Annotated in this window: 202 protein-coding genes, 3 tRNA genes, 1 other RNA gene and 2 pseudogenes (2 of these 208 cut by a window edge); 50 read left to right on the top strand and 158 right to left on the bottom strand. The window is 53.6% G+C overall.

Annotation, left to right across the window (positions count from 1 at the left end; genetic code table 11):
* A protein-coding gene (locus KO499_RS17955; RefSeq protein WP_215985117.1) for a DUF1631 family protein crosses the window boundary here: on the bottom strand, positions 1–949 show its 5' portion. It extends 875 nt beyond the left edge of the window; only the first 949 of its 1,824 coding nucleotides appear in the window; the start codon lies at positions 947–949; the stop codon falls past the left edge of the window.
* Positions 950–1,124: 175 nt separating this feature from the next.
* Between KO499_RS17955 and KO499_RS17950 the strand changes: the two genes are divergently transcribed.
* Positions 1,125–2,201, top strand: a complete 1,077-nt coding sequence (locus KO499_RS17950; protein ID WP_215985116.1) for a 3-deoxy-7-phosphoheptulonate synthase — start codon at positions 1,125–1,127, stop codon at positions 2,199–2,201.
* Between the two features lie 41 nt (positions 2,202–2,242).
* Here the strand turns inward: KO499_RS17950 and cobA are convergent.
* From cobA to leuC, 20 genes and pseudogenes are all read right to left on the bottom strand, one after another.
* Positions 2,243–3,055: pseudogene (gene cobA / locus KO499_RS17945) on the bottom strand (uroporphyrinogen-III C-methyltransferase); the annotation flags it as partial.
* A 26-nt stretch (positions 3,056–3,081) separates the two neighbouring features.
* On the bottom strand, positions 3,082–4,356 hold the full coding sequence (gene serS / locus KO499_RS17940) for a serine--tRNA ligase (protein WP_215985114.1): 1,275 nt from the start codon (positions 4,354–4,356) through the stop codon (positions 3,082–3,084).
* 87 nt (positions 4,357–4,443) lie between these two features.
* The gene (locus tag KO499_RS17935) at positions 4,444–5,781 is read right to left on the bottom strand and encodes a replication-associated recombination protein A (RefSeq protein WP_215985113.1); all 1,338 of its coding nucleotides are present in this window, start codon (positions 5,779–5,781) and stop codon (positions 4,444–4,446) included.
* On the bottom strand, positions 5,781–6,428 hold the full coding sequence (lolA, locus tag KO499_RS17930; RefSeq protein ID WP_215985112.1) for an outer membrane lipoprotein chaperone LolA: 648 nt from the start codon (positions 6,426–6,428) through the stop codon (positions 5,781–5,783). Before lolA ends, KO499_RS17935 begins: the two co-directional genes overlap by 1 nt.
* 12 nt (positions 6,429–6,440) lie before the next feature.
* Positions 6,441–9,011, bottom strand: coding sequence for a DNA translocase FtsK (locus KO499_RS17925; RefSeq protein ID WP_215985111.1), 2,571 nt, complete (start codon positions 9,009–9,011; stop codon positions 6,441–6,443).
* Between the two features lie 6 nt (positions 9,012–9,017).
* Positions 9,018–10,259, bottom strand: a complete 1,242-nt coding sequence (locus tag KO499_RS17920; RefSeq protein WP_215985110.1) for an O-succinylhomoserine sulfhydrylase — start codon at positions 10,257–10,259, stop codon at positions 9,018–9,020.
* 27 nt (positions 10,260–10,286) lie between these two features.
* Positions 10,287–11,813: an amidophosphoribosyltransferase gene (gene purF, locus KO499_RS17915; RefSeq protein ID WP_215985109.1), complete on the bottom strand. Its 1,527-nt coding sequence runs from the start codon at positions 11,811–11,813 to the stop codon at positions 10,287–10,289.
* A 34-nt stretch (positions 11,814–11,847) separates the two neighbouring features.
* Positions 11,848–12,417: a CvpA family protein gene (locus tag KO499_RS17910; protein WP_215985108.1), complete on the bottom strand. Its 570-nt coding sequence runs from the start codon at positions 12,415–12,417 to the stop codon at positions 11,848–11,850.
* Between the two features lie 91 nt (positions 12,418–12,508).
* Positions 12,509–13,189: an SPOR domain-containing protein gene (locus tag KO499_RS17905; protein ID WP_215985107.1), complete on the bottom strand. Its 681-nt coding sequence runs from the start codon at positions 13,187–13,189 to the stop codon at positions 12,509–12,511.
* A gap of 122 nt (positions 13,190–13,311) precedes the next feature.
* Positions 13,312–14,631 carry a bifunctional tetrahydrofolate synthase/dihydrofolate synthase gene (folC, locus tag KO499_RS17900; protein WP_215985106.1) on the bottom strand — a complete coding sequence of 440 codons (1,320 nt, stop codon included), beginning with the start codon at positions 14,629–14,631 and terminating at the stop codon, positions 13,312–13,314.
* A complete protein-coding gene (gene accD, locus KO499_RS17895; protein WP_215985105.1) occupies positions 14,615–15,541 on the bottom strand; it encodes an acetyl-CoA carboxylase, carboxyltransferase subunit beta in 927 nt (308 codons plus the stop codon). The genes folC and accD overlap by 17 nt, the downstream gene beginning before the upstream one ends.
* Positions 15,542–15,587: 46 nt before the next feature.
* Complete coding sequence (trpA, locus tag KO499_RS17890) at positions 15,588–16,400, bottom strand: tryptophan synthase subunit alpha (RefSeq protein ID WP_215985104.1); 813 nt, start codon at positions 16,398–16,400, stop codon at positions 15,588–15,590.
* Between the two features lie 19 nt (positions 16,401–16,419).
* Positions 16,420–17,628, bottom strand: coding sequence for a tryptophan synthase subunit beta (gene trpB, locus KO499_RS17885; RefSeq protein WP_416240403.1), 1,209 nt, complete (start codon positions 17,626–17,628; stop codon positions 16,420–16,422).
* On the bottom strand, positions 17,621–18,250 hold the full coding sequence (locus tag KO499_RS17880) for a phosphoribosylanthranilate isomerase (protein ID WP_215985102.1): 630 nt from the start codon (positions 18,248–18,250) through the stop codon (positions 17,621–17,623). The genes trpB and KO499_RS17880 overlap by 8 nt, the downstream gene beginning before the upstream one ends.
* Positions 18,247–19,155: a tRNA pseudouridine(38-40) synthase TruA gene (gene truA, locus KO499_RS17875; protein ID WP_215985101.1), complete on the bottom strand. Its 909-nt coding sequence runs from the start codon at positions 19,153–19,155 to the stop codon at positions 18,247–18,249. Before truA ends, KO499_RS17880 begins: the two co-directional genes overlap by 4 nt.
* Positions 19,156–19,261: 106 nt before the next feature.
* The gene (locus tag KO499_RS17870) at positions 19,262–22,369 is read right to left on the bottom strand and encodes a FimV/HubP family polar landmark protein (protein ID WP_215985100.1); all 3,108 of its coding nucleotides are present in this window, start codon (positions 22,367–22,369) and stop codon (positions 19,262–19,264) included.
* A 314-nt stretch (positions 22,370–22,683) separates the two neighbouring features.
* Positions 22,684–23,799 (bottom strand): aspartate-semialdehyde dehydrogenase, encoded by a 1,116-nt coding sequence (gene asd, locus KO499_RS17865; protein ID WP_215985099.1) that lies wholly within the window; start codon positions 23,797–23,799, stop codon positions 22,684–22,686.
* 129 nt (positions 23,800–23,928) lie between these two features.
* Positions 23,929–25,002: a 3-isopropylmalate dehydrogenase gene (leuB, locus tag KO499_RS17860; RefSeq protein WP_215985098.1), complete on the bottom strand. Its 1,074-nt coding sequence runs from the start codon at positions 25,000–25,002 to the stop codon at positions 23,929–23,931.
* Positions 25,003–25,061: 59 nt separating this feature from the next.
* Positions 25,062–25,712: a 3-isopropylmalate dehydratase small subunit gene (gene leuD / locus KO499_RS17855; RefSeq protein WP_215985097.1), complete on the bottom strand. Its 651-nt coding sequence runs from the start codon at positions 25,710–25,712 to the stop codon at positions 25,062–25,064.
* Between the two features lie 16 nt (positions 25,713–25,728).
* Positions 25,729–27,147, bottom strand: coding sequence for a 3-isopropylmalate dehydratase large subunit (leuC, locus tag KO499_RS17850; protein WP_215985096.1), 1,419 nt, complete (start codon positions 27,145–27,147; stop codon positions 25,729–25,731).
* A 224-nt stretch (positions 27,148–27,371) separates the two neighbouring features.
* Between leuC and KO499_RS17845 the strand changes: the two genes are divergently transcribed.
* A complete protein-coding gene (locus tag KO499_RS17845) occupies positions 27,372–28,244 on the top strand; it encodes a LysR family transcriptional regulator (RefSeq protein WP_215985095.1) in 873 nt (290 codons plus the stop codon).
* A 3-nt stretch (positions 28,245–28,247) separates the two neighbouring features.
* Here KO499_RS17845 and KO499_RS17840 read toward each other — a convergent pair whose 3' ends face one another.
* The 10 genes from KO499_RS17840 to KO499_RS17795 all read right to left on the bottom strand — a co-directional run bounded on the left by KO499_RS17840 (position 28,248) and on the right by KO499_RS17795 (position 39,379).
* Positions 28,248–29,396, bottom strand: coding sequence for an MFS transporter (locus KO499_RS17840; protein ID WP_215985454.1), 1,149 nt, complete (start codon positions 29,394–29,396; stop codon positions 28,248–28,250).
* 167 nt (positions 29,397–29,563) lie between these two features.
* On the bottom strand, positions 29,564–30,658 hold the full coding sequence (gene aroC / locus KO499_RS17835) for a chorismate synthase (RefSeq protein WP_215985094.1): 1,095 nt from the start codon (positions 30,656–30,658) through the stop codon (positions 29,564–29,566).
* Between the two features lie 37 nt (positions 30,659–30,695).
* Entirely contained in the window at positions 30,696–31,598 is a 903-nt protein-coding gene (prmB, locus tag KO499_RS17830; protein WP_215985093.1) for a 50S ribosomal protein L3 N(5)-glutamine methyltransferase, read from the bottom strand.
* A 95-nt stretch (positions 31,599–31,693) separates the two neighbouring features.
* A complete protein-coding gene (locus KO499_RS17825) occupies positions 31,694–32,908 on the bottom strand; it encodes a patatin-like phospholipase family protein (RefSeq protein WP_416240397.1) in 1,215 nt (404 codons plus the stop codon).
* Positions 32,909–32,913: 5 nt separating this feature from the next.
* Complete coding sequence (locus KO499_RS17820) at positions 32,914–33,825, bottom strand: DUF4892 domain-containing protein (protein ID WP_215985091.1); 912 nt, start codon at positions 33,823–33,825, stop codon at positions 32,914–32,916.
* Positions 33,818–34,768: an alpha/beta fold hydrolase gene (locus KO499_RS17815; protein WP_215985090.1), complete on the bottom strand. Its 951-nt coding sequence runs from the start codon at positions 34,766–34,768 to the stop codon at positions 33,818–33,820. Before KO499_RS17815 ends, KO499_RS17820 begins: the two co-directional genes overlap by 8 nt.
* Positions 34,769–34,781: 13 nt before the next feature.
* Positions 34,782–35,132 carry a PilZ domain-containing protein gene (locus KO499_RS17810; protein ID WP_215985089.1) on the bottom strand — a complete coding sequence of 117 codons (351 nt, stop codon included), beginning with the start codon at positions 35,130–35,132 and terminating at the stop codon, positions 34,782–34,784.
* 116 nt (positions 35,133–35,248) lie between these two features.
* Positions 35,249–36,280, bottom strand: coding sequence for a DNA polymerase III subunit delta' (gene holB / locus KO499_RS17805; protein ID WP_215985088.1), 1,032 nt, complete (start codon positions 36,278–36,280; stop codon positions 35,249–35,251).
* Positions 36,273–38,348 carry a transglutaminase TgpA family protein gene (locus KO499_RS17800; protein WP_416240396.1) on the bottom strand — a complete coding sequence of 692 codons (2,076 nt, stop codon included), beginning with the start codon at positions 38,346–38,348 and terminating at the stop codon, positions 36,273–36,275. The genes holB and KO499_RS17800 overlap by 8 nt, the downstream gene beginning before the upstream one ends.
* A complete protein-coding gene (locus KO499_RS17795; RefSeq protein WP_215985087.1) occupies positions 38,345–39,379 on the bottom strand; it encodes a DUF58 domain-containing protein in 1,035 nt (344 codons plus the stop codon). Before KO499_RS17795 ends, KO499_RS17800 begins: the two co-directional genes overlap by 4 nt.
* Positions 39,380–39,566: 187 nt before the next feature.
* Between KO499_RS17795 and KO499_RS17790 the strand changes: the two genes are divergently transcribed.
* Positions 39,567–40,184: a hypothetical protein gene (locus KO499_RS17790; protein ID WP_215985086.1), complete on the top strand. Its 618-nt coding sequence runs from the start codon at positions 39,567–39,569 to the stop codon at positions 40,182–40,184.
* A 134-nt stretch (positions 40,185–40,318) separates the two neighbouring features.
* Here KO499_RS17790 and KO499_RS17785 read toward each other — a convergent pair whose 3' ends face one another.
* Complete coding sequence (locus KO499_RS17785; protein WP_215985085.1) at positions 40,319–41,149, bottom strand: DUF6160 family protein; 831 nt, start codon at positions 41,147–41,149, stop codon at positions 40,319–40,321.
* Positions 41,150–41,310: 161 nt separating this feature from the next.
* The gene (locus KO499_RS17780) at positions 41,311–41,865 is read right to left on the bottom strand and encodes a hypothetical protein (protein WP_228340038.1); all 555 of its coding nucleotides are present in this window, start codon (positions 41,863–41,865) and stop codon (positions 41,311–41,313) included.
* A gap of 238 nt (positions 41,866–42,103) precedes the next feature.
* On the opposite strand from KO499_RS17780, the gene pabB reads away from it, so the two are divergent.
* The gene (gene pabB / locus KO499_RS17775; RefSeq protein WP_215985451.1) at positions 42,104–43,444 is read left to right on the top strand and encodes an aminodeoxychorismate synthase component I; all 1,341 of its coding nucleotides are present in this window, start codon (positions 42,104–42,106) and stop codon (positions 43,442–43,444) included.
* Between the two features lie 45 nt (positions 43,445–43,489).
* Here pabB and thrH read toward each other — a convergent pair whose 3' ends face one another.
* On the bottom strand, positions 43,490–44,104 hold the full coding sequence (gene thrH, locus KO499_RS17770; RefSeq protein WP_215985084.1) for a bifunctional phosphoserine phosphatase/homoserine phosphotransferase ThrH: 615 nt from the start codon (positions 44,102–44,104) through the stop codon (positions 43,490–43,492).
* A gap of 202 nt (positions 44,105–44,306) precedes the next feature.
* Between thrH and KO499_RS17765 the strand changes: the two genes are divergently transcribed.
* Positions 44,307–45,059, top strand: a complete 753-nt coding sequence (locus KO499_RS17765; protein WP_215985083.1) for a phosphoadenylyl-sulfate reductase — start codon at positions 44,307–44,309, stop codon at positions 45,057–45,059.
* 32 nt (positions 45,060–45,091) lie between these two features.
* On the opposite strand, the gene cysB is transcribed toward KO499_RS17765, so the two are convergent.
* A complete protein-coding gene (gene cysB, locus KO499_RS17760) occupies positions 45,092–46,069 on the bottom strand; it encodes an HTH-type transcriptional regulator CysB (protein ID WP_215985082.1) in 978 nt (325 codons plus the stop codon).
* A 233-nt stretch (positions 46,070–46,302) separates the two neighbouring features.
* Here cysB and KO499_RS17755 point away from each other — a divergent pair, with 233 nt between their 5' ends.
* Positions 46,303–49,023 (top strand): LuxR C-terminal-related transcriptional regulator, encoded by a 2,721-nt coding sequence (locus KO499_RS17755; protein ID WP_215985081.1) that lies wholly within the window; start codon positions 46,303–46,305, stop codon positions 49,021–49,023.
* A gap of 268 nt (positions 49,024–49,291) precedes the next feature.
* Here the strand turns inward: KO499_RS17755 and dinG are convergent, their stop codons facing one another.
* The 5 genes from dinG to KO499_RS17730 are packed head-to-tail and all read right to left on the bottom strand — an operon-like array spanning position 49,292 to position 56,205.
* Positions 49,292–51,496, bottom strand: a complete 2,205-nt coding sequence (dinG, locus tag KO499_RS17750; RefSeq protein ID WP_215985080.1) for an ATP-dependent DNA helicase DinG — start codon at positions 51,494–51,496, stop codon at positions 49,292–49,294.
* Complete coding sequence (locus KO499_RS17745; protein ID WP_215985079.1) at positions 51,496–52,224, bottom strand: general secretion pathway protein GspB; 729 nt, start codon at positions 52,222–52,224, stop codon at positions 51,496–51,498. Before KO499_RS17745 ends, dinG begins: the two co-directional genes overlap by 1 nt.
* A gap of 2 nt (positions 52,225–52,226) precedes the next feature.
* Positions 52,227–53,897 (bottom strand): AAA family ATPase, encoded by a 1,671-nt coding sequence (locus KO499_RS17740; RefSeq protein ID WP_215985078.1) that lies wholly within the window; start codon positions 53,895–53,897, stop codon positions 52,227–52,229.
* A gap of 1 nt (position 53,898) precedes the next feature.
* Positions 53,899–55,386, bottom strand: coding sequence for a DUF3336 domain-containing protein (locus KO499_RS17735; RefSeq protein ID WP_215985077.1), 1,488 nt, complete (start codon positions 55,384–55,386; stop codon positions 53,899–53,901).
* Positions 55,387–55,416: 30 nt separating this feature from the next.
* Positions 55,417–56,205, bottom strand: a complete 789-nt coding sequence (locus tag KO499_RS17730; protein WP_215985076.1) for a VacJ family lipoprotein — start codon at positions 56,203–56,205, stop codon at positions 55,417–55,419.
* A gap of 90 nt (positions 56,206–56,295) precedes the next feature.
* On the opposite strand from KO499_RS17730, the gene KO499_RS17725 reads away from it, so the two are divergent.
* Complete coding sequence (locus KO499_RS17725) at positions 56,296–56,703, top strand: acyl-CoA thioesterase (RefSeq protein ID WP_215985075.1); 408 nt, start codon at positions 56,296–56,298, stop codon at positions 56,701–56,703.
* A 12-nt stretch (positions 56,704–56,715) separates the two neighbouring features.
* Here KO499_RS17725 and KO499_RS17720 read toward each other — a convergent pair whose 3' ends face one another.
* The 3 genes from KO499_RS17720 to KO499_RS17710 all read right to left on the bottom strand — a co-directional run bounded on the left by KO499_RS17720 (position 56,716) and on the right by KO499_RS17710 (position 63,720).
* On the bottom strand, positions 56,716–57,837 hold the full coding sequence (locus KO499_RS17720) for a beta-ketoacyl-ACP synthase III (RefSeq protein WP_215985074.1): 1,122 nt from the start codon (positions 57,835–57,837) through the stop codon (positions 56,716–56,718).
* A gap of 150 nt (positions 57,838–57,987) precedes the next feature.
* Positions 57,988–61,923, bottom strand: a complete 3,936-nt coding sequence (hrpA, locus tag KO499_RS17715; RefSeq protein WP_215985073.1) for an ATP-dependent RNA helicase HrpA — start codon at positions 61,921–61,923, stop codon at positions 57,988–57,990.
* Between the two features lie 120 nt (positions 61,924–62,043).
* Positions 62,044–63,720, bottom strand: coding sequence for a long-chain fatty acid--CoA ligase (locus KO499_RS17710; protein WP_215985072.1), 1,677 nt, complete (start codon positions 63,718–63,720; stop codon positions 62,044–62,046).
* A gap of 188 nt (positions 63,721–63,908) precedes the next feature.
* Between KO499_RS17710 and KO499_RS17705 the strand changes: the two genes are divergently transcribed.
* The gene (locus tag KO499_RS17705) at positions 63,909–64,394 is read left to right on the top strand and encodes a MaoC/PaaZ C-terminal domain-containing protein (protein ID WP_215985071.1); all 486 of its coding nucleotides are present in this window, start codon (positions 63,909–63,911) and stop codon (positions 64,392–64,394) included.
* 42 nt (positions 64,395–64,436) lie between these two features.
* Here the strand turns inward: KO499_RS17705 and KO499_RS17700 are convergent, their stop codons facing one another.
* From KO499_RS17700 to KO499_RS17600, 21 genes are all read right to left on the bottom strand, one after another.
* Positions 64,437–65,402, bottom strand: a complete 966-nt coding sequence (locus KO499_RS17700; protein WP_228340036.1) for an AgmX/PglI C-terminal domain-containing protein — start codon at positions 65,400–65,402, stop codon at positions 64,437–64,439.
* Positions 65,395–65,883 carry an ExbD/TolR family protein gene (locus tag KO499_RS17695; RefSeq protein WP_215985070.1) on the bottom strand — a complete coding sequence of 163 codons (489 nt, stop codon included), beginning with the start codon at positions 65,881–65,883 and terminating at the stop codon, positions 65,395–65,397. The genes KO499_RS17700 and KO499_RS17695 overlap by 8 nt, the downstream gene beginning before the upstream one ends.
* Entirely contained in the window at positions 65,880–66,410 is a 531-nt protein-coding gene (locus KO499_RS17690) for an ExbD/TolR family protein (protein WP_215985069.1), read from the bottom strand. Before KO499_RS17690 ends, KO499_RS17695 begins: the two co-directional genes overlap by 4 nt.
* Before the next feature lie 9 nt (positions 66,411–66,419).
* Positions 66,420–67,088, bottom strand: coding sequence for a MotA/TolQ/ExbB proton channel family protein (locus tag KO499_RS17685; RefSeq protein ID WP_215985068.1), 669 nt, complete (start codon positions 67,086–67,088; stop codon positions 66,420–66,422).
* 16 nt (positions 67,089–67,104) lie between these two features.
* Positions 67,105–67,452: a hypothetical protein gene (locus KO499_RS17680; RefSeq protein ID WP_215985067.1), complete on the bottom strand. Its 348-nt coding sequence runs from the start codon at positions 67,450–67,452 to the stop codon at positions 67,105–67,107.
* Entirely contained in the window at positions 67,453–67,935 is a 483-nt protein-coding gene (locus KO499_RS17675; RefSeq protein WP_215985066.1) for a hypothetical protein, read from the bottom strand.
* A complete protein-coding gene (locus tag KO499_RS17670; RefSeq protein WP_215985065.1) occupies positions 67,925–70,732 on the bottom strand; it encodes a tetratricopeptide repeat protein in 2,808 nt (935 codons plus the stop codon). The genes KO499_RS17675 and KO499_RS17670 overlap by 11 nt, the downstream gene beginning before the upstream one ends.
* A complete protein-coding gene (locus KO499_RS17665) occupies positions 70,729–72,135 on the bottom strand; it encodes a hypothetical protein (protein WP_215985064.1) in 1,407 nt (468 codons plus the stop codon). The genes KO499_RS17670 and KO499_RS17665 overlap by 4 nt, the downstream gene beginning before the upstream one ends.
* Before the next feature lie 6 nt (positions 72,136–72,141).
* A complete protein-coding gene (locus KO499_RS17660) occupies positions 72,142–72,723 on the bottom strand; it encodes an AraC family transcriptional regulator (protein ID WP_228340035.1) in 582 nt (193 codons plus the stop codon).
* A gap of 314 nt (positions 72,724–73,037) precedes the next feature.
* Positions 73,038–74,216, bottom strand: coding sequence for a vWA domain-containing protein (locus KO499_RS17655; protein WP_215985063.1), 1,179 nt, complete (start codon positions 74,214–74,216; stop codon positions 73,038–73,040).
* 22 nt (positions 74,217–74,238) lie between these two features.
* Complete coding sequence (locus KO499_RS17650) at positions 74,239–75,081, bottom strand: AAA family ATPase (RefSeq protein WP_215985062.1); 843 nt, start codon at positions 75,079–75,081, stop codon at positions 74,239–74,241.
* 17 nt (positions 75,082–75,098) lie between these two features.
* Complete coding sequence (locus KO499_RS17645; RefSeq protein ID WP_228340034.1) at positions 75,099–77,192, bottom strand: VWA domain-containing protein; 2,094 nt, start codon at positions 77,190–77,192, stop codon at positions 75,099–75,101.
* Between the two features lie 28 nt (positions 77,193–77,220).
* Positions 77,221–77,565, bottom strand: coding sequence for a hypothetical protein (locus KO499_RS17640; RefSeq protein WP_215985061.1), 345 nt, complete (start codon positions 77,563–77,565; stop codon positions 77,221–77,223).
* Positions 77,565–78,011, bottom strand: a complete 447-nt coding sequence (locus KO499_RS17635; protein ID WP_215985060.1) for a YcgN family cysteine cluster protein — start codon at positions 78,009–78,011, stop codon at positions 77,565–77,567. The genes KO499_RS17640 and KO499_RS17635 overlap by 1 nt, the downstream gene beginning before the upstream one ends.
* Positions 78,008–78,301: a YcgL domain-containing protein gene (locus tag KO499_RS17630; RefSeq protein WP_215985059.1), complete on the bottom strand. Its 294-nt coding sequence runs from the start codon at positions 78,299–78,301 to the stop codon at positions 78,008–78,010. The genes KO499_RS17635 and KO499_RS17630 overlap by 4 nt, the downstream gene beginning before the upstream one ends.
* A complete protein-coding gene (locus tag KO499_RS17625) occupies positions 78,298–79,455 on the bottom strand; it encodes a ribonuclease D (protein WP_215985058.1) in 1,158 nt (385 codons plus the stop codon). The genes KO499_RS17630 and KO499_RS17625 overlap by 4 nt, the downstream gene beginning before the upstream one ends.
* 31 nt (positions 79,456–79,486) lie before the next feature.
* A complete protein-coding gene (gene recR, locus KO499_RS17620; RefSeq protein ID WP_215985057.1) occupies positions 79,487–80,089 on the bottom strand; it encodes a recombination mediator RecR in 603 nt (200 codons plus the stop codon).
* A 31-nt stretch (positions 80,090–80,120) separates the two neighbouring features.
* Positions 80,121–80,444 (bottom strand): YbaB/EbfC family nucleoid-associated protein, encoded by a 324-nt coding sequence (locus KO499_RS17615; RefSeq protein WP_215985056.1) that lies wholly within the window; start codon positions 80,442–80,444, stop codon positions 80,121–80,123.
* A gap of 3 nt (positions 80,445–80,447) precedes the next feature.
* Positions 80,448–82,385 carry a DNA polymerase III subunit gamma/tau gene (gene dnaX, locus KO499_RS17610; protein ID WP_215985055.1) on the bottom strand — a complete coding sequence of 646 codons (1,938 nt, stop codon included), beginning with the start codon at positions 82,383–82,385 and terminating at the stop codon, positions 80,448–80,450.
* A 161-nt stretch (positions 82,386–82,546) separates the two neighbouring features.
* An RNA gene (gene ffs, locus KO499_RS17605) (signal recognition particle sRNA small type) lies at positions 82,547–82,643 on the bottom strand.
* A 110-nt stretch (positions 82,644–82,753) separates the two neighbouring features.
* Positions 82,754–83,455 carry a 2OG-Fe(II) oxygenase gene (locus KO499_RS17600; RefSeq protein WP_416240395.1) on the bottom strand — a complete coding sequence of 234 codons (702 nt, stop codon included), beginning with the start codon at positions 83,453–83,455 and terminating at the stop codon, positions 82,754–82,756.
* Between the two features lie 190 nt (positions 83,456–83,645).
* Between KO499_RS17600 and KO499_RS17595 the strand changes: the two genes are divergently transcribed.
* The 7 genes from KO499_RS17595 (at position 83,646) to KO499_RS17565 (ending at position 93,624) form a co-directional block, all read left to right on the top strand.
* Positions 83,646–84,569 (top strand): D-hexose-6-phosphate mutarotase, encoded by a 924-nt coding sequence (locus KO499_RS17595; protein ID WP_215985053.1) that lies wholly within the window; start codon positions 83,646–83,648, stop codon positions 84,567–84,569.
* On the top strand, positions 84,566–85,381 hold the full coding sequence (locus KO499_RS17590) for a lysophospholipid acyltransferase family protein (RefSeq protein ID WP_215985052.1): 816 nt from the start codon (positions 84,566–84,568) through the stop codon (positions 85,379–85,381). Before KO499_RS17595 ends, KO499_RS17590 begins: the two co-directional genes overlap by 4 nt.
* Positions 85,381–86,328, top strand: coding sequence for an SDR family oxidoreductase (locus KO499_RS17585; RefSeq protein ID WP_215985051.1), 948 nt, complete (start codon positions 85,381–85,383; stop codon positions 86,326–86,328). Before KO499_RS17590 ends, KO499_RS17585 begins: the two co-directional genes overlap by 1 nt.
* Positions 86,329–86,505: 177 nt before the next feature.
* The gene (locus tag KO499_RS17580; protein WP_228340033.1) at positions 86,506–87,138 is read left to right on the top strand and encodes a DUF642 domain-containing protein; all 633 of its coding nucleotides are present in this window, start codon (positions 86,506–86,508) and stop codon (positions 87,136–87,138) included.
* 124 nt (positions 87,139–87,262) lie between these two features.
* Positions 87,263–89,401 carry an XrtA/PEP-CTERM system histidine kinase PrsK gene (gene prsK / locus KO499_RS17575; protein ID WP_215985049.1) on the top strand — a complete coding sequence of 713 codons (2,139 nt, stop codon included), beginning with the start codon at positions 87,263–87,265 and terminating at the stop codon, positions 89,399–89,401.
* Between the two features lie 102 nt (positions 89,402–89,503).
* Positions 89,504–90,877, top strand: coding sequence for a PEP-CTERM-box response regulator transcription factor (prsR, locus tag KO499_RS17570; protein WP_215985048.1), 1,374 nt, complete (start codon positions 89,504–89,506; stop codon positions 90,875–90,877).
* 44 nt (positions 90,878–90,921) lie between these two features.
* Positions 90,922–93,624, top strand: coding sequence for a tetratricopeptide repeat protein (locus tag KO499_RS17565; protein WP_215985047.1), 2,703 nt, complete (start codon positions 90,922–90,924; stop codon positions 93,622–93,624).
* Positions 93,625–93,693: 69 nt separating this feature from the next.
* Here KO499_RS17565 and xrt read toward each other — a convergent pair whose 3' ends face one another.
* The 16 genes from xrt to KO499_RS17485 form a co-directional block, all read right to left on the bottom strand.
* On the bottom strand, positions 93,694–95,241 hold the full coding sequence (gene xrt / locus KO499_RS17560) for an exosortase (RefSeq protein ID WP_215985046.1): 1,548 nt from the start codon (positions 95,239–95,241) through the stop codon (positions 93,694–93,696).
* Between the two features lie 228 nt (positions 95,242–95,469).
* Positions 95,470–96,351 carry a glycosyltransferase gene (locus KO499_RS17555; protein WP_215985045.1) on the bottom strand — a complete coding sequence of 294 codons (882 nt, stop codon included), beginning with the start codon at positions 96,349–96,351 and terminating at the stop codon, positions 95,470–95,472.
* 56 nt (positions 96,352–96,407) lie between these two features.
* Complete coding sequence (locus KO499_RS17550) at positions 96,408–97,520, bottom strand: sugar-transfer associated ATP-grasp domain-containing protein (protein ID WP_215985044.1); 1,113 nt, start codon at positions 97,518–97,520, stop codon at positions 96,408–96,410.
* A 9-nt stretch (positions 97,521–97,529) separates the two neighbouring features.
* Positions 97,530–98,648, bottom strand: coding sequence for a hypothetical protein (locus tag KO499_RS17545; RefSeq protein WP_215985043.1), 1,119 nt, complete (start codon positions 98,646–98,648; stop codon positions 97,530–97,532).
* A gap of 48 nt (positions 98,649–98,696) precedes the next feature.
* Positions 98,697–99,860 (bottom strand): GNAT family N-acetyltransferase, encoded by a 1,164-nt coding sequence (locus KO499_RS17540; protein ID WP_215985042.1) that lies wholly within the window; start codon positions 99,858–99,860, stop codon positions 98,697–98,699.
* Position 99,861: 1 nt separating this feature from the next.
* The gene (locus KO499_RS17535) at positions 99,862–100,833 is read right to left on the bottom strand and encodes a glycosyltransferase (RefSeq protein ID WP_228340032.1); all 972 of its coding nucleotides are present in this window, start codon (positions 100,831–100,833) and stop codon (positions 99,862–99,864) included.
* On the bottom strand, positions 100,791–101,462 hold the full coding sequence (locus KO499_RS17530) for a hypothetical protein (protein ID WP_215985041.1): 672 nt from the start codon (positions 101,460–101,462) through the stop codon (positions 100,791–100,793). The genes KO499_RS17535 and KO499_RS17530 overlap by 43 nt, the downstream gene beginning before the upstream one ends.
* Entirely contained in the window at positions 101,459–102,649 is a 1,191-nt protein-coding gene (locus KO499_RS17525; protein WP_215985040.1) for a hypothetical protein, read from the bottom strand. Before KO499_RS17525 ends, KO499_RS17530 begins: the two co-directional genes overlap by 4 nt.
* Positions 102,650–104,617: an asparagine synthase (glutamine-hydrolyzing) gene (gene asnB / locus KO499_RS17520; protein WP_215985039.1), complete on the bottom strand. Its 1,968-nt coding sequence runs from the start codon at positions 104,615–104,617 to the stop codon at positions 102,650–102,652.
* Between the two features lie 17 nt (positions 104,618–104,634).
* A complete protein-coding gene (locus tag KO499_RS17515; RefSeq protein ID WP_215985038.1) occupies positions 104,635–106,158 on the bottom strand; it encodes a lipopolysaccharide biosynthesis protein in 1,524 nt (507 codons plus the stop codon).
* 3 nt (positions 106,159–106,161) lie between these two features.
* The gene (locus tag KO499_RS17510; protein WP_228340084.1) at positions 106,162–107,292 is read right to left on the bottom strand and encodes a glycosyltransferase family 4 protein; all 1,131 of its coding nucleotides are present in this window, start codon (positions 107,290–107,292) and stop codon (positions 106,162–106,164) included.
* A gap of 71 nt (positions 107,293–107,363) precedes the next feature.
* Positions 107,364–108,257 carry a glycosyltransferase gene (locus tag KO499_RS17505; RefSeq protein WP_228340031.1) on the bottom strand — a complete coding sequence of 298 codons (894 nt, stop codon included), beginning with the start codon at positions 108,255–108,257 and terminating at the stop codon, positions 107,364–107,366.
* A 150-nt stretch (positions 108,258–108,407) separates the two neighbouring features.
* Positions 108,408–109,787 (bottom strand): O-antigen ligase family protein, encoded by a 1,380-nt coding sequence (locus KO499_RS17500; protein ID WP_228340030.1) that lies wholly within the window; start codon positions 109,785–109,787, stop codon positions 108,408–108,410.
* Positions 109,784–110,812, bottom strand: a complete 1,029-nt coding sequence (locus KO499_RS17495; RefSeq protein ID WP_215985036.1) for a polysaccharide deacetylase family protein — start codon at positions 110,810–110,812, stop codon at positions 109,784–109,786. The genes KO499_RS17500 and KO499_RS17495 overlap by 4 nt, the downstream gene beginning before the upstream one ends.
* Positions 110,812–111,948 (bottom strand): glycosyltransferase, encoded by a 1,137-nt coding sequence (locus KO499_RS17490; protein ID WP_215985035.1) that lies wholly within the window; start codon positions 111,946–111,948, stop codon positions 110,812–110,814. Before KO499_RS17490 ends, KO499_RS17495 begins: the two co-directional genes overlap by 1 nt.
* A gap of 266 nt (positions 111,949–112,214) precedes the next feature.
* Positions 112,215–113,561 (bottom strand): hypothetical protein, encoded by a 1,347-nt coding sequence (locus KO499_RS17485; RefSeq protein ID WP_215985034.1) that lies wholly within the window; start codon positions 113,559–113,561, stop codon positions 112,215–112,217.
* Between the two features lie 218 nt (positions 113,562–113,779).
* Between KO499_RS17485 and KO499_RS17480 the strand changes: the two genes are divergently transcribed.
* Positions 113,780–114,964, top strand: coding sequence for a glycosyltransferase family 4 protein (locus KO499_RS17480; RefSeq protein ID WP_215985033.1), 1,185 nt, complete (start codon positions 113,780–113,782; stop codon positions 114,962–114,964).
* Between the two features lie 11 nt (positions 114,965–114,975).
* On the opposite strand, the gene KO499_RS17475 is transcribed toward KO499_RS17480, so the two are convergent.
* From KO499_RS17475 to KO499_RS17420, 12 genes are all read right to left on the bottom strand, one after another.
* Complete coding sequence (locus tag KO499_RS17475) at positions 114,976–116,088, bottom strand: CapA family protein (RefSeq protein ID WP_215985032.1); 1,113 nt, start codon at positions 116,086–116,088, stop codon at positions 114,976–114,978.
* Positions 116,085–117,338 carry a CoF synthetase gene (locus tag KO499_RS17470; RefSeq protein ID WP_215985031.1) on the bottom strand — a complete coding sequence of 418 codons (1,254 nt, stop codon included), beginning with the start codon at positions 117,336–117,338 and terminating at the stop codon, positions 116,085–116,087. Before KO499_RS17470 ends, KO499_RS17475 begins: the two co-directional genes overlap by 4 nt.
* Positions 117,335–118,480, bottom strand: coding sequence for a glycosyltransferase (locus KO499_RS17465; RefSeq protein ID WP_323133366.1), 1,146 nt, complete (start codon positions 118,478–118,480; stop codon positions 117,335–117,337). The genes KO499_RS17470 and KO499_RS17465 overlap by 4 nt, the downstream gene beginning before the upstream one ends.
* Before the next feature lie 17 nt (positions 118,481–118,497).
* Positions 118,498–119,604, bottom strand: coding sequence for an acyltransferase family protein (locus KO499_RS17460; protein ID WP_215985030.1), 1,107 nt, complete (start codon positions 119,602–119,604; stop codon positions 118,498–118,500).
* A gap of 3 nt (positions 119,605–119,607) precedes the next feature.
* On the bottom strand, positions 119,608–120,765 hold the full coding sequence (locus KO499_RS17455; protein ID WP_215985029.1) for a glycosyltransferase family 2 protein: 1,158 nt from the start codon (positions 120,763–120,765) through the stop codon (positions 119,608–119,610).
* Positions 120,759–121,685, bottom strand: a complete 927-nt coding sequence (locus tag KO499_RS17450; protein ID WP_215985028.1) for an XrtA system polysaccharide deacetylase — start codon at positions 121,683–121,685, stop codon at positions 120,759–120,761. Before KO499_RS17450 ends, KO499_RS17455 begins: the two co-directional genes overlap by 7 nt.
* A gap of 13 nt (positions 121,686–121,698) precedes the next feature.
* Positions 121,699–122,982, bottom strand: coding sequence for a hypothetical protein (locus KO499_RS17445; RefSeq protein WP_215985027.1), 1,284 nt, complete (start codon positions 122,980–122,982; stop codon positions 121,699–121,701).
* Positions 122,975–123,898, bottom strand: a complete 924-nt coding sequence (locus KO499_RS17440) for a polysaccharide biosynthesis protein (protein WP_228340029.1) — start codon at positions 123,896–123,898, stop codon at positions 122,975–122,977. The genes KO499_RS17445 and KO499_RS17440 overlap by 8 nt, the downstream gene beginning before the upstream one ends.
* Positions 123,898–125,424, bottom strand: coding sequence for an XrtA system polysaccharide chain length determinant (locus KO499_RS17435; protein ID WP_215985026.1), 1,527 nt, complete (start codon positions 125,422–125,424; stop codon positions 123,898–123,900). Before KO499_RS17435 ends, KO499_RS17440 begins: the two co-directional genes overlap by 1 nt.
* 57 nt (positions 125,425–125,481) lie before the next feature.
* Complete coding sequence (locus tag KO499_RS17430) at positions 125,482–126,126, bottom strand: XrtA/PEP-CTERM system exopolysaccharide export protein (protein ID WP_215985025.1); 645 nt, start codon at positions 126,124–126,126, stop codon at positions 125,482–125,484.
* A 59-nt stretch (positions 126,127–126,185) separates the two neighbouring features.
* Positions 126,186–127,598 (bottom strand): TIGR03013 family XrtA/PEP-CTERM system glycosyltransferase, encoded by a 1,413-nt coding sequence (locus KO499_RS17425; RefSeq protein WP_215985024.1) that lies wholly within the window; start codon positions 127,596–127,598, stop codon positions 126,186–126,188.
* A 216-nt stretch (positions 127,599–127,814) separates the two neighbouring features.
* The gene (locus KO499_RS17420) at positions 127,815–129,299 is read right to left on the bottom strand and encodes a bifunctional 2-methylcitrate dehydratase/aconitate hydratase (protein ID WP_215985023.1); all 1,485 of its coding nucleotides are present in this window, start codon (positions 129,297–129,299) and stop codon (positions 127,815–127,817) included.
* 397 nt (positions 129,300–129,696) lie between these two features.
* Between KO499_RS17420 and KO499_RS17415 the strand changes: the two genes are divergently transcribed.
* The gene (locus KO499_RS17415; RefSeq protein ID WP_215985022.1) at positions 129,697–131,307 is read left to right on the top strand and encodes an FAD-binding oxidoreductase; all 1,611 of its coding nucleotides are present in this window, start codon (positions 129,697–129,699) and stop codon (positions 131,305–131,307) included.
* Between the two features lie 127 nt (positions 131,308–131,434).
* Complete coding sequence (locus tag KO499_RS17410) at positions 131,435–132,247, top strand: PEP-CTERM/exosortase system-associated acyltransferase (protein ID WP_215985021.1); 813 nt, start codon at positions 131,435–131,437, stop codon at positions 132,245–132,247.
* A gap of 68 nt (positions 132,248–132,315) precedes the next feature.
* On the opposite strand, the gene KO499_RS17405 is transcribed toward KO499_RS17410, so the two are convergent.
* The 11 genes from KO499_RS17405 to KO499_RS17355 all read right to left on the bottom strand — a co-directional run bounded on the left by KO499_RS17405 (position 132,316) and on the right by KO499_RS17355 (position 147,256).
* A complete protein-coding gene (locus KO499_RS17405) occupies positions 132,316–133,152 on the bottom strand; it encodes a THxN family PEP-CTERM protein (protein ID WP_215985442.1) in 837 nt (278 codons plus the stop codon).
* Positions 133,153–133,654: 502 nt separating this feature from the next.
* Positions 133,655–134,830 carry a 2-methylaconitate cis-trans isomerase PrpF gene (prpF, locus tag KO499_RS17400; protein WP_215985020.1) on the bottom strand — a complete coding sequence of 392 codons (1,176 nt, stop codon included), beginning with the start codon at positions 134,828–134,830 and terminating at the stop codon, positions 133,655–133,657.
* A 65-nt stretch (positions 134,831–134,895) separates the two neighbouring features.
* Complete coding sequence (gene acnD, locus KO499_RS17395) at positions 134,896–137,493, bottom strand: Fe/S-dependent 2-methylisocitrate dehydratase AcnD (RefSeq protein WP_215985019.1); 2,598 nt, start codon at positions 137,491–137,493, stop codon at positions 134,896–134,898.
* Positions 137,490–138,620 carry a 2-methylcitrate synthase gene (gene prpC / locus KO499_RS17390; RefSeq protein WP_215985018.1) on the bottom strand — a complete coding sequence of 377 codons (1,131 nt, stop codon included), beginning with the start codon at positions 138,618–138,620 and terminating at the stop codon, positions 137,490–137,492. The genes acnD and prpC overlap by 4 nt, the downstream gene beginning before the upstream one ends.
* A gap of 72 nt (positions 138,621–138,692) precedes the next feature.
* Entirely contained in the window at positions 138,693–139,583 is an 891-nt protein-coding gene (gene prpB / locus KO499_RS17385; RefSeq protein ID WP_416240402.1) for a methylisocitrate lyase, read from the bottom strand.
* A 64-nt stretch (positions 139,584–139,647) separates the two neighbouring features.
* On the bottom strand, positions 139,648–140,328 hold the full coding sequence (locus tag KO499_RS17380; protein WP_215985016.1) for a GntR family transcriptional regulator: 681 nt from the start codon (positions 140,326–140,328) through the stop codon (positions 139,648–139,650).
* Positions 140,329–140,440: 112 nt separating this feature from the next.
* Complete coding sequence (locus KO499_RS17375) at positions 140,441–142,027, bottom strand: glucan biosynthesis protein (protein WP_215985441.1); 1,587 nt, start codon at positions 142,025–142,027, stop codon at positions 140,441–140,443.
* A 34-nt stretch (positions 142,028–142,061) separates the two neighbouring features.
* The gene (gene mdoH, locus KO499_RS17370; protein WP_215985015.1) at positions 142,062–144,176 is read right to left on the bottom strand and encodes a glucans biosynthesis glucosyltransferase MdoH; all 2,115 of its coding nucleotides are present in this window, start codon (positions 144,174–144,176) and stop codon (positions 142,062–142,064) included.
* Entirely contained in the window at positions 144,166–144,453 is a 288-nt protein-coding gene (locus KO499_RS17365; protein ID WP_215985014.1) for a hypothetical protein, read from the bottom strand. Before KO499_RS17365 ends, mdoH begins: the two co-directional genes overlap by 11 nt.
* A 24-nt stretch (positions 144,454–144,477) precedes the next feature.
* Positions 144,478–146,025: a glucan biosynthesis protein G gene (locus KO499_RS17360; RefSeq protein WP_228340028.1), complete on the bottom strand. Its 1,548-nt coding sequence runs from the start codon at positions 146,023–146,025 to the stop codon at positions 144,478–144,480.
* A 139-nt stretch (positions 146,026–146,164) separates the two neighbouring features.
* Positions 146,165–147,256 (bottom strand): ShlB/FhaC/HecB family hemolysin secretion/activation protein, encoded by a 1,092-nt coding sequence (locus tag KO499_RS17355; protein ID WP_215985013.1) that lies wholly within the window; start codon positions 147,254–147,256, stop codon positions 146,165–146,167.
* Between the two features lie 390 nt (positions 147,257–147,646).
* Between KO499_RS17355 and galU the strand changes: the two genes are divergently transcribed.
* Positions 147,647–148,483: a UTP--glucose-1-phosphate uridylyltransferase GalU gene (gene galU, locus KO499_RS17350; protein WP_215985012.1), complete on the top strand. Its 837-nt coding sequence runs from the start codon at positions 147,647–147,649 to the stop codon at positions 148,481–148,483.
* A 16-nt stretch (positions 148,484–148,499) separates the two neighbouring features.
* On the opposite strand, the gene KO499_RS17345 is transcribed toward galU, so the two are convergent.
* Positions 148,500–148,736 (bottom strand): hypothetical protein, encoded by a 237-nt coding sequence (locus tag KO499_RS17345; RefSeq protein WP_228340027.1) that lies wholly within the window; start codon positions 148,734–148,736, stop codon positions 148,500–148,502.
* 155 nt (positions 148,737–148,891) lie between these two features.
* Between KO499_RS17345 and KO499_RS17340 the strand changes: the two genes are divergently transcribed.
* Positions 148,892–149,764, top strand: coding sequence for a RibD family protein (locus KO499_RS17340; RefSeq protein ID WP_215985010.1), 873 nt, complete (start codon positions 148,892–148,894; stop codon positions 149,762–149,764).
* Positions 149,765–149,823: 59 nt separating this feature from the next.
* Here KO499_RS17340 and KO499_RS17335 read toward each other — a convergent pair whose 3' ends face one another.
* The 4 genes from KO499_RS17335 to KO499_RS17320 are packed head-to-tail and all read right to left on the bottom strand — an operon-like array spanning position 149,824 to position 154,113.
* Positions 149,824–150,753, bottom strand: coding sequence for a lysylphosphatidylglycerol synthase transmembrane domain-containing protein (locus KO499_RS17335; RefSeq protein WP_215985009.1), 930 nt, complete (start codon positions 150,751–150,753; stop codon positions 149,824–149,826).
* Positions 150,750–152,690, bottom strand: coding sequence for a glycosyltransferase family 4 protein (locus tag KO499_RS17330; protein WP_215985008.1), 1,941 nt, complete (start codon positions 152,688–152,690; stop codon positions 150,750–150,752). Before KO499_RS17330 ends, KO499_RS17335 begins: the two co-directional genes overlap by 4 nt.
* Positions 152,677–153,075 carry a 6-pyruvoyl trahydropterin synthase family protein gene (locus tag KO499_RS17325; RefSeq protein WP_215985007.1) on the bottom strand — a complete coding sequence of 133 codons (399 nt, stop codon included), beginning with the start codon at positions 153,073–153,075 and terminating at the stop codon, positions 152,677–152,679. Before KO499_RS17325 ends, KO499_RS17330 begins: the two co-directional genes overlap by 14 nt.
* A 30-nt stretch (positions 153,076–153,105) precedes the next feature.
* On the bottom strand, positions 153,106–154,113 hold the full coding sequence (locus tag KO499_RS17320) for a zinc-dependent alcohol dehydrogenase (RefSeq protein ID WP_215985006.1): 1,008 nt from the start codon (positions 154,111–154,113) through the stop codon (positions 153,106–153,108).
* A 178-nt stretch (positions 154,114–154,291) separates the two neighbouring features.
* On the opposite strand from KO499_RS17320, the gene KO499_RS17315 reads away from it, so the two are divergent.
* The 6 genes from KO499_RS17315 to KO499_RS17290 all read left to right on the top strand — a co-directional run bounded on the left by KO499_RS17315 (position 154,292) and on the right by KO499_RS17290 (position 159,253).
* On the top strand, positions 154,292–155,026 hold the full coding sequence (locus KO499_RS17315) for a CDP-alcohol phosphatidyltransferase family protein (protein WP_215985005.1): 735 nt from the start codon (positions 154,292–154,294) through the stop codon (positions 155,024–155,026).
* Positions 155,013–155,630, top strand: a complete 618-nt coding sequence (locus tag KO499_RS17310) for a YceI family protein (RefSeq protein ID WP_215985004.1) — start codon at positions 155,013–155,015, stop codon at positions 155,628–155,630. The genes KO499_RS17315 and KO499_RS17310 overlap by 14 nt, the downstream gene beginning before the upstream one ends.
* 132 nt (positions 155,631–155,762) lie before the next feature.
* The gene (locus KO499_RS17305) at positions 155,763–156,833 is read left to right on the top strand and encodes a hypothetical protein (protein ID WP_215985003.1); all 1,071 of its coding nucleotides are present in this window, start codon (positions 155,763–155,765) and stop codon (positions 156,831–156,833) included.
* Positions 156,834–156,935: 102 nt separating this feature from the next.
* Positions 156,936–158,024: a hypothetical protein gene (locus tag KO499_RS17300; RefSeq protein ID WP_215985002.1), complete on the top strand. Its 1,089-nt coding sequence runs from the start codon at positions 156,936–156,938 to the stop codon at positions 158,022–158,024.
* 146 nt (positions 158,025–158,170) lie between these two features.
* Positions 158,171–159,121 (top strand): DMT family transporter, encoded by a 951-nt coding sequence (locus tag KO499_RS17295; RefSeq protein WP_215985001.1) that lies wholly within the window; start codon positions 158,171–158,173, stop codon positions 159,119–159,121.
* A gap of 55 nt (positions 159,122–159,176) precedes the next feature.
* Positions 159,177–159,253: transfer RNA gene (locus KO499_RS17290), tRNA-Val, on the top strand.
* A 269-nt stretch (positions 159,254–159,522) separates the two neighbouring features.
* On the opposite strand, the gene KO499_RS17285 is transcribed toward KO499_RS17290, so the two are convergent.
* From KO499_RS17285 to phnD, 5 genes are read right to left on the bottom strand one after another with little or no spacing between them, the layout of a single operon-like run.
* Positions 159,523–160,437: a TIGR01459 family HAD-type hydrolase gene (locus tag KO499_RS17285; RefSeq protein ID WP_215985000.1), complete on the bottom strand. Its 915-nt coding sequence runs from the start codon at positions 160,435–160,437 to the stop codon at positions 159,523–159,525.
* Positions 160,438–160,466: 29 nt separating this feature from the next.
* Positions 160,467–161,276, bottom strand: coding sequence for a phosphonate ABC transporter, permease protein PhnE (gene phnE / locus KO499_RS17280; protein WP_215984999.1), 810 nt, complete (start codon positions 161,274–161,276; stop codon positions 160,467–160,469).
* Positions 161,273–162,082, bottom strand: coding sequence for a phosphonate ABC transporter, permease protein PhnE (phnE, locus tag KO499_RS17275; protein ID WP_215984998.1), 810 nt, complete (start codon positions 162,080–162,082; stop codon positions 161,273–161,275). Before phnE (KO499_RS17275) ends, phnE (KO499_RS17280) begins: the two co-directional genes overlap by 4 nt.
* Entirely contained in the window at positions 162,079–162,954 is an 876-nt protein-coding gene (gene phnC, locus KO499_RS17270; protein ID WP_215984997.1) for a phosphonate ABC transporter ATP-binding protein, read from the bottom strand. Before phnC ends, phnE (KO499_RS17275) begins: the two co-directional genes overlap by 4 nt.
* A 36-nt stretch (positions 162,955–162,990) precedes the next feature.
* A complete protein-coding gene (gene phnD / locus KO499_RS17265; protein WP_215984996.1) occupies positions 162,991–163,935 on the bottom strand; it encodes a phosphate/phosphite/phosphonate ABC transporter substrate-binding protein in 945 nt (314 codons plus the stop codon).
* A gap of 317 nt (positions 163,936–164,252) precedes the next feature.
* Here phnD and KO499_RS17260 point away from each other — a divergent pair, with 317 nt between their 5' ends.
* On the top strand, positions 164,253–166,631 hold the full coding sequence (locus KO499_RS17260; protein ID WP_215984995.1) for a glycerophosphodiester phosphodiesterase family protein: 2,379 nt from the start codon (positions 164,253–164,255) through the stop codon (positions 166,629–166,631).
* A 223-nt stretch (positions 166,632–166,854) separates the two neighbouring features.
* Here KO499_RS17260 and KO499_RS17255 read toward each other — a convergent pair whose 3' ends face one another.
* Positions 166,855–168,234 carry a PLP-dependent aminotransferase family protein gene (locus tag KO499_RS17255; RefSeq protein ID WP_215984994.1) on the bottom strand — a complete coding sequence of 460 codons (1,380 nt, stop codon included), beginning with the start codon at positions 168,232–168,234 and terminating at the stop codon, positions 166,855–166,857.
* 270 nt (positions 168,235–168,504) lie between these two features.
* Between KO499_RS17255 and dctP the strand changes: the two genes are divergently transcribed.
* The 4 genes from dctP (at position 168,505) to KO499_RS17235 (ending at position 172,755) form a co-directional block, all read left to right on the top strand.
* A complete protein-coding gene (dctP, locus tag KO499_RS17250; protein ID WP_215984993.1) occupies positions 168,505–169,563 on the top strand; it encodes a TRAP transporter substrate-binding protein DctP in 1,059 nt (352 codons plus the stop codon).
* Between the two features lie 72 nt (positions 169,564–169,635).
* A complete protein-coding gene (locus tag KO499_RS17245) occupies positions 169,636–170,148 on the top strand; it encodes a TRAP transporter small permease subunit (protein ID WP_215984992.1) in 513 nt (170 codons plus the stop codon).
* On the top strand, positions 170,145–171,467 hold the full coding sequence (locus KO499_RS17240) for a TRAP transporter large permease (RefSeq protein ID WP_215984991.1): 1,323 nt from the start codon (positions 170,145–170,147) through the stop codon (positions 171,465–171,467). The genes KO499_RS17245 and KO499_RS17240 overlap by 4 nt, the downstream gene beginning before the upstream one ends.
* The gene (locus tag KO499_RS17235; RefSeq protein WP_323133377.1) at positions 171,460–172,755 is read left to right on the top strand and encodes a hydroxymethylglutaryl-CoA reductase, degradative; all 1,296 of its coding nucleotides are present in this window, start codon (positions 171,460–171,462) and stop codon (positions 172,753–172,755) included. The genes KO499_RS17240 and KO499_RS17235 overlap by 8 nt, the downstream gene beginning before the upstream one ends.
* Positions 172,756–172,855: 100 nt before the next feature.
* Here KO499_RS17235 and KO499_RS17230 read toward each other — a convergent pair whose 3' ends face one another.
* On the bottom strand, positions 172,856–173,548 hold the full coding sequence (locus KO499_RS17230; protein WP_215984989.1) for a LysE family translocator: 693 nt from the start codon (positions 173,546–173,548) through the stop codon (positions 172,856–172,858).
* Between the two features lie 86 nt (positions 173,549–173,634).
* Here KO499_RS17230 and KO499_RS17225 point away from each other — a divergent pair, with 86 nt between their 5' ends.
* The 3 genes from KO499_RS17225 to KO499_RS17215 all read left to right on the top strand — a co-directional run bounded on the left by KO499_RS17225 (position 173,635) and on the right by KO499_RS17215 (position 175,400).
* Complete coding sequence (locus tag KO499_RS17225) at positions 173,635–174,126, top strand: Lrp/AsnC family transcriptional regulator (protein ID WP_215984988.1); 492 nt, start codon at positions 173,635–173,637, stop codon at positions 174,124–174,126.
* A 158-nt stretch (positions 174,127–174,284) separates the two neighbouring features.
* Complete coding sequence (locus KO499_RS17220; protein ID WP_215984987.1) at positions 174,285–174,731, top strand: hypothetical protein; 447 nt, start codon at positions 174,285–174,287, stop codon at positions 174,729–174,731.
* Positions 174,732–174,758: 27 nt separating this feature from the next.
* Positions 174,759–175,400 carry an RES family NAD+ phosphorylase gene (locus KO499_RS17215; protein ID WP_215984986.1) on the top strand — a complete coding sequence of 214 codons (642 nt, stop codon included), beginning with the start codon at positions 174,759–174,761 and terminating at the stop codon, positions 175,398–175,400.
* A gap of 40 nt (positions 175,401–175,440) precedes the next feature.
* On the opposite strand, the gene KO499_RS17210 is transcribed toward KO499_RS17215, so the two are convergent.
* The 5 genes from KO499_RS17210 to dapA are packed head-to-tail and all read right to left on the bottom strand — an operon-like array spanning position 175,441 to position 180,011.
* Positions 175,441–176,448, bottom strand: coding sequence for an NAD-dependent epimerase (locus KO499_RS17210; RefSeq protein WP_215984985.1), 1,008 nt, complete (start codon positions 176,446–176,448; stop codon positions 175,441–175,443).
* A 28-nt stretch (positions 176,449–176,476) separates the two neighbouring features.
* Positions 176,477–177,208 carry a TIGR04219 family outer membrane beta-barrel protein gene (locus KO499_RS17205; protein WP_215984984.1) on the bottom strand — a complete coding sequence of 244 codons (732 nt, stop codon included), beginning with the start codon at positions 177,206–177,208 and terminating at the stop codon, positions 176,477–176,479.
* Positions 177,209–177,240: 32 nt separating this feature from the next.
* Positions 177,241–177,954 carry a phosphoribosylaminoimidazolesuccinocarboxamide synthase gene (purC, locus tag KO499_RS17200; protein ID WP_215984983.1) on the bottom strand — a complete coding sequence of 238 codons (714 nt, stop codon included), beginning with the start codon at positions 177,952–177,954 and terminating at the stop codon, positions 177,241–177,243.
* 45 nt (positions 177,955–177,999) lie between these two features.
* Positions 178,000–179,097, bottom strand: a complete 1,098-nt coding sequence (gene bamC / locus KO499_RS17195) for an outer membrane protein assembly factor BamC (protein WP_215984982.1) — start codon at positions 179,095–179,097, stop codon at positions 178,000–178,002.
* A gap of 35 nt (positions 179,098–179,132) precedes the next feature.
* Entirely contained in the window at positions 179,133–180,011 is an 879-nt protein-coding gene (gene dapA, locus KO499_RS17190) for a 4-hydroxy-tetrahydrodipicolinate synthase (protein WP_215984981.1), read from the bottom strand.
* Positions 180,012–180,085: 74 nt separating this feature from the next.
* Between dapA and KO499_RS17185 the strand changes: the two genes are divergently transcribed.
* Positions 180,086–180,553, top strand: a complete 468-nt coding sequence (locus tag KO499_RS17185; RefSeq protein WP_215984980.1) for a peroxiredoxin — start codon at positions 180,086–180,088, stop codon at positions 180,551–180,553.
* Between the two features lie 7 nt (positions 180,554–180,560).
* Here KO499_RS17185 and KO499_RS17180 read toward each other — a convergent pair whose 3' ends face one another.
* Together KO499_RS17180 and KO499_RS17175 are read right to left on the bottom strand one after the other, a co-directional pair.
* Entirely contained in the window at positions 180,561–181,640 is a 1,080-nt protein-coding gene (locus KO499_RS17180) for an AI-2E family transporter (protein WP_215984979.1), read from the bottom strand.
* Between the two features lie 16 nt (positions 181,641–181,656).
* A complete protein-coding gene (locus KO499_RS17175; protein WP_215984978.1) occupies positions 181,657–181,884 on the bottom strand; it encodes a sulfurtransferase TusA family protein in 228 nt (75 codons plus the stop codon).
* Positions 181,885–182,047: 163 nt separating this feature from the next.
* Between KO499_RS17175 and KO499_RS17170 the strand changes: the two genes are divergently transcribed.
* On the top strand, positions 182,048–183,520 hold the full coding sequence (locus KO499_RS17170) for a M48 family metalloprotease (RefSeq protein ID WP_228340026.1): 1,473 nt from the start codon (positions 182,048–182,050) through the stop codon (positions 183,518–183,520).
* On the opposite strand, the gene nadA is transcribed toward KO499_RS17170, so the two are convergent.
* From nadA to aspS, 14 genes are all read right to left on the bottom strand, one after another.
* On the bottom strand, positions 183,521–184,582 hold the full coding sequence (nadA, locus tag KO499_RS17165; RefSeq protein WP_215984977.1) for a quinolinate synthase NadA: 1,062 nt from the start codon (positions 184,580–184,582) through the stop codon (positions 183,521–183,523).
* Positions 184,583–184,772: 190 nt separating this feature from the next.
* A tRNA-Lys gene (locus KO499_RS17160) sits at positions 184,773–184,848 on the bottom strand.
* Between the two features lie 68 nt (positions 184,849–184,916).
* Positions 184,917–184,992 (bottom strand) — tRNA-Lys (locus tag KO499_RS17155).
* A 94-nt stretch (positions 184,993–185,086) separates the two neighbouring features.
* A complete protein-coding gene (gene ybgF, locus KO499_RS17150; protein ID WP_215984976.1) occupies positions 185,087–185,824 on the bottom strand; it encodes a tol-pal system protein YbgF in 738 nt (245 codons plus the stop codon).
* Positions 185,825–185,840: 16 nt separating this feature from the next.
* Positions 185,841–186,413, bottom strand: a complete 573-nt coding sequence (pal, locus tag KO499_RS17145) for a peptidoglycan-associated lipoprotein Pal (RefSeq protein WP_215984975.1) — start codon at positions 186,411–186,413, stop codon at positions 185,841–185,843.
* 68 nt (positions 186,414–186,481) lie between these two features.
* Positions 186,482–187,795 carry a Tol-Pal system beta propeller repeat protein TolB gene (gene tolB, locus KO499_RS17140; protein ID WP_228340025.1) on the bottom strand — a complete coding sequence of 438 codons (1,314 nt, stop codon included), beginning with the start codon at positions 187,793–187,795 and terminating at the stop codon, positions 186,482–186,484.
* A gap of 16 nt (positions 187,796–187,811) precedes the next feature.
* Positions 187,812–188,786: a cell envelope integrity protein TolA gene (gene tolA, locus KO499_RS17135; protein WP_215985438.1), complete on the bottom strand. Its 975-nt coding sequence runs from the start codon at positions 188,784–188,786 to the stop codon at positions 187,812–187,814.
* Positions 188,787–188,865: 79 nt separating this feature from the next.
* Positions 188,866–189,312, bottom strand: coding sequence for a protein TolR (tolR, locus tag KO499_RS17130; RefSeq protein ID WP_215984973.1), 447 nt, complete (start codon positions 189,310–189,312; stop codon positions 188,866–188,868).
* A gap of 46 nt (positions 189,313–189,358) precedes the next feature.
* Positions 189,359–190,048: a protein TolQ gene (gene tolQ / locus KO499_RS17125; protein WP_215984972.1), complete on the bottom strand. Its 690-nt coding sequence runs from the start codon at positions 190,046–190,048 to the stop codon at positions 189,359–189,361.
* Between the two features lie 3 nt (positions 190,049–190,051).
* The gene (ybgC, locus tag KO499_RS17120) at positions 190,052–190,513 is read right to left on the bottom strand and encodes a tol-pal system-associated acyl-CoA thioesterase (protein ID WP_215984971.1); all 462 of its coding nucleotides are present in this window, start codon (positions 190,511–190,513) and stop codon (positions 190,052–190,054) included.
* Entirely contained in the window at positions 190,506–191,537 is a 1,032-nt protein-coding gene (ruvB, locus tag KO499_RS17115; protein WP_215985437.1) for a Holliday junction branch migration DNA helicase RuvB, read from the bottom strand. The genes ybgC and ruvB overlap by 8 nt, the downstream gene beginning before the upstream one ends.
* Before the next feature lie 132 nt (positions 191,538–191,669).
* Positions 191,670–192,299 (bottom strand): Holliday junction branch migration protein RuvA, encoded by a 630-nt coding sequence (gene ruvA, locus KO499_RS17110; RefSeq protein WP_215984970.1) that lies wholly within the window; start codon positions 192,297–192,299, stop codon positions 191,670–191,672.
* 30 nt (positions 192,300–192,329) lie between these two features.
* Positions 192,330–192,857: a crossover junction endodeoxyribonuclease RuvC gene (gene ruvC, locus KO499_RS17105; RefSeq protein WP_215984969.1), complete on the bottom strand. Its 528-nt coding sequence runs from the start codon at positions 192,855–192,857 to the stop codon at positions 192,330–192,332.
* A gap of 122 nt (positions 192,858–192,979) precedes the next feature.
* Entirely contained in the window at positions 192,980–194,788 is a 1,809-nt protein-coding gene (gene aspS, locus KO499_RS17100) for an aspartate--tRNA ligase (protein ID WP_215984968.1), read from the bottom strand.
* Between the two features lie 332 nt (positions 194,789–195,120).
* Here aspS and fabR point away from each other — a divergent pair, with 332 nt between their 5' ends.
* Positions 195,121–195,738, top strand: a complete 618-nt coding sequence (fabR, locus tag KO499_RS17095; RefSeq protein ID WP_215984967.1) for an HTH-type transcriptional repressor FabR — start codon at positions 195,121–195,123, stop codon at positions 195,736–195,738.
* Between the two features lie 13 nt (positions 195,739–195,751).
* Here fabR and KO499_RS17090 read toward each other — a convergent pair whose 3' ends face one another.
* From KO499_RS17090 to tadA, 4 genes are read right to left on the bottom strand one after another with little or no spacing between them, the layout of a single operon-like run.
* Positions 195,752–196,186 (bottom strand): HIT domain-containing protein, encoded by a 435-nt coding sequence (locus KO499_RS17090; RefSeq protein WP_215984966.1) that lies wholly within the window; start codon positions 196,184–196,186, stop codon positions 195,752–195,754.
* 23 nt (positions 196,187–196,209) lie between these two features.
* Positions 196,210–197,553 carry a UDP-glucose dehydrogenase family protein gene (locus KO499_RS17085; RefSeq protein ID WP_215984965.1) on the bottom strand — a complete coding sequence of 448 codons (1,344 nt, stop codon included), beginning with the start codon at positions 197,551–197,553 and terminating at the stop codon, positions 196,210–196,212.
* Positions 197,554–197,583: 30 nt separating this feature from the next.
* Positions 197,584–198,579 (bottom strand): UDP-glucose 4-epimerase GalE, encoded by a 996-nt coding sequence (galE, locus tag KO499_RS17080; protein WP_215984964.1) that lies wholly within the window; start codon positions 198,577–198,579, stop codon positions 197,584–197,586.
* A gap of 8 nt (positions 198,580–198,587) precedes the next feature.
* Positions 198,588–199,091, bottom strand: a complete 504-nt coding sequence (gene tadA, locus KO499_RS17075; protein WP_215985436.1) for a tRNA adenosine(34) deaminase TadA — start codon at positions 199,089–199,091, stop codon at positions 198,588–198,590.
* A 560-nt stretch (positions 199,092–199,651) separates the two neighbouring features.
* On the opposite strand from tadA, the gene KO499_RS17070 reads away from it, so the two are divergent.
* The gene (locus KO499_RS17070; RefSeq protein WP_215984963.1) at positions 199,652–200,641 is read left to right on the top strand and encodes a DctP family TRAP transporter solute-binding subunit; all 990 of its coding nucleotides are present in this window, start codon (positions 199,652–199,654) and stop codon (positions 200,639–200,641) included.
* 193 nt (positions 200,642–200,834) lie between these two features.
* On the opposite strand, the gene KO499_RS17065 is transcribed toward KO499_RS17070, so the two are convergent.
* Entirely contained in the window at positions 200,835–201,866 is a 1,032-nt protein-coding gene (locus KO499_RS17065) for a hypothetical protein (protein ID WP_228340024.1), read from the bottom strand.
* Positions 201,867–201,916: 50 nt separating this feature from the next.
* On the opposite strand from KO499_RS17065, the gene KO499_RS17060 reads away from it, so the two are divergent.
* From KO499_RS17060 to KO499_RS17030, 7 genes are all read left to right on the top strand, one after another.
* Positions 201,917–203,170 carry an RNA polymerase sigma factor gene (locus KO499_RS17060; RefSeq protein WP_215984962.1) on the top strand — a complete coding sequence of 418 codons (1,254 nt, stop codon included), beginning with the start codon at positions 201,917–201,919 and terminating at the stop codon, positions 203,168–203,170.
* Positions 203,171–203,261: 91 nt separating this feature from the next.
* Positions 203,262–203,426 (top strand): hypothetical protein, encoded by a 165-nt coding sequence (locus KO499_RS17055; RefSeq protein WP_215984961.1) that lies wholly within the window; start codon positions 203,262–203,264, stop codon positions 203,424–203,426.
* A 72-nt stretch (positions 203,427–203,498) separates the two neighbouring features.
* A complete protein-coding gene (locus KO499_RS17050) occupies positions 203,499–203,870 on the top strand; it encodes a DUF1428 domain-containing protein (protein ID WP_215984960.1) in 372 nt (123 codons plus the stop codon).
* Positions 203,871–203,908: 38 nt separating this feature from the next.
* Positions 203,909–204,703: a VOC family protein gene (locus tag KO499_RS17045; RefSeq protein ID WP_215984959.1), complete on the top strand. Its 795-nt coding sequence runs from the start codon at positions 203,909–203,911 to the stop codon at positions 204,701–204,703.
* A gap of 37 nt (positions 204,704–204,740) precedes the next feature.
* Positions 204,741–205,109 carry a YciI family protein gene (locus KO499_RS17040; protein WP_215984958.1) on the top strand — a complete coding sequence of 123 codons (369 nt, stop codon included), beginning with the start codon at positions 204,741–204,743 and terminating at the stop codon, positions 205,107–205,109.
* A gap of 36 nt (positions 205,110–205,145) precedes the next feature.
* Positions 205,146–205,559 (top strand): SRPBCC domain-containing protein, encoded by a 414-nt coding sequence (locus KO499_RS17035; RefSeq protein WP_215984957.1) that lies wholly within the window; start codon positions 205,146–205,148, stop codon positions 205,557–205,559.
* 439 nt (positions 205,560–205,998) lie between these two features.
* The gene (locus tag KO499_RS17030; protein WP_215984956.1) at positions 205,999–208,170 is read left to right on the top strand and encodes a hypothetical protein; all 2,172 of its coding nucleotides are present in this window, start codon (positions 205,999–206,001) and stop codon (positions 208,168–208,170) included.
* 94 nt (positions 208,171–208,264) lie between these two features.
* On the opposite strand, the gene KO499_RS17025 is transcribed toward KO499_RS17030, so the two are convergent.
* The 14 genes and pseudogenes from KO499_RS17025 to guaB form a co-directional block, all read right to left on the bottom strand.
* Positions 208,265–208,492 carry a type I toxin-antitoxin system ptaRNA1 family toxin gene (locus tag KO499_RS17025; protein ID WP_215984955.1) on the bottom strand — a complete coding sequence of 76 codons (228 nt, stop codon included), beginning with the start codon at positions 208,490–208,492 and terminating at the stop codon, positions 208,265–208,267.
* Between the two features lie 68 nt (positions 208,493–208,560).
* Positions 208,561–208,827, bottom strand: a complete 267-nt coding sequence (locus KO499_RS17020) for a hypothetical protein (RefSeq protein ID WP_215984954.1) — start codon at positions 208,825–208,827, stop codon at positions 208,561–208,563.
* A 12-nt stretch (positions 208,828–208,839) separates the two neighbouring features.
* On the bottom strand, positions 208,840–209,067 hold the full coding sequence (locus tag KO499_RS19925; protein ID WP_323133376.1) for a conjugal transfer protein TrbL: 228 nt from the start codon (positions 209,065–209,067) through the stop codon (positions 208,840–208,842).
* Between the two features lie 408 nt (positions 209,068–209,475).
* Positions 209,476–210,462, bottom strand: a pseudogene (gene trbL, locus KO499_RS19920) (P-type conjugative transfer protein TrbL); the annotation flags it as partial.
* A 1-nt stretch (position 210,463) separates the two neighbouring features.
* Positions 210,464–210,646, bottom strand: a complete 183-nt coding sequence (locus KO499_RS17010) for a hypothetical protein (RefSeq protein ID WP_215984952.1) — start codon at positions 210,644–210,646, stop codon at positions 210,464–210,466.
* Between the two features lie 2 nt (positions 210,647–210,648).
* The gene (trbJ, locus tag KO499_RS17005) at positions 210,649–211,425 is read right to left on the bottom strand and encodes a P-type conjugative transfer protein TrbJ (RefSeq protein ID WP_215984951.1); all 777 of its coding nucleotides are present in this window, start codon (positions 211,423–211,425) and stop codon (positions 210,649–210,651) included.
* A 214-nt stretch (positions 211,426–211,639) separates the two neighbouring features.
* Positions 211,640–212,056, bottom strand: coding sequence for a type II toxin-antitoxin system VapC family toxin (locus KO499_RS17000; RefSeq protein WP_215984950.1), 417 nt, complete (start codon positions 212,054–212,056; stop codon positions 211,640–211,642).
* Positions 212,053–212,307 carry a FitA-like ribbon-helix-helix domain-containing protein gene (locus tag KO499_RS16995; protein WP_215984949.1) on the bottom strand — a complete coding sequence of 85 codons (255 nt, stop codon included), beginning with the start codon at positions 212,305–212,307 and terminating at the stop codon, positions 212,053–212,055. Before KO499_RS16995 ends, KO499_RS17000 begins: the two co-directional genes overlap by 4 nt.
* A gap of 1,129 nt (positions 212,308–213,436) precedes the next feature.
* A complete protein-coding gene (gene repC, locus KO499_RS16990) occupies positions 213,437–214,345 on the bottom strand; it encodes a replication protein C, IncQ-type (protein WP_215984948.1) in 909 nt (302 codons plus the stop codon).
* A complete protein-coding gene (locus KO499_RS16985; protein ID WP_215984947.1) occupies positions 214,335–215,189 on the bottom strand; it encodes a helicase RepA family protein in 855 nt (284 codons plus the stop codon). Before KO499_RS16985 ends, repC begins: the two co-directional genes overlap by 11 nt.
* Positions 215,190–215,193: 4 nt before the next feature.
* Positions 215,194–215,424, bottom strand: coding sequence for a helix-turn-helix transcriptional regulator (locus tag KO499_RS16980; RefSeq protein ID WP_215984946.1), 231 nt, complete (start codon positions 215,422–215,424; stop codon positions 215,194–215,196).
* Between the two features lie 1,012 nt (positions 215,425–216,436).
* Positions 216,437–217,630 carry a tyrosine-type recombinase/integrase gene (locus KO499_RS16975; protein WP_215984945.1) on the bottom strand — a complete coding sequence of 398 codons (1,194 nt, stop codon included), beginning with the start codon at positions 217,628–217,630 and terminating at the stop codon, positions 216,437–216,439.
* Positions 217,631–217,937: 307 nt separating this feature from the next.
* Positions 217,938–219,515 (bottom strand): glutamine-hydrolyzing GMP synthase, encoded by a 1,578-nt coding sequence (gene guaA / locus KO499_RS16970; RefSeq protein ID WP_215984944.1) that lies wholly within the window; start codon positions 219,513–219,515, stop codon positions 217,938–217,940.
* A 62-nt stretch (positions 219,516–219,577) separates the two neighbouring features.
* A complete protein-coding gene (gene guaB / locus KO499_RS16965) occupies positions 219,578–221,041 on the bottom strand; it encodes an IMP dehydrogenase (RefSeq protein ID WP_215984943.1) in 1,464 nt (487 codons plus the stop codon).
* A 192-nt stretch (positions 221,042–221,233) separates the two neighbouring features.
* Here guaB and xseA point away from each other — a divergent pair, with 192 nt between their 5' ends.
* The 3 genes from xseA to KO499_RS16950 all read left to right on the top strand — a co-directional run bounded on the left by xseA (position 221,234) and on the right by KO499_RS16950 (position 225,115).
* A complete protein-coding gene (gene xseA, locus KO499_RS16960; protein WP_215984942.1) occupies positions 221,234–222,625 on the top strand; it encodes an exodeoxyribonuclease VII large subunit in 1,392 nt (463 codons plus the stop codon).
* Positions 222,626–222,705: 80 nt separating this feature from the next.
* Positions 222,706–224,589 carry a propionyl-CoA synthetase gene (locus KO499_RS16955; RefSeq protein WP_323133363.1) on the top strand — a complete coding sequence of 628 codons (1,884 nt, stop codon included), beginning with the start codon at positions 222,706–222,708 and terminating at the stop codon, positions 224,587–224,589.
* Between the two features lie 316 nt (positions 224,590–224,905).
* Complete coding sequence (locus tag KO499_RS16950; protein ID WP_148862510.1) at positions 224,906–225,115, top strand: cold-shock protein; 210 nt, start codon at positions 224,906–224,908, stop codon at positions 225,113–225,115.
* A 95-nt stretch (positions 225,116–225,210) separates the two neighbouring features.
* Here KO499_RS16950 and leuA read toward each other — a convergent pair whose 3' ends face one another.
* A complete protein-coding gene (gene leuA, locus KO499_RS16945) occupies positions 225,211–226,905 on the bottom strand; it encodes a 2-isopropylmalate synthase (RefSeq protein ID WP_215984940.1) in 1,695 nt (564 codons plus the stop codon).
* A gap of 145 nt (positions 226,906–227,050) precedes the next feature.
* Here leuA and KO499_RS16940 point away from each other — a divergent pair, with 145 nt between their 5' ends.
* Together KO499_RS16940 and KO499_RS16935 are read left to right on the top strand one after the other, a co-directional pair.
* A complete protein-coding gene (locus KO499_RS16940) occupies positions 227,051–227,548 on the top strand; it encodes an Lrp/AsnC family transcriptional regulator (RefSeq protein ID WP_215984939.1) in 498 nt (165 codons plus the stop codon).
* A 209-nt stretch (positions 227,549–227,757) separates the two neighbouring features.
* Positions 227,758–229,491 (top strand): proline--tRNA ligase, encoded by a 1,734-nt coding sequence (locus KO499_RS16935; RefSeq protein WP_215984938.1) that lies wholly within the window; start codon positions 227,758–227,760, stop codon positions 229,489–229,491.
* A gap of 57 nt (positions 229,492–229,548) precedes the next feature.
* On the opposite strand, the gene murB is transcribed toward KO499_RS16935, so the two are convergent.
* Both murB and KO499_RS16925 read right to left on the bottom strand, forming a co-directional pair.
* Entirely contained in the window at positions 229,549–230,595 is a 1,047-nt protein-coding gene (gene murB / locus KO499_RS16930) for a UDP-N-acetylmuramate dehydrogenase (RefSeq protein WP_215984937.1), read from the bottom strand.
* Positions 230,592–230,686 carry the end of a low molecular weight protein-tyrosine-phosphatase gene (locus KO499_RS16925; RefSeq protein ID WP_215984936.1) on the bottom strand. 385 nt of this gene lie beyond the right edge of the window, so the window shows 95 of its 480 coding nt (coding positions 386–480); the start codon falls outside the window, past its right edge — the gene reads right to left on this strand; the stop codon is at positions 230,592–230,594. The genes murB and KO499_RS16925 overlap by 4 nt, the downstream gene beginning before the upstream one ends.

Here is a 230,686-nt window from a genome sequence, read left to right as displayed (position 1 = left end):
CCAGAGTCTCCGCCGGCAAGGTTTCGCTGTATACCCGCTTCCAGACGTCCAGGATGCGGTCGCCGATCTGCTCGCCAACATGATACAGACGGTTTCTGTCTTTATCAGACAGCTGGGGATCGCCTATCCAGACCAGCCATTCCAGTAGTTTACCGCCGTGCCGGAACGCCTCGCCTTCAAGGCCGGCATTCCAGACCGATTGCTTGAGCAGGCCCAACCAATAATCAAGAATAAACCGGACAATCGGTAACGGAAGGCTACGGCCCTGAAGAGCCCGACCCACCAACGCTCGTGCACACTGGTCTGCCTTGCGCTGCTTTGCCGCACCCTGCTCCGTCTCCAGAAGCCGTTGACGGAGTTTCCCCGCCTGGGCCATCCTCCTTGTGGAATCTTTCTGCCACTGGTGACAGAACGCCTCAACAGCATCCGTTTTATCGGATGCAAAACTGGCAGACACAGCAATTACCAGTGCATCAAGCTGATCCAGCAACGCCTTCGCCGAACGACCTCCGGAGTCGCTCCAGCCCCGCCACTCCTGGAGGCTGTCGAGCCAGGTCAGAAGGGTCTTGCTGAAGGCCTTTTTACCCTCAAGGTTCATTCGCCACGCAAAGTAAAAACGCAGACGAGCCACACGACGGGTCAGACTCGGATGCAGGCCACTTGTTTTCAGGAAGACATCCATGATGCGGTCGGCCACATACGCCGCGTTGACCTGCCGAGCAGACCACTCCAGATGCACAGAACGAATAAGATGGGTCACGCGTTCATCGCGCTGCTCAGCCCAACAGGAGTTCAATAGCGGAAGCCAGTCGTTTGCTACATCTGGATTCAGCTTTCCCGCCGGGTATGGGAGATCAGGCACTCGGATACCTGCCAGGACCTCATCAATCTTTCCAGAGACTGCTGCGACAGAAGGCACGTCCTTGGTTCTAACCTTGTTCTGCGACATGCGTTCCCCGTGCTCAAGAAGCGTTGAAAAGGCCCTGTAAATGACGCAGTATAACCAACTCGTCGGGGTTGACCGCAACCATGCGCCGACGTTATTCGCGTTAAACTGCAAATCTGTTGGCAAAATCACTGGCCCATCAGGGTTGCAAGGATCGGAATCGGGGAATCAGAACAACATGTCGGGCAACAAACTAGAGAATCTGAATGTGGCGAGCCAGGAAGCACTGATCACTCCTGAAGCGCTGAAAAAAGAGATGCCACTCTCTGATAAGGCCGCAGAAACCGTCTCAAAAGGCCGCCAGGCTATCTATGACATTATGGACGGAAAAGACCATCGATTATTTGTCGTGGTGGGCCCCTGCTCCATTCACGATGTCGAGGCCGCAAGGGACTATGCAGAGCGTCTGAAGAAGCTTGCCGATGAAGTCAGCGACACCCTGTTGATCGTCATGCGCGTCTATTTCGAGAAACCCCGTACAACGGTCGGCTGGAAAGGCCTTATCAACGACCCACACCTGAACGATACGTTCGATATTGAGCAAGGCCTTCACATCGGCCGCCGGCTGTTGCTGGATATTAACGAGCTGGGCCTGCCCGCCGCCACCGAAGCACTTGACCCGATTTCTCCGCAGTACCTGCAGGATACCATCGCCTGGTCTGCCATCGGGGCTCGTACCACGGAGTCACAGACTCACCGGGAAATGAGCAGTGGCCTGTCTATGGCGATCGGGTTCAAGAACGGGACCGATGGTTCCCTTGATGTCGCAGTCAACGCCATGAAATCCGTATCTCACCCTCACAGCTTCCTGGGAATTGATCAGCAGGGTCAGGTGGCGATCATTCGAACCAATGGTAACAATTATGGCCATGTGGTTCTGCGAGGCGGCGGTGGTAAACCGAACTACGATTCAGTCAGCGTTGCCCTATGCGAACAGGCAATGGACAAGGCTGGCCTCCGCAAGTCCGTGATGATTGACTGCAGCCATGCAAACTCGAGCAAAGATCCGGCTATTCAGCCGTTGGTTTTGCAGGACGTTACCCACCAGATTCTGGAAGGTAATGTTTCGATCCAGAGTGTGATGGTGGAAAGCAACATTAACTGGGGCAATCAGTCCATCCCTGAGAATCTGTCAGATCTCGAGTACGGAGTCTCGGTAACAGACGCCTGTATCGATTGGCCAGCTACAGAAAAGGCGATCAGGGATATGCGGGATAAACTCAAGGACGTACTGCCGAAGCGTAAGATCGGCTAACCAGGCAGGCCTATACAACGGGGAGCCTCAGCTTCCCGTTGTCATACTCCTCCGACCCAGTCCAGCCTCTCTCGCAGAGCAACCACGTGGCCGATAATGACCAACGTTGGCGGCTGAATATCTTCAGCGTTCACCCGGTCAACAATGTTGCACAGATTTCCTGTGACCACTTGCTGTTCCTTTGTTGTGCCCTTCGACACCAACGCAACAGGCATTTCCCTGGACATGCCGTGGGCTACAAGTTGCCGACAGATAACCGGAAGGCCAATCAGCCCCATATAGAACACCAGGGTCTGGTTGTTCTGAACAAAATCCTTCCACGGCAAATCGCATGTGTCATTCTTGAGATGGCCGGTCACGAACCGAACGGACTGGGCATGCTCCCGGTGCGTCAGTGGAATGCCGGAATAGGCAGCACACCCGGAGGCTGCAGTGATACCGGGTACTACCTGAAATCGGACCCCGGCCTCAGCCAGGGTTTCAATCTCTTCTCCACCGCGACCAAATATAAACGGATCGCCACCTTTTAAACGAACAACCTTCCGACCCTGCCTGGCCAGATCCACCAGTTGTTGATTGATCTGGTCCTGAGGCAAGGTGTGATTGGCTCGCTGCTTGCCAACATGAACCATCTCGGCGGTTTCCGGAATCATCGCCAGGATTTCCTGCGAAACCAGGCGATCGTAGAGAACCACTTCCGCTGAAGTGATCAGCCTCCAGGCTTTGAGCGTCAGCAGTTCGGGATCTCCCGGCCCAGCTCCCACCAGGGCTACCTCGCCCGCAGAGGTATTCGGATTCGAGGTAACCGGATTAACCCGATACCTGACCGGTGCGGGCGTTGCACCTACCTGCTGCCCTGGTACGCGCTCTGGCTGATCACTCATTGGATTTTTTCTACACCGCCCATATAGGGTCTAAGCACGTCGGGCACTACGATACTGCCGTCCGCCTGCTGGTAGTTCTCCATAACCGCAATCAATGCACGGCCAACAGCAAGGCCAGATCCATTCAGAGTGTGGACGGGCTCTGGTTTCCCGGTTTCCGGGTTACGCCAACGAGCATGCATTCGGCGCGCCTGGAAATCACGGGTATTGGAGCAGGAAGAAATTTCCCGGAACTTGTCCTGCCCCGGCAACCACACTTCCAGGTCGTAGGTTTTGGCTGCAGAAAAGCCCATGTCGCCGCCACAGAGAGCAACCACTCTATAGGGCAACTCCAGCAGTTGAAGTACCTTCTCTGCGTGACCTGTCAGGGCCTCCAGAGCAGCATCTGAGTCCTCTGGGCGAACTACCTGCACCATTTCAACCTTATCGAACTGGTGTTGGCGAATCATCCCGCGGGTATCCCGACCGTAGGACCCTGCCTCGCTGCGGAAACATGGAGTATGGCAGACCATTTTGAGGGGCAGCTCATTAGCATCAACAATGGTGTCCGAGACCAGATTGGTCGCTGGCACTTCCGCCGTGGGTATCAAGTACAACGGATGCTCACCCTCGGTTTTGAAAAGGTCTTCTTCGAATTTGGGTAACTGCCCTGTTCCATACAGGCTATCGGCATTGACCAGATAGGGTACGTACGTCTCCAGGTAACCATGTTCACGGGTGTGGAGATCCAGCATGAACTGGGACAGCGCCCGGTGTAACCGCGCCACCGGACCGCGCATAACGGCGAACCGTGAATGGGCCAGACGCGTCGCTGCCTCGAAATCAAGGCCTTTCAGGCCTTCGCCCAGAGCAACGTGATCTTTGGGTTCAAAATCAAAGCTTCCCGGAGTTCCCCAGGTACGAATCTCAACGTTATCGTCTTCACTCTCACCTGCAGGAACATCTTCGTCCGGAACATTGGGGATTCCGGCCAGGAAAGCGTTAAGCTCTTCCTGCAGAGAGCGAAGTTCATCTTCCGCTTCAGATTTCTGCTTCTTCAGATTTTCCACTTCCTCCAACAACGGCTGGATATCCTCACCGGCAGCTTTAGCCTTACCAATCGATTTGGACCGTTTGTTCTGCTCGCTTTGCAAGTTTTCCGTGCTTACCTGAATGGCACGACGGCGTTCCTCGAGCTGTTCAAAGGTGGCGACATCGAGTGCAAAGTTTTTGATGGCCAGCCGACGAGCTATCTCTTCTGTCTGGGTGCGGACACGTTTTGGATCGAGCATGATTATCCTGAATCTTCCGATTAACGATGTTTTGAATAACTGGCCATTATACTTGCACAGGCGCGCATGGCTACCGCAGCAAAGGGCTCAGGTATAGCGTTTGCGGGGGCTATCGGCATTGCGCGAATCCAGACGCTGACGTTTTTCGGCCAGCTTGATCTCCAGCCCGCGGTTCACCGGCTCGTAATATCGGCGCTGATGAACAGCCTCCGGCAAATAGGACTCCCCGGCAGCAAAGGCTTCCGGTTCATCATGGGCGTACCTGTAGGTATCTCCGTGACCCATGCTTTTCATTAGTTTGGTTGGTGCATTGCGCAGGTGGACCGGGACTTCATAGTCCGGGTCCTGGCGGATGTCCGCCATGCATCGATTGAAGGCGCTATAAACCGCATTGCTCTTGGGAGCCAATGCCAGGTAGGTCACTGCCTGGGCCAGAGCTAGCTCGCCCTCCGGAGAACCCAGGCGTTCCTGCGCATCCCACGCATCCATGCTGAGTTGAAGGGCCCGGGGATCGGCGTTCCCGATGTCTTCACTGGCAATCCTGACCAGACGACGGGCAACATAAAGAGGATCGCAGCCGCCATCCAGCATTCTGCAAAGCCAATAGAGTGAGCCATCCGGATCAGAACCACGCACGGATTTATGCAGCGCCGAGATCTGGTCGTAAAATACATCTCCGCCCTTGTCGAATCGGCGCAGACTGGTCTGCATAACCTGTTCGAGCTGCTCAGCTCTGATACGATCAGTTCCGGTCTCGTCCGATTCGGCCAGATCTGCGGCCACCTCCAGAATGTTGAGGGCGCGACGGGCATCGCCGCCTGATGCCGCGGCCATCAGGCCCAGCACGTCCTCATCGACCTGCAGACGCCCGCCAAATCCTGCCTCAACGGTCAGCGCACGATGCAACAGCCGAATAATATCCTCTTCACCAAGGTTTTTGAGCACGTAAACCCTGGTCCGCGACAGTAACGCACTGTTCAATTCAAAAGAGGGGTTTTCGGTGGTGGCGCCCACGAAGATAAAAGTGCCGTCTTCGATGTGGGGGAGAAACGCGTCCTGCTGACTCTTGTTGAAGCGATGCACCTCATCCACAAACAGCAACGTATCCCGACCTTGCGACTGCTTTCGATTGCGAGCCCGGTCCACAACCGCCCTAATCTCTTTCACACCGCTCAGTACGGCCGAGACGGTCTCGAAACTAAGATCACTGACGTTGGCTAACAGCTGGGCAAAAGTGGTTTTGCCCACTCCGGGTGGCCCCCAGAGTATCATGGAGTGGAGCTGGCCCTGCTCGACCGCCCGCCGAAGCGGTTTTCCCGGCCCTACCAAATGAGTCTGACCGACATAGTCATTCAGCGTTGCCGGGCGCATTCTCGCAGCCAGCGGGCGAAAACCGGCCGTTTCCTGGAACAGGCTGTCCTGCATCAGACCCCGTCCCGGATAATATCCACACCCTCCGGGTAATCCAGGGTGAACGCTCCGGCTTCAACAGACTCGTTGAGTCTTATCTGATCAAAGCTCAGAACACTCAGCTGTGCGAGGGAGTCCTGCATGCGCATCTCCTGCAACTCACCCTTGTAAAAGGTCAGTCTGAGAGACGTGAACAGGGAATCCGGGCTTAGAGGTTCTAGTGTGAATTCGCGGGTGTTGTCACCGATCTTGCGATCAGAAACCAGATAGGTCTCCTCAAGATTATCCACCTCACCACTCAGCAAGAGCGCGGGGGTGGATTGGACGCGGTCATCAAGGCTGTGAATAGTGACCTGTTCCAGATCGGGATCATACACCTCGACCGTTTCACCGTTGCTAACAATAAACTGAGACAGGGGCGCACTGGTTTCCCAGTAAAACAGGCCCGGACGCTTGGCTTTCAGAGAACCCCGGGTTTCCTGAACCTTATTGCCGTTCTCATTGACGACAATCTGAATAAAGTCCGCCTGATAAGATTCGTAGCCCCTGAGCAAAGAAGCCAGTTCGTCTGCACCTGTGCCTTCTTCGCTGGCAGCCAAGGGGCTGCCCAACAGCCCGGTTAGAACCAGCGTCGCCAAGATTTTCAGAAAGGACTGTCGCATTGATCGTTACTCCTAATCTCTGGGAGGCGGTGGTGCCAGGACCTCTCTGGCACCGTTGTGGCCTGCGGCGCTCACCACGCCTGATGCTTCCATGGCGTCAACCAGGTTTGCCGCCCGGTTGTACCCAATCTTGAATTTTCTCTGCACCGACGAAATTGACACCCGACGGCCCTCAGTAACGAATGCAACAGCCTCGTCGTACAAGGCATCACCTTCGCTATCTCCGCCCCCTTCTGACAGATTCGGGACTCCCGGCAGGCTCTCTCCTTCTGCACCATTGAGAACGTCGTCCACGTACACGGGCTCACCACGGGCTTTCCATGCACTAACCACACGATGAACTTCGTCGTCGTCCACAAACGCCCCATGCACCCGAACCGGTAGTCCCGACCCGGGTGGCAGGTAGAGCATGTCACCGTGACCCAAGAGTTGCTCGGCCCCGCCCTGGTCAAGAACCGTCCGCGAATCTATTTTTGAGGAGACCTGGAAGGACATCCTTGTAGGAATATTGGCCTTGATCAACCCGGTTATAACATCAACCGACGGCCTCTGGGTGGCGAGGATAAGGTGAATACCCGCTGCCCGGGCTTTCTGGGCAATACGGGCAATCAACTCTTCCACCTTTTTACCGACAATCATCATCATGTCGGCGAACTCGTCTATCACCACGACAATGAACGGCAGAGTATCGAGTTCTGGCCGATCCTGCTCATCGTTCGCGAGATATTCATCAGGCTTCCAGAACGGATCCAGAAGCGGTTCTCCAGCGGCCACTGCGTCATTAATCTTGCGATTGTAGCCCGCCAGGTTTCGAACTCCGAGACTGGCCATCAGTTTGTATCGGCGTTCCATTTCGGCCACACACCAACGCAAGGCATTGGCGGCCTCTTTCATGTCGGTAACCACAGGCGCCAATAGATGGGGTATGCCATCGTAGATGCTCAGTTCGAGCATCTTGGGATCAACCATGATGAAACGGACTTCATCAGGGCCTGCCTTCAGCAGCATACTCAGCAGCATTGCGTTAACGCCGACAGATTTACCGGATCCGGTGGTACCCGCCACGAGCAGATGCGGCATTTTCGCCAGATTGGCGACCATCGGGTTACCGCCAATATCATTGCCAAGCGCCAGTGTCAGCGGTGAGCTTGAATCCTGGAATACGGGTGCGCCGAGCACTTCACTCAGACGGACCATTTCGCGCTCTTCGTTGGGGATTTCGATACCGACGACTGACTTGCCCGGAATCACCTCAACAACCCTGACCGCCAGCACCGCCAGGGAACGCGCCAGGTCCTTGGCAAGATTTGATATCTTGCTTACTTTCACCCCGGGGGCAGGCTTGATCTCAAACCGTGTGATGACCGGCCCTGGATTGACTTCAACAACTTCTACGGAAACGCCGAAATCACCCAGCTTTTCCTCAAGAAGCCGTGACATGTGCTCCAGAGATTCTTCAGAGTAGCCTTTTTCCTTATGCTCCTCCGGCGGGTCCAGCAGCGAAATCGGCGGAATCGGACTCTCAATGTCCTCCAACAACGAAGGCTGCTTGGTTCCTTTGTCTTTTGACTGCGGACGCTGCTTCTCTTTTTTGAAGGGAGAAATCTTGAGCGATCGGCCAGCAGCTTCCGGAGTAGGCGCAGGTTTTGCCGTCCTATCGTCAACAACAGGAGGCTCGCTCCGGGAACTGAAACTTTCAAGCCGCGCCGGTTCCGGATCAACTTCCGCAGCGAAACCATCCAGAGCAGGCTCCCTGCGCTCACCCTCAGGCCTAGACGTTGTCTTAAGGTCTTTCTTTTTCTTCGAACCTAAGCCGGGGAACCCCTGCCACCAACGTCGTTTGCTGGGCCCGGTCTTTGTAACGCCGCTATCAGAAGGCGGCAGTTGATCCTTGACCACCGGGGGCTCGGCCTGAGCTTCAGGTTCTTTTTGCTGAGGCGTTCGCTTGAACAGACCCTTCAAGGCCAGACCGATTCTAAGCGTGGTTCCGCCCAACTGATCCATCAACCAGAACCAGGACAGACCTGTTGTTACCGTGAGCGCAAACAGAAAAATTGCTATCAACAGGAGTGTCGTAGCAGGCAGGTTGAAAAACCGGACCATCGCATCTGCTACAGCGGTTCCCAGGACGCCACCAGAGGAGGCACCTAACCCGAATACGGAATAGAGCGACAGCAGACTGGTAGCGGACAGAAGTATTAGCAGAAAGCCACCGAACCGCATCATAAACAGTGGCCAGTGCAGATCCAGGGAATCGTTACGGAGACGGATAAGCATCAACGCGTAACCAGCAATCATGACCGGAAACAGATAGGCTACGTGACCAAAGAAATCCATGAGAAGACTGGCCAGCCAGGCACCCGTCCGACCCGCATAATTCTGAACGTTGGTTTCATGGCCAATACTGGCCCAGCCCGGATCTGCGGGACTGAACGTAACCAGAGCCATGGAAAGATAAATACACAGAGCTACCAAGGCAATCACAGCACCTTCACGGGCGCCTTGGGCTGCCAGGCGGCGAAAGCGCTGCTGCTTTTCTGTCAGTTCCTGTGGTGCTTTCTTCGCTTTTGCAGATTCTGCCATGAATGCTCAGACGTTGCCGGTGCTTACGTTCCGAAGTGCCTGAAAGCCTCTTCCCAGATCGGTTTTCAGGTCTTCAACCGCTTCGATTCCTACGGAAATACGAATCAGGTTTTCCGTTATTCCGGCCCTCGCCTTGTCCTCCGGAGACAAACGTCCGTGGGTGGTGGTAGCCGGATGTGTGATCGTCGTTTTGACGTCACCCAGATTTGCGGTAATGGAGATCATCCGGGTGCTATCAATGAAGCGCCATGCCTCTTCTCGAGCCCCATTAAGCTGAAACGACAGAACTCCCCCAAACCCGGATTGCTGTTTCTTTGCCAGTTCATGCTGCGGATGACTCTGTAGCCCAGCATAGAACACACGATCCACTTCCGGCTGCTGCTCCAGCCATAGAGCCAACTCTAACGCATTGTCACAGTGCGCGCGCATACGAATCGGTAAGGTTTCCAATCCCTTCTGAAACACCCAGGCATTAAAGGGGCTCATGGTTGGCCCAGCCGAACGAAGGAAACCGTTTACTTCCTCCATCAGCTTCTCAGACCCGACCACAACACCACCTACGCACCTACCCTGCCCATCGAGGTATTTGGTAGCAGAGTGAATCACGATGTCAGCTCCCTGCTCCAACGGTCGCTGGAGCACAGGGGTACAGAAACAGTTATCCACAACAAACAGCGCATCGTTGTCAGCAGCCAACTGCCCCAATGCCGCCAGATCGGCTACTTCACACAGAGGATTGGACGGCGTTTCGACAAACAGCATCCGGGTTTCCGGACGTATAGCGCCCCGCCACTCGTTCATATCCGTTAGACTGACAAACGTAGTTTCCACTCCAAAACGAGCCATGTACTTCTGAAATAACACGTTCGTCGTACCGAATACGCCACGAGAGCAGATCACATGATCGCCACTTTTAAGCAGCGCCATGCAGGTGCTGAGGATTGCGGCCATACCAGAGGCTGTCGCAATCGCTCTCTCACCGCCCTCCATGGCTGCAATCCTGCCTTCAAAGGCCTGCACTGTGGGATTGGTAAATCGAGAATAGATGTTACCAGGCTCATCTCCGCCAAAACGGGCTGCTGCCTGGGCCGCACTGCCATACACGAAACTGGATGTCGGAAATATCGCATCGCTGTGCTCAAGCTGCCCGGTCCGGATCTGCCCGGCCCTCACCGCAAGGGTGTCTACTGACATATCGTCTAGATCCGATTCCGGAATCCAGACAGTCTCTTCGCGGCGAAAGGTCATCAAATACTCCTGCCTGATAGGGCTATTTCAGTCTTCGTCATTGTAAAGATCAATAATACCGTTATCGCCTGATGCGGCACCGGTGCTCTTGAATCGCTTGTCATCATTGCGCATTTCTTCCAGGCGATTCAGGTAAGCCGCATCGACATCGCCGGTAACGTAGTTGCCGGTGAATACAGAACACTCCCAGCCTTCAATGTCGTCGTTGACATCACTGACGCACGTCACCAGATCCTCCAGATCCTGATACAGCAGCCAGTCAGCCCCAATCAGCTCCCGGATCTCCTCCACGGTGCGGTCATGGGCAATCAATTCACTGGCCGAAGGCATATCGATTCCATACACATTCGGGTAGCGCACGGGGGGGGCTGCAGACGCAAAATAAACCTTGCGGGCACCGGCGTCCCGGGCCATCTGGACGATCTCCTTGCAGGTAGTGCCACGCACGATCGAGTCATCTACCAGCATGACGTTTTTGCCACGGAACTCCAGATCAATAGGATTCAGCTTCTGGCGAACGGATTTCTTGCGCATTTTCTGGCCGGGCATGATGAATGTCCGACCGATATACCGGTTCTTGATAAACCCTTCCCGGAATTTCACGCCCAGACGATGCGCCATCTGCATGGCAGAGGTACGGCTAGTGTCCGGAATAGGCATAACCACGTCGATATCGTGATCTGGCGCCTCCCGGAACACCTTCTCGGCCAGAGTCTCACCCATCCGCAGACGAGCTTTGTAGACCGATACCTTGTCAATAATCGAGTCTGGCCGGGCAAAATAAACGTGCTCGAAAATACATGGATACAGATGAGGCTGTTCCGCGCACTGGCGGGTGTACAGGGTTCCGTCGGTTTCAATATAGACCGCCTCACCCGGCGCGATATCGCGAACGAGAGTGTAACCCGCAGCACTCAGTGCAACGCTTTCAGAGGCTATCATGTACTCCTTCCGACCATCTTCAGCGGTCCGCTCTCCGTAACAGGCCGGACGGATGCCGTTCGGATCCCGGAAGCCCACGATGCCGTAACCCGTAATCATGGCAATCGCTGCATAAGCACCACGACAGCGCTTATGAACCGCTCTGACCGCCGAGAAAATCTCGTCCTTGGTAGGGTCGAGCTTGCCCAGCTTCTGCAGTTCATGGGCAAACACGTTCAGCAAGACTTCTGAGTCAGAATTGGTGTTAATGTGGCGCAGATCGGTCCGGAACAGGTCCTTGCTCAATTCATCCGCGTTGGTGAGATTCCCGTTGTGGGCCAGTGTAATCCCATAGGGACTGTTCACGTAAAACGGCTGGGCTTCAGCAGAACTGGAACTACCCGCAGTGGGATACCGAACGTGGCCCAGACCGACGTTGCCCACCAACCGGCGCATATGGCGGGTGTGGAACACATCCCGTACCAGACCGTTATCTTTGCGGAGAAAAAACCGATCATCCTGAAACGTAACAATGCCCGCCGCGTCCTGGCCCCGGTGCTGAAGTACAGTCAGCGCATCATAGAGCGACTGATTGACGTTGGAAGTACTGACGATGCCGACAATGCCACACATGGATAAGTGTATCTCCGAGTGTTAAAACTGAATGTTAGCGGGACGCAGACGCGGGTTGCACGTCTTCCTGCTCTGTAAGAGGTTCCGGTTCCGGTGCGTTTTCAGGCGCAGGCCCCAGGAAACGTGCGAATTCATCGCCCAGAGTACGCCTGGACCAGTCTTCTACCACGGCCAGGCGATCAATAATAATCGAGGTTCGCCACCACGTATCCTGCGCCAGTGGCGTGTAACGGGTAAATGCGATGGCAACAATCACCACCACCACACCGCGCAGTAGCCCAAACCCCATGCCCAGTACCCGGTCGGTAGCCGACAGACCGGTAGCCCGGATCAGATGGCCAATCATATTATTGATGATAGCGCCGACGATGAGCGTTCCGAAAAAGAGTATGGCAAAGGCTGCGATTAGCCGTACCAGAGGTGTCTCAACTGAATTTTCAAGCAGGGACTGCATCTGGGGATGGAAAGTTCTGGCCAAGATAAACGCGCCAACCCAAGTCACCAGTGACAGGGCTTCACGTACAAAGCCCCGCTTCAGACTGATGAGAGTGGACACTGTAATCAGGGCGATAATGACCCAGTCAATCCAGATCAGCGCTTCCATTGAAAACCCGGTGGAGAAAAGGAAGCGCGAATTCTATCAGGAAACCCCGGCTCGCCAAACCGCCAGACACACATAAACAGGATCGTGGCCTCTATTTTTCCCCGGAGGTGACCAGGCTATTCAGACTAAAGGCGTCATCCAGAGCCCTTTTCGCGGATTCAGCTTCAGATTCGGAGGCAAAAGGCCCGCTGAAGACACGGGTCAAAGTAGCATCGCCACGCACAACTTCCTGCAAATGGGAACCATATCCTTTCTCGCGAACCTGGTCTCTCAGGCGACGGGCATTGTCTGCATTACCGAAGCTCCCTAACTGCACCACCCAGGCGCCTTCCAGGGATCGCTCGAATTCAGCCGCTTCCACAGTGCTGTTTTCTTCCGCCTGTGCGTCAGTTTCTACCGGTACCGCAACTGAATCCTCTACTGGCTCCTGGCTTGCCTCCTCCACGGACTCAGCGGTATCCGAGGGCTCAGGTACCGGGTTCGCTGCCACGTCGGCCGGAGACTCTTCAAGCATGCGATATGCCGGAGAATCATCATTTTCGCCAACGGCTGGCTCCGCCACAGTGGTATCGCTGGATTCCAGTCCATAGGACGGCGCAGGTGTCATTTCTGATTCTGGCGCTTCAACTTCCGGGAACGGCGGTTCTTCCGGAATCTTTATGTTGGTAGAGGTTCGCTCGGAATGAGGCTCATCAAAAAGCATGGGAACAAAGATAACCGCCAGAGAGACAAGCACCAGCGCCCCGATTATTCTCTGTTTCAGTCCATCCACGTTGTTACGCCCCTAACTGTTGTGACCGAGCCCCTTCGGGCACCATTTCGCAGATACTAACTGCCTGGAAGCATGAACTCAAAGCGCGTCCCTCGCCATGGACAAAGTTTAAGACACTTCATCTAGCTTTGATTTCTCTTATCAGCGAGCAGAACTTCCCGCCCTTCGGCGACCGTGTAAAATGACCCGAATACAATCACGAGATCCGCAGGTGCTGCCTCAGATAGCGCTGCATGAAGCGCCTCGTGTACCGAACGCCAAGCTGAGGCACTAACTGCGTTGTCGAGCCTTGCCTGCAAATCATGGCTCGAAAGACCTCGAGGCACAGCGAGATCCGCCAGATACCAGGCGTCGACCACGTCAGTCATGGCCCTCACAACCCCTGCCACATCTTTATCTGAGAGTGCGCCATAGACGGCATGGACACGTCGACCGCCGGCTTTAAGAATGCTGAGTTGCCCCGACAGCCACCTTGCGGCATGGGGGTTATGCCCTACATCCAGAAAAACATCAGGAGAGCTTCCAAGCTGCTCAAAACGCCCCGGCATACTCAGGCCGTCGAGACTTTGCTCAATCGCAGAAACTGGCAAATCCGGTTCAAGGGTACTCATGGCAACAACGGCGGCCGCCAGGCTTTTAACCGACAAGGGGCCGGCAGGTATACGAATCGCCCGATCACGGTAACGGAGCATCATGGATGGAAACGCGGAGGCAGCGAACTGCTCTGCCTTCAACTCGTACTCCTGACCAAACCTGGCCAGCGAAACACCCTGGGCTGCCGCCTGCTGAAGCACAGAACGCGGCGGATCGGACTCAGCATACACTGCCGGTATACCGGTTCGAAGAACACCAGCTTTCTCAAAACCGATCACCTCCCGGTTATCACCGAGAAATGCCACATGGTCGATGTCTACCGATGTCAGGATGACAATATCTGCATCCATGACATTCACCGCATCCAGCCGACCACCAAGACCGACCTCAAGGATCCAGTCCTCGACCCCGGCCTGGGAAAAAGCCACAAAGGCTGCCAGAGTTCCAAACTCGAAATAGGTAAGCGATACATTACCCCGAGCAGCCTCAACCGCCTCAAACGCACTAACAAGCGCGTCGTCAGGAATATCCTCACCATTCACACGTACCCGCTCGTTATAGCGCTGGAGATGAGGAGACGTATAGGCTCCAGTATGTCGGCCAGCCCGCTGCAATAACGTCTCTAATGCGGCCACAGCGCTACCCTTGCCATTGGTACCCGCCACCGTAATGATACGGGCGTCCGGCTTACGCCGGAAAAGACGGCGAAAAACCACTAACACCCGATCCAGGCCTAAATCAATTTCTGTGGGATGTATCGCTTCAAGGTAAGCAAGCCACTGATCGACAGTAGCACCAGTCTCCGGCGGAACCGGAGACTGGTCAGCATGATTATTCGGCGGGAGCATCGGTTTCAGGCTTTTCCGAAACTTCAAATTCGATAGGTTCTTCTGTTCCAGGACGCTCCTGGTCGGTGAACTTGGCGAGCACATGAGCAATTCGCTCACGCATCTGGTGACGATGGAGGATCATGTCTATGGCGCCGTGCTCAAGCAGAAACTCGCTACGCTGGAAGCCTTCTGGCAGCTTTTCGCGGACCGTCTGTTCAATAACACGGGGGCCGGCAAAACCAATCAAGGCGTTCGGTTCAGCGATGTTAAGATCGCCCAACATCGCCAGACTGGCGGAAACACCACCAAACACAGGATCCGTCATGACCGAGATGTAAGGAATGCCCTCAACCTTCATCCGCTCAAGAACTGCGGCCGTTTTAGACATCTGCATCAACGAAAGAATCGCCTCCTGCATACGGGCACCACCACTGGCGGAAAAACAGACCAGCGGAATCCTTTCCTGGAGAGCCACATTCGCCGCCTGCACGAATTTCTCACCGACAACCTGCCCCATGGAGCCACCGAGAAAGCCGAACTCAAAAGAGCAGGCTACCAAAGGTACTCCAAGCGTTGTGCCTTTCATGGCAATCAGGGCATCTTTTTCACCCGTTGCTTTCTGAGCCTGGGACAGGCGATCCTTGTAGCGCTTGCTGTCCTTGAACTTCAGCCTATCCCACGGCTCGAGTTCGGCCGCAATCTCTTCGCGTCCGTCAGGATCCAGAAAAATATCCAGACGCCGACGAGCCGCTACTCTCAGGTGATGATTGCATTTGGGGCAAACATCCAGGTTTTTCTCAAGCTCCGGCTTATACAGAAATCCGCCGCACTTGGGACATTTCTTCCAAAGCCCCTCCGGCACCCCGGTCCTCTGCTTGGATTCCGAGCGAATTTTGCTCGGCATGATCTTGTCCAGCCAGTTACTCATGATCTCATCCTGTCCTTTGACACCTGTTTGCCCTCCTCCTGTTCACTCAGGAGGCGAGACTGTCCAGTGCTTCGCGCATCGGGTGGAGCAGATCCGTCAATGCCCGCTTGAGCTGGTCGGTATCCGCCTGATTTCTGGCTATTGTATCGACCAGGACGCTGCCAACAATTACACCATCGGATACCCGCCCCACCGCTTCGGCTGTCTCCGCATCCCGAATACCAAATCCGACACCAACGGGAAGCGCTGTCAGCTCGTGAATATGGTTCACTTTGGAGGCGACCTCGTCCACGTCAATGGTGGCGGACCCTGTCACACCCTTAATAGAAACATAGTACACATAGCCGGATGAGTGCTCACTGATCGCCCGAATCCGTTCATCCGTCGTGGTTGGCGACAGCAGGAAGATCGCATCAAGACTTCTCTGAGTGAACAACGGAATAACTTCATCCGCTTCTTCCGGCGGCAGATCCACCGTCAGAATGCCATCCACACCGGCATCCTTGGCGGCGTCTGCAAATTCTTCATAACCCATTGCTTCCATCGGGTTCAGATAACCCATCAGCACCACCGGGGTGCTGGCGTCTGACTCCCGGAACTCCTTGACCATGGCGATCACCTGACGTAACGACGTACCATGGACCAGAGCACGTTCGCAGGCCAGCTGGATAACCGGCCCGTCCGCCATCGGATCAGAAAACGGAACTCCAAGCTCAATAATATCAGCACCCGCCTTTACGAGCGTATGCATCAGATCCACCGTGACATCCGGATGGGGGTCGCCGGCGGTGATATAGGGAATAAGTGCCTTTCGGCCTTGTCCTTTCAGGGCCGTGAGGACCCCTTCAATTCGGCTCATGCCTGCTCCTGTTGATTCTTCAGATCTCGATGCCTTCAAGATTGGCAACTGTGTTGATGTCCTTGTCACCACGCCCGGAGACATTGATAACGACGGTCTGATCTTTATCCATGGTCGCCGCCAGCTTGATGGCGTAGGCTACCGCATGAGCGCTTTCCAAAGCGGGCATGATACCTTCTACCCGAGTCAGTTTCCGGAATCCTTCCATAGCCTCATCATCTGTCACTGACACGTAATTTGCCCGACCGATGTCTTTCAACCAGCTGTGCTCAGGCCCAACACCCGGGTAATCAAGGCCGGCACTCACTGAATGCGTGCCTGCAATCTGACCGTTCTCATCTTCCATAAGATAGGTACGGTTGCCGTGCAGAACCCCTGGGCGGCCAGCACATAGCGGTGCAGCGTGCTTGCCGGTATCAATACCCAGACCACCCGCTTCCACTCCGTAAAGCTCTACAGACTCATCAGACAGGAACGGGTAAAAAAGGCCAATGGCGTTTGAGCCACCGCCCACACAGGCCACCAGGGCATCCGGCAATTTGCCCGTCTTTTCCAGAGCCTGACGACGGGTTTCCCGCCCGATAACCGACTGAAAATCCCTGACCAGCAAGGGGTATGGATGAGGGCCTGCGACAGTACCGATGATGTAGAAGGTATCATCTACGTTCGCCACCCAATCCCGCATGGCATCATTCATGGCATCTTTGAGGGTCTTGGTTCCACTCTCAACCGCATGCACGGTCGCTCCCAACAACTTCATACGGAACACGTTGAGAGACTGGCGCTGAACATCCTCGGCGCCCATGAATACATGACATTCAAGCCCCAGGCGTGCACAAACCGTAGCCGTGGCAACACCATGCTGACCGGCGCCCGTTTCAGCAATAATGCGTTTCTTGCCGAGGAAGCTGGCAAGCAAAGCCTGCCCGATCGTATTGTTTACCTTGTGAGCACCGGTATGACAGAGGTCTTCACGCTTGAGCCAGATCTGAGCGCCGCCGGTTTCGCGGCTCAGGCGTTCTGCGAAATACAATGGCGTTGGGCGGCCAACATAATCCGCCAGCTCTTTATCAAACCGCGCCTGGAATTCCGGATCTTGCTTCAGGCGAGAGTACTCCTGCTCAAGAATCATCAGAGAGTCCATCAACGTCTCGGAAACAAATCGCCCACCAAAGGCCCCAAAGTGACCCCGCGCATCCGGCAGTGCGCTCAGCATTTCTTCAGTCAGTTTTACAGACACGGTGAACCTCTTTAATAAAATGAGAAATTTTTTGAATGTCTTTGATGCCTTTGCTCTGTTCGACACCACCGCTGACATCCACCGCCCAGGGTTCCACCTGCTTAACCGCGGTAAATACGTTAGCAGATGACAACCCGCCGGCCAATATAACCGGGAGCGGCCGGTCATCAGGGATCAGGTCCCAGTTGAACGACTTCCCGGTGCCACCAAAATGATTCGGATCCCAGGCGTCAACCAGCAGACCGGAGGCACTCTGAAACTGCTCAAAAGCGGCCACAATCTGCTCCCCATCCCGAACCCGAATGGCCTTGATCCAACGACGGCCGAAACTGTCACAAAATTCGGCGGTTTCGTCGCCATGAAACTGCAGCAAATCCAGAGGGACCTTATCCAGAACCGCCTTAACCTCTTGCTCGGTAGGGTTAACAAACAACCCGACAACCGACACAAATGCAGGAACGCGACTCGCCAGTTCAACGGCCTCTTCAACAGAAACAGACCGCGGACTGGGTTCATAGAACACGAGGCCCAAGGCATCGGCGCCGCATTGAACAGCGCTGTCGATATCCTCGGGACGGGTAAGACCACAAATCTTGACCCTGACACTCATTGGCTCGAAACCCGCTGTTTAACATGAACGTGTGTTGGTGGGAACGGGGTGTTTTCCGCCCGGCTGAACCATGGTCTCAAGAACCCAGGACCACACTCGGCTGCAGGTATCCCGAATTCGTCCGGGTAACCCACGTCCACCAGGTAAAGCCCATGGGGAGATGCAGTCACCCCGGCAACCGTCCGGTCTCTGGCCTCCAGTATCTCATGAATCCAGTCTGCTCGCTGCTTTCCCGTCCCAACCGCCATCAAGGCACCAGCAATATTCCGAACCATGTGATGAACAAAAGCATTGGCCTGAACGTCTATTACGACGAAATCACGCTTGCGGGTTACTGAAATACGCTCAAGAAACCGAACGGGGGTTCTCGATTGGCAGCCAGCGGCCCGGAACGACGAGAAGTCGTGCTCTCCTACCAGTACCTGAGCGGCCTGATGCATACGTTCGGCGTCTAACGGGCGAAAGGTCCAGCTCACCTGACCGCGCTGAATGCCGGGGCGCACAGGGTTGTTGCAGATAACGTATCTGTAACGCCTGTAGGTCGCGGAAAATCGTGCATGAAAATCGTGGATGCCATTTCCTGCCCAATGCACAGAAATGTCCTCGGGCAATGCCGTGTTGATACCCATGACCCACGAACGCAGATTCCGGACAGACGAAGTATCAAAATGGACAAGCTGATAACTGGCGTGCACTCCCGCGTCGGTTCGCCCGGCACACACCAGATCAACCGGGTGATCCGCAACCCTTGCAACCGCTTCAGTCAGCTCCGCTTCAACCGAGCGCACGCCCGATTTCTGGAACTGCCAGCCATGGAAATGTCGACCATCGTATTCAAAAGCCAGAGCGACGCGCCCTGCCCCTATGGCGTTGTCCGTAGTGAGGTGCTGGGTTTGGAGAAACAATTGTAAATCCGGAAAGAGTGTTGCTGTAAAAGCAAAGCGCCGGCTTGATACCAGGAATATACCCGGCGGCCGGCGCTTGCTGCCTGTCTGATTCGATTATAACGGATCAGGACAGATTTTTAAGAAGATCCTGCGCTTCGGCTTTCTGATCTTCACTTCCCTCGAGTGCGACTTCTTCAAGAATATCCCGGGCCCCATCAGAGTCGCCCATCTCGATGTAAGCTCTTGCGAGATCAAGCTTTGTCGCGGCTTCGTCAGTTCCTGTCAAAAACCCGAAGTCGTCGTCATCGCCCAGCTCACTCTCGTCGATATCAGCGATTTGGGATTTACCGTTGCCATCAGAGACCACTGGCAGATCCAGGTCACTTTCCGGCTCTCCGGACTCCTCAAGAGCGTCAGCAACACCCTGCTGTTCAAGTTCCTCAGCGTCTGCGACAGTTTGCTCGGGATCTGCTTCCTCAACGTCACCTTCGCCAAGCGCGTCTTCCAGATCGAGCTCATCATCAAGTGATGCTTCTTCGAGCTCCTCGACATTCGCTGAATCCGCCGAATCAGAAAACTCCTCCATCAGGGCCAGATCGTCATCGGACACATCAAGTTCAAGGTCATCCAGTGAAGAGTCTTCAATTTCACTCCCCCCGAGCTCGTCCTCTTCTCCGGCAACTTTGTCCAGTTCAGCGTCAAGCTCATCGAGGAATGACTCGTCCAGTGCATCGATGTCGGAACCCGACTCTGCCATCTCTTCCGACGGAACTTCAGGCTCAGCCACTGACTGCTCCTCCAGATCACCTTCATCAAGCTCATCTGTTTCCAGCTCGATGCCGGACAGATCATACTCAATCATGTCGTCCGGACTTTCACTACCGCCATCCTCAAGCTCTTTCTCTTCGGAGGACTCGGAAGAGTTCGAACCTTCAAACTGATCGAGCTCCAAATCGGAGAACTCAGGACTGGAAAGATCTGAGTCAAAGTCCCCAAATTCGTTCTCGGACGGCTCTGCCTGCTGCGAGTCGAACTGATCAGCCAGGAGTTCGTCAGATTCGGGCTTACCCTGGGTTTCAGCCAGAACGTCATCGCTCTGTTCCGAGTCGAAGGAGGTAGAAAAAGAGTCTGAGCGCAGCTGTGATTCCAGATCATCAATGCTGGGCATCGACTCAGCCTCTTCCAGCTTGACGCGAAGTTCATTGGCAACGGTCAGCGCCTCTTCGTCTTCCAGCGACTCAATCTCGCCAAACTGTTTCTCGAACGAGTCTCGATCCTGGGTATCCGCGTAGACACCCAGCAACTTCAGGCGCAGATCGGTGCGGCTAGGCTCTCTGGAAATAGCGGCCTCAAGAGTCTGTGCTGCCTGTTCATGCTGGCCGTAGGCAATATAGGAATCTGCCTCCGCCATAGCATCACTCGTAGGCGACACATCATCTTCTTCGTCCAGGCTAAGATCAAATGAGTCGGTGCTATCATCGGCATCACTGTTTAGCTGCTCATAGAACACTTTTTCCCGATTTGCATTGCGGCGGGCAAGAAGCAAAAGCAGCAGCAGAAGTACAACCAGACCACCACCGAGAGCGATCTGGTACATCGGGTTGTTGGTGACAGCATCTATAATGTTGCCAGGAAACCCTTTATCGGATTCTGGTGCCTGAGGCGCTGGCTTGGGAACAGGCTCCTGTGCCGGCTCTGGCTCAGACACGCCCGACTCTGCAACGAGGGCCTCTTCACCCGACTCGGGGGCATCCGTAGCCGCAGAGCCGGTGCCCTCTGCTGACTCATCGACGCCCGCTTCCTCAGACACCTGACCGTCATCAGCAACAGCCTGATCATCCATAGTCTGGTCGGCATCCACCATCTCGCCAAAATCATCCGACATGGCCTCTGACTCGGCCGAGCCAGTTGAGTCGTCTGCACCTGCGGCATCGTCTCCCTCAGAGGCTGACATTTCAGAATCCACTAATTCATCCGTGTCCGCACCTGCTTCAGACTCCGCCATTTCGTCGTCAGCAACGTCATCCAGGACAACGATCTCTTCCCCTGATGGCGTGGCCTCGTCATCCCCGACAAGTGAGGACTCTGCGACTGCTTCATCACCGGTTGCCTGCTGCATTTCAGCAAGCTGCGTATTCTTTAGCTCCAGCAGCCGCTGCAATGTCTGCACCTGATCCTGCAGATCCTCCATGCGACTGTTGAGTTCTTCGTTCTCACGACGAGCACTCTCGAGCTCTTCCATTGCGACCGCAGTGCCAGCATCAACGCCGCCCGGCAACTCGCTGTCGCCACCCGCAGAGCCCGTTTCACTGGACTCACTGTCCGCATTATCAGAGACGAGCAGTTTCAGTTCGTCGCCACTTGAAACTGCGCCTGCCTCAGATCCGGACTGCGATTGCCGCTCCTCGGTTGCGTCCACAACACGCTGAGGGGTCTGGAATTCCTGATTCTGCTGGGCGACCAAACGGGTAGCCTCAGCACGAGTGCGACTCTGTATCTGATCCAGAGACGGAACTCGCAGAACTTCGCCACGTTTAAGGCGATTAATGTTGTTGCCAATGAAGGCATCCGGATTGAGATCCTGAATGGCCAGCATGACCTGCTGCATGGAGGCACTGCTATCAGGACGCACCTGGGACGCTATGGTCCACAGGGTATCAGACGCTTTCGTGGGCCCGAATGTATTGGCCTGAGCACTGACACCACGAGATTGTGCGCCCTGAACTTGCCGGCTTGTGGATTCGGCACTGCGAGTGGCTGTCGGCTGACTGGTCGTTTGCGTGGCTGAAACTGTCGGTGCACTGACCGGTTCCTGCACACCAGACTCTTCCGCATACACTGGCGGATCCACAAGAACGGCGTACTCACGCATTAGCCGACCACTTGGCCAGGTTAATTCGAGCAGAAAATTAAGATAGGGCTCTCTGAGCGGTTCGCGCGACGACACGTTGACGATCAGACTGCCATCACTACCGGTGACCACCTGAAACCTGAGCTTGCTGAGAAACCGGTTCCGGTTCAGTCCAACCCGTTCATATGCCTGCTCCGAGGCAATATTGACGAACACGTCCGCTGGATTGACGCCACTACTCTGAGGCAGAACAATTTCCGCATCCAGTGGCTCATTCAGATAGGACTGAAGTTCAATTTCACCCAGCCCCAGGGCCTGTGCGACACCGGATCCGAGCCCTCCCGCCAGAGCCAGGGCAACCGCAAGCTTGCGTACCTTCATGCTTTTTCCTTTCCAGTCTCCGTTATTCGTTACTGCTCTCTTTCAAACAGAATCGGACGAGGTTGGATGACTTCCGTCTGGATAATTCTCGTTATTGTATATTCTTTTTAATTTTCAGTCCGGCAAGTATTGTTGATAAAACCTCTTTTATCAATCAATCAGCCGCAATCCTTGCACCATTTTTTTATCAATCGCGCGGAACTACCTAGTGTTCTTGAAAATAACAGGGGCGGAGCCTGAAATCAGCCTCCGCCCCTTCACCGGTTTCCCGAAACCGGACACAGTTGGCATTAATTGCCTCTGCGTAACAATTTTTAACGCTCCTGAAGAATCCGAAGCATGCGGCGTAGCGGTTCGGCAGCACCCCACAGCAGCTGATCACCTACTGTAAACGCAGAGATGTATTCCGGCCCCATGGCCAACTTGCGAATCCGCCCAATCGGAACACTTAACGTGCCGGTTACCTTGGCGGGAGTCAGTTCCTCAATGGTCGCATCGCGATCATTCGGAATCACTTTCACCCAGTCGTTCGCCCTGGCAAGAATCGACTCGATCTCAGCAACCGGCAGATCTTTCTTCAGCTTGATGGTCAGAGCCTGGCTGTGGGAGCGCATGGCACCAATCCGCACGCAAATGCCATCAATGGGAATCGGATTGCCGGAGCGACCGAGAATCTTGTTGGTCTCAACGCCCGCCTTCCACTCTTCCTTGCTCATACCGTTGTCAAGTTGCTTGTCGATAAACGGAATAAGGCTGCCTGCCAAGGGCACCTGGAAGTGCTCGGTCGGAAACCCGTCCGAACGCATGGATTCAGTTACCTTGCGATCAATGTCCAGAATGGCGGAGGACGGATCGTCCAGCTCAGTCTTGACGCTCTGGTTCAGCTCGCCCATCTGATTAAGCAGCTCGCGCATATTCTGGGCACCAGAGCCGGAAGCCGCCTGGTAGGTCATAGGCGACACCCACTCAATCAGGTCCTGTTCCAGCAACCCTCCCAGAGCCAGCATCATCAGACTGACGGTGCAGTTGCCGCCAATGTAATCCTTAACGCCCTTATCAAGCGCTGCATCAATCACATTGCGATTAACCGGATCAAGAACAATCACTGAATGGTCAACCATTCGTAGCGTGGATGCCGCATCAATCCAGTAGCCTTCCCAACCCGCGTCGCGGAGCTTCTGGTAAACCGCACTGGTATAGTCGCCGCCCTGACAGGTAACAATCACATCCAGGGTTTTCAGAATATCGACGTCAAACGCATCCTGCAGGGGCGGGACATCAGCCTTCCCTACATCAGGGGCCGGCTTACCCGCCTGGGACGTGGTAAAAAAGACCGGTTCGATATCGGCGAAATCGTTTTCTTCTCGCATGCGCTGCATGAGGACAGAACCCACCATGCCACGCCAACCTACAAGTCCAACTCGCTTCATGTGCGATCTTTAGACCTCGTTTTATGCCCGCCCGCTGCCTTTATCGCTGGCAGGGACAGGATGGATGATCCCGCGGCGACTGCATCCCGTCGCCGTCGGGTCTCGGATTTAGTGGCCAGGGCCTGACCTTCAGAGCGCAGCCAGAACGGCCTCACCCATTTCCCGAGTGGAGACTTTCTTTGCGCCCTCAGACATGATGTCTGCGGTTCGCAGCCCCTGATCCAAAACATTACTGACCGCCGCTTCAATGGCTTCAGCTGCTTTTTCCTCATTCAGACTGTACCGCAACATCATGGCGGCACTGAGGATTGTGGCCAGCGGATTAGCAATACCCTGCCCGGCAATATCCGGCGCAGAACCGTGGCAGGGTTCATACATCCCCTGCTTTTCAGAGTTCAGTGACGCCGAAGGCAACATGCCGATAGAACCGGTGAGCATAGCCGCTTCGTCCGACAGAATATCACCAAACATGTTACCAGTCACAATCACGTCGAACTGTTTGGGGGCCCGAACCAGCTGCATAGCAGCGTTATCCACGTACATATGGGACAACTCCACATCCGGATACTCCCGGCACAGATCGTTCATGATTTCCCGCCACAAGACAGTGACTTCCAGCACGTTCGCCTTATCCACAGAGCACAGCTTCTTGCCTCTCTGCTGCGCGGCCTCAAAGGCAACCCGGCCAATACGACGAATTTCCGATTCGGTGTAGGCATAAGTGTTGTAGCCCTGGCGCTCACCGCTTTCAAGCTCCCGGACGCCCCGAGGCTGCCCGAAGTAAATACCGCCGGTCAGCTCCCGCACAATCATGATATCCAGCCCGGACACCACTTCCGGCTTCAGCGAAGACGCCGAAGCCAGTTGCGGATACAGAATCGCCGGTCGGAGGTTGGCAAACAACTCCAGATTGGAACGCAAGCCCAGCAGCCCTTTCTCGGGACGCTTGGCCATCGGGAGGCTGTCCCATTTCGGGCCACCAACAGCACCAAGCAGGATGGCATCCGCCCTGGTAGCCTTTTCCAGCGTCTCATCCGGAAGCGGACTATCGGTCTCATCAATAGCCGCTCCGCCAACAAGTCCGGACTCGAAGCGCAGGCCAAGACTGAACTGATCATTGACTTTGTGAAGCACCTTTTCGGCTTCAGAGACAATCTCCGGCCCTATACCATCGCCGGGGAGCATTAAAACTGTTCTGGACATGTCTGTTCCTTGTTCAATTCGGTTGCGGTTGGATCATGCCTCGGCATAACCCAACAAGATCATTGGCCACCAGCACCAAACAACCAGGGCGCGGTTTTTCGACGGCTTTGTTCATACGACTGAATCCACTCCGCATCTTCCAGAGTGACACCGATATCATCCAGACCATTGAGCAAACAGTGTCTTCGGAAGTCGTCCACCTCGAAGGTGAAGGTTTCTCCTGATGGCGTAGTAACAGTTCTGGCTTCCAGATCAACCGACAACTCATAGCCTTCGTTCTGCTCCACTTCCTGGAACAATCTGTCGATAACTTCCTCTTTAATAACAATTGGTAACAAACCATTCTTAAAGCAATTGTTATAGAAAATATCGGCAAAGCTCGGAGCAATAATCACCCGAAAGCCGTAATCCTCCAGCGCCCAGGGAGCGTGTTCACGACTTGAACCACAACCAAAATTGCGACGCGCCAACAATACACTGGCGCTCTTGTAGCGGTCCTGATTCAGGACAAAATCCGGGTTGATTGGACGAGTGGAACAGTCCTGATCCGGCCTGCCCTCATCCAGATAACGCAGCTCATCAAACAGGTTTGGCCCGAAGCCTGTGCGCTTGATGGACTTCAGAAACTGTTTTGGAATAATCATGTCCGTATCCACATTGGACCGGTCCATGGGGGCGACGACGCCCTGGTGTTGCGTAAATGCGCGCATGGTTCTCTCCTGTGGATCAGTTCATCAACTCACGGACATCAACAAAGTGGCCCGTCACCGCTGCAGCCGCAGCCATAGCCGGGCTAACCAGATGGGTTCGCCCACCAAAGCCCTGACGGCCTTCGAAGTTCCGGTTTGAGGTGGAAGCACAATGCTCACCCTGCCCCAGTTTGTCAGCATTCATGGCCAGGCACATGGAACAACCCGGATCACGCCATTCCAGACCGGCCTCAAGAAAGATCTTATCCAGACCCTCCTGTTCCGCCTGGGCCTTAACCAGTCCGGAACCAGGCACAACCATGGCCTGTTTCAGAATTGGAGACACCTTGCGCCCCTTAACTACGGCAGCAGCCTCACGCAGATCCTCGATCCGGCTATTTGTGCAAGAGCCGATAAACACCCGATCCAGCTTGATATCGGTAATCGGCATGTTTGCTTGCAGGCCCATGTACTTAAGAGCCCGCACAATACCTTCGCGTTTGATCGGATCCTGCTCTTTGTCAGGATCAGGAACATTTCCGTCAACGCCGACCACCATTTCAGGGGATGTACCCCAACTTACCTGCGGCTTGATCTCAGAGCCTTCCAGCTCAACCACTTTGTCGAATTCCGCATCATCATCGCTGTGCAGGGACCGCCAGTAATTCACAGCGGAATCCCATTGCTCACCTTCTGGTGAAAACGGCCGACCACGAACATACTCGATGGTGGTATCGTCAACGGCAACCATACCAACCCGTGCACCTGCCTCGATGGACATGTTGCAGATGGTCATTCGACCTTCCATGCTAAGGCCCCGGATGGCCTCACCGCCAAACTCGATGGCATAGCCGGTTCCGCCAGCCGTGCCAATCTTGCCAATGATGGCCAGCACCACATCCTTGCCCGTGACGCCCGAACCCAACGTGCCGTTGACCTTCACCAGCATGTTTTTCATTTTCTTCTGAACCAGACACTGAGTCGCCAATACATGCTCAACTTCACTGGTGCCAATGCCATGAGCCAGACAGCCAAACGCCCCATGGGTAGAGGTATGGGAGTCCCCACAGACGATGCTCATGCCTGGTAAGGTTGCGCCCTGCTCTGGCCCGATGACGTGTACGATACCCTGGCGCTGATCCTTGATCTTGAATTCAAGAATGCCAAATTCATCGCAGTTCTTATCCAGGGTTTCCACCTGAATCCGCGAGACCGGATCTACGATACCGTCAACGCCGCGATCGCGGTCGGTCGTGGGGACGTTATGGTCTGGCGTTGCTATATTTGCATCAATCCGCCACGGCTTGCGTCCAGCCAGACGCAGCCCTTCAAATGCCTGGGGTGATGTCACTTCGTGCAGCAACTGACGATCAATGTAGATCAGGGCGGAACCGTCATCCCGCTGCTTTACAAGATGGTCGTCCCACAATTTGTCGTATAAAGTCTTGCCCGCCATGTTCTCTCTCACTCTCTGGGGGTTTCTGGTTATCACTCATGTTGAGGACATTTTACCGCCCGCGCATAAATAACTTCAATTCATGTTTTTCATCTATCGCATGCCAATTGGTTATACTTTAAGATTCCCTGACGAACGCATTGAAAAATGTGCTTGCTGGCGTGTTCTGAACACTCAATCCCCGGCAGGTTTTTTACCAAATGTTGTAACCTGGAATCACAGGCATGGACTCAAACGCATTAAAGGCTTTCTTGACCATCGTTGATCAGGGCTCGTTTTCGGAAGCGGCAGAATCCCTGCACCTGACACAACCGGCAATCTCGAAACGCCTTGCCACCCTGGAAAACCAGTTGGGCACCAGCCTCATTGACCGGAGCCACCGTCAGATCCGACTGACCGACGCCGGCAGCCGCTTGCTTCCCCATGCCCGGAAGATACTGGACGAAATCCATAATGCCCGGGTGTCACTGTCACCCGATTCCAGGCAGGTGGAAGGGGAACTTCAGATCATCGCCAGCCACCACATCGGCCTGCACCATCTGCCAAACTGGTTGCGCCGGTTCAAGCGGGAATACCCGCAGGTCTCCATCAATCTTCAGTTCATGGAATCCGATGCAGCCTATGAGCAGATGCGGAAGCGGAACGCCGAGCTCGCATTTGTGACACTGAGCGACAGCATGGAACCGAGTTTTCAGGTTTTTGCTCAATGGCCAGACCGCATGGTGTTTGTAGCAAGCGCAGAGCACCCTCTGTCGTCACTGAAGGATCCTGCGCTGCCGGATCTAGCCGATCATCCGGCCCTGTTGCCTGACACCAGCACCGCGACATATCGGGTTGTAAGCCGGCTGTTTCTGGAGGCGAATCTGCATCTGAGGCCACAAATGCCCACCAACTATCTGGAAACCATCAAAATGATGACCAGTGTGGGCTTGGGCTGGAGCGTTCTCCCCCTGCGCATGGTTGACGACAGCCTGAGAGTTCTTGAAGTGGACAATCCGGTATGGCGGGTGCTCGGGGGAATCGGCCTCTCCGGACGACAACTCAGCAACGCGGCCAAAGCGTTGCTGGATATTGTGCATGAAGAGGAATGTGCCTGACGTTCAGCCTCCCTCATGCACGGGCGGCGGCCGAAGCCCCCGCCAGGTAATTACGATCGCAATGGCTGTCGCGGCGGCACCGCCCAAGAAGGCTGCAGAGGTGTTGAATCCATCGACCAGAAAGCCCGATAACCAGGCACCCAGCGCGCCGCCTGCCCCAAACGTAAGCCCGCTGTACAAGGCCTGCCCCTGGCCATGATGGTGCTTTCCAAAATAACCCTGAATGTACTGGACCGAAATCGCATGCAGCGCCCCGTAAGAAGCTGCGTGCAACAGCTGCGCAAACAGTAGCACCGCAACAACATCGGTGACTTCCGCAATCAGGATCCATCGAATCAGGGTAAGTGTCAGTGCACCCATCGCAATCTGTCGTACCGAGAAATAACGTGTCAACCTGTGCATGATCAGAAACACGCCGATCTCTGCAAAAACGCCCAGAGACCACAACAAACCAATCGACAACTTACTGTAACCGTGCTGCTCCAGATGGATACTGAAGAAGGTGTAGTAGGCGCCATGGGATACCTGAAGCAGGAAGTTCATCAGGAAGAAGGTCACCACCGCCGGGTGCGTGACGATTACCTTCAGACTGCCTTTCGGTGCCGGCGGCTTTCGCTCCCCCGGCTCTGCGGGCACCAGAAAAGATGATAGAGCTATCCCCGCAAATACTGGCAGCAATAGCCACGGAAGACTCTGAATCGGCACCAACTCCAGCAAACCACCAACCAGTGCCACGGCACCAATAAACCCAACGGAGCCCCAGAGTCGGATGCGGCCGTACTTTTCCTTCTGATCTCCCAGGGCGCGAAGTGTGATCACCTCATAAAGCGGCAGAATCGCATTCCAGAAAAACGTGAATACCAGCATCACCAACAACAGTCCATAGAACCCTGGCTCAAGGAAGACCCCGCCGAAAAACAGAGAACCGGTAATGGCCCCGAAGCGAACCAACCGAACCCTCTGGCCGGTTTTATCCCCTAACCAGCCCCAAACACTGGGGGCAACGATTTTAGTGAGTTGAATGGTCGCCATGAGCGTGGCGATCTGGAGGTAGGAAAATCCCTGCCCTTCAAGATAGAGAGACCAATACGGCAGGAGCCCACCGAGAAGTGCGAAGAACCAGAAATAGAGGTTGGAGAGTCGAAAGTAAATAGCTGAACCTCTGCCCGTCTATAGAAAAGGCTTGGCGACTTTGGTCAAGATGGCCCCACTTCACAGTGCCATGAATATCGCAACCAAGCCGCACAGGAACGGCTTCAAGAACGCTTTCTGGAAGGCCACCCTCGCCAAAGGTGTTCCACCTGAGATTCAAGCACGCGTTACAGCTGCCCAATCACCGGCGTAGATACGGAAACATCCGCATTCTGCCCACGATGCCGCAGATAGTGATCCATCAACACAATGGCCATCATTGCCTCTGCAATCGGCGTCGCGCGAATCCCGACACAGGGGTCGTGCCGTCCGGTGGTAATCACCTCACAGGGTTCCCCGCTCACATCAATACTCCGGCCCGGAAGGCGAAGACTCGACGTGGGCTTAAGAGCAATACTGGCAACAATGGGCTGACCGGACGAAATGCCCCCCAGTACACCACCTGCACTATTTGACAGAAACCCCTCGGGTGTCAGTTCATCCCGGTGTTCAGTGCCTTTCTGTTCAATGCAATCAAAACCGGCCCCAATCTCCACACCCTTTACCGCATTAATGCTCATCAGAGCATGGGCGAGATCCGCATCCAGGCGATCAAAAATCGGTTCACCCAGACCTGGTGGCACGCCCTCTGCCACGACATTAATCCGTGCACCAATGGAGTCACCCTCCTTTCGGAGCGCATCCATATACGCTTCCATTTCGGCAACCTTCGCTTCATCCGGGCAGAAGAACGGATTCTTGTGGACCTGATCCCAGTCCAGTTTCTCCGCCTTGATAGGTCCAAGCTGGGACAGATAACCGCGAATACGGATACCCAGCCGCTGCTCAAGGAACTTCCGTGCTACTGCTCCGGCAGCTACCCGCATAGCAGTTTCCCGAGCCGAGGAGCGACCACCGCCGCGATAGTCACGAACACCGTACTTATGCATGTAGGTATAGTCGGCATGAGCCGGGCGGAACTGTTCGGATATTTTGGAATAATCCTTGGAACGCTGATCGGTGTTTTCAATCAACAGACCGATGGGCGTACCCGTGGTCTTGCCCTCGAATACACCGGACAGAATTCTCACCTCATCGGCCTCACGGCGCTGGGTCGTGTGTCGGGACGTACCCGGTTTCCGGCGATCCAGATCCCGCTGCATATCCGCTTCCGAGAGCTCCAGTCCTGGCGGGCAGCCATCAATAATGCACCCGAGTGCAGGCCCATGGCTCTCACCAAATGAAGTGACAGTAAACAGTTTTCCGAAGGAATTTCCCGACATAATTCAGTATCTTATTTAGCTTTATTAAAAAATTAGATTAATTGGAAGCTTGCCACTGACGCAAATCCGGCTCAGCAATGAGAAACACGCCATCGCCGCCGTTATCAAACTCCAGCCAGGTCAGCGGCAGATCCGGATAGGCATCATCCAGCGCTACCCAGCTGTTACCAACTTCTACAATCAGGAGGCCTCCGGGATTCAGGTGGTCGGCGGCACCGGCAATAATCCTGTGAGCAATATCCAAGCCGTCTTTTCCGGCAGCCAGACCCAGCTCGGGCTCGTGGCGGTATTCGTCTGGCATGCTCGATAGATCTTCAGCATCCACATACGGAGGGTTACTAACGATGACATCGTACCGGCCCTCAATACTTTCGAAAACATCGGACTGCACCGCATGAACCCGGCCCCGGACGTCGTGCAGGTCAATATTCGATTCAGCCACTTCAAGGGCCTCAGCGGAAATATCCGAGAGATAAACTTCCGCTTCGGGGAACACAGAAGCGGCCCCGATGCCGATACATCCACTTCCGGTGCAGAGATCCAGTATCCGGTCAACCGACTTGTCTGCCAACCAGGGCTGAAAGCCGTTTTCGATCAGTTCGCCAATCGGAGAGCGCGGCACAAGTACCCGTTCATCCACGTGGAATGGCATCCCCATGAACCAGGCTTCACCCAACAGATAAGCCAGAGGTACCCGCTCGTCAACTCTTCGACGGACCCGGTCCAGAATAAGCTCACGTTCCTGCCGGGTAAGACGGGCATCCAGGAATACCGTGTTATTTTCCAGAGGGAGATGAAGGCTCCGCATAACCAGTTGAACCGCCTCATCCCAGACGTTATCCGTGCCGTGACCGAAGAACAAAGGAGAAGCGGCAAACTGTGAAGAAGCGAAGCGGAGATAATCCCGAACGCTGAGTAGGTCATCAATGGGGCTGGTCACAAACGTCGATCCTGTGCGAGAGCGTTTCAGGGCCGAATTATACGCTTTTTATCCGTTCGACTGCAGCCCACGTACGTTAGCTGCTGAAAAATCCTTCAGATTGCCAGCGGGCCAGAACTATTATGGCTTTCCTCAAATCGATCCAGCGCTGCTGCCATCCGCTGCCGGCCCAATTGAATCAGTTCCGGTGCCTTGTGGTAATCGTAGCTCCTGCAGACATTCTTGGGGATATTAACCAACAAATCAGGCGGGTAGCCGGCAATCTTGTACTGAACAAGCGCACTCTGCATGGTTTCAATGGTCAGGTTCATCACGTCGAATTTACCAATGCCGAGTTTGTCCCAGTCGATGGTTTCGAGCTCTTCCTGCGCTTTTTTGTCATTCGGTTTTTTTTCGTGCTGTTTCTGATTCTCTTTCTTGTGCACCGCCCGACTGATTTTTTCTTCGGGGCTATCTCCGCTTTCCGGCTTTCGTGCGGTCATGGATTTCAGGGCATCCCAATCAAACCAGCGCGACGCCTTTTCACGAATCGTATCCACCCATTCGTCCATATCAGCGTTGCCCTCCTCACCACCAGAGAAGGCCGCATCCGGAATACGTCGTCTCCGCTCGTCTTCACCGCTGAGATTAACAGCGACAATCATATCGGCGTGCGACGATATGGTCGGTATGATCGGTAACGGGTTGAGCAAGGCACCATCCACGAGAACCCGGCCATTAAGGACTAACGGTGTCACAACGCCCGGAATCGCCACTGAGGCTCGAATGGCCTGATCCAGAGGTCCTTGTTGAAACCAGATTTCTTTGTGACCGAGCAAATCGGTTGCAACAGCAGTATAGGCAATCGGGAGATCCTCGATACGGATATCGCCCAGCATTTCCCTGACCACTGAAAAGATCTTCTCCCCGCGAATGGCCCCGACCGAATTGAAGGTGACATCGAGGAGTTTCAGGATATCAAACTGACCGAGCCCCGTGACCCAATCCTTGTAGTCCTGCATTTTGCCAGCGCCGAATATGCCGCCTATCAGCGCTCCCATGGAACAACCGGAAATGGCAACAATGTCATAGCCTCGTTCCACCAGAATTTCTATGGCACCTATGTGAGCGTATCCTCGAGCACCGCCGCTCCCAAGCGCCAGCGCCACGGTCTTCCGTGGTTGCTTGCGGTGTTCTGCTTCCTCAGGATCTGTCGACGCATCGGTGGCGGAAACATCAGAGCTTTTCAGCACAGTGGAGACGTTGTCCCGGGGCTCGTTCTCTGAGGTCTGATGCTTTGGATCCAGATCGCTATCCTTTGATGGGTCCATAGTCATTACCTCGAAATTACGACAACTTCTACCCGATCACCCTGCCGGTCTGGATCACTAAAGACACCTGCCGGTCCGACCACGATAATTTCCTGCTGACTGCGCGAGACGCCGGTTTTGGACAACACTTCGGAGAGAGACTCCGTGGCGCGACGGGCACGTTCCATTGCCTCTCCAAAAGATTCGTCGGCACCCAGCGCAGAATACCCTACCAGCGCAACCAGCGTACCGTCCTCTCGAGCCAGATCATTAACGCGCCGGCGGTCCGCCGACTGCCAGTCAAAACGATATGTCACCCCACCTTGCCAGGGAACGATAATGGGCCCCTCAATCCGATTGTCAGCGCCAAAGCCCGGAATCGCTGCTCCGGATTCGATCCGCAAGTGCTCGACCCAGACATACTCGCGAAGATTTCCCCTGGTAACCGTGTAAACAAGTGTCAGCCAGCGGGAATCATCATCCGCGACAGTGGCAGCAACCAGGTAATCCTGGGTCGCATCCCGACCATAAAGAACCGCCTGATTGAAGATCTGATTTGCCCAAACGTTGCTTCTACCGCATCGGATACTGGAGCAATCGAACAGAATCTGAGCATTTCTCTGGCGTAACAATTCACGATAATGGTCCCGCGCCTCCTCGCGACTCGAGTCCCGGGAAATTCGATACAACCGGCCATTACCGGTTACCGGTAATCGAGCCATGGATTCGGAACGAATTTCATTATTGACCTCGCGCACGGCACTGAACAGCACGAGGTGACCAGAAGACTGGATTGAAACCGTGTCTTCAAGCGTTGATTGTTCAAATGCCTCGGGCATCTGCTCTGAAGCAGCCTGCACCGCAGAAGAAAACACCAACAAACCGATTACCGGTATCAAAAAACGTGTAAACCGTAATTTCACCAAGCGATTACTCATTTTCCAGAAATTGTGTGATGGCGGATTCAACCGGCCTGGTTTCGCCGTCGAGATGGCAATGATGCCCCCCCGGTACCCTGACAATCTGGAGGTTGGCGATGGCTTCGGCTCTTTTATCCAAGTCTTTTCCATACGACAGAAGACCTTGATCGGCTCTGACAAAAAGCACGCGAGTTTCTATCGCCGACAGTGATGCCAGCACCTGCTCTTCGGTCATCATCAGTGGAGACGGGTGCCGCAGCCGGGAATCGGTCTGCCAGACGTAACCATTTCCTTCTGGCTTCATATTACGTGGAATGAGAGTCAGAGCTGCAGCATGGCTGAGCGGGCTCAGTCCGCCCTCACGGGCCCTCGCAGCAGTGGCTATATCCGGGTACAAAACTTGACGCCCGGAGCCAGCGATCCTTTTCTTTATGGCTTTTCTGAGCTGGGGAATGGTCTCATCAACCGGGCGACTGAGCGCTCCGAGACTGTCTATCATTACCAGATTTCGAATCCGTTCAGGAAACGCCGCCGCATAGAGGGCGCCGACGATACCTCCGAGCGAGTGACCAACCAGGTTGATCCTGCCATCTGGGGTTTCCTGAAAATAGCGCTCAACCAGCTCGGCCAGGTCCGCAACATAGTCCATCAACAGATAGCTCTGTCCCTCTGGTCGATGGCCGGAGCGCCCATGGCCTGCAAAATCCAGCGCATGAACGGGCCCAAGCCTTGTCAATGCCGGCGCCAGCTTCACAAACGTCAAACTGTTATCAAGCCAGCCGTGCAACATTATGACTGGAGTGCTGCCTTTCGTTTCGGTAGCCGCTGGCCAGCTGAGGCCCGCCAGAGTGATGTGCCGTAGCTTCCAATAGGACTCGCGAAAAGCTGGCTCTGCTTCACGGACATCACCGTCTTGCATCTGCCTTCCGGGACCTTCCGGGGGAATGGACATATCGTTCATTCAGGCCCCGCCGTCACATGGTGTGAGTTGGGCGATCGGAACTCAGCGAACCTGCCAGGTAGGATTCGATCTTGGTACGGGCAGTCTCGTCCTCACCATTGAACTGGACACCGATCCCCGCTGCCCGGTTCCCCTGGGCCCCCTTGGGGGTTATCCATATCACCTTGCCGGCTACCGGTATTTTTTCCGGCTCATCCATCAGGTTGAGCAACAGAAACACCTCATCACCTAACTGATATTGTTTCTGGGTCGGGATGAACAGACCACCCTGACGGATATAAGGCATATAGGCGGCGTAGAGCACAGCCTTATCCTTGATTGTCAGGGTAAGTATGCCACTGCGCGCACCAAATCCTGGGCCCATAACTGACACCTTCTCTTGGATCGATTTAGACGTTTGCGGGGATGTAAAAATCCCTTTCATTCCGGAATCATAGCAGCTGTTGCGCCCGAAGGCGCAATTCAGTGATAGACAGGTACTCAGGCTGACGGGCGTTTGACCGGCATAAGCTTTTGCCAGGCAATCAAAAGCCGGCTTGCTTCCAGTTCCGGACTGGCATTGTATACGCCGGCCGCCCTTGACTCCTTTACCATATCCAGTAATTCATGGGCACGCCAGGCCGGAGTACCTCTGGACAAAAATCCAAGCATATCCTCGGCATCCGCGTCCTGGGCAGTTCCTCCGGCTATCAGGCGGGCCAGATCTCCTGCCCAGGTTTCAAACAACCACAACGTGTCTTCAAGGCCCATCGACTTGAACGCCTTTGCCGCTTCTCCAACCGGAATTCTGGACTTCATAAATTCCTTGAAACGCTCCAGAGCGGTATCTCGCAGACCTATAAACTCTCCGGTTGCGTAGTCCAGAGCCAGCATTGGCGCGTTCCCTGCCAGCATCAGGGCCTTGGCCAGCACCTCCGGCGACGGCCTGGCATCTTCGGGAAGTTTCCGAACACGGCCCGCAAGCCATGCGTTAGCGTCGCTGTTGGTGGGCACCGGAACCGTTAACGTCTGACACCTGGACCGGATGGTGGGTAAAACCGGTCGCCCGCTCTCCTGCAGCAGGATCAGCGTTACATCAGGCAGCGGTTCTTCGAGAGTCTTGAGTAACGCATTCGCCGCATTGATGTTCATTTGATCGGCGCGATCAATGATGGCCACCTTATGGTGCCCCACCTGGGGAGAGGCCACCGCAAAAGACGATAACGCTCTTACCTGATCAACCTTCACCATACGGGATTTTTCCGGCGCATAAACGCGGATGTCAGGATGGCTTGACGCAGCCAGGAGCTCACACTGCTTACATTGGCCACAGGCAGTCGGCAGACCAGATTCCCCGTTCACAGGCCGATCACACAACAACAACGCGCCCACTGCCTCTGCCCAGACCCGCTTTCCGACACCACGCTCCCCTGCGAGGATCAGGGCATGCGGAAGCCTGTCCTCTTTTACCCGACTCTGGATCGTTTGCCAGGCACGACTGAGCCAGGGCATCTCTAGGGCAATGTCAGTCACTGGCGTTTCCTGTCCGGGTTCTGGATCGTTGCACTTGGCGCTTCATGGTGGCGAGCAAACGACGCATTCGTTTCAGCTGTTCACTCCCTCCCACCTCTTTTCCCGCGCTATAGTAATGGCTGTTGACCATCCGGGCAAAAAGCCGGGCAGAATCGGCGGCCGCCGGTTCCGCCTGGGCCAACCTTGAAGCCAGTACCGAGGGCGTTTCACCGTGACGGACAGGCACCCCGGCACTGGCGCATAACCGGTGCCAGGTTTCCACCACTCGTCGAAAACCATCATACCGCTCGCCACGGCGCATCTGGAATGCGGAAACCAACCCCGCAATCAACAAGCCGATACCTACGATGCCAGCCGTAAGATAGCCCAGCTCGCGCATACCAAACCCGCCGGGAAGCCTCGACATAAGATCCATCTGACTCTGGCCCTGATACCCCACAACCCAGCGTTGCCACTGGTAATTGATACGATCAAATTGAAGGCTTGCCCACTGCACCAGTGCCACGTCAGCATAACGCTGAGGCGAGGCCCAGTCGTTCTCCAGGAACGATCCCTCTTCCGCAACCGCGTCTCTGAGGCCAGACTCAATTCTTTCCGGCGCTATGGCCGCTGTGGGATCAATTCTTATCCACCCCAGTCCATCAATATAAGCTTCGACCCAGGCATGCGCGTCATACTGACGCACAATCAGGTAATCACCCCCAGCTCCCTTTTCGCCGCCTTGATAACCAACCACTACCCGGGCGGGTATGCCGGCTGCGCGTAAAACGAAAGTGGTTGCACCCGCGTAATGCGCGCAAAAACCCCGCTTCTCGTCAAAAAGCAGCGAATCGATGCCGTTATCCGGCATGGCGGGCGGCCTGAGGGTGTAAAAATATTCCTGCTCACGAAAACGCTCGAGCAAAGTCCGGACAATGCTCTCGTCACCCATAGTACGGCGAAGCTCCAGGGCAAGTTGCCTGGCCCTGGGGTTACCGTCTCGGGGCAACTGAAGATAACGCTGCAAATCTGCGGGATGTTGCGGGTCGCTGGCTAAAGCACCGCCCTCCCGTGCCATCCGATAACGCACAGGGCTGTCAGCCGGGCGACGAAACCGAAAAAGATCGGGACTGTCTTCAAACACGTTGTCAGAGACCGCCCGGGAGCCTTCCAGAGCAAAGGCCCAGCGCTGATCGGTGGGCTCCAGGAGGACGTCGTACTGGTCCGGTTCGAGTTGTCCTATGCCGCCATCAACTGCAACCCGCCCCAGAGGGCGAGCCCCCTCCTGTTGGCCCTGACGCCAGGTCTCACCATCCAGATAATCAAGAAACAGCCCTTTCCAGTACCGGTCACGATAGGCCGGCATTTCCCCCCCAAACGTCGCCCGAAATGCCCGTTCACTGCTCTGTGCAAGGTTAGAGATATCGCCCGGCTTCATGGTGTCACTAATACCAGTGCGAGCTTCACCTGTAACCAGGGGCACGCTCCACAAAGGGGACATCCGCGGAAAAAAGACAAACAAAAGAACCACGATTGGAATGGTCTTGAGGAACATCGCCCCTAATCTGCGCCAGATGGGAGTCATTCCGCCCGGTAAATCCGGCGCATTCAGAACCTGCAATCCCACCAGCAGAAACGCGACTCCGGTGAAATTCACTAATGCCCAGAGAATCTCCTGGTGAAACAGGAAGTTCACAGTGGCCAGATACACAAGAATGAAAAACAGAACATAAAAATCGCGCACTGATCGCGTTTCCAGCCATTTCAGACCTACTGCGACTACAAAAAAGGAGGCAGCGGTATCGACGCTAAAGCCTCCTTGGAAAGTCGCCAGGTACACGCCAATCAGTGACACCATCACCCCGGTTTTCAGGATGCGCCCCGGGAGCCTCACCTTCCCGTATTGAGCAAGCCAGCGCCAGGACGCCAGCAAAGCACAGACAGCAATCAACCAAAGGGGAAGGCGATCCCACTGGGGGGTCAGCAACAGGGCGAAACTGCAAATCAGCCATAGCAATGCTCTCGAGGGCAGATTAATTGCTTTGTCGCCTGACTTGTCAGTATTTCTCTGGCGATCCAGTAAACTCAAGTTTGTTCCTCCACGGGACGCTGGAATTTCCTGCCTTTCTGTTTCTTACGGGTTCCATGGGGCTCAGCCGACGTATCCCGTGGCCGCTCTTGCCCCCAGGTCGCCAACACCCTGAGACATCTGGCCATATGGGCGGGACCGGAGTCAGGCTCAATGACCTGTCCTGGCAGGTATAGCCCAAACTGCGCGCCGCTTTCGCCCCGTTCCTTAACCAGAAACGCCAGGTAACTCAGCCGCAATTCATGGTCGGCACCCGGATAAGCATTAAAATCTAGCCAGTATGGGCTGCCCTGCTCGCCCTCCCAGTCAGCCACAACCATTTGTCCCGTTCGCGCGAAGCGCTTCCAAAGCACGCGCTGACTTAGATCGCCCTCTCTCCAGGGGCGAATATCCGCGTGATCATTTCCCTCAACCGAGCTTGCTTCAGCCGCCTCGTCACCATCATCTACCGTGCTGAGTGCCTCCGGTGCCGGTACTGGCCTCGGAAAAGCAACACCGACAGACACTGGCCGGATCCAGGACCAGGCCTTCAGAAGCCCAAAGGGAAACCGGGTTTCAATCCGGACCCGATCCGGACGCAAATAACCACGATATGCAGAATGAACTGGCAGCGTTACATCCAGAGCCTGTCCCGAAACCACATGCACTGGAGCAAGTTCTGAATCTTCACTGGAGAGTAGAATGGCAACGCCCCCTTCCCGGCCCGCCTTAAGACGAAACCGAAAGGGAATATCGTCGCCGGCAAAGCCTTCACCAGACTGAACCAATGCAAGCTCAAGACCAGACAAATTTCGATGGGTCTGGTGCATAGCGCCAACAAACAGCGCCCCCAACAGGAAGGTGCTCAGATAGATAAGACTGTTCTGATAATTGATGCCGGTGAGCAACATGACCACGAGTAAAAGGCCGAAAACGAGCCCTGCGCCGGTAGGCAGAATAAAGATATTTCTCTGACTGAACGCCTGGAGGTCTGAGCGCGGAACCCGTTTGTTGATCCAGCGACGCCATCGGTTAGTGAACGGATTTTTCATAGTGTCACTGAGGTCCTGAAATGCCGAAAAAGTTCATGGTATTCGACCATGATTTTACTGTGATTAGTAACAGTACCGAAAAATCGAAGATTGTGATCACAATCCTGAATTTTCCAGCTTGTATTCCTGTCCTACAAACCGAATACTCATTTTAGGAGCGTACGTTTTTAACAAATGAGGCCGGATTATGAAACGCCAAAACCTGCTTGCCACCGCCATCGGCGGTCTGCTTGTAACTTCACCCGCGTTTGGTGGCGTTCAGACCATGACCTCCGACGAAATGGTAGAAACCTATGTAAAGGATTCCGCTGTCATTGTTGTACCCAAAGAACGCAAGAAATCCGATGCCGACCGGCAACGGATTCTGCGCTCCCTGACCATCTCCCCGGGCGAACCGGTTCTGTCTGAAGCTGAAGAAGAGGCCTACCGAGAAGCATTGCAACGGTACCTTGATGAAGGCAGAAGCGAGGCACTGGAAAATGCGGAAGACGAGTTTCTTCGACGCGCCCTGCTACTTCCCCAGGAAGAGTTGGCCCGCGCACGCCCTCCTGCGGATTTCACTGCAACGATGCCTCCGCTCATCTTCGGACAACAGGCCCAAATTCCCGAAGAGCCTTTCACACAGACCTTTCTGAACGATCAACTCGGGATTGGTTTTGATGGGCAAAACCTCAATTTCAGCATCGGCAACCCACCAGGGATTGATCAGATACAGATCCCACAAGCTATTAACGAAGGACCTATCAATTTGACACCCAGACCCGGCGGAGGGTTTGATCTTTCTATTGCCGTGCCAGATCAGTAATACCCAATCCCATGCCAGTATATGAAAGCGGTGGCCAGGACTGGCTGCCGTTTTTTTTGCGTTGATATTCCGGTCTGAAAACAAAAAACGCCCCGCATAGCGGGGCGTTTCACCAACTGTGGTATCAGGCCAGTTTACTGGTGACCATATACCCGCATAGTGGTGTTAGTAACGGCGAGGTTATCCATACGGAAGGAGCCGATAGACTCTCCACCGATTTCAACTGCACCTACACCGATATCCGCAACGAACTGAGGAATGGTGATTTCCAGAGCATCGCCACCTGTGGCAACAGAGGTTCCCTTACCAACGGTGATCTGTGCCGAGGCGAACAGGCCAGCAGCATCAGTAGGCTGACCGGAAGCCTCAACCTGCTCAAAGAACTGTGCACCGTAAACAGTCAGATCACGTACATTTACGCCGAGGAAATCCACGTCCATATCCATATCAGTCACGTTGAACCCAACATTCATGATCAGGTTATCGGTGGCAGTATCAACGCGGATGTTCAGCAGTCCCAGGTTACCTTCGATACCGATGTTGCTGGCCAGCAGAGTGCTGTCACCGCTACCGTCAGTTGCGTTCAGCGACGCTGAACCAACACCGATAGCGTAGTCAATCGGAGCGCCAGAAATACTGTGAACGTCGATGTAAGCATCGCCATCCGCTTCTACGTCAATGTCTACAACCAGGTCATCCAGGCGACCATCAACACCGGTAACATTGCCGTTTACGTCACGCTCAACTGCGCCACCACCAATGTAGATGTCGGAGACTGAGAGGTAACCTTCGTCGGTGTAGCGGAACTCACCGATGCTAACTTCAGTTTCCAGTTCGATGGTAACACCAGCCTGACCGGTCACGTTGCCCATTGCACTGTCATCCAGTGCCTTCAGGTCAGCATGAGCTGCAAACGGAGTTGCAGCGACGGCAGTTGCAAGTGCGAGTTTCTTCAGGCCTTTCATAACGTTCTCCTTTACGGAACAAATTTGTTGTTATTTCCTTCCATGCAGACTGTTTGGTGTACTTTTGTATCTGCACAGCTACAGAGTACGTCAGAGGTAACAAAATGTTCCGTGACCACCTTCACAGTAACCAATAATGGGATTGTCCGACACAAAATTGATTATTCAGCAGCCTCTTCATCAACTTTGATGTTGAAAATCTGCTTCTTCATATCCACCACAACCTGCTCCCCGAAACGGGTTTCTCCGCTACTGATCGTATATGGCACCAACTGGGCCAGCGTGGGTCCAAAGATGTGCTCCATTTCGACAACAAGAACTTTTTCTGCATTCGCATCCGGGTTCGGGTTGTCCGCCGTGTAAAAAATGGCCGTCGCGCCAATCTTGCCCTTCTTCACAAGGGCGATCAGCGAACGCCGGAGCACCTCCAGAGCGATGTCAGCAGGCATGTCCTCGGCCTGTTTGATCCGAATAACCTTCACTTTGTCTCCGGTATCCGTCACAACCGCAAAGGGCTTTACCGCACCGGACACCACGATTCGATCCGAAAGATTCTGAACACCTTTCTGGTACATTCGTTCAAACTGCTGTTGCACCAGGTCCTTGATTTCTCTCTCACGCGCTCCACCGCTTTGCGCACTGGCAAGCCCCGGGAGCAGCATCAGCAATGAAAACAGCAGCATTATCCGAACAGGCACCGACGTCGTTTTTCTCATGAATTGTCTCCATCTTTCCTCATTCATTCCGCTGCAACGGTCGGGCAGCAGGAAAGGGTTTGTTTTTGTATTAAGGATGAACCATAAACTCGGTTAGAATACCGACCAGCTTTCCCTGAGAGCGCTTAGCTGGAACGGCTTTTCATTAGATCAGTGCCCCCAAGAGGCCGACAACGCCGATTGTGTGTGCTGCTTATCATTTCTCGAATATTCCGGAGGGACCTTGAACCCGGCGACCATGCGTGAACTCGACCATGAGAGCTACCATCTCCTGCTCAGCCATGCCTGCCTGGAGGGAGACTTTGCCTATATCGGCAGTTTCGGGAAGGGCCCTTCCAGAGGAGTCTTTAGCGGTTTCTCTGCCATGGCACTCTCAACTCAAGTGCTTCCTTATTCCGCACGCACAGATTTCTGCTCGGATAACCTGGCTCAGACTATGGAAAGACTCATCGGTCAATATCAGGTTGAACAGGAACCTGACCCGCTATGCTTATCCGGTGGTTGGATCGGTTTCATCAGTTATGAACTCGGGTATGTCAGGGAAAACCGGCTCAGTGAGTTATGCCCTTCGCTCGATTTACCGCTGGTTTCTGCCGGATTCTATCTCTGGACCGCAAGTCATAATCGCAAAACCGGTCAATATTGGCTCTGGATTCATCCAGACTGCCCAGCTGAGACGCAAGCCAGGCTGAACGAGTGGCTGAGTACCGGACAACCTGCTGCGTCCAGCAGATGGTCGACGACCTCTCCATTTCAGCCCACACAAACACCCGAAGCCTTTAAGGCCAGTGTCCAGAGGGTTCGGCAGTACATTGAGGCCGGCGATTGCTATCAGGCGAACCTCTCTCAGGAATTCTCCGCCCGTTTCTGCGGTGACCCATGGCAGGCATTCCAGGCCCTGTCGGATGCAAACCCAACGCCCTACAGCGGTTTTATCCGGACCGGAGATGCATCGATCCTGTCGGTATCCCCCGAGCGTTTTCTTGAGATCCACGACCGCACCATCACAACGAGTCCGATCAAAGGCACACGCCCCAGAGGGGCGACTCCGGAAATCGATGCAGCTTACGCGGCTGAACTGGAAGGCTCAGAAAAAGATCTGGCTGAGAACCTGATGATCGTCGATCTCCTCCGAAACGATCTAAGCCTTAATGCGAAAACAGGCAGCGTGAAAGTCGACAAACTTTTTGCGTTGGAATCCTACAGGAATGTCCATCACCTGGTGAGCCACGTCCGCGCCGAACTGGCCGATGGCATAACCCCCATGAAGGCCCTGTTTGACGCCTTTCCGGGTGGTTCCATCACCGGAGCCCCAAAGATAAGAGCTATGGAAATTATCCGGGAACTGGAACCCCACTGGCGTGGCCCTTATTGCGGCTCGATCTTCTATCGGGGTCTGGATGGCACTCTTGACAGCAACATTGCTATTCGCACCATGCTTTGTGACGGAGAGGGAGTCATTCGATGCTGGGGTGGCGGTGGTATTGTCGCGGACTCGGAGCCGGAAGCGGAGTATCAGGAGACTCTGGCAAAGGTCGGGCCTTTGATGAGCTTTCTGGAAGAACTGACAATTGAATGAGCCCGGGACCAGAAGTAAACACGCTTCTGGCCCCGAACTTCACCATCAGGCGTTATGAACGCTGCTCGCCTTCAAAAACTCCTGTCGGAGATCTTCAAAGTTATGCACCGCCGGGAACTGCGGGAACTCGTCGATCACGTTCTGCGGAGCATGGAACAGAATGCCGGCTTCTGCCTGGCCAAGCATGGTGGTGTCGTTATAGGAATCTCCAGCCGCTATCACACGGTAGTTCAGCAACTGAAACGCCCTAACCGACTGCCGCTTCGGGTCACGCTGGCGCAGCAGGTAATTGGTAATCTGACCGTTGTCGGCCACTTCCAGCTTGTGACAGAGCAAGGCCGGATAACCCAGCTTTGTCATCAAGGGCATGGCGAACTCGTAGAAGGTGTCAGACAGAATCACCACTTGAAAACGTTCACGCAGCCAGTCCAGAAACTCGCGGGCGCCGGGAAGTGGGTCCAGTTCACTGATAACTTCCTGAATTTGAGGAAGACCGTATCCGTGCTGGTCCAACAGCTTCAGACGCTGCTGCATCAATACATCGTAATCCGGAATATCTCGAGTGGTGGCCTTGAGTTCTTCAATGCCGGTCTTTTCGGCGAACGCGATCCAGATTTCCGGGATCAATACTCCTTCAAGGTCAAGGCATGCCAGTTCCACAACGATCTCCTGCTTTAATTGATATAGGGCACCAACGGTTTGTCAGTCTGCCTCTGTTGGCAGCGTATGATAAGAAAAACCGGGCGCGATTGCATCGTAGAAGTGCAAACCCATGCTCTATAACGCGGAATAACCATATAGATGGTCATTCCTTTTGGGTATGAGGTCTTTAATGATAGCCTTTTCTCCCAGTTAGAACCGTATGCACATTCAGAAAAGGCAATCCTGGGCCATGACCAATATTCAAACCCTGCAGGCAGAGCTCGAAGGCCAGAGCCCACGCTCGATTCTCAAAGCTGCCCTGAAGAAATACAACAACATCGCCATTTCCTTCAGTGGTGCCGAAGATGTGGTGCTAATTGAAATGGCGCACAAACTGACGGATAACCTGAAGGTTTTCACACTCGATACAGGCCGCCTGCATCCGGAAACCTACGAGTTTGTAGAAAGGGTGCGCAAGCACTACGGCATTGAGATCGAGGTTCTGTTTCCCGACGCCGGAGAAGTTCAGAGTCTGGTGAACCGAAAAGGTCTGTTCAGCTTCTACGAGGACGGACACAGTGAATGTTGCGGCATTCGTAAGGTCAAGCCTCTGCGACGCAAGCTGGAGACAGTTGACGCCTGGATTACCGGACAACGGAAGGATCAGAGCCCCGGCACCCGAAATGACGTGCCTGTTGCGCAGGAAGACAGTGCCTTCTCAACCGATGAAAAAACACTGGTCAAGTTCAATCCACTGGCCAACTGGACGTCAAAGGAAGTGTGGGATTATATCCGCATGTCTGAGGCACCGTATAACGAGCTTCATGAAAAAGGCTTCGTAAGCATCGGTTGCCAACCCTGCACCCGCCCTGTTCTGCCCGGGCAGCACGAGCGAGAGGGCCGATGGTGGTGGGAAGAGGCTACCCAGAAAGAATGCGGCCTTCACGCAGGCAACCTGATCGCCCGGGAATAACCGGGCGCATGGTTTGGCTATCCGCTCGCGCTCTAATACGTGGGTAGTTCGATATCTTTGAACAACGCTTCTATTTCGGACCGACTGCCCTGGTGCGAGACAGCCTCGTCCACCTTTTCTTTGCTGAGATGAGGGGCGAAGCGATGAATAAAGTCATACATATAGCCCCGCAGGAAAGTCCCCTTACGGAAACCAAGTCGAGTGACACTGGGGCGGAACAGTTTGCGAGCATCGAGTGCCACCAGATCCGTATCGGTTTTCGGATCAAACGCCATGCTGGCGACAATTCCGACGCCAAGACCCAGCCTTACGTATGTTTTGATGACGTCCGCATCGGCTGCAGTGAATACCACTTTGGGTGTGAGCCCTTGCGACTGGAACGCCTCATCAAGTTTCGAGCGACCGGTAAAACCAAAGACGTAAGTGACCAGTGGATGTTCTGCCAGCTCCGGTAACGTCAGCTCAGGCAGCTTTGCCAGAGGGTGATCCTTCGGCACGATTACGGTGCGGTTCCACTTATAGCAGGGCATCATGATCAGATCACTGAACAGCTCCATCCCCTCAGTTGCAATGGCAAAATCTACCGCGCCATTGGCCGCCATCTCGGAGATTTGCATAGGGGTGCCCTGATGCATGTGCAGGGATACATCAGGATATTCCTCGATAAACCCGCTGATAATCGGTGGAAGCGCATAGCGGGCCTGGGTGTGGGTGGTGGCTATACTCAGATCACCCTTGCGCTGATTGCTGAATTCCTGGGCAATCTTTTTAATGCCCTCCACCCGGCGCAGAATCTCTCCCGCCTCTCGAATAATAATTTCACCACCCGGCGTAATGCGGGTGAGATGCTTGCCACTACGGGCAAAGACTTCCAGCCCCAGCTCGTCTTCCAGCAGACGGATCTGTTTGGAGATCCCTGGCTGCGAGGTAAACAGGCTTTGAGCCGTTGCGGACACATTCAGATCGTGATGCGCAACTTCCCAGATATAGCGCAACTGTTGTAGTTTCATGGAATCTGCTGCTCCCTGGAGATCGAAACACCCTGTAGAAGAATACGCATAAAAATACAGGTTTTCATTCTTTTTTAATATAGCGATCTTCTCTCACACAGTTTAGACCAAAATTGCATTTACGCAGCCTCCGATAAAACCCATTGTTGGTTTAAAGTGGCAAGCCAGCTCTTGACTTGGCAGTTACAGAGGACACAATCCCTATTCGATAATATCCAGCGTTCAGGGGCTCCATGCTGCTCACCACCAAGTTTCTCAGACCAACTTCAGATTCACGCACCGTCAAGCGTGAGCGGTTGAGCAGCTTACTTGAACCTTCGGGACAAAGACGGCTGAATCTGGTGATTGCACCGGCCGGGTTTGGCAAAACCACGCTGGTGGCCCAGTGGTGCTCTCAGGTTTCAACACCTTCAGCCTGGCTTTCTCTGGACGAGCACGATGATGAGCCCAGGCGATTCTGGCAATACGTTATAGGCGCCTTCGAACAGGCAGGCCTGGCCGGAGCGGCCGACTTGCGCAAACAACTTGCGCATCAATCCGATGACACTTTCATTGAAACCATCACCGGCCTGATCAATACCCTGGCAAACGACGGGAGTCCCTGGTCACTGGTGCTTGATGATTTTCACTTTATCGGAAACCCGGACATTCACCGGCAGTTCGCTTATTTTATTGACTATTTGTCGCCGGAAATCCTGATCACCATGGTATCCCGGACCGAACCGCCCTTACCCCTGGCCCGCTGGCGCGTCCGCCGCTGGATTCAGGATATCCACCCTGGTCTCCTGGCATTTTCAGAAAACGAATGCCGTCAGTTCTTTCGCAACACCATGGGCCTCGAAATTACCGATGAGGATATCCTCGCCATTTGCCGAAGAACCGAGGGTTGGGTCGCTGCCATGCAACTCTCGGCTCTGTCTGGGAAGAACGCGGCCAACAGTGGGACAGAGTTAAACCTGGGTGAGCGTCATATCAGTGATTACGTCCTTAGCGAAGTGCTCGATCAACAACCACCCGATATTGGCAACTTCCTGCTGGAAACCGCTTGTTGTCCGCGCCTCTGCGCTTCCCTATGCGATTCCATCCGTGGGTCTGGCAACAGTCAGGAAATGCTCGAGACCCTCCTCAGTCAAAATCTGTTCCTGATTCCCCTGGATAACCGGAACGAATGGTTTCGCTACCACGATCTGTTTCGGGATGCCCTGCTGCTTCGGATCAACCACTCTGAATCTGAGAAGGCAACACGGCTCTGGCAGCTTACAGTCGATTGGTTACTGGCCCACGGGCATGTCCAGGAGGCCATTGCCCAGATTGTGCGACACGAAGACTGGCCATGGCTCGCACGCGTCTTGGCGGAATACGGCAACAACCTGATTCATAGTGGCTACCACCTGCCAGTACTCAACTGGCTTGATGCCCTTCCTAAGGCTCTGCTGGCCGATAAGCCACAACTCCAGATGCTCCGGATCTGGGGCCTGTTCTTCGCAAACCGGGTAGATACACTGGAACCGCTGCTGTCGGCGCTTGAGGACCTTCTGGATCGACAGGTCGCCGATTCCCATCCGGACGCCGAAGGTGCACTCGGTCTGCAAAGTGAGATTTCTCTGATGCGCTCCTACCTGGCCCGGACGAAGCGGGATGACAAGAGCGCCTCCGATCTGACTCGACAGGTGCTCAGAGAAATAGACCACACCCGGATTCCGCTGAAATCGGTGACGTATTACGGATTGGGTCTGGACTATTATGGCAAGGGCGAGCTTACCGAAGCCGAAGACGCTCTCCAGTCGGCAGTTCGATACGGACAGCTTGAACATAAACCCAGCACCGTCCTTTCCAGTGGCGGTCTGCTGGCGTGGATTCAATACAATCGAGGCGATATAGATCTGGCACTGGAAACCTGCGCCGACATCCGGCAGTGGGTAGACCGGCACTATTCGGATCCCGGTCAGCCACGGCTGATATCCTGCTGGCAGAACAGCACACTCAGTGAAATCCATCGGGAGCGGAACCATCCCCAACTGGCGGCAACGTACCTGCAACCGCTGCTGGAACATGTGCAGCGGGGCACAGAACCCGGTCAACACGTGATCATTCAATACGTGCGCGGTCACCTTGCCTTCAGCGAGGGTAAGTTCCAGGACGCCATCGAAGCCCTGGAGGATGCCGCTCTGACAGCCCGCAAACGGCGAGAACAGATTGTTTTCGAGCCACCCGCCAGCACCGCTCTGCTGGCTCGCTGCTACCTTGCCGCGGGCCAGCCACAAAAAGCCCGTGCCAGCCTGGATTTTCACATTGATGCCGAGTTTACCAACCCTCTTCACCGTGAACAGAATCAGATCAGCAAGGCCCGTGTTCTGGTGGCACTGGAGCAACCGGAGCGGGCCCAGGAGATACTCGCTGCACTATTGAATCCAGCTGAACGAAATGCCCACAACCGCCATCTGGTGGAAATATTGTTGGTATATGGTGAGTCCCTTGCTCAACAGGCTCGAAAAGACGAATCGGCACAGATACTGACACGCGCCTTAACTCTGGCCTCCGAGGCCGGATTCATGCGCCTGCTGGCAGAAGAAAGCCCGTATCTGCGCGCGCTGCTTCTGGATCTGCCTGCGCTGAACTCGCCCGGCAGCTGGAATGTCAGTGTCAGACAAATGCTGCTTGACCAAGACAAATCCGGCCAGCCGAGACCTGTATCCGGCAAGAGCCCTGGTTCCAGGGCGGCTGATCGCTCCGAACACAGGGCAGGCGCACTGCCAGAACCGCTAAGTCAGCGTGAGCTGGAAGTGCTTGAATTAATTCATGAGGGGCACGCGAACAAGGAAATAGCCTCCAGAATGCAGGTCGCACCGGCGACTGTGAAGGCCCATATCCGCAACCTGTACAGCAAGCTGGGGGTCGGACGAAGAACCGAAGCGCTGGCCCGAGCCCGGGAACTGGAATTGCTGAACACCTGACACAGACACCCCTTAAATGTGATGCCGATCACACTTCCTGCCAACAATCTAAGCCCGCTACGCCCTTTGGACGATCCGGCTACGCCCTGTAATCCCCTATTATTGTTTCATCGATGGGGGAAACCTCATCAGGAATTCTGAAACTTCAGGCCTTCAGATTTCTTGTTCCGCGTTGTTTCGACGCCCGGGTTCGAACGAACCCCTTTGATCAGAGCCACCCCTTTTGGGCTGGCTCTTTTTTTATGGAGGTACGAAGCCTTAAAAGAACTCAGCGTTCGATAATTCTGCGAAACGGCGGCAAGGCATCCAGCAAGAGCTGACCGTATCGTCGAGCAATGATCCGGCGATCCAGAATGGTTACCCTACCCGTATCCTGTTCGGTCCTGAGAAGCCGACCTACCGCCTGAACCAGCTTGATTGAAGCATCAGGGACAGTGATTTCCATAAAAGGATTGCCGCCTCTCTGGGTAACCCACTCGGCCAGACTCGCCTCAATGGGATCGTCGGGGACGGAAAACGGAAGCCGCGTAATCACCACATGGTGCAGGTATTTCCCGGGAAGATCGATACCCTCAGCGAAACTGGCAACCCCGAACAACACACTCGGACGACCCTCGTCGACCCGGCTACAATGCTGTCTGAGAACCTCGCCTTTAGCCATATCATCCTGGGTAATTATCAGATCAGGATAATCCGGGGCTAGTCCGTCGCGCACCTGCTGCATCTGCCGCCTGGATGTAAACAATACCAGGGTTGCTTTCTCACCCGCCCACAGGCCCGGCAGTCGTGCAACAAGCTCATCAGCAAAGCCATCATCAGTAGGCATGGACGACATTGCAGGCACCTCTACGGTCGCCATCTCGCCATAACGGAATGAGCTGGGGACAACGAGGAATCTGCTTCCCTGCGGTAATCCCGCCCGGGCATTCAGTCGATCGAACCGGCCAAGCGCAGTCAGCGTGGCACTGGTTAGCACGGCCCCATAGGCTCTGGACCAGAGTCTCGAATACAGCAGGTTGTCTGCCAGAACCGGGGAACTGTATAGCGTAATGTCCTCCGCGTGATCCCAGCGCTGGCGCACCGCCCAGCGAGCCGGTGGCGGACTTTTCAGGGCCGGTCGACTGGCTCCGGTCTCCTTTCCTGTTTCCGGGTCGGAATTTGCTTCACTGTCAGGTTTTGCGGTTCCTTGCTCGCACCACGCCGTCCAGAGCCGTAGCTGATCCTCCGCCCGAGAGTGGAAAGCCCCAATCACCGGATACCAGGCTTCCGCGGTTTCCCTGTCAATCTCATGTTCCTTACGCTCATCAAAGGCACCCTGGAGTTCGTCGGCCAGGACACCCAGTTGGCGCACCATATTGGCCGTCGCAATGCGGCTCTCCGCTGCCAGTTCCGCCACGGCTTCCGGCAGCTCTCCTTCCGGATAACGCCATTGGGCCGACCGACGCTCTTCATTAAATTCCCACCCGGTATTCTGCTCGGCTTCCTCATAGACGCGATTCAATACCAGATCGACCTCCCTGGACGCCGAACTGATCCGATCAAGCGATTTGGCGGCCTGCGTGCCAGCGGCAAGGTAAGGCTGCATTTTCACCAGCGCCTGGGCGAGTTGTTTCAACCACTGGCGGGTGGCATTAAGAGGGAGTGACGCGGCAAAATGGTTCAATGCCTTGTCCGGGAGGTGATGAGCTTCATCAAAAATGTAAAGCGCATTTTCCGGCTCTGGAAGGATCGCCCCTCCACCCAGTGCCAGGTCTGCCAATACCAGATCATGGTTGGCCACCACAATATCCGCATCGTCGAGATCTTTACGGGCATCGAAGAACGCGCAACTGTCAAAGTAACTGCAGTGACGGTTGGTACACTGGCGATGATCCGTGGTCACCTGTCGCCAAACATCGTCAGGGATCTGCTCCGGCCAGTGATCCCTGTCACCATCCCATTCGCGGGAGCCGTAACTGGCCAGCATTTCCTCGAAAAACGCGCGGGTGCCCGGCTCTTCATTCCCTGGCCCATCCAGCAGGAACAATGGCATGGTATCGCTGTCGGTGTTCCCTTCGTCATGCAACCTGGCCTCCAGCCGGGACATACAAAGGTAACGACCCCGGCCTTTGGCCAGGGTCCAGTCGAAATCCATCTTGCTGTGCTTTTTAAGATCGGGGAGATCCTTGAGCACAATCTGGTCCTGGAGAGCCACCGTAGCGGTAGAAATAACAAGCGTTTTACCCAGAGCCCTTGCGACCGGAATGGCAGCGATCAAGTAGGCGAGGGTTTTTCCTGTCCCGGTTCCGGCTTCCACCACACAGGCTGAGGCCGGGGAGGTTCTCTGACCATCATTTTCAGTAATATCGCCCATGTACCTGGCAATTTCGGCAATCATCAGACGCTGGCCATAGCGCGCACGAATATCCTTGCCCGCCAATACATCCCGATAACCTTGCTGGATTGACTGCTTGATGTCGTCGGTCAGCGCCATCAGCGGGGGCTCACCCAATCCCGGACAACACCAACGCGGAAGCGTCTGCCGTCTCGGCTCAGCACCACGCCTTCTTCGGTGATTTCATCCACCCGAAGACCCTCAAAGGAATCGCCCACTTTCAGGTAGGTATCGTTGATCATCACCCGGCTGGATGCGGGAGATGAAGAGTAGATATGGCTGTTAAAAGTCAAATCGGGGACGCTCTTCTGGAATGAAAGTGGCAACTCTACCAGATGAGGCACTCGCCCCGCCTGTGCCTCTTCCACAATCGGGACTGTGGTTTCGGGCATTACGGATGAAGGCACGATAACCGTTGCTCGTTCCCGGCTCTCCGACGCGGAGAGATCCGGTACCACTGGCTTGGTTGCAGGCTCGGACGTGGCAGGCTCAGGGATCTCCTCCGTCCCGGCAGCGGAGCTGTCTGAACGCGGCTCAGGCCCGGGTGCACGTTCAACTGGTGCAGACTCCGGAACATTCACCGTCTCCTCAGAGCTGGCCTGGGCGACCGCTGGCTCATCGGAAACCCAGGGCAAAGGCGCCCCCGACCAGACGAAGAGAACCAGAACGGCGGCGTTGAGGAAGAGGGCCAGAGCCACCCAAATAGCGGGTGACAGGCCCTTTTTCTTTGGACGATGGATCAGCTGTACCTGCTGACCAAGATCCGGAACGCGGCCTTGCCGGCGCTCGGTTTCCGATTTTTGCAACGCGTCAAGAATGTATGACATGACTACTCTCGACCTTTCGTTTGCAGGGGCTCGAGGCGGGGAATGGAGGCTTCCAGATCATTATTGATCTGGATGATCGTCATTGCTCCAGCAATCCCATCCACGGTGAGTCCTCGCAAAGTTTGATACCAGCGAACCTGCGCCTCGGTGTCCATCCGTTTTACCTGGTCACTTTCGGCCGTGGAATCGCTGTACCGATCCGCAAGGTCCATCATTCTCGCACCAAGCCAAAGTTGCTCACCAGCGCCATTGCTATAAAAACCGTTACCTGTGAGATATTCCGGTAGGCGCCAAAGCACGCGGTACTCCCCGAACCAATACCGTTCGATACTGGCAAAGGAAACGGTTTGACTGCCAGACGGCAAGGCAATCTCCGCTGTATCTCCATCGAGATGACGAAGGACAACAAACCCCTCGTTTCCGGCTTCATCCTGAAGCTGAAGCATCGCCGGACGATCAAGAAATTCCAAACTTCGCTGACTTCCCTGCCGCTCCAGACATGCCAGGCCGTTCGCCCTGGCCCAGTCGCAGGCAACGGGCGCCTCTGCTGGTTGATAATCCACCCCCCAGATCAGGAAAAGTGCCTGAAACGCCGAAACCGAATCCAGCAATTGATCGGGTACGATCAGTTCGTTTACTACGGAAGGTTCTTCTTCAGGTATGGTTTCCGGATCCTCTACTTGCTCCGAATCCTGCCCTGCCAACCGCTGAACAGGCCCCTGGAGAGAGTCGGACAGTAACAGATCACCATCAGTGGACCAGCGGTCGAACAACCAGGAGGTGCCGATCACAGCGAGCAGAACTGAAGCCGCAACGACCAGATACTGGGATCTGTCTGCGGAGCGACGTGAAGACGAAGTCCCTGGAGACTGTCCACGAACCTCCTTTGCCGCCTGCCTGATATGATTCGCTGTTATCTCGTGTTCGCCTACGGCATACGCGCCCAGGAGTGCCCGGTCACTGATCAGGTTGATCAAACGGGGAATGCCCTGGCTTTCCCGATAGAGGCGACTGACTGCACGTTGCGAAAAAATGTCTCCGCGCATTCCGGCAACGCTGAGGCGATATCGAAGATAAGCCGCAAGCTCATCGCGCCCAATGGCATCCAGATGGTAGCGTGCAGTAACCCGCTGATTCAGTTGACGCAGCTCTGGAAGAGCCAGCATTTCCTGTAATTCAGGTTGGCCGAGCAGGACAATCTGCAACAGCTTCTTCTCTGCCGTTTCCAGATTTGTCAAAAGCCGGAGCTGTTCCAGCACGTCGGCAGACAGATTCTGGGCTTCATCGATCATCAGGACCTTGTGGCGTCCCGCCGCATGCGCTGCGAGCAGATCCTGGTTGATCAGATGCACGAGTTCCTTGATCGTTGCACTGATGTCGTGAGGAATTTCCAGTTCGTCACAGATCGAAGACAGCAACTCCCGAGCGGAGAGTCTCGGGTTCAGGATCAAAGCAATATCGACGTTGTCCGGCACGTTTTCAATAAAACAACGGGAGACGGTGGTTTTTCCTGTTCCCACCTCACCCGTAATCACAATGAAGCCGCCCTGCCCCTGAACCCCATACATCAGGTGCGCCAGTGCCTCCTTGTGGCGGTCACTGAGGTACAGGTAACGAGGGTCCGGCGCAATGGAAAACGGCGGTTCGCGAAAGCCGAAAAAATCATAATACATATCAGGACGTACCGGAATCCGCGTTGCTGATCAGTCTGAGTTCGGCGGTGCGCCGGTTCTGTAGCTTGAGCCGTTGAACACATCGCTCAAGAGTCTTCGAGATGCGGGCGTGGGAGCGGATCATGGAGATTTTCGGCCAGGTAGCACGCTCACCCGCCAGAATCATCTGCCTCACATAGGCCGGATCAGGATTGGACAGCATCCTGGAGTAGTCCTTGAACGAATAAGAAGGAGCAATGGTAACGTCTCCCGAATAGCGCTGGGCCATTATGGTGTATAACTGACCCGACATTTGCCGGAGAAGTTCCGGCCTGACACGCTTGCGCAGATAATCAAACACACCCTGGCCATGGAACTGCACTTCAGATTTGAGCAGGTGCAGAGGTATATTGCCAAGAGACAGTTTTTCATCACGCCCACGCTGGTTCAGGAATGGCACTACATGGGGATTGGTCTGGCTCACGATGGTGTAATTCACATCGTAAAGATGCATCAACCGCTCGATGGGGAGATCGCTGACAACCGAGCCATCCACAAATTTCAGGCGTGGCATATAGGGTAGCGTGTTGCCCTGAATGTCCTTTTTCATCAAGGTGACAGGCGGGAAAATACCGGGTACGGCAGCGCTTGCCAGCACAGCACTCCAGACCATCAGGTAGGGCGAGGTGTACCCGCACAACAATCGCGCCTTCTGGTGCGCCTGTACTGGCGACACGCTCACATTGATCGAGCGTCCGGTTCGCTGATAGGCCTCTTCAAAGGTGTACTCACCGACATTCCCACGCAGACAGTTGCGCAGCTCTTCCTGATCCATGAGTCCATCTCCGCGCACCGCGCTCAGCAGACCCCGCCATTTCCACGCTTTCAGGTTGTGGTTTTCCGGAACCAGCATCTGAGGTATTTCCGCGTCCGTATGTACTCCGAGAATACCCGCGATAATCGCACCGATACTGGAGCCGGCAATAACCTGGGGCAAAAGTCCCTTTTCCCACAAGGCCTTGATAACACCAAAGTGAAAAACACCGAGAGTAGCGCCACCGCTCAGCAAAAGCGCGGGACGGCCATAGCTGGTCAGAGTGTCCCGGAAGAACTGAAGTTTTTCTGAAACCGGAAAGCCGGGTACCGACTGATCACAAAGGTAGTCCAGCGATTCACATACCTGAGCAATGTATTCCTCGATCAGGTGCTTGGTACCCACCCGCGACCGTGTATAAAGCGCGGGATTACCCATATTACCGAGATCGTGGTGCAATCCTTCCCGCAGAGCCCGCTTGAGACGTTCCACGTCGTTTTGCTGGCGATACTGCTTCAGATTACTCAACCGATCGTAGATGACTTCGTAATGGTAGAGATCAGAGGCAAAATCCTCCTTCCACTCGACGCTGCCTTCGAGGTAATCCAGCTCCAGGGCCGCCGCCTTCCAAACTTCGTAGTTCGGCGCCTCCGCCAGCATTTTCCTGAATTTGACTATTCTTGGATCCTTGAGCACCGCTGACCTCCTTTCAATCCGGGATGATGCTCAGAAATCTTCAAGCATCAGATCTTCATCATCCCCGCTGGCAAACGGATCATTCACAACCTTCCCATCGTTAATCAGGAATTCACGGCGTTGCAGGAAAGCGTTACGAACGAACACGTAGCTGTCTCCGGATATAAACCCTTCCGCCGGGATCAAGTCTGCGCGTTTATCAACAACCTGAAGACCCCGGGCGTAATAGACGTCGGGACGGTCCAAAGCATCCCACGTGGATGGAAGCGCAAAACCATCGGTGACAAACCCGGTAAAATCTCTTGGTGTGGAAGGCCCGAGCAACGGAAGCATGAGATAGGGCCCCGAGCCGGAACCCCAATAGCCCAGCGTCTGACCGAAATCCTCAGGCCGTTCGGGCAGATCAAACGCAGTTGCAACGTCGATCAAGCCTCCCAGACCGAAGGTGGTGTTGTAGGTGAAGCGACCGATCGCAACAACGGCAGACTCCCCTTTTAATTGCAGCAAGCTGTTGGTGAAATTCCGGAGTTCCCCCAGATTGTTGAAAAAATTGGTGATGCCACGGTCAACAATTTTGGGGGTGAACGTCCGATACACCCGGGCTACCGGTTTCAGGAACCAACGGTCAATGGTCTCGTTGAAGCTGTATACCTTTCGGTTCCAGCTTTCCCATGGATCCTGCGGATCAACCGGAACCGCATGCTCAGGGGCGGGTTCCTGTATGCTCTGGGCGACAGCCTCGCCCGTTGACAGAAATGGGGCGAAAAACAACAACAGGGCCAGAGGAGCAAGCCAGCGCCGGAAAGAAATGTGTTTCATCATCTTCTCTTGGGTTGTTTAATTCGTAACGATTCGTCGAAAATACCAGCGCTTTTTTTCTATTATTAAACCTTTGTTCCGGAGAAACAGATGCCAGTACCGGGAAACCTTGTAAGCACGATAACAATGCCTCTCCGCTGGGGGGACATGGATGCATACGGCCACGCCAACAATACAGTCTACTTCCGTTTTTTTGAGGAAGCGCGCATTGTCTGGCTGGCGTCACTTGAACTCGGTGGTCCTGATGAGCCAACCGGACCGGTTATTATAAAGACCAGTGCCACCTTTCTAAAGGAGTTGACCCATCCGGCAACGGTTGAGGTGAAAACATACGCCGACAAGGCAGGCAACACCAGTCTCGACACCTATCATTTACTGACAGATACCGACACTGGCGCTGTTTATGCGGAGGGCTATGCGAAAATTGTTTGGTTCGACCGCACATCACGTTCTTCGATCCCTCTCCCAGACACCCTCAGGACCCTGGCAAAGACATGAGCTAACGGATTCCTACCGGCGGCGTATCACAACGCTGCCGATGGAATAACCTGCCCCGAACGAACATATGACTCCAAGATCACCGCTGACCAGGTCACCCTTGTGTTTATGGAATGCGATGATTGAGCCGGCAGAGCTGGTGTTCGCGTACTCATCCAGAATCACCGGCGCCTCTTCCACACTGGCATCCCGACCAAGAACCTTACGTGCAATCAACTGGTTCATGTTCAGGTTTGCCTGGTGCAGCCACATTCGGCGGAGATCATCAGGAACCAGCGACAAGCTCTGCAGTTGTTTCTGAATCGTCTCGGCAACCAGAGGTGACACCTCTTTGAACACCTTTCGTCCCTGCTGCACAAACAGTTTGTCCGGTTTTCCGACACCAGAATCATCCGTGCGGTTCAGGAACCCGAAATTGTTCCGGATATTATTTGAGAATTTGGTCTTCAAGCTTGTGCCCAGAATCTCAAATCCCTGACCATCCCTGGCGTCTTCTTCCCGCTCAACCAGAATGGCTGTGCAGGCATCGCCGAAAATGAAGTGGCTATCCCGGTCCCGAAAGTTGAGATGAGCCGAACAAATCTCCGGGCTGACCACCAGAACAGAGCGGGCGCTGCCATTTTCGACCGAATTGACCGCAGCCTGGAGCCCGAAGGTAGCGGAGCTACACGCCACGTTCATATCGTAGGCAAACCCTTCGATACCGAGAGCTTGCTGAACTTCTATAGAAACCGCCGGATAGGCCCGTTGCAGGTTCGAACAGGCAACGATCACGGCATCAACATCCTGCGCTGACTTGCCCGCTTGCTCAAGGGCTTCACGGCAGGCTATGACCGCCATTTCGCATTGAACCGAGGGCTCGTCGTTATTGCGTTCAGGGATGTAGGGTGTCATTCGCCCGGGATCGAGAATGCCATCCTTGTCGATGACGTGCCGGCGCTTAATGCCAGAGGCTTTCTCGATAAATGCAGACGAGGATGGCTGCAACGCCGTTACATCGCCGCTGGCGATGTCATCTGCATTCTCTTCGTTAAACAGTTCAACGTACTGATTGAAAGCTTCTACCAGTTCGTCATTTTCAATGCTTGCTGGCGGTGTGTAGAGACCGGTCCCGCTTATAACGGCTTTAATCACGCTAACCCCACGTCATGATGGTGACAACAGAATGCCTGCTGCCCCGTCTGTTTGTTTCATCAACCTAATGTCAGAAATACTAACACAGGTTCCGGGTTTTGCTCGTCGGCTGTCGATCACAGGCACCGGAATGGTGCAGTCATTCTTCCCTCATACCCTGGTTTTCTCCCATTGCCGGTCCAGCCGTTTGACCGAAACTGTCATGGCAGTGCCCAATTGTTGGGCGAAAAACGACACCCGGAACTCCTCCAGCATCCACCGGTAGAGCACCAGTTCGGGGTCACGAACTCCCTGGCGCTGGTGCTCACCCCGCTTAGCCGCATACCGGGACCAGAGAGGTTCAATAAGATGGAGAAATTCCCGCTCCCGGCCCATTTCCCGGGGCATTTTCTCAAGCCGCACCAGAGCCGCCTCGAAGTAGCGCCCAAACTCCGCCAGCCACTCGGCCTCGGTTTCCACCAGAAAGCCGGGATACACAAGGTTCTGCAGCTGGAACTTGAGATCAGCCATACTGTTGGCAAACGCCAGGTTGATTTTACCCTTCAATTGTTTCGCCACTTTCTGGTAACCGGTCATAGCAAGATACAACCTCTCGTCTGCCTGCTCGAGAGCCGGAATAAAGTCCCCTCTGCGGGCATCAAAAACGCGGTCATAGTCTTCTACCGTCCTTGGAACAGCCCCCGTCAGAAAGTGTTTCATAACCGTTGCCAAAAGCAGGTCGTCCAGTAATACCTTCGACTGCCCCACCGGAGCAAACATCAGGGCAGACTGTTTGAAATGGGGCAGCTTGCGCTCCAAATCGTCCAGCGTCCTTCCAAACCGGTTGAGTATCAGGCGGGCGATCGCCTTTCGAGTGGTGTTTTCAGCGGTCCGCTGATCCAGACAGCGTATCTGTCGCACCTGTTTTCCCAAATCCTCAAGCGCGGGATATACCGTAACCTGCATTCCACCCTTCTCGGTCTGGACCTGCTCAGGCAATGATCCGAACTGCCAGTCACTATATTCGCCGTCGGGAACCTCCCTGGAAGTCTCTTGAGTGGCCGATGCCAGCGCCTGCTCAGCCTGTCCCTCAAGTTGATATTGCAGCTCAGCCGTCTCCCGGCTCTCGGCAATTCGACGACCGCCATCGCCAATAACACGCAGATTCATCCGAAGATGCTTGGGCAAGTCCGATTCCGACCATGCGTCAGAATCAATCTGTACGCCTGTCATACGGCGCAACTGCTCACCAAGTTGAAGCACAAGAGGCTCATTGGAGGGCTTAAGGTTCTCCAGTGCCGCATCCACAAAATCAGGCACCGGTACAAAATTCCGGCGCAACGCCTTGGGCAGAGACTTCACCAGAGCGATGCATTTTTCCCTCAACAGCCCCGGCACCAGCCATTCCAGTCGGCGTGCCGGAATCTGTTTGAGCGCCATCAAAGGGACCTGCAGCGTGACTCCGTCCTTTTCGCTGGTGGGTTCAAACTCGTAGCTAAGCGGATACCGAACGCCCTCCCACTCGAGGTAATCCGGGTACAGGTCCGCTGCCTGCGCATCCACCGGGCGCTGGAGAATGTCGGCTTCAGTGAGCTCCAGCTCCTTCAGCTGCTCAGCGGAAAAGCCCTTCCACCAGGATTCGAAATGCCGACCACTGATGATGTCTGCAGGCAGGCGTTCATCGTAAAAAGCAACCAGTGCCTCATCATCAACAAGCAAATCCCGACGGCGAGTCTTCTTCTCAAGATTCTCAACAGTATCGAGCATTTCCCGGTTACGGGCGATAAAGGGCGCCTTTGACCGGTAATCCCCCTCCACCAGCGCTCGCCGGATAAACAGATTGCGACACTCGGCCGGATCTACCTTGGCATAAGGAATGCGACGCTTGGCGACAATATCCAGACCGTACAACGAGACTTTTTCGTAGCCCATTACCTGGGCTCGCTTCTGCTCCCAGTGGGGTTCGAAATAGTGGTGCTTGACGATATGACCGGCCAGAGGCTCAATCCATTCCGGTTGAATGGAAGCCACCACACGGGCGAACACCCGGCTGGTTTCCACGATCTCGGTAGCGACGATCCACTTCGGTCCCGTCTTTGACACCTTGGAGCCCGGAAAGATCATCAGTTTCCGGTTTCGTGTCGCCAGATATTCCTTTTTCTCTACTTTGACCGCTACCTGGCCAAGAAGACCAGCCAATATCGCCTTGTGGAGAGAGTCGTAATTCGCGGCCTCAGTGTTGACCGTCAACTTCTGCTCTCGACAGATCAGCGTCAACTGGCGATGGATATCCCGCCACTCGCGCATGCGCATCCAGCTCAGGAAGCTCTTCTGGCACACCTTCTTCAACTGGTTCTGGGACAGTTCCTGCCGCTGTTCTTCATAGAAGTTCCAGACATTGAGCAGCGTGAGGAAATCCGACTCCTTGTCATTGAAAGGAGCATGAGCCTGATCCGCCGCCTGCTGTTTGTCCTGTGGCCGCTCCCGTGGATCCTGAATGCTTAACCCGGAAATGATCACCAGCACTTCCGACAGACTGCCGAGTTCAGCCGCCGTAACCAGCATCCTTGCCAGGCGCGGGTCGAGGGGCAAACGCGACATGGTTCGCCCAAGCCGAGTAACACGTCGTTTGTCATCGACCGCACCCAGTTCTTCCAGGAGCTTGTAACCATCGTTGACCTGGCGTTTATCCGGCGCCTCGAGGAACGGGAACTGCCGAATTTCTCCAAGGCCGGAGGTGGCCATTTGCAGAATGACAGATGCCAGATTGGTGCGCAGGATTTCCGGATCGGTGTATTCCGGACGATTGATGAAATCTGTCTCATCGTACAACCGAAAACAGATTCCCGGTGCCACCCGCCCACAACGACCAGCTCTCTGATTGGCACTGGCCTGGGAAACAGGTTCAATCGGCAACCTCTGAATTTTTGAACGCACGCTGTAACGGCTGATTCTGGCCACACCGGTATCGATTACATAACGGATACCCGGCACCGTCAGTGATGTTTCCGCCACGTTGGTGGAAAGCACTATCCGCCGCCCTTTATGGGACTGAAACACCCGATTCTGCTCGGCGTTACTCAACCGGGAATACAGAGGCAGGATATCCGTGTGGCGCAAATCGGCATGTCGCAAGACTTTGCTAAGGCTACGGATTTCCCGTTCACCGGGCAGAAACACCAGGACATCCCCGGGCGGCTGCTTCTCACTCCGTTCGTGCTGTTCGATTTCGTCCAGTGCGCCCAGCACTCCGTCAGTCCAGCCCTGGTCCCGATCGTCTTCATCGCCGGTTAGTGGCCGATACCGCACATCCACCGGATAGGTCCGGCCACTCACTTCAATAACAGGAGCCTTATCAAAAAACTCGCTGAAGCGCTCCACTTCGATGGTTGCGGACGTGATAATGACCTTCAGATCCGGGCGCTTGGGCAGGAGCTGGCGAAGATAGCCAAGCAGAAAATCGATATTGAGACTGCGCTCGTGAGCTTCGTCGATAATGATCGTATCGTAGCGATCCAAAAACCGGTCGTGCTGGACTTCCGCAAGCAGGATCCCGTCGGTCATCACCTTCACCCGGGACTGCTCGGAGGTATTGTCGGTAAACCGGACTTGATACCCGATCTGCTGGCCTGTCTGCTCCCCGATTTCTTCGGCAATCCTGGCCGCCACACTGCGGGCTGCAATTCGGCGAGGCTGCGTATGACCAATCAGACCCCGGATTCCTCGACCACTATTCATACAGATTTTCGGAATCTGAGTGGTTTTCCCGGAACCCGTTTCCCCGGCGATGATGACAACCTGGTGATTTTCGATAGCGTCACGGATATCGTCAACCCGATCGGAAACCGGTAATCCCTCAGGGAAAGTGGCAGGTTTGTGCCGGGCATGGCGTTGCTGCACCTTATCCAGGCCACGTTGCAGCCAGCCTGCCATTTTTTCGAGGTCTTTCTGACCAGGTTTACCCTTGGTGCGGGCAATCGTTTTAACGATGCGTGCCGCTTCCTGCTGATTACAAGCGTCCAACTGTTCCATCATGGATTTGACAGCTGCTTCACTATCGAGCCTGGGCCTGGGTTTACGCGGAGTATCGGAACGGGTGTCTGTCATTGAATTGCCGGAATCACGCTCACTCTGAATCGATTGGGCGACAGTCTATCGGGAAAGTCAGTTTCTTAAAAACAGAAAACCCCGCCAACGCGGGGTTTTCTGATCAACGACCAATCGGGTTTACGTGTTATTCGCTTCGTCCCGAAGCTCACGACGCAGAATTTTACCTACGTTGGTCTTGGGCAGTTCGTCACGGAACTCAAACTTCTTGGGCACCTTGTAAGCAGTAAGACGCTCACGACAGAATTCCTTGACCTCGTTCTCTGTTACACCTTCAGCTGTCGGCACCAGGTACACTTTGACCGCTTCGCCACTCTTCGAATCGGGCACGCCAACAGCAGCGCACTCAACCACCTTCGGGTGACTGCTCACAACGTCTTCAATCTCGTTTGGAAACACATTGAAACCTGAAACGATGATCATGTCTTTCTTTCGGTCAACAATGCGGATGTACCCATCCTCCTGAATCAGGGCAATGTCGCCGGTACGAAGGAAACCATCCTCGGTGAACGATTTCTGGGTATCTTCCGGGCGCTGCCAGTAACCGCGCATAACCTGCGGTCCTTTCACACACAATTCGCCGGGTTCGCCCAGCGGCGTCTCGTTTCCTTCCTCGTCCAGCGTCTTTACTACGGTGGACGGAATCGGGAGGCCGATGGTACCAATCTGAATGGCGCTGTGCGGATTAAACGTCACGACTGGAGAGGTTTCGGTCATACCAAAACCTTCACAGATTTCACAACCGGTGACTCGCTCCCACATCTTGGCAGTGTCACTCGTCAGTGCCATACCACCGGAAGAGGTAAGTTTCAGAGTGCTGAAATCCAGATTCTGAAAATCCTGATTGTTGCAAAGCGCAACAAACAGAGTGTTCAGACCGAGAAACGCGGTAAATTTATGATTCTTTAACTCTTTCACAAATCCCGGAATATCACGAGGATTCGGAATCAGTATATTGTGGGCACCTGCTTCGAGCATGATTCCACAGTTCAGAGTAAAGGAATAAATGTGGTACAGCGGCAACGGGGCAATCACGACTTCCTGCCCTTCAACCACCATATTTTCCATCATCGGACGTGTCTGCAGCAGGTTGGCCACCAGATTTCCATGAGTCAGCATTGCGCCTTTCGCCACCCCGGTCGTACCTCCGGTGTACTGAAGCACCGCAATGTCGTCTTGCTTACACTCAACGGGGGTGAACTTCTCGCGGGCACCTGCGCTGAGCACTGCCGGAAGTTTGTGCGCCTGAGGCAGATTGAATGCCGGCACCATCTTTTTGACGTGTTTGATAACCGCATTCATCAGCGTGCGCTTGATGGGCGAGTGCATGTCCGCAATTTCGGTAACAATTACGTGCTCAATGCTGGTATGGGGCAACACCTTCTCGGCGTTCTCCGCCATGTTGGCGAGCACAACCAATGCCTTGGCTCCGGAATCGTTAAACTGGTGCTCCATTTCCCGCGTGGTGTACAGCGGATTGGTATTCACCACAATCATGCCTGCCCGCATGGCACCAAACACAACAACCGGGTATTGACCGACATTCGGCATCTGGACAGCAATACGATCACCGGGCTTAAGGTCTGTCTTGTTCTGAAGCCAGGCTGCAAAGTTACGGCTCTGGGTGTCGAGGTCACGGTAAGTGAGAGTTGCACCAACAGCACTGAATGCGGGGCGATCGGCAAATTTTTTGACCGATTGCTCGAATACATCCACCATACTTTGGTACTTGTTCAGGTCCACCTCTCGGGGTACGCCCGCGGGGTATTTGTCCTGATAGAACTGCTCGAAATCCATCACCATCTCCTGTTTGGCGCTTTTGATTGTAATGATTTACCAATGTCAAGTTGCTGAGAAAATCAACCCTACAAAAGTATCACCCTCAAAAAAGTGGGGAGAGAATAGCAGTTTTGAAACCGATGAGGTAGTTTTCGGGACTCTGATCCGAACACCTGTACTCAAACGACAACCGTGCGGAGAACGCGATGAGCGATACCCTTGATAGTCTGGAAAATATCACTTACGACGAACTGAACGAGGGCGATACCGCCACGTTCACGCGGACCCTCTCTGAGGAGGATCTGGTGTTGTTTGCAGCGGTTTCTGGTGATGTGAACCCGGTACACCTCGACTCTGAATTTGCGGCCGACTCCATGTTCAAGGAACGGATCGCCCACGGCATGTGGAGTGGCTCCCTGATCTCGGCGGCACTGGCTACCGTGATGCCGGGTCCCGGCACCATCTACCTTGAGCAAAGCCTGTCCTTCAAGCGCCCGGTTACCCTTGACGATACCCTTACTGTAAAACTGAAGGTTCTGCGCAAGGAACCGAAAGGCCGGGTCGTGGTCGAGTGCGACGTACGCAATCAGAACGATCGACAAGTCGTCATGGGAGAAGCCAAAGTCATCGCGCCGACGGAAAAAATCTCTCTGCACAAACCACGACTGCCGAAGATCACTATCGAAACATAACAGTCTTGTCCGGGCAGCCCAGGCTGCCCTATTAATACCTCTCTATCCTGGCAGAAAATCAATCGGGAATCGGACCTTTCGGGCCTCAACATTATCGGCCCCGAAGCTGAACAGGCGGACCCGCATGGCAATTCGCTGCTCAAGGGTTGGATGCTCAAGCTCTGAACTGACCACCTCACAGGCGGAAACGGACCCATCCGGCTCGATCACCAATTCCAGCAATACCTTGCCCTCAAGGGTCGGATCCTGCCGCAGTTCCCGCTGATACATGGAATAGAGCGCGGTTTTTTCAGCATCAAACACTTTTCGAATATTACTCATCGCGCGCTCTCCAACAGACGGCATATCCCCGGCCGGTTTAGCGGCTACTTGCGGCGATGGTTCAACAGGGGCCTTAACCGTCTTCACCTTATGTTCAGCCACAGCGACGTTTGCTTTCGGGGCACTCGAGTCCTTAACGCCGCCACTTCCGCTCAGCGCCTGGCTGGCATCATCAGGCCATTCGGCGTCAGGGCGTGTGTCTGATGCTACATTTACAGCAAACTGCCTCGTTGCAGTTGGCTCCGGTGACCGGAGAGAGGCCAGCTTATCGGTCATGGCCAGCAGCCCGGAGCGGGACGCTTTTTCACGGGCCTGCTCCGTCGTTTGTTCTGGCTTTACCTGTGGCGTTACGCTGACTTCCGGAGCAGGCCTGACCTCCTGTTCGGTTTTTGCCAATCTCGGTTCTGGCTTCTCCGGCTCTTCTTTTTGCACTTCCGGCTCAAGCTGCGCTGTCTCCGGCTGGCTAACCGGTTGCGGTTTTTCCACAAGACGGGCCAGCCTGGGGGGGATCTTTTCTGCCTCGTTGCGCTCAATCGCAGGCACATCCATCATTGGAATCAGGAGCGCCGGCGGCAGGAACAGCATCAGCACAGCCAACAGGATACCCGCGAACCGTCGACTCTCGCCGAGTTCCCGATTCCATGGCATTGCCGGATCAGCCTCTGGAGCGAATTGATTATCAGCCATTGCGGACCGCTCCTTCCACAGCAAGCTTCACCCGTCGATATTGTTCATCCACGCACGTCTGCATCACCTTCCGAAGCAATCGATAGTCGGTTTCCCGGCCGGCCAGAATAGTCACCTCAAGTCCCTCTTCGGGGAGAGTGGACCATCGGGTGCGGCGTAACGAAAGTTCGTCTGACAAACCTGAGATGTAAGTATCACTGCTCTCAATGCCTTCCAGCCTTGCGACTTCAGTGCCCTGAACCAGAATGGCACTGGACGTTACCTGGACTGTCAGGCTTTCAATCGCCTCCTGCTCAACAGTGGACTCCGGAAGCGGCACCTTCGCGGTGTTCTGCATAACCTTCACATCCGAAGAGTTCACCATCAGGAAGAACACCAGAAGGGTAAAAATATCCATCAGTGACACCAGATTCAGCCCGCCTGACTTATGCATCCGACTGTAATGCCGACGAATTCTCTTCGCCTTACGGGAAGTCCTCATGCATCCTCCCCTGACCCGACTACGGCATTGCCAGCAAGCGCCCGATCCTCGGGCGCATCCATCAGTGAGACATTGGGAAACAACTCCCCTTCAACCACGCTGGCCGCAACCACCGTCGGATAGGAGCGAACAGTATCCATGGCAGTAACCAAGGTCTGATAATCGATATCGGGGCCGACCTCCAGCACCACATCGGTTTTATCCGGCACCCGGCTCTTAATCTGTCTGAGTACCTGGCGAAGGCTTTCAAAGTCCTGCACTTGCTGATTCACCGGCAACACTCTGATCAGGCCGCGATCGCTGTCAGCAATCTCGATACCTTCAGGAATCAAGGTAACAACAAGACGGAACTGCTCGGGTTCCGGTGCCTGTCCTGCCTCCATCCCCGGGAAATCCAACTCAATCATCCTGACCTGACTGAACACCATACCCAGTAACAGAACGGGCACCAGCACGATCATGAGATTGAGAAAGGCTGTAATATCCAGTTCCGGTGAGATGCTTGGCCTGCGATTACGGCGTCTCATGGTATTCCCTCAGACTGCCGCCGACCTGGTACCACCGGCAACCCCTCCGGAACCCGCCTCAGAAACAATATTCAGCAACTTCACCCCGGCCATTTCAAAACTGTCCACAATCTCGTTGGTACGGGTCTGCAGTACCGCGTGAAACATGAGCAGCGGAATGGCGGACATCAGGCCGAACGCCGTGGTGTTCATAGCGACTGAAATGCTCTCCGATAGCAGACTGGCTTTCTGGGAAGGGTCTGCCGCTGCCACAGCGGTAAAGGCCGCGATAAGACCAATAATGGTCCCCAACAGACCAAGAAGCGTGGCTATATTGGCAAGAGTCGCAAGGTATTGGGTTCGTTTTTCCAGGCGCGGCAGAACCTCCATTAACCCCTCTTCCATTGCGTATTCGATATCTTCTCGCCGGCTGTTGCTGAGCAGTCGGCCAATTCCCGCTCCCATTATCGTGGCAATAGCACTGTCGGAATTTCGGGCTTCTTTCATCGCTCTTTGATAGTCACGTTTCCTGAGCAACGGCAGGATGCCTCGCTCAAAAATCATTCGGTTGCGGCGTGTCACGGCCGACAGGTAGAAGAACCGCTCCAGAGTGATGGCCAGGCCCAGCGCCAGTACGATAGCGATCGGGTACATAAAGGGCCCGCCTTCCTGGAAAAAACGTGCAATGGTATCCAACATGAAAGTTCTCCCGTTTTTACTGCGCTGTCACAGAGGAGTCTCCGAGGGGACTCAGGATCAGAGGATTAAGGTTTTCGCGAAACAGACGGTGGCGCTCAAGGGCTACCGGATCTGCCGGCCGAACCAGTTCCGGTGCCTGGTCATTCAGATCTGCCCTTGGCCGTCCTGGCAGGCTGGGTGCTTGCCAGGGCAATATGTAAAGTACCCGGGGCTCATCTTCGCCAAGACTTGCTGACAAGCCCTCCACCTTGAGCCGGACAGTGTCATCCTGATCCGCATAGGCGAAATTCATGAGCAGTACCTGAAGCCCGGCGAACATCAGTCCAAGGATCATGCCTTTGGCGGATTTCCGGATATCCATCATTCAGTCCAGTCTCCGTTCCAGATCAGCAACCCAGCCCGCCACCTGCGAGTCATCCTCTTCAGTCAGTTCGCGGTAACGGTTGTAGTGCGCAAGAGCGGTTTCCAGATCCAGCAGATAGAGCTCGGAAATCACAGCCAGATTAAAATGCAGTGCCGCCACCTCCGGTGAATGGGTAATGCCCGTTTCCAATAGTGTGGCGGCTTCGGAAAAGCGGTACTGATCCTTCAGCACCAGCGCCAGATTATTCACCGTCACTGCGTTGGTCGGATCCAACGTGACGGCTCTCTGCCAGGCTTTCACAGCAGCTCCTTTGCGGCCTTCTTCGAGAGCCAGCCGGCCCTGCTCTGCATAGTGTGCTGCCAGTTCCGGATCAGTTTGGGCCGGTTTCTCGGGTTGCCGGACTTCCTGGCCTGCACAACCGGCGAGAAATAACAGAACAAATGCCCAAAGCAGCCGTTCCCTGCGTAACGGATTACACGCCATCGTTAGACCCCATATTCCAGCTGAGCCACTTGACACGGCGCTCGTAACGTCCCGGATGCAGTTCCGCAAGAACGCCAAGACTTCGCCCGATCCAGGCGTCATAGCCCTTCGACAGAATCCGGCGGTGGTTTTCAGTGTGAAGTTGAATGGCCTTTTCTTCGAATGGATAGGCCTCTTCCTCAAGCAGCATCTGGTACTGCATGGCCTCGAGTTCATTCAGATCTGAAGGTACTGCAGAGGTCATCAGATCTCTGGCCAGCGTCCGGTAAAGCTCAGCCCTGCGATACAGCGACTCCGACAGAACCCGTTCACCCCCAAAGGCTTCGGCATCCAGAAATCTCTGTCGTGCGGTATCCAAAGCCTGATGCTTGCGGTCCAGTGCCTGCTCCAGCGGGTGACCCAGGCCGATCCCGGTAAATACGGCCGCAGCACGAGCGCCGAGCACCAGAGAGGCCCGGGATGCCCACTCAAGCGTCTTGCGGCTGTGCCAGGAGCTGTCCATCTCTGCCTGTACCAGCGCTTCACGCCAATCATCAGGCGCCTCACTGGTTTCAAGCAGGCGATAACGGAAAGCCTGCAGCCTTTCATGCTCCGCTCCATCATCCGCCCTGGGGCCAGTTGCGAGGTAGTCCCGGTACAGGGCATTCCGTTCAGCCACATGCCCAGCTTCGTTGAGAAGTTCTGCGGCTCGCAGTCTCAGCGGCCAGGGGTTCGTATCGCTATCAGCAATCTTGAGCAATTCTGATGCGGCCCGGGTCGGTTTACCGGACTGAATCCAGGCATAGACCAGTTTTTCACTGATGCCTGTGGCCAATTCATGCCGGGGATGTTCGGCCCGAAACTTCTGCAGATCATCGACGGCTGCGTTCCAGTCAGCCGCCTTGAGCAAGGTAGTGGCGGCATCATAACGCGCGCGAATACCAATCTCGGAGCCGGGCAACACCGAATCGACCCGCCGGAAATGATCCACTGCCTCTGTAAATCTGTCATTGGACGCTGCTACTTCACCTTGTCGGTAGACAACCGTCGCCAACTGCTTACGAACATCCGCTACCTGATCGCCGGTAACAGCCCGAAGTGAGCCACTTTCAGCCAGACTCAGTGCGTTACGCCACGCGTGCTCCGCCAGACCAAAGTCACCTTCTTTCTGATGAATCCGGGCTGTCACCTGCCATGCTGTGTATTGCTCTGCCGGCGCGGCTTCCGAGACACCAAGCACCCTGGAGGCGTAGTCCAGTGCCAGCCGAGGATTGCCGGCAGCCAACCATCGAACGGCCAGATCCGCCATCAGGCCGGAAGTCCGGCTATCTCCGGTAAAGCGCCGGGTAAAGCGATTGGCTTCGTCTGAGAGATCCTGCAGCCCGGGCCTGAAGTCCGAGGTCCCTGGTTGCTGTTCGACGCCGTCTATCAACAGGGTAATTGCAGCCCAGCCGGCATCAGCCGCCTCGCTGTAACCGGTTGTTTCGTATGCGGCCTTACGAAAGTTCGCCAAAGCGCCGGAAAGAGCGTCAGCCTGAAGCCTGGCATCCCCGGCAAGCCGCAACACCTCGCCATTCTGGGCGCCCAGTAATGCCAGTCCCTCATAATAATTGGCAGCCTGCAGGAAAGCGGTCTTGGATTGCGCCGCCTCATCCTTCTCTGCCAGGCGCGTGCCCAGATCATAGTGATAATCTGCCAACCCTCTGCTGAAATCTCGCCATGCGTCCTGCTCACTCGGATTCAGGGTGTCAAAACTGGATCTTGCGCTATAACTCTCAACAAATCTGGCTCGGGCTTTACGAACTTCGTTCGGTTCACCCGCTTCTTGCCAGACCTCCACCACCTGTAACCGAAAGGCCGGCACAGTATGGTGGTCTGGGGAATAACGGATAAACGCCGTATTGGTCGCGACACTTGCGCTACTGTCGCCCCGAATGGCGTAGTAATCCGCAAGCCGATCAAACAACAGGTGCTCCCAGGGATGCGACTCCGTCCTGTCCAACCAGGAAATCAATGTTTCCGGGCCACTGTTTCGAGCCGCCATCATTGCCAACACCCGGAAGGTATCGTCGATGGTATCAACGTTGGCATCACTTACCGCATCCAGGCTCTGCTCCTGCGGCAGGAACTCGTCGAGCACCTCAATGAACGTCATCGCGGCGCGGTTCCAGGCAACAGGCCCCTGCTTGAACTGACTCCACCCGAGCATATACCTTGCCTTGGTACTGAACTCTCCGCTGCCATCGGATGCAATCAGTTGCCGATATTCGTTCTCCGCCTCGACGAACTGACCTGCTGCGAAGGCATACTCAGCCAACCGGAACCGAGCCTCCGGGACGAGGGGCGATTCAGGGTACAACCCAACGAGGTGCTGGAGCCTCTGGATAGACGCCTCCTGTTGTCCGATCAGGGCATGCGCCTTGGCCATCTGATAGAGCAACTCGTCCTGTCGCCCCTCATAGGTGCCACTGTCCAGAATCGACTCATAGCTACTGATCGCTTCGCTGTACATCGCCCTTTCTTCGGCCGGGGAGAGTCCTGTATCGACTCCTGACTGATCCCGGATATTGCTCAGGCGGTTGAGCGCATCAATCCGAACCTCCGGTTCGGCCGAAGTGCGGAACAAACGGTGATAGCGGCGAGCAACTTCCGACGGCGAAATTGCGGGTAAAGGCCGGCTTTCAAAGGTGAGGAACACCGGGCGCATATCTCCAATAGTCTCACCGTCACGCCCGAGCTCCACCCGGAAAGACTCCTGGGCAATAACCGGGAAAGCCAACAGCAAGCACAGGCAGAAGCTCTGAATCGACCGGATCACAGTTTCTTTTCCTCCAGGCTCTGAAGGGCGAGATAGTCATACAGATGGGCAATCTGCTGTTCGGTTTTATCCAATGCCCGGGCCATCTTCTGGTCCTGGGTTTGGACATAACCAAGAGCAAGCTTATCCAGCGCCGCTTCAGAGGCACCGAGCAACTGACGAACAGACGTCAATAGCGCACTGTTCTGGTCTTTTAACATCAAGGCAGAATGACGCAATTTATCCAGCGTGTCCGGATGCCTCGAGGTATCACTTTGAACCTGACTCAGCAGGGTCTGTGCATCAGAGAGGGTTTTCTGAAGAGCCAGAATGCGAGTTTTCTGGCCTGGCTGGGCCATGCTGTCCAGGCGCTTGAGCCTTGCATCCAGCTTCTCGCCCCGAGCCGCCATATTCACAATGCTCTGCTCAGAGTCATGTTGACGAATTCCCTGTATCTGATCCGCCAGAGCCTGCTGGAAAACCTCAAGATCGTGATCGTAGCGATCCAGTTTTACAGTCATCGAGCGAAGAGCTGCCACACGCCCCACGGCCGTCTGAGCATTATGGTCTTCAATGAATCCCAGGAGGTAGGCCATCCGTGGTTGTGTCAGCGTACGACTGTCGGCGAGAAACCAGTCGATACCAGATTCCCGGGCATCTTCTACCAGGGTTTTATAAGCTCCGTGCTCGCGAATCCTTCCGGCAAGTTTGCGAAGGGTCACCCGCTCACTTTCGAATGCGGCGTTGGCAGCAAGGTAAGCTTCACCGGCCTGACCGAGGTAGCCGGAAAGATCATAGCCGCGACCGGTACCGATCCAGGCGTCTGCAACCCCTGGATACGCTAACGGAAACTTCCTGGCTCGATGCCAGCTTTGCATCGCAGCCCGGTGGTTACCTTTTTCAGCCAGAGCCAGGCCATGTAAATAGAGCGCTCTCGGCGTGTTGAAGCTATCCAGATCGACCTTTTCCAGAAAGCCAATCGCTTTATCGAGTTCGCCATGCTGGTAGGCAAGATAGCCCGCCCGAACCAGCACTCTGTTTTTCAGGTAATGCCTCCGCTCCGCCACCGCGTCACCATCAGCCATGGCCAGCGCCACCCTCAGAGCAACCAGTGCCCTGGCCGGGTTGAGATCGGTTTTCGCGTAATCACTGGCAAGGTTGAGGTAACCCAGTGCCGCCCAGTAACCCTCTTTCATACCAGCCAGAACCTGCCCGGCATCGTCAGTGCGCCCCTCGGCTATGGCGCTATCTGCGGCTTCAAACTGCGCTCGCTGCCTGCCATCACCAAGACTCACGCCGACGCCACCGGCTTGCCGGAACCGTTCAACCCCGGCATGCAATTCCTCTGGCAGAGTCGGGGCAGCCGCCGCGGAAACACTGACAACCTTTAGCGACAACAGGATCAGCAGGACACGGAAGTTCATGGCGCCCTACTCCCACTCCGAAAAAGACACTTCAGGATCGTAATCGGGCGCTCGGGCTTCCAGACTCATCTGTAACCGGAGCACGCCGGGACGTTTTCGGAACCGGTGTACGGACTCGCGGCGAACGAAATCCTCGTCGGCAGAGCGGGCGGTAATAACCGTTTTCAGCTCGTGTTCGCCGTTCTTCAGATTTCCGGTAAACAGCGGCTGGATTCCACCCCGTTCTAGCGAGTCCCGCTCTCTTTCGGAATATAAGTGGGACGCAACGGGCTTGCCATTGAGGAACAGTTCCACAGCATCAAGATCTAAGGCATCCCGACTCTGAAGTGTCAGAAAAACTGTCAGTCGGGTATTGGCCGGGTGCAACACTTGCTGCTCAAGAGCGAATACACGCTCAGAATGGCTGGTGATGGCCTCACTCAGGCGTTCAAGTTCCTCATCAAGCTCCGGTGCAGCCAGAGCCGGAACCGCCAGCAATGCAAAAACCAGCGAAACAATGGCGAATACCCAGTGGTGTTCGATCCGGCGGCGTTGTGATTGTTGTATGCCGAACATAAGCCTCCTGCCCGTGTCGATTCTGTAACTCATGCAAACTTCTGTAACAGATCAGCAGGAAGCGTAACACTTGGTAACCGGCAAGAACGGTATCCAGATCACCAAATGAGAAACGTGAATCAGGCAATTGAGGAAGACGGAAGAGTGTCGAGATATTTGACGAAATTCAGTTGGCAAAGGTATGCAGGAACCCAGGATCCGACTTCTGAAGCTATTAAACGATTGTTCCAACAGTAATTAATCCAACTGGCCCTGTATTTGCTCCATAGAGGGCGGCGGGGTCGCCTTCAGGCTACCCCGCTTGATATGCCGAGCTTTGCCGATGCTCTCAACCGCATCGGCTTTTTTTATTTACTCAGCTGTTTCATGGCGGATTCGAGGCCTTCAACGGTCAGCGGGTACATATGATCGTTGACGAGTTGCCGGGTCATGCCCAGGGAACCACCACTCCCCCAATAGCTTTCAGGGAGTGGATTGATCCAAACAACCTTGCGAAAGTGTTCGGAAATACGCTGAAACCAGGTGGCTCCGGCTTCCTCGTTCCAGTGTTCGATTGAACCACCGGGGTGGGATATTTCGTAGGGCGCCATGGTGGCATCGCCCACGAAAATCACTTTATAGTCAGGCGTGTATTTGTGAAGAATATCCCAGGTACTCGACGTCTCATTCATCCTGCGGATATTGTTCTTCCAGACACTTTCATAGATGAAGTTATGGAAGTAGAAATATTCCATGTGCTTGAACTCAAGTCGCGCTGCTGAGAACAGCTCCTCACACACACGGACGTGGGGATCCATGGAGCCACCCACGTCAAAGAAGATGAGCACCTTCACAGCGTTGTGCCTTTCGGGGACCATTTTCAGATCGAGGTACCCCGCGTTGCGGGCAGTCGAGCGAATGGTATCGTCCATATCAAGCTGATCCGCCGCACCCTGCCGGGCAAACTTCCGCAATCGGCGTAGTGCAACCTTGATGTTGCGGATTCCAAGCGTCACGCTGTCATCAAGATCCTTGAATTCACGCTTTTCCCAGACTTTTACAGCCCGGCCGTGACGGCCTTTTTTCTGGCCGATCCGGAAACCCTCAGGGTTATAGCCATTGGCACCAAATGGTGAGGTACCGCCGGTGCCGATCCACTTGTTACCCCCGGCATGGCGCTCCTGCTGCTCTTCCATCCGCTTCTTGAAGGTATCGATCAGCGCCTCGAGGCCTCCCAGAGAGTCGATCCTGGCCTTCTCTTCCTCAGACAGATGCTTCTCGAACTCGGCCCTTAGCCAGTCATCCGGAATGAGCGCTTCCAGGAGCGTATCGAGATTTTCGATGCCCTCGAAATAGGCCTTGAAGGCGCGGTCAAACTTGTCGAAGTGGCGCTCATCTTTGACCAGACAAAGACGGGAGAGATAATAGAACTCTTCCATATCGGCAAAGGCAAGACGCTTCTGAAGGGCTTCCAACAGATCCAGGAATTCCCTCAGGCTCGCCGGTACCTTTGCACGCCGGACTTCAAGAAAAAAATCAATCAACATAAAACACGACTCTTGCTGAGTATCAGCTGCGGCGACGGGCCATGAATGCGAGCTTCTGCAACAGGTGCACATCCTGCTCATTCTTCACCAGGGCACCGTACAGAGGCGGCAACGCGGAGCTGGTATCTTTCTCTTGCAACATTTTTGCCGACAGCTCATCGGCCATCAGCAGTTTCAGCCAGTCAATCAACTCCGAGGTAGACGGCTTTTTCTTCAGACCCGGCACCTTGCGAACATCAAAGAAGAGCTCCAGGGCATCCCGCACAATGTCCTGCTGCAGGCCTGGAAAATGCACATCCACGATATCCTTCATGGTGTCATGGTCCGGGAAGCTGATGTAGTGGAAGAAACAGCGACGCAGGAAAGCATCAGGGAGTTCTTTCTCGTTATTACTGGTGATCACCACGATCGGCCGTTTTTTCGCTTTGACGGACTGTTGGGTCTCGTAAACAAAGAACTCCATTCGATCCAGTTCCAGAAGGAGATCGTTCGGAAATTCGATGTCAGCCTTATCAATTTCGTCGATCAGCAGAACTACCTGCTCATCGGCCTCGAAGGCCTCCCATAGCTTGCCCTTGATGATGTAATTGCTGATGTCTTTTACTTTCTCATCACCCAGCTGCGAATCACGCAAACGGGAAACCGCATCGTACTCGTAAAGACCTTGCTGGGCCTTGGTGGTGGACTTGATATGCCAGGGAATCAGCCGCATTCCAAGAGCGGCCGCCATTTCCTCTGCCAGCAGGGTTTTCCCGGTGCCCGGCTCGCCCTTGATCAACAGCGGGCGCTGGAGCGCAATCGCCGCGTTAACGGCCATCTGCAGGTCATCGGTGGCTACGTATTTCTCGGTACCGGTAAACTTCATGGTCTGGATCCTGTTAGTTATTTTTTCTCGTCTTTCTGGTCAGTTTTCGTTCCTGGATCGTCTTCGGGTAACCCGGACTCATCCTGATCGTAATCGGGTAAATCATCGAACTCGGACAGATCGAAATCATCCAGTCCGAACTCTTCTTCGTCATCATCTTCAGCCGCATCAGCGTCAGAGGGATCGGCGATATCCTCCAGCTCCGGGATAACGTCATCCACATCCGCGGGCTCTACCTCCACTGGCGTATCGGCTACCGGAATATCTTCTAACGACTCGTCGACGGAGTCATCGTCCGTGTCTGGAAGCGCCTCGTCTTCAGCCTGCAGAGTCGCCTCGTGTTCGTCGATCACGGCTTCCAGTTGGGCCATATCGTCCTCTGCCGGTTCCTCGGTGACCTCCGGTATCTCCACGGATTCCAGATCATCCTCTATCTCAGGTTCTTCTGGCTCTTCTGGTAGTGCGACTGGCTCTGGCTCCGGTGGTTCGGATTCATCCTGTAGATCATCCAGCGTGTCGCGTTCAGCAGCGGCTTTAGCCTGCTCCTGCTGGCGATGCTTGCGCCTGCGAAGTGCAAACCAGATCAGGCCAGCAATTACAACGAGTCCACCACCTGCAGCGCCATAGGCCCACAAGGGCACTGAAAAATCGGCGTCCGATCCCTCGGGCTCAGCGGGTGCCGGAGCGGGCTCGTCTGTAACCGGCTCCTCCACCTGACTGACATCAATGGGTGACGCAATGTCCGGTTCAGGCTCTGCTTCCGGTGCTTCAGGTTCCGGGGGTGCCGACTCAGCCGGCCCCGCAACCGCTTCCGGCGGTGCCTCGGTGCCTTCAGGCACACTGAACCCGACCGTGGCGCTAAATTTCCGACTGAAGGTCTGGCCATCGGCAATCACATCAAAAGTATAGAGGCCTTCGGCCGGCAAACGACTCACCGAATCACGGTACGTACCATCTTCCGGAGGCTGTTCACCAGACAAAATCTTGGTTCCGCTTCTGCCATCTTCCGATGTGATACTGAGGCTGACCTCAATCACACTCAGGAAGTCCGGATTGGTGATTTTCTGTTGCTCCTCGAAAAATCCAACCCGGATAGTCAGCGGGTCATCTGCCATAAACATCGGAGGTAAAGGGCTTACCACCATTTTCAGATCGCTGACCACGGTGACGCGGCTGCCCTCACCCAGCTCGCCGTCAATACTCCATTGCCCGGCCAACGGCTCGCTGACAGTGATCAGGTCGTAACCGGCTTCTCTTGCCCAGCGAACGTTGTCGGGAACTTCCGAAAGACTCGCGATCTGCTTGTCCGGGCGAACCAGTGCAAGTTCACGGGTTTCTGAGGTTTCAGACTCTCCCCAAAAAATCAGTGCGGTAAATTCGCGCACGCCCTCATCTACTGAAAAGCCGTTGCCCTCGATCGGTATCTGTTCCTGGGGCACTGCCGTATTCAGCGCCTGAAGGAACGCCAGGTTCAAAGCATCAGCCGTTTCAGCAACCTGAAAACGACCGCCGGATTCCGTTGCCAGCGCTTTCAAAAAGTCGGTGTCAGCGGCCTCGGACAAAGCCACCGGATGGAACGTGGCTCCCCTTTCAATAAGATCGGCAACAATCGTATCCAAGATCCGCTTTTCTTCAGCACTATTCGTCGCCGAATCGTCGGAGATATCGACCTTCCCATCGGTCAGCAGGATAAAATGGGACCGACTTAGATCACCATCTGTGAAATAGTCATCACTTGCCGTTTCAATTGCGGCACCAAGATTGGTTCTAAGGGCCACTGAATTGATCTGCGCTGAGCGCTGGATGGCCATTTCACGCCACTCGTCAGCCACTTCCCTGTGGGGCACCAGCATGTTGACGTATTGCCCGAACGTCCAGACACCAGCGGTCGCGCCCTCAGGCAAAAGCCGGGCAAGCAAACGAACTGCGGGTTGGCGAAGATTTTTCGGATCGGTCTGTCTCATTGATCCCGAGATATCGACAATGATCCGCACGTCCGACTGCCCCGGCAATTGAACATCGTCAATGTCCTGAGCACTGAGTCCGGCTGGCAAGTTGACCGCCAGTATCAGCGCAAACAGGCCTAACCATCTCGAAGTAATCGCTCTCAAGGCGTCTGTCCTTTTCTGAATGTCAGAGCTATTTGCGCACCAAACGGTAACGAACCAGGTCCAGAACCCAGACCAGCAGCATCACCAATCCTGCCAGGCCGAGATTAAACAATGCCTGACCTGAGGCATCCGAATCACCGAGAATCATTTCGTATCCGCCAAATAACCAGGCCGGAATCCACCAACCGGCCAGCTCCGGGGACTCAACCGGTGTAAGGAGCAAGGCCACCAAAGCGGCGAGAATCAATGTCCGAACCCCATAGAAAGGAAGGTAACGGATCAGGCTCTTCATCATGTAAAAGAACACAACAAAGGCAATGGCGTAGGCGGCCCAGAAAATCCCGTAGGCCATATGTGCGTCAGTATCAATCATTACAGGACCCAGTGAATGATGTGTTCTTCCCAGTCTTCTTCCGGCACCCGATCCTCTGAAATCACCTTGTGGCGGATCGAAATGCCAGCTTCGTGCACCGAATCGGGATCCCCGCTTCGTAGAGGATGCCATTCCGCCAGCGGACGCCCCTCTGCCAGGGTCCGATAAGCGCATGTGTAGGGTAACCAATGGTAATCGTTGACCGTGCCCGGTGTCAGCACCGTACACCCCGGCACCTTCTGCAGACGTTCTTCATAAACGGTGCATTGGCAGGTTTCCTCGTCCATGAAACGACAAACCAGGTCGGTGTGGTAAACCTCACCGCTATCTTCATCTTCAAGTTTGTTCAGACAACACTTGCCGCAACCATCACACAGGGATTCCCATTCCGTCGGCGTCATTTCATGGAGGCGTTTGCGCTGCCAGAAAGGCACCTGGGCAATCATGAATTACGCTGATCCAGCTTGCGGTTGAAGTCCACCACGTAACTCTCCTGCTCTTCCGGCATCTGCAAAAAGAAGTCTTTCTCCTCGATCGCTTCAAGCACCTGCTTACCGGTTGTTCTTGCCAACTTTCGATCCGGTGTGAGCACCAGATCCATGGAGTGGACCGGGTTCCCGAAAATGCCTCTCAGGCTATCGGGAAGGTCCTCCCACTTCTGTTCGCGGCGAACAAAAAGATAGGTGTCGTTCTTTTTGCTGCTCCGGAAAACGGAGACAAATTCCCGTTCTTTCATGACGTCAATAGTTCCTCGATATCAGCGCGAACCGGTGCAAGAATCTGCGCCCGCCAACCCTGGAAAAATTCATGTTGTGCCAGGTCAGGAACCTGAACAACTTTCTCAAGACGTTTCCTGGGTGCCAGCAATTCTATTGGAATATCAGCCTCTTGCGAGGCTTTCATGAATAGTCTTTTTAATTGCTTATAGAAAGCCTGCTGTTCCCGGGATAAGGGTGGCGCAATTCTTTCAAGATCAGAATTATCCGCGGTCGATCCCCGGCCCACAAGTTCAATCAGCGTATCGCCGAACCGACGAACCGCACCAGAGGGCACACCCTGAATGTTGGAAAGTTCCTTCTGGGAGCCTGGCAGGTTTTCGGCAATGGCAATTAACAACGCGTCCGCCATTACACGGTTTCTGGGCCGATCCAGGCGCTGACACTCCAGCTCTCGCCAGCGCACCAGCTCCTTGAGCACCCCTTGTTGCTGAGCCGAGAGCGTCCACCCGCCCCTGAGTCGGAGATAGTGATTATCCGGATTTTCCTGTCCTGCCAGCTCATTGGCAAATCGCGCCGACTCCTCAACCAGAGCTGACGCCAGCCCACGAGCGTTCAGTAATTCACTGACCCACTGATGCATGGGCTCCAGAAAGCGGATATCGTCAATCGCATAACGCTGCTGGGCATCGCTGAGCGGTCTCGCCAGCCAGTCAGACCGCGTGGCAGACTTATCCAGAACCTCCCCAAACAGGGTTTCAACCAGTCTGGCGTATCCCAGGGAAAACCCCGCTCCTGCCATCGCAGCACCGATCTGGAGATCGATCACACCAGCAGGCCGGAGTCCAAGCCACTGGCGAAATAGTTCCAGGTCTTCGCTCATGGCGTATAACAGTTTTGGCGTATCAGAGTCGACCAGCACCTCCCGGAAACGTCGGGATTGCTCGGCAACGGAAGGGTCAACCAGGCAGAACTCGCCGTCCAGCCCCAACTGAACCAGCCCCGGTATCGGGTAAAAGGTGCTTACCCGCTCGAATTCGGTGTCCAGAGCCAGAGGCTTGCCTGGTGCACGATCCAGCCAGTGGTTCAACGCCTCCGGATCCCGGACCCATTGAATGCTGTCTGGAGCCGGAGGAACGTCAACAGCCGTGGCGGCCTGGGCAGAAATATCCATAAACATGCCTGGTAGGGTTGTTCGGTCAGATTCAGTCGGACAACGGCTTGCGGCCGCGGAATGCGTGAGTCAGGGTAAAGCCATCGACATAACCTAACTCTCCGCCAACCGGTATGCCATGGGCCAATCGGGTAATCAGAACGCCCCGGTCGTCGAGGCAATCAGCGATGTAGTGAGCAGTTGCCTCACCTTCTACGGTTGGGTTAGTAGCCAGAATCAGCTCTGTTATACCTTCGTCGCGAACCCTCTTCAGCAACCGGTCAATGCCGATTTCTTCCGGGCCCACACCATCAATGGGAGATAAATGCCCCATCAGTACAAAGTAGCCGCCCCGGTAGTCACCGGCCTGCTCTATGGCCAGGAGATCCGAGGGACTTTCAACCACACACAAAGTTCCTGTGTGCCGTTGAGGGTTCTCACAGATACCGCAGAGTTCAGTGTCTGCAAAGTTCTGACAGCTTTCGCAGCGCCGGACACCACTCATGGCCTGGCTCAACGCCTCGGACAACCGGGCGCCCCCAGAGCGACCTCGCTCCAACAGATGGAAAGCCATACGCTGCGCTGTCTTCTGGCCAACCCCAGGCAGGCAACGCAGTGATTCTACAAGCTCATCAACCAGCGGGCTGAACGCCATGAAAGGTCCTCAAACAACGGCAGTATGAAATTCAGAACGGCATCTTGAAACCGGGCGGCAGGCCCATGCCAGACATCATCCCGGACATTTTCTCTTTCTGGTTTGCTTCGACACGCCGTACAGCGTCATTTACTGCTGCGGCAAGAAGGTCTTCCAGAATATCCTTTTCTTCGGACATCAGAGATGGGTCGATATCCACTTTGCGAACATCATGACGACCATTCATGGTTACTTTAACCAGTCCGGCTCCGGACTCGCCCGTCACCTCGGCCTTGGCTATTTCTTCCTGAGCCTTCTGCATCTCTTCTTGCATTTTCTGGGCTTTTTTCATCATGTCGCCCATATTGTTCATCATAGCTTATCTCCTTCCTGTCTCGGCCGGACGGATACTTTCATCGACTACCCGCGCCTCAAATCGTTCGACGATAGATTTTACGATCGGATCCTTGCGAATGGATGCTTCTGCGGCCTCCTGGCGAGCCTTTCGCTGCCGCTCTTCGTAAGCTGCAGGCGTATGGGGACCCGGATCTCCGTTCTCTATACGCAACTGAATGGAGTCGCCGAACCGGTTTCTCAAGGCAGCCAGGATTTTTTCCTCGTGGCGGCTGTTCAATAGCCTGGCGTGCCCTTCATCTATGGTAAGACAAATTGAATCTCCATCCCGCGACATGGCTCCGTGGCTCGCGAGGTTACCTGGCATGCCGACAATGCCGAGTCGCCTGAAATCCCGTTGCCAGACAAACTCACCTTCCGGCTCAACGGCAGGGTCTGCCTCTTCGTCAGACTGCTCCTGCACCTCTACCACAGGCGAAACCTGATCCGTATCGGGCTGAGCAACTGGCTCGGGAGGGGCAGCCATCACAGACTCGTCTGCACCTGACCCGCCAACAACGGCTTCATCCGCCGGGGGATAACTTTCATCATACCCCTCAGCCGACTGCGCCTGCGCATCCAGGCTTGCCAGCCAGGCCGGATCCTCCTCATCCACAGCCGGAGCAGTTTGCGGCGCGGAATCGGGCTCCGGCGGAATCGAGGCTTCGCTCTTCTCATCGGCTTCATTCGTCGCCACGCTCGGTGGCGACTCAGGTTCAGGCTGGGATAATTCCGACTCGGACTTAACCTGTGGCGCTGGCGCCGGGTCAGGCTCATCACGGGGCTCGGAGGCCGCGGTGGGACCTCCCAAGCTTCTGGCGGGCGGTTCCCGGCGATCTGCACCGGGACGGAATGCAAGCATCCGAAGCAAGGTCATTTCGAAGCCCATCCGGGCATCCGGCGTAATAGCAAGATCCTTGCGACCAATCAGCGCAGACTGGTAGAAAAGCTGGGCGTCCTCGGCACTAAGCCTGCGGGCCAGCGCCTGAACCTGCTCGGCATCGCCAAGAGCATTATCGGCACTGCCAGGAACAACCTGTTCCATGGTAATCCGGTGAAAAAGCGAAAGAAAATCCGCCAGGATCACACTGTAATCCGGCGCAAAATCTGAAATGCGGCTTATTTCCGCCAGCAAAGCCGGTCCGTCGCTGTCAACGAGCGCATTCACAAGTCGCTCAATGTCACGCTGATCAATTGTGCCCAACATGTTGCTGACATCACTGGCAGCCAATTTCTGGTTGCCAAAGGAAATAGCCTGATCCGTCAGACTCAATGCATCGCGCATACTGCCATCAGCCGCTCGCGCCAACAGCCACAGAGCCGGTTCCTCGAAAGGAATCGCCTCGGCCCCCAGCACATGCCGTAGATGGCCCGCGATGTGTTCCGGTGTCATACGCTTGAGATTGAACTGCAGGCACCGGGAAAGCACGGTAACTGGCAACTTCTGGGGGTCGGTCGTGGCCAGCAGGAACTTGACGTGTTCCGGTGGCTCTTCAAGGGTCTTCAGGAAGGCATTGAACGACTGATTGGTCAACATGTGCACCTCATCGATGAGGTACACTTTGTAGCGGCCGCGGGTGGGCGCGTACTGCACGTTATCTGTCAGCTCACGCATGTCATCAACGCCCGTGCGAGAGGCGGCGTCAATTTCAATCAGATCCACAAACCGGCCTTCCTGAATCTCCTGACAGCTTGAACATTCACCGCAGGGAGTGGGAGTAATTCCGGTTTCGCAGTTAAGGCAACGAGCGAGCAGCCGGCCGATGGTTGTCTTACCTACCCCACGGGTGCCGGTGAACAGATATGCATGATGAAGACGCTGACTCTCCAGGGCGTGGATCAACGCCTGGAGCACGTGTTCCTGACCCACCATATCTTCGAAGGTGCGTGGGCGCCATTTACGGGCAAGTACCTGGTAGCTCATGTTCCGCCAACTGCAGTGAAAAACGGGTTTAACCTTAGCATGGACACAGAGTTATAAGAAGCAGAGTTAAGCCCCGATAAGGGAGAAAAAGGCAGCCCTATCAGCGAGGTATCAGAGAGAAATCGGGGCAGTTTAATACAGAGGAGAAAAACTGGGGGTGACTCCATCAGCGACACCCCGGCACACAATTCCACCGCTTCGGCTGCTCCCTTCCGGGCCTGACCGGGTTCACGGTTTCATGTTGCGGAGGCACCAATGGAGCCACCATAACGGCGTTTCAGGACAATTCCCTGAAAGCGGCGCGCATATTAGCAAAAGGGTTTGCGGACTACAATGACAAATCGGGATGGCCGCCTGTATGCCTCTTCCTATAATGGCAAAGGCACCTCATCCTGACGGAACCAGCAGGCCAGGCTGTACCGGGTACGGTTTGCCGGCAGCACCTCATGAGGCACCTCCTCACTCATGAACAATGCCATGCGCCCAATCTCTGGCAACACGACGCCACAAACCTCGTGTTCATTATCGCGATTGAACACCTGCAGAGCACCGCCATCAGCAGCCTGCCACTCTTCATTCAAATACAACACCAGACTGACCACCCGAGACGCCCTGCCCTTGAAACTGTCCAGATGCTTTTTATAGAAATCACCCGAATGATACGTAGCGTAATGGGTTTCGAACCGCTTCAACCCCAGAAACAACCTCTGGTTAAGCCCCTGACGAATAGTCTCAAAAAATTCAAACAGCGCCGCCTGAGGCGCTGTGACACCCTGCAGCCACGCGATCCGGTCACGACGCACGGTACGGTCACGAACCAGATCACTACCGCGACCAATGCCCGCTTTTTTCATGGCATCGGTACGATCCAGGATCTGAACTTCGTGTTTCAGTGCCGCCAGCAGGTTAATACCCAACCGTGACCGGGCATCCAGAGACATCCAGCCATGTTCACTCAATCCGAGAGCCAACTCATCCAGCCAGGCCTCTGACAATACTTCACGTTGATTCGGTTTCAGATTCAGTGGCGGGACATCACTCCCGGCAACCGCAGTCTGAGTCTTTTGCACAGACGCGACCTGAGAATCAGGGACCGGGGTCTTAAGCGGGTCATGAAGAAGAGCAACTACCGGCGTTTCCATCGACGGACCTCGTATACATTTTGAACGTATTTTAGGCGCAATTCTCGCCGGAAAGGCAGTTTTAATTTACTCTCTGGATAGGCACTTACACTTAACCGGCTTTACGCAGCAGATAATCATGTCAGAGAGCAGTAACAGGCCACCGATTTCCCTTTCACCGAGCCAATGGTCCTTCACACGCTGGAAAATTATTGGGCAACTGGAAGCCCTTGAGGTGCACCACCCTCTTTTTCAGGCGACATTGTTCCTACAGGGCGCCCACCTGGCGAGCTTCAAACCGCAGGATGAATCCGACTGGCTTTGGATGAGCCCAACCGCCCGGCACGAACCCGGCCGTGCCATTCGGGGAGGCATTCCGGTCTGTTGGCCATGGTTTGGCGACCCGGCGCGTAACGCCCCGGAAGTACGAAAACGAATTCTCACTGACAGTCCCCACGGGTTTGCCCGTACGGCGGTCTGGAAACTCGAGGACGTCCGGGAAAGCGCTCATGAAGTTGAGATCAGCCTGTCATTGCACGCCAACGAGGATTTCCACCATGCATGGAGTGGTCATGCCCTCGCTTTGCTAACCTTCAGTTTCTCTGTCAGGGGCGTCCAACTCGCTCTGACCACCACAAACCTTGCTAACGATCCTCTTGCCTTCTCCCAGGCGCTGCATACCTATTTTCCAACCATCGATATTACACGCACCCGCATACTTGGCCTTGGCAACAGTCAGTACATCGACACTCTGGAAAACTGGGAATACCGTAACCAGGAAGGTCCGGTGTATTTTGAGGGCGAGACGGACCGTATCTATGAAAGCGGCGAGTCCCTGACCATAGTGACACCCCGAACCACCCGCAAACTCACGGCGGTAGGCAGCGACTCGACCGTAGTCTGGAACCCCGGCCCAGCCAAGGCAGCCACGCTTTCCGATTTTCCAGATACAGCGTGGCAGTCCATGCTCTGCGTAGAAACTGCCAATGCCGCGAGCGACTACCGGGTGCTGAGCAAGGGACAAAGTCACACCCTGGGCGTATTCATCGGAAGAAAATCATGAGCCTGACATCTTTTATCAAATCCAGACTGGTTCCTACCCAGCTGAGCGACCACATAAATCGCATCCGAAAGCCCATTGGAAGCCTGGGTTACGACCCCTGGGGCTACAACAACGAAGCCGTAAAATATGGCCTCTCTCTCACCAAGCTGATTTACGAGAAGTATTTTCGGGTACAGGCTCACGGCGTCGAGAACGTTCCCGCTGAGGGGCCAGTGCTGATCATCGCCAACCATAGCGGGCAGCTCCCCTTGGACGGCGTACTCATTGGATATGCCCTGGCATCCAGGGAAGAAAACGCCCGTATTCCAAGGGCGATGATTGAGCGCTTCTTTCCTACCGTGCCGTGGCTGGGCAACATGCTCAATGAGGTTGGTGCCGTGCTCGGAGACCCGGTCAACTGCGCCAAAATGCTCGATAACGATGAAGCTGTCATCGTGTTTCCAGAGGGCGTTCGCGGTTCCGGGAAACTGTACCAGGATCGCTATCAGCTAAAGCGTTTTGGCAATGGCTTCATGCACCTGGCAATGAAATACAAGGCCTCCATCGTGCCAGTCGGCGTGGTAGGCTGCGAGGAGACCATCCCTGCCATCGCCAACATAAAACCTCTGGCGAAGGCCCTTGGCATCCCCTATGCACCTATCGCCATGCCCGTGGTGCTTCCGGCCAAAGTACACCTCAACTTTGGAGCCCCGATGTACTTTGATGATCGGGAAATCCCCGAAGAACAGGTCACTGAACGCGTGGAAGCGGTCAAGGCGGAAATCAGCCGACTGATCGACAAGGGACTGAGTGAGAGGAAAAGGCTTTTCTGATGACCGAACAACGCAGACCTCATATATTGATCACAGGCGCCGCTGGCGCCCTTGCCCAACAGGTTATCGAACGACTTCGGGATACCTGCGATCTGGTGGCCGTCGATTTCCGTGAACAGGTATACCTGGGAGACGACATCCCCAGTTACTGCATTGATTTCAACAAACGTGTCTTTGAAGATCTTTTCCGGCGTTACCAATTTGACGGTGTTATCCACATGGGTCGCATCATGTCCAGCCAACTCACCCGAATGCGACGTTACAACGCCAATGTGCTGGGCACACAGAAACTACTGGATCTGAGCCACAAATACGGCATAAAACGCGTCGTGGTACTTTCAACGTTTCACGTATACGGTGCGGTGGCCTACAACCCCGCACTCATTGATGAATCCGCGCCTCTCAAAAGTGCCGGACTCAGTGCCGACCTGATCGACTCCGTAGAACTTGAAAACCTCGCCAACATCTATCTGTGGCGCTACCCGGAACTGAACATCACCATCCTTCGACCCTGCAATATCGTGGGCCCTGGCGTGCGCAACACCATTAGCACACTGCTGGCAAGCGAACGGGCGCCCGTGCTCGCAGGCTTCTCACCAATGATGCAGTTCATTCATATTGACGACATGGCTGACGCCATGGTTCTGGCCTACAACAAGCCAACCCGCGGCGTATATAACGTCGCACCACAGGACTGGGTTGCCTACCAGCACGCCCTGAAGCTCTGTGGATGCAAGCGAATTCCCGTACCCTCTATTCCACCGATGATTCCCAGGATGATACTTGGCACACTGAAACTGAAGAGCTTTCCATCTTATCTGATGGCGTTCTTCAAATACCCGGTAGTCATTGATGGCCGAGCCTTTGAGAGAGAGTTCGGGTTTGAACCGCAACGCCCCCTTAAAGAGATTTTCCTGTTCTATCGGGAGAACAAGAGGCCGGTTTGATTGCTACTGTAAAAAATTTAGCAAGACCACACCAAAAACCGTCGAACATTTTTACACCCAAGAAATTCATAGAAATTAATTCACTTACTTTTCATGATCCTATGTATATTGGCACGAGGAATGCTTAACTTCAGATCAACCATTTGTTATTTCAAGTCCCGAAAGGATGTACAGATCATGACCAAGTTAAGAAGTATTGGAACTGCTGTTGGTCTGACAGCTCTACTTGCTGCCCCAATCATGGCATCAGGCAACCTACTCACCAATGGGGGCTTTGAGTCCACCCCGGCACTCACCAATTCCGCCGGCGGCTGGGGTTTCTTCAGTCCTGATCAGGTAGACGGTTGGGATACTGATGGCAACAACATTGAAATCTGGAGTTCCGGCTTCGGTGGCGTCAATGCCGACGAAGGTGAACAGTTTGCAGAGCTGAATGCACACCCCAAGACAGGCAGTGCTTTCACCCTGTTTCAGGACATCGTCACAAACATCGGCCAGAGCTACGAACTGTCTTTTGCCTACAGAGCCAGATCAGGTTCCGGCACAGAGTCGTTTAACGTTGCCGCAGGCGACCTGTCTCTGGACATCGCCAATACAAGTGCAAATGACTGGACCACGTACTCCGGCATCTTCACAGCTTCGAGCGAAACGACCAGACTGTTGTTCACCTCGGTGAGCCCGGAAACCAATACATTCGGCAATTTCCTGGATGACGTTTCTGTTATCGCAAAGGTTCCGGAGCCCGGCTCTCTCGCGCTTCTCGGCCTGGGACTGGCCGGTCTCGGACTCTCACGCAGACGCAAGAGCTAAGTAAGACCGTAGAATGCAGATAGCCAGCGCCTGAAAGCCGCTGGCTTTTTTGTAAACGAGTTACCCTCACATCCAAACAAAGCTATGCTAGCCAAGGAGTTTTCATTTATTGGGACAATAATGCATGTTCAGTAACATGGACGTACTCAGCTATTCCCTGGCAACTATTACGTTCGGGCTTCTGGGTATACTGGTCGCTTCCCGCTACCTGCGTCGAGGGGTTGACCGGGCACTTGCCCTCGCGGCAGCCGTCAGCACAGTCTGGGCCGCAACAATCGTCAGCCAGAGCCTCTGGGACCAACCAGGATTCAATATCCGCTACTTTATCGAGTTACTGCGGGACGCATCCTGGATCCATCTGCTGTTTGCACTATTAAAAGATGGCCTGAAGAGAAATAACCTCACCAACGACGTAAAGCGAATCCTTGGTGCCACAACGGCCATCCTCTTAACGCTTCTGGTCAGCATCGCACTGATCGAAAACTTCAGTCACGTTGATATCTCCACCGGGAAATTCAAGCTGCTTGGCCAGATTGGCCTTTCCCTGCTTGGCCTCTCAATGGTGGAACAAATCTGGCGCAATTCACCCAGCTTTGGCCGTTCCAGCATCAAGTACATATGCATAGGCGTTGCAACCATTTTTGCATTCGACTTCTTCATGTACGCCGATGCCTTACTCTTCGGGCAAGTGGCAGAGTCGTTCTGGAATGCCCGGGGTTTCGTGAATGCCCTGCTTATTCCGCTCTTTGCCATCAACGTTATCAATACCCGAAAGCAGCCGGTTGATTTCCAGCTTTCACGTTCTGCATTTTTCCACGCGGGAACCCTGTTGTTCGCCGGTGGCTATCTGCTGTTTCTGTCCCTCGGCGGCTACTATGTGCGGGTGCTCGGAGGCGAGTGGGGAGATGCCCTTCAGGTCCTCTTTTTTACGATTTCACTGGTATTTCTGACAACACTTCTGCTTTCACGACGTATCCGTTCGAAACTGATGGTCCTGATCAGTCAGAACTTCTTCGATTACAAATACGATTACCGGGAAGAGTGGCTGAAAATGACCCGGGAACTGGCGGACCTCAGCAACGACCCGCCACTTCCCGAACGAGTGATCAGAATGCTGGCGGCACTGGTTGAAAGCAATGCTGGCGCTCTCTGGGTCATTGGTGAACAAGGCGCCTATGTCCTCAAAGCGACAATCAACCTGTCGACACCCAAACACACCATCGTCGATGGAGACTCGGAGTTGGTGCAACTCTTCCGGGAACGGGAATGGATTGTCGATTTACACGAGTACCAGGCAGACCCGGTCAGCTATAACCTTCTTGAAATTCCCGACGCCATCTCCAAAACGCCGGATGGCTGGCTGATCATTCCGTTATACTTGGGCAATGAGCTCTACGGCATGGCACTGGTAGGAAACCCCTACGCGCGCGTTGAACTGAATTGGGAAAACTTTGATCTGATAAAGGTGGTAGCCAGGCAAACATGCAACCTTCTGGCTCAGGCCGATGCCCAAAACCGCCTGTCCAGAGCAATGCAATTCGAAGCAGTCAGCAAGGCATCTGCTTTCATGGTGCACGATTTGAAAACCGTCATTGCCCAGCTTTCACTGCTTGTGAAAAATGCACCAAGACACCGTGACAATCCGGCCTTTATTGATGACATGATCAACACAACCGAGCATGCTGTTCGCAAAATGTCCAACCTTGTCGAACACATTCGAAAGCCCTCTCTTGATGATGACAGCAAACTGGCCCCGTTGAACCTGACAGACCTGGTTATGGAGCTGGTTGCACATCACCAGCACAGAGCACCTTTTCCACACCTGGAGGGCACACCGCCAGAAGCCAGAATCAAAGCGGATGCCGAGCAGTTGCAGAGTGTTCTTGGGCATCTAATACAGAACGCCCAGGATGCGACGCCGCCGGACGGAGAGGTTGTTCTGACGTTAAAGCTCGCAAAAGGCAATGTCGTTCTGTTTATTCAGGATACCGGCTGCGGAATGACCGAGGACTTTATCAGCGGACAACTCTTCAAACCTTTTGAGAGTACAAAGGGGCTCACCGGTATGGGAATCGGCGCCTACCAGGCTCGTGAATACATCCAGAAACTGGGAGGCAACATTGATGTGACAAGTGGACCTGGTATCGGCTCCTGCTTCTCAGTGCGCATTCCTCTGGCTGAACCTGATGCCACAGACATGTCGAAACCGGAGGAGCGAGCATTCCAGGGGACCATTGAAGAAGCCAGAGAGAATACCAATTAACAACCATTCTCTTACGGCAAGAAAGACGACCATTGCAAAGTGCCAATGTTCGGTTAAGAATCAGAATTGAGGACTCACACCGAAAAAGGATTTACTGCTGTTGTGACCAGACGACTATTAATCGTAGAAGATGATCCAGGCCTTCAAAGCCAGATGCGCTGGTGTTTCAGTGATGACCTGGAAGTAACCCTTGCCTCCGATCGGGAATCGGCGCTTGCGGCGCTCAGACGTGAGGAACCCGAAGTTGTTACTTTGGATCTCGGCCTCCCGCCAGATCCTGGTGGTGCCTCTGAAGGCTTCAATCTGCTTGAAGAAATCCTCCGACTCGCCCCGATGACCAAAGTGATTGTTGTGACGGGACGGGAAGACAAAGAAAATGCCGTTAAGGCGGTAGGCATGGGCGCTTCCGATTTCTATCAAAAGCCGCTGGATGCCGACATTCTTACTTTTGTGGTTAACCGCGCTTTCCGATTGGCGGAACTCGAACGGGAAAACCTCGAACTTTCCAGACCAGGCAACGGCACCAATATCAAAGGCATTGTTGCTGCAAGCCCTCAAATGCTGGCCGTTTGTCGAACACTCGAAAAAGTTGCGCCAACGGACGTAACCACGCTCATTACTGGCGAAACCGGTACCGGGAAAGAATTGCTGGCGCGAGCATTGCACGACCTGAGTCCGCGAGCAGGTAAATCGTTCGCGGCCATCAACTGCGCAGCAATTCCGGAAAATCTGCTGGAAAGCGAACTGTTTGGCTTTGAGAAAGGCTCGTTTACCGGAGCCACCCAATCCAAAAAGGGCAAGATTGAAAGTGCCAACGGCGGAACTCTGTTCCTGGATGAAATCGGCGATATGCCTATGGCACTTCAGGCCAAGCTTTTGCGCTTTCTGCAAGAGCGTGTCATCGACCGGGTGGGCTCAGTTAACTCCATCGCCGTTGATGTTCGCGTAGTCTGCGCGACCCACCGGGATGTCAGACAACTGATTGATAGCGGCTCGTTCAGGGAAGATCTTTACTACAGAATCAGCGAAATCACACTTGACGTGCCCGCTGTACGGGAACGTGATGGTGACGCCCTGGTCATAGCTCAGTCGCTCCTGAAATCTCTCGGCAAGCAAATGGACCGCCCTAACCTCTCGTACAGTGAGGATGCCACTAACGCCATTAGTCATTATGCATGGCCAGGCAATGTGCGCGAGATGATCAACAAGGTGAAACGCGCCATCATTATGGCGGACAGCAAACGCGTGACCTCAGACGATCTTGAGCTCGATGGAGGAGAGCAAACCCCGGACCAACAACTTAACCTGCGACAGGTGCGGGAAAGCGCAGAGCGGGCAGCGATTATACAGGCTCTGCAGTCCTGTAGTTTTAATATGACCCAGGCCTCCCGCATGCTGGGCATAACCCGGCCAACACTTTACAACCTGACTGATAAGTATCGGATAAAGACCTCAACAGAATCGCCAGGTGCCTGAATAGTGCAGGGAATCCAGATGATAAAAAAGAAAGGAACAGGGACATGAAACCTTTATCAACACTACTTGCCGCCCTCCTTCCGGTTGCCGTTTCTCTGACTCTCGCGGGTTGCACCGACGAAAGCAGCGAAATGAGCCAGGAAGATATCCAATATCTCAGTCATATGGATCAGTCCCGGTTTTTCCAGCGCCAGGGAGAACTCAAAGCCAGTACGCTCGAAGCTCGCAGCGCGATCGAGCTGCAGCCGGACCGCTTTGAACCCTATCTGGTTATTATTAACAACCTGCTGACCGCCGGTGATGCGGTCAATGCTGAGCGTATGCTCGATCGTCTCTTTGCCGATGCTGACGAAAAAACCATAAGTCAGCAGAACCGCAACCGGGCGGCTCTGATCCGTTCTGAAGCCCAGCTGATGCAAGGCGAGTACGAGAATGCGCTGGCATCGCTCGATTCGCTTGAAGATCCGGACCGAGTTCAACAGCTTGAAGGCGATTTGCTTCGGGGAGATATTTATCTGGCCTCAGGCCATCCCGAGAAAGCCGAAAACGCCTACACAGAGGCCCAGAACACCGATTCCAACGCAGTTCTGCCCATCATTGGTTTGGCAAAAGCGGCCTACCGCCAAAACAGACCGGCTGACGCCGATGCCTATTTGTCTCAAGCCGAAGAGCTTGACCCTGAGCACGTAGAGCTGTGGCTCCTCAAAGCCTCCATAGCACAGGATCAAAAGAATTGGCCTGAGGCGGAGCAAGCCTTGATAAATGCACTGGAGACCATTGGTCAGTACGACATTATGACCTACCGGAAATTCGGTAGCATGTCGGCCTTGATTAACGTTCTACGGGAACAGGGGAAATCGTCAGAGGCCTTCGTTTACGAAGAGATACTGGCCAAATCAGCTCCCGGAACCATGATGAGCAACCTGAACGCGGCACAGGAAGCGTTCAATAAGGGTGAACTGGACAACGCCTCCCGTTATCTTGAGGAGGTTCTGGCGCAGGCTCCAAGCCACGAACAGGCATCATTGATGTTGGGTCTGGTTCGTTATCGTCAGGGTCGGGCTGAAGAAGCTGAAGCCTTGCTGGCGCCGGTTGCGGATATGGGCAATTCAGACCAGGCAAGAAAGGTCCTCGCCGCGACTCGCTTGCAGATGCGTGACCCGCAGGGTGCGAGAGAGGTACTTGCCAACCTCGATGATCAGGAATCAGACCCGGAAACCCTGGCACTGGTTGGTGTTGCATCATTGATCAGCGGAGACCAGGAAAGCGGCGAACAGTTCATCCGGAAATCCCTGGAACTCGAGCCCGACAACAACAGGCTACGGCTGAGGTATGCAACCTATCTCGTAAGAATGGGTGAAACCGCCCGGGCCGTCGAAGAGGCCAATCGGGCACTGGAAATTAATCCAGAGTCCGAAGAAGCACGACTAATTATCGTCCAGGCGTATGTATCGTCCGACAACAACGATGCAGCAGTCGCTGCGGCAACAGAGTGGGTAGAAGCGGAACCCGGCAGTGCTGGAGCTCTGATTACGCGCGGCAATGTTGCCGCCAACTCTGAAAATATTCAGGAAGCCAAGGAGTTTTATCAAAAAGCGGTAGAAGTGGATAAGACAAACCCCGCTGGCTTGAATGCGCTTGGTAATCTCGCACGGTTGCGAGGCGAAACGGAACAAGCAAAAGCCTACTACCGCCGTGCCATTGAGTTGGCCCCAGACAACCGCCAGGCATTGCAGGGCATTTCGTCTGTTATGCCACGGCCGGAACTGACAACTCTGATGGAAGGGATTCAGGCGCAAAATCCTGAAGCCTACGGCCCAAGGCTGATATTGCTCGAATCGGCGCTGATCAACGAAAACACCCAACGGGCTGACGACCTGACAGCAAGTCTTATGGAGCGTGAAGACGAATCGCGCCCTGCTCCCGCGGAATCCCTGGTCGCGTCCGTATATCACGGTATCGCCAGTGAGCTGGCCCAACGGGACCACTTGGAGCGGGCATCCGATGTGCTGCGCAGGGGACGCATACTCTTTCCGGAAAACCAGGAGATCGGTCTTCAGGCAGCCGCTATCCAGTTTACTGAAGGCAATACCAGTGAGGCCCGGGACATTCTCAGGGATGTCAAACAGCAACACCCCGAGTCTGCGGCTCCCTTCCTCGTAGAAGCCCGCTATTTTGAAAGACAGGGCGACTACCGGGAAGCTGCCGAACTCTATCAGCTTGGCCTCAACCTCGAACCAACCGCTGATCTGGCTGTTGCCCATGCCCGCGCTCTTCTTCAGTCCGGGCAACGGACCAAAGCCGCCGAAGCCCTCGATATGGCTCGACAGGAGTTCCCTCGCAATCCTCAGATCCTGATGAATCTTGCGATGCTGCATCAGAACAACGAAGCACCTGAAAAAGCGATACCACCCTACGAAGAACTGCTTGAGCTACGCCCTCAAAACGTCGTTGCTCTCAATAACCTTGCCTGGATCTATTTCCAGAAAGGAGATGACCGGGCGATAGAGCTCGCCAAACAGGCCTTTGAGCTGAACCCGGATAGCGCTGCTGTGGCGGACACTTATGGCTGGATTTTGTTGCAAGGCGGGCAAACCGAGCAGAGCCTGCCTGTCCTGGAGAAAGCACACGAACTTCAGGCGGATTCAGAGGAGATCGCGATGCATCTGGCAGAGGCCTATCGCGCCAACGGTCGCGATGCAGATGCAAAACGGGTACTGACGAAGTTTAGCAACGAGGAAGAGTGAATCGGTAACTGAGAACTGACACCATAAGCCGAGGCTTTGGTGTCAGTTATCATCGCAAAGCCCGAAGAGTCACTTCTGAACGTGCTGATCTACCTGATTAACAATCGATGGCATGGCATCGTTTACCAGATCGCTGACCACAGCCTCACCATCACAGCTCTCACACGTCGCAGCGAAAACAATCAAAGACGCATCTTTTCTCTCGCTGAAGAAACTGACAACTTGCGCAAACTTTGCACGCCATTGATCTGTTTCCCACAGACCTGCAACGTAATAGCCATAGGCCAGGTGCACCCGTTCTCCGGATGACATACTACGCAAGGTAATTCCCTGAAGCGGACGACCTGAAGGTGAGGCTACTCTGAAGAACTTCTCCGGCATCCATTCCTCGTGATCATAGGTTCGGTTCCAGTATTGAATCAACTCTGCCCTGTGCCGTTGATATTCATAACCGTACACGCCCACAAACAACTGCTGCTCAGGGCCCGAGCCACCGGTAACAGCTTCCCGATCAAAGATGGTCTGGACAAAGACAAAATCAGGGTTTCGTATTTGTGGTTTCCAGCCACTCAATCGGTTGCCAAACAAAGGCGCATATCGTTCAGTATTCAAAGCCAGATCAAACGATTCTGGTGAGGCTTTTATTTCGCCACCAGAAGAAGGCAAAAGCATCAACAACAAAACTGGCAGTGCGGCGGTGGCCGCTACTCCGGACCATACCCGACGGCTTCCATCTTTGCCGACTGCGGATATCTCACGCTCTGGCGTTGGTAACTGTTCCGCGCTGGAGGTTTCCAGTTTTCGACCAATAAAGAATAAAGGCACCAATGTTGCCGCAAATACCCACCAGCCAAAATTATCGTGGTCCCGAATCAGGCTCGTTTCCATATTGGTTTCGTAACCCATATAAATGATCACAAAAACCCGAATCCAGTTCGCTAATAAGGCAAGTCCCACCGCTGTAAGGAAGAAAACAACCCTCGTGCGCAGGCACCTGAAATTCAGTTCGCCATATAACGCAGCCAAAGACTGGCCAACCAGTAGGTACCTCAACCCGGAACATCCGTGCGCTACCTCAAAGGCCCCAACGCCAATCAGATAGACAAAGACCCCTTCCACTTCAAAATTAATATCAAATAAGCCCAGCAGAAGTCGGTTGACCTCAACCGTGATCAGTTGAAGGGTCCAGGACAGGTAATCCCACACCGGGACGGCGAAAAACAAAAGACCGACCGGAATAATAAAGGCTTTAACTTGTTGCCAACCCAGAAAAATGGCAAGCGTACCCAATAACAGCGGTACTACAGTTAACTCCTGCAATGCCTGCACCCGCAGAATATCGCCAAGTGCATACGCTATTAGCGCCAAGCCAAACGGCAACAGCCACAAGGGGTAAAATCCGGTAACCGGTGTCTGCTTCTTTACCGTTCGCGCAACAAGAACAACGGAAACCAGAAGAAGCAACAGACCATGAGAGTAGGATTCATCAAACTTGAACCAGCGGCTGACAATTCCTTCGACGGTGGGCCAGATAAGCAGGAAAAGAGCAGAAAATACTACCAGGAACGGAACTACTGCCTGCACCAAACTCCGATCACGAATCCTTTCAGCGGTCATATGCCCATTTCCCTTACATATAGGTCAATCACAGGGATATTGTGCCTGCACGCAGAGGTTTTTGCCATGACAGAATCCCAACCGGGCCCCAGTCATGAGCGCTCCGACGAACGATTAAAGTACTGCAGCTTTTGAATAAATTGCGGCGTGTTGAGCAGACAGCCATTTACCCTAATGCCCCGACTTAGTTGCGCACAACCAAAGGCATACTTTCGGGCGCCCTCGCATTCACAGCTGTCGCCTTGGCAGGACTACTCGAAAGAGCGCTCGCCAGACAACCGGATCCAGTGGCGCATGCCACATTGCACGAGCAATAGCGCTGCTCGCAACAGACCACTCTCCCACACTGGCAAAATACCGCGCTTTTCGGCAAAAAAACCGAGCCAATCCCCAGCGACGATCACGGATAGAAAGTACATCACCATACCGTTCCAGGAATTTACAAATAATGTTCTCGTTTGCCGCGAAACGCCTGCGTTTGTCGGAGGAAATTTGCTCCGACATCACACGGTACGAAGCAACAATACCTGGCTCATAATGAAAAAGGTATCTAGCTGAAAACCTTAGCCACAGCTCATAATCGTCAGCAACTCCCACTGATGTATCAAATCCACCCATTTCGACAAAACACCGCCGCCGTACCAGAACCGTGGCAATACTCACGCTGTTGTCAGCCAACAGGTACCGCGTAATTCTCCCTGAATACCGCCTCATATTCGCCAGACTGGTAACTTTCCCATCCTCATCGATCATGGCTTCGTCACCGTGGACAATATCAACCTCGGGATTTGCCAGTAGAAAAGCCAACTGTTTTTCCAGCTTATCGGGTGCCCATAGGTCATCTGAATCCAGGAATGCAATATAGTCACCCGATGCGTGCTCAAGGGCATGATTACGGGCATAACTCTGGCCCTGATTTTCCTGGTAGAAGTAGCGTACCCGACTATCAGCAAGATAAGGTTCCAGAACTTCGCGAGTATCGTCATCAGAGCCATCGTCCCAAACGATGAGTTCGAAATCAGAGTGTGTCTGAGCCAAGACGCTCTCGATGGCATCGGGCAGAAACCGGGCTCTGTTATAGGTAGGCGTTACTACGCTAACGGTTGTCATGAAAGCCCCAGCATTCCGCACTGCAGTGACAGCGTCCGTTTCATAGCGAAGCTGGCTCACTTGGCATACACACAATCCGGATTTTCAAGAACTTTGCGGACATTCGCTATTGTTTCTGGGTTCCAGTTGGGCGGGTCCCAGCGTATGTTGGCCTCAATAATCACGGGACCGCTCTCCGTGACCGCAACATCCCATCCCAAAGACCGGATTGGTTTAAAATGCTCGGCATTCTTGATGACCAATTCTTTTGCGGCGCCCCACAGCGGTATCGTGAATTCCCGGAACGTTCGCCCGGTTTTGGGGTGAGAATCAAGCCTGTACCAGACCATATCCGAACTGCGTGTAATCGCTGATTCAAGTTGGCCCGACCCGACATCAATCGGTGCTATAAAATTGCCCAACAAACCGTGCTGAAAGTTGTCAATCGCAGCATCGCCACCGATGACTTTTAAGAAAGCATCAACGATGAAAGCTCTCCCATACTTATCTACATGGGTATAAATTCGTATCGTTTGAAGATGTTTAGTGCCTGAAAAATCGGATAATGCAGAGTGTGACTGAACTCTTTCCTGAATAATCCAGCTCGTCAATTCCGGCAACTCAAACATATATTTGGCTAACGCTTGAACAGAATCGAATTTAAGATCATTTACCTCTATACGGCCTTCAGAAACTAAAGGCACTAATAGGCCGCGACCATAACTGTGTCGGCAAGGTTTAATTACAACCTTATCAAGATCAAACTGGGATATCGTCTCGCTCCACGACTCTATAGTCGGAAGAACCGGATGCCCCGAGGAAATACCAGGCGAACTGCGAAATAGAAGAGCCAGGCATTCGGGTGTGGGTATCGCATTCGCATCGCAGAATGACTGAAAGATCCCTTTATCCTCGGTCACCCAGAACCAGTCTTGAGGGTTGAGACGCGACTGTAAGACAGAGCATGTCCTTTTGCTGAGATATTCCGAGCTCTGACGTGCAGCAGAAGAAAACGCGCCGTAACCAAGTGCCTCCATCGGACGCATCTTGGTTTCCCATGTAAAACGCAAGATATGAAAAAATACAGGTATTTTCCGGCTTCCGTAATATTTACCACAGAGACCAGCAACTCTATATGCCTCTCGGATAAGTAAGAAGTTATCTTTATGTCGCCGCCATAAGTTTTTCATTTAATATCTTCAGGCCTTATTTTTTTTGAAATACCGGAAACTGGAACGAATACTCTGATTTAGATATTTATCATCAAATTCTCGTATAATGTTCTTGGCCACAGAACTCGAAAGAGCTTTTTGTAATGCTTTTTCCATAGATTCATCGCCTTTATCGATCGCAAACCTAAGCAAGTCTTCATACGATGGGCGATAATCTGCCGGCGGGGATAATTTAGCAACATACTCAGCGGAAACAGAACCCTTGAAAGCGCTGGTATTTATGCCAAGTATTTTCAATATTATCATCGTCCTTATGCACTTCAGGCAATGACCACAATTTCTATCCGAATATTTCCAGCAGACGACCAGACTATCGAGCACGGCTTGAGACCGTTCTGCAATTCTTTCAACCTTCTCAGGGCGCTCCAGATCTGCTGTATCGTGGACGATTTCTGTTACCTCGGTCGACCAGAGATGGTCCGTCAAAGGATGTGTTCCCCAGGGACGCAGATCCCGGTAACTATAACTGGTAGGTACGATACACTTTGCTGGTTGCAGCAATAGAGCAACGCTTGCCAGGCAGGCCCCATGACTCCAATGTCGTCCTACGCCGTGAAACTTGTCAAAGTCATAAAAATTCGTTTCTACGGGAATGATTTCCTTGCCGAAGGGAGCACTTAAATTTTCCAGCCTCTGAACGTTAACCGAAAACTCTTCTGGAGAAACGTGAAAGTCAAAACCATTTATGTAGATCAGGTGGCTGATTTCAGTTTCATGGCTAATGAGAGTATAAAGACCATCTACGCCACCCGAGAAAAAACTGCATATCATGTCGCTGGCGGCACGGGGTTCCTCTGCCTGAACTTTCACGGTGAAAGGTCTTAAATCCGACTTCCATGTTCCGAATATGCACTGCAGGCGCTTGAAATTCTCCAGAATACGAGGGGATGCTGTCTTTGAATCTTGTACCTCCAATGTAGTACCAGACTGGGAAGCCACAAAAAACGATGCCGCCAAGAACGGCTCAGCTGAAAGCGCTAGCGAAAGGTGATCAGGAAAGCGATACCAAAGCTTATACCCATCGATTAAGGCAGAAACCTCTATTTGGTTCTCTATTTTACGAGAGGTAATGTTACTAATGATCATATGCCTTGATTAACTCCCTTAGCCAAAATCAACATCATTGTTGCGTCTTTACAAACGGGCAAGTCGATTCAATGATCTCCGTAATCCTTCAGGAAGAAAGGTCTGGGCTCGATAGATTCCCCGCATCAATGGGTTGCGCGCGAACTGAACGGTATAGAACTGGACCGTTTCTCCCTGAAAGCGACTTTTATAAAAACTGTTCTTGCCATAGCCGGCAAGCAGGTCGTAATAACGAATTCTTTCGGTGCCGAAACACTCTTCAATGGCATAACCCAGGTGGAGGGTTCCCAAGGCCACTTTGCGATCGAAGTCCTCCCGAAATCCAGCCTGCAAGTTGTACCTGCTTGAGCCAGCCAGAATATCGTAAAGGACTGATACGGTTTTTCCATCAAATATTAAAGTTGTCAAAGCCAGCTGTTGATTCTCAAGTCGGGCAATGAACTTCTTGTGGAAAGCGACCGCTTTTTCATCGAAACAATTTTTTCCCCATCTGTGCCGGTGGAACTCATTCAAATGCTCGAAGAAACCTGCCACCTCCTGATCGGTGACATGTTTAAGAGCCAGGTCTCCCCTCTTTTGCTTGATATACAAGCGTCGATTATAAAGCTTAAGACGGGTATTCGCTCCAAGTTTACTGAGCCACTCCTGGAACAACCCCTCTGTTGGCACACGCACTCCAACATCTGTGGACCGAGTTACCAGAGCGATTTTTCTGCCCCCGAGTAACAAGCCCTTTTTCCAGCGGGAAAGCTCGGGTAATAATTGATCACATACAACCATCTCATGCCAGTTGAGTCGCGAAACCTCTATCATCAGAGCATCTGTGACTGTCTCCTCCAACCCTTTCCGAATTATAAGGCTTGAATACTCTGTACGGACCGTCGGGCTAATATGCCACGCATTACCAAGATAATGAGCGCGGCGAACTCGCAGTCCAAAAGGAGATGAGTAGTCGTGCAAATAAAACGGCGCAAGGCCTACAAGGCGAGAACTGGCGTCGTAAGCTCCGAAAAGCGCAAGTTCCAGCCCAAGAGCTTTGCCCCACACCTCCCACCAGGAGAAAAGCCAGGGCCAACTCATAAAAAGCGGGTCAGCGTCGCTATTCTCCAACAGATCGCGCCATTGCTCCTGGAGCATGGCAAAATCATCAGTATTAAGGCGATGTACTGAAACATAGGGCTCATTCACACCAGTGTTTGTGTTTGAGCGCATTTTATTGCCTGCCTTTGAGCAAAATTGCGGCCAAGCTGCGCCATGGCACTACGCCACAGGGCCGATACTTAAGCGCAGTGCCGATAGTTCGTATCGCAAGCCACTTTCGTCCCGCCCCCGCGAGATAACGAGCTTTTCGTGAATAAAAGAAGGCAAAAGCTTCGTCAAATTGAGCATCGGTTAAAGCATCGGGATAGCTCTTCCGGAAATCCTTGATGATCGACTCGTTAGTCTCGAAACGAGCCTCTTTATTAGAAGAAATCTGATCCGCCATTACTCGATAATAAGCGAGATACCGGGGAACATATCTGAACTGGTAACGAGATGAAAATTTAAGCCATAGATCATAATCATCCGCCACTTTGCGCTTGCCACTCATCCCCCCCATCTCGTCAAAGCACCTGCGTCGTGCCATCGTCATATTCATGCCAACGCAATTGTCTTTGAGCATTTGGAAAGCAATGTATCCGGAATGTCTTTTTATGTTCTTCCGGCGAAGTTCATTACCCTTTTCGTCGATTGTGATGCCATCTCCATACACAATATCGACATCTGGAGTCTCTTGAAATGCGGCTAATAGTGATTCCAGATGAATTGGTAGCCAGGCGTTATCCGAGTCCAGAAAACAGATAAAATCGCCCCGAGCATGCTTGAGAGCCAGGTTCCGTGCCACGCTCTGACCTTGATTTTCCTGATAGAAATACTTAAAACGGTCATCCTCAAGAAACGGGCTCAGTACTTCCCGGGTATTATCGTTCGAGCCATCATCCACGATGAGATGTTCAAAGTTCTGGTAGGTCTGATCCAAAACGCTTTGCACAGCCTCTGCGATAAAGTCCGCACGATTGTAGGTCGGCGTAATAATACTGATCAGGGGCTTGTCGTTTAACATTCCGCTATTCTCGCTTGAAGCTTGATTCAAATACGTGCTCAAGGCATCCACCTTTCTGCATGGGCCCTGCACGATTTCCATTGTTCCTGGTTCCATTTTGGAAAGAAATTCAGTTTTTCCCGCCCTGGGATGTCAACAGAAACGTGATAAATCAGTTTGAAACTCTCATTACAAGCCATTGAGTTTCTTACCGAACTGAGATTATTAACGCCGACAAAGCTTACCGACTGTGCAAAGCCATGCTCCGCCAAGAAGTGCTTGCGATGCAAATCAAGAAATCTTTGCAGGCAATGACCACGATACTCCGGCTTTACGTAACTCAGGTGGAGGAGACCCGAATTTTCCTGGGAGAGTGGGAGCTGCGCAAAGGAAGGCCACAGGCTCTTCCTTCCCAATGAAACCCAGCTCATTGCCACATACTGGTTTTCATGCTCTGCAACAATGCATTTATCTTCACGGTCAGAAGTGAGCGCCAGATTTCTCTTTATAGCCTGATCTGTCGAGCCGAAATAATCGCCCTCTTTGCAGAGATCTATCAACGATTCATCTTCTGAAGGTTTTTCAACGATTTTGAACTTGGCGGACAGGCTTTCAGGGGAAGCACCCGAGTATTGCGCCAAGAGTTCGCGTTTTAATGAATCAGAAAACAGAAAATAGGCATCCAGATCAAACTGAAATGCCCGACGAAAAATACGACCTACTGCGCTCATGTGCGGTGCTTCCTGGAAAGCGTTTTTTTCAGATGTACCCGAAACGGTTTTCTGTCCCGCCAATCAAAATACAAAAACTGAAAATGGCGAGCAGCACCTAGCGCTCTGATTAATTGAAAGCCAGCCTTTAGCAGCCCTTTTGATTTGGCGTACCTGTACGCTGACAACTCATCTATCCAAAAACAATTCCTCTTTGCCTTTTTAGCAATACGGCACTCCCTCTGAAGTCCCAAGGAATTTATTACCAGAGCCGCTGTTGGGTTATTTTCATCACTCAAAGCTACGCCAGATTGATAGTCATTTCGTCCCACCGTTGGCTCTGTGACGAGAAACTTCCCGGTTCTTGAGTCACGTTTAAACTCGATAGACCCGAGACCTGTCATTTCCAACTTGCCGGCAATGGTTCTTGCCAGCGAAATCAACTGAGGTTCTTCAATTAAACGGCATACGGCTGTAGACCCACCCAGAGGCGGCCATTGCCATACCTTCTGGCCAGCGTATTCGGCAAGCACCACGCCGTTCTCATCAAAAGCAAAAAGTACGAAAAAAACCTCTGTGTCTCCTCCGGGAATCCATTCCTGGAGAATATAGCGATCCGAAAGGCTAAATGGGTCTGAAGACTCTACAAGCTCGTGCAACTCTTGTTTTGAGTTCAACAAGAAAAACTTCTTATTCTTATGCACACCATCCCACGCGGATGTGCGCACCAACGGTTTCAATATGCAGGGAAAACTTAAATTCGCCGCCAAGCTTTTCAGACTTTCAAGGCTGTTCACAATTTCGGATTGCGGCACGTCAACTTCATTCTCAATCGCCCATTGATGGAATAGTGTTTTATCCATCATTATTGCTCCCTTTCCCTGAGGCGGGATGGGCACAGTAAAATATCGGCCTAGTTCTTCATTCACCGCCCAGGCAGAGATTACGTGGCTATCCTGTGAAAAAAGTAATATGGAGCGCTCGGGGAATTCCGCCCCTTTGGCTTTTTCGATCAGCGCCTCAAGCTGTTCATCCGGGCTGCCGGGCAAATAAATCAATTGATCCCAGTACCCGGACTGAATTGAAGCTGCTTCTCTTTCCTGAAAAACACCACAAACCGTAACCTGCAAGCTTCTTAACGCGCGCGCAGTAGTAAGACCGGTGGGAGTATCTGCCCCGGTAATGATCACTAACGGACAGTCAGGCATTCACGTTAACCCATTTGAAGAGATAAGGTTCGCACTGTCTTTGTTAGCCAACCAGGCCTGAAGCATCAAAATACCCCACAACTCGGAACTGTAGTCCTCTCGACCTGATAGATGTTCGCGCCAAACCTGCCGAACCATGTCTGCCTTCCAATACCCCTGCTCACGCAATCTGGCCGGCTCCAGCAACTCTTCCGCCCACTCTCGCAACCCACCTCTCAGCCAGGCCCCTACCGGAACGGCAAAGCCCTGCTTCGGCCGATCAATCATCTCCCTTGGCACATGGCGATAAAGCACGGACCGGAGAACCTGTTTACCAATATTTCCATTCATATTTAAGGAGACAGGCAGCCCCATGGCAAATGACACTACCCTGTGGTCCAACATGGGAATACGGGTTTCCAGGCTGCAGGCCATCGCCGCGCGGTCCACTTTAGTCAGAATATCATCTGGCAGGTACCAATTCAGATCGCGCCACATCAGGGTTTTCAGCTCATTGTCGCTGACCTGGTCCGGAAGTGGTCCCGTAAGCCCGTAATCACTCTCACCTGGTTCTACCAGTGCCATGCCCGGATCAGCCCAGAGAGACACAGATTGCCGATAGAACTCAGACAGACTCCTTGCAGAAGCAATGGCTCTGGCCCGGGCGATACGAAACTGAATTGCTTCCACACTGCGCCCTTTCTGAGACGGAACCAGGGCCCTTATCGCGTGGGCGGTCAAACCGGATGGCAAACGACCGGAGAGGCTTTTGAGGCGTGATCCAAGCGAACCACGCCGTTGCCAACCACGCAACATGCTGGGATAACGCGTATAGCCACAAAAAAGCTCGTCACCGCCATCACCCGACAATGCCACCGTTACGTGTTTGCGAGTCATCTCACTAACGAGATACGTAGGTAACTGGGAGGAGTCCGCAAACGGTTCGTCGTATATCTGTGGCAAAGACGGCACCAACTCCCTTGCATTCTGCTCTGTTACATATAATTCCGTATGATTCGTGCCCAGATGATTCGCGACCGCCGCCGCATGCTCAGCTTCATTGAACCCGTCTTCATTGAAACCAATGCTGAACGTCCTGACAGGCTGGCTTGCCTGCTTCTGCATCAGCGCCACAATGGTGGAAGAATCCACGCCACCGGACAAAAACGCTCCCAAGGGGACGTCCGAAACCATCTGATCACCGACCACTTCCTCCAGTAATTGTTCGAGATGGGAAGAGGCGCCTTCAAAAGTCCACTCCCGGTCAGATGAAAACTGACTTTCAAGATGCCAATAGAGAGCGGGGGCAGGCAGTTTTCCGGGCTCCAGCTTAGTCAGATCCAGACTGATGAATGACGCAGGAGGCAGTTTATTGATACCGGTATAGATCGAGTGAGGTGCTGGAATGAAGTTGTGGCGCAGCAATAGCGGCAAAGCACCACGATTAACTTCACCTTTCCAGGATGGATGACAGGTAAGGGCCTTGAGTTCCGAACCGAACAGAAGCGTGTGCCCCTGCCAGCCATAGTACAACGGCTTTTCTCCCATCCGGTCCCGGGCAAGATATAGCTTGCGTTGGTGTCTGTCTGCCAAGGCAAAGGCAAACATCCCGTTAAAGCGACCCAATGCCTGCCCCACCCCCCATGCCTCAAAGGCGGCAAGCATGACTTCTGTATCGGAATGGCCACGAAACCGGGCACCAAGTGTTTCCAGTTCCGCTTTCAGCCTACGGAAATTATAGATCTCACCGTTAAAGGATATAACGTAACGACCGGATTCGGATGCCATGGGTTGGGCACCAAGTTCAGACAGGTCGATAATGGAAAGACGGCGATGAACCAGCCCCAAACGCAACTCCCCGTCAAACCAGACACCTCCCGCATCCGGCCCCCTGTGCCGAATAGCCTGCCCCATTGCACTCAGTACTGATTCAGTTTGGCTTCTGCTGCCCAGCAACTCAGGGCCAGCAAATCCCGCAAAACCACACATTCTGAAAACTCCCTTTCTTATACACTTTTCCTGAAACGCTCAGGCAAAAGCCGCATCAGTACGTCACGTTCTTCCTTCCGAATGGAAATACACCAGTACAATACGCCATACACCACCACAGACACTACAACGGCCGCGATAATATCCAGATAGCTGTTCAGCCCGTGCTCAATCCGCCACCACGCCAAGCCTCCGCCCATAGCCGCTACCGGAATAATGGCCGGCAAGATCGCATGCTTCACATACTGAAGCATCGTGATTCCTAAATTATCAGAAACTACCTTTAGGAATATTGGCGTTACGACAAACACAGGCAATACCGAACCCAACGCAGCACCGATAACACCGTACTCCAGAACCAGCCAGATGCTAAGGCCCAGATTGAAAAGCGCCGCGGGAGGCGCCACCTTCGCAAAAATAACGTGTTTGTTAATCGCGGTCAGATAACGACTGGCAAACGGATTGAGCTTTGGAACGCCCATGTAGACCACGAGGAGACCAAGAATTGCATCGACCAGGGCTGGATCAAACTGACCGCTCATCCAGATGGCAATAAAAGGCCCTCCTATGAGAGCGATGCCAACCCCCATCGGTACAACCAAAGCCACCAAAAATTTGCTAGCCAGAAGATAAACAGTTTTACTTTTTTCCTGCTCACCCCTTGCATCAAGGTCACTGAATAATGGCATGAAGGTATGACTCAATGTCATACTTATTGTTGCCATATAAGTTACCAGTGTAGCCGGTATCGTATACACAGGAATCATTGCCGGGCTCATAAGTGTGCCGATAATAATCCTATCGGACATTTTCTCCACTTTTCCAGCTGCACCCTGAATAAACGATTTAAAACCAAAAATCAGCATCTCTCTCAACTTTTGGCGAGAAAAGAGACTCAAATTCGGATAGATGGCGCCTACCATTGGCCGCATAAGTATGACCGAAAAAAGTATTAGTTTTATTAAGGTCGTGACGGCTGCCAAAAAAGCCAAGAGCGCCAATCCATTGGCCGGGTTCATGTAGTTGTATGCCAGAACAGAAATAAATATGATGGAAAAAATATTTATAATATTTTTTAAATAATAACGCTGAAGACCCTCAAGAAAACTCTCACAAACAAAGCCCGGGAATAAAAACATTAGCTGAGCACCTACCAGCAAAAGAAACAATGTGTACTTGGTATCTTCCTCCATACCTTGCGGGTTAAGTATTTCGGGGAAGGACAGCGCCCAAATCCAGAAAAACAAACCAAGAACTACTCCAACCAACGTCATAAATACCAGGCTGGTCCCGTAGACCGTCAATAAAGACTGGCGGTCGTTTTGGGCATTATGCAAAGACGCGAACCGGCTCACAGTTGGGCGCATGCCTAAGTCCAGCATTCCCATATACCCGACAAGCGCAAGCACCATCTCTCGCAGGCCATAGTCGTGGTGCCCCATCAGTTTCAGATAAATCGGCGCCATAATGAATGTTGCCACCATGCTGACTACAAGCTGAGCAACATTGGACCCGGTATTAACTAAAACTCGTTTTAACATTAATTAAACAGCCTTCGTTAAGCGATTCTTGGCGGCAACTGTCACGTATAACTCGGCGAGATGTTGGACGGGCCGTTCAATACCAAATCGCTTTACGGCGATTGGCTGATAGGCCTCGAAACGTGATCTTCGACGCCCGATGTCCTGAATCTCTGCCACCAAAACGTCTGCCAGTGCCGGGGCATTCCCGACCGGAACCTGAACCGCCGGACTGCCGTCAAGCACTTCCCGGAGGCCAATAGCGTTACTACCAACCACGGGTACCCCGGCTGATAACGCCTCCATGGCAAGAAGTCCGCACGCTTCCCATCGAGACGGCATGGCAACCAGGTCGACGCCTCTCAAGGCACCTGGCATGTCGTCCGTTTGGGGCATCTGATGGAAATAGTCTCCCAGTCCTAACGTCTCAAGATAGGCATAGTCTTCCCGAATAAAGCCCCCCCAGCCAAATGTCACGACATGAGGCATTGGAGCGTCCTTCATCTGCCTGTGAACAATATCCATGGCATCCACCAGAATTTTAAATCCCTTGGGGCTCATGAAGCGCCCAAAAAAGCCGATCAATGGCGCCTCGTCAGGCAAACCAATATCTTTCCTGATATCCAGCGCTTTTCCGGTCTGAAAAAACTCTGCATCGATACCATGAAGAATGGGATGGATTCGCTCGTCGGGAACTCCGGGAAAAAATTCCAGGAAATTACGCTTCGCATCCTCCGTTACTGTATGCACCGCAGTGATTCGGTTAAACAGTTGCCCCATCAATAGACGTTTTACACGGCCCTTGAACCCGACAAACAAAGGCGCGGTAAACATATCATGCCCTGTCATGAGATGAGGCACAGGGTTGCCAGTTAACGCCACCTGAGATAGCAATCCGGCTGAAAAACCATGGGAATGCACAAGATCGTACTCGTGCTTGCGGGCCAGTTGACGTACCTGCTTCATGAAATTGGCTTTACCTGGACAGGCAGCGACTACCTCAATACGGCCTGACGGGAGGACTGTTGATAGAAAATCCGCTAACTCACCGTTATCTGGGGCGACAAGGGTAAAACTAAAACCCTCGAAAACCGGCTGCCCGTACACGTACCGAAAGAAAGTGCGTATGCCACCTCCAGGCTGCAACGCAGTCATCAGAATCTTCACTGACTTACAACTCCTTTCACAAGTGCTCCTAACGCCAGGTCTTCAGTGGGGCCGCTATCCTAATTGACCTTTTCCTGGCCAGAAAGCACCTTCAATGCACGAGCCGGATCAAGCACTCCCGCTTTTAACAGGTGCCCAATAGCAGTAACCCGTTGGTTCTCGCGCCAGCACACCTGGGCCATTCTGAAGTTAAGCAAAGCGCGGCGCTTTCGAACGGTGGACTTGTTATAGGAGTATCGACTCTGCGCACGGCGAAGTATTTCAAAACCATTCAGCCATCGTTTCCTCTGGCCTTTCGTGCTAATCGAGTCATTGTGGCGGCGATATTGGAAAACCTTGACTGGAATGAATGCCAACGTGGTTGCCTCCGCAACCCGAATCAGCATATCGTGATCCTGGGCGGCTCGAAACTCTTCCTCAAATCCTCCAATCTGATCATAAACTGAGCGGCGCACCAGTGAGTTCACGGGCAAAGAGAAATAACAATCCAGCAATACCGCGTTCGGATCATTCGGTTCGATGTGGTCTGGCGAGTGAATGTTATAAAGCCAATGCCCATTCTCATCGACCGCTTCACCCATTCCATAAACCAGCCCCACTTCGGGATGCTTCTGAAGGAAGTCCACTTGAGCGCTAAGCTTCCCAGGCAGGAAAATATCATCGCTATCGAGGATGGCTATCAGCTCTCCGGATGCATTATCGAGTGCTCGATTCAATGCGGCTGATTGTCCACGGTTTGCGTGGCCTGGATGGGTTAGAAGCTTGAGTTCTCCCCTCTGCGCATAGTCTTCAAGAATCTCATAGGTTCCATCGGTAGAGCCGTCATCCACGACAATCAACTCTACCTGGGGGTAGTCCTGAAAAAGTACCGACTCCACGGTTTCTCTGATATACGCGGCTCGGTTGAAGGCCGGCACCAACACGGAAACTAACATCTTCCCTGAACCGTTCATTTTTCTACCTGCTATCGGCTGGTTATTCTTTAAAATACGATCAAAAACATAACACCAAGATCCTATTCTTCAAGACGACATACGAAACGCTGATAATTGTTTCCTGGCACCTTTGAGATCTAATGGGACAGGCGATCGCGAAACCCACGATCACCTTATACGTTCGGCCAAAGGATAGCGGGACGTGACCTTGCTTCGATGACTGCTCTTACCTTCTGTTTGATCGCTAAATCCATTCTGTTCCAGTGCAACCAATCGCCCGAACGCAATCACCAGGCCACCAAAGAGATACCAGTAGTATTGGGACAACCCCCAGTAATTCAGGCTATATACAGCGTACATCCAGAACACCGCAATAAGACATTTATTTAACCGGGAATAATAACATTGGACTTGCTTGGTCAGGACCTGGAATTGCGACCGGACAACGGACAGCTTCCGAGCGATCTGATAGAGAAACCATAGAAAAATCACAAACCCGATCAGCCCCAACTCAATCATCAGCTCCGCGTAGAGGTTATGACTGGCCTTGGTTCTACCCAGTTTATGAAACTTCGCTTCCGGCGTTGTTCCAAGGCCATGGCCCACCACAGGTCGAGTAAGACCTAGCTTGAACTCTCCTACCATTCCCCTCAGACGACCTTCTGCCGTTGCTGCTCCTTTTGTATCACTATCCACTAGAGACAGATAACGGTCTTTCTGAATCGGCGTCATAACACTAAAGGCTGCAACCACAAGGACAACAGCCATAACGATCAACCCCATCTTATGTCGCGATTCCTTGAACACCAGAAACGCAACAACCAGAAGCGCTATAAAGGCCCCCCTGGACATGGTCAGAATCAACGCATAGAACATCGCTGGCATAATAGCCATATATAAACACTTGGATTTCCACCCCATAGGCCACAACAGGTAATGGAGGAACGGAATGGCGGTAACAATCACAAAACCCAGTTCGTTGGGGTTGATGACATCCGCGGGAGCGCCTGCCAGTCGTGCAGCAAAATCTCCTCCACCAAGATGCGTGGCGCTTCCCCAATACCCTTGTGTCACATGGAGGAAAAGTGGTTCCAATGTACGAAACACCTGGCAGAACACGAAAACACCAACGAACCACTTCAATCGCCGCTCGGTGTCTATGATCAGGGCAGTGAAAAACAGGAAGACAACTGCTTTAATGAAAGGATCAATACTGCCCCGCACCACACTGCCAGGCCACTCAACCAACGGCAGGCTGAAGACGATATACCCCAACAACACAAAAATCGACTTGAAAATCGGATCTTCAAACCGACCTTTCAGTTTGTTCCGTTGAGCGAATAAAAGAAGGCTGATGAAAGCGACCACGAGCAATGTCGGCCTGAGGGAACCATAACCCGGGATTCGAGCGGGAAACCGAAGGAAAAAGTCCAGAATAAAATACAGGTACATGGCAAAAGTGAACTGACTTACGGTCCGTACGCTCAAGCCTGGCCAGCCAGTCGTCTGTTCTTTATAGCCGCCGGTCGCCATCACACCCTGTTTCATATCACTGAGGCGCCGGGTTGAAGGCAGTAGTTCCGTCGCATCCGATGCCCAAGTAATTCGACGCCGGATACGGCCTTGTAAAACTGAAACATGTTATCGCCACTCGCGTGCCTTCGCATCAGATACCTCTCGTTTACACCCAGTGCATCGGGGAATGCCGTAACGGCACCAAGAAAACCGGCTTCTTGTACCAATGCAGGAAGAAAGTCCTGGACGTCCTCCGGTTGGCCGTTCGGATAGCAAAAGGTGCGATTTTTCTCGCCGAGATGTTGATTCAGAGCATCACGACAACCAAATATTTCATCCCTTGCCTGAGCTTTGGTGACTCGGCCCAGGGAGGGATGGGTCACCGTATGCCCACCAATCTCAATTCCGGCGCTCTGCATTTGCCGTAACTCATCCCAGCTCAGCGGCGCAAAAGCTTTTGGTATCATGTCTGGCAAAGTTACCTGAAGCGCCTCTGCCAGAGATGAGATAAATTTATGTTTTTGATCGTCGGGCAGAGAAAGGGCATGTTCAACCCATTGTTTCCAAAGTTCACCGCGCAGAACACTATCAATAACTCCGGCTTTTATGGGAACGGCACCAATACTGATTTCCCTATCAATTCGCGTTACCTGCTCCAACATCCAGGTAATCTTGTCTGGCCATAACCACAATCGCCTTTCTATAAAACCTGTGGTCGCAAAGAGAGTGGCCGGAACACTGTAGCGCTGAAGAACAGGAAACGCGTACTCGTAAAAATCCCGGTAGCCGTCATCTACCGTAATGACAACCGCATTCGAAGGCATTCGGCCATGGTTACGTTGATACTCCATCAACCCTGCCAATGAATAAGGCGTGTAATGCTGCCGGATATACCTGACTTGCTCTTCAAAATACTCGGGGCTCGCCCAGCCCTTCAAAGGGGCACTGGAGAAACGATGGTACATAAGGATACGGGGCTGATTCTTACAGATCAGCCGAGCAATCTGGTAGCCACCCAATGGACCAAGTGTGCGGACTGTTTTTGAGGACATACCCATCAACTGGTACTCCCCGGGTGCGTTAGCTTTTCATAGATATCCTGATGCCTGGCCACCATAGCCTCCATACTGAAACGTTCCCTGGCACTGATGAGGGCATTGTCGCCGATCCGCTGGCGCAATTCACTATTATCACTCAACATCCGCAGATGGTTTGCCAAAACCTCGACATCACCGCAAGGGTACAAGAAGCCGGTCTCACCATCCTCGACTGCTTCCGGGTTACCCCCAACTCTGCTGCAGACCACGGGCAGGCCCGCCTGCATGTACTCAACAATAGCATTGGAGAACCCTTCAGACTCTGAGCACAACAGCCCGATATCCAGAGCCTTGAGACAAGCTTTTACATCAACCCTGGGACCAAGGAAATGCACCTTTTCAGCAACGCCTAGCTCCGAAGCAAGAAGACGAAGATTGGTTTGATCACCGTCGCCAATCAAAATCAGATGCAGATCATGATTGCCTGAGCGAAGCTGGCCAACAGCCCCGATGGCATCTTCCAAACGCTTGATCGGCCTGATATTCGCCACCAGCCCGGCAAACAGAGCGTCCGGATGTTTTCTTCGAAGTTCTGCAAGGTCGGCAGGTAGTTCATGATTCGTTTCTCGCCCAGAGTATCCATTATAGATAACATGAATCCGTGACAGGTCGAGCCACTCAGAGCTCGCTGTTATTTGCCGAACTGCTTCGCTGTTTGTTATCGCAGCGGAAACGAACCGCCCGGTCACAGCGAGCATGGAACGATAGACCGGTGTGTACCAGTAGCCCATGTCCCGCCTGCTGATAATGGTTTTAATACCATTCAGGCGAAATACCGGTGGGCAAATGACGGAAGGATCGTTAAAAAACACATGCGCAAGGCGAACTCCGGACGCCCGGAACTTACGGGCCATTTTCCAAAGCTCTGTCCAGGTACTGGGAGAAAACAAGCGTGTGCTTCCCAATACATGGTACTCACAGGGAAAGCCGTTTTTTTGCAGATATTCGGAATCCCGAAATACCAGAAGAGTCGGCTCATACCTGGACCTATCCAATCCGTTTATCAGATTGAACATCTGTCCTTCTGTGCCAGCGTTGGGATTGCGAAAGTGGTCAATTACAAAAAGAATTGGCTTGGGTAATTCCTGCTGCGGCATTAAAAGTGCTTCCTGCTGAGACGTCTTGGCTAAAACTCTGTCCCGGATCCTCTAAGATTCAATCATAACAGGCATCGTCCTAGCTCAACCCTATACGCTAAAGGATAACAAAAGTGGGGATGCCTGTACCGCATTACTCTTACTCAAGTGGATCTGCCAAGGCGAAAACCGTAAATTGCATGTTTTTGCAATTTTTGCCACCTACCCCCCCCTGCGACATACCGTTTATTCAAAAATTGACTGCCAGCTCAATTATGTAATAGCCGTTATTCAACGGAGAGTGGCGTTTTGGCTGGCGGCGCCTTACAGTCTTCACAAATTTCATATCCACGAGAATTGACATTTCCATGTTTATCAAAAACATATAAATAAAGACCGTGTAAATTTTCTCTACCACTAAACTGACCCAAGAATAGTGACACCTCTATTTCGTTATCCTTCCACGAAACAGGCCTCTGTAGCTCATAGTTTTTCAGATCACTGAAAACTGCGGCGTCACCAATCAAAACCCTTTGGACAGTTTTATCAAAGTAAATGTCATCAATTTCACCTTCTTGCAACTTCCCTACTTTCCCATTCAATCCCAATCCAGCAATCGTTGGACTCCATTTCCCCATTTGGTCTAACGAAGGATCAAATTCGAAACTGGAAAAGTTCTCGCCATTGAGGAAAAGTCTGACTCGACCCTTGACAGTATCTAGTTCAAGTTCTAAATGATTCCACTGCCCGGCGTTGAGCGGTGTATTCTCCCAATTTACGACGCCCGATACGTTGTTATGAGAAGATAGCGTTTGATGCATTTGTGTCCAGGAAAGCCGGATACCGTCACCTCCGTTTGGATCCTCCCAAATTCGGGCGAGTTTTTGCGAGCCAGGCGTTTCATATCCGGATCCAGATCCTTTCCGAGATTCGGAAGGGAATATTGTAGTAGCACCTGATAGTGCGCCCTTGATGCGCTTGCCTTTTAAGGAGTTTGAGCCCAACCCTGGAAACACTGCATTGATCAATCCGTCTCGGTCTATTCCAATATAGGTACCCTCATACCCACCTTCAACCAACAACGTTTCCATTCCCTTGAACGTTCCGTTAATGGATTCAGCAGTAAAAGCCCAATAAGAACCAGGATCGAACTTCGGCTTATACCACCACGACAAATAAAGCTGCCGGTTGTCAACAGACGTATTGGTGCCTCCATATGCATTAGGCCACCCAAGAAAGTTGTTTTCACCCTCAAAATAGTAATGTGAGCTTGATGCAGAGTGTCTCGAAGCACGACTTGTATCAACATCAATATTCAGACTGGATTTTTCCCACAAACTTTCATTGGAGTCAGACGAACGAAGCACGACTTGAGCGGCATCGACTGCCGAGTGAAGAGCGCTCAGTTGACCATTTTCATAGGCAACTTCCACTCTATCTACCAAAACCGGTGCCGCTTGGCTTTTAGTACCGAAACCGCTTCCGTACACTAAAATATTTTTGGTTCCGCTCTGGATATTTTCGACTAATGCAGAAGAAGAGATTTCCGGTTCAGCGTATGCTGGCAACCAAAAGGCCGAAAAAGCCAATAAAATCAAAGGAGCTTTAGTCCTGTTAAATTTTCTAAAAAGCATACTTTTCTCCAGAGGTTGTTATCATCCTCAGGTTATCACCTTGCTGCCCAATTACCCTCTCCTGATCCGCATAGCCACAAACACACAACAAATATTTACGTAAAGCGCCGGATCATGTCAGAGCCAATAATTTGACCATTGCTAACCATCGTACCACCTGATAGGAAAATATTATGCTAAGATTAAAAAATAAGATAAATTACATGGAGTTATAAAAATTGGACGTTTTCATTATTTACAAGGAAGAGTACCCATGGGATGTCCGAGTAGAAAAGCTTGCCAAGTCACTGAGCGAGGCCGGAAATAAAGTAACGATCGTAGCCAGGAACCTTAACCAGAAACCCAGAACAGAAGTCTCCGAGGGCTTCGATATCCGCCGGCTTCCCCAAACTGGTAGATTACCAGTATTCCTGCAGAAAATAGCCAATCTTCCTTTATGGTTCAATCCTATCTGGATTTACACTATCTTACAGGCGATCAGAGGCGCACCCAAACCTTTGATAATAGTTCGGGACTTGCCTCTGGCGGGTACGGCCATTTTCATTGCCCGCTTCAGAAAGGCAAAGATAGTATTGGACATGGCCGAAGTCTACCCAGAAATGTACAAATCTTCAGCGAAACTTTCCCACAGATCCTGGTTAGATCATTTAGTTAAAAACCCCAAAGTAGCCGCTCGCTATGAGCAATCTGTGCTTCCCAAAATCGATCACACTCTCACGATGATCGAAGAATCCCGGGATAGACTCCTGGCAATGGGTGTTCCGCCAAAGAAAGTATCCATAGTCAGTAACACGCCACCTATTGAAAAGTACCAAAACCACCGCCATCGCCACACCGATGAAAACTTGAAAATTGTTTACGTTGGCTTTCTAACTGAACTCAGAGGGCTGGATCTACTCATAGAAGCTGTCGATCGTTACATTAAGAAAGGTAACACCAAAAGCTCTATACAAGTGGACATTGTCGGAAAAGGAGCAAGCAAGGATAAACTGATAAACCTGGCTCGGAGCTTAGAAATCGAGGAGTCTGTCCGGGTTCATGGGTGGCTCTCACAAGATGATGTGGATCAGCTTATGGCCAATGCGAATGTAGGAGCTCTCACCTATCGCGTATGTGGTCATTGGAACCACACCATCCCTAACAAGATCTTCGATTACATGCTGGCAGGTCTCCCAGTTTTGACAACGGAGGTCGTGACAATCCGACGTATCATCGAAGAGGCAGGCTGCGGTGTTGTTTGTCGCGACTTGGATCCGGAAGATATTGCAGAGAAGCTCGTCTATCTTAAAGACCCTGCGGTTCGCCAAAAGTTGGGAGAAAATGGCTATCGCGCTATTCGCAAGAAATACAATTGGGAGAACGATAAGGCCCGTCTTAACACAATTGTAAAGAACCTTGAATAACTTTGGCATTTTCAAGTGCCGGTTAAGCGCCTTAAAGCTGTCCGAGCCAGTGACTGGATAAAAAACCATGGAGGGTATCTAAAGCAATTTCGGAGAAAGTACTGATAACTGGAGTATCGAAATCTTTTTCTTTCGTTTCCATACCGTAAACGGTAATCCTGATCATCAACTGGCTTGTCTGGCGACGCCTCATACCTTTCCCATGACAACAAACTACTAATTTCTTTTGATGCGGATGTCGACGCGATCGCCAGAGTACAGTCATCTCTGATCTCTACAGGAATGCACTCATATTCCGGCATTCTGCCTTTTACGAGTTTAACCTTTGCTATCGTCGTTAATTTGGTGGCGCGGGGCCACAAGTCGAACACAAAATTACCAAGCGAATAAAATATCAAGCCGTTTTTGTATCGTTCAACTGGCTGCAGTACGTGGGAATGATGACCAAATATGACATCTACACCAACCTCAATCAGTTGGTGTGCCAGTTCAATCTGGGCTGGTGCCGGATAATCCAGAAACTCCAAACCCCAGTGTATCGAGCATATAAGAAAGCCTGAGCATTGTTTTCTAAGGGCTTTAGCCTCTTCTATCAGCTGTTCTGTATCTGTTCTCAGACTGTATGGAACATCACCGGGGTGTTCATCCCACTCCTCAGGGCGAGTGGAGATTGAGTAGATGAAACTTTCGTCCCCATTCTCATGCACAAGTTTCTGAAAGCACTTTCCATCACCATCATCCACGCCAATGACGGAGAAACCAGCCTCTAGACTTTGCTTCACCATATCACTGAAAGCTTCCCTGCCGTGTTGCAAGGCATGGTTGTTCGCAACGCCAAGAATATCAACACCTGCGTCTCTAATGTACTTCAGTGCCGAAGGGCTACCTCGCATCTCGTAGGATGGCAGCCAATAAGGCTTAAGGCCGATATCTGATGTTACGGTTTCGAGATTACCAACACACACTTCTGAGTCTTTCAGAACATGTGCCACTCCACTAAGGACCTTTTCTTTTTTCTTGGCAAAGACCTTCCGCATACCGATTCCAGCGCATACAGGGTGATCCCCAAGCGAGATATCACCGACTGCTGAAACTGTTAGTCTGCCTGCGCTTAACTTTCTCATTCTGAGGCCTTCATATTTTGTACAAAATAGTTTCGTTTCTCGCTCCTGCTGCCGCGTGCAACAACAGAAACCCTTACACCGACCTGAACACCCGCGAAATTACTTATTTCTTGCTCAAGAAAAATCTTTAAATTGGCGATGCCGCTTTTGGGAGCTCTATCAAGAAACACTTCAAGCTGAGTATATGCATCCTGTTGTAATGAAAAAGTAAACACATCGATTGTTTCTTTAAAATATTGATCAAAAGCCTTAGAAAAGACCGATGCATGGATTTTTTCGCTTTCGCTAAGATAAAAAAATCTGTCGAGAGTTCGACCCTGCAATTGCCCGATATATTCAGTACTTCCCAGAGAGCTGCATTCAGTTCTGTGTATCGTGAATGAGTCGCCCAGTTGATACCTTATGAGGTTCTGGCTAAATCGAGAAACATCAGATATCAAGTCGCCAAATTTACCCTTCTCGACGACAAGCCAAGGATTAACCAAGTGGCGGTGCCCTTTAGTGCACTCAAAAGCAATGACATCGAATTCGGTTGAACCGTACTCTTCGGCCACCGGTGCATTGAACACCCTCGATATGTACGCCTTCTGAGTCGGGAGAATCGACTCTGCAGTACACACCACACATTTAGGTGGGTCGAACTCAATCTCCGAACCATCAATAATCCGTGCCGTTTCAAGCAGCAAAGACGCATAGCCGTAAACGTAATCCGGTTTCCAACTCAGTAAGTGCGCAACTTCAGCCTGCGCTTGGGGACCTACTGGATGAAAGACCCGCCTGTTCAATACAAAGTTCTTGAGCAGGGATTTAACGCCGGATTCTGGTCTGCCCCATAACCTCGCCTCCCTCTGTCCCAGCTTGAAGCCATAGTGCCGGAAGCAGTAATCACGAACAGCCAACATTCGGCCCAACTCTTTTCGGTCAAGCGTGACTTCGGTAGGTTCCCCCGTAGTACCTGCTGTATGGCGACCGAATCCGGGCTTTCCGGACTTTGTCTGCCTTAACCTAGGCTGACTGCGGAGTTGTTTCTTCGACAAAGATGGGGACGACTTCAAAGCATCCAGGCTACCAACCTCGATACCAGCTGAGTTCAATGGACGGTTGCGAGCCAAAAAACGATCTAGGCTGTCGGCCCTGCCTTCTTCATTCAGGCGCCACAGTTGCTCTACTTCCTTTCGGTACCGGCTGATTGGCAACCCCATGCCCAGGAAAAATAATCTTGTTAGAAGAAACCTGGCGGCACGGATCATGATGGTGTTCCGAGAACTTTTCGATAGAACTTGAGGTAACTGGCCGCCATTGTCTCTGAAGAGTAGTCCTTAACGACAGTCCTATAGGCCCAATCCACCTGACAGCAGACTCGTTCCTTGTCTTTCATAAGGCGCTCAATAGCTTTTACTATAGTGTCCGCTTCATTGTCACCGAGCAGTTCCCCACCCTTTCCGTCTCCTAAAACTTTCGGTATCTCACCGACGGCGGAGGCTACCACAGGAACTCTTAACGATATCGCCTCAAGAAGAGTGATTGGCAAACCCTCCGTCAGAGACGGCATAACCAGTACCCGTGATTGCCTGAGCAACGCTGGCACCTTATCGCAGTACCCGGGCATAAGCACATCGTCCTGAATCCCGAGATCCAAAATCAAAGCCTCCAATTGATGACAGAGCCTACCCTCACCAACAATAACCAGTCCTGAATTAGGGTGTTTTTTTTTGAACTCAGAAAACGCCGAGACCAGTTTGTCGAAACCTTTTTCTCTGGAGAGCCTTCCAACCCCGAGTATCACCGCGTCATGGTTCTCTAAAAAAGATTTGAATGGCTCATCCAGTGAACCCAGAGACGATTTCTGAAGCTGTGAGATATCCAGACCGTTCGGAATAGTAACTACCTGACCGTTTAAAAGCCGTCCTGGCAGTTCCTTCTTCATCGCATCGCTGACAAGAACCACACCCCGCATACGACGGATCGCGAAGCGATCAAGAAATTCGTAAAGCCACATTTTCGAGAACCGCCGAGCATGGACGTATCCGTGCAGAGTGGCAATGATCGGCAAACCTCTGACCTTTTCAGGAAGCACACCCAACAGAACGTTGAACTTAAAACCATGAGAATGGAGTAGCTGGTAATTATTAGCCAGTGCCCAGTTCCGGATCATCCAGGACGCTTTAACATTTAAGCCAGACTTCATTCTCCATTCTGTAACCGGCAAACCCAATTTTTTTGCCTCTGTCTCTATGGGTTTTTCGCCAGCCAGGGGATCACCAACACTTAAAATCATAGGACTGAGTCCCTGCGTCACCTGTTCCTTTACCAGACTAAGAAGCATCTTCTCAGCGCCGTACAAGCCTCCGCTGTCGATCAGATGAAGAATCTTCAATTTGACCTCTCTCACTCCAGATTTCCGGGAACTCAATTGCCAGAGTCCTGTGCTGTATTTTGCTTATTGGACCCGAACCGGGCTTGCTCAAATTTAGGTTTGAGAGACAAAAAACGTTTTTCCAGCAAATGATAAGAGAGCGCTGCCAGAGCACAACTGATCAAGATACCGGCAACCAATTGCAGCGATTCAGGTAAAAATCGCAGCTTATTACCCGCCTGAATTCCCCACACATGCCACAGATAGATGGGATAGCTGATTACGCCCAGATAAACAGCCACAGGGTGATTAAGCCAGCTCCAGAATCGCCCCTGGCTCAAGCGCATAAATTGTAGTAGCAATACTGCCAACAGCAGCGCATCAAGAGTAAAGGCAGGGCCGTACGCATAGTCACTACCAGGCATTTCACGGGAGAAAATGAGCAGCCCCAGCGTAACCAACGGCATCCAGAATTGACTGCTTACGAGGTCCGCCAGTTCCAGGCACCGCTTTTTCTCCAGCAAAAAGGCCATCGCACAACCAATAGCGAGGTTATCAAAGCGAGTATCAAAGGCGTTGTAGGCGTAGGACGCTCCAAAGTCCAATACCGAGAAGCTGTAGGTTCGCCACACCATAACCAGAACACTTACAAAAACTAAAAAACCGATGGCGAAGTTTCGGCCACGCTTCATCAGAAACAAAAATATCATGGGCCACAAAAGGTAAAACTGCTCCTCAATCGCCAATGACCAAAGGTGCCCCAGTGACGAACTGGAATGCCCTTCCAGGGCATTGTGGTAGTTCATCAGATAGAACAGGCCGGGCAATATTGCATCCTTGATATTGTCGTTGCCTCGAAACAGATCCCAACTGATGGATACAAGGAGAAATGCGTAATACGCCGGGAATATTCTGAGGGAGCGGCGAACGTAAAAATCACGCAGTGAGATGCAGCCTGCTTTCTCGTATTCCTTGAGCAACAACCAGGTAATGAGAAACCCGCTGAGCACGAAGAAACCTGCCACACCATGTCGCGCTGAAAAGAACGCACCAACACCGGAATGGGCCAGTACAACCGCCATAACCGCGATCATCCGGAAGCCATCTAGCCCCGGAAGCTTTCGCGATGAAAGAACGCTCTCCAGTGCAGGCAGGTTCACTAACTACCCCTTCCTTGGATTCCAGATCACCTTTTTCTCGCCCTTGAGAAAGGCAACGCATGCTTTGTAAGACGCCACATTCAAAAGCATGAAGTAATATGGAATCGAATAAAGGATGGACAGCGGCTGCCCATCCGCCTCCCGCTTTCGGCCAGTCCAGGCAAGAGCCAGAAAAACAATCAGCCCCAGAAAAGCGAGAGTGTAGATGCCCCTGGCTGGCGCCAGTAACATTGTTGCCAATGCGAGCGTTACCAGGGGAATAAAGGCGGCGTAACGAAGCAGCTTGTGAGAGATTAACTGCCAGGCGAACTCAGGGCCCTGAAACGGGTTCATCAGCTGTCGCATATCCTTGAGCGCCCACAAGGCTCGCAGGCTAACCCTTACCCGCATGCTGAATTCGCTATCGCTATCGCTCAGCGCCTCTTCCTTCAGCAATGCCTGCGGCTCGTAGACAACGCGATAGCCCTGTTCAACCACTTTCAGTGGCTGTACAAAGTCTGGCAACTGATCTGCGCGCAGGGGCTGATAGAGCTCTTTGCGCATTCCGTCAATTCCACCATCTACTCCTACCACAGAGCCGATTCGGGTTTCCTGTTCACGAAGCCAGTTTTCGTACTTCATGTAGGCGCTGCAACCGTCCCCTACCAGAGAGCCGTCCTCATTTACGTAGACCATTTTGCCGGTCACATAGCCCACTTCGGGATCGGCAAAGTTGCTGCAGAGTTTGGTAACAGCCAGGGTATCCCATTGAGAGTTGGCATCGGAGAAAAGAATAATCTCGCCGCTGGTTTCAGGCACAAGGGTATTCAGCCCCACGGTTTTTCCCTGCCTGGGCACCTGCCGGAACAACCGAACAGGAAAGCTGGCCGAGCTTGCCACTCGTTCTATGATGTCATCAGTGCCGTCATCGGATTCGTCCGAGATGACCAGGATTTCCAGTTTGTCGGACGGATAATCCAGCGCCAGCTTGTTCTGAAGCGTGGACTCAATGTCCTTCGCTTCGTTATACGCGGCTATGAGTATGGACACTTTAGGCTGATGATCATTTTTTTTGTCTACGGGATTCGGGCGCAGTGTTGCCACGAACCTTGCCATGAGTGGGTAACCGAAATAGATGTAAAAAAGCAGAATCAGGGATAGCCAGAACAGGACAACTAGCATGGTGATGACAATTCCATTTTCTCTTGGCCGGTGGTTACCGGTGTTTCCTCTTTGAGCAGTTTCAGGTGTCTTAAAACGTCTCCCATGGCGGTAAACCGGAAGTGACCCAGTAGCTGGTCCAGCCTCTGCTCACAAACCTCAAGGTTATTGTAATGCCGGAAACGTGAGAACCATTTTACATCCAGCCGTGGCTGGCCCGGGTCTACTTCCCAGGGATGGAGATAGAACACAAATGGCTGGCCCTGGCGGTTGATGCTCCCCAGCCCCCAGCGGCTGAACCAGTAGGGGAACAGTCGGAAATAACCACCACCTGCGATAGGCAGTGTATATCCGGGGAACTTCAATGTGCTCAGTGGGAACTCGGCCAATTCATGGCCCTTATCGGTCGTCAGGCGATGTGGCCACCGAGGGGTACCCGGCATACCGTAACGATCGTGATGCACCGGAAATATCGATGAATCCCAGACAAACCCTTCCTCAGCCAGTATATCCAATGCCCAGCGAGACTGGTTCGTGATGGAATAGCTCGCGGCCCGGTAACCCTCAACAGCCTGGCCCGTAATATCTTCAAGGATCTGTTTTGAGCGCCGGGTTTCGTCGCGGAAGACCTCAGGGGTCTGGCTGTAGATCAATTGGTGGCTGTAGCCGTGGCTGGCAACCTCGTGCCCTGCTTTCTGAATATCGCGAACCAGTTGTGGCGATTTCTCGGCCACCCAGCCCAGCGTAAAGAAGGTTGCACGAGTACTGTGTCTGTCCAACAACTCCAATAAGCGGTGGGTATTGGCCTCAACGCGGTATTCCATGGAATGCCAGTCATCAGGATCAACCGCTTCGGCGAGAGCTGCAACCTGGAAGTAGTCTTCCACATCAATTGTAAGTGCATTGACTATCCGGGGGGTGTCCGTCTCGTTCGTCGTCATTACCCGTCCCTATTCAGAAAAATCGATAGTCAAGGGAAACCACAACCCAGTTCTCGACATACTCTCTGAGTTCAATATCCCTCGTCTTTTCCCGGCGCCCGATGGCAGCGCGAACATCCATTCTGGCACTCAACCGGTAATCCAGTCCTACAGAGCCGGAGAAAATCTCACCTTTCGATCCTTCATCTTCATAACGTTGGTGTTGATAGCCTGCGTTGGTATACCAGGAAAGCAATCCGGTTACCGGTTGTGAATAGCGCAAACTAACATTGCGATTCTCCTGACGTTCGCCGCTGTCGACGTAATCACTGCGATTGGCGGAAATTCTGGCCCTGAATGTTGAGCCTTGGCTAAACTGAGTGCTGTAGCCCGCTTGCAACACGGTGATTTCCGCAGCCGAAGTTTGGGTCAGGTCAAAATTGAAATCACTGAACTGAAGATCCAGTGTGGAGGTCAGGTCTGTTAGCCGGCGAGTCGCGCTAAAAGTGAGCTCACTGGTGGGATCAATATCCCGAACCAGATTAAAGGTACCGGTCACAGCATCGCTCGAGACCTTCCGGATGCCCAAACGAGTTTCCAGGCGGTTGACGCCGAGGGATCCACTTACCTGAGTTGTTGCCCAGGCTTTACTGAACGTTACAACGGCGGATTCACGATCCAGTTCCTCTTCGGTATCCAATTCTGCCCGTTCAGCGCTAAGGGAAAGCCCGCCCTGAAGGGTATCGCTGAAGTTATGATTATAACTTGCAGTGCTTGTAACTCTCTCGCTATCCGGTTCTTCCGGTTCTTCAAACTCAGTGTTCTCATAGGCGGCGGAGAACTGAAGTTGGTCGACCTGAGTTAGTTGTAGCGTGTAGACCGGGCCGGTACTGAAGACGTTCTTTCGGGTGCGGTTGTCCCGGGTGTCAGCCTCCTGAGTATCTTGGGGTACCTGCTTGATTGTATCGGAGGCCTGCCACAGCAGACCTTTGGCCAGCTCACACTGCCCGTGCAGCGTGCCATTGGTATAAAACTCCGAGTCTTCGACATTGTTATGCCAGTAGCCATACGCCAACCCCATGTCGGCGGCTGAGGAGCATTGCCCCGGATCACTCAGGTATTGGAGGTTAAGATTCACCCGGGTTTCCGTGTCACTCTGCTCGCCGGTCGACACGAGAAGCGCATTGTCGGAAAAACGGTTATCAATACCGCCGGACAAGCTATGGGTAGCTGCAAAAACCGGCCCCGCTGCCATCAGCAAGCCGGTGCCGATGGAAGTGATCCACCGGATCGTCCCTGATCCGATACTCTCAGCCATTGATGACGGCTCCTACAAACTTTGCCGGATCGAAAGCCTGGGCGGCGTTCTCGGCAGCGGTGGAGGTAATCCTGCCGTGAGGCAAAACCAGCATTGAATAATCACACAATTCGCCAAGAATCCGGGCATCCGGTGATTCACTGATGGGCGCAGTATCCAGCACGATGAAACGGTCTGGATAGCGACGACGGATGGCCTGCAGAAATTGCTTCATGCGAAAAGAGGTAAAAAATTCTGACGGTGTTTCCCGCTGGCTCCCCGCAGGGATCAGTCTTAACCGAGGGATCCCCGTTGGATAGATAATGCGTCCGATGTCGTAATCCGGATCCTCAAGGAAATCCGTTAAGCCGGTTTCTGCCGCCAACTCGAGTTGGTAGTGCAGAGAGGGGTTTCGAAGGTTGCAGTCGATAATCAGGGCCGTCTTGGACTGATCGAAGGCGAACGCTGCAGCCAGATTGAGGGCCATGAAAGAGGTTCCAGCACCCTCACAGGCTCCGCTGACTACCATGGTGAAATTATTGCCACCAGAAAGCTCCAGCAGCTTGGTCCGCAAATGGCGAAACCGGTTCACCAGATCCCGGTTTTTACTTTCCGGATAGATGATCCGGCGCTCGTCCATGTCGTCTCGGGTGAGACGACGCGGCTCCTGCATTTTGACAATCTGTTTGCTGATAACGTACTTGTCGACGGCCCCGGCGCCCAGTTCCAGAGAACTGGGGACCAGCATACGGGAGTCCTCCCATTGCTGGAAATCACCTCCGTGCCCACTCGCTGCGGGCTGCTGATCGTACCTGTTATCCCGACTCTGTGAATCGTCCATTCGCTCCTGGCCATTGGTGTTGGCGGCGCGGGAGCTCGAAGCACCGGTGCGGGTACCAGCTTTAATGGCTTCGCTGTCCTGATTTTGCTCTGTCATCAAATAACTCCCATCAGAGCTGCACCGGCTACACCGCCATAGGCGACAACCACCAGCGCGGCGCATACAACGACCGATATAGTCAACCAGCGGTCTTTACGTTTCTCGTATGGTGTTCGTACATGGGGAATTTCCGCCAGTACCGGCAGACCAATACCTTCTTCGAGCTGTTTTCTGGCCCTGATGCGGGGGTCAACCTGCAGCACTCCAGCCGCAAGGCCAAATGGTGCCAGGGCACCAAGAATCAGCCCCGCAGAAGCAAACAACTGGAATTTCGGACCAACCGGATCCAGAGGGAATTGAGCTGTTTCGTTAATCCGATAGTTAAGGCCCTGACCTTCAATATCCAGATGCATGGATACCCGGGCTTTTTCCCGACGCTTGAGCAGATCGTTGTAGATCTGTTCGTTTACTTCCATGTCGCGCGTTAACTCGGAATACTGTGCCTTGTTTTCCTGAATACGCTCCATGCGTTTTTCTTGCTCAGCAATCAGGTTCATAAGTGACCCAATACGCGATTCCTGAGTACGTACGCTCGCCCGGGTTTTTGCCACTTCCGCACTGATATCCTGATACAGGGGGTTGACCAACTGGTCCCCTTCACTGGCCGAGGGATCCAGCTCACCGCTCTGTGATGCCCTGTTTCTCTGGTTTCGTAACTCGGCAATTTGTTCTTTCAGTGCAATAATATCGGGATAGGTGTCATGGTACTGCAGGCGCAAATCATCAAGCTGAGCTTCTTTCTCCCGGATTCTTCGGGTGAAGGAATCGGCCGAACGGGCCTGGTTCAGCATTGGTTGCACATCCTGCAGTTCAGATTCCAGCGATTCAGCCCTTGCAATCAGTTCCGTACGTTCCATTTCCGCCAGCTCCAGTTGCCGGCGTAAGATAGCCATACGCTTGTTCGCTTCGTCTTCAGTTCCGTCTACATTCTCTGACAGAAACTCTTTCAGTTTTTGCTCAACTTCCGCCAGGATGGCTTCGTAGTTCTTCACTTGCTTATCTATGAAGTTGTAGGCGCTGCGGCTTTCCTTGCGCTTGTTGGCCGAGTTTTCCGAAATAAAGAGTTGCCCCAGGCGCTGGGCAATCCGAAAGGCCTGCATGGGTGACTCAGAGGTGTAACCAATACTGAAGTAACTGTCACCTCTCGCCCGGACATTCATTCTTGAGCGTAGCAGACCAATTCGGCGTTCGAGGGCTTCGCCACTAATCTCACTGGCACTCTCACCGAAAATCTCTTGATCTTGCGCAATCTGTGCCATCAGTTCCCTGGACCACAGCATTTCCTTAGCGGCCGACGTGCGGTCACTGATGTCGGTGGTAACAGCACTGCCTTCCATCAACGGGCCAATAATATTCTTGTCATCCACAAATATCACAACCTGAGATTGATATTTATAAGGATAGACAAACCCCGCCCCCAGTACGGCGAAACTGACAAGTGCAAACAAAACGAAGGCCAACCACTTACGCGACCGGACCTCTCTGATCATTTCTGCGGGGAGCTGATTTAATGGAAGTGCCATTTTTCTTACCTATTGACCAATTCCGTGGTTCACTTCAAACAACGGCTGTTAAGTGGCTCAGAAATTCCGTTCAGGTACGGCAAGGATATCTCCGGGCCGCATACGGTAGTTGGTGGAGACATCTCCTGAATTGAGGATATCGTCGAGCCTGACGGGAATTGCAACCATTTGGTTGTCCAGTGCCCGGTAGAGCATGGAACTGTTCAGGTTCGCAAAAGGATTTGCGCCACCGGCAGTGAGCATCATATCCAGTACGGTCATGCCCGGTCGGTGAGGTATCGAAATAGGTTGATTGACCGCACCGGTCACTCGCACCCGGTCGCTGAATTCGTGGCTGCCCATCGAGGTAACCACAACGGTAACCTGAGGCTCACGGATATAATTGGCCAGACCCTGCTCGATTTCATCGGCGAGCTGTTCAGGGGTTTTACCCGTCGCCATCACATCACCTATGAGCGGCATGGAAACCCGGCCATCCGGCCTGACAGGAACGCCAATACTCAGATCCTGATTCCGCCAGACTGAAATCTGGACAGAATCTGTCGGGCCGAGCACATACTCATCAACACTGGTTAAAGTCTGCAGGCTGAGCGCTTCGTCAATGGCTTCCTGCGAAGAGGGCTGGGGGCCAGCACAACCCGTAACAAGCGCAATCGCAGTGAGGGCCATTACCAGACCCGGCAATGAAAACTTCGATGACATGGTCGTTCCTCTCTGGTTCCGTGTCTGATTCCTTGTTTCGGGGAGAACAGGTCCCGAAACTACCTTGATCCTTTCTTGAACAATACCACCTCTACCGTCTGAATTATAATCAATAAATCAAGCAGCAGACTCTGGTTCTTTATGTAGTAGAGGTCATAGCGGAGCTTTTCCCGCGTATCTTCCTCATTGTCTGTATAGGCAAAGCAAAGCTGAGCCCAACCCGTTAAACCGGGTTTTACGCGGTGGCGCTCACTGTAGAATGGAATTTTCTCTGACAACTGCTCAACAAATACCGGCCGTTCCGGGCGTGGGCCCACGAAGGCCATGGTGCCGTTCAGCACGTTAAAAATCTGTGGCAGCTCATCAATCCGCACCTTTCGGATGAACTCCCCTACCCTGGTAACCCGGGCGTCGTTTTGGGTTGCCCAGACCGCACCATTTTTCTCGGCGTCGGTGATCATGGACCGGAATTTGTGAACCTTGAACACGCTTCCATTGAGCCCTACCCGTTCCTGACTGTAGAAAACCGGAGCCTTGATACCGTCTTCAATCTTTATGGCAATGGCCGTAAGAATCATCAGCGGCAGACCTGCCAACAGCAAAACTGTCGCCGACAGAATATCAAGGGACCGTTTCCCAAAACCGAAGACAGACGACACCGTGAACCCATCCGAGAAAACCAGCCAGCCGCGAGTAACCATTTCCAGAGCAACCTTCCTGGATTCCCGTTCGTAAAAGCTGGCTCCATCGACAATCTTGACACCTTCCATTTTGCACTCGAAGAGGTCTTCCATGGGCAGCCCCTTTCGGCGGTCGTCCACGGCAACCACAATTTCGTGCACCGGGTGTTTGATGATGTAGTTCTGCAAGGTGGTCTGAATATTCAGCAGATGATCCTCGCTGACCTCAATGGGCTCGTCCGGCAGAGGAACAAACCCTGTCAGAATAAACCCTTTGCGATTGAAGGGTGTTTTGAGGTCTTCGTGAATTTGTCTGGCGCGAAAGCCGGCGCCAAGTACCAGCACTTTTCGCTTGAAGGCTTCCTTGCCCACCGAGGCAAAAAACAGTGAACGAGCCATACCTAGCAGAAAAAATCCGAGAACAGATCCTGTGGTCAGTACACTGCTGGCCCCCAGGTACCACAACCAGTCTGATGAAAGCAGATAAACGAAGCCACAGAGTGGAACACTTACAATTAACGCCAGGATCGTACGAAGCATCATTCCCGACATACCTTCTTCCAGGCGGGACTGATGCACACCCAAAGCACCCATCACCAACAGATTCAATGCCGCGAACATAGCCGCCGAGGGCAGCACGAACGTCAGGTTGTCGAGGAAGAAAGGATAGTCACCGAAATAACGAAAAAACACAGCCAACGCAAATGCGAACGCTAGCACCAGAAAATCAATCAGGCCGAGAATTACATAGGGGAGATGGATGTAGTGTCTGAACAATCTGACGTGGGCCACGCCGACTCCTTGTGTTCTCTACACGGGAGGATACGACGCATCCGATGCGTCATTACTTGAGCATAAGTCTACTTGATGCTGGCCAGAGTTCAAAGACTTGAATCAGCACGCAAGAAACTTAATGCAAGACGGTACATTACACCAAGAGCAATGACTCTCATTTAACGGCGTATTTTGCGAGATATCTGACCTTTACCCTATAACCTACATGGCATTTCAGATTACAAACTGCCCCATAAACTCTTGAACATTCATCTTTTCCAGCTCTATCCGGTCCTGAAAAATCCCGACTATTCGTTCACATTTAAACGTGGGGAATCGTGTCTCGAGATTGTTCCGGAATTTTTTCTCAAGCAGCGGAATGCCCTCCTTCCTTCGACGCCGGTGGCCAATAGGGTATTCGACAGCCACCTTGTCTGTTTTGCTGCCGTCAGCGAAGAAAACCTGAATCGCATTTGCGATGGAGCGCTTATCGGCTTCAAGGTATTCCCGGCTGTATCGCTCATCTTCCACTACTTCCATTTTCTCACGAATTCGATCGATGACCGGATTGGCTTCGTGAAAACTGTCCTCGTAATACTCGGCCCTGAGGCCGCCAAAAATCATAGAAACGGCCACCATGTATTGAAGGCAGTGATCCCTGTCTGCTGCATTCGCCAACGTGCCCTGCTTGGAGATAATGCGGATGGCCGATTCATGGGTAGTAATGACAATTCGCTCGACCTCATCAAGACGATCTTTCACTTGTGGATGCAGGGTTACTCCCGCTTCCACCGCAGTCTGGCCGTGAAACTCGGCAGGAAAGGAGATCTTGAACAGGATATTCTCCATTACGTAGGAGCCGAATTCCTGAGGTATGGACAACTGGCGCTTATCCTCGGGCTTGAGCTTCTGGTCTTTGTTGGTTTTGCTGAAAAGCACCTCATTGAATCCCCATTGCGGCGCCGTCAATGCACTGGGAATGCCCATTTCCCCTCTCATTGCAATGTCTGCCAGGCGAACGGCACGAGACGTTGCATCACCTGCTGCCCAAGACTTTCTGGACCCTGCGTTGGGCGCATGCCGATACGTTCGCAACGACTGGCCATCTACCCAGGCATGGGACAATGCGGATAGCAGTTGCTCGCGGTTGGCACCCATCAGTTTTGCGGTAACTGCGGTGGAGGCCACTTTTACCAGCACCACATGATCCAAACCTACCCGGTTAAAGGAATTCTCCAGAGCCAGCACACCCTGAATTTCATGGGCCATGATCATGGCTTCCAGCACATCCTTCATAATGAGCGGTTTCTTTCCTTCTGCCACCCGTTTCTGGGACAGGTGATCCGCAACCGCAAGAATGCCACCAAGGTTATCAGATGGATGCCCCCACTCTGCAGCCAGCCAGGTATCGTTGTAGTCCAGCCAGCGAATGATACAGCCGATATCCCAGGCAGCTTTTACCGGATCTAACCTGAAAGAGGTTCCCGGAACCCGGGCACCGCACGGTACCACCGTTCCCTCTACAAGCGGCCCAAGGTGTTTTGTGCATTCAGGGAATCGCAGCGCGAGCAGGCCACAGCCTATGGTGTCCATCAGGCAGTTGCGGGCAGTGTTCCAGGCTTCATCACTGGCTATGCGATAATTGAGGGTATAGTCGGCGATGGTCTGGAGCAGGTCGTCGTACTCAGGACGTCTATTCGTATCGGATGTTACTGGCATGGTAAGAACTCCGGCTTTTTCTGTTTGCCATCTGGCCAATCCGGTGAATTCAATGTGACTAGCGCTTATTCCAGTGTACCAAAACCAGAAATCCATTATTTAATTAATGACTTATAAATTCAAAAATGATCTTAAATGAAACGTTTTATTATTCATATTTAGGACACTATTCACACGAGTTAATCTTTGTTAACGAAAAGAACCACGCATATCCTATTGATTTTCTATTCCATACATCTGTTTTTAAATCAGTTTTTTAATCTAAATCACTTTCTTATCCGTAATGCTACACTATAAATATTGATGAGTAGTCTAGCCTATAATGCCGGGCCTTCGATGGTCAGTTCGTAAATCCATCTTTAGTCATCATTGCTTTCGATAAATCGTGGAACCGCCAGTGACAAATAGCGCTATTGAATCTGCAATCACCGAATGGGCCGGGATTCTCGGAGAATCCGGAATCGTCTCGGCGAGTGATGCAGATGTTAACGCGTCTACCATTGGAGCTGAGCGATCTATTCCAGCTGTTCTCCGGCCGGAAACACAAAATCAGGTCTCAGAGATTTTACAGGTTGCACAGCGCTGGAAGGTTTCAGTCTACCCGGTCAGTACCGGGAATAACTGGGGCTACGGCAGTGCCAACCCGGTGGAAGATAACTGTGTAATCCTGGATCTGGGAGGATTGAACCAGATTTCTGATTTTGACCCCGAGATGGGCGTCGTCACCATTGGACCGGGAGTGACTCAAGGAGCCTTGAGAGACTTTCTTGACCGCCATGATGGCGAATATCTCGTCCCTGTCACCGGTGCCGGGCCCAGCTGCAGCGTTCTCGGCAACGCTCTTGAGCGTGGATATGGAATCACACCGGTGACTGACCACTTTTCTGCGGTCACCAAAATAGAAGCCATCTTACCCGATGGCACACGGTATCGGACGCCTCTGAGCGAACTCGGCGGGACAGAGATAGACGGTCTTTTCAAATGGGGCGTGGGACCCTATCTCGATGGCCTTTTCAGCCAGGGAAATTTTGGCGTTGTTGTAAATATGACCATTGCCCTTGCACCGGCTCCCGAGACCGTTACAGCGTTTTTCTTTTCCACGAAAGACGACGCCAAACTTGAAGCATTGGTGCCCGTAGTCCGGTCTGTGCTGCGAACGCTTGGCGGTCCCGTTGTTGCAATTAACCTGCTCAACAATCAGCGCATGCTCTCGATGATGACCCCGTTCCCTGAAAACAAGGCCATTGACGGCGTTCTGCCGGCTCACGTAGTGGAAACCCTTGCTGATAACTATGGCGTTCCAGCGTGGAGCGGTGTCGGTGCTATCTACGCGTCCAGAGAGGTCTCCCGAGCGGCTCGGCGGACTCTGAGGCGGATTCTTGGGCCGGTAACAGACCGACTCGTCTTTATCAACCGCCGGAGGGTCAAGGCTGTCCGGACTGCCTCCCGCTTGCTGCCAGAAAGATTTGCAACCCGAATCAGAGGTATGGCCGACACGCTCTCAGGTGCATTGGAGATCATGCACGGCACGCCCAATGAAGTCGCGCTGCCACTGGCGTACTGGCGCTCGGGAACGCTACCCGCAACAGGACAACCCAAAAACCCAGCCCGCGATGGCTGCGGACTCATCTGGTTTGCACCCCTGGTGCCAATTCGGGGGAAAGATGCCCGTCGCTATATCGAAATGATCGAGCGAATTTGTCCACAGTACGGTGTCAATCCACTCATTACACTGACCACGGTAAACGACCGATGCTTCGACTCGACGGTGCCCCTGCTCTTTGATCGCGGGGACATCAATGCGACAGCGCGTGCAAAAGACTGTTATCGCGCCCTGGTGAATGCGGGTCAAAAGGAAGGTTTCCTGCCATACCGTCTGAACATCGACGCTATGGACATACTCAATAGGCATGGTTCGGCTTTGCCCGGGCTCGCCAGTCAGCTCAAAACGGCAGTCGACCCAAATCACATCCTGGCACCCGGAAGGTACGTGCCCAGGAACAAGTAATCCGAGGTCTAATCAGCTGTTACCTCGATACACCAGTAGTACGCCGTAAGGGGATCAGTATCGGCGCTTTCACTCTATGGACTATCGCCATAACAGCTTCCTGAACGGGAACGAATGAGGACCTAAAATGCAGAATGGCAACGCTTTTCAGCATGAACCAGAAAACAAACAAAAAAACGAAATACACGAAGACATCGGTGCCATTTTTCACTCCGTCTTCAACGTCGAGTTGGCGACATCGCCAGAGGCGATAAACGAGGTCTTCGAGGTGAGATACCAGGTTTATTGTATCGACCGTCCCTTCGAGGACCCAAAATGCTTCGCTGATAACCGGGAACACGACTCTTACGATCCGCAATCAGTGCATGCGTTGATCCGGCACCGACCCACAGGACACAGCGTGGCCACAGTCCGGCTGGTTATGACAGGTGACAACCTTGACCAACCCGACTTGCCGATGGAAGGACCCTGTGTCCATCGAATGACCCGTCGGGCACAGGACGCCATTGCCAAAACCAATCGAAATAAAATCGCAGAAATATCAAGGATGGCTGTCAGTCGGGAGTTCCGGAAGCGTCTCAATGAAGATAAAACCACCTCCGGTGTAAGCGAAGAGGCAAGCTATAGCGATGCGGAAAACGGCAAACGAGCCGTTCCGTATATCAGTCTGGGTCTCTTCGCGGCCATCCTTGAGATGTCTGTCAGGCATGGTATAACCCATTGGATGGCCGTTATGGAACCCGCCCAGTTGCGCCTGTTAAAGCGTTTCGGTGTGGAGTTTGATCATGTGGGACCGGTGCTCGAGTATCACGGACTGCGGCGCCCGGCCTTTACCGAAGCATCGTCACTGATTGATCGCATCAAGGCGCGGCGACCGGATGTCTGGTCGTTGATTACAGATGGTGGTCGGTACTTGCCAGAAAAACCGGAACATCACTAAAAGAAAACCCCCGCTAATCAGCGGGGGTCTCTTCTACACGTTCATCTGAACTCGATAACCGTCAAAGGTTATGCCTTTGCGGCTCTCTTTCTGCGTGACACCCCAAGTCCGGCCAAACCAAGACCAAGAAGCGCCAAGGTTCCGGGCTCTGGCACTTTTTCAGCCGCGATACGGAACTTGGTACCAAATTCATTCGAGGTATCTTCAAGAGTCAGAAGGCCAACGCATCCACTTGAAGCGCCTGCTGCCGCACAAGTGGCATCATCCAGAGCCTCAAGACCCAGCACTGACAGGAATACCGTGTACTTGTAATCATCAAGGACGAATGACTGAGCGAACTCGAAGCCACCTTCGCCGTCATCCACAGCGTTCAGGTCATCGAAGTTATCTATGGTGAAGATATCATCGCAACCAGAGGTAGACGGAAAACCACAGTCTGCAGGGTTATCCTCGTTAATTGTTTCACTGAAGAAGCTCAGGAAGGTGATTGAGGTCGGCCCCAGAGCTGGTCCATCAGGAACAGCAGGATCCAGCGTCAGCGTTGAAGTAAGATCAAAACCAGTCAACGAGACGTAATCGGCATTGATAATATTATTGTCGTGGGTAAACACGCCACCGTCGACAGCTGCCCCATTTGTCATTAGACCGCTTGCGGCGGAAACGTTTGGTGTAATGGAGACGGACGAGCGCTCATCAGCATCCACACCACCCCAGGAAAGCTCACTTGGCAGGATTGTCTGGGAGCCATCGTTGTCGCCATCAGCCGCTGTCCAGGTAGGATTGGCGAAGGTACTATCGACGCTATAACCCCAATCGGTGATCATTACGGCGCTAGCGGACGCCGCGCCCAGCGATAAAGGCAGGACAATAGTTGATAAGAGTGTTCTTTTCAGGACTTTGTTCATCATTATCTCTCCTTGATTGGAAACGCTGGCAGCCAGTCTTCATGCAAGCCAGTCAGCGGTAACGGAGAGAAAGCATTAGCCATGCCAGATATTGGAAATTGCGATATTTCTGTTAGTTACGAATATATCCTTGGTCTTAAAATACTACTGCTGTAAGTATATTCGACATTAAAGAGGATCAAATGAATCGTCTTAAGCGTCATGTAATTAATGATCAAGCTGCTTAAAAGATCAGAAACCTAAAAACACATCGTTCTATAGTATTTAGATATAAAAAATAGCTTTCATTGCAAACTATTCTGACAGCTCGTAAATTTTGCTGACACAACGAAAAGTTAGCAAGCGAGGTATCAAGATCGGAGACCCTGTCGCCCCCCGCTCGTCCCTGAGCGGCGGACCTTTACAAGATTGGGATCTGGCCGTTCTGGCCAGGACATGGGATTCAGATCTTTCCGGGCTATTTCATCATTTGAACGCTTTCTTCCAACCACAAGCGGCAAAGCTAGTCACTACCCGGAACCCTCACCCAACCTTCCATCAGAATCCGGGCACTGCGACTCATAATGGCTTTGGTAGCGGTCCACTGGCCACCCACTTCCTTCGCCTCTGCACCAACACGCAAGGTACCGGAGGGATGACCAAAGATAACCTGCGTACGGTCGCCGCCGCCTGCAGCCAGGTTAACAAGTGTCCCCGGTACGGCGGATGCCGTGGCAATGGCTACCGCAGCGGTGCCCATCATCGCATGATGGAGCTTACCCATGGACAGAGCGCGAACCAATACATCCACATCCCCTGCCCGAATCGTCTTGCCGCTTGAAGACACGTAATCAGAGGGTTTGGCCACAAACGCCACTTTCGGGGTGTGCTGGCGATTGGCCGCTTCTTCGATGTTCTGGATCAGCCCCATTTTCAGCGCACCATGGGCCCGGATGGTTTCAAACCTGGCCAGAGCCTCCGGATCGGAATTGATGTCGTCCTGCAGCTCGGTGCCTTTGTAGCTGATGTCTTCAGCATTGAGGAAAATTGTAGGAATACCGGCATTGATCATGGTGGCTTTCAGGGTGCCAATACCGGGCACATCGAGGTCGTCCACCAGGCTCCCTGTAGGAAACATGGAGCCTTCACCATCGGCCGGGTCCATAAATTCCACTTGTACCTCGGCGGCCGGAAAGGTCACACCATCCAGCTCGAAATCGCCGGTTTCCTGCACTTCACCATTGGTGATGGGTACGTGAGCAACGATGGTTTTCCGGATGTTAGCCTGCCATATACGCACCGTGCAGATGCCGTTGTCCGGTATCCGGTCTTTGGCCACAAAACCGCTGTTGATGGCGAATGCGCCCACAGCTGCGGTGAGATTGCCGCAGTTGCCGCTCCAGTCTACAAACGGCTTATCAATGGAGACCTGGCCAAACAGGTAGTCAACATCGTGATCCGGCTGTGTGCTTTCAGCAAGGATAACGGTTTTGCTGGTACTGGACGTAGCGCCGCCCATTCCGTCGATCTGCTTCTGGTAAGGATCGGGGCTGCCAATCACCCGCAATAGAAGTTTGTCCCGGGCTTCACCCGGGGTCTGGCAGGCTTCGGGCAAGTCTTGCAGGCGGAAGAAAACGCCCTTTGATGTGCCGCCGCGCATGTAGGTAGCGGGAACTTTGATCTGGGGAGCGTGGGTCATTAATCTGCTCTCTTGGTGAAGACGGGGTCAGATGAACGCGTCCATCTGACCCCTGGTTTGCTGGCTCAGGCTGCGCCTTCGGATTGCAGAAAATCCTCCGCAAATCGCTGCAATACGCCGCCCGCGCTGTAGATAGACACTTCCTCAGCGGTATCCAGACGGCAAATCACCGGCACCCGCTCGGTACTGCCGTTCTTACGATGGATAACCAGCGTGAGCTCGGCGCGGGGCGCCGGGTCGCCTTCTACGTCGTAGGTTTCGGTGCCGTCGATGGCCAGAGTCTGGCGGGTGGTGCCTTCCTCAAACTGCAAAGGCATCACGCCCATACCGATCAGGTTGGTGCGGTGAATCCGCTCGAACCCTTCAGCCACAATTGCTTCCACGCCTGCCAGGGCAACGCCCTTGGCGGCCCAGTCACGGGAAGAACCCTGCCCGTAATCGTCGCCGGCAATAATGATCAGCGGCTGTTTGCGATCCATGTAGGTCTCGATGGCCTCCCACATACGGGTCACCTTACCCTCCGGCTCGATCCGCGCCAAAGAACCCTGCTTCACGTTGTCGTTTTCGTCCCGGACCATTTCGTTGAACAGCTTCGGGTTAGCGAACGTGGCACGCTGGGCGGTCAGGTGGTCGCCCCGGTGGGTGGCGTAGGAGTTGAAATCTTCCTCAGGCACGCCCATTTTGTGCAGGTATTCACCGGCTGCGCTGTTCATCAGGATCGCGTTGGAAGGCGACAGGTGGTCCGTAGTGATGTTGTCCGGAAGAACCGCCAGTGGGCGCATACCCTTGAGGGTTTTCTCACCCACCATGCCACCTTCCCAGTAGGGCGGGCGACGGATGTAGGTGCTTTGCGGACGCCATTCGTACAGCGGATTCGTATTGGCCTGGGCATCCCGGGTAATGTCGAACATCGGGATATAGGTGCTCCGGAACTGCTCCGGCTTCACACTGGATTTGACGATGGCATCGATTTCCGCGTCGTCCGGCCAGATGTCCTTCAGGGTGACGGGGTTGCCGTCCTGGTCATAGCCCAGGGCATCCTTTTCGATGTCGAAGCGGATGGTACCTGCAATGGCGTAGGCAACCACCAGCGGCGGCGATGCCAGGAAGGCCTGCTTGGCGTAGGGGTGAATCCGGCCATCAAAATTCCGGTTACCGGAGAGCACTGCGGTTGAGTAGAGATCCCGGTCGATGATTTCCTGCTGGATTTTCGGATCCAGGGCGCCACTCATGCCGTTACAGGTGGTGCAGGCAAAGGCCACAACGCCAAAGCCGAGTTGCTCCAGCTCGGGGAGCAGTTTGGCTTCTTCAAGGTACATCTTCACCGTCTTGGAGCCCGGCGCCAGCGAGGTTTTTACCCAGGGTTTGCGGGTCAGTCCCAGCTTGTTGGCGTTACGGGCGATCAGGCCTGCGGCCACCATGTTGCGGGGGTTACTGGTGTTGGTGCAGCTGGTAATGGCGGCAATAATGCAGGCGCCATCCGGCATCTTGCCTTCTTCCTGCTCCCACTCACCGGCGATGCCGCGCTCTGCCAGCTCCGAGGTCGGCAGGTGCGCATGAGGGTTTGAGGGGCCAGCCAACGTACGGTCTACTTTAGACAGGTCGAACTTCAGCACCCGCTCGTATTCCGCGTTTTTCATGCTGTCGGCCCAAAGACCGGTTTCCTTCGCAAACGTCTCTACCAGAGCAACCTGTTCGTCTTCACGGCCGGTCAGTTTCAGGTAGTCGATGGTCTGGCCATCAATGTAGAACATGGCCGCTGTGGCACCGTATTCCGGGGTCATGTTGGAGATGGTGGCACGGTCGCCCACGGTCAGGCTGTCGGCACCCTCGCCGTAGAATTCCAGGTAGGCACCAACCACACGTTCCTTACGCAGGAACTCGGTGATGGCGAGTACCATATCGGTACCGGTGATGCCCGGCCTCAGCTTGCCTGTGAGCTCCACACCCACGATATCCGGCAAACGCATCATGGAGGCGCGGCCCAGCATCACACTTTCCGCTTCCAGGCCGCCCACACCCACAGAAATAACGCCAAGGGCGTCGACCATCGGGGTATGGCTGTCGGTTCCGACACAGGTATCCGGGAAGGCCACGCCATCGCGATTCTGAACCACCGGGGACATCTTCTCCAGATTGATCTGGTGCATGATGCCGTTGCCGGGAGGAATAACGTCCACATTCTTGAACGCGGTCTTGGTCCAGTTAATGAAGTGGAACCGGTCGTCGTTGCGGCGGTCTTCGATCTGACGGTTCTTCTCGAACGCGTCTTGCTCGAAACCGGCGTGTTCAACAGCCAGGGAATGATCGACGATCAGCTGGGTGGGGACCACCGGATTGACCTTGGCAGGATCACCGCCCTTCTCGGCGATGGCGTCACGCAGGCCCGCCAGATCCACCAATGCAGTCTGACCAAGGATGTCGTGGCAGACGACGCGGGCCGGATACCAGGGGAAATCCAGGTCACGCTTTCGCTCGACCAGTTGCTTCAGGGAATCGGTCAACGTCGCCGGATCACAGCGGCGAACGAGTTGTTCCGCCAGGATTTTGGAGGTGTACGGAAGCTTTTCATACGCGCCGGCCTGGATGTCTTCCACGGCCTGACGAGTATCGAAGTAATCCAGGTCGGTGCCTGGTAACGGTTTACGGTATTCGGTGTTCATGGGCGCTCCTCAATCGGTACCCACTTGGCATCTGCCGGGCCCGTATAATCGGCACTTGGGCGAATAATGCGGTTGTTCGCGCGCTGCTCTTTCACGTGAGCGGTCCAGCCCGACACACGAGACATCACGAAGATGGGGGTGAACAGTTCAGTCGGGATACCCATGAAGTGATAAGCCGAGGCATGGAAGAAGTCGGCATTACAGAACAGTTTTTTCTCACGCCACATAACGGCTTCGCAGCGCTCGGATACCGGGTAGAGCACGGTATCGCCCACTTCGTCCGCCAGCTTCTTGGACCACTGCTTGATAATGGCGTTGCGCGGGTCGGATTCTTTGTAAATCGCGTGACCGAAGCCCATGATCTTTTCTTTCCGCTCCAACATGCCCATCAGGCCCGATTCGGCTTCATCCGCGCTCTGGAAACGCTGAATCAGTTCCATAGCCGCCTCATTGGCCCCGCCATGCAGAGGACCACGCAGGGAACCAATGGCACCGGTTACGCAGCTGTGGATATCAGACAGCGTGGAGGCGCATACACGGGCAGTGAAGGTGGATGCGTTGAACTCGTGCTCCGCATAAAGAATCAGGGAGACGTTCATGACACGCTCGTGCAGCTCACTGGGCTTCTTGCCGTGCAGCAACTCCAGGAAATGACCGCCAATGGAATCCACATCGCTGTCGGTTTCGATACGCACACCTTCGTGAGCGAAGCGGTACCAATAGGTGATGATGGACGGGAAAACTGCCAGCATGCGGTCGATCTTGTCGTCCTGTTCGCTGAAATCCTGCTCGGTTTCCAGGTTACCAAGCATGGAGCAACCGGTACGCATCACGTCCATCGGGTGCGCGTCTTTGGGGATCTGCTCAAGCACAGTTTTCAGCGCCGCTGGCAAACCACGGAGGCTCTGGAGCTTTTTCTTGTATGCGTCCAGCTCCTGGCTGTTCGGAAGCTTGCCCCGCAGAAGCAGATAGGCGATTTCCTCAAACTGGGCTTTTTCAGCCAGATCGGCAATGTCGTAACCGCGGTAAGTCAGGCCCGCGCCACTCTTGCCAACGGTGCACAGGGCAGTTTCGCCGGCGACCTGACCACGGAGGCCTGCGCCACTCAGTTGTTTTGCTTCAGCCATTGTTGTCTCCCATCTTTGTCTTGTTAGAGCATGAGGGCAGATGGAATGGCCATCTACCCCCAAGTTCAGTTATTAACCTTTGGTCTGCTGGAACAGCTGATCCAGTTTCTGCTCGAAATCGTGGTAGTTCAGGAAATCGTATAGCTCCATCCGGGTCTGCATGAGGTCAACCACATCTTTCTGATCGCCCTTCTCCAGAATGTTCTGGTAAACAGTCAGAGCGGCCTTGTTCATCGCCCGGAAAGCGCTGAGCGGATACAGCACCATATCGGCTCCGGCTTCAGCCAGTTCCTTACGGTTGTATAAAGGCGTAGCCCCAAATTCGGTGATATTTGCCAGGATGGGCACGTCGAGGGCTTCTGAGAAGGCCTTGTAGTGCTCAAGCTCAGTCACGGCCTCGGCGAAGATACCGTCGGCACCGGCCTCAATACAGGCCTTGGCGCGCTCGATAGCCGCTTCAAGCCCTTCTTTCTGGAACGCGTCTGTACGAGCCATAATAAAGAAGCTTTCATCCTGCCGGGCATCGACGGCAGCTTTGATACGGTCAACCATTTCTTCCTGGGACACAATCTCCTTGTTCGGGCGATGGCCACAGCGCTTCTGGGCAACCTGGTCCTCAATATGGACAGCTGCGGCACCGGCACGTTCCATCTCACGAATGGTGCGCGCAATGTTGAAGGCACCACCCCAACCGGTATCGATATCCACCAACAATGGCACGTCGGAGGCAGCCGTAATCCGGCGGACGTCTTCGATCACGTCGTTCAGGGACGTCATACCCAGATCCGGCAAACCATAGGAAGCGTTAGCCACTCCACCACCGGAAAGATAAATGGCCTGGTGCCCCACTTTCTCCGCCATCATTGCGGTGTAAGCGTTGATGGTGCCCACAATCTGCAGGGGCTGATTTTCTTTGAGCGCCTTGCTGAAGCGAGCGCCCGGGCTGAGTTTGTTGGACATGATGTTGGCCTCTCTGTGTTTTGATTCTGGTTTGCCGAATGCCCCTCAGGGAAAATTCGACCTACGGTTAGATCGTCAGTTCGCCTTGCTCGATCTTTTGTTCAATGTTCTGTCTTGCTGCATTGATATGGCGTTTCATCAGAAATTCGGCGAGTTCACCGTCGCGCTGGGCGATGGCTTCGACAATACGCCGGTGTTCTCCGAGGGCGCGCTGGGGACGACCGGTGGACGTGCTTAGCCGGTAACGGTACATGCGAACCATGTAGTAAAGGTCGCCCAGGAGCATCTGGGCAAGTTTGGTATTTCGGCTGCCAGTAGCGATTCGGTGGTGGAAGTCATAATCTCCCTCGGCCTGGTAATAGGCCTGGCCCTGAGCTTCGTCAATCATTCGCTCATGGGCATTGAGGGTGGCCTGCAGGTCGGCAATTTCCTGATCGGTCATGCGCTCCGCCGCCTGACGGGCCGCCAATCCTTCCATCACCTCGCGAATGCGGTACAGCTCCATCAATTCCGATGCACTGACCGACACCACCTTGACACCGGCGTGCGGGCGCCGCACCAGCAAACCACGGGACTCCAGTCGCCCCAGCGCTTCCCGGAGAGGTCCGCGGGTCAGATTGAACCGCGAGCACAGTTCCAGTTCGCCAATTTTTTCGCCCGGCGCCAATTCGCCTTTCACGATCGCCGTTTGCAGACAATCGAAAGCCTCATCGGCGCGGGTGTAGGTGGGAGAAGTAAGCTCAGACATAGTTTGTCAACAAAACCGAGGTTATTTTGTGCAAATCTACGCCTAAGGGTAAATATTGTCAACAATACTGGAGAGGTCGACCTCTTGAATTGTTTACAACGGACTGCCCCAATCAATAGAGTTCGCGCTCATCAACCGGTGGCGGGGTGTACTGATAAAGCCAGGTCTCCGTCAACGGTTCGCCATGAAGCCTGAGGTACACGCGAATATTGATGGGTTCAACTGAATCTCCGGGGACAAGATCAAACATCGCACGGTAACCGCCGATTGCAGACAATGGCCGCGCGGAGGTAATCTCAACGTCCCCCCTGCTCACACTGATTACCGGCTCCACCTCAGCATCCTGACCCAGCATTTCCAGGGCACCGCCAGCGAAATCGACTGCAAAGCGCCAGGAAAAGTACGTCCGTTTTTGGCCAACAACGCCCCCCAGGCCGGTACGGGTTGCCTGAACCGTTGCTAATTCATAGGGTTGCACGGGCGCTGCCTCTCCCCAGTGCAGTCGGTAACTGAAGAGGTACTCCCGGCCCGGCAGTAAGGGCGAGTCCGGGTGCCAGAAAGCGACGATATTATCGAAGGTTTCGTCAACAGTCGGGATTTCTACCAGATCAACACTGCCCGCGCCCCATTCACCGATGGGCTCCACCCAAACACTCGGTCGACGGTCGTAAAAGACCCCATCGTCCTGGTAATGGTCGAAATCTCTGTCTCTTTGCAGTAACCCGAAGCCTGAAGGATTGTGGTCACGGTAGCTGTTGAACCTTAGAGTGACAGGGTTCACCAAGGGCCGCCATAACCACTCGCCATTACCGGTACGCATCGCAAGCCCATCAGAATCGTGTATCTCCGGCCGCCAGTCGTAGTCCATACGCCGGCTGTTTTCTCCCACCTGGTACATACTGGTCAACGGCGCAATACCAGCTCGGGTGATCTCTGTCCTTGGGTAAAGCGCAACATCCACATCCATTACCATGTTGCGTCCGGGATCGAGCACAAACGCATAGGCACCCGTAGTACTTGGGGAATCAAGCAGCGCCCAGACGTTCAAACGCCCGCTCTCCGGCTCAGGTTGTTCAAGCCAGAATTCGGTAAAACGGGGAAACTCCTCTTCCTTATTCATGCCGGTATCGATCGCCAGCCCTCTGGACGACACCCCGTATTGCATCTCTGAACCTACCGCCCGGAAATAACTCGCCCCCAGAAAGGCCGCCAGATCGAGCGCAAAATTGTTGTGGTAATGCACCCGAAACCCGGCATAGCCCATGTCTTCCGGCAGGTCTCCCAACGGCTGCTCCCCTTCATACCGGAACAATCCCTGCTGGTAAGCAAGTTCGGTGGCTTCTCCATCAACGACTTCGTGGATTTTCACCGGTTGCTGGAAGTAGAGGCCAAGGTGGAAGAGCTGGATCTGGAACGCGCTGTCGGTATCACGCCAAAGCGCCTGATCAGCGCGAAAACCGATCGCCTGGTAATCATCCCACGACAGCGTTTTGAGCGTTTCGGGCAACTCACCTTCATGAGATACATAAGCCTGACTTGCCCTCTCCCGTGCCAGGCCTTTTAACCAACCGTAACTGAAAGAACGGGGCTTGCTGCCAGAAATGGGCTGAACTCCGGCGCCGTGAACCAGAGAGGTTAAAGGCAATAGCCCGGCCCCCATCAATCCCGCCATCGCCTTTACCAGTGACCGTCTATCCATCATTACCCGTTCTCCTGTAACTGGAAATTCGTTGTTACCCGGAAGGCGATTCAAGGCCCTTTCGACTCACGCATTGCCCCCAATAACTGCTGTCAGGCGCTCGCCAGGCGGCTTTGTGGAGATCGCAGAGGGATTGCCTGTCCCGAGCGAGGCCACTTAGCTCCCGGGGCGTCAGGCCTTCCGGCCCGAACTTCACGCAACGGGAAACCGCTGACTCAAGTTGCTGCCTTCGTGGACCTCTGCGGTGATTTCTCGCGAGCGCTTTGTGTAAGCGATTCAGGTCTGGATTGAGGACAGCCTGTTCAAATGGGCTAAGCACTGATTCGGGCGCCGACTCAAGGCGAAATCTCTTGGCATCGTCCAACAGTGGCATAGGAGGTTCCTGTTCCTCGGGTATTTGCAACAATCCCTGAGCCCGAAGGAAACCACCCGGCCCTGTCCGGCTCAGATAAACGGCAGTCGGCGCAGCCAGCAACAACGGAATAGCCACGGGTAGCGACCAGAGGAAAAAGAGCGTATCCAGGCTCCAGGCAAATGCCGACCAGGACCCGGCCAGAAGCATTCCCGGCAACTGTGTTATCAGTGCTTCGCGCCAGGTAGTCTCTTCCGTCCGGTTCTGGCCAGCCCACGACAGCGACAGATTAAGCAGTGCAGACACAACAAATCGACTGTGCGCCCACATCCTTACCGGCGCCAGCAATATCGAGATAACAATTTCCAGAAACACGCTGGAACAAAGCCGGAAGAACCCCCCGTATTCCCGTGTATACCGATGCAGGAGTGCATCAATGATCGCCAGAAACTTGGGCAGGAACAGCAGAGCAAACGTGCTGACCGCCAGCACCAACGCCCAACCGGGCCGCCATACCGGCCAGAGCGGAAACGGACCCTGGTGGCCTTCTGGAAAGTACTCGATAGGCGCGAGAGTCATACTGGCTGCTTCTAACGTTGTCAGGACAAGAAAGCCAAGCCAGAGAGGCGAGGCCAGGTACGCCATCACCCCGTTAAAAAAGGCCATACGATGGGCAAAGCGGAGTCCCGGCTCACGCAGCATCACCCAGAGGTGCTGCAGGTTACCCTTGGCCCAGCGATTATCTCGTGCCAGTTCATCCGCCAGCGTGGGTGGCGATTCCTCAAAGCTGTTCCCAAGCCCCGTTTCCAGCCACACTTCATAATCGGCCCTTCCCATATAGGCAGCCTCGACAAAATCGTGGCTCATGATGGGACCACCGAAAATCCCGAATCCACCGAGCTTGGGCAAACCACAGTGCTTCATGAATGGCTCGGTACGGAGAATGGCATTGTGCCCCCAGAATGCCGCGTCGCCCATTTGAATCGCTGCAAGGCCGGTAGCAAACAAGGTTGAATAAAATCGATTGGCAAATTGCTGGATGCGGGCGAACAGCGACTGAGCATTAATAATGGTTGGATTGGTTTGCAGAATACCCACCGCAGGCTCGCGCTCCATCAGACGGACCATGCGCAATACAGTGTCACCACCCAAAAGACTATCCGCATCAAGCACAACCATGTACTTGAACCGACGCCCCCACCGGCGGAGAAAATCCGCTACATTACCGCTTTTGTAGTTCAGGTTTACCGGGCGTCGACGGTAGAACAGACGACCTTCAGCCCCCAGCTCCCGGACCAGCGAATGCCACACTTCCTGCTCTTTCAGCCAGACGTCCGGATCCCGGCTGTCGGACAGAATATAAAACTCGAAATGCTCAATGTGGCCAGAGCGCTCGATATCCCGATATACCGCCTTCAGGCCACTAAGAGTCCACTGCACCGGCTCATGATAGATTGGCAGTAAAATGGCGGTCTTGGCCAGCGGCGTCTGGGCCAGCGACTCGTCTGTGTGACGACGCAGTAACGCGTGACGGTCGCCTCCCGCAAGGCGAATCAAGAAACCAAAAACTGCCGTCCAGAAACCAACGGCAATCCAGGCATAGAGGATGGCAAACAATGCCGTCATACCAAGTTCGAGCAAGGTCCCGCCATGGTATGGCAGTACCCACAGCAGGCAATAACTGGCTACCGCTGTTTGCCCCAGCACAAAAAGCGCCAGCAGACTACGACGGAAAAAGGCAATACGCCTCCAGCGCTGCCCCCTGGAGGCGTTGACGCCTGACACATCATCCGCCATGGGATGGATATCCTATGCTACCGCGCAGCAAAGGTGGGGTAGGCGCCGGAAGTCTGTCTTCAGACAACGTAAAGTAGTCAGTTAGCCGATCCATTGCCCGACAAAGCCACAGGGTCTCGCTGAGCTCCTCAGCGTCGTCACCCTCGCCTACCTCCGCCAGAACATCATCCATCAATCTCAACAGGTTACGGCAATGAGGCTGGGTCATCTCAATACCGGCCTCCGCCAGATAGCTGCACAGACGAACGAATACCCGCTGAAAAACAGGATCTGTCATAGGCACCTCCTTTCACCGTCATCATCACTCAGAGTTAGACCGCAGATCTGTCATCGGTTCTAGCGAGTAAGTCCAGGTTTCGGTCAGAGGCTGATCATCAAGGCTGAGAAATCCTCGCACCGCTAGCGGTTCATTCGCCGCTGGCTTCGCCAGGATGGAAAGCCTCCAGACATCACTGGCATCAACGTATTCCACAAAATGCTCCATCACCTCGACACCTTTACCACCGGTGACCTGGCTGACGACCGGATCCTCCGCCCCCAGAGCCCTTAGCTTGTCACCCTGGAAATCCACAATGAGACGATAGGCTCCCGGCTCATCACCGCCGCCCGTGCGATTGCCATCGCCGAGGAAGGTGTTAACCGCTTGTCCAGACGGATGGCGGGTTATCTCCGGCCCGCCAAACGTCAGATCATATGCAAAGCGCCGACTCTCTCCGCCCTTTACTTCCTGGTCCGGCTTCCAGAACGCAGCGATGTTGTCATTGGTTTCGGCACCAGAGGGAATTTCAACAAGCACCACCGAGCCAGCACCCCAGGCCTCCGCTGGCTCAACCCAGGCACTGGGCCTCAGATCGTATCTGGCCTCACTGTCTTCGAACTTGTGAAAAGCCTGATCCCTTTGTATTAACCCGAACCCGTTTAGCTTATCCACCTCATGGAAACTCAATTGGAGCTGGGATGGATTCACCAGCGGTCTCCAGAGCCATTCTCCGGATTGGCCATCATGAACCAGCAAACCATCAGAATCATGAACCTGGGGTCGCCACTCCCCTTCCGGGCGTACGGTATTTTCGCCGTAATAGAACATCGAAGTGAGCGGAGCCAATCCAAGTTGCTGTATGTCGTCCCGGAAGAACAGTTCCGAAGTAACACGCACCTGAGTGTTTTCCCCCGGCTGGATCACGAACCGGTAGGCGCCGGTCAAACTCGGCCCATCGAGAAGCCCGTAAACCACCATGCTTTTGCTATCAGCAGCCGGCCTTTCCAGCCAGATCTCTGTAAAGGTGGGGAACTCTTCGCCTGATGGCAGGCCAGTATCAACCGCGATACCACGCCCGGAAAGCCCGAATTGCTGCCCTTTGCCAACCGCCCGGAAATAGCTGGCGCCGCCGAAAACCATGAACTGATTCTGAGCATCGTCGCCATCCAGCGGAAACGTGAGTTTAATGCCCGCATAACCCAGGTCAGCCGGAATCCGTTTTTCGAGTTCGGGGTTCGGGTAATCGAAATCTGTCTTATCGAATGCAACCGGCTTTACACCCGAGCCGTCGATCTCGTGGAGTTTTACCGGGTGCGCATAAAAATTTCCCTGGGGGATCATCATCACCTGAAATGGTGACTGTCCCGAATGCCAAAGACTTTCTTCGGGCTTGAAGCGGATGGACTGATACGCAGGATAATCCAGGTTCCGAAGAAAGTCTGGCGCCTGCGATGGCGACTGATAGCTCTCTCTGGAAAGTGCTTCTGCCTTCTCAATCACCTCTTCAAAGTCGAAGGCGCTCGCCAGAGAAGGAAGTCCAAACAGACAACACACCATCAGACAAGTTGTTTGCAGTCCTGAATCTCTCATGCAGAAAATCCCTTGCTTGCGGTTACATGAATGTAGCACCTGAGGCAGGCCCGGCCTCAAGTGACATCTTCGTAACGGCTTCGAAAGGATTTACCCGGAAACTACCCGGATGTTTCAGGAATCGCTCTTGCGAACGGAGTCAGATACCCAATGTCATGGAGAAGGACACATCCGGTCGCGCAGGGCGCTGCATCGCATCACCCGAAAGATCCAGAATCTGACCGACACTCATGTTGGCGAGAAATCGTCGCCCTTGAAGGGTCAGGGATATTTCACCGGTGCTTGCGCCAAACCCGCCATTATCAGCGGCGGACGTAGACGCCCACCCCCTGAGCACCGATACCATGACATACGAATTCACCGCCCTGGTGAAAGGAATGCTGTACCCGGGGCTTCGGGCATTCATACGAACCCATCCACCCTCTGAGACATACAGGGACTGGCCGTTGAACCCCCTCATCATCGAGGGCCCGGCTATTTGCAGGTACTCTGCAGCAGCAAGATCTTCCGGAGCCAATTGATAGCGGCCATCGAGCCCCAGATCCCAGCGATAAAACGTGCGACTGAGTGACGCCCCCAACGCGATCTTGTGAAACCCCGTCTCCTCAGAAGAATCTACCGACGTGCTGACGGATTCGATAGTTTCCCATCCGCCCAAAGCCGTGATTGAAGAACCAGCCCGGAACCCGCCGGCCAGCTCCCGCTTCCCGGAATACCGCAACCCGAAACTGGAGAATTGATGTGTGGCATCCGAAACCCAGACCGATTCCTCATAGGTGTGGGTTTTGCCATTGGAATGACGGAAGACGCTATCCACTTCAAAGCCCTGCCACGACCAAAGGGCCCGACTTCCGGAGAGCGTCAATCCATGGTGTTCTCCACGAGCATCTAATTGCTGGCCTGCTTTGGTGGACACCCCCAGATACTCCGAGTCTTCGACAGCCATACGGACGTGAACGCCCGCAACAGGAAAAGAGTACCGGAAAGCGAGCGACTCGGATTCACCGCCATTCCTTTGAGAGACTGAGTCCTCGAAGTCCAGCGAAATATCATGACTGGACAGAATCATGTTATTGCCCGACATTGTCAGTCTGCCGTCAACGGCGCCGGCACTATGGTTGGACGCACCGGAAAACTGCAGGTTTGATGCGAGATAACCGGCAACCGACTTAAGCAGGTTTCCGGGATAGAGGCTCCAGCCAGAGGGGTTCACTGGCAGTTTTTCTGCCAATGAAAATGCGCCGGCAGGCGCGCACCAAAGTAGTGCCAACAAACAGTAAACTCGCAAAGAAACGCCTCAACCAGTCGGGATCCGGATTACCTGACACTTTAAAAAATTTTAAGGCGGCACACCATAATTTATTGTCAAAATTTACAATTTTAATGTTACGTTAAAACAATAGGTTATATGGACAAATGAAAGCTACACATGAATAAACAAGCTAGCTATGAAAGGAAGCCAAAAGACACCCACAATTACAAATCCGGACAGCCCCCTGCATTTGTCTCAATAACTTGGGTAAACTCGGCACACTTTGTGAAAGGTACAGTCGTAACACGCTGACGTAACGGCGTCAGGCAGTCCACAGGCCGTGAAACCAAATATCAAAGGACGAAAGATATGATCAGAAAATGCCTGTTTCCCGTAGCCGGCTACGGCACTCGATTTCTACCCGCTACCAAGGCCATGCCCAAAGAAATTCTTCCGGTAGTGAACAAACCCCTGGTTCAGTACGGCGTAGAAGAAGCCGCAGAAGCCGGCATTCACGAGTTTGGCTTCGTGACCGGTCGGGGTAAGCGAGCAATTGAGGATCATTTCGACATCAGCTATGAACTTGAACACCAGATTGCCGGCTCGGGCAAGGAAGACTTGCTGGCATCAATCAGGGATCTTATACACCACAACAGCTTTGCCTTTACCCGGCAGAACGAAATGAAGGGATTGGGTCATGCCATCCTGACCGGTCGTAATCTTGTGGGTGACAACCCTTTCGCCGTGGTGTTGGCCGACGACTTTTGCATGGGCCCCGAAGGTGATGATGGCGTTCTGGCGCAAATGGTAAAGCTCTACAACCAGTTCCGCTGCTCCATTGTTGCTATTGAAGAAGTGCCGGCCGATGAAACCCACAAATATGGTGTGATTGCCGGTGAATCCATGAAGGACGGTCTCTTCAGGATTACAGATATGGTAGAGAAACCGGCGCCGGAAGATGCACCAAGCAACCTGGCCATTATTGGCCGCTACATTCTCACCCCGGATATTTTCGACATCATCGAACGCACCCCCGCAGGCAAGAACGGTGAAGTACAGATTACCGATGCCTTGCTGGAACAGGCAAAGAATGGCTGCGTGCTGGCCTACCAGTTCAAGGGTCGCCGGTTCGACTGTGGCAGCATAGATGGTTTTGTTGAGGCCACCAATTACGTTTACGAGAATATCTACAAGAAAGGCGATTAACGAGCCTCGGGCAGATTCAGCTGCCCAGGATCTGAAGGATCATTCGCCGGTTTTCCGTGCTTGTTCTGCGGAACCGGCGAAGCAATTCCGCCTCTTCCACGGTCAGCTGCACCTTTTCAAGCGCTTCCTCCAGCTTATCCAGCGACACCAGAAGTTCGTCACTTTTATCCAGGGCAATACCGGGCAACTCAAGCTGACCGTGATCTTCTGGCGTTTCTGGCTCCCAGTGCTGAATGGGTTGCACATGCTGCATGGCCATTTACCTCGTCATTCAAACCGGGACTTGTCCCGAAAATGCCCTGCGAAGTGATTCAATCAGGAAATGTAACGTATATATAGCTTTGCACACAATCTGCCTATACTGAAGGAGTCTTAAAAGCTCCTCGGCGACAACCGAACAGGCTACTTATGGCGGCAAGAAACCTGGATATTGAATCGGCATGGGAACTGGTGCTTAGTGCAGTAGACCGCAGCCACGTGACACTGCCATTGCCGGGCTCCCATCACGAAGCGATAAAACTCAATGGTCACGGAGCCTGGAGCCTGATGCAGCCAGCCACTGGCGAGGCGAAAGATCTGCTTTCGGTATTTCTTCCCCTGTGTCGGCCAGTGACAGATGATGGCAGCTCCAAAGTGATTGGCCAGCTGGGCCAAAGCCTGGACGGGCGAATTGCGACCGTTACCGGCCGCTCCCGCTTCATTAATGGCAAGGACGGCATCACCCACCTTCATCGGATACGCGCAGTATCTGATGCCGTTGTTGTGGGTGCCAGCACCGCCTCAACGGACAACCCCCGTCTTACGGTGCGTCGCGCCAGCGGCCCCAACCCGGTGCGAGTCGTCATTGACCGTCACCGACGCGTTCCGGACGGTCATCACCTGTTTACCGATGGTGAGGCCCCGACCCTCCGACTGGTCGCAGGCAACTATAGGAAAGAGGATCACCTGTCCATCGGTTCGGGTGTTACCGAAGTCCCCTGCCTCGGGGACTCTGACGCCGGGGAGGCAGTGAATCCGGAATTGATTCTTCGGGTCCTGTCGGATTTCGGATTAAGAAAGATATTTGTGGAAGGTGGCGGTGTCACCGTCTCAACGTTTCTCAAAGCAGGTCTGCTGGACCGGCTTCACGTGATGGTTGCCCCCATGATAATCGGCAGCGGCCGCCCCGCATTCTCGCTTCCGGAAATCGATTTTCTGGACGATGCCCTTCGGCCCCGAGCCCAGTTAATCAACCTCGGCAGTGACATGCTGTTCGACCTGGACTTTTCTCCTGAGGCCTAGTCCTGCCGCAAAAGCAGGGCGTAGTGGCCGCAGGCGAATCACGCCAGAATTCCCTGCGCTCACGCGCATTCAGGCTTGCTCACAAACAACAAAACGGCCCCTGGCAGACTGGAAACCAGCACCAGAGCGCCATATCCCACACTGAGCGCTACCCCCTGCTCCGCCGGTAAACCGATCAGTGGCCAAAACACCGCCGCGGCACCCTCCCGGATACCCCAGCCGGCAACTGTCAGAGGTATGACCATGCTCAGAAGGAGAATACTGCTCAAACCAGCGATGGTTACCACAGATTCCACGTTATCAAGATAGCCTGCGCCCCAGGCAAGGCAGAGAAACACGCATAGATAGCTCGCCAAGACCAGTAGTGAAGAGCCAAGCTGAACCGGCAATACCGATCGGTTCAACAGTGCCAGAGACACATCTCGCCGGAGGCACTGCAGATAACCCGCCCTTCCACCCCTGACGACGAGCAGGAGTGCGACGACAAAAGAAACGACAGCCGCAACGATCCAAAGACCATTCCCCCAGACGCCCGTTTCAAGACGGCCGGAACCGAGAAACCAGCCAAAAGCCGTGACGACAACCAGAGCCAGTACCAACTGCCCCGACAGTCGCTCGATGGCCACCCCATGGAGGGCAGCCACACCCTTTCCAACAACACCTCCATGTCGCCAGGCCCGATTGACATCACCAAGGACGCCGCCAGGCAATACCTGGTTCAGGAAGATGGCCAGATAGTACTCACGGAATGCCAGGCCATAGGCCAGCGGTAATCCGAGGCATTTCACTGTAAAACACCAGCGCCAGGCAGAAAGCGCCACCTGCATCACCGTGAGCAGTATAGCGGGTACCAGAATTACCAAAGGGAAATCAGCCAGTTCGCTCCAGAGTGTATTGGCATCGACGGAGTGGATGACATAGCCAAGGAACAGTACCGAAAACAGCCATCGGAAGCCCAACCGTACCCGTTTACGCTGATGTTCTGTCAAGGCAAGGCTCCGGGGGGCAGAGCGAGAAGATCCAGATGCCGTACCATAATGGTCAGCTGGCCAGCCAATAGCTGTCTACTCCGCGTGTCCAGCCAGCGGGTTAATTGGTGTCGATTTCCGGGAGACTGCTCGATGGCGGCGTCGACCCAGCCCCGCATGAGCATTCGCGCCAACACCTGATCGCCTTCGCTCAATATCCAGGGGGATTCCGCCAGCTCAACCCGGTACCCCTCTGCAGTTAGCAGTTTCTTCAGAACACCGGGAGCATCGGGGCCGAGGGCCGCACCCGTCCCTTTGTCGCCATGCTGATGCTGGTTAACAAGATCCTGAACAAGGTCATCATCGGAATGGCCCGGAGATACCTCAAACTGCCCGGCATAACTCAGGGCAATGAGCATCGCCGAGCGCCTGCGAACTGCCGCCTGACTGAGTGCGCTCAGCCAGGGCTCGGAAACAAGATCAATAAGTGCAGACGCCGTTATCAGGGCAATCTCAGGCGGCAGAAGTTGCTCCATATTCCCCGTCGTTAACTGAACCGCGCAGGTTTCAAAGGGAACGTCCAGACGAGCTACACCAAGTCTGGCCTCGCGCAGCAATACAGCATCCTGATCCAGTGCCAGCCAGGTTTGTGGTACTTGCAACACAGGCACCAGATACCTGGCGTTCGAACCCCGACCGGCCCCCATGTCCACAATGAGCATCGGACAGCGGTTTACAGGCAATTGAGCATCGTAACGCTCAACCAACCACTGGTTCAGCTGCTCATTCAGTCGTCTGGCCCGCGCCCGATGATCTGGCCCCTCCCGGGCCGCCAGCCATTCGCTTGCAAATTCTGATGGCTGATGCAGGTCGCAAGGAGATCCAGTGAAGTTTCGAAGCGCCTCATTGACGTCCCTGGCGGTGTCGCCCCAGGACCGAACCCGTCTGGCTTCTTTCGTTGCAAGCCTGACTGCATGGGCAAGACGGCCAGGATGTTCCAGCCAGCTTTTGATACGAGATTCGAGGGCCCTGGCATCGCCGGCACAGTACTGAACGACCCCCGGCCGGGCAGACGTTTTTGCAAGAGCCCCGCCATCGGAGGAAATGATAGGTAATCCTTCAGCCAAAGCCTCGTCGATTACCATGCCATAGCCCTCGTACAGTGAGGGCAATACGAAGAAATCAGCCGTCCGGTAGAGATCTGCAAGCCCGGCTTCATCCACTTCTCCGACCAGTTTAATGCGATCCTCCAAACCAGCCCTGGAAATCGACCGGCGTACTTTCTGACTGTAACCGGGGTCTCGACAGTCAGAGCCTGCCAGAGTGCATTGCCACGGCAGGTCTTTCAGACTCTCCAATGCCGCCACCAATTGGTGCTGGGCCTTTCTTGGTGACAGATGAGCGACACACAGAATATGCAGGCGCCGAGTTTCAGATTGCTGACTCCGGGCTTGCGAGACAAAGGCCCTGGTCACACCCGGTTCAGCAACCCGACACGCCTCTGCCGGCACGTCGTAATCCGCCAACCGGGCGGCCGTATATTGACTGGTAGTGATAACCCCCCTCACGAATCTGAGCGCCTGCTTTTCAGACTCGAAAAACCACTGCCGATCGGTTTCACTTATCCCGGTCTCATCAGCAAGTGGATGATGTATCAGGGCGATCAGATTCAGGCGCGGTGCGTGTTTTTCCAGGATGTCCGGGAGACCACTCATAGCCAGGCCGTCCAGCACTACCGTAGTGCCCTCGGACATGCAGGCAAGTTCCTGATCCATGGAATCCCGGGCGAGCCGGTCCGGACGCGGAAACTGCCCCGGCAAACCACCCACTCGGGCCTTAATGGCTTCTTCGTTCAGAGCCGAAACCAACTGCCTCACATAACGATATCCGCCCGTGTTCTGTTCCGGATCACCCGGAACCAGAAATTCAACAAAACCCGTTGTGTCAGATTCCGCCATGGTAGCTGGCCCAGGCGATGTGGGATTCCGAGAGCGTAACTTTCAAGGCAACAATGCCCTTTCCTGTCTCACCTAACCGGCCCCCGTGAATGGCATCTGCCATCCGATCGAAAACCAGCCTGGCCATGAATTCTGTGGTGGTATTGCGACCTCGTAATTCCGGTAGCTCATCCAGATTCTGCATGTTGAACTCGGAGAGTACGTTCTTGAGAAGATCGGAAGCCAGACCGATATCAACGACCAGGTCGTCCTTATCCAACTCGCGACGCTCAAAAGTCACATCTACCACGTAAGTGGCACCGTGGATCTTCTGTGCAGGACCAAAGATCTCTCCGTTAAAGCTATGGGCAATCATCATGTGATCCCGGACCGTCAGACCGAACATAATTTCTCCTTTAACAACAAATTTGGGTAATTAATAAACCACGCGATGGCAGAGCGTTTCCCGGCCATCAATCAAAATTCGCGCCATGGACGTCGGTAGCTCGTCAAAGCGGCATTCCCCGGTAATCAAGGCGTCCAGAACATCGTCCTGAAGCAAATCCAGAGCCAGAGAAAGGCGTTTGGCGTAATCCCACCTGGGGACTCGGGACGGGACAATCTGGCCCACCTGGCTCGATTTCAGTGTCAGGCGCCGTGGGTGGAATGCGGCACCCAGGGGGGCGGATACCAGCTGGTCGCCGTACCAGCTCATTTCAACGATGGTTGCTTCCTGCCCCGCCAGTTTCAGCGCTGTCTCCAGACCTGAAGGGTGACCACTGGCATGAATTACCAGATCATGATCGTCGACGCAGGAGCCGGTGCTGAATGTCAAACCCAGCTGCTCGGCAATAGCCTGCCTTTCTCTATTCGTGTCGATCGCAGTAACGCGAGTTCCCGGGATGCGACTGGCCAGCCACGCGACAAGCAGGCCAACCACGCCGAGCCCAACCACTGCAATACGGTCGCCAACCGCCGGTGCACCATCCCAGAGGCCATTAATGGCAGTTTCCATATTGGCTGCAAGAATCGCACGCCTGGGGGGCAGAGCGTCCGGCAGGGGCGTCGCCGCCAACACCGGGACCCGGTATCGCGTCTGGTGAGGGTAAAGGCAAAACACGTTTTGCCCGACAAGGTCGACGGGCCCCTCCACAACCCGGCCTACGTTGGCGTAGCCATACTTCACTGGCCATGGAAACTCACCCGCCTGAAACGGTGCCCTCATCGCGGAATACTCACTCCTGGGCACGCGGCCATGAAAAACCAGAGACTCGGTGCCCCGGCTTATGCCTGAATAAAGGGCCTGAACCGTAATCCACTCCCCGCTCGTTTCTCCGCCGGACTCCACCAGCGGCGTCTCATGAATCTCACCCTTACCGGCGCCGGTTATCCACCATGCAAGGGCCGATGTGTGGGTGTTGAGATCGTCGGAATCGCGTTGCAAAGGTAGCTCCTTTCCTGACAGTGGTCTCAATGGCATGTTTCATTACCCATCCCGGGCTGAATCTTCAGGTCTGAACACGGTCAATGCTCGTAAGCACAGGTAGACATATCAACTATAGTCAGTCTATCGCGCATCCGAAGTGCTCGATGCCTGAAGACCTATACGCTGGAGTTCGGTGATGGATTTTAACGGCCAGTCAGTTCCACACAGAGTTTCACTACCGGTGGATCTCGCCTGGGGCTTCGGACTTGTCATCCTGTTCAGCCTGGCGGCGGGCTGGGTGGCCCACCCACCATTTGCTTTCTATTTGCTTGCAGCAGCGCTCTACCTCGGCATTGGTGGCCTCGTTTTCCGGGCCTGGCCAGAACACCGGGATTTCGGCCCGGCCAATCGGACGACCCTTTTACGAGGCACTCTGGTCATTGTGCTGACTGCTCTGGCCCCATTTGCCGGAAACCTCACGGACAGTCTCTGGCTTTATGCCTGGATGTGCTTGCTCGCATTGATCCTTGATGGTGTGGATGGAAAAGTCGCAAGAGTGACCAGATCCGGGAGCCATTTCGGTGCCCGCTTCGACATGGAGCTGGACGCTCTGTTTATTCTTGGACTCAGTGTCGCTGTTTTGGCCATTGGCAAAGCCGGTCCATGGGTCCTGGGCCTGGGCCTCACCCGCTATGCCTTTGTGATTTCCAGCTGCTTCATGAATTGGCTAAATGCACCGCTTCCGGACAGTTTCAGGCGAAAGACTGTCTGCGTCTGGCAGATCGTCACGCTGATGGTGGCAATCCTGCCACCGATCAATCCACTGTTTGCCAGTGCCACCCTTGCAACCGCTCTTGCGTTGCTTGTGTGGTCATTTTTCCTGGATATTCGATGGCTTTATGAGAGGAGACATCCCCATGATGTTCAGTAAGCTGAAATCCTTCGTCCGCTCTGTCATTGCCCTGACGACTGCGCTCGCCATGAGCCCGCCAGCCCTCGCAGAACCGGAGAACTACACCGTCGACGACGAACACTTTTCGATGTTTTTCGAAATCATGCACATTGGCTATGCCCCGGTGATGGGTCTGTTCCGGGAAGTTGAAGGAGAGTTCGTTTACGACGACGAGACCAGAGAGCTCAAGTCCGGCAAACTGGTATTTCAAAGTGATAGCGTGTTTACCAATCACAAAGAGCGCGACGAACATGTTCGCAATGAGGATTTCCTCGACAGCAAACAGTATCCGGAAATCATTTTCACAATTACCGGATTTGAGACCACCGGAGAGAGTACAGGCAAAGTTACAGGGAATCTGACGCTACTTGGGCAGACCCGACCTGTGGTGCTGGATGTGACACTTAACAAAGCTGACGCATACCCCTTCGGCCACGAGGAATACACACTTGGTATCAGTGCTTCCACCACGCTAAAACGCAGTGAATGGGGCATGACTTACGGCATCGATCAGGCAATGGTTGGCGATGACGTTACACTGCATTTCGGCTTCGAAGCCATTCAGAAATCCGGTTGGTTCTGATAGGCGGGCAATTGGAATGTGACCCGCTACACAACATTGAAACATTCCGTTACACAATGAAGCCGATTTTTTGGGGGTCGGGTTAAATACCGTTATCTTTAACGGAACAATAATAAATCAGGGATCTGCCGTATGTCCGGCAAGACTTTTTTATTGCTGACACTTGTAACCGTCGGTGTGGTTGGCACGGGGTATCTACTATCTGCAGACAATCACACCGGTTTCAGTTGGTTCACCGAACGGACCGACTCAAGTCGACCTGTGTCCGTTCAGAACCTGAGGCCAGACACGCCACCGTCAGATGCCCCCGTACAGCAACCCGAGACACCACCGGACAACGCCTTGGGATTTATGCTGGCCAGCGTCGCACATCAGTACGCAGAGACAACCCGTTATCCTCCGTGGTCTGTGCCGCTGAGCGCACAGCAGGCCAATGCCTACGGCGGCAATAACTACCAGCCGGTCAGCTTGCCGCTGGAAGGGAACGGACACTTCACGGTTACTCTTGAGAAGTATCGTTTTACAAAAGGCGAAAAGATCCTTGTCGCTGCGGCCATCCAGGGTTCTCAAGTTGTTGACCGCTCTCTTTCTGCAACACTGGAGAAACCCGACAGCAGGGATTCCGTCGACAGTACCAAGCTTGAAGAATCCGGATCGCCCGGTTACTTCGAGGGCCTGCTCTCAGCTGACGAATCGCCGGGAGAATACCGCCTGATCGTCGAAGCCCGGATTGATGGCAAACCCGTGCGCCATGCTTCAACGTTAACCATTGAACCCTATCTGGGCGAATTCGACGGACTGGGTGATACCCGTATCAGCAACAACAACCTGGTTATCCCCGTCCGGTTCTCTCCAGAGACCTCTGGCTTTTATGCACTTTCCGCCCAGTTATACATTGGGCAGAATCCGGTCGCCCAGTTGCAAATGGACAAAGAGCTGAACAGCACTTCCGACACCATCAATCTGAAGGCTCACGGAACTGTATTGGCGAACCACGTGGTGGACGGCCAATTACAGCTGAAGAACCTGCAGATCCGTCAGCTCCCCGACAAACCCGGTGACCGGACAAACTACGCCTTCGGGCCAGACGAGGGCTACGCATTTACACCGCCGGATCTCGACAGTCTCAGCGATACACCGGCGGTGAACCCCGAATCGGAACAACGGGCGGCCCTGCTTCGGCAGCTTGCCGACAAGTTCTGATGGCAGAGCTTAAGCCCTGCACCGGCTGACGCCGGGCTGTACCGCCAACAATGGCGGAAAAACGTCTTGTGACAACAACAATTCAGCAAAGACGGAGCAACTATGAATCCAACCAAGATCGGACGTGCCCACAAGACCGCCATGGCGGTCGTCATTACCGGCAGTTTGTTTGCCGGCACCGCTCAGGCCCAGCTTGCAGGGCATAATGTAATCCTGGTGCACGGTTTCCAGCAGGAAGACCTGGCCAACCCTCCAGCTAACCTCCAGGACGTGAAAAACGCCGGAGAGGAATACTGGCGTACTTTCTGGCTATCCCGCGCCGAAGCCCGGATTGACTGGGGCAGTGACGGACGAGTTGAGGGAGACATCGCCCAACAGGCTTATGAACAGATGCGGGACATCAGCCAGCAGGGCCTTTGCGATGACTATTGCATTATCGTGTCCCACTCAACCGGTGATCTGGTGACCCGCTATCTCCTGGAGAACCAGGCTCGATGGCTTCAATCTGAGGGACTTCAACCCCTTAATGTACTGGCGGTTCTTGATTACGCCGGTGCCGGCGGAGGTACTGAGCTGGCCAACCTTGCCCTGAGTATTGCCTATAATGACAGCTGGTATAACTGGCCTCTGAGAGCGGCTGTGGAAGCCTTTACCGGCATTGAGCCAGAACCCGGTAAGCTCGGGGTGGTCAACGATCTGCAAACCAACGCAGCCCGTAACCTGGCGGTAAGCCCGAACTCCATCCCAAGGCTGCGCTTCGTGGCCGGTGGCTCATCCTACGGAGGAATCACCAAACCTTTCATTTCAGGAACAGATGATGGCGTGGTGCCGACCCATTCGGCCTGCGGCGCAACATCGGCTTCCGGTATTGACTCCTGCTCCTCCAGCATAAGCCTGGCAGGCAAGGTAACGAGCCAGAATGGCCCATCCGCTCTTTACTACAACCACTATCCAGTGCTGATGAATGAAAACGTGACTCACAGCGGTGTACTCGGTTCCGAGACGGGCAACATCTCTGTGCCAGTGGTAAACAATACTACCCTGGGTGGTTTACAAGTTGATTTTGCCAGCCGCACCTATAACAAGCGCGCGTGGTGGCAGTGGTGGGGTTCAGGTGATCAATACATCGAAGTCCCCGGATCAGCCCAGACTGATATGTCTAACCTGGTCTATACCACCCTGAACAACTGACGAACGCTCGATAGTGGAAATACAAGGCTCAGGGAAGAGCCACTTTTCCGCTCGGTAGTTCTACCCATCTTTCCTTTTTAGTTCGCAAACTATACATTGGTCCGCTTTGCTCCTTGATTCACCCACGACCGGCAAGCGAAACCCCGATGTCTGATAGTCATAAATCCGATCTTCTACTGGTTGTCGTCACTCTTTTCGCAGCCATCAGCTGGATGTTTTCCAAAGAAGCCATTCTGCTGATGCCTCCACTGATGTTCATGGCTGCCCGCTTCCTTATTGCCGGAGTTCTGCTCGCGTGCTTCGCTCATCGCTCCTTTATGGCCCTGAGCGTGGATCAGGTTCGTCGCAGCCTGGGGGTGGGTCTGGTGTTCGGCACTGCCATGACCTTCTGGGTGATGGGTCTGGTTCACGGTACAAGTCTGGGTGAAGGCGCTTTTCTGACCAGTCTCGGAGTTGTGATTGTTCCGATCATTGCCCGACTGGTCTTCCATGAAGCACAACCACCCAGCACCTGGCTGGCAATCCCCATAGCCGTTGCCGGACTTGCTCTGCTGTCTCTGGAAAACGGATTTCGCCTGGAAGCGGGTCAGCTATTCTTCGTCCTGGCGGCGACAATCTTTGCTCTCTATTTCAACCTCAATACCCGTACAGCCAACCAGAGAACCGTGATTAATCGTCAAGGCAAAACCATTGAAAAACATCGGGTTCCTGCCCTGCCCCTGACCGCCATAGCGTTGCTTACCGTGGGCGCACTGACATTGATCGAATCCCTGGTACTGGAGAGCTGGAAACCTACCTTGAATAACCTGTCTCCCCTTCTCATCTGGTGGGTTGTTGCCAGTGCGGTCATCGGCACCGCAGGCCGCTTCCTGCTGCAGACCTTCGCCCAGAGCCTGTCTGCAAACAGCCATGGCGTCGTTATTCTTGTACTGGAACCGGTGTGGGTAGCCTTGTTCGCTGCTGGCTGGTTTGGAGAAACCATGAGCAGTATGCAACTGGCTGGCTGCGGCCTGATTTTCGCAGCACTGATCGTTAACCGCTGGACAGTGCTGAGTAAAGTTATCAAGGAAAAACTTAGAAGCCGGAAAACCGCATAAAAGAGGTTGACCAGCATCGGCGGAATCAGTATATTTCGTCCCCGTTGCAGGACACAGGACCATAGCTCAGTTGGTTAGAGCGCTACCTTGACATGGTAGAGGTCCCCAGTTCGAATCTGGGTGGTCCTACCACTTTTCAATAAGTTAAGCGGAATCTGCAACCCTCTTCTCAAAATTTTCGCAAAATTTTCTCAATATTTTATTCTATACAGTGCCTGAAACAGCGTACTTTATAACCTCAAAAAACTCTCTGAATCCACAAAGATCCTTGCCGCTCAATAACGCTTAAACCATCTCACTTGATCTCAGGTTTTCGTCCCGGCTTTGCGATTGATCAACAGCGTGTCGGTCAGGGCAATCCCCCTCGACAAACCAAAGCACTTAAAAGCAGAGTTTTCCGATCAGATTTCCGGAGCGATAAAGTCCGGGACTATGCCCGATGCGTCCAGACAGGCGTTCACATCCAGGCCCTTAAGCGCACCATGAGCAGTTACGAGCATTGTGCTTATGCCTGAATTGCCCCCGCCGAGGATGTCCGTGTGCAGGGTATCCCCCACCATGAGCAATCTGCTGCTGGGTATATGAGCCAGCCGGTTTTTTGCCGCATCGAACGCATTACTGAAGGGTTTTCCGAAGAACACTGCATCGAGGCCGATGCTGTCTATCAGTCGGTGAGCGTAATGTCCCGGCTCCAGAGACAGGCCAGTCTCCCGCGGCGCTACCAGATCAGGGTTTGCCACCCAGACAGGTCGAGGTCGGCGATTCAGGCTGTCGACCATGCCTTGCTGTTGCTCTTCGGTCCATCCCTGAGCGCTTAACATCAATATGGCATCGGCGTTATCGAGTCTTTCACGATCGGCTTTTACCGTGAGGTCGGCAATGATGAAACTGCGACAAGGCAGTTGGTCTGTGTGCGCCGATACTGGCGCCATAACAGCCCATGTGCGCTCCGGTTCGGATGCCAGAGCATCGGTCACCAGCATGCGACTGGAAATCAATTGGTTTGGTGTAATTGAAAAACCGAGTTTTCGGTATTTCTGCACCAGCTCCTGATGGGGAGCCGAGGCGGCATTGGATAGCACCAGACAGTGCTTGCCCATCGATTGCAGAGCGTGAAGCCGCGCGACGGCCGTCGGCAAGGCAATGTTGCCTGCATTGAGAACACCAAAGGCATCAAAGATAAAACCGTCGAAGCGATCGGCAACAGCCGCCAGCGATGGCACCCGCTGTGGCGTAACCGTTGTTGAAACCCGCTCTGGAAGCCGCGAGCGAATGCGTTGGTACGCCTCAAAGGCCCAGAGCGCTGAAGGTGTCATCGACTATTCCTGCTGTCGGTAGTGTCGTTTTAGAGCACGGCGCGCCGAACTTTCGCCGATACCCACTCGGAAACGACCACCGTCGCCAGTATCACGAGGAAAATCACCGTTACCTGGTTCCAGGCCAATGTGCTCAAGGACGATTGGAGTTGCAGGCCCAGGCCACCGGCACCAACCAAACCGAGAATGGTGGATTCACGTATGTTGATGTCCCAGCGGAACACTGAAATACCCCAGAACGCCGGCAGGATCTGCGGAATGATCGCGTAATCAATCACCTGGGCCTCGGAGGCACCTGTTGACCGCACGGCTTCCACCTGACTCTCATCGATCTCTTCAATGGCCTCGTACAGCAGCTTGGCGACGAAGCCAATGGAACGCAGGCCTATTGCGACAATGCCGGCTAAAAGCCCCGGGCCGATGATTGCGACTAGCAGCAGCGCCCATATAAGCGAGTTTATCGAGCGTGAAGTTACGATGACCAGCAGGGCAACCGGACGCACAAACCGGCGACTCGGGGTTGTGTTGCCTGCAGCCAGAAAGGCCACGGGTATCGCGATGATCACACCGATTAAGGTGCCAAGGGTTGCAATGTTCAATGTATCCCACAGCGGCTGCCAAAGTTGATTCAGGTAACCCCAGCGCGGCGGAAGCATGCGTCCACCGATATCCGATGCCTGTCGGGGTGCGTCCGCAACAAAGGCCCAGATGGTATCTTCGGTCATCAGGGTCCAGCAGAACACTGACAGTGCCACCAGCCAGAACCAGCCGACCCAACGCAGCATGTGTTGTTTTGAGGTGCGGAACTGCCAGATTGGTGTGTCTGCTCTGGTCGTCATTGTACCCACCGTCGGATATAGGATGAGGAGTATTCCACCACCAGTACAATGGCGATGATGATGATCAGAACGGCACCAGCCGAATCGTACTCGTAGCGATCAATGGCCGTATTCAAAGTGGCACCTACACCCCCGGCACCGACGATACCGATGACCGATGACTCCCGGAAGTTGATGTCCAGCCGATACAGAGATAGGCCGATCAGTCGCGGCATCACCTGAGGCTGAACCGCATAGTTAACGACTTGCCACCAGCCCGCGCCAGTCGCGCGAATGGCTTCTATCTGCGCGCTGTCACAGTCTTCGATGTCTTCCGCCAGCAGCTTGGAAAGAAACCCGATAGAGGCAAACGTCAGTGTAAGGAACCCGGCAAAGGGGCCGAATCCGAACATGGCCACCAGCAGTATCGCGATGATGATTTCCTGAAAGGAGCGCGACACCGTAATGATGCCCCGGCAGAGCATATATACCGGCGCCGGGGCCAGATTGCGGGCGGCACCAATGCCGATCGGCACCGAGACCAATACACCGGCCACGGTGGAGGTCAGAGTCATAGTCAGGCTTTCGATCAACCCGGCCTGGATATCCCGCCAGCGGGAGCTGAAATCCGGCGTCAGAAACCCTTGAATGAACCTCCAGCCGCGCTCAAGACCTTCATAAACACGAAACCAGTCGACCTCCACGGAGCTGATTGCCAGAATCAGATAGACCGAACTGCCTAGCAGAATGGTCCAGCGCCAACGGGGGTCTTTCAGCAGTACCGGAGGCCGCTTCCAGGTCCTCGACGAAGTGACTTCACTGGTCATGATCTCTCCAGCACTTTGGCGTTGCTGAAAAGGGCTTCGTCATCCTGTGACTCATTGTTTTGTTGCACCTGGCCCCAGTCCTCGGCGCCGTAGATACGAGTCAGCACGTCATGGGTCAAGGCTGACGGTGGGCCGTCAAATACCACCTCGCCAGCCTGTAATCCAATGATCCGGTCAGCAAAGTTTTGGGCCAGCACCACATCGTGAATATTGATAATGGCGGGCAGGTTCATTTCCCGGCAGACGCTCTGAATCAGGCGCATGATCTGACGCGAGGTTTTCGGGTCGAGCGACGCAGTGGGTTCGTCGGCCAGCAACAGTTCCGGGTTTTGCTCCAATGCACGGGCAATACCCACACGTTGGCGCTGACCACCGGAGAGTTCATCTGCCCGCTTGTTGTAGTGATCACCCAGCCCGACCCGCTCGAGCAAGCTGAAGGCCTGGTCTATGTCGGTCTTCGGGTACCGGCGCAGGAATGAGCGCCAGCCGGAGACATAACCCAGCCGCCCAGACAGCACGTTCTCCATCACTGTAAGGCGCTCCACCAACGCATATTCCTGAAAAATCATACCGATACGCCGACGAGCCTGGCGCAAAGCCCGGCCGCTGAGTTTCGTCAGCTCTGTTTCGCCGAGGTAAATCCTGCCGGAGCTGGGTTCAACCAGACGGTTGATACAACGGATCAGGCTAGACTTGCCCGCGCCAGAGGGGCCTATCAGGCCGACAACCTGACCCGCAGGCACCGAGAAACTGACATTGGTCAGTGCCTGGTCGCCGGTTTTATAGGTTTTTGATAAGGCTTCGAGTTCAAGCACAGTTTGTTGCCATGTTTGATAATGATAAGTCAGCGGGCTGACCACATCTCGCAACATGGTCAATCCGCTGACGATGGTTTGCGCTCTGAGCCTTTAGCGGCAGTTGTAAACTACACCGTTGGCATCATCGATCTTACGAATGACTTCCCAGTGTTCCTGGAAAGTAATGGGGATGAACTGAGCTTCACCTGATTTGGAGAACTCCTCTTCCAGAGACGTGCCTTCCCAATCGAAGGAGAAAAACGCCTGCTGGATCTTGTCTTGCAGTTCCGGCGTCAGGTTGTGCGCCACGCCATACCCGGTGGTGGGGAAGGTCTGGGACTTGTACAGAGACACGATCTGATCTTCGCTGACAACGTCCCGATTCAGCATCCGGGACATAACAGAGTTTGCGACAGCAGCGGCGTCATAGTCTTTGTTGGCGACGCCAAGGACGGAGTTGTCGTGTTTGCCGGAAAACACCGGGGTGAAATCCCTGTTTGGCAGAAGATCATAGTCGGCTTTCAGGATGGCAGACGGCGCTTTGAAGCCTGAGTTGGAGGTTTCGGAGGTAAAAGCCAGTTCACGGCCTTTCAGTCCCTCAACGTCGGTAATTCCGGAGTCGGGATGGGTGATGATTTCCATCTCGTAGCCGAATGAGCCGTCAGCGGAAGCCATAATGGTGAAAGGACGGAATCCGCCACAGGCGACGGCAATCGGGTTGGAACCGGTATTGAAGCCGGCAATATGGAGGCGGCCGGCACGCATTGCTTCGATTTGCGCAGCGTTGGACTGAACCGGGAAAAACTGAACTTTTTTGCCGGTTTGCTCTGACAGGTGGTCGAGAAAGTCGGACCATGCCTCAGCATACACCGAGGGGTCTTCCACAGGAGTATAAGCAAAAATCAGAGTAGAAGGGTCGACCTGCTCAGACTTGGGAGGAATGTCCGCAATCAAGTCACCGTCCTGATCACTGTATCGGGAGTCCAGCTTGAATGCGCCCTGTGCGAGCATAGGTGTCATCAGGGCTGCGCAGGTTAAGGTCATCAGCTTTTTCATAATTGTATCCTTCGATTGTGAAACGATCATCGGCCGGATACTAAATAGAGATTGTGATGGTTACGTGACAACGACAAGGTTCTGAAAGCTGGGCGATTATTTCTGAGCAACTGTTGAGCATGGTTGGCTATTCGAATCACCCGCCTTATGCGGGCCTGGTTAATGGAATGCATCCCAGGCGCGCATAGAGGGGCTTGGACTGATAGTTGTGATTGATGTGAGCATTCATTAGATGTTTTGACTTATTCTCGAAACCGTTCCGTCACTTTCCGTACGTACGCTGCCATCTCGTTCCAAGCAGCAACGGAGAGTAAAGCATGTACAAGCAGTTCTTTTACGTGATGATGCTGGCAGCAATCGCCAGTCTCGCTGGGTGTAACAGCGACTCAAGCCGCAGTGGTGACGGTGACGATGGCGCAGATTCTTCAATAACCAATCCGGAACCGACTCCTGATCCGGACCCGGAACCCATTCCTGAGGTGCTGTTGGAGGAAGACTTTGAGGCTCTGACCGAAGGTAAACTACCTGAAGGTTGGGTAGCCATGAGCGGCACGGAGGATATGTTTTACACCAGCAACGGCAGCTTGTTTGTGGACGGCCGGGGAGACAACTACAACCCCGTCAGTCTTAAGTTGCCCGAAACGCTTCAAGAGAAAAGCAACTACCGCATTGACGTTGTGTTTACCATTCAGGAAGCAAATACCGAGACCCGTTGGGTCGGTTTCCAGTATCGCGTTGGTATGAGTGTCGAGCCTTATTATCAAATGGCGATTCGTCAGAAAGCGACCGCTGAAAACGGTACAGAGCACGCCCTGCGCAACCAGGGCGAGTGGGCCGTCGTGGACAAGCAGCGATATTCAGAAACTATTGCTCCGGATCAGCTGTACACTGCCACAATCGTTGTCCATGGGGATCGGGTCCAGCACTTCATGAATGGGGAGTTGATGCAAGATTCCGAATTGGATAGTCAGTTTTCCCAAGGGGGTGTGGCTTTCCAAGCGGCCGGTAGTCTTCTCCGGGTTGATGAAGTGACTGTGACTGAGCAGTTGACAGCATTACCGCCATTATCGCCAATGGCTGATGTGGCAGAGCCGGAGACTGGCGCTTCTATGGCTCCGAGTATTGCTTTAGCAGCGCCGACCCTTTCTGAACTCGCGCGTGAACCCTCCTTCCCGATCTTCTTGCAACTCGACGATCAATTGATGCTGACGACCGAGGATGGTGGCAGTTTGGGCTATTTGGACAGCCTTGTTGAAAACGAGCAGTTCAAAGCGTTGCCGATGCTTTATGTGACGTCACAGGCCGCAGTAGATGCCCTGGCTCCTGTGGTAGAGAAACATCAACTCGTCGACCTAACGTTGGTATCTGACAGCCCTGAGCTTTTGCGGGATGCACGGGTAAAAATGCCGATGATCCGTGCGGCAATGGACTTCACTGGTGCGGGCCTGACAGCAGCTCCGACAGATCTTTTGAGCATTACTCAGGAAACCAACCAGGCAAAAGCAAAGATTGCGATACTGCCGGCATCTCTGTTGGAAAAATCAGCTGTGGCATACCTTCAGAACCGCCTGGTCTCTGTTTGGGGCAAGCTGGCAGCACCAAACAGCGAACAAACTACCGACGCGCTTCTGTCCGGCGTGAACGGTCTGGTAACGGATTCTCCCGAACAGGCCTATGAGTTCCTGGCTAAGCTGCCGGAAAACACATTATTGCGGAAGCCTCTGATTATTGGTCACCGAGGGGTGCCATCATTGGTGGCAGAAAATACCCTGGCTGGCGCTTTGAAAGCCGCAGAATTGGGAGCGGATGCGGTTGAATCAGACATCTACCTCACCAAGGACAACCACATTGTTGTAATACACGACAGCACTTTGGATCGGACCACTGACGGCACAGGGCCGGTTGAGGACAAAACGCTGGACGAATTGAAAGCGCTGACGGTTGAAGGTGCGCACGCTATACCAACGTTGGACGAGTTCTTTACTGCCTTGAAGGAGAAAAAGGTGGTTCATTTTATCGAGATAAAGAGCGGCAACCTTGAGATAGTTGAGCACTTGAAGCAGGCGATCGATCGCAACGACGTTTGGGACCAGGTCATCGTAATTTCATTTAATTCTGATCAGTTGCTGAAGTTGCAAGAGGTGATGCCCGGTGTTTCTGGTGGGTTCCTGGCTGTTTTTGTTACCGACAGCAATATGACGAAAAACTTACGTCAGATCCTGAAAGCGACCCAGTTGTATTCGTCTACTTTTAACCCTTACTACAAATATTTGTCCCCCTCGGTAATGGAGGCTTCCAAACACCGCGGCACAACGTTCTGGCCTTGGACGTTCCGGGATCAAAGCGAAGCTGAAAGCTACTACGTTGCCGGCACTCACGGGCTGACGACGGATTACGCCCAGTGGTTTACCGATTACCCTGTTAGCATTGATCCGGTGGCGAGCGACATCAGTGTGGCATCAAATGCTGGTGTGACAGCGGCTGTGACCCTGACCTCGCAGCTGGGTGTAACCGAGACGATTGAAACGAACCGATTCATTGTGCTGGCCAGCACAGCCGATTACACCAACGATAGTGCTTCGCTAAAGTTTACCGGACCTGGCACGGCTACTGTTTTGCCGGTGTATGAGTACACGTTGGATAATGGAGCCACTTATCGCGTAATTGGTGCACGCTTGGCAGTAACCATTAACTAAAACGAGTCCTGGGTAACTCCAGGCGTTTTGATGACCTTTAAGGCACTGGGCATAAGCTCCGTGCCTTTTTTGTCGGTTTGCCGAAACGTTATGTGCACAACGACTACTTCAACGGTTGAGGCTATGGCGCAAGCGTCACTGCCCAACCGCCCTCCAAGGAACCGGACATCCCGGCTAGAGCCTGCAAGAATTCCCTAAACCCTTTAACGATATCGGAATCCGCTCACGCCACCACTTCTTTCCTGAGAAACTCAAGCAACCTGGGATTCCGGGCATGAGCAATGTTGATCCGGAGGGCGCGGCTGGTCTCATCATCCGACAATGTAAACAGATGCCCCGGAGCCAGGAAGATACCTTGGCGAGAAGCCTTGTGAGCCAGTTCTACCATATCAACACCCTCAGGTAGCGGGCACCAGATGTAATACCCTCCTGTCGGAGGATGCGCCCGGTTCAGCCCTATACTGCTCAAAGCCGAAATAGCATCGGCTCCAGCCTTGGCAACCCTATCGCGAAGCCGTGTCATATGGCGGCGGTAACGGCCCCTTATGATCATTTCATGAATAATGCCTTCAATCGCAGTGGAACCGTTTACAACCGTTAGCATTTTTATGTCGGTGAGAGAGTTAATGAGCTTTCTGTTGGCTGCTATGTAGCCGCATCGCAGACTGGCCGACAGCGTCTTGGAAAATGTACCGACATAAATCACACGATTCAGTGCATCCAGTGACGCCAGATGAGGCGTCGACCTTGGCAAAATGTCCCCAAAAGGATCGTCCTCAATAATGGTCAGATCGTGCTGTTCCGCAATACGCAACACAGCGTGCATATTCTGCAGAGACATTGAGGTTCCAGTTGGATTGTGTGCCATGGGCTGCACAAAAAGCAGTCTGGGGCGATTCGTTCGACAGGCCTGCTCCAGTCGATCAATGTCCAGCCCTTCCGGGCCCCGGGGAATGCCGATCGTTTGTGCTCTTTGTAGCCGAAGTTTTCCAAACATCGGATAATACCCAGGGGTTTCCACAAGGACGGGATCCTGGGCCTCAACAAAATGCCGGACAATCAGGTCAAGGGCGTGGTTTGCCCCAAACGTCATGAGAATCTGATCCGGGTGAGCACTGATAGCCCGGTCGAGCATTGTTCGTGATATATCCTCCCGTAATTCGATCAATCCTTGAGGATTACCATATTCGAATCCGTCGCCATCACTTCCTCCACCCATCCGCTTGAACAGACGACGGATATCGGCATTATCCATCCAACTGGTCGGAAGCCTTCCATCCCCGGCCCTAACTTCATAATGCTGATTTAATTGTTCCCGGAGCAACGAAACCAGATCTACCGCTTCGGTAAAGTGCTCTGGCTGGGCATCAGGACGCACCGGACGAGCCGCCTCCACATAAAACCCCGAACCACGCCTCGGCCGGACATGGCCAGTGGCAACCACACGGTCGTAGGCGTCGATGATGGTGTTTTTTGAGACTCCAAAGGTCTCCGCCGCACTGCGGATGGATGGCAATCTGGAACCTGCCGCCAGGTCGCCCTGCTCGATCTGACTGACCATCTTGTCGGCAATCTGTTGCGCTCTTGCCGGTTGTTGGCTCATAGCTCCCCCGGATTGTACTTAAATTTTCATGGGTACAGTTCTTGGAACAATCATGGAAATTGTACCTTGTCCAATTTTTGTAATTGTCCTAAGTTTGACCCAGGTTCCGAACAAATGTCCAGCTACCTGAAAGCTCAGGAAGAATCCGTAAACAGCTGTTATTTGCCTCAAAACGCCGAACCTTCACAAGCATAAACGAGATCTAACAAGAAACTGTGGCCATAGGATTTCTTTCAGCGAAACCTCTAGCCACTCACAATGGAGAACGTTATGAGATCAAAAACCAACAACAATCGCCGTGGGATTTTCAAATCGATTGCCGTGGCAGCACTGGTAACAGCTTCCGTCACCAGCCCCTCTTTTGCTGTCGCCGAGGAGATGCCCGAAGTAAGCTGGCGCATGCAGGCGCTGTGGGACGCAGGAACAACACCCTATGAGTACGAAAAGAAATTCGTAGCTCGTGTTGCCGAACTTACCGATAGCAAATTCCAGATTCGACTTTTTGCCGGTGGCCAACTTGCGCCGTCGGCACAAGCATTTGAGGCTGTGCGTGCCGGCGCTTTTCAGATGATGAAGACCTTTGACGGCTATGAGGCTGGCTCCGTTCCTGCCTTTGCCTTTACAAGCACCATCCCGTTTGGCTTCCCGGAATCGGATCAGTACGAAGCCTGGTTCTATGAAAAAGGCGGAATAGAGCTTGCCCGAGAAGCCTATGCCAAGGCCGGCCTCTTCTACATCGCCCCAACCGTTTACGGCCAGGAGCCACTCCATTCAAAGTTCCCTCTAAAATCTCTGTCTGACCTTAAAGGCAAGAAAGGGCGATTTGTCGGCCTGGCCAGTGCCGTGATGGGTGAATTCGGTGTTGCGACGACCGGACTACCCACCGCTGAGGTATATCAGGCCCTGGAGAAAGGTGTGATCGATCTGGCGGATCGCGGAGATCTGACCGCGAACCTGGAAGCCGGGCTCGGAGAAGTGGCCGGACATGTCATTGTCCCCGGGTTTCATCAGCCCACCACGGCCACTAGCTATGTGGCTAATCAGGCCGCGTACAACAAGCTACCAGGATCTTACAAGGCAGCGCTTGCAGTAGCTGCCCGGGAAGTATCGTCTTCTCTGCGCCAGCACATTCTGGCCCAGGATGCTGCAGCTCTGAAAAAGTTTGAAGAGCAAGGGGTACAGGTTACCCATCTGGAGGACAGCATCATCGCGGAAGGCCGTCCCACGGCCATGAAAGCCTGGAAAAAGGCCGCCGGCGAGGATGAGCTGGCTAACAGGATTCTCGAAAGCCAGACTGACTTCATGAAAGAGCTAGGCCTCATAGATTGATGTCGATCCACGCCCTGTAATACCGCAGTCCGCGCTATTGAGCGCGGACTGCAATTCTTCCGAGGTTCTCTTATGGCTGCACTTCTTGGCTATTGCCGCGTTATCACAGCGACGAATCGCTGGATTGCCGGCATTGTCTCCGTGCTTGTCTTTGTGATGGTCGCCGTCATTAGTTATGAGGTTGTCGCCCGTTACTTTTTCAACGCACCTACCGTCTGGGCAATGGAGTTGTCGACTCTACTGTTCGGTCCCTACTTCATGCTCGCTGGCCCCTACCTTTTGCATACAGCCGGACATGTGAACGTCGATATTCTTCACAGCCGCTTTCCTGCCAGGGTAGCGGGCCTGATGGACTGCATGACCCACACCCTGATTCTGGTTGTGTCGATCGTCTTCATTTACTACAGCCTGCCGGTGGCCACGAATGCTTACCACAGCGGTGAAACCTCATTTACAGCCTGGAATCCCGCAATCTGGCCGGTCAAGTTCGTGATCCCTGTAGCCTTCGGCATGTTGTTTCTACAGGCGTTAGCTGAAGCGATTCTGGCATTCCATCGGGGATTCGCCAGGGAGGCCTCAGCATGAGTTCGACACTGGTTTTGTCGATGATGTTTGCGGGCCTGCTCTTGTTGCTTTTAAGCGGTATGCCACTGGCTTTTGTACTGTCCTTACTGGCGATTGTGTTTACGGTAACGCTTTGGGGCGTGGATGCCTTGGTGCTGACCGTGCTTCAGGCCTTTGATGCCATGACCTCCGATATTCTTTTGGCGATACCGCTCTACGTGCTGATGGCAAGCGTGTTGCAGCGGTCGGGCATCATCGAGTCGCTGTATCGGGCCATGGAACTCTGGTTCCGGCGCCTTCCAGGTGGCCTCGCTGTGGGTACCATCGCCATCTGCACGATTATGGCCGCCATGACCGGCATCGTCGGCGCCGCCGTGGCAGCAATGGGAATATTGGCCCTGCCATCCATGCTTCAGCGCGGCTATGACCAGCGCCTGGCTCTTGGCACCATCTGCGCAGGCGGTACGCTCGGCATCCTGATACCACCATCCATTATCACCATCGTCTACGCGTCTACAGCTCAGATTTCTGTGGGCAAGATGTTTGCCGCCGGCATTGTCCCGGGCATGACATTGGCCGGGCTGTATATCGCCTACATTGTCTTGCGGGCCCTTATTCAACCGGAAAAAGCGCCACGCCAGTCTGAAGGTGAGATCAACTTCAGCGAAATGTTCTCGTCCCTGAAGTCTTTGATTCTACCAACACTGATTGTTTTCGCTGTGCTGGGTAGCATCTACGCGGGCATTGCCACACCTACTGAAGCCGCCGCTGTCGGGGTTGTAGGCGCAATGATCTCTGCCGCATTCCAGCGTGAACTCAACTTCAGCAACCTTCAGGCTGCAGCAATGGATACGCTGCGGGTGACCACCATGATCATGTGGATCACCATTGGCGCCAAGATCTTCGTATCTATATTTACCGGTACCGGGGGGGCCGACTCGCTTCTGCAGTTTATCCAGGATCTGGAAGTGAACCGCTGGCTTATCCTGTTGGCGATGATGCTGGTGCTGGTATTCCTCGGTTTGTTCCTGGATGAAATTGGCATCATCCTGCTGTGTGTACCGGTATTCCTGCCAATCATCGGAGCGCTGGATTTCGATCCACTGTGGTTCGGTGTGCTGTTCCTGATCACAGCCCAGATGGCCTACATCACTCCACCTTTTGGCTACACGCTTTTCTATATCAAGGGCGTCCTGCCCGATGGCATCGGTATGGAAACGGTTTATCGGGCCATAGTGCCCTTTCTCATACTTCAGCTCATTGGCCTGACAATCTTCATTCTCTTCCCCGACATCGTGACTTGGCTGCCAGAGAAGATCACCCAGCCGGCGCATTCTTGAATACAGGAGATACCTCATCATGACGAAAAAAACTTCCCGGATCCCGGGGCTCCACAAATTATCCCCCAAGGAGCGATTACAACAGGTTGTGGAAGCCGCCGGTCTGAGTGAAGAGGTGCTCCGGCACCTCGGGAATACCGGTAATCTGGACTCAGCCACCGCAGACTCGATGATCGAGAATGTCATCGGCACTTTGAACATCCCACTTGGCGTTGCAACCAACCTCGTCATTGACGGTGAGGAGGTGCTGGTACCCATGGCTACCGAAGAGTCCTCAGTGGTAGCAGCAGTATGCAACGCAGCCCGGCAATGTCGCAGCACCGGCGGCTTTACCACGGCCATGTCCGGATCGTTGATGATCGCCCAGGTACAATTAACGGGCGTTCGCAACCCCGAGTTCGCGCGCCTGCAGATCCTTGAACACAAAGCCGATATTCAGGCTGTCTGCAATGAAACCGACCCAGTCCTTCTCAAACACGGAGGTGGTTTCCGGGATCTTGAGGTGAGAATCCTTCATGGACGAACAGGTCCCATGGTGGTAACTCACCTTATTGTGGATACCCGCGATGCGATGGGTGCCAATGCGGTTAACTCCATGGCTGAAGCAATAGCACCGCTCATTGCTGAATGGACCGGAGGCAAAACCTACCTGCGCATTCTATCCAATCTGGCGGACCGGAGACTGGCCCGGGCCCGTGCGACCTGGTCACTGGAGGATATTGGCGGCGCCGACGTTCGTGATGGCATATTGTCGGCTTTTGATTTTGCTGACATCGATCCCTACCGTGCAGCCACACACAACAAAGGCATCATGAATGGTGTCAGTGCCGTGGTCCTGGCTACGGGTAACGACACCCGGGCGGTAGAAGCCGGAGCTCACGCTTATGCGGCCCGATCAGGTCAGTATGGCTCCCTCACCCAGTGGGAGGTCGATGCCGATGGAAATCTCAACGGGTCGATTGAAATGCCTCTGGCGGTCGGATTGATTGGCGGTGCCACGCGCTCCCACCCTACGGCCCGGATTACTTTGGACATCATGGGCGTTGAAACTGCCGACCAATTGGCCGGCATTATAGCTGCCGTCGGTCTCGCGCAGAACTTTGCAGCTCTCAAAGCACTTGCGACCACGGGTATACAAAAAGGCCACATGGCTCTTCACGCGAAGAACATCGCCGTGATGGTCGGTGCCAAGGGTGACGAAATCGACAACGTTGCTCAGGCGCTGGTCTCTCTGGGCAAGGTTCGTATGGATATTGCGGAGGACATCCTTAAATCTCTTCGGGGCTAGAATGCCCAACTCTGACGATAGCCGCCATGGTCGTTGCGGCTATCGTCAGTCCATTCAGACAAACCGGACGCGCAGGTGTAGTATCCGGGCACAGATCGGTTTAACGCCATTCGGTCAGCAAAAGAGCACTCCAAACAATGGCGAGCAATGATAACGCCAGGAACCGATTGATCCTGATTTCCCATTCTGGAAAGTTCTTCATTCCCCGGGTTGATTGACCAAGGTAGCTCCAGCAAAGCTGACACGGAACAGCAACCAGAAAAAAGATACCGGCAAGCCAGGAGATATGTTGCACATTGTCGGAGCCAGGCAGCGTGAAAATGGCAATCGTCGATAACGCCATTACCCAGGCCTTCGGATTGACCAACTGCAAGCCGGCTCCCTGTAGCCACCCCATAGGTTTGGCATCGGGTTGACCAGGTTGGTCAGGGGCGGAAAAAAACAATTTCCAGGCGAGCCAACTCATCCACAAGCCCCCTACCCAGCTCATCACGAGTTTAAGCATTGGATAGCTGGCAATGATCGAGGCCAATCCAAAACCCGATAACCAAAGGATGAGGGTCATACTCAAGGATGCGCCCCAAATGAACGGCATCGCCGCCAACGCACCTTGCCTCGTGCCGATAATCAGGGAGATCAGGTTTGTTGGTCCTGGAGTAATGGACGCAATAAACGCAAACAGAGAAAAATTCAGGTAAAGGCTCAGCATGCCCCCTGCTCCTATGGTTTTCATGATTAGTTGTAAGTCAGGGATAAAATTCATGCCCAACGCTTCGTGGCGGTTCAGCCCCACAGCCAGCTCCACCATTCTAGGTTGATAGCCAGGAATGTCCTTGCTATAACCAATCTGAAAACACCATTTTTTAGGAGATTTTGCTCATGAAAAGCAACCCTAGGAAAGATTCATCCAATGAGCACCTGGATAAGATTGATTTACAGCTACTTGAACTGCTTCAGCACGATGGCCGCATCAGCAATGCCAGCCTGTCTGAGAAGGTAAATCTTAGTGAAACACCCTGCTGGCGTAGGTGGAAAAAGCTGGAAGATAGCGGCTATATCGAGAACTACCATGCCGTTCTCAACCGTCGAAAGATGGGGTTTGGTGTCACCGCATTTACCCAGGTTTCTTTTTCCAGCCATGGCGTTGATCTGACCAATGAATTTGAAACCATCGTAAAGAATCTGGATTGGGTGCAGATGTGCCACTGCATCACCGGCAGTGTTGATTACATCTTGCAGATGGCATTCAGGGATCTGGACGAATTCTCAGATCGCATCAATGTCATCAGACGTATCCCCGGGGTTAATGCAATTCAGACCCACATCTCGGTCAGAGAGGTAAAAACAAGTATGTCGCTGCCAATCAGCTAGATTCTGGGCCTGAAAACAGCACAACCACATTGAGCGCATTTGCCCCTATTGCAACCTAATGGGCATAATTGCTCGCCATTGGAAAACACACTATACTGAATGTGTCAGAAGGATTCGGGAACGGGCCCAACGATACCCGCGGTTCAAGAGAGGCTGTTATGTTTGGTTTGAGGGATCACCACCCTATAGACACCACCCCGCCTGAGAGATCCGGGGGTGCACTGACTTCCGCTCATAGCACGGCAGGACTTCGCTGGCTGTTCGAACACCGTGAACCCTGGGGGCTGACAATGGATCAGCTGGGAGTTCTTCTCGGGGGCATTCGCCGCAGAACACTGACCGACTGGCAAAAACGTGTCAGCCTGGGCGATGAGGTGGATGTGTCACGGGATGTCATGGACAGAATCAGCCTGCTTCTGGGCATTCATAAGGCCCTTACTCTGCTCACTCCCGCAGGACAGGAACAACTGGCTTTCGAATGGTTCCAGAAACCGGTTGAGCTGATGGGCCTGCGCGGCGAATCGATCCGACACTACTTGCTGGAACAGGGCTCCATGGACTCACTCTACTACGTTCGCCGGAACCTGGACGCAATGCGCGGGTGACATCACCGATAAGACAGGGAGTCCGAATTGAATTGCGTCAAACCCCAATGGAAGCATCACCGGGTCATACACAGCAAGCACCCGCCAATCGACTGTTTTGAAAGCCCTGATTCCATGCTTCTTGCGGAGCTGGAATCTGCCACCAACGATCGTGTTGTGCATTGGCCCCGCTACATCGATAAAACTGACTTTCGGACCGGACCCGGCTGGGGTGCCGTCATGGCATCCTTCTGTTACCCCGCGGAGGGACGGTTCAACACCAGAAGCCGCGGGGCTTATTACGCAGGTGACTCCGTTGAAACGGCGCTACGGGAATGGAGCTACCATGCCGGAAACGTGTGGCGGGGTTTTGGTGTCGAAAATGATTTTTCAGCAGTCGTTCGCTGTTACACGGGGCACATTGCACAACCGCTGGTAGATCTCCGGCATCAGCGCCCATACATGCATGAAACTGACTACGAACCCGGGCAGAAGATTGCTGCAGATCTTCTGAATGCTGGTGAATTCGGCGTTCTGTACAGCTCCGTTCGCAACCCTGGCGCAGAAGCCATTGCGCTGTTTCGGCCACCGGCGACCACCCCCGTTGTCCAGGCTGGCCACTATACACTTCATTGGGATGGGCAACATTTTACCCAATACGCCCGTCTTGAGGAGTTCAGGCCGCTTTGATAGCAGATACAAAAAGGGCCAGCAGATGCTGGCCCTTACTTCATTCCTTGTAGAAATCCCGATACCAGTCAACAAACCTGGCAATCCCCTCCTCGACGGGAGTGGCCGGCTTGTAACCTACATCATCGATCAGATCATCAACGTTGGCGTAAGTGGCAGGCACGTCACCAGGCTGCAGGGGAAGCAGATTTTTCTCCGCTTTTTTGCCAACCCGCTCTTCAATAATCTCGATAAAGCGCGACAGCTCCACGGGATTATTGCTGCCGATGTTGTACAACCGGTATGGCGCCTTGCTGGTGCCCGGATCCGGTGTTGCACCACTCCATGCATCGTTGGGCTCAGCAACATGATCGAGAGTCCGGATAACACCTTCTACGATGTCGTCGATGTAGGTGAAATCCCGGCGGTGGTGACCATGATTGAAGACATCGATCGCCTCTCCTGCAAGAATCTTTTTGGTAAAGATAAACAAAGCCATATCCGGGCGGCCCCACGGACCGTAAACGGTAAAGAACCGGAGGCCAGTCGTTGGCAGGTTATAGAGATGACTGTAGGTATGGGCCATGAGCTCGTTAGCCTTCTTGGAGGCCGCATAGAGACTCAGGGGATGATCCACATTATCGTGGACCGAGAACGGCATGGTTTCGTTGGCACCGTACACCGAGCTGCTCGACGCATACACAAGATGCTTCACATCGTTATGTCGGCAGCCCTCGAGGATGTTGATAAATCCGACGAGATTGGCATCAACATAGGCATGAGGGTTCTCGATGGAATACCGAACCCCCGCCTGGGCCGCCAGATGCACGACCCTTTCCGGCTTATGCTCGGCGAAAAGCGCTTCCATAGCGGCCCGGTCTGCGACATCCTGCCGGACTTCAGTAAAACCTGCCTTGCTGGTCAGCCGCTCCAGCCGGGCTTCTTTCAAATTCACATCGTAATAGTCATTGACGTTGTCCACGCCAATGACTTCATCACCGCGGTCGAGCAGCCGGTGCGCCAGGTGTGATCCGATAAAGCCAGCAGTACCAGTAACAAGTATCTTCAAGTATCTCTCCTCGGAACGAACGCCAAACTTAGAACGAAACGCCCGCACTCACAAACGGTCCGCCAATCTCGACATCAAAGCGGTCATTTCCGTCTTCGTAATCAATGGACATCCGGCGATAGCCTGCACGGAACTGAACCAGCGCCATATCGAACTGCCCATATGCATTAAAATCATGCAACGAGTCGCCATCAAAACTGATGAAGTTACCTTCTGCACCGACCGAAACGCCCGTAAAGGGCAAATCAAAGCGGGCAGCCAGATAACCCATCGGTATCACAGCATCGATGCTGGTTTCACTCGATGGAACACCGGTAAACGCCTCCTTTACCAGCAACTCTCCGGACAGATCTCGAGCGGTCAGGCCAAGATCAAGATTTACCCAGTTATCGAGCACTTCGTAGTACAGAGTCAGATCCAGCTGCTCCAGATCCAGATCGGACTGAACCTCTCCTGTAACGCCATCAAAGCCGGTGAGGCCCACATCGCCGCGGCCACTCTGCTCAACCAGAGTGTAGCCCAACCGAACGTTGGGCAATACGGGTACCGGATGCTCAAGATACAGCGACGCATTGGTATTGGAATCACCATCGAGGTTCAGATCGTTCTCAACGTCAACAACGTCGTTATTGGTGGCAGCCTTACCAGACAGATCTGAGTCCCAGTAACTTACGCTGGCTCCAAATCCAACCACGTCTGCATGTGACATAGGCGCCACCAGAATCAGTGAACCACCTACAGCAAACATCAGTTTACGCATGACACACCTTTTGCATTTATTGTCAGTTTCAATCAGTCGAACTGGATACCCAAACGACGCCCGACTTCTTCATAGGTTTCAATAACCTCTCCAAGCCCCTGGCGGAAACGATCCTTATCCATTTTCTTGCGGGTTTCCTTATCCCAGATCCGGCAACCGTCGGGACTGAATTCGTCACCCAGCACGATCTTCCCTTCACTGCGGCCAAACTCCAGCTTGTAATCCACCAACAGCATGCCGGCATCGTCAAACAGCGTTTTCAGTACGTCATTTACCCGGTAGGTGAGCTCTTTCATCTGCTCCAGCTCGTCCGCGGCTGCCCAGCCAAAACTGACGGCCAGTGACTCATTGACCATTGGATCGTGGAGAGCGTCGTTCTTGAGAAACAGTTCGTAGGTGGGCGGATTCAACTCCTGCCCCTCTTCGACACCGAGACGCCGACAAAGACTGCCTGCCGAGATGTTGCGAACCACACACTCAACCGGAATCATGTCGAGCTTTTTAACCAGCGATTCGGTGGAAGACAACAGCTTCTCAAAATGAGTTGGTACGCCCGCAGCTTCCAGCTTTTCCATGACAAATGCATTGAACTTGTTGTTCACCATGCCTTTACGGTTCAATTGTTCCTTTTTCTCACCGTCGAAGGCGGATGTGTCGTCACGGAACTCCAACACAAAGCGATCGGGATCGTCAGTAAAATAGACGGATTTTGCCTTTCCAGCGTAAAGTTCTTCGCGTTTTTCCATTGAAAATCTCCGAAAAGAAGCCGCCAATGGCGACCGCTTCCTGAATCAGTATAGGTAATCGAACAGTTGCGCGAGCAGATCCGGTGTCGTCCGGCTGCCAGTGTAACCCGGAATCTCCTCGGCAGAGATGACAACGGCATCAGCCTTCTGGCTGAGGCTTACGGTATGGGTATGCCGGGGTTCGTCCTTATCACTGAACCAGCTGAACCAACCGGGATCCCGCTCATCTTCAGTGCGGTAGTCAATATGGAACCAACCCTCACTTCGGTTGAGATCAACAACAGGAATACCCGAGTCAGTCAGTGCACGGCTGACTTCCGCCCATGAACGACCGTAATCAAGCTCCATGCGGATCGCAGCCGCCTCTTCATTCTCAACGATCAGACGAACAAGCGGGTCGCTAACCATCCCGGATGCAGCCCGGGAAAAGGACTTGGTTTCTTCCCGGGCCCTGAGATAGTCACCCAGGTCAGACAGCAACCGTCTCTGCAGTTCCAGCGCCTGCTCGGATGGGGCCGACACACCGGTCCAGGGAATCAGCTCGTCCGGCTGACTTTCAACATTCAGCCTGCGCACCTGTACTTCCGTGGTCTTGCGGCGAACGCCAGGGGCCATACGCACCTGCAGAACCACTTTCTGTTCGCTCGCTGACGGGCTATTCGACAGCTCCACCAGATCCCTGGCCCGCTTGCTGAAATTGGCAAGTTCCGTCTGAAGAATGCCTAGCTGGGGGCTGTCAAAGCCAACACCCAGCCCACGTTCGGACAGGTAGCTGTTTACTGCCGGCCAAATAAGTCCGGGCACGTCATTAACCAGCAACCAGAGCCGTCCATCGAATTCCTCGATAACGTAATTCTCATCCAGGATGTCCGAGGTCATGTCTGGCGGATTCGGTATATCGGACGGATACATTTTGCCGGCATCGGCCGTCTGGACATCACGGATTGGCATGGCTTGCCTAAAGCGGGAATTGTCGGCAGTTTCCGGCAATTCCAGCGGCTGCCCTTCCGTCGCATTTACATAGCGTTCGGAACGATCCTCAACCAGGCTGCACCCGGAGGCTGCTGCCAATAGCAGCAGTCCGGATACAACAACACAGCGTTTTAACATCACGGTACTACCGGTTCCGTTTAGAACCTGCATCAGGTTACTCCGGGTCTGGGATGATATATGCAAACTCAGAGTACACCTGAGGCCTTCAGGGCATCTTCCACTTCACCATGGAACTTTTCGCTAAGCGGTGTCAGGGGCAGACGAATGCCTTCTCCAATGATTCCCATGCGATGGAGAGCCCATTTCACCGGGATCGGGTTCGCCTCGAGGAACAACTTCCGGTTAAGGGGCATCAACAACTCGTTAAGACGATCGGTTTCCTCACGGTTACCGTCAACGGCCGCCTCGCACAACTGGGACATCGCCTTCGGAGCAACGTTGGCAGTCACAGAGACATTACCCTTGGCACCAGCCAGCATGAGCTCCGCTGCAGTGGCGTCATCACCGGAATACACCGCCAGCCGGCCATTCAGCGCTTCGATCAGCTCGACTCCACGGGGAATATTACCGGTGGCATCTTTGATACCCACGATGTTCGGGATGTCGGCGAGCCGGAGTACGGTCTCGTTGAGCATGTCGCAAGCAGTCCTGCCCGGTACGTTGTACAGCATCTGGCTCATGCCCGGAACCGCTTCGGCAATGGCTTTGAAATGCTGATACAGGCCTTCCTGAGTCGGCTTGTTGTAATAAGGAACCACAAGCAGACAGGCGTCGGCACCAAGCTTGTGGGCTTCAGCCGTAAGCTCAATGGCCTCACGGGTACTGTTCCCGCCAGTGCCTGCAATGACCGAGATTCGACCATCAACGCGCTTGATGATATGGCCGATGGCCTTACAGTGCTCTTCAGGATCCAACGTTGCTGATTCGCCGGTGGTGCCCACGGCAACAATGCCATGAGTTCCGTTTTCGATATGAAAGTCTACCAGCTTGTCCAGATCCTCCCAGTGAATGTCACCGTTTGGATGCATGGGCGTGACCAGTGCGACAAGGCTACCCGTAATCATAAATGCTCCGTCCGAGTAAAACCGATATGGTAATGTTGGGCACGAACTGACACAAGGGAATTAAAGGAGATGTCATGCCATCGGTTGAGTTAAGTAAACCCGTTCCGGATTTTGAAGCTCCAGCGACCGGAGACCAGACCATCCGGCTGGACAATCTGAAGGGCCAGAATGTCGTTATTTACTTCTACCCGAAGGACAACACGCCTGGCTGCACGACCGAAGGCCAGGACTTCCGGGACCGGATGCAGCAGTTTGAAGAATTGGACACGGTCATTCTTGGCGCTTCAAGAGATGGACTAAAGGCCCATGAAAATTTCCGGGCCAAACATGCGTTTCCGTTCCACCTTATTTCAGACAAGGACGAAACCCTTTGCAACCTGTTCGATGTGATCAAGTTAAAGAAGCTGTACGGCAAGGAGTACATGGGAATCGAACGCAGCACGTTCCTGATCGACAAAAACGGCGTGCTGCGAGCTGAATGGCGCGGCGTGAAGGTCAAAGGCCATGCAGACGAGGTCCTGCAAGCTGTGAAGGCGCTGTAGGCGCCTTTCAAGCATCGCTGGCTTCGGCCAGTGGTGCAGACTCTTTTACCGGCCAGGCGGCAAACACGGCTTTGAGCATGGTTGCCAGCGGAATGGCGAAGAAAACACCCCACAAGCCCCAGATCCCCCCAAAGAACAGCACAGCAACGATGATGGCCACCGGGTGCAGATTGTTCACCTCCGAGAAGAGAATCGGCACCAGAACATTGCCATCCAGCGCCTGAATAACGCCGTACACAACCATAACCCAGATAAAATGGCTACCCCAGCCAAAGGCAAACAATGCAATGACCGCAACCGGAATGGTGACAACGGCAGCGCCGATGTAGGGAATAACCACGCTCAGCCCAACCAGCAGCGAGAGTAACGCCGCATAGGGCATACCCAGCAGTTTGAAGGCAATATAGGTCGCCCCGCCCACAATCAGAATCTCCACGGCCTTGCCGCGGACATAGTTGGCGCACTGCAGATTCACTTCGTGCCAGATCTGCAGCATCATCGGACGCTGGGGTGGCAGCAGCCGGGCAATGGAGCTCAGCAGTACCTCGCGGTCTTTCAGGAAGAAAAACACCAGTATAGGCACCAGAACCATGTAGATCAGTAGCGCCACCAAGTCAGGGATGCTCGACAAAGAGAAAGACACCAGCCACTGGGTCATGTGCCCAACTTCTGTGCTTACCTGACTATAAATTGTGCTGACAGCCTCTGCGGAAATCAGGTGCGGATACTGTTCTGGTAACAGCTCAAGATAGGATTGCAGCTCGCGAATGATTCGTGGTGCTTCACCGGCCAGGGCGCTCAACTGTGTCCAGATCAGAGGCAGCAGTCCAAAAAGGACCCCAACAAGTACGCCCAGGAACACCAGGAATACGCCAACGATAGAGACGGTTTCCGGCACACCCAGCTTGTTGAGTTTGGTCACCAGCCCTTGCAGAATAAAGGCTACGATCAAGGAAGCAATGGCCGGCGCAAGCATGGCACCAAACCAGATTACGAAGATGGTTCCGGTTACCAGAATCAGAAAAAGAATGACGGCTTCTTCATCTGAGAAATACTTGTGCGCGAGACTGCGTAGTGTCCTGATCATGTACAACTCCAATGACTTAAGCGCCGCACTTTATCACAAACCGATATTGGCCGGCGGTTTCGGAGCTGCTAATCAACCTGTGATCAGACAATTGAAGAAACGCGGGGATGTCTCGGGCCGAACCTGCGTCCGTCGCGATTACCTCGAGCTCTTCACCAGGCGCCATGCTGTTCAGTTCCAACTTGGTTTTCAGCAGCGGCATCGGGCAGCGCAACCCGGAAGCATCAAGCGTTCTATCAACCATACGAGCGATACACCATCACAAAATAATAAGCGGATTTAACAAGCAGGCATTATGCCGACAGTGATAATGTATTGCATCACAATCCTCTGCCGGCAGGGGATCAGAACTTTTTACCGTAAACCACTGTCAAACCGGCTATATCAGACACAGGCACCATTGCTAAATGATTGTTTCATGCTCCCGACCCCGAACATTCCCGGCACTGGCCTTCATCCTGTTACTGGCACTTCCGTTCGTTTCGCTGCCGGGAGCAGCCCAGGAGAGCCAGTTACCGAGCATTGGCGGCAACGGCGGTGGCCTGATTGCCGGCCAGCAGGAATCGGAGATCGGCCAGCAGGTAATGGTCTCTATCCGCCGATCAGCATCACAGATCAGCGACCCGCTGGTTTATGATTATCTGAGCAACATCACCTATCGCCTGGTGCCCTCCGCTCCTCTCCAGGATCGAGACCTGACTCTGGCGCTGATCGACAGCCCTGCCATCAACGCGTTTGCCGTACCTGGAGGCATTGTGGGTGTCAATGGAGGCCTGTTCCTCAATGCCGCCACCGAACAGCAATTTGCCTCCGTCCTGGCTCACGAGCTTGCCCATCTCAGCCAGCGACATTTTGCCCGGCGCATGGAACAACAGGAAACCAGTGCACCGCTCACACTGGCAGGCATGATCGCCGGCATCGTGTTGTCTGCAGTCACCCAGTCGGATATTGGCCTCGCAGCCATTGCCGGAACTCAGGCACTGGCAACCCAGAACATGCTCGCGTACAGCCGCGCCAATGAGCAGGAAGCCGACCGGGTCGGCCTCGACATTCTGGCAAACGCGGGAATGGACCCTCGGGGCATGCCGGAAATGTTTGAAATCATGATGCGACAGAATCGAATGCAGGGAAATCGCCTGCCCGAGTATCTGTCCACACACCCGTTAACACAGAGCCGTGTTGCCGATACCCGAAACCGGGCAGAACAGTACCCCGACGAACATATCCGGGATGGCCAGGAATATCACCTTATGCGGAGCCGGCTACAGGTGTACTACGCGCCCTCACCTGACATTGCAGTAAAAACCTTCGAGGCTTATCTGGATCAACCAGATGCCCAGCGCAACGAAGCCATCCGTTACGGCCTGTCCGTGGCGTATCTTGAAGACAAGCAATACGACAAGGCTCTGAATATATTAAACAACCTGCTAACCACAAATCCGGGGCGGATCACCTTCCAAGTCACACTGGCGGAAGTCAGGCTGGCACAGAATCACACCGCCGAGGCTCGCGCCATACTGAAAGACGCACTGGCACGAAATCCGGGCAACTACCCAATCATCCACACCCTGGCCCAAACGGAAATAGCCGACGGCAATGGCGCTGCCGCCGCGTCATACCTCAAACAGTTGACCCGCCAACTTCCGGGACAAGAGCATCTGTGGCTGAAACTGGCCGAAGCCGAAGGGATGGCGAGAAACATCGTCGGCGTCCATCGTGCCCGCGCCGAATACGATGTACTGATGGGAGATCTGGAGTCGGCCCAGCGTCAGCTCAGGCAGGCACAGGAGAAATTACCGGCAGGCGCGCCACAACGGCAAGTTGTGACCGAGCGTCTGGCCGAAATCGCCAGTCGCCTGCACACCCGGGCCAACAGCTAATCAGGCGTTACCGGCAACCTTGAGGTTCATGTTGGCGGTAAAGTCCAGCATGCGCTGCAGGGGTTGAAGCGCACGCTCCCTCAGCTCCTGGCCCACGAGTACTTCCTGATCACCCTGCTCCAGGACCTGAAGAAGGTTCTGAAGACCATTCATCGCCATCCAGGGGCAATGCGCGCAACTGCGACAGGTGGCTCCGTTCCCCGCTGTGGGCGCCTCAATCAGTGTTTTGTTCGGCGCCAGCTGCTGCATCTTGTAGAAAATGCCGTTATCAGTGGCAACAATGAACTGTTCATTTGGCAATGTCTGAACCGCGTGAATCAGCTGAGAAGTTGAACCAACCACATCCGCCATTTCAACGACGGCATCCGGGGATTCAGGGTGGACAAGTACGGCTGCGTCCGGATAGAGGGCCTTCAGATCTTCCAACCCCCTGTGTTTGAATTCTTCGTGAACAATACATGAACCATCCCAGAGCAGCACATCCGCTCCGGTCGTTTTCTGCACGTAGTGCCCCAGATGCTTATCCGGAGCCCAAAGAATTTTTTCGCCTCGGGCATCCAGGTCTTCAACGATCGCCTGCGCACAACTTGAGGTAACCACCCAGTCTGCCCTCGCTTTGACTGCAGCAGACGTATTGGCATAGACCACAACGGTTCGATCCGGGTGTTGATCGCAGAATTCGGCAAATTCTTTTTCAGGACAACCCACGTCAAGGGAGCAGGTTGCCTCGAGTGTCGGCATCAGGACACGCTTTTCAGGGTTCAGGATCTTCGCGGTTTCACCCATGAACCGTACACCCGCCACCACAATGGTCGAGGCTGGATGCTGATTACCAAACCGGGCCATCTCCAGGGAGTCTGCAACACAGCCCCCCGTCTCTTCCGCAAGACGCTGAATGTCAGGATCGGTGTAATAATGGGCCACCAGAACAGCATCCTGATCCTTCAGGACCGATTTGATACGAGCCTCCAGCTCAGACTTTTCATCCGCGCTGAGCGCTTTTGGCTCGGCCGCATGGGCCAGATGTTCTTGAACAAGAATGCGGTCTTCGGCGTATGTCATTACTGCGTCTCTGTATTGCGTTGACCGGGGCATTATAGCATTCATGCCCAAGCCTTAATGTTCCTGAAACAGTCGTATCACAAAACTGCGATTATTTTTCTTTATCTGACTACTTAGGTAAGAACGTATGCGCAAAAAAAAAGAGCCCTAGGGCTCTTTTTTTCACAAAAGCCCGAAGGCTTCTGCTATTTGGTGGGTCGTGAAGGATTCGAACCTTCGACCAATTGGTTAAAAGCCAACTGCTCTACCAACTGAGCTAACGACCCGTAACTGACGACCGGAGTTTTAACTCCGATCAGTACCGAATGACTCAGCCCACCCGGTACTTCATGTTTGGTGGGTCGTGAAGGATTCGAACCTTCGACCAATTGGTTAAAAGCCAACTGCTCTACCAACTGAGCTAACGACCCAAACGAGGCGCATATAGTAATGATTTTTGGCTGTTGATCAACCCTTTTTATTCAGGTTTCTCAACATTTTTACCAGGACCTGCGATCAGCTGTTCTACGATTCCAGAAACTTCCTGGCCAGGTCTGCAGAACTACTGGACGGATAGTCATCAATCACAGTTTGCATGCTACGCCGTGCCTGCTCCTTTTCCCCAAGGCGATCCTGCGCCACTCCCAGCTTGTAAACAGCATCTGGCGCTTTTCGATGATCCGGGAAACGGGTACCAACAATGGTGAACGCCTGCTTCGCCTGCTCCAACTGCGGCTTGACGAGGTACACTTCGCCTAGCCAGTAATAGGCGTTAACCGTCAGATCACCTTCCGGATACTCATCGATGAACTCGTATATCCGGCTGATAGCCTCATCATACTTTTTCTGATTACGGATCAGGTCCTGGATCTGATTGTAGGCTTCGCGCTCTTTTGCGTCAGGCTGGCGATATTCTCTTACCTCCGGCGCTGGTCCCGAAACCGTGGTACCGGCCCCCTCACTGGTCTCCGGAACTGGTTGCGATGCCAGCGTTTCGGAAAGGTTCAGAATACGCTGATCCAGGTCGATATAGCGGTCACGCCCCTGTTGCTGTAACCGATCTATCAGGTGCCTCTGCTCCTCCACTTCGCCCTGGAGTCGCCTTACTTCACCCTGAAGTTGCTGGATCATGTAAAACAGTTCGGACGTCGCCTGACTGTTACCGGCATTGCGCTGACTGTCTTGGGCAGATTGCGCCAGGGCGCCTCCCGCCTGCCCGAGGGCAAACGGAAGTACCACTGTCGCCATGAGCGTTTTTCTCATGGTTTTTCCTGTGTAATTACTCAAATACGAGTTCTACACGACGGTTCTGAGCCCACGCGCTTTCGCTGGAACCCATCACTGCCGGCTTCTCTTCACCATAGCTTACGGTTTCGATCTGGCCACGTGAAGCACCATTGACGATCAGGAAGCGTTGTACGGCGTTGGCACGACGCTCGCCAAGAGCCAGGTTGTATTCCTTGGTACCGCGCTCATCAGCATGCCCCTCAACACGAACACCCTGTCCCGGGTTATTGGCGAGAAAACGAGCGTGCGCCACCAGCACGTCACGGGCTTCCTGATTAATTTCGGCGGTGTCAAAATCAAAGTAGAACACGGTGATTTCGCGCAGCGCTTGCTGTGCAGCTTGTTCCTGCGCTTCCATACGCTCCTGATCGGTCATGGATGACGAAGACACACCATCCTGATCGTCACCACCATAAACAGTGGAACCACCTTCCTGATCCACCGCTGCAACGTCTGAGCCGTATTCACCACCGTCTTCAGACGTTCCACCCGTGGAACTACAGCCAGCGACCAGACCAACAGACAACAACAGTGCAAATGCTTTTGATTGAGCTGGGAAATTCATAGTTTTCTTCCTTTCAGTTGAGTGACGAAATTATTTGAACGACTGCCGGCCCCGAAATTGCCGGACAATCAACGAACCAAAGGCCCCCAGGCCGGATCCCGGACATCCCCTTCGGCCGCCGGCAAGCTGTATGCTGCCCCACCATCGGCAGAAATGACCGTAAGTACGTTGCTTCCACCCTGACGTGTGGCGTAGATCAGCATCCGACCATTCGGAGCAACACTGGGAGACTCATCAGACCCGGTGCGGGTAAGTATGGTTTCCTCACCGGTTTTCAACTCGGTACGAGCGATGTGAAAGGCCCCGTCCCGTTGATGCACATAGTAAACAAACTGACCATCATCATCCGGCCTTGGACGTGCATTATAGCGACTGCCAAAGGTAATACGGCGAGGCTCAGCGCCCGGCCTTTCCATATGATAGATCTGTGGGCCACCGGAGCGGTCCGAGGTGAGGAAAATGCCGCTGCCATCGGCATCCCAGCTTGCTTCGGTATCAATTGCCCAGTGATTGGTGAGCTTGGTCAATTGCCGGCTACCCAGATCCATCCTGTAAATTTCGGCGTTACCGTCCTTAGAAAGCGTCATCAATAGAGATTGACCATCATCCGACCACGCGGGAGCGGAATTCAATCCTGGAAAATCAGCAACTTTGGTACGCTTACCCGAGGCAAGCTCGTGAACAAAAATCACCGGTTTCCCTGTCTCAAACGAAACATAGGCCAGCCTTTTGCCATCTGGTGACCAGGCCGGTGAGAGAATAGGCTCCTGGCTTTCCAGCCTGATCCGTGCACGCTTGCCATCCACATCGCTCACCTGAAGCCGATAACGAGGCTTTCCAGTGACGTTGTCCAGCGTCACGTAGGCAAGTTTGGTAGAGAAGGCGCCCGGGACACCGGTGATAGCCTCATACACTTTGTCGCTGATGTGGTGCGCCAGAGAGCGCATATTGGACGCAGGAGCAGCAGCGGTTTCCCCCAGAATCCGTTCTTCGCGGTTTACATCGAACAACTCAAACCGGGCTTCAATACGATCCCCGCTTCGAGTAAGCGCCCCAACCAGGACGTAACGCTGGCCGAGCAGGCGCCAGTCGCGAAAATACACTTCTTCCCGGCGGGAAGGCAGACTCAGCATCTTTCCGGGAGGCAGGGTACGAAACTCGCCTGTCATGGTCAGATCTGACTGAACAATCGTGCTGACTTTATCCCCGGCAGGAACCTGACCGGACTCGGCAAAGGGCACCACCGCGACGGGAATTGCAGCATTCGCACCTTCAGTGATGCGGATCAACAGCTCTGCCCTCGCGCCCGACACGGCGACAAAAAACAGAACAAACACTATAAGGAACGTTCTGAACCGTTTGTTGGAAATCCGATGTGTCATGGCGTTATCCATTTCGTTATCTGATCATCCGGCGTGGATTGAATTCAATCGTGAACTGTCGGAAATACCGCTCAAACGTATCCCGCTCTTTCGGTATCGGGTAACGGTTCAATGAGCGTACTGCACTCAGAGCGGAATTGTCGAAGGCTGTGTTTCCACTGGTACCAACCAATTTAACACCAGCGAGTTCACCGGTTGGCAACAGCGTAATCTGCAGGCGCGCGGTCATCTCTTCCGTGGCCGACGATGGTGGATACCACTTCTGACTCAAGCGCTCCCGGATCAGCGCCTGATACTTCTCGCTCTCGGACAGCATCTGCGCCTCACGGGCTTTCGCAGCAGCCGCTTCTTGTTGACGACGGGCCTCTTCTGCCCGAGCCTTCTGAGCCGCGTCTGCCTGGGCTTCGAGTTGCTGTTCGCGGAGCTTCCGCTCAGCCTCAAGGCGTTTGCGCTCAGCTTCCTGCCGGGCCTGCTCCTCCTGTCGCTTGCGCTCAGCCTCCTCACGCTTGCGCTGCTCTTCCTGCTTGCGCTTTTGCTCTTCCGCCAGGCGTTTTGCTTCTTCCTGCCGGCGTTTCTCTTCTTCAGCTTTCTGCCGCGCCTGCTCCTTGGCTTCGGCCCTGGCCTTTTGACGCGCGGCTTCAGCTTCACGCGCTTTCTGTGCTTCCCGTTCCTTCGCCTCGGCTACCTGACGTTCACGCTCTTCCTGCTGCTGACGCTTTTCCTGTTCGTCCTGACGCTTCTGCTCTGCGATCCGACGGGCTTCTTCCTGGCGCGCGGCTTCCGCCTGACGACGCTGTTCTTCTGCCCGGCGCTCTTCGTTACGTTCCTGCTGATCGTTCGGCTCCACAACGGGGCTGGGTTCAGGCTCTTGCTGTGTAATCAAACGGGCCGATATGCTTCTGGGCGGCGGCTCGTGTTCGGAGCTCGTCCACGACCAGCCGGCCAGCGCAACGCCCAGAATCAGCAGATGCAACGCCACCGACAGTGCCACCGGTGATTTCCAGGGTGGCACTCCGGTTGTGGTTACTTCGCGCTGGTGATCTCTCACAACATTCCTGCCCGTACCGGTATCAATTGTCGTCCCGGGGTGATTCCGTAATCAGACCGATACTGCTGGCCCCGGCACCCTGTAATTCAGCCATCAGCCTGACAACGGTGCCGTACGGGACGTTTTCATCACCGCGAACCAGAATCTCACTTGATGAACGCTGAGAGAGAACTTTCGTTATCTGTGCACGCAAATCCCCCAGTGACATGGGGTCGCTGCCCTCGTCACCGATCTCAACGTAATAGGCGCCATTGGCATCCACGGAAACGATAATGGATTCCACATCCTTGTCCGCTTGAATCGGATCGGACGTGGTTTGCGGAAGATCAACCTTGACCCCCTGAGTGAGCATCGGGGCGGTGACCATGAAAATAATGAGAAGCACCAGCATTACGTCAATGTAGGGGACCACGTTGATCTCCGACATTGGCTTGCGCCGTTGCTCCGGCATCATGCCCATGCCTTTCATAAAGCGGTGCTCCTAGCCTGTTCCGGTATCAAGGGACCTGCCGTCATCATGCGGAACCCTTTTCACTCTGGTGAACCCGGCGATGCAGAATGCTTGAGAACTCATCAGCAAAGGTTTCGTAATTCTTCAGCAGCGCATCCGACATGGCCGAGAAACGGTTATACGCGATGACTGCAGGAATCGCGGCAAACAGACCCATGGCCGTCGCAATCAGGGCTTCCGATATACCCGGAGCCACTGTCGCAAGGGTAGCTTGCTGAACCTGAGCCAGGCCACGAAAGGAATTCATAATCCCCCAGACGGTGCCAAACAGGCCGACGTAAGGACTGGTGGAGCCGACTGTTGCCAGAAACGGCAGGCTGGTCTCCAACCGCTCCTGCTCCCGTGAGAAGGCAACGCGCATGGCTCGCTGGGTCCCTTCCATCACCGCGTCTGCGTCACGGCTTTGCTGTCGCAGCCGAGAAAACTCCTTGAAGCCAGCGCGAAACAGGGATTCCATGCCGGAGAACGGTGTCGGCTCGGAATTGACCTCACGATACAGCTGACCCAGATCCATTCCGGACCAGAAACGCTCTTCAAACGCGAGTTGCGCTCGCTTTGCTTTTCGGAAAACCTGTAAGCGTTGAAAAATAAGGGCCCAGGACATGATGGACGCGAGGGCCAGCAAAAGCATGACCAGCTGCACCAGCACACCGGCATTGGCAATCAGGTACCAGACTGAAAGTTCTGAATCCACTTCTTACTCCTGGCTAATTCTGTTTATCGTTTCAGTGGGCTGGACATTCCTGGCCAGCAAATCCTGCATGTTTGCCGGCAAACGGCGGGGGCGACCGGTGTCGAGCGCGACACAGGCCACCCGAACGTCACTGTCGCTGAGCAGTTTCCCGTCTCCGGCACGTATTACGCGCTGCCGGAAATCCATCGATACCCGACCAAAAGCCACAGGCTCAGCAGTGACCCGTAATTCGTCATCAAGCTTTGCCGGTACAGCATAATGGATGGACAGCCTTTGCACGACATAGCTGATGTTGTCAGCAAGGCCAGCCCTCAGACCGACTCCGCAGCTACGCACCCACTCCGTGCGGGCACGCTCCATGTAATGAAGGTATTTGGCATGGAACACGATGCCACCGGCGTCGGTGTCTTCGATATAGACCCGAATGGGCAGTTCGAACCTTGCTTCTGCTGCCTGTTCAGCCAAACGGATCGTCCTCCTTGCCCGATTTCGAAGGAATGACGCCAAAGTGCTGGTAGGCGTTGGATGTCACCATGCGTCCTCTTGGCGTCCGCACCATATACCCCTGCTGAATCAGGAAGGGTTCGAGCACATCCTCAATAGTGCCCCGCTCTTCGCTGATTGCAGCCGCAAGACTCTCGACACCAACAGGACCACCATCGAACTTCTCAATCATTGCCAGCAACAGTCGACGATCCATATGATCGAAGCCCTGATTATCCACTTTCAGCATGTTCAGGGCCTGGTCGGCTATGTCAGAGGTGATACGACCATCTGAACGTACTTCGGCAAAATCGCGGACCCGGCGCAACAGGCGGTTGGCGATTCGCGGGGTGCCCCGCGAGCGGCGCGCTATCTCGAATGCCCCGGCCTCATCAACCGAAACCGAGGACAGGCGCGCGGAGCGCATAATAATGCTGGTAAGATCTTCCGTATTATAAAACTCAAGGCGTTGAACGATACCAAAGCGATCCCTTAGCGGGGATGTCAGCAAACCAGCGCGGGTGGTGGCGCCCACCAGAGTAAAGGGCGGCAGATCCAGCTTGATGGAACGAGCCGCCGGCCCCTCACCAATCATGATATCCAGCTGGTAATCTTCCATCGCGGGATAGAGGACTTCCTCTACCGCGGCACTGAGACGGTGAATTTCATCAATGAAAAGAACGTCACCTTCTTCGAGGTTGGTAAGCATGGCCGCCAGATCACCGGCCTTTTCCAGGACCGGCCCCGAGGTGGTCTTGATGGATACTCCCATCTCATTGGCGATGATATTGGCCAGGGTTGTCTTACCAAGACCAGGAGGACCGAAGATCAGAACGTGGTCGAGCGCTTCCTGACGGCCGCGTGCGGCGGATATAAAAATATCCATCTGCTCACGAACCGTAGGCTGGCCAACATATTCAGCCAGCAGCGTCGGGCGAATGGCCCTGTCCTGTACTTCCTCGTATTCACCGGCCCGGGCCGTAATCAACCGGTCGGATTCGATCATGGCATCACCCATAGTGTGGGAATCAACATCGTGCCTCACGTTTGCCCGCTATTCCAGCGCAGCCCCAATTGTACAAAGGGCTTGGCAGGTGTCACGTTACGCTCTCTACAGATTCGCGACAGGTTTTCGTGATCAGGCCGGTATCATGTTTCTCAGAGCCAACCGAATAAGCGTTTCACTTGTCATATCGTCCTCAGCCACCTTGCTGATAGCCTTTGCGGCCTCCTGTGGCTTGTAACCCAGCGCAATCAGAGCAGCTTCGGCTTCTTCGGTCGCCATCGCCCCGCCAGACTGGGGCTGAGCGGCTCCGTGACCCATTCCTGTCGTCTCAGGCGACGCTGGCACAAATTGCCCTTCAAGTTGCCCTATCCGGTCCGCCATTTCAATAAGAAGCCGTTCAGCGGTTTTCTTGCCAACTCCGGGTAGCTTGACGAGTGAGGCGACGTCACGATTTTCCACACAGCGAATAAATTGCTGGGCATCCAGACCAGAAAGAATCCCTATCGCCAGCTTTGGACCGACACCGTTAACCTTGATCAGCAGCCTGAACAGGTTCCGGTCAAGCATCGACGCAAAGCCATAGAGGCTTTGGGCATCCTCCCGCACAGCAAAATGGGTATGCAAGGTGACTTCCGCACCGGTTTCGGGCAAATGAAAGAAGGTGGTGTAGGGGATATCGACTTCATAGCCAAGGCCTGCGCACTCCACCAACGCCTGAGCCGGAGCCTTTTCAACCAGAATACCTCGGATACGACCAATCAAGCTGTATCTCCTGTCGCTCGCACGAGCGGTTTAGTTGTGTCGGACACGACCGCTTCTGACCTTGCCGGCACCACTGGCCACGCGCAGGATACTTTGGCTCATATGAGCGTGGCACATTGCAATTGCCAGAGCATCGGCAGCGTCTGCCTGGGGCTTGCGTGGCAGAGAAAGCAGCACCTGTACCATGTGCTGAACCTGGGACTTGTCGGCGCCGCCTTTGCCAACCACGGCCTGCTTTACCTGCCGGGCCGAGTACTCATGGACTGCCAGCCCGCTGTTGGCCGCACTCACAATGGCGGCCCCCCTGGCCTGACCAAGTTTCAGCGCCGAGTCCGGATTGCGGGCCATGAATACCTGCTCAATGGCAAACTCTTCGGGACGGTATTCCCCGATCAGGGTAGCAAGGCTCTGAAAGATGTTCTGAAGGCGCTCGGCCATGGGTTTTTCACCCACCCGGATGCAACCGCTGTCTATGTACTCGATGTGCCGGCCTTCGACTCGAATGACGCCGTAACCGGTAATTCTTGATCCGGGATCAACGCCCAGAATTATTGCCACATCGGTGCCCCTGAATGGTTACAGCGATTCTAAGATCTCGGCGGCGATGTCCGCGCGCAGGCGTGGGTTATCGTCCATAACTCCCCCACCCCTGCGCACAGTTACCGTCGGTTCAAGCTGACTTACTCGTTGCCCTCACCGGCTTCCGCCTTGTGGCCTTCGACCGGCTTCGACGGCTTGCGCAGACGGATATGCAACTCACGCAACTGCTTTTCGTCCACTTCTCCCGGTGCCTGGGTCATGAGACAGGTGGCACTCTGGGTTTTCGGGAACGCGATCACGTCACGGATAGAGGTAGCACCGGTCATCAGCATCACCAGACGATCCAGACCGAACGCCAGGCCGCCATGAGGCGGACAACCGAACTTCAGAGCGTCCAGCAGGAAGCCAAACTTGGCACGGGCTTCTTCTTCACCGATACCGAGGATACGGAATACCGCTTCCTGCATCGCCTCATCGTGAATACGGATGGAACCACCGCCCAGCTCAGTACCGTTCAACACCATGTCGTAGGCACGGGAAAGCGCATTAGCCGGGTCTGCGGCCAGATCTTCCGGACTGCAGGACGGCGCAGTGAACGGATGGTGAATCGCGGTCAGGCCACCGTCTGAGGTTTCCTCGAACATCGGGAAATCGACGACCCACAGTGGTGCCCACTCGGAGGTCAGCATTTCCAGATCGTGGCCAACCTTGATACGCAGTGCACCCAGGGCTTCGTTGACCACATTGGTCTTGTCCGCACCGAAGAAGACGATATCACCGTCTTCTACCCCCACTCGCTCCATAATCGCCAGGGCCACATCATTACCCAGGAACTTGATGATTGGCGACTGCAGGCCTTCCGCGCCCTTGGACAGGTCGTTGACCTTGATGTAGGCAAGACCCTTGGCGCCATAAATGCCGACAAACTTGGTGTACTCGTCGATCTGTTTACGTGTCAGCTCACCGCCTTTAGGAACCCGCAGCGCGGCAACCCGACCCTTAGGATCTTTTGCAGGCCCTGCAAACACCTTGAAGTCGACACCCTCGACCAGATCATTGACGTCGAGCAATTCCAGAGGGATACGGAGGTCCGGCTTGTCACTACCGTAACGCTGCATGGCTTCCGCATAAGGCATGCGAGGGAACGTCGGCAGTTCAACATCCAACACGTCCTTGAATAGAGCCCGGATCATGTCCTCGTTCAGACCCATCAGAGTCTCTTCATCAATGAAAGAGGCTTCGATATCTACCTGGGTAAACTCCGGCTGGCGATCTGCACGCAGGTCTTCATCGCGGAAACACTTGGCGATCTGGTAGTAACGGTCGACACCAGACACCATCAGCAACTGCTTGAACAGCTGAGGAGACTGAGGCAACGCGAAGAAGGAGCCTTCCTGGGTACGGCTGGGCACCAGGTAATCCCGTGCGCCTTCTGGCGTGGCTCGGGTCAGAATCGGCGTTTCCACGTCCATGAAGCCGTTGCTGTCCAGGTAGTTTCGAATGTAACTCGTTACGCGGGAACGAAAACGCAGTCGGTTGATCATCTCTGGACGACGCAGGTCCACAAAACGATACTTCAGACGGACGTCTTCACCCACGTCTACATGCTCATCCAGCGGAAACGGCGGCGTCGCTGCAGCGTTCAGGATACTGACTTCCTTGCCCAGCAGCTCAACTTGCCCGGTCGGCATGGTGTTATTTTCGGTACCCGCGGGACGGCGACGAACCCGGCCAGTAACCTTGACAACGAACTCGCTTCGGACTTTCTCGGCGAGGGCAAAGCTCTCAGGGGTATCAGGATCAACCACCACCTGAGACATCCCATCCCGATCCCGCAGATCCAGGAAGATAACCCCACCGTGGTCACGGCGACGGTGGACCCAACCGCAAAGTGTGACTTCCTGATCAATGTGGGATTCGTTAATCCCACCGCAATAATGACTGCGCATACCGGTTCCCGTTACGTTTAATGTGTTCAAAATTGATGCTTCAAATGCTGCACCGAAAGTGGCCGACTGTTGCGAAACACGCTGCAAATACGTCCCTGCTGGCTCTGCTTCGCCATTCCGTGCTCCGCGAAGTCCCGGAAAAGCCGACGACACCCGGCGCTACGATATTCGTACCCGCTCAAAAATGTTGCGACCATAGCGGAAAAGCCGACCATTATAAACACAATGACACCGAAAATCAGGCGTGAAGACCCGCAAATTAGGCAGTCGGATGACGCCAGGATTTCAGCCGGCTAGAATGCCTCCTTTAAAACGGCGGATGGAGTTTCACGTTGGCCACCAGAGCGGAACAGAAACTGAAAACCCGGCGAGCACTCATGGATGCCGCACTGACACAACTGAGTGCAGATCGGGGCTTTGGCAGCCTTAGCTTGAGAGAGGTCGCCCGGGAAGCTGGAATCGCCCCAACCTCCTTCTACCGGCACTTTGCAGAGCTCGACGAACTGGGATTGGCGCTGGTGGATGAAGGCGGCGTCGCCCTGCGGCAACTCATGCGTCAGGCCCGAAAGCGGATCGCTCGGGACGGTGGCAGCGCCATCTCGACGTCCGTGGAGACGTTCATGGAGTATCTGGGCAACAACGCAAACCTGTTCCGACTGATGTTACGGGAAAGAACCGGTGTCTCCACGACCTTCCGGACAGCGGTGAAAGCAGAAATTGATCACTTTGTTACCGAACTGGCGGATGACCTGCGCAGGATCGCCCGCGAACAGAACACGCCGCTCTCGGACGCCAGACTGGTGGCAGAAGCCATGGTAACGCTGGTCTTCAACCAGGGAGCCGAGGCTCTGGATGCAACACCAGAGGAGTGCGAGCAGCTGAAGTCCAAACTGAAAACCGAGCTCAGAATGATACTGGTCGGCTCCCAGACCCTGGCAAAATGCCAGTAACCCCTGCAGGCGATCAGACCCCGTCTTGAAGTTCGGCAAGCACTCCGGCCAGCCGCCGCCGGACCTGCTCCAACTCCTCTTCGGAGTAGCTTACCGGTGCCTGCTTGCCCCATATTGGGGCCGGCCAGGCAGGATCGTTCTCGAACCGTACAATATGATGAATATGGAGTTGCGGGACCATGTTGCCAAGCGCAGCGACATTCATCTTATCGCCACCGAACTCATTCATCATGGCCTCGCTGAGAGCAGAAGACTCCCTTACCAACTGATGCTGCTGATCCGCCGACAATTGATAGATCTCCCGGACCCCGTTAACCGCTGGCACCAACAGCACCCACAGCCAGGTACTGTCGTTCATCAACCGGATCTCACACAACGAAGTACGCCCCAGAGCAACAGTATCGGCCTCAATTCGGTCGTGCAGACGAAACATCGCCAACTCCTTCATGAGAGTCCTCCTGCCATCTGAGTTTACTCCGAGTGAAACTGGTTCCGGCCACGACCAATTGCATAGTAAATCAAGCCGTATCTCTCCAGCATTTCTGGCTCATAGAGATTCCGACCGTCGAAAACAACCGGCTCGCGAATAGCCGCGGCGATGGACTCAAAGTCCGGCGACCTGAATTCTTTCCACTCGGTGCAAATTGCCAGAACATCCGCACCTTTGAGAGCCTGCTCTTTTGTACCGCACAGCGTGAGGCCATCTTGACTGCCATAGATACGCTGGGTTTCTTCCATGGCTTCCGGGTCAAAAGCCTGCACTGTCGCGCCGGCTTTCCAGAGATCTTCCATCAGGGTTCCGGATGAAGCCTCGCGCATATCGTCAGTATTGGGCTTGAAAGCCAATCCCCAGAGCGCGACTACTTTGCCTTTCAGGTCACCGCCAAAGTAGTGGCTGATCTTGTCGAAAAGCACGTGCTTCTGGGCGTAGTTTACCGATTCAACCGCATTTAGCAGGCGCGCTTCATACCCGCAATCACTGGCCGTTCGGGCCAGAGCCTGAACGTCCTTCGGGAAACACGATCCCCCATAGCCACACCCTGGGTAAATAAAGTGATAACCAATCCTCGGGTCGGAACCAATGCCACGGCGCACGGCCTCAATATCCGCTCCCAGTCGTTCGGCGAGGTTGGCAATTTCGTTCATGAAACTGATCTTGGTAGCCAACATGGAGTTGGCGGCGTACTTGGTGAGCTCCGCGGAACGCAGATCCATAAAGATCATGCGATCGTGATTCCGGTTGAAAGGATAATACACTTCCCTCAACAACTCCGATGCCCGCTCACTGTCGGTACCAACAACAATGCGATCCGGCTTCATGAAATCGTTGATCGCTGCGCCTTCCTTGAGAAATTCAGGATTGGACACCACGTCAAATTCCAGCTCCAGCCCACGACAATCCAACTGGGCCCGAACCGCAGACTTCACTTTATCGCCGGTGCCTACCGGTACCGTCGACTTGTCGACTACTACTTTGTAGTCCTCCATGTACTCACCGATGGCGCGCGCAACCGCAGTGACGTACTGGAGATCGGCGGAGCCGTCTTCATCGGGAGGCGTACCCACAGCAATAAACTGCAGCGTGCCATGGCGAACCGCTTCTTCCGTATCCGTGGTGAAAGACAGGCGACCTGCCTCTACGGTGTGCTTCACAATATTGTCCAGACCCGGCTCATAAATGGGAATCTGGCCATTTTTCAGTTTATCAATCTTGTGCTGATCAACATCCATGCACAGAACGTCATGACCAACATCCGCAAGGCAGGCGCCAGTCACCAGGCCAACATAACCTGTTCCAAAAATCGTTATTTTCATCCTTTAAATCCCGATACGAAGACAAAAAAGTTATTGGGTCTGGTTTGCTTTTTTCTTTTGCCAAATTTTTTCCCAGTCCAGAGCAGTGCCGACTATGGTATCCAGGTCATCATAATCCGGCTGCCACCCCAAGGTCTGACGAATAAGAGTGTTGTCCGCCATAAGTGCCGCCGGGTCGCCGGCACGACGCCCGGTCTCCGTCACTGGAAAATCCACGCCGGATTTCTGCTTGACCACATCAATGACTTCGCGAACGGTAAAACCACGCCCATAACCGCAGTTCATAACCTTCGAAGGGCCACCGCCTGCCATGTAATCCAGCGCCATAACATGGGCCTTGGCCAGATCTTCCACATGAATGTAATCTCGAATGCAGGTGCCATCGCGGGTTTCGTAATCCGTACCAAACACACTCATCCCCGCTCGCTGCCCTGTCACACATTCGCAGGCCACCTTGATCAGGTGCGTAGCTTCAGGCGTCGCCTGGCCAAGCAGGCCATCCGGATTGGCACCGGCCACATTGAAGTAACGGAGAATCACGTAGTTCAGGCTCGAGGCCGCGGCCAGATCCATGATCATCCGTTCACTCATCATCTTGGAAGCACCATACGGATTGATCGGAGCCAGCGGCAGGTCCTCCGTAAGCACCGTCTGTTCAGGCATACCATAGACCGCCGCAGTGGATGAAAAGACCATGTAAGGCACGCGGTGCTTTTCGACTGCTTTCAGGAGATTGAGGGTATTGCGGGTATTGTTGCCGTAGTATTTCAATGGGTTTGTAACGGATTCCGGCACCACTATGTTGGCCGCGAAATGTAAAACGGCCTCAAAGCGGTGACGGGAAAACAGATCATCGACAGCCTGTTCATCCGCCAAATCCCCAACCACCAGTTCGCCGGCGGTTACTGCCCAGCGATAGCCTGTGGAGAGGTTATCGAAAACCACGATATCGTGGCCGGCCTGGCCCAACTGACGAACCACATGACTACCAATATACCCGGCTCCGCCGGTCACAAGGATTTTCATACGCGAGATTACTCCTTCCCTGAAGCTTGATTACGAAGACGCCGGATATCAGCCCGTCGCCGACCAAAAAACTCACTGATTACCTGACCACACTGACGAGCCAAAACACCGCCAACGGCAACAACGTCCCAGTTCAGATGGGGTTCCTCTAGCGTTCTGCGAGCGGACTCTATGGCACCCGCTTTGGGCTCGGTAGCACCATACACGAGGCGACTGACCCTGGCATGAACGATGGCACCCACACACATGGTACAGGGCTCCAGAGTAACGTAAAGCGTAGCTCCTGACAGCCGATAATTGCCCACCCTGGCAGCGGCGTCCCGCATTGCCCGGATCTCCGCATGTGCTGTTGGATCGCAGCCGGAAATCGGAGCATTAAAGCCTGCACCGATTTCCTTCCCGTCCAGAACCACGACAGCCCCAACAGGCACCTCGCCTATCGCCGCTGCCTCAGCGGCGAGTTGCAGTGCACGCTTCATCCAGCGCTCATCTTCCGCCGTCACTTCAGGCATTCGATCCGGGTCGCCCACCAGCTATTCCCACTCCGTTACAAAGAGACATTTTTATCTTTTTATCAATTGCTTATTCTACTTCGGAAAATCGACACCATCGACCTTGAGGCGTCCTCCCTGCCCCACTTCAAAGGGCGAGACCAATGCCTGACACTTTATATAGGGAAGAAACAGGCGTGAGATTATTCTAAATCAGTACACTACCGACGCAGAAAATGACTCTCTAAACCATTGTAACTGCGAACGATACGGAGGCATGCAGCCTTACTACCGAGACAATTGCCCCGGCATTTCTGGTGCAGGCTCGCCTGGAAGCTGCGCTGCCGGTGATTTATCTGGTCTTTAATGAAGGCTACCAAGCGCCCGGCAGAATACAAAAATCAAACATTATAGCTGAACCGCCTGTAAGTATCGGCTGGTAAAATAATGAATGGAGATTACCAGGCAAGTCCAGAATTATGACAATCATTCGCACTGGGGCTAGAACTGACGTCTACTGCTGCCCCGCGAGTTAATCGGATTTACCAGCCCACCACCAATAACACAAAGGAAGCACTTAGATGAACCGTCGTACCCTTTCCACTCTGCTGGGGCTGATTACCTTCCTGTTGCCCATGCTCTCGTGGGCTGCACCACAACCATTGATTTTTTCCCACGTTGTCTCGCCCGATACTCCAAAGGGCAAGATGGCGGAGATGTTCAAATCGATCGTTGAGAAAAAGCTGGGCGATCAATACGAGATAATCATCCATTCTGACTCCAGCCTGATGAACGACAACGAAGCAGTCAACGCCATCGCAGATGGCCGCATTCACTTTGCCGCGCCGTCACTCTCCAAGTTCGAACGTTACACCCAACAACTTAAGGTTTTTGACCTGCCCTTTCTCTTCCCAGACATGAACGCTGTGAATCGTTTCCAGAAGAGCCCGACTGGGCAAGCGCTACTGACCAGCATGAAAAGTCAGGGCATACTCGGGCTCGGTTACCTGCACAACGGCCTAAAGCAACTGACAGCAGACCGTCCATTCACCCAACCGGATGATCTGGCGGGGCTGCACTTTCGCACCATGAACTCGGACGTACTCATCAAGCAATTCGAATTGCTGAACGCCAAAGCCGTGCCCATTGCATTTTCCGAGGTTTACCAGGCGCTTGCCGAGCAACGCATTCAAGGACAGGAAAATACTTGGTCTAATATTTTTTCTAAGGCGTTCTACGATCACCAGCCCTACATGATGATATCCAACCATGGCGTGCTGGATTATATGCTGATCACGAATTCTGATTTCTGGGGCGGTTTGAGCGAAGAAGAGCAACGTTCATTTCGCTTCGCTTTGGATATGTCGTTGAAATACGGTAACGCCGTGGCCAAAGCTAAGAGCGCTAACGACAAGACTGAACTGAGCAGAATGAAAAGCGTCTCCGTATACGAGCCTTCAGCCGATGAACTGGCCACCTGGCAAACTGCCATGCAACCGTTATGGGACAGCTACAAAGATATAATCGGCGAGGAAATCATTCGGGCCGCCCAGCAAGCGAGTCGCCCCTGAACCAGGAAATGGCGCGCTGGCAACTGGCCTCCCTGGCAGTACGCCAGCGCATAGTCGATCCCCGTGTGCACTCCAGCTACCTGCCCAGAGCTTTGACCGGCCACCGTCAGACGGGATCAGCGCGACAAGACATACGGAACAGTGAAAAAGCTCGCTCAGGATTAACGATTTTCCCAAGGCTAAAAAGAGTCAGTTAATTCGTTCGAACAAAGACCCAGTTTGTACCGACGTTGTCGCACACGATCACATCACGATCAATGGGCTCACACAAAGAGAGGCTTTCTGGCAACTCATCATGGTTGCGGGTCGTCACATTCAGGGTTTTCCGATCCTGCTTGAGCAGTTCATAGGTCTGCTCCATACGCTCGGAAAAATCCACGCCGCCGCTTTCAAGTGTATGAAAAGCATTGTGAAACGCTGTGAAGCTCATGGTATTTGCGCCCAGGCCAATGGTCAGCATTTTGAGAATATAGCGATCATAAGCTGCCGAAAGATACGATCGTACAGCTTCATTGTCGTTATATTTGCCACCGAAAGGCACAATGTCAAGGCGGTTGCTCGGCTTCAGCACCCCGTATTCCAGCGAAGCCAGTGTGCGATTTCCGACCAATTCATAGACCTCTTCCGGGCACTGGATGACCTCGCCCCTTAACTGGCAACCCGCCAATCTTTGATTAATGGATAACCCCGACACGGATTCACTCGCAGATTCCCGTGACTGCATGGCCGGATCGGGTTCAGGTTTAGCTTCAGGTATATGGCTGGCCGAAACCTCGGGCAATGTCAGTCCCAAACGTTTAGCCGGCTGACGTAACAACAGCACCTGCACACTTTGATCATTCCTTTTGAAATCCACCAGAGAAGGCAGGCCTGCTCCGTCACCGAGTTCGACAACCTCGCAGTAGAGACGCTCCAACTCTGACTGTGCTGACGCCAGGCAAGCCTCATCGGCGCTGGCGGTCGAAATCCAGCTAACGACGAGAATGGCAGTAACAGCACTGCCTGGCCAAACTCCAACATCACGCATAGTTTCTACTTTCCCGTCGGGGGCACCTTTTATCGTTAGGCAGATTTCTGCGCCAACATCGTAGCAAACCGCAACTTGGCGCCGTTGTGCATAGTGCCAAAATCCTCGTGGGTAACCGACATCATAGTGGCCAAAGGTGATGGTTTCCTGTCTGTCGCTGACGGACCAGAAAGTGGTGAACGGGATAAAGTATGACACAATGCCTAGAGCGCGCGCGCCAAGAAGAAGGTTTCCGCATAGGCCATAGCATGCCCCCTCTTTCTGTTGAACAACGTATTACAGCAATCTATCGCGACGAAGCCAGTCGGGTACTAGCCACGCTGATGCGACTGTTTCAGGGTAACTTCGATCTCGCTGAAGACGCCATGCAGGAGGCTTTTATTGCTGCACTGGCACAGTGGCAGCGCGATGGCATCCCTGATAACCCGCGGGCTTGGCTGGTCTCCACCGGGCGCTTTAAAGCCATCGACCGGCTGCGCAAAAACACCCGCCTCGACAACAACCTGGCAGCCATCGCCGACAGCCTTGAAACCCAGGAGCAAACCCTCCCACTGGAAGATGAAAGCACCCTCGAAGATGACCGCCTCAGACTCATTTTCACCTGTTGCCACCCCAGCCTTTCCATCGAAGCGCGAGTTGCGCTGACATTGCGTGAAGTGTGCGGATTAACCACCGAGGCTATCGCAGCGGCCTTTCTTGTGCCAGTACCGACACTGGCTCAGCGTATTGTCAGGACAAAGAACAAAATTCGGGCTGCGGGAATCCCCTACGCGGTGCCAGAGCCACACGCACTACCGGCTCGGCTCGACGCAGTTTTATCAACTATATATCTGGTTTTTAATGAAGGCTACTCTGCCTCCAGCGGGTGCTCGGTAACCCAGCAAGACCTATCCGCCGAGGCCATTCGCCTGAACAGACTGCTGCAAAGTTTATTGCCCCACGCTGAGATCACCGGCCTGCTGGCCCTGATGCTGTTACACGATGCCCGACGCGGAGGCCGCACTAACGCCGACGGTGATTTAATTCCGCTGGAAGAACAGAATCGCTCACACTGGAACCGCGCCCAGATCAGTGAAGGCTGTGATCTTGTAGTCCAGGCTTTGCAAGCCGGTCCACCTGGGATATATACCCTGCAAGCCGCCATCGCCGCTGTCCATGCCGAAGCACCCTCGGCCGAAGAAACCGACTGGGCAGAAATCACCGGCCTCTACGAGCTTCTATCTCAGCTCAGCCCCTCGCCCATCGTAGAACTCAATCGCGCCGTCGCGGTAGCCATGCGCGATGGCCCAGCGGCCGGCCTGCGGGAGATGGATAAACTCAAAGATCACAAGGCACTGCAGCGCTATCACCTGCTGCATGCCGCTCGCGCTGACTTGTTTCGTCGACTGGGGCAATCCCCGCAAGCCATTAGCTGCTATCAGCAAGCGCTGGAGGTAGTTCAACAGGAACCCGAGCGACGCTTTCTACAACAGCGCTTGGCTCGACTGCAAAAACATTCATAAAATTATTGCTGCATTGTCGAAATCCTATTGCGACCCACGACTAGAGGTAGAGAGCACCTTGTCACTGACCCAATAGTGAGGATGACAATCCATGACAGCGATGATACTTGTAAACCTGCCCGCCACAAATCTCGACATATCCACGGCCTTCTACCAGGCACTGGACTTCCACAACAATCCCCAACTCACCGATATAACCGCCGGTATGGTACGGAGCGACAATCACCGCAGAGGGAATTTACGCATAAAATTTTAAGAACTGTCGAAATCCGACCGCAGTGGACGACTAATCAATGTAAATACCCGCTAAACCCAGAGGATCAAGACCATGAGCTATATTGACGGAATAGTTATCGCCGTACCCAAAACCAACAAAGAGCAATTCATTCAACACGCCCAAACGGCAGACGCCGTCTTCATTGAGTGGGGTGCCACCCGCGTGTTCGAATGCTGGCAGGACGATGTACCCGATGGCAAAGTGACCGACTTCCGTCGGGCCGTGCAAGCGCAGGAAAATGAAGCGGTGGTGTTTTCATGGGTGGAATGGCCCGATAAAGCCACACGCGATGCAGCCATGCAGAAAATGATGTCAACCAGCGAGAATGACCCTCGCCTCAGCCCCCACTCAAACCCGATGCCCTTCGATGGTATCCGCATGATTTACGGCGGCTTTGCGCCGGTGGTAGCACTGGAACAATAGTCACACCCCCTCCACCACCACTCATCTGGGGAACAACCATGTCCAACTCTCACGGCGAGTTTATCTGGTACGAGTTATTAACCGACAATAGCGACGCGGCATTAACTTTCTACCGCGCGATACTGGGCTGGCAAGCCACCGACAGCGGGCAGCCCGGCATGGATTACCGCATCTTGAGCAATCATGATAAAGGCAGCGGCGAATCGCACGATGTCTGCGGCTTACTGACACTCACTGAAGCGATGCGTCGAAGTGGAGCAAGGCCAGTATGGCTAGGTTATATTGGCGTCGACGATGTCGATCTGGCTATTGCCAATATCATTAGCGCCGGTGGCAGCAAGCAGATGCCGCCAACGGATATTCCCAACGTGGGCCGTATCGCTATGGTCACCGATCCGCAGGGTACCCCTTTTTACATAATGCGGAGTCTCAGTGATGAGACCAGCCTAGCCTTTGCGGCAGACAAGCCCCGTATTGGTCACTGCGCCTGGAACGAACTGGTCACCACAGATCCTGAAGCCGCTAAAGCATTTTATTTCAGGGAATTTAGCTGGAGCAAAGACGGTGAGTTGGACATGGGGCCAATGGGCCGTTACGAGTTTATTCGCCACAACGGTGTCATCGGCGCCATCATGCGAAAACCCGAAGATATGCCACTCCCAATGTGGCAATACTATTTTCGCTGCGCAGATATTGACCTCGCCTGTAAACGAATTATCGACAATGGTGGAGAACTCCTCCGCGGACCCGACGAAATCCCCGGCGGCGACTTTACCATCAATGGCATTGATCCGCAGGGCGCTCTATTTGCACTGGTGGGGACAAGGAAATAGTGGGTCGAAAAATAACTATGACGCGAGGAACGAAGCAATGAAATACCTATGCCTGGTCTATTACGACGAAAAAAATATGCAGAAAATGTCTCAACAGGAGTGGGACAGCCTGAATCAAGAATGTATTGAATGCGTTGCCGGCTTAACACAGGGTGGTCACTTTCTCGACGGCGCGCCGCTGCTGTCCACCGATACCGCGACCACCCTGCGCGTGCGCGACAATAAACCGCTAATTACCGATGGCCCTTTCGCGGAAACCAAAGAACAACTAGCGGGGTTTTATATGCTGGAAGCTCGGGATATGAATGAGGCAATTCGGCTGGCAGAAAAAATCCCACCGGCCCGCTATGGCTGTGTGGAAATACGCCCGGTGCGGGAATTGATGGAACAAAACAATACTCGATGATTACTGACCACGGATAAACCATACAGGGATTGATGCATGACCAAACAGCAAATCACCATCACCACCGTAATTGCCGCACCAACAGAAAAAGTCTGGCAGTACTGGACAGACCCAAACCATATCACCCACTGGAATTTTGCCTCCGACGACTGGTACTGTCCCAGTGCCGAGAATGATTTAAAAGTCGGTGGTCATTTCAACGCGCGCATGGAAGCCAATGATGGAAGTATTGGCTTTAATTTCGAGGCCATTTACGACAAGGTATCTCCACCCTCCCTGCTCGTCTACACGATCAGTGATGGCCGATGTCCTCCGCTTGCCGGGTGTCCAGTCGTTTGGCGATCGTCCTGCAACCGGGGCGGGCCACCTTGCCAAAGTTCCCGGCGACGAACAGGCGTTTACTCCTCTTCCGGAATTGCAACAAATGCGATAACCGTTGCCCTAGTATAGGCCAGAGCAACGGTTATGCATCCAATACAAACCCTCAGCCGAAATACCGGCTCGTAGAGATCATTCCCACTCTAACATAAATAAAAACAAATATTACCATAAAAACAATCAGTTACTAATGGGTTAATAAATAATACCATTGATTGTACCATGCTCAGAAATTTTGCTATTTTTTACAGCCCTGCGCTTCCTAAGCTCAGCACGAGCCCAGGCTGATGCCTCTGCCATGTCCGTACGCAGCTCTTGACGTTCCTCTAGAGTCAACCAGCGCACTGCGGAGTCACTCATCACGCCATTGCGGGGCCGACTAACAGCTTCCCCAGCCCCATGCTCTAGCCTAGTCTTGGTATAGCCCTTCATACACATCACCCTAGCTTACCCTACGAGTTTTGCTACCATTGATTTACAATAATCCATAAACATTTTCCAGGGATGATTCATGAAAATAAATCTAGAGCTAACAAACTGCTATGGTATAAACCGCTTAACAAAAGAAATAAATCTAACAAAATCAGATACCAATAATGGCGTCAACTCTCTTTATGCCCCTAACGGCACTTTAAAAACATCGCTAGCCAAAGTATTTAAAGATATCGAAAGCGGCAACGTAAGCAAAGATCTAATATTTCCAGACCGAGCAAGCACCAGAGATATAAAAATAAATGACTCAGATATTGAATCTAGCCAAGTCATGGTCATTGACTCATACAATGAAAGCTACAGCTCTCAGCAAATCTCAACATTACTTGTTAATGATGAGCTCAAACAACAATACGACTCAGCTCTGAAAGAAGTTGATGATAAGCGATCAGCACTAATAAAATCCATCTCAAAACTTTCTGGCAAGCAAGCTAAAGGCATACCCGAAATCATATGTGACGCATTCAACAGGCCAGAGAAAAGTCTTCTAGATCTACTCACTGAAATATCGCAGGAAGATCAACCGGATTACACTCAATTATCTGAATTAAAATATGGCGACCTCTTCAACCAAAGGGTCATTGACTTAATATCCACAGGAAGCTTCAACCAAGACTTAGAAGAATACGTTGACATCTACGAAAAACTTATCAGCGAATCTACAATTTTGTCAAAGACCTTTAATCATCAAAGGGCTGGCGACATATCTAAAAACCTAGGTGAATCAGGATTTTTTACAGCTTCACACAGTGTAAATCTAACTATTGATGGCGAAAAACAAGAAGTAGATTCAAATGAAAAGTTAAGCGATCTATTAAAAACAGAACAAGAAAAAATCATTCAAAATCCTGAGCTAAGAGAGAAGTTTGGGAAAGTAGATAAAAAACTCAAGACAAAAGACACTCAAGCTTTTAGAGACTTTATAACAGAACATCAAGATTTGCTCCCAGAGTATAAAGACATCTCGTTACTTAAGAAGAAGTTAATCATTTCCTATCTACAATCCCAAAAAACATTGTGGGATGATTTGGTTGACACCTATAAGCAAAACAAAGCCGTTGTAGAAGGAATTACTGCCCAAGCCCGGCAACAGAAGACCACATGGGAAGCAGTTGTCGATACTTTTAACAAACGTTTCAGTGTTCCGTTCAAATTAAGCATCGAAAACCAAGATGAAGTTATCCTTAACAGCGCTGCACCTGCGATAAAATTTGACTTTGACGATGGCAGAGGAGAGATAAAGCAGGTAAAACAGTCGAGTCTTATTGAGGCCTTAAGCCAAGGAGAAAAGAGAGCGCTTTATATACTTAATATTCTATTTGAAATAGAGATACGTAAACAGGTCACACACCCTATTCTTCTTATAATTGATGATATAGCTGATTCTTTTGACTATAAAAACAAATACGCAATTGTCGAATACTTAAGAGATATTTCCAAGTTCGAAAACTTCCACCTACTACTACTTACCCACAACTTTGACTTCCATAGAATAATTGGCAGCAGATTGGGCGCCAAAAGAAACAATCGGCTAATGGCGATAAAGTCACCAGACAGCATAAAAATTGTAAAGGAAAAGTATAAGAATGATGTTTTCAAAGCATGGAAGCAAGAACTAAATAAAAATGAAAGCTATCTTCTAGCCAGCATTCCATTTGCCAGGAACATAGCTGAATATTGTGGCCATGACGATCATTTCAACACTCTTACATCATTGCTGCATTTAAAAGAAGACACCAGGGATATAAAAATAATCCATTTACAAGAAGTGTACCGCAATATATTCACAGATCTATCAGAGATAGTAATCCCGAATGGTGATGAACGAATTTTGGATAAAATCCTAAAATATAGCGACGAACTCACCGCTGCCAGAAATGACTCACCTGAACTTGAATGCAAAGTAATTTTAGCCATGGCTATTAGAATTAAGGCTGAAGATTTTATGATCGGTAGCATCGGCGACGATGACTTTGTCAATTCCATAACATCCAACCAGACACGAGCACTCTTTGATCGATATGTGGAGAACCAAATAGGTGATGAAGAAACTATAAGCTTGTTGGACCAGGTAAACCTAATGACTCCAGAGAATATTCATCTCAACTCGTTCATGTACGAACCTATCCTAGACATGTCAGCTCACCGCTTATATCAGCTGTATTCAGAAATCTCACAACTGCAAAGCTAATCGGCCCCCTATTGGCACTAACAAGCTAGCTCTTGCGTTTTTTTCGGGATATAGCAATCAAGGCAGCCTTAGGGCTGCCTTTGCACTGTGTAACTTATTCCACAAGCCTCTTGCGAATAATGGCGAATGCCTCCCGGAAGTCCTCCTGCGTCACACGGCCAGTTTCACCGTGGTAATACAGGATCGTGAACATATTGGCGACCGCCTCCGCGACGGGCGAAACCTGCCGGGCGGTTTCCTGGTCGATGAACTCCAGGGCGGCCAGCTCGGTTGCTGCCTGATGAATTGCTTGCTGAACTTCGATATTATGTGTGGTTGTCATATGTCACCTCTCTGACAGGTGGTATGTGGAAATGCGGGCCGGTGCACCATCACCGGCCCGTGCGCTTTCTATAGGCCGGTATTGGAAAACCCAGCCACTTCTGAAAACGGGGTTTTCCCGGTTCCAGCCCCTGCGTCATTGCTGATGCGTGTGCTGCTCGATGCCTCCACCCGGCCAGTAGGATCCGGGCGATTCACAAAGGCCGCAATCTCCGCGTCGATGTCTTTCTCTTCCTCGGCCAATGGTTCGACAACCGGCACAAAATCAGCTTCTGTGCAGGGTTCCTGATCTTTGTCGAGCATATCCAGGGCAGCCATGAACTTACGTTCTTTCATCGTCTTATCTCCTTACGTATCTTGCCGATCGCGGTTCACAAAGCTGGCAACCTCTTCATTACGTTCCTGCTGGCGTTCCTGGGCATACGAAACGTAGTCCCCGACGTCGAAGGTGTGCTTTTCCGGGTCGCGTGCTTGCCACTCAGCATGTGACTGGCGGGCCTTGTCCTGGTCCTCGCTGGACAGAGCATCAAAACCGCCTGTTTGGTTTACCCAGCCACCGCCGTTGCCACCGCTCAAGCTATCGCTGTCGAACGATGCGGTATCACTCACCTGATCAGCGCTACCAGCATCGTTATCACTCTTTGGCTCCATGCTTTCACGAATTGAGGATGCCAGGCGTCCTCCGGCGGTCTGATTAGCCTTGTCTTGAAAACTTCCGGCCATCTTTGCTCCGACCCCTTTAGCAAGTTCGCCAGCCGTTCCGGCTGCTAGAGAAGCTGCCCGACCAAACCCACCGCCAGAGCTGGAACTACCCGCTCCGGAAAAACCTGCTGCCTGGGCAAATGGCGTATCACCCGTGCTCGCGTTATCGCTGCCAGTGGTGCTACCACCCCAGCTTTCGCCGGTATCACTAGAGCTACCGCCGAAGCTCGGCATGTCTCCACCGGCCATACTGGATTGCGCCTTTTGAAAGGCTGCTTTTACAGCACTAGCTCCACCGGCCATATTAGTCGCCCCGGACATGGCAGCGCTTCCAAGCGCAGCACCACCCGATGCGACGGCTGCACCGGCACCGACAGCACCACCAATCAAGGCCCCTGCACTGAATGAACTACCAGCGCTCGCAGCAGCACCACCGCCAGGGATCAAACCTGCAACCACGTTTGGTACGGAGTTAACGAGAATAACCATGACAAGGGACACAACGAAAATGACCAACAATTCGTCCATTGGCGCACCTTCTGAAAGGTCGGAGTGATAACCATCGATAATAGAAATAGCGATCCCAACCAGCAGTGTCATTGTCATGATTTTGAGTGCTATACCGGCCACACTTCTGAAATAGTTGACGGCAATGTCAGAGGTCCAGCGCGAGCCACCGAAGCCCAAGACAAAAATTCCCGCGTAAGCAATAATCCATGCCGTAACTAGGGCAAGAAGAACGTTGGCCGCGACAATGGCCATGCATGCCAATATGGCAAGCGTGGTCAGGAAGATGGACAAGTTGTCCATAGGGCTAGTGATGCTATAGCTGCTCGCTGCCTTAGCGATAATGTCAAACGCAATATCTATCGGTGTGGACGGATTCAACCCCCTTGGCAGACCGGATGCTTCAGCCGCGATATTTCTCAACGAGTTGATAATATCCATTGCAAAGCCAGGCCCATTGATCAACAGCCACCAAAAGAACCCGGTAGTAATGGTGAAGCGGGTAAACTCGGCGAAGAACTCGCCAATGTCGGCCTTGCGCAATGCCATCATGCCGAATGTCCAGACCATTGAGATAACTACCAGTGTCCAGAATAACCAGGACGCATGATCAGTAATTGTTGTCGCCCAATTTGAGCTTTCGGTTAAAAAACGGTCCGAAACTTCATTCAACACACCGCCTTTATCTATTTCGGCAAAGGCGGCTGGTGAAATGGAAGCAAAGGCCAGCGCTGCCCCAAAGCGAAGAAGTACTGTTTTCATATCAGAACTCCTTGCTCTTAGAGCGATCCACCGGTTCTTTCAGGCTATCGTAGATAGTCCCGTCCTGTTTTTCGCACTGCTCTTGCTGTTGGTTTGTTTTTTCGCAGTTTTCTTCCTTCTCACTACATCCCGCCATGAGGGACAAAGAAAGCAGGAGTGTCAGCATTTGAATCATGTGTTTCATGCTTAGTACTCCTTGCTGTGAGAACGGTTGACTGGCTGTGACAGACCCTCATAGAGCTTATCGCGTGAAGCCTGATACTGAGCTTCGCGATCAGCATCCGCCTGCATTCGAGTGCCAACGGCATTCTGCTGAGCGATCAGCAAACTACGAATTTGCAGGAGTTGGTTGGCTTGGTTGCTGGCGAGCTGGTTAGCGTACCCGATGGCGGCCAGTTGGCCGTCCGCGCCCTGGGCGGCAGATTGCAAACGCTGGAGTTGTCGAGCGTCAGCTTGCAAGTTGTCTTGCTGCTGCTCTAGGCCCTTAAAAAGCGCGTCATTGGCTTTTTTCTGTGATTCGGACGCCAGGCGGCGGTTCTCGGCCATCGCGCCCCGTTCGGCATCGCTGCACCCCGCCGACGAGAAGCACGGCGAGCTGCGGTAATAGGCCACGTCCTGGAACTTGCCCAGGTAGGCATCGAGGCTGCCAAGCTGATTTTGGTAATAGGCGAGCGTGTTAGTCGCCTGGTTAAGATCGTTGATGGTGCGCTGTGCTTGGTCCCAAATATGGGCCGCCGGTGCCATCGTGTTTTGCAGTTGGTTTTCGTACTGCTGGAGTTGGGTTTGGTATTCCTGAATCTGCTTGAGCGTCTGCGCTACGGCTTCCATCGCGGACATAATGTTCTGCGATAGGTTGGTGCCATCAACTACAGGGATACCCGCCTGGGCAGGCATAAGGGGGGGCAACACCATAGAAATGACGAGCGCGGCGGATTTAGCCGCTAAAAAGCGTACTTTTTTCATGATTGAGTGCTCTTAGTTCGTTATGACTAAGTTGCACCCACCAACCTGTAGGGCTGCCAGTGACAGCTACTCTACTCCTGCTGATAATTCAGCGGTGAATGTGGACCTACATGGATAGCTCGTCACTTACTATCCCGGCGTCCAGACCAGCGCGACACCGTTACAACGCGCGGCCTCTTTGGTTAAACATCAGTGTCATTGTCCCGGGGAACGGTTAGGATTCCCAAGGGTTGATTACGTCTACATTTGCCGCCTCAAAGGGGGCCATATCGCGGGATGCAACCTGGTAGCCCTGTGATGCGGCAATGGCAGCAATGTAGCCATCCGGCACAGGGAAACCACGCCCGGCGGTTCTGGCTGTTACGGCCAGATCGGCGTACTTGCGGGCCGCATCCGTGTCAAAGGGCAATACTCTCTCCCTGAACAACTTCGTAAGGCCGTCTAGGGCCTCACTCAGCAGGTCCTTACGCTTCCCGTTCGGCAGCGCCGCAATGCCAAACAATAGTTCGGCCAGTGTCACGCTGGACAGGTACAGCGTTTCGGCTGACTGCTCGTTAAGCCAAGCTCTCACGGCTGGATCAGGTTCGGGTTTCATCGCCTCGGAAACGACGTTGGTATCCAGAACGATCATTCAAACCTCATAGGCTCAGCCGGTGTTTTGTCACGCACCTGCTCGAAGACTTCAAAGTCTTCATTGCTCAGCCCCACCTTTCGGCCCAACTCAGCCAGCGCGTCACCCATTTTGAGGCGAGTTTCTGGCCGCGTGACCTCTTCCAGAATGGCCCGCACCTCAGCCTCGGTACTGCGATGGTGCAATTTGGCCCGTGCTTTTAGTGCATTGTGTACTTCGTCAGGAATGCTCCTAATGGTCATCATGCCCATAGTTTTAACCTCCTACTGCATGTGATAGGCGCTTGTGCGCTCTATATGCATTCAATATAGCAAAACGAATGCAACAAGCAAGTTTAACCAGCATCAGCCGTTAGCCTCGCAGAGCAGGATTCTCCGTTGAGCGCCCCCGGCGCGAATAAAGGAGAGTGAAGATAGTTAATCGGCTCCGCCGATTAGCTAACTTCACCTATCCTGCCCGCATTTCAGCGTTGTTTACGCCAAGGAAAGTGTTGTCGCGAAAATCTGTTTTTTAGTGCAAACCATATAAAATCGCTTGCTCACCTTCTTGCTAGAACAGAAGCACGAAATAAATACGTAATATCAGGCAATTACTACGCTAACGCGGGGGTTTACACAGCAAACAAACACAGAAATACACAGCTTTACCAATTCAGGAGGGATAACGCCCCTCAAGTGTCAATGAAACGTACGAGTGCTAGCAACTCATCGAATGTAGAGCGCTGTATTTCATAGGTTTTCTAACCCATTAGACGCTCTCGCCGGCTTTTTCTTTGACGGTTTCAGATTGATTTCGATTGGGTCATGCAGTCAGGAAGGATCGCTATCAACCCCCTGTGCGTGTCGAGCTACTAGCGCCCAACTTCGGACAGCTTTTCGGCACAACGTCAGTGCGGATAGAAAATGTAGTGTTGTAGTATGTTGTATGGTGCTACTACATACTACAACCTACAAACCGCACGCATTTTCAGCCTACTGCCGCCTGAAGTGGCTATTCATCTTGATGTATGGAATACGGCCTCCCGAGCCGCCCAGAGAGGCGATTCAGGCATCACCCTCCAAGCCCCTAGTTCGACTCTGAACGACGCCCCTGGGGCTTGTAAGGCGGCTTTGGTCGTCCTTCGGACGGATTGAACGCCAAGAAAAGGTGATAGCCCTTGGCGAGGAAGCAGAATCGGCCATCCTCTTGGCGTTAAAACATCGGCCAAAGGCCGATTGAGTTGGCAAGGTATGAACGCGCCATTCGGGCGCGGGCTATGCCGCGCATGATGGATATTCTTTGGAATATCTTGGATCGATTTCCAAAACAGGCCGGAAAGCTTTGCCCTGCAAGCGTTTGCGCGATGGAAGCGGGTACCGTTATGCCGGGGATGGGATACTGTTATGCCGGGGGACGGGTACTATTATGCCGGGGATGGGTGCTGTCACGCCGGGGGCTGGCCTGGTTGGCCCCTGGCCGCCTAATCTCCCATTTCCCCTTGGCGTATTCATATACAGTCCAGCCCACTGAAATAAGTTCAGTCAACGCTTTCCGGGCCGTCTGACGGCGCTTTTTCAAGGTGTTGGGGTTCTTCGTTGCATCCGGCCAAACGTAGTTGCAAAGAGTATTCAGTTCTACGCGTCCAGATTTACCGGCATCAATCCAGCCCGATAATCGCTGATGTATTAATCGAGCAGGATCGGTCTGTAGCGCCCGAACCTCAGTCATGTCGAGCCGAGTATGTGGACGCTCTCCCATTACAGCCTCTGCTAATCGAGGGTTTAGGCTGACAAACAGTTTACCTTCCCGGTCGTCGCTGACGTAATCGGACAGTATGCGGAACCCCTGACGCTGCCCGTTACGCTCCACAATGACCGATACTGCCCAAAGGCGCTCGATACTATCGCGGATAGTTTTGAACTGGCTGCCTCCATCGTCAGCATATCCAAGTTCTCGAGCCAATTGTCGGAAGCTGCCCTTGGCAACCATCGCGTCCTTCTCAACCGCGTCCCACTTCAGGTCTAGCAAGAGACGTAATTGCTGCCCAACTTCTGATTCCGTTTCGTTTCGCAGCACAATCCCGCGCCCCCCATCACCAGAAATTGCGGCCATAGCCACAAGCCCTTGTAGGATACGAAGATCATCAACCCCCAGAGGCTCGGGCCCCCAGAAACGGATCGAATCCTCGCCATGGTTGTATGTTACGTCCAGCTTGAGCCGCTTCCGCTCTCCACGCTTCAAGCTACGGAACAAGCCAGGAGCCAGGCAGTGAGCTGGATCATGCCGAACATGGGTAAGATCAAAGCTCATCGCGTGATCTTCCCTTAGATTTTTTGAATGGCAGAACCCCATTGGCTACACGCTGCCTCTCCAACACGGCAGGTTTGAGCACACCGCCCTCGTGACGCCTAAACCAACACTCTGCGAAAGGAGAGCCATAATTTGCCTTGCTCACGCCATAGCGGACGAAATACCCACGCTGACTATCATCAACACCCCATTCCTCAGCCTCGATTTGCGTCATACCAGACAGATACGATTGCCAGCGAATGTTATCGACCAGAACAGACGACCCACGGCTGGCCTGTTGCTGGTCACCCGCACCGATCATGGCGGCGCTCTTACTGGCATGGTGCAAAAATACGATAGAGCACCCCGTATCGGTGGCAATGGCCTCCATACGTCCGATCACTAGGGCCATCGGGCCGCTGGCGTTTTCATCTTCAAGATGGAAACGGCGTAAGGTGTCCAGGATCATCAGACGACGGCCTTCAGCAGCTCGCTTAAGGCCATCGAACCAATCGAGACACATGATGTTGGGGCACCTTCCTATCAGCGGCTCAATCAGCAAGCCTTCAGCAACGGCTTGCCGCTGCTCGGCAGTGAGATGTGCACCAAGCGCATGTAATCGGTGATGGATAGCAGCAGGAGGATCTTCTGCGGGAAGATAGATAACTGGCCCGACAGTAAATTCTCCGACTTCCAGCAAGTCCGGGCCTCCAGCGATCTGGGTTGCAAGCTGCAAGGCCAGCATGGATTTTCCGGCACCACCTGGTGAAACCAAGGCCCCCACCGTACCGGCAACCATGTTAGGTAAAACATAATCAAGAGGCGGCGGCGTTTCAGAAAAGGCCGCCATAAGATCAAGGGCCATACTGTTAGGCCCCTATGGTGTTACCAGGTCGAGCAGCCTGGATTCCAGACGACTTGCGCTCCTCAATCCATTGCTCTACTTCCGCTAGGTCCCACGCGACGTTTCTACTGGTAAGCGCAATTCGACAAGGGAACTCGCCACGTTGCTCCATGTTGTAAATCGTTCGGGCTGATAGCGGAATTATTTCCAGAAGTACTTTTCTATTAATAAGAGTCCTAGGTGCTATCGGTTGCATGTATTTACCTCACAATACAAGAAGAGGTTTTAATAATAGCAACTAAAAAATATTTTTAAATAAAAAATCGATTTAAATTGAAATAAAAAAAAGAAATTCGATATATCGAAACAACCTCCATAAAAACAAAACACGATATATCGTAATATATAAAAAACCTAAGCCGAACATTAAAATTAAAAAATAAAAAACCTATAGCCTTTGATTTTAGCTGCTAAAATTACAGAGAGAAATAAAAAATCACCAGACCGGAAATCAACCTCTTAGCAAATAAAGAGAAACGACTATTCAGCAGGATTTTTTTAAAGATAGGGATCACAATTTTAGCGGCTAAAATCAATCAACACCTCTGTTAATTTGGTGGTAATTTAGAGCTAAAAATATTGGCTGAAAGCTGCGTAGCTGAGGGGGGGAGTGCCACGATAAAAGCTACCACCTGCTTAATAGCTGACACTGAAAGTCTCTGATGGTATAAAATGGTCACCGTTATTTCTTTTAATATTGAGTTACTCGTTGAAATTTTGATTCGCCTCATCGCTTACTAGACACAAAACAAAATATGGCATGATGCAAAGAATATTAACCATTAAAAATCCATTTTATGGTGAATTTATCAGGTAATACTTTTGATACAAGAATGATAGCCAAACAAATTTTATTTTAGCAGCTCTATATAAACTATAGAGACCACAAACAATTACTAAGGGGAAAACAATGATGTCACTAAAAAAGACTTCCATAATTAATTTCAGAAAAACTAGTCAAAAACCCCAGGATATTTCACATTGTTTTAGTAAAAATACTCATATCAACTACCAACCTAAAAATTGTTTATGTCTAACCATTTATTAACTGACGGCTTTAGCTGTCGAAAATAAGCCAATAACCATATGGATATCACCAGGCTGCATCAGACCTAAATTAGTACCGATTTAATACAATGGGAAACCTAAGGTCGGAGAGAATGCATATTCACTAAAAGAATATGCATTCCAATTATAATAACTCTGGATTATAAATTAACCGACCACTCATCAATCATGTCTGCCCAGTCCTGCAACATAGATGTACGCTGATCACGATATTCGGCTTTGTTATATATCGCCCTCACACCTTTTTGCTCATGTGCCAGGCATTTCTCTATCCAGTCGGTGTTGTAACCGGCTTCATGGAGCAAGGTACTGGCTGTTCGTCTCAGGTCGTGCGGGCCGAATTTAGCAAGCGATTGCCCCTCTTTCTGAGCCAGCTTGTATGTCATCGTCATCACCCGGTTCAGCGTGGCACTGCTCATGGGGACGTCAGAATCGTAGCGTGACGGCAGAACATACTCCGATCCTCCGGAGAACGTCTTCAAAGCGATGAAGATGTCCATGGCCTGCCTGGATAGAAACACCAGGTGAGGGTTTCGCCGTTTCATCCGTTCTTTGGGGATCGTCCAGAGCGCTTCGCTGAAGTTGATCTCACTCCAGGTGGCATTCGTCAGCTCGCTTTTTCGCACCATCGTCAACAAAAGCAGTTTGACCGCTGCGCGGATCGATGGTGATGTACCAATACGCCCCATGTACTGGTACATGATCCTGATTTCTTCGGGCGTCAGGGTACGGTCTCTCGGCTCAAATCTGGCAATGCTTGCTGGCCTAACCAGGTCTGCCGGGTTCTCAACCTTCTGGCCTCGCTCAGTCGCCCAGCGGTATACCTGGAGTACAATCTCACGCGCATGAACCGCCGTGGCAGGCGCACCGCGCTCTACGATGGCGTCGGTTAGTGTTCGCAAGTCCTCGTGGGTGATTTCTGCCAGCTTCTGATTGCCGAATTTCACTTCCAACTCTCTCGTATAAACCGAGCGGCGCATGTCACGGGTAGAGTCGGCCATCTGGTAGCCACGTAGCCACTTTTCCGCCCAAGCACCAAAGGTTTCAGCCCCTTTAACACGCGCCTTGTCTCGGGCCTTCTCCTTCGCTGGCGACTTTCCATTAGTAACCATCCGCTTGGCTTCACCAAGTTGCTCACGGGCTTCTGCGAGAGTGATACCCCCAACGCCGTAACGGCCAAAGGTGATCGTCTCTTGCCTGCCATTGATCGAGTAGTTGTAACGGAATGAGATGGAACCGGCAGGGGTGACAGCCACATAAAGGCCGTCCCGGTCATTCACTTTGTAGAGTTTGTCCCTCGGCTTGAGGTTGCGCAGCTTGGTATCGGTCAGCAAGAGTCTTATCCTTCTTCGATTACGATACCATGCTAAAAGATCACCCAAAATAAGGATGCAATATCAATAAAAACAGTCAGTTAAATAATTTTGATACCATGAACACGCAGGATAAAGCAGCATGGTATCGGCTATCACTCATGGCATCATGTCTCGATAATACCACCTTGGATACCACGCTCAAGCGGTGCTTCCCGCTGCCATCAGTTGCCAAACACTGCCAGACATAAAAATAAAAAAGCCCATGAAAACATGGGCTTAAGTATCATTTAATGCCAGTTAGTACCAGCTAATGCATAACGTGTGATCATTCCCACTCAATAGTTGCAGGTGGCTTGGACGATACGTCGTAGGTCACTCGGGAAACACCGCCAATCTCATTAATAATCCGGTTTGAAACGGTCTCAAGCAGATCGTAGGGCAAATGCGCCCAGCGGGCTGTCATGAAATCAACGGTTTCAACGGCCCGCAAAGCGACCACGTATTCATAGCGGCGGGCATCACCTACCACACCCACTGATTTGACCGGCAGAAATACCGCAAAGGCCTGGCTGGTTTTGTGATAGAAATCAGCCCGATGGAGCTCTTCCAGGAAAATGGCGTCGGCGCGGCGCAGAATGTCAGCGTACTCCTTTTTCACTTCGCCAAGGATACGAACGCCAAGACCAGGCCCCGGGAACGGATGACGGTAGACCATGTCATAGGGCAAACCGAGTTCAAGACCTATGCGACGAACTTCATCCTTGAACAATTCCCGCAGGGGCTCGACCAGTTTCATTTTCATGGTTTCCGGCAAGCCGCCGACATTGTGGTGAGACTTGATCACATGCGCCTTGCCCGTCTTGGAGGCGGCAGATTCGATCACATCCGGGTAGATTGTTCCCTGCGCCAGCCAGTTTACGTCCTTGATAGTGGCAGCTTCATCATCAAAAACGTCAATAAACGTATTGCCGATGATTTTCCGTTTATCTTCAGGATCAGCCACGCCCTTGAGTTTCGACAGGAACAGATCTTCAGCATCGACGCGGATCACCTTGACGCCCATATTGCTGGCAAACATATCCATTACCTGGTCGCCTTCGTGCAGGCGCAGGAGTCCGTTGTCTACGAACACACAGGTGAGCTGTTCACCAATGGCTTTGTGGAGCAATGCTGCTGTGACTGAGGAATCCACGCCACCGGAGAGGCCCAGCAATACCTTATCATTGCCAACCTGCTCGCGGATCTGCTGAACCGCGTCGTCCACGATTTTTGCCGGAGTCCAGAGTGCCTCGCACTTACAGATAGTCAGGATGAAATGCTCAAGTATGCGCTTGCCCTGAAGGGTATGGGTAACCTCCGGGTGGAACTGAACACCAAAGAGATTCCGGCTTAGATCCTGCATCGCAGCAATCGGCGCACTCTCGGTAGAAGCCAGGAGCTCGAACCCTTCCGGCATCGCAACCACTTTGTCACCGTGGCTCATCCACACATCCAGCAAGGTATCCCCGGCCGGAGTCAGATGGTCAGTAATATCCGCCAGCAGCGGACCTTTAGCGCGCACCTTGACCTGGGCATAACCAAATTCCCGCTTATCGGAACTGGCGACACGACCTCCGAGCTGTTCCGCCATGGTTTGCATGCCGTAGCAGATACCCAACACCGGAATACCGCGCTCAAACAACCCCTCCGGCGCCCGAGGGCCACCCAGCTCGGTTACTGATTCCGGACCACCCGCAAGGATGATACCTTTGGGATTGAATTCATTGAGCTCCTTTTCGGTAATATCAAACGCCTTAATCTCACAGTAGACGCCAATTTCCCTCACACGGCGGGCAATCAGCTGAGTGTACTGGGAACCGAAATCGAGAATCAGGATGCGGTGGTCGTGAATATTCTGGGCCATGGAGTCCTCGGAGCTGAATAAACAACGCGGCCCGCTTGGGGCCGCGTCTGGTAAGGCGTTGATTAACCGATACGGTAGTTGGGCGCTTCTTTGGTAATGGTCACGTCGTGCACGTGACTCTCACGCATGCCAGCGTTGGTAATGCGCACAAATTCTGGCTGGGTACGCATTTCTTCCATCGTGGCGCTCCCGGTGTAACCCATGGAAGCGCGCAGACCGCCAATCAGCTGATGCACAATGTTGCGCATCGGGCCTTTACATGCAACGCGGCCTTCAATGCCTTCCGGCACCAGTTTTTCAATACCTTTGCTGGCATCCTGGAAATAGCGGTCGCTGGAGCCCTGCCCCATGGCACCGATAGATCCCATGCCACGATAGGCCTTATAACTACGGCCCTGGAACAGCTCCACTTCGCCGGGCGCTTCGTCGGTGCCTGCCAGCAGACTACCGATCATGACGCTGTGGGCACCGGCTGCGATGGCCTTGGCGATATCTCCGGAGAACCGGATACCACCATCGGCAATCAACGGTACACCCCGATCCTTCAGTGCTTCGGCCACATTAGACACAGCCGAAATCTGCGGTACACCAATGCCCGCCACAATTCGAGTGGTACAGATAGATCCGGGACCAATACCCACTTTCACGGCGTCCGCTCCGGCATCTGCCAGAGCGATAGCAGCGTGAGAGGTTGCGATATTTCCGCCAATCACCTGAACCTCAGGGAAATTCTGTTTGATCCAGCGAACCCGCTCAATAACACCCCGGGAATGGCCATGGGCGGTGTCCACCACGATCACATCCACACCAGCCTCCGCCAGGGCCGTGATCCGACCCTCAGTGTCTCCACCGGTACTTACGGCAGCGCCTACGCGCAAACGACCCTGGTCGTCCTTGCAGGCCAGCGGATAATCCTTCGCTTTCTGGATATCCTTTACGGTAATCAACCCGCGAAGTTCAAAGTTGCCATTAACCACAAGAACCTTTTCGATGCGGTGTTTGTGCAGCAACTCTTTGACATCTTCCAGACTTGCCCCTTCCCGGACCGTTACCAGTTTCTCCTTGGGAGTCATGATGTCCCGCACCAACGTATCCATCCGGCTTTCGAAGCGGATGTCACGACCAGTAACAATACCCACAAGGTCGTGGCCATCGACGACAGGCAAACCTGAAATACTGTTTGCCATGGTGATATCCACCAGTTCCCGAACCGTGGTCTCTGGCGACACAGTAATAGGATCTTTGACAACACCACTTTCGAACTTCTTGACCTTGCGGACGGATGCCGCCTGTTGTTCAACGGTCATGTTCTTGTGCATGATGCCAATGCCACCTTCCTGCGCCATGGCAATCGCAAGCTCTGCCTCGGTAACGGTATCCATTGCAGAAGACAGAAGGGGGATGTTGAGGGTAATACCCTTGGTCAATTTGGTCTGAAGACTGACCTCGTGAGGCAAAACCTCTGAATATCCGGGGACCAGCAGAACGTCATCAAATGTAAGGGCTTCTTCGGCAATTCGCAGCATTGGGATCCGCCTTTTGAACATGCTAAGTTGGGAGTTTCCGTGCCGTACCCGCGGCGATACGGCAAAGCAAAATCCTTAATCGACCTATTATAAAGGGGCGCTCGGAGACAGTAAACCAGCCCCCTTTTAAGGTTCGATTGCATCTTTTTGAAATTTCGCTATTTTTACCCGCCCCTTTTTCGGCTATTGCGTATGTATAACGATGGAGCAGGACCGGTGACGTCACCGCTACAAGACACTCGCCCCCGGGCACTGAGCGTAAGTGAACTGAATCATCAGGCCAGACACCTGCTGGAATCGAGCTTCATGCAGGTCTGGGTGGAAGGTGAACTGTCTGGTTTTTCACGCCCCTCTTCCGGTCACTGGTACTTCTCCCTGAAAGACCGCAAGTGCCAGATTCGCTGCGCCATGTTCAGGGGGATGAATCAGCGAATTCGCACACTACCCAAAGAGGGGGATCAGGTTCGAATCCGCGGCAAAGTGACTCTTTACGAGAACCGGGGTGACTTCCAGATTATCGCGGAGCATATCGAGCCGGCAGGACTCGGCGCCTTGCAACTGGCCTTTGAAGAGCTCAAGCGCAAACTTCTGGCGGACGGCCTGTTCGACCAGGCCAGAAAAAAACCACTGCCTTCATTACCCAGGCACATCGGTGTTGTTACCTCGCCAACCGGCGCCGCTATTCACGACATACTGACCGTACTGGCAAGACGCTGCCCCGCCATCCCGGTTACCCTTTATCCCACCGCCGTCCAGGGTAAAGCCGCAACGGCTGACATTGTCGAAGCTATTGGTGCCGCCCAAAACCACGGCGTAGCTGATGTACTCATTATCGGTCGCGGTGGCGGCTCCCTGGAGGATCTTTGGTGCTTCAACGAGGAAGCAGTCGCCAGGGCCATTGCCGCCTGCTCCATCCCCACCGTCAGCGCCGTCGGCCATGAAGTGGATGTAACCATCGCTGATTTCGTGGCCGACCTCCGGGCCCCGACACCCTCCGCAGCCGCCGAGAAGATTTCACCCGATCAGTCAGACTGGCTCAGGCAACTTCGCGAACGTGAATTCCGCCTCTCCAACTCCATGGGGCTTGCACTCAGGCGGCTTGGCACACAACTCGGCCATCTGGGCGCACGACTCCGGGACCCCAGACGGGCATTGCTCGACAAAGCCCAGCGGATGGATGAGCTGGAAATGAGGCTTGGAAAAGCTGTTCGCCAGCGCCTGGCGACCGTCAGCATCCGAAATGATCACCTGTCCCGGCGCTTGGTCTTGCAATCACCCCGCCGGCAGCTATCCGAAAACCGGGACACTCTGCAGCGTGCCAGTGAACGACTGACTTCCGTGATTCATCAGAACCTGAAGCTCCGTCGGGACAGCCTTGAGCATGCAGCGCAAACTCTCCACGTTGTCAGTCCTCTGGCGACACTGGGCAGAGGCTACGCCATTGTCCGCGACAGCGACGGAAACATTATCCGGAAGGCGTCGGAAGTCAGCACCGGCGATACCATTTCTACCCGGGTTGCCCGAGGTGAGATGATGGCGACGGTAACATCCGTCGAAACTGGAGATCCAAACACACCAGACTAAGCCAATGGTCTACTAGTCCATCATTTTAAACGGCCTAAAGTTGTCAGAAGGCTTACTAAAACAACAACAGGCATAACGAGGTGGAATGTATGGACTACCACTCAGAGTTCCGGCGGTCGATAGACAAACCGGACGAATTCTGGCGTGAACAGGCGGAAAGTATTGATTGGATCGAACCGCCGAAAACCATCTGGCAACCAACCGACAATGGCCACGGACAGTGGTTCCCCGACGGCATTCTGAACACCTGCGATGTCGCGCTGGACGCAAACGTCCGGGCGGGCCGGGGCGACCAGAACGCTCTTATCTACGATTCTCCGGTAACCAATACCACGCGGTCCTACACCTACAATGAACTGACCGACGAAGTTGCCCGCTTCGCCGGCGCCCTGAAAGACCGCGGCATCACCAAAGGCGACCGGGTAATCATCTATATGCCGATGATACCGGAAGCCGTCGTCGCTATGCTGGGTTGCGCACGTATCGGCGCCATTCACTCCGTCGTGTTTGGCGGCTTTGCCGCTCACGAACTGGCGGTTCGTATTGACGATGCCAGACCCAAGGCCGTGATCACCGCTTCCTGCGGCATTGAAGTTGCCCGGGTGATCGAATACAAGCCCCTGGTGGACAAGGCCATTGATCAGGCCAGCCACAAACCCGAAACCTGCGTTGTCTACCAGCGCCCGCAGGTGAAGGCTGAGCTCCAGCCTGGCCGGGACCACGACTGGAACGACTTGATGGCAACGGCGAAACCCGCCGACCCGGTCCCCGTCAAGTCAACGGATCCTCTATACATACTGTATACCTCAGGTACCACGGGTAAACCCAAAGGCGTTGTGCGGGATAATGGCGGCCATGCCGTTGCCCTCAGCTACAGCATGAAACTGGTCTATGACGCCAAACCCGGCGATGTCTACTGGGCGGCCTCCGATGTTGGCTGGGTTGTCGGCCACAGTTACATCGTATACGCCCCGCTTTTTGCCGGCTGCACCACCATCATCTACGAGGGAAAACCCGTCAAGACCCCGGATGCGGGGGCTTTCTGGCGAGTAGTGCAAGACCATAAAGTCAATATGCTGTTTACCGCTCCAACGGCATTCCGCGCAGTTCGCAAAGAAGACCCTGAGGCGGATCAACTGTCTCGCTATGACATCAGCTCACTGAACCGCCTGTTCCTTGCTGGCGAACGCCTGGATCCGGCAACCTACGAGTGGCTCAAAGAACATACCAGCCTGCCAGTACTCGATCACTGGTGGCAGACCGAGACAGGCTGGGCCATCTGCTGCAATCCCGTAGGTATCGAAATGATAGCCACCAAACCGGGCTCTGCCACAGTGCCCTCGCCGGGATATAATGTTCAGGTCGTCGACATGAATGGCAGCCAGCTCGCCGCTGGTGAGCAGGGGCAAATTGCCGTGAAGCTGCCACTGCCGCCAGGGTGCATGATGACCGTCTGGGGAGATGATGAACGCTTCCGGAAAACCTATCTGGAGCCGATTTCCGGGTTCTACAGCTCCGGTGATGGCGGATTCATTGATGATGACGGTTATGTCTTCATCATGGGCCGCACAGATGATGTCATCAATGTCGCCGGCCATCGCCTTTCAACCGGTGAGATGGAAGAAGTGGTGGCCTCCCACCCGGCCATAGCCGAATGCTGTGTCGTCGGTGCTCATGACGACATGAAGGGACAAATCCCCGTTGGTCTTGTTCTGATCAAGGATGGCGCAACCATTGATCACGACGAACTTGAAGATGAACTTGTCGAGATGGTTCGGGAAAAGATCGGTGCGATAGCTTGTTTTCGCCGTGCACTGGTTGTAGATCGACTGCCAAAAACCCGTTCCGGCAAGATCCTCAGGCGCGTGATACGACAGATAGCCGATGGCGAGGAGTACTCGGTGCCTAGCACCATTGACGATCCGGCGATCCTGGACGAAATCAGCGACCAGTTCCGCCAGTGATAGTCGCGCCCTGAACAATGCCTGCCTCTCCCATCTGAGGGGCGGGCATTTTTTGTTCAACCAATTCACAACTCGTTGCTTTTCTGGGATTTAAAACCTGTCTGAAAGGTGCGAAAGTTTCGTTGACGCCCCCCAAAGTCGGTCTATACTGAAATTGCTGTGAAAATACAGCGGTATTTGGTGAATGCGTTTCAACGTCCTGCCGAAGTGCTATTCGTTGCCCCTTCCTCAGTACTCACTGGATTTCTCAGCACTGATTCCACATGGAATTTTGAAGGTCCCGTGAGGGCAAATTACAGAAAGACAGGAAAGATAAATGTCCGATACTAAAACCGGCCACGTCAAGTGGTTTAACGAGTCCAAAGGCTTTGGTTTCATTGCTCAGGACGGTGGCAGTGACGTGTTTGTTCACTATAGTGCAATTAACTCGAGCGGGTTCCGCACCCTGGCCGAAGGCCAGCAGGTGCAGTTCACCGTAACACAGGGTCCGAAAGGTCCCCAGGCGGAAAACGTAACCCCGGTCTGAGGGTCTACGCTCCGTCCTTTGCCCCTCACGGGCATCGGAAAACCAACAAGCCGGCACCTGTGCCGGCTTGTGTCGTTATGAAGAATCCTTACCGGTCAGGCCCCGGCTGCCTCCTCCGCCCTGACCGACGAAGAGGTGGTCACATCCACGGCCTGGGCAACCGCAGAGAACAATGCCTGCAGGGTCGCAGAGGTGGTATCTTCCGCCAGTGCCGCTGCGCTGCAATGCTGCCCATTAGCTGTCAGCCGGATACAGGCCAGTGCATTGGCATTGGTGCCCTCACCCAAAGCAAATTCATCGTAGGCCTCGACGGCTACAGACAGCCCGAACCGTCTTTCAAGTGCTTCGGAGACCGCTTCGACGGCACCCAGACCGCGACCTTCCAGGCGAACCGGCGCAGATTCCCTACCCATGGCTATTTCAGCGCGCACACCTTTCTCGTCACGGTGCAGATCGTAGGAACGCAACGCCCAGTCCGCATGCACTTTAAGATACCGCTCCTCGAACAGCCGATGAATGGTCAGTGAGTCAATCTCGCCACCGTTTGTCTCCGCCTCGCTCTGAACCACCTTGCTGAACTCGATCTGCAGCCAGCGCGGCAGAGTGATGTCATAGTCACGCTCCAGTACATAGGCCACTCCGCCCTTACCCGATTGACTGTTGATACGCACGACTTCCTCATACCGGCGGCCAACATCAAATGGATCAATAGGGAGGTAGGCCACGTTCCAGACCTCCCCATCCTTACGGCGCGCCAGACACTTGCGGATGGCATCCTGATGGCTACCCGAGAAGGCGGTAAACACAAGTTCACCCGCATAAGGATGTCGCGGATGCGTGGAAATCTCAGTGCAGGCCTCAACAACTTCACTAATCTCCGCCATTCCGGACAGATCCAGAGTCGGATCAATGCCCTGGGAATAGAGGTTCATGGCCATGGTAACCAGGTCCATATTTCCCGTACGTTCACCATTACCCATCAGGGTTCCCTCGACCCGATCAGCCCCGGCCATCACCGCCAGTTCGGCAGCAGCTACCGCACAGCCTCGATCGTTGTGGGTGTGAACGCTGATGCTGATGTGCTCACGCCGTTTTATGTTGTCACAGATCCATTCGATCTGGTCGGCAAAGACATTTGGTGTCGCCATTTCAACCGTGGCAGGCAGGTTGATGATCATCGGCTGTCCCTCTTCCGGACGCCAGACGTCACTGACGGCATCAATCACTTCCGCGGCAAAATCCAGCTCGGTACCCGTGAAACTCTCTGGCGAGTATTGGAAGGTCCATTCGGTTTCCGGATGACGGGCAGCAATATCGCGAACCAGTCGCGCCCCGTTAACCGCGATGTCCCGGATACCGTCGCGATCAAGGCCAAACACCTGTTCACGCTGGACTGTAGACGTTGAATTGTAAACATGAACGATCGCCTTTCGCGCACCCGCCAGTGCCTCATAAGTGCGCTCGATCAGTTCTGGCCGGGCCTGAGTGAGTACCTGGATCTTTACGTCCTCAGGAATACGGTTTTCCTCGATCAGTTTGCGGCAGAAGTCGAAATCAGGCTGGCTGGCCGCGGGAAATCCAATCTCGATTTCCTTGAAGCCAAGCTTCACCAGCAACTCGAACATCCTCTGTTTCTGGGCAACAGACATGGGCTTCACCAGCGCCTGGTTGCCGTCCCGAAGATCCACGGCACACCAGCTCGGCGCCTTCTCGATAGCCTTGTCAGGCCAGCGACGATCGGTTTTGGCAACGGGTTTGAACGCAACATATTTGCGGTGATCGAAAGACATGCGTGTGATTCCTTGCGTTTTAATAAGTGAACTACTCAATGTGCACAGGTTAACGCAATAGTTCAGATATTTGATTGCGAAATTTCACTTAGGAGCGTAGTTTTTTAACACTAATTTGCTCTTAATAGATCGTTGGTGACATTTTATGTCGAATAACCAGAAAACCCTTATCAAAATGGACAAAATCGATCGTCGAATCCTCGAACAGGTTCAACAGGATGGCTCACTGACCAATCAGGAACTGGCAGAAAAAGTCGGACTGTCTCCGTCCCCGTGTCTTCGTCGCGTCCGGGCCCTTGAAGAAGCGGGGATTATCGTCAGAACAGTCACTATTCTTGACCACAAGAAGCTGGGACTCTCCCTGACCGCGATCATTCTGATTGGCATGGACCGGCACACTCCAGAGCGCTTCTCCGCGTTCGAAGAGCAGGTCGGCGAATACCCGGAGGTGCAGGAGTGCTATCTGATAACCGGCCAGGATGCTGATTATATGCTCAAGGTAGTGGTGCCTGACATGGACCACTATCACCATTTCCTGTTAAACCGGATTACCCGTATTCAGGGGGTCAGCGGAGTCCACTCCAGCTTTGTACTTCGACGGGTGATCGACAGCACGGCCCTGCCCCTGGGCTATTTGTCCTGAACCGGAGAGGCTTTAACGCGTTCCCGAGTACAGGCCGGAGCGCACCGGCAGCACGGGCTACGTCGACAGATTCGTGGGTCATCATCTGTACCTTGTGGGGCAGGCTCCGTACAATAACGATCACTCAACGACAAATAAAGGCTTCGGCGGGCCAACCGCCGCCTGTCCATTCGTCTAACACTTCGGATTTCTGACAAACGGAAGATACGATGCGAGCAAGCCGTTACCTGATTGCCACCCAGAAAGAAACTCCCGCCGACGCCGAGATCATCAGCCACCAACTGATGCTGCGTGCCGGCATGATCCGCAAATTGGCCGCCGGTTTATATACCTGGCTGCCGATGGGCTTGCGCACCCTGCGCAAGGTTGAGCGGATTGTTCGTGAAGAAATGGACAAAAGCGGTGCTCAGGAAGTATTGATGCCTGCAGTTCAGCCGGCTGAACTCTGGGAAGAATCCGGACGCTGGACCCAGTACGGCGGCGAACTGTTGCGAATGAAAGACCGTCACGGTCGGGATTTCTGTTTTGGGCCGACTCATGAAGAAGTGATTACCGATCTGATCCGAAACGAACTGAGCAGTTACAAGGAACTGCCGGCCAACTTCTATCAGGTTCAGACCAAATTCCGTGACGAGCGCCGTCCCAGGTTCGGAGTGATGCGAGCCAGAGAATTTCTCATGAAGGATGCCTACTCCTTTCATCTGAATCCAGAATCCCTGAACGACACCTATGAACTGATGCATCGTACCTACTGTGCGATTTTCGATCGTTTCGGCCTGGACTACCGGCCGGTACAGGCAGATTCCGGCGCCATTGGTGGCAGTGCCTCTCACGAGTTCCATGTTCTTGCCTCTTCCGGTGAAGACGACATCGTGTTCAGCACTGACAGCGACTATGCGGCAAACATTGAGAAAGCCGAAGCGGTAGCTCCTTGCGGTGATCGCCCGGCACCGTCAGAAGACCTGAAAGAAATAGCCACTCCGGATCAGAAAACCATCGACGCGATATCCGAGTTCCTGAACGTTGATGCCACCCGCACGGTGAAGACGTTGCTGGTCAAGGCCGAAGAGAACGAAGACGGAAAATCCGGCCTGGTCGCACTGGTTCTGCGTGGTGACCACACGCTTAATGAAATCAAGGCGGAAAACCTGCCAGGCATCGCCGAACCCCTCACGATGGCTACCGATGAGGAAATCGAACAGGCGGTCGGTTGCAAGGCTGGATCTATCGGACCGGTAAAACTGAACCTACCTGTGATCGTTGACCGCAGTGCCGCTCACCTGGCGGACTTTGTCTGCGGTGCCAACCGTGAAGGCTTCCACCTGACCGGCGTGAACTGGGAGAGAGACGTATCGCTTGAACGCGTAGAAGACCTGCGCAATGTGGTTGAGGGAGACCCTAGCCCGGATGGCAAGGGCACACTGGAAATCCGTCGCGGCATTGAGGTCGGCCACATTTTCAAACTCGGCAACAAGTACAGTACCGCCATGAACGCCACGGTTCTGGATGAGAACGGCAAAACCGTGATCATGGACATGGGATGCTACGGTCTTGGTGTTTCAAGGGTTGTCGCCGCAGCCATCGAGCAGAACCACGATGACAATGGCATCATCTGGCCCGACGCCATTGCGCCTTTCCAGGTCGCCATCGTCACGCTCAACGCCCACAAGTCACCCACGGTTGCCGAAGCCGGTGAAAAGCTCTACGAGCAACTGCGACAGGCGGGCTACGACGTACTTCTGGATGACCGTAAAGAGCGCCCGGGCGTGAAGTTCGCGGATATGGAACTGATCGGTATTCCGCACCGCTTCGTCGTGTCCGAGCGGGGTCTGGCGGCAGGAACCCTGGAATACAAAGGCCGAAGGGACGCAGAAAAGCAGGATGTTCCGGTGGCTGAAGCATTGCCGTTTCTGGTTAACGCCTCACCACGAAAAGGGCTCTGACCCCCTGCCCGCCCAAGGCGGGCATGCCTCTGACGGCACGCGAGCAAGAGCGTGCCGTCAGGAGTGACCGGTTACTGGCTCACCCACGATTCCCGGCTCCATTTCGAGCGTTACCCCGAACCGCTTTACAACCGATTCACGAATCGTCGCCGCAAGTTCAAGTATATCGGTGCCGACCCCTTCCGAGTGATTGATCAGAACCAGGGCCTGCCGGTTATGAACGCCCACGCGGGCATTCCGGAACCCTTTCCAGCCACTTTGATCGATCAGCCAGGCTGCGGCCAGCTTGACACCCTGCTTCTGAGGATAGGCCACTATGTCCGGATGCCTTTCCCTGAGAGACTCAAAGGACCCGACATCCACCACTGGATTCTTGAAGAAACTACCGACGTTGGGAAGAATCGCGGGGTCCGGCAGTTTGCGGCGCCGAATGGCCATAATGGCCTCTGCTACCTGCAAGGGATTGAGATCGCAGTCCGGTGTATCGCCCAGATACTCCTGCAGGTCCCGATACCCGAGCACCAGGGGCCGTGAACGAGACAGGCCCAGACGTATTTCGGTGATCACGTAGCGGCCCGGCGTTTGCTTGAACAGGCTGTCGCGGTACGCAAACCGGCACTCGGCATTATTGAGTACAACCAGCTCTGAGGTCTTGCGATCCAGTGCCGTGACGGATTCCAGGCAATCACAGAGCTCAACCCCATAGGCACCAATATTCTGTACCGGCGCTGCACCGGCGGTTCCGGGAATCAGTGCCAGATTCTCGATACCTCGATAGCCGGCCCCGGCAGCGTACAGAACCGACTCATGCCAGCTCTCACCCGCGCCCAGCACCAGGGTCGCACTCTGATCCTCAATATGCTCCCAACGGCGCCCGGGAATAGCCAGACGGACCACAAGACCCGCGAAGTCCCCTGCGAATACCAGGTTACTGCCACCGCCGAGAATCAGCACTTCGTAGTTTTCAGCCGCTGCCCAGTCGAGCGACTGCACCAGTTCTTCAGCGCTGCGAACCTCAACAAAGAAACGGGCCCGGGCCGGAACGTGCAAGGTGTTCAGCCCCACCAGCTCAATGTTCTCCCGAATATCCGGAAACTGAGTCAAGCCAGGCGCCCCCGGATGTCTGCCAACAGCCCCTCACCCGCCTGGTGGATCAGATCAAGAACCATCTCGAAGCCCTCATCACCACCATAAT

It is taken from the genome of Marinobacter sp. F3R08, assembly GCF_018860425.1.
GTDB lineage: Bacteria > Pseudomonadota > Gammaproteobacteria > Pseudomonadales > Oleiphilaceae > Marinobacter.
The sequence above is the reverse complement of the archived record's forward strand: the minus strand, read 5'-3'. Positions and strand labels throughout refer to the sequence as shown.

What these genes read in the sequence shown, in the direction of transcription:
- KO499_RS17505 (WP_228340031.1), bottom strand. Translation starts at nt 108,257, where the DNA reads ATGAACGGTTCAGGGAAGATGTTAGTTTCCGTGTTGGTGCCGGCCTTC.
- KO499_RS17020 (WP_215984954.1), bottom strand. Translation starts at nt 208,827, where the DNA reads ATGAAAGAACGTAAGTTCATGGCTGCCCTGGATATGCTCGACAAAGAT.
- KO499_RS17345 (WP_228340027.1), bottom strand. Translation starts at nt 148,736, where the DNA reads ATGCAGCATGTGCAACCCATTCAGCACTGGGAGCCAGAAACGCCAGAA.
- dctP (WP_215984993.1), top strand. Translation starts at nt 168,505, where the DNA reads ATGAGATCAAAAACCAACAACAATCGCCGTGGGATTTTCAAATCGATT.
- KO499_RS17595 (WP_215985053.1), top strand. Translation starts at nt 83,646, where the DNA reads ATGTCAGAGAGCAGTAACAGGCCACCGATTTCCCTTTCACCGAGCCAA.
- KO499_RS17500 (WP_228340030.1), bottom strand. Translation starts at nt 109,787, where the DNA reads ATGAAACAGGGTGTGATGGCGACCGGCGGCTATAAAGAACAGACGACT.
- pal (WP_215984975.1), bottom strand. Translation starts at nt 186,413, where the DNA reads ATGAATTTCCCAGCTCAATCAAAAGCATTTGCACTGTTGTTGTCTGTT.
- KO499_RS17060 (WP_215984962.1), top strand. Translation starts at nt 201,917, where the DNA reads ATGCCCCCTCTTTCTGTTGAACAACGTATTACAGCAATCTATCGCGAC.
- accD (WP_215985105.1), bottom strand. Translation starts at nt 15,541, where the DNA reads ATGAGTAACTGGCTGGACAAGATCATGCCGAGCAAAATTCGCTCGGAA.
- KO499_RS17325 (WP_215985007.1), bottom strand. Translation starts at nt 153,075, where the DNA reads ATGTTCGGTCTGACGGTCCGGGATCACATGATGATTGCCCATAGCTTT.
- KO499_RS17690 (WP_215985069.1), bottom strand. Translation starts at nt 66,410, where the DNA reads ATGAGACGCCGTAATCGCAGGCCAAGCATCTCACCGGAACTGGATATT.
- ybgF (WP_215984976.1), bottom strand. Translation starts at nt 185,824, where the DNA reads ATGAGAAAAACGCTCATGGCGACAGTGGTACTTCCGTTTGCCCTCGGG.
- KO499_RS17455 (WP_215985029.1), bottom strand. Translation starts at nt 120,765, where the DNA reads ATGCTAGTTGTCCTGTTCTGGCTATCCCTGATTCTGCTTTTTTACATC.
- cysB (WP_215985082.1), bottom strand. Translation starts at nt 46,069, where the DNA reads ATGAAACTACAACAGTTGCGCTATATCTGGGAAGTTGCGCATCACGAT.
- folC (WP_215985106.1), bottom strand. Translation starts at nt 14,631, where the DNA reads ATGCTCCCGCCGAATAATCATGCTGACCAGTCTCCGGTTCCGCCGGAG.
- leuC (WP_215985096.1), bottom strand. Translation starts at nt 27,147, where the DNA reads ATGGCGGGCAAGACTTTATACGACAAATTGTGGGACGACCATCTTGTA.
- KO499_RS17870 (WP_215985100.1), bottom strand. Translation starts at nt 22,369, where the DNA reads ATGAAGGTACGCAAGCTTGCGGTTGCCCTGGCTCTGGCGGGAGGGCTC.
- prpC (WP_215985018.1), bottom strand. Translation starts at nt 138,620, where the DNA reads ATGGCTGAAGCAAAACAACTGAGTGGCGCAGGCCTCCGTGGTCAGGTC.
- KO499_RS16980 (WP_215984946.1), bottom strand. Translation starts at nt 215,424, where the DNA reads ATGCAACCGATAGCACCTAGGACTCTTATTAATAGAAAAGTACTTCTG.
- KO499_RS17745 (WP_215985079.1), bottom strand. Translation starts at nt 52,224, where the DNA reads ATGTCATACATTCTTGACGCGTTGCAAAAATCGGAAACCGAGCGCCGG.
- KO499_RS17055 (WP_215984961.1), top strand. Translation starts at nt 203,262, where the DNA reads ATGACAGCGATGATACTTGTAAACCTGCCCGCCACAAATCTCGACATA.
- asnB (WP_215985039.1), bottom strand. Translation starts at nt 104,617, where the DNA reads ATGTGTGGTTTTGCGGGATTTGCTGGCCCTGAGTTGCTGGGCAGCAGA.
- KO499_RS17660 (WP_228340035.1), bottom strand. Translation starts at nt 72,723, where the DNA reads ATGAGTTACAGAATCGACACGGGCAGGAGGCTTATGTTCGGCATACAA.
- KO499_RS17755 (WP_215985081.1), top strand. Translation starts at nt 46,303, where the DNA reads ATGCTGCTCACCACCAAGTTTCTCAGACCAACTTCAGATTCACGCACC.
- prpF (WP_215985020.1), bottom strand. Translation starts at nt 134,830, where the DNA reads ATGACCCACGCTCCCCAGATCAAAGTTCCCGCTACCTACATGCGCGGC.
- KO499_RS17825 (WP_416240397.1), bottom strand. Translation starts at nt 32,908, where the DNA reads ATGGACCCATCAAAGGATAGCGATCTGGATCCAAAGCATCAGACCTCA.
- KO499_RS17635 (WP_215985060.1), bottom strand. Translation starts at nt 78,011, where the DNA reads ATGATTGCCCAGGTGCCTTTCTGGCAGCGCAAACGCCTCCATGAAATG.
- aroC (WP_215985094.1), bottom strand. Translation starts at nt 30,658, where the DNA reads ATGTCGGGAAATTCCTTCGGAAAACTGTTTACTGTCACTTCATTTGGT.
- mdoH (WP_215985015.1), bottom strand. Translation starts at nt 144,176, where the DNA reads ATGGCGGATGATGTGTCAGGCGTCAACGCCTCCAGGGGGCAGCGCTGG.
- KO499_RS17555 (WP_215985045.1), bottom strand. Translation starts at nt 96,351, where the DNA reads ATGACAACCGTTAGCGTAGTAACGCCTACCTATAACAGAGCCCGGTTT.
- KO499_RS17220 (WP_215984987.1), top strand. Translation starts at nt 174,285, where the DNA reads ATGTTTGGTTTGAGGGATCACCACCCTATAGACACCACCCCGCCTGAG.
- KO499_RS17740 (WP_215985078.1), bottom strand. Translation starts at nt 53,897, where the DNA reads ATGTATTATGATTTTTTCGGCTTTCGCGAACCGCCGTTTTCCATTGCG.
- KO499_RS17820 (WP_215985091.1), bottom strand. Translation starts at nt 33,825, where the DNA reads ATGAGTAATCGCTTGGTGAAATTACGGTTTACACGTTTTTTGATACCG.
- KO499_RS17515 (WP_215985038.1), bottom strand. Translation starts at nt 106,158, where the DNA reads ATGTTAAAACGAGTTTTAGTTAATACCGGGTCCAATGTTGCTCAGCTT.
- KO499_RS17025 (WP_215984955.1), bottom strand. Translation starts at nt 208,492, where the DNA reads ATGACAACCACACATAATATCGAAGTTCAGCAAGCAATTCATCAGGCA.
- KO499_RS17795 (WP_215985087.1), bottom strand. Translation starts at nt 39,379, where the DNA reads ATGAAAAATCCGTTCACTAACCGATGGCGTCGCTGGATCAACAAACGG.
- leuA (WP_215984940.1), bottom strand. Translation starts at nt 226,905, where the DNA reads ATGTCTTTCGATCACCGCAAATATGTTGCGTTCAAACCCGTTGCCAAA.
- KO499_RS17440 (WP_228340029.1), bottom strand. Translation starts at nt 123,898, where the DNA reads ATGACAGAGCAAAATCAGGACAGCGAAGCCATTAAAGCTGGTACCCGC.
- KO499_RS17085 (WP_215984965.1), bottom strand. Translation starts at nt 197,553, where the DNA reads ATGAAAATAACGATTTTTGGAACAGGTTATGTTGGCCTGGTGACTGGC.
- KO499_RS17530 (WP_215985041.1), bottom strand. Translation starts at nt 101,462, where the DNA reads ATGAGCGCAGTAGGTCGTATTTTTCGTCGGGCATTTCAGTTTGATCTG.
- KO499_RS17565 (WP_215985047.1), top strand. Translation starts at nt 90,922, where the DNA reads ATGAAACCTTTATCAACACTACTTGCCGCCCTCCTTCCGGTTGCCGTT.
- KO499_RS17790 (WP_215985086.1), top strand. Translation starts at nt 39,567, where the DNA reads ATGAAACGCCAAAACCTGCTTGCCACCGCCATCGGCGGTCTGCTTGTA.
- KO499_RS16950 (WP_148862510.1), top strand. Translation starts at nt 224,906, where the DNA reads ATGTCCGATACTAAAACCGGCCACGTCAAGTGGTTTAACGAGTCCAAA.
- KO499_RS17185 (WP_215984980.1), top strand. Translation starts at nt 180,086, where the DNA reads ATGCCATCGGTTGAGTTAAGTAAACCCGTTCCGGATTTTGAAGCTCCA.
- KO499_RS17625 (WP_215985058.1), bottom strand. Translation starts at nt 79,455, where the DNA reads ATGGATATTTCTGCCCAGGCCGCCACGGCTGTTGACGTTCCTCCGGCT.
- recR (WP_215985057.1), bottom strand. Translation starts at nt 80,089, where the DNA reads ATGGCGTTCAGCCCGCTGGTTGATGAGCTTGTAGAATCACTGCGTTGC.
- repC (WP_215984948.1), bottom strand. Translation starts at nt 214,345, where the DNA reads ATGAGCTTTGATCTTACCCATGTTCGGCATGATCCAGCTCACTGCCTG.
- KO499_RS17525 (WP_215985040.1), bottom strand. Translation starts at nt 102,649, where the DNA reads ATGCCTGACTGTCCGTTAGTGATCATTACCGGGGCAGATACTCCCACC.
- dnaX (WP_215985055.1), bottom strand. Translation starts at nt 82,385, where the DNA reads ATGAGCTACCAGGTACTTGCCCGTAAATGGCGCCCACGCACCTTCGAA.
- purF (WP_215985109.1), bottom strand. Translation starts at nt 11,813, where the DNA reads ATGTGTGGCATTGTCGGCATCGTCAGTACTTCCAACGTCAATCAGTCG.
- KO499_RS17475 (WP_215985032.1), bottom strand. Translation starts at nt 116,088, where the DNA reads ATGAGAAAGTTAAGCGCAGGCAGACTAACAGTTTCAGCAGTCGGTGAT.
- KO499_RS17090 (WP_215984966.1), bottom strand. Translation starts at nt 196,186, where the DNA reads ATGAAGGAGTTGGCGATGTTTCGTCTGCACGACCGAATTGAGGCCGAT.
- KO499_RS17435 (WP_215985026.1), bottom strand. Translation starts at nt 125,424, where the DNA reads ATGGCACTTCCATTAAATCAGCTCCCCGCAGAAATGATCAGAGAGGTC.
- nadA (WP_215984977.1), bottom strand. Translation starts at nt 184,582, where the DNA reads ATGACATACGCCGAAGACCGCATTCTTGTTCAAGAACATCTGGCCCAT.
- trpA (WP_215985104.1), bottom strand. Translation starts at nt 16,400, where the DNA reads ATGAGCCGAATTGAAGGGGTCCTCACGGCCCTGAAAGGACAAGGCCGA.
- KO499_RS17445 (WP_215985027.1), bottom strand. Translation starts at nt 122,982, where the DNA reads ATGGCTGAGAGTATCGGATCAGGGACGATCCGGTGGATCACTTCCATC.
- KO499_RS17000 (WP_215984950.1), bottom strand. Translation starts at nt 212,056, where the DNA reads ATGATCGTTCTGGATACCAACGTCGTTTCCGAGGCGATGAAACCCGAA.
- KO499_RS17035 (WP_215984957.1), top strand. Translation starts at nt 205,146, where the DNA reads ATGACCAAACAGCAAATCACCATCACCACCGTAATTGCCGCACCAACA.
- KO499_RS17685 (WP_215985068.1), bottom strand. Translation starts at nt 67,088, where the DNA reads ATGTTGGATACCATTGCACGTTTTTTCCAGGAAGGCGGGCCCTTTATG.
- KO499_RS17695 (WP_215985070.1), bottom strand. Translation starts at nt 65,883, where the DNA reads ATGAGGACTTCCCGTAAGGCGAAGAGAATTCGTCGGCATTACAGTCGG.
- KO499_RS17240 (WP_215984991.1), top strand. Translation starts at nt 170,145, where the DNA reads ATGAGTTCGACACTGGTTTTGTCGATGATGTTTGCGGGCCTGCTCTTG.
- KO499_RS17650 (WP_215985062.1), bottom strand. Translation starts at nt 75,081, where the DNA reads ATGAAGTTTACCGGTACCGAGAAATACGTAGCCACCGATGACCTGCAG.
- KO499_RS17380 (WP_215985016.1), bottom strand. Translation starts at nt 140,328, where the DNA reads ATGTCTGAGCTTACTTCTCCCACCTACACCCGCGCCGATGAGGCTTTC.
- leuD (WP_215985097.1), bottom strand. Translation starts at nt 25,712, where the DNA reads ATGCGCGCATTTACGCAACACCAGGGCGTCGTCGCCCCCATGGACCGG.
- KO499_RS17300 (WP_215985002.1), top strand. Translation starts at nt 156,936, where the DNA reads ATGAATCCAACCAAGATCGGACGTGCCCACAAGACCGCCATGGCGGTC.
- leuB (WP_215985098.1), bottom strand. Translation starts at nt 25,002, where the DNA reads ATGTCCAGAACAGTTTTAATGCTCCCCGGCGATGGTATAGGGCCGGAG.
- aspS (WP_215984968.1), bottom strand. Translation starts at nt 194,788, where the DNA reads ATGCGCAGTCATTATTGCGGTGGGATTAACGAATCCCACATTGATCAG.
- tolR (WP_215984973.1), bottom strand. Translation starts at nt 189,312, where the DNA reads ATGAAAGGCATGGGCATGATGCCGGAGCAACGGCGCAAGCCAATGTCG.
- KO499_RS17225 (WP_215984988.1), top strand. Translation starts at nt 173,635, where the DNA reads ATGAAAAGCAACCCTAGGAAAGATTCATCCAATGAGCACCTGGATAAG.
- KO499_RS16995 (WP_215984949.1), bottom strand. Translation starts at nt 212,307, where the DNA reads ATGGGCATGATGACCATTAGGAGCATTCCTGACGAAGTACACAATGCA.
- KO499_RS17710 (WP_215985072.1), bottom strand. Translation starts at nt 63,720, where the DNA reads ATGGATTTCGAGCAGTTCTATCAGGACAAATACCCCGCGGGCGTACCC.
- KO499_RS17305 (WP_215985003.1), top strand. Translation starts at nt 155,763, where the DNA reads ATGTCCGGCAAGACTTTTTTATTGCTGACACTTGTAACCGTCGGTGTG.
- KO499_RS17730 (WP_215985076.1), bottom strand. Translation starts at nt 56,205, where the DNA reads ATGAAACACATTTCTTTCCGGCGCTGGCTTGCTCCTCTGGCCCTGTTG.
- acnD (WP_215985019.1), bottom strand. Translation starts at nt 137,493, where the DNA reads ATGAACACCGAATACCGTAAACCGTTACCAGGCACCGACCTGGATTAC.
- KO499_RS17845 (WP_215985095.1), top strand. Translation starts at nt 27,372, where the DNA reads ATGGACTCAAACGCATTAAAGGCTTTCTTGACCATCGTTGATCAGGGC.
- KO499_RS17680 (WP_215985067.1), bottom strand. Translation starts at nt 67,452, where the DNA reads ATGATGGATATCCGGAAATCCGCCAAAGGCATGATCCTTGGACTGATG.
- KO499_RS17450 (WP_215985028.1), bottom strand. Translation starts at nt 121,685, where the DNA reads ATGACGACGAACGAGACGGACACCCCCCGGATAGTCAATGCACTTACA.
- KO499_RS17700 (WP_228340036.1), bottom strand. Translation starts at nt 65,402, where the DNA reads ATGGCTGATAATCAATTCGCTCCAGAGGCTGATCCGGCAATGCCATGG.
- dapA (WP_215984981.1), bottom strand. Translation starts at nt 180,011, where the DNA reads ATGATTACGGGTAGCCTTGTCGCACTGGTCACGCCCATGCATCCAAAC.
- KO499_RS17880 (WP_215985102.1), bottom strand. Translation starts at nt 18,250, where the DNA reads ATGAGTGTCAGGGTCAAGATTTGTGGTCTTACCCGTCCCGAGGATATC.
- lolA (WP_215985112.1), bottom strand. Translation starts at nt 6,428, where the DNA reads ATGCGACAGTCCTTTCTGAAAATCTTGGCGACGCTGGTTCTAACCGGG.
- KO499_RS17375 (WP_215985441.1), bottom strand. Translation starts at nt 142,027, where the DNA reads ATGGATAGACGGTCACTGGTAAAGGCGATGGCGGGATTGATGGGGGCC.
- KO499_RS17070 (WP_215984963.1), top strand. Translation starts at nt 199,652, where the DNA reads ATGAACCGTCGTACCCTTTCCACTCTGCTGGGGCTGATTACCTTCCTG.
- KO499_RS17765 (WP_215985083.1), top strand. Translation starts at nt 44,307, where the DNA reads ATGCACATTCAGAAAAGGCAATCCTGGGCCATGACCAATATTCAAACC.
- KO499_RS17010 (WP_215984952.1), bottom strand. Translation starts at nt 210,646, where the DNA reads ATGAAACACATGATTCAAATGCTGACACTCCTGCTTTCTTTGTCCCTC.
- galU (WP_215985012.1), top strand. Translation starts at nt 147,647, where the DNA reads ATGATCAGAAAATGCCTGTTTCCCGTAGCCGGCTACGGCACTCGATTT.
- hrpA (WP_215985073.1), bottom strand. Translation starts at nt 61,923, where the DNA reads ATGACAGACACCCGTTCCGATACTCCGCGTAAACCCAGGCCCAGGCTC.
- bamC (WP_215984982.1), bottom strand. Translation starts at nt 179,097, where the DNA reads ATGCAGGTTCTAAACGGAACCGGTAGTACCGTGATGTTAAAACGCTGT.
- KO499_RS17590 (WP_215985052.1), top strand. Translation starts at nt 84,566, where the DNA reads ATGAGCCTGACATCTTTTATCAAATCCAGACTGGTTCCTACCCAGCTG.
- KO499_RS17540 (WP_215985042.1), bottom strand. Translation starts at nt 99,860, where the DNA reads ATGCGCTCAAACACAAACACTGGTGTGAATGAGCCCTATGTTTCAGTA.
- KO499_RS17470 (WP_215985031.1), bottom strand. Translation starts at nt 117,338, where the DNA reads ATGATCCGTGCCGCCAGGTTTCTTCTAACAAGATTATTTTTCCTGGGC.
- trbJ (WP_215984951.1), bottom strand. Translation starts at nt 211,425, where the DNA reads ATGAAAAAAGTACGCTTTTTAGCGGCTAAATCCGCCGCGCTCGTCATT.
- KO499_RS17920 (WP_215985110.1), bottom strand. Translation starts at nt 10,259, where the DNA reads ATGACCTTTCGCCGCGAAGAGACTGTCTGGATTCCGGAATCGGATCTA.
- KO499_RS17935 (WP_215985113.1), bottom strand. Translation starts at nt 5,781, where the DNA reads ATGCAGGACAGCCTGTTCCAGGAAACGGCCGGTTTTCGCCCGCTGGCT.
- xseA (WP_215984942.1), top strand. Translation starts at nt 221,234, where the DNA reads ATGTATAACGATGGAGCAGGACCGGTGACGTCACCGCTACAAGACACT.
- pabB (WP_215985451.1), top strand. Translation starts at nt 42,104, where the DNA reads ATGCGTGAACTCGACCATGAGAGCTACCATCTCCTGCTCAGCCATGCC.
- dinG (WP_215985080.1), bottom strand. Translation starts at nt 51,496, where the DNA reads ATGGCGCTGACCGACGACATCAAGCAGTCAATCCAGCAAGGTTATCGG.
- KO499_RS17205 (WP_215984984.1), bottom strand. Translation starts at nt 177,208, where the DNA reads ATGCGTAAACTGATGTTTGCTGTAGGTGGTTCACTGATTCTGGTGGCG.
- KO499_RS17255 (WP_215984994.1), bottom strand. Translation starts at nt 168,234, where the DNA reads ATGAGCCAACAACCGGCAAGAGCGCAACAGATTGCCGACAAGATGGTC.
- KO499_RS17815 (WP_215985090.1), bottom strand. Translation starts at nt 34,768, where the DNA reads ATGAACGATATGTCCATTCCCCCGGAAGGTCCCGGAAGGCAGATGCAA.
- KO499_RS17260 (WP_215984995.1), top strand. Translation starts at nt 164,253, where the DNA reads ATGTACAAGCAGTTCTTTTACGTGATGATGCTGGCAGCAATCGCCAGT.
- prsK (WP_215985049.1), top strand. Translation starts at nt 87,263, where the DNA reads ATGTTCAGTAACATGGACGTACTCAGCTATTCCCTGGCAACTATTACG.
- KO499_RS17175 (WP_215984978.1), bottom strand. Translation starts at nt 181,884, where the DNA reads ATGGTTGATAGAACGCTTGATGCTTCCGGGTTGCGCTGCCCGATGCCG.
- KO499_RS17580 (WP_228340033.1), top strand. Translation starts at nt 86,506, where the DNA reads ATGACCAAGTTAAGAAGTATTGGAACTGCTGTTGGTCTGACAGCTCTA.
- guaA (WP_215984944.1), bottom strand. Translation starts at nt 219,515, where the DNA reads ATGGCCCAGAATATTCACGACCACCGCATCCTGATTCTCGATTTCGGT.
- xrt (WP_215985046.1), bottom strand. Translation starts at nt 95,241, where the DNA reads ATGACCGCTGAAAGGATTCGTGATCGGAGTTTGGTGCAGGCAGTAGTT.
- purC (WP_215984983.1), bottom strand. Translation starts at nt 177,954, where the DNA reads ATGGAAAAACGCGAAGAACTTTACGCTGGAAAGGCAAAATCCGTCTAT.
- KO499_RS17950 (WP_215985116.1), top strand. Translation starts at nt 1,125, where the DNA reads ATGTCGGGCAACAAACTAGAGAATCTGAATGTGGCGAGCCAGGAAGCA.
- KO499_RS16935 (WP_215984938.1), top strand. Translation starts at nt 227,758, where the DNA reads ATGCGAGCAAGCCGTTACCTGATTGCCACCCAGAAAGAAACTCCCGCC.
- tolB (WP_228340025.1), bottom strand. Translation starts at nt 187,795, where the DNA reads ATGACACATCGGATTTCCAACAAACGGTTCAGAACGTTCCTTATAGTG.
- KO499_RS17535 (WP_228340032.1), bottom strand. Translation starts at nt 100,833, where the DNA reads ATGGAAATCGTGCAGGGCCCATGCAGAAAGGTGGATGCCTTGAGCACG.
- phnE (WP_215984999.1), bottom strand. Translation starts at nt 161,276, where the DNA reads ATGACGACCAGAGCAGACACACCAATCTGGCAGTTCCGCACCTCAAAA.
- ruvB (WP_215985437.1), bottom strand. Translation starts at nt 191,537, where the DNA reads ATGATCGAATCCGACCGGTTGATTACGGCCCGGGCCGGTGAATACGAG.
- KO499_RS17630 (WP_215985059.1), bottom strand. Translation starts at nt 78,301, where the DNA reads ATGAAAGAACGGGAATTTGTCTCCGTTTTCCGGAGCAGCAAAAAGAAC.
- KO499_RS17330 (WP_215985008.1), bottom strand. Translation starts at nt 152,690, where the DNA reads ATGGCGGAATCTGACACAACGGGTTTTGTTGAATTTCTGGTTCCGGGT.
- KO499_RS17050 (WP_215984960.1), top strand. Translation starts at nt 203,499, where the DNA reads ATGAGCTATATTGACGGAATAGTTATCGCCGTACCCAAAACCAACAAA.
- KO499_RS17925 (WP_215985111.1), bottom strand. Translation starts at nt 9,011, where the DNA reads ATGGCAGAATCTGCAAAAGCGAAGAAAGCACCACAGGAACTGACAGAA.
- serS (WP_215985114.1), bottom strand. Translation starts at nt 4,356, where the DNA reads ATGCTCGATCCAAAACGTGTCCGCACCCAGACAGAAGAGATAGCTCGT.
- phnE (WP_215984998.1), bottom strand. Translation starts at nt 162,082, where the DNA reads ATGACCAGTGAAGTCACTTCGTCGAGGACCTGGAAGCGGCCTCCGGTA.
- galE (WP_215984964.1), bottom strand. Translation starts at nt 198,579, where the DNA reads ATGAAAATCCTTGTGACCGGCGGAGCCGGGTATATTGGTAGTCATGTG.
- KO499_RS17045 (WP_215984959.1), top strand. Translation starts at nt 203,909, where the DNA reads ATGTCCAACTCTCACGGCGAGTTTATCTGGTACGAGTTATTAACCGAC.
- KO499_RS17780 (WP_228340038.1), bottom strand. Translation starts at nt 41,865, where the DNA reads ATGAGAAAAACGACGTCGGTGCCTGTTCGGATAATGCTGCTGTTTTCA.
- KO499_RS17420 (WP_215985023.1), bottom strand. Translation starts at nt 129,299, where the DNA reads ATGCCAGTAACATCCGATACGAATAGACGTCCTGAGTACGACGACCTG.
- KO499_RS17030 (WP_215984956.1), top strand. Translation starts at nt 205,999, where the DNA reads ATGAAAATAAATCTAGAGCTAACAAACTGCTATGGTATAAACCGCTTA.
- KO499_RS16985 (WP_215984947.1), bottom strand. Translation starts at nt 215,189, where the DNA reads ATGGCCCTTGATCTTATGGCGGCCTTTTCTGAAACGCCGCCGCCTCTT.
- KO499_RS17360 (WP_228340028.1), bottom strand. Translation starts at nt 146,025, where the DNA reads ATGAGAGATTCAGGACTGCAAACAACTTGTCTGATGGTGTGTTGTCTG.
- KO499_RS17485 (WP_215985034.1), bottom strand. Translation starts at nt 113,561, where the DNA reads ATGCTTTTTAGAAAATTTAACAGGACTAAAGCTCCTTTGATTTTATTG.
- KO499_RS17245 (WP_215984992.1), top strand. Translation starts at nt 169,636, where the DNA reads ATGGCTGCACTTCTTGGCTATTGCCGCGTTATCACAGCGACGAATCGC.
- KO499_RS17040 (WP_215984958.1), top strand. Translation starts at nt 204,741, where the DNA reads ATGAAATACCTATGCCTGGTCTATTACGACGAAAAAAATATGCAGAAA.
- KO499_RS17180 (WP_215984979.1), bottom strand. Translation starts at nt 181,640, where the DNA reads ATGATCAGGACACTACGCAGTCTCGCGCACAAGTATTTCTCAGATGAA.
- KO499_RS17315 (WP_215985005.1), top strand. Translation starts at nt 154,292, where the DNA reads ATGGATTTTAACGGCCAGTCAGTTCCACACAGAGTTTCACTACCGGTG.
- tadA (WP_215985436.1), bottom strand. Translation starts at nt 199,091, where the DNA reads ATGCCTGAAGTGACGGCGGAAGATGAGCGCTGGATGAAGCGTGCACTG.
- KO499_RS17615 (WP_215985056.1), bottom strand. Translation starts at nt 80,444, where the DNA reads ATGATGAACAATATGGGCGACATGATGAAAAAAGCCCAGAAAATGCAA.
- KO499_RS17285 (WP_215985000.1), bottom strand. Translation starts at nt 160,437, where the DNA reads ATGACACCTTCAGCGCTCTGGGCCTTTGAGGCGTACCAACGCATTCGC.
- KO499_RS17545 (WP_215985043.1), bottom strand. Translation starts at nt 98,648, where the DNA reads ATGATCATTAGTAACATTACCTCTCGTAAAATAGAGAACCAAATAGAG.
- phnC (WP_215984997.1), bottom strand. Translation starts at nt 162,954, where the DNA reads ATGTTGCGAGATGTGGTCAGCCCGCTGACTTATCATTATCAAACATGG.
- KO499_RS17340 (WP_215985010.1), top strand. Translation starts at nt 148,892, where the DNA reads ATGGCGGCAAGAAACCTGGATATTGAATCGGCATGGGAACTGGTGCTT.
- KO499_RS17365 (WP_215985014.1), bottom strand. Translation starts at nt 144,453, where the DNA reads ATGACAGATCCTGTTTTTCAGCGGGTATTCGTTCGTCTGTGCAGCTAT.
- KO499_RS16940 (WP_215984939.1), top strand. Translation starts at nt 227,051, where the DNA reads ATGTCGAATAACCAGAAAACCCTTATCAAAATGGACAAAATCGATCGT.
- KO499_RS17655 (WP_215985063.1), bottom strand. Translation starts at nt 74,216, where the DNA reads ATGTTGATTGATTTTTTTCTTGAAGTCCGGCGTGCAAAGGTACCGGCG.
- asd (WP_215985099.1), bottom strand. Translation starts at nt 23,799, where the DNA reads ATGAAGCGAGTTGGACTTGTAGGTTGGCGTGGCATGGTGGGTTCTGTC.
- KO499_RS17310 (WP_215985004.1), top strand. Translation starts at nt 155,013, where the DNA reads ATGATGTTCAGTAAGCTGAAATCCTTCGTCCGCTCTGTCATTGCCCTG.
- KO499_RS17410 (WP_215985021.1), top strand. Translation starts at nt 131,435, where the DNA reads ATGCAGAATGGCAACGCTTTTCAGCATGAACCAGAAAACAAACAAAAA.
- KO499_RS17675 (WP_215985066.1), bottom strand. Translation starts at nt 67,935, where the DNA reads ATGGCGTGTAATCCGTTACGCAGGGAACGGCTGCTTTGGGCATTTGTT.
- KO499_RS17170 (WP_228340026.1), top strand. Translation starts at nt 182,048, where the DNA reads ATGATTGTTTCATGCTCCCGACCCCGAACATTCCCGGCACTGGCCTTC.
- KO499_RS17510 (WP_228340084.1), bottom strand. Translation starts at nt 107,292, where the DNA reads ATGACTGCGTTGCAGCCTGGAGGTGGCATACGCACTTTCTTTCGGTAC.
- KO499_RS17405 (WP_215985442.1), bottom strand. Translation starts at nt 133,152, where the DNA reads ATGAACAAAGTCCTGAAAAGAACACTCTTATCAACTATTGTCCTGCCT.
- KO499_RS17810 (WP_215985089.1), bottom strand. Translation starts at nt 35,132, where the DNA reads ATGGGCCCAGGATTTGGTGCGCGCAGTGGCATACTTACCCTGACAATC.
- KO499_RS17495 (WP_215985036.1), bottom strand. Translation starts at nt 110,812, where the DNA reads ATGGGTATGTCCTCAAAAACAGTCCGCACACTTGGTCCATTGGGTGGC.
- KO499_RS17725 (WP_215985075.1), top strand. Translation starts at nt 56,296, where the DNA reads ATGCCAGTACCGGGAAACCTTGTAAGCACGATAACAATGCCTCTCCGC.
- KO499_RS17640 (WP_215985061.1), bottom strand. Translation starts at nt 77,565, where the DNA reads ATGATTGATACTGACGCACATATGGCCTACGGGATTTTCTGGGCCGCC.
- KO499_RS17910 (WP_215985108.1), bottom strand. Translation starts at nt 12,417, where the DNA reads ATGGAAGCGCTGATCTGGATTGACTGGGTCATTATCGCCCTGATTACA.
- guaB (WP_215984943.1), bottom strand. Translation starts at nt 221,041, where the DNA reads ATGCTGCGAATTGCCGAAGAAGCCCTTACATTTGATGACGTTCTGCTG.
- KO499_RS17585 (WP_215985051.1), top strand. Translation starts at nt 85,381, where the DNA reads ATGACCGAACAACGCAGACCTCATATATTGATCACAGGCGCCGCTGGC.
- KO499_RS17550 (WP_215985044.1), bottom strand. Translation starts at nt 97,520, where the DNA reads ATGAAAAACTTATGGCGGCGACATAAAGATAACTTCTTACTTATCCGA.
- phnD (WP_215984996.1), bottom strand. Translation starts at nt 163,935, where the DNA reads ATGAAAAAGCTGATGACCTTAACCTGCGCAGCCCTGATGACACCTATG.
- KO499_RS17665 (WP_215985064.1), bottom strand. Translation starts at nt 72,135, where the DNA reads ATGAACTTCCGTGTCCTGCTGATCCTGTTGTCGCTAAAGGTTGTCAGT.
- KO499_RS17785 (WP_215985085.1), bottom strand. Translation starts at nt 41,149, where the DNA reads ATGAAAGGCCTGAAGAAACTCGCACTTGCAACTGCCGTCGCTGCAACT.
- KO499_RS17295 (WP_215985001.1), top strand. Translation starts at nt 158,171, where the DNA reads ATGTCTGATAGTCATAAATCCGATCTTCTACTGGTTGTCGTCACTCTT.
- KO499_RS17430 (WP_215985025.1), bottom strand. Translation starts at nt 126,126, where the DNA reads ATGTCATCGAAGTTTTCATTGCCGGGTCTGGTAATGGCCCTCACTGCG.
- KO499_RS17705 (WP_215985071.1), top strand. Translation starts at nt 63,909, where the DNA reads ATGAGCGATACCCTTGATAGTCTGGAAAATATCACTTACGACGAACTG.
- KO499_RS17490 (WP_215985035.1), bottom strand. Translation starts at nt 111,948, where the DNA reads ATGCCGCAGCAGGAATTACCCAAGCCAATTCTTTTTGTAATTGACCAC.